180 protein-coding genes, 11 tRNA genes, 1 rRNA gene, 2 other RNA genes and 2 pseudogenes (1 of these 196 cut by a window edge) are annotated in these 230,686 nt (G+C 22.7%); 115 read left to right on the top strand and 81 right to left on the bottom strand.

What is annotated here, in order from left to right:
• Window positions 1-39 precede the first annotated feature (39 nt).
• Entirely contained in the window at window positions 40-1,926 is a 1,887-nt protein-coding gene (gene mnmG, locus BUCILAFE3058_RS00005) for a tRNA uridine-5-carboxymethylaminomethyl(34) synthesis enzyme MnmG (RefSeq protein ID WP_154061360.1), read from the top strand.
• A gap of 136 nt (window positions 1,927-2,062) precedes the next feature.
• On the opposite strand, the gene gyrB is transcribed toward mnmG, so the two are convergent.
• From gyrB to BUCILAFE3058_RS02075, 4 genes are all read right to left on the bottom strand, one after another.
• Window positions 2,063-4,474 carry a DNA topoisomerase (ATP-hydrolyzing) subunit B gene (gyrB, locus tag BUCILAFE3058_RS00010; RefSeq protein WP_154061361.1) on the bottom strand — a complete coding sequence of 804 codons (2,412 nt, stop codon included), beginning with the start codon at window positions 4,472-4,474 and terminating at the stop codon, window positions 2,063-2,065.
• Between the two features lie 74 nt (window positions 4,475-4,548).
• Window positions 4,549-5,655, bottom strand: a complete 1,107-nt coding sequence (gene dnaN / locus BUCILAFE3058_RS00015) for a DNA polymerase III subunit beta (protein ID WP_154061362.1) — start codon at window positions 5,653-5,655, stop codon at window positions 4,549-4,551.
• Between the two features lie 3 nt (window positions 5,656-5,658).
• Window positions 5,659-5,889, bottom strand: a complete 231-nt coding sequence (locus BUCILAFE3058_RS02070; protein WP_232036977.1) for a helix-turn-helix domain-containing protein — start codon at window positions 5,887-5,889, stop codon at window positions 5,659-5,661.
• Between the two features lie 47 nt (window positions 5,890-5,936).
• On the bottom strand, window positions 5,937-6,749 hold the full coding sequence (locus BUCILAFE3058_RS02075; RefSeq protein ID WP_331866619.1) for a DnaA ATPase domain-containing protein: 813 nt from the start codon (window positions 6,747-6,749) through the stop codon (window positions 5,937-5,939).
• Window positions 6,750-7,229: 480 nt separating this feature from the next.
• Between BUCILAFE3058_RS02075 and rpmH the strand changes: the two genes are divergently transcribed.
• From rpmH to mnmE, 4 genes are all read left to right on the top strand, one after another.
• Window positions 7,230-7,364 carry a 50S ribosomal protein L34 gene (gene rpmH, locus BUCILAFE3058_RS00025; protein ID WP_154061363.1) on the top strand — a complete coding sequence of 45 codons (135 nt, stop codon included), beginning with the start codon at window positions 7,230-7,232 and terminating at the stop codon, window positions 7,362-7,364.
• Window positions 7,365-7,373: 9 nt separating this feature from the next.
• The gene (gene rnpA, locus BUCILAFE3058_RS00030) at window positions 7,374-7,760 is read left to right on the top strand and encodes a ribonuclease P protein component (protein WP_197730368.1); all 387 of its coding nucleotides are present in this window, start codon (window positions 7,374-7,376) and stop codon (window positions 7,758-7,760) included.
• 65 nt (window positions 7,761-7,825) lie between these two features.
• Window positions 7,826-8,896, top strand: coding sequence for a membrane protein insertase YidC (gene yidC / locus BUCILAFE3058_RS00035; RefSeq protein ID WP_154061364.1), 1,071 nt, complete (start codon window positions 7,826-7,828; stop codon window positions 8,894-8,896).
• Between the two features lie 76 nt (window positions 8,897-8,972).
• The gene (mnmE, locus tag BUCILAFE3058_RS00040; protein WP_154061365.1) at window positions 8,973-10,328 is read left to right on the top strand and encodes a tRNA uridine-5-carboxymethylaminomethyl(34) synthesis GTPase MnmE; all 1,356 of its coding nucleotides are present in this window, start codon (window positions 8,973-8,975) and stop codon (window positions 10,326-10,328) included.
• 40 nt (window positions 10,329-10,368) lie between these two features.
• On the opposite strand, the gene BUCILAFE3058_RS00045 is transcribed toward mnmE, so the two are convergent.
• Window positions 10,369-10,441 (bottom strand) — tRNA-Phe (locus BUCILAFE3058_RS00045).
• 377 nt (window positions 10,442-10,818) lie between these two features.
• Between BUCILAFE3058_RS00045 and BUCILAFE3058_RS00050 the strand changes: the two genes are divergently transcribed.
• From BUCILAFE3058_RS00050 to efp, 3 genes are all read left to right on the top strand, one after another.
• Window positions 10,819-11,112 carry a co-chaperone GroES gene (locus BUCILAFE3058_RS00050; protein WP_154061366.1) on the top strand — a complete coding sequence of 98 codons (294 nt, stop codon included), beginning with the start codon at window positions 10,819-10,821 and terminating at the stop codon, window positions 11,110-11,112.
• Window positions 11,113-11,160: 48 nt separating this feature from the next.
• The gene (gene groL / locus BUCILAFE3058_RS00055; RefSeq protein WP_154061367.1) at window positions 11,161-12,813 is read left to right on the top strand and encodes a chaperonin GroEL; all 1,653 of its coding nucleotides are present in this window, start codon (window positions 11,161-11,163) and stop codon (window positions 12,811-12,813) included.
• A gap of 162 nt (window positions 12,814-12,975) precedes the next feature.
• Window positions 12,976-13,545, top strand: coding sequence for an elongation factor P (gene efp / locus BUCILAFE3058_RS00060; protein ID WP_172598714.1), 570 nt, complete (start codon window positions 12,976-12,978; stop codon window positions 13,543-13,545).
• A gap of 31 nt (window positions 13,546-13,576) precedes the next feature.
• Here the strand turns inward: efp and dnaC are convergent, their stop codons facing one another.
• Window positions 13,577-14,329 (bottom strand): DNA replication protein DnaC, encoded by a 753-nt coding sequence (gene dnaC / locus BUCILAFE3058_RS00065; protein ID WP_154061369.1) that lies wholly within the window; start codon window positions 14,327-14,329, stop codon window positions 13,577-13,579.
• A 263-nt stretch (window positions 14,330-14,592) separates the two neighbouring features.
• Window positions 14,593-15,168 (bottom strand): 16S rRNA (guanine(966)-N(2))-methyltransferase RsmD, encoded by a 576-nt coding sequence (rsmD, locus tag BUCILAFE3058_RS00070; RefSeq protein WP_154061370.1) that lies wholly within the window; start codon window positions 15,166-15,168, stop codon window positions 14,593-14,595.
• A 302-nt stretch (window positions 15,169-15,470) separates the two neighbouring features.
• Between rsmD and ftsY the strand changes: the two genes are divergently transcribed.
• The 3 genes from ftsY (at window position 15,471) to metE (ending at window position 20,169) form a co-directional block, all read left to right on the top strand.
• Window positions 15,471-16,289 carry a signal recognition particle-docking protein FtsY gene (ftsY, locus tag BUCILAFE3058_RS00075; protein WP_232036991.1) on the top strand — a complete coding sequence of 273 codons (819 nt, stop codon included), beginning with the start codon at window positions 15,471-15,473 and terminating at the stop codon, window positions 16,287-16,289.
• 80 nt (window positions 16,290-16,369) lie between these two features.
• Entirely contained in the window at window positions 16,370-17,236 is an 867-nt protein-coding gene (gene rpoH / locus BUCILAFE3058_RS00080) for an RNA polymerase sigma factor RpoH (RefSeq protein ID WP_172598727.1), read from the top strand.
• A gap of 650 nt (window positions 17,237-17,886) precedes the next feature.
• The gene (gene metE, locus BUCILAFE3058_RS00085) at window positions 17,887-20,169 is read left to right on the top strand and encodes a 5-methyltetrahydropteroyltriglutamate--homocysteine S-methyltransferase (protein WP_154061373.1); all 2,283 of its coding nucleotides are present in this window, start codon (window positions 17,887-17,889) and stop codon (window positions 20,167-20,169) included.
• 243 nt (window positions 20,170-20,412) lie between these two features.
• On the opposite strand, the gene rpoC is transcribed toward metE, so the two are convergent.
• The 12 genes from rpoC to BUCILAFE3058_RS00145 all read right to left on the bottom strand — a co-directional run bounded on the left by rpoC (window position 20,413) and on the right by BUCILAFE3058_RS00145 (window position 32,824).
• The gene (gene rpoC, locus BUCILAFE3058_RS00090; RefSeq protein ID WP_154061374.1) at window positions 20,413-24,645 is read right to left on the bottom strand and encodes a DNA-directed RNA polymerase subunit beta'; all 4,233 of its coding nucleotides are present in this window, start codon (window positions 24,643-24,645) and stop codon (window positions 20,413-20,415) included.
• 99 nt (window positions 24,646-24,744) lie between these two features.
• Window positions 24,745-28,776, bottom strand: coding sequence for a DNA-directed RNA polymerase subunit beta (gene rpoB / locus BUCILAFE3058_RS00095; protein WP_154061375.1), 4,032 nt, complete (start codon window positions 28,774-28,776; stop codon window positions 24,745-24,747).
• Window positions 28,777-28,995: 219 nt separating this feature from the next.
• Window positions 28,996-29,364, bottom strand: a complete 369-nt coding sequence (rplL, locus tag BUCILAFE3058_RS00100; RefSeq protein ID WP_154061376.1) for a 50S ribosomal protein L7/L12 — start codon at window positions 29,362-29,364, stop codon at window positions 28,996-28,998.
• A gap of 45 nt (window positions 29,365-29,409) precedes the next feature.
• Complete coding sequence (gene rplJ, locus BUCILAFE3058_RS00105; protein WP_154061377.1) at window positions 29,410-29,901, bottom strand: 50S ribosomal protein L10; 492 nt, start codon at window positions 29,899-29,901, stop codon at window positions 29,410-29,412.
• 148 nt (window positions 29,902-30,049) lie between these two features.
• A complete protein-coding gene (rplA, locus tag BUCILAFE3058_RS00110) occupies window positions 30,050-30,757 on the bottom strand; it encodes a 50S ribosomal protein L1 (protein ID WP_154061378.1) in 708 nt (235 codons plus the stop codon).
• Between the two features lie 2 nt (window positions 30,758-30,759).
• On the bottom strand, window positions 30,760-31,191 hold the full coding sequence (gene rplK, locus BUCILAFE3058_RS00115) for a 50S ribosomal protein L11 (protein WP_154061379.1): 432 nt from the start codon (window positions 31,189-31,191) through the stop codon (window positions 30,760-30,762).
• A gap of 65 nt (window positions 31,192-31,256) precedes the next feature.
• Entirely contained in the window at window positions 31,257-31,799 is a 543-nt protein-coding gene (gene nusG / locus BUCILAFE3058_RS00120; protein WP_154061380.1) for a transcription termination/antitermination protein NusG, read from the bottom strand.
• A 4-nt stretch (window positions 31,800-31,803) separates the two neighbouring features.
• Window positions 31,804-32,160, bottom strand: a complete 357-nt coding sequence (secE, locus tag BUCILAFE3058_RS00125; protein ID WP_172598715.1) for a preprotein translocase subunit SecE — start codon at window positions 32,158-32,160, stop codon at window positions 31,804-31,806.
• A gap of 307 nt (window positions 32,161-32,467) precedes the next feature.
• Window positions 32,468-32,541 (bottom strand) — tRNA-Thr (locus BUCILAFE3058_RS00130).
• A 48-nt stretch (window positions 32,542-32,589) separates the two neighbouring features.
• A tRNA-Gly gene (locus BUCILAFE3058_RS00135) sits at window positions 32,590-32,661 on the bottom strand.
• Between the two features lie 4 nt (window positions 32,662-32,665).
• A tRNA-Tyr gene (locus BUCILAFE3058_RS00140) sits at window positions 32,666-32,747 on the bottom strand.
• Window positions 32,748-32,751: 4 nt separating this feature from the next.
• Window positions 32,752-32,824, bottom strand: a tRNA-Thr gene (locus BUCILAFE3058_RS00145).
• A gap of 469 nt (window positions 32,825-33,293) precedes the next feature.
• Between BUCILAFE3058_RS00145 and BUCILAFE3058_RS00150 the strand changes: the two genes are divergently transcribed.
• The 3 genes from BUCILAFE3058_RS00150 (at window position 33,294) to argH (ending at window position 37,623) form a co-directional block, all read left to right on the top strand.
• Window positions 33,294-34,175, top strand: coding sequence for a methylenetetrahydrofolate reductase (locus BUCILAFE3058_RS00150; protein WP_154061382.1), 882 nt, complete (start codon window positions 33,294-33,296; stop codon window positions 34,173-34,175).
• A gap of 810 nt (window positions 34,176-34,985) precedes the next feature.
• A complete protein-coding gene (locus BUCILAFE3058_RS00155) occupies window positions 34,986-36,200 on the top strand; it encodes an argininosuccinate synthase (RefSeq protein WP_154061383.1) in 1,215 nt (404 codons plus the stop codon).
• A 37-nt stretch (window positions 36,201-36,237) separates the two neighbouring features.
• Window positions 36,238-37,623, top strand: a complete 1,386-nt coding sequence (gene argH, locus BUCILAFE3058_RS00160; RefSeq protein WP_154061384.1) for an argininosuccinate lyase — start codon at window positions 36,238-36,240, stop codon at window positions 37,621-37,623.
• Window positions 37,624-38,394: 771 nt separating this feature from the next.
• Here argH and rpoD read toward each other — a convergent pair.
• The 3 genes from rpoD to rpsU all read right to left on the bottom strand — a co-directional run bounded on the left by rpoD (window position 38,395) and on the right by rpsU (window position 42,497).
• Window positions 38,395-40,236, bottom strand: coding sequence for an RNA polymerase sigma factor RpoD (rpoD, locus tag BUCILAFE3058_RS00165; RefSeq protein WP_154061385.1), 1,842 nt, complete (start codon window positions 40,234-40,236; stop codon window positions 38,395-38,397).
• A 182-nt stretch (window positions 40,237-40,418) separates the two neighbouring features.
• Window positions 40,419-42,203 (bottom strand): DNA primase, encoded by a 1,785-nt coding sequence (gene dnaG, locus BUCILAFE3058_RS00170; RefSeq protein WP_154061386.1) that lies wholly within the window; start codon window positions 42,201-42,203, stop codon window positions 40,419-40,421.
• A gap of 78 nt (window positions 42,204-42,281) precedes the next feature.
• Window positions 42,282-42,497 carry a 30S ribosomal protein S21 gene (gene rpsU / locus BUCILAFE3058_RS00175; RefSeq protein ID WP_154061387.1) on the bottom strand — a complete coding sequence of 72 codons (216 nt, stop codon included), beginning with the start codon at window positions 42,495-42,497 and terminating at the stop codon, window positions 42,282-42,284.
• 229 nt (window positions 42,498-42,726) lie between these two features.
• Between rpsU and tsaD the strand changes: the two genes are divergently transcribed.
• Entirely contained in the window at window positions 42,727-43,758 is a 1,032-nt protein-coding gene (tsaD, locus tag BUCILAFE3058_RS00180) for a tRNA (adenosine(37)-N6)-threonylcarbamoyltransferase complex transferase subunit TsaD (RefSeq protein WP_154061388.1), read from the top strand.
• A 186-nt stretch (window positions 43,759-43,944) separates the two neighbouring features.
• Entirely contained in the window at window positions 43,945-45,171 is a 1,227-nt protein-coding gene (locus tag BUCILAFE3058_RS00185) for a CCA-adding protein (RefSeq protein WP_154061389.1), read from the top strand.
• A gap of 167 nt (window positions 45,172-45,338) precedes the next feature.
• Here the strand turns inward: BUCILAFE3058_RS00185 and BUCILAFE3058_RS00190 are convergent, their stop codons facing one another.
• Window positions 45,339-45,761 carry a hypothetical protein gene (locus BUCILAFE3058_RS00190; protein ID WP_154061390.1) on the bottom strand — a complete coding sequence of 141 codons (423 nt, stop codon included), beginning with the start codon at window positions 45,759-45,761 and terminating at the stop codon, window positions 45,339-45,341.
• Window positions 45,762-46,116: 355 nt separating this feature from the next.
• Between BUCILAFE3058_RS00190 and ligA the strand changes: the two genes are divergently transcribed.
• Complete coding sequence (gene ligA, locus BUCILAFE3058_RS00195; protein ID WP_154061391.1) at window positions 46,117-47,889, top strand: NAD-dependent DNA ligase LigA; 1,773 nt, start codon at window positions 46,117-46,119, stop codon at window positions 47,887-47,889.
• 45 nt (window positions 47,890-47,934) lie between these two features.
• Here the strand turns inward: ligA and BUCILAFE3058_RS00200 are convergent.
• Window positions 47,935-48,007, bottom strand: a tRNA-Lys gene (locus BUCILAFE3058_RS00200).
• 12 nt (window positions 48,008-48,019) lie between these two features.
• Window positions 48,020-48,092: transfer RNA gene (locus BUCILAFE3058_RS00205), tRNA-Val, on the bottom strand.
• A gap of 151 nt (window positions 48,093-48,243) precedes the next feature.
• Between BUCILAFE3058_RS00205 and gltX the strand changes: the two genes are divergently transcribed.
• Window positions 48,244-49,659: a glutamate--tRNA ligase gene (gene gltX / locus BUCILAFE3058_RS00210; protein WP_154061392.1), complete on the top strand. Its 1,416-nt coding sequence runs from the start codon at window positions 48,244-48,246 to the stop codon at window positions 49,657-49,659.
• A 242-nt stretch (window positions 49,660-49,901) separates the two neighbouring features.
• Here gltX and BUCILAFE3058_RS00215 read toward each other — a convergent pair whose 3' ends face one another.
• A complete protein-coding gene (locus tag BUCILAFE3058_RS00215) occupies window positions 49,902-50,183 on the bottom strand; it encodes a hypothetical protein (protein WP_154061393.1) in 282 nt (93 codons plus the stop codon).
• Between the two features lie 170 nt (window positions 50,184-50,353).
• On the opposite strand from BUCILAFE3058_RS00215, the gene fliF reads away from it, so the two are divergent.
• From fliF to BUCILAFE3058_RS00270, 11 genes are all read left to right on the top strand, one after another.
• Window positions 50,354-52,051: a flagellar basal-body MS-ring/collar protein FliF gene (gene fliF, locus BUCILAFE3058_RS00220; RefSeq protein ID WP_154061394.1), complete on the top strand. Its 1,698-nt coding sequence runs from the start codon at window positions 50,354-50,356 to the stop codon at window positions 52,049-52,051.
• Complete coding sequence (locus tag BUCILAFE3058_RS00225) at window positions 52,048-53,028, top strand: FliG C-terminal domain-containing protein (protein ID WP_154061395.1); 981 nt, start codon at window positions 52,048-52,050, stop codon at window positions 53,026-53,028. The genes fliF and BUCILAFE3058_RS00225 overlap by 4 nt, the downstream gene beginning before the upstream one ends.
• Before the next feature lie 9 nt (window positions 53,029-53,037).
• Window positions 53,038-53,718, top strand: a complete 681-nt coding sequence (locus BUCILAFE3058_RS00230; protein WP_154061396.1) for a FliH/SctL family protein — start codon at window positions 53,038-53,040, stop codon at window positions 53,716-53,718.
• A gap of 6 nt (window positions 53,719-53,724) precedes the next feature.
• Window positions 53,725-55,101 carry a FliI/YscN family ATPase gene (locus BUCILAFE3058_RS00235; protein ID WP_154061397.1) on the top strand — a complete coding sequence of 459 codons (1,377 nt, stop codon included), beginning with the start codon at window positions 53,725-53,727 and terminating at the stop codon, window positions 55,099-55,101.
• 244 nt (window positions 55,102-55,345) lie between these two features.
• The gene (locus tag BUCILAFE3058_RS00240; RefSeq protein ID WP_154061398.1) at window positions 55,346-55,570 is read left to right on the top strand and encodes a hypothetical protein; all 225 of its coding nucleotides are present in this window, start codon (window positions 55,346-55,348) and stop codon (window positions 55,568-55,570) included.
• Window positions 55,571-55,680: 110 nt separating this feature from the next.
• The gene (locus BUCILAFE3058_RS00245; RefSeq protein WP_154061399.1) at window positions 55,681-56,313 is read left to right on the top strand and encodes a hypothetical protein; all 633 of its coding nucleotides are present in this window, start codon (window positions 55,681-55,683) and stop codon (window positions 56,311-56,313) included.
• 197 nt (window positions 56,314-56,510) lie between these two features.
• Window positions 56,511-56,831 (top strand): FliM/FliN family flagellar motor switch protein, encoded by a 321-nt coding sequence (locus BUCILAFE3058_RS00250; protein ID WP_172598716.1) that lies wholly within the window; start codon window positions 56,511-56,513, stop codon window positions 56,829-56,831.
• 35 nt (window positions 56,832-56,866) lie between these two features.
• Complete coding sequence (locus BUCILAFE3058_RS00255) at window positions 56,867-57,265, top strand: hypothetical protein (RefSeq protein WP_154061401.1); 399 nt, start codon at window positions 56,867-56,869, stop codon at window positions 57,263-57,265.
• Window positions 57,266-57,271: 6 nt separating this feature from the next.
• The gene (gene fliP, locus BUCILAFE3058_RS00260; protein WP_154061402.1) at window positions 57,272-58,036 is read left to right on the top strand and encodes a flagellar type III secretion system pore protein FliP; all 765 of its coding nucleotides are present in this window, start codon (window positions 57,272-57,274) and stop codon (window positions 58,034-58,036) included.
• 40 nt (window positions 58,037-58,076) lie between these two features.
• The gene (fliQ, locus tag BUCILAFE3058_RS00265; RefSeq protein ID WP_154061403.1) at window positions 58,077-58,343 is read left to right on the top strand and encodes a flagellar biosynthesis protein FliQ; all 267 of its coding nucleotides are present in this window, start codon (window positions 58,077-58,079) and stop codon (window positions 58,341-58,343) included.
• Between the two features lie 5 nt (window positions 58,344-58,348).
• Window positions 58,349-59,140: a flagellar biosynthetic protein FliR gene (locus BUCILAFE3058_RS00270; RefSeq protein WP_154061404.1), complete on the top strand. Its 792-nt coding sequence runs from the start codon at window positions 58,349-58,351 to the stop codon at window positions 59,138-59,140.
• Between the two features lie 174 nt (window positions 59,141-59,314).
• Here BUCILAFE3058_RS00270 and rpmG read toward each other — a convergent pair whose 3' ends face one another.
• The 3 genes from rpmG to ppa form a co-directional block, all read right to left on the bottom strand.
• On the bottom strand, window positions 59,315-59,482 hold the full coding sequence (rpmG, locus tag BUCILAFE3058_RS00275) for a 50S ribosomal protein L33 (RefSeq protein ID WP_154061405.1): 168 nt from the start codon (window positions 59,480-59,482) through the stop codon (window positions 59,315-59,317).
• Window positions 59,483-59,494: 12 nt separating this feature from the next.
• Window positions 59,495-59,716, bottom strand: a complete 222-nt coding sequence (gene rpmB / locus BUCILAFE3058_RS00280) for a 50S ribosomal protein L28 (protein ID WP_154061406.1) — start codon at window positions 59,714-59,716, stop codon at window positions 59,495-59,497.
• An 83-nt stretch (window positions 59,717-59,799) separates the two neighbouring features.
• Entirely contained in the window at window positions 59,800-60,348 is a 549-nt protein-coding gene (ppa, locus tag BUCILAFE3058_RS00285; protein WP_154061407.1) for an inorganic diphosphatase, read from the bottom strand.
• Between the two features lie 268 nt (window positions 60,349-60,616).
• On the opposite strand from ppa, the gene BUCILAFE3058_RS00290 reads away from it, so the two are divergent.
• Entirely contained in the window at window positions 60,617-61,966 is a 1,350-nt protein-coding gene (locus BUCILAFE3058_RS00290; RefSeq protein ID WP_154061408.1) for a metallopeptidase TldD-related protein, read from the top strand.
• 19 nt (window positions 61,967-61,985) lie between these two features.
• Here BUCILAFE3058_RS00290 and rnpB read toward each other — a convergent pair.
• Both rnpB and rsmI read right to left on the bottom strand, forming a co-directional pair.
• Window positions 61,986-62,356: RNase P RNA component class A (gene rnpB, locus BUCILAFE3058_RS00295), an RNA gene on the bottom strand.
• On the bottom strand, window positions 62,355-63,212 hold the full coding sequence (gene rsmI, locus BUCILAFE3058_RS00300; RefSeq protein ID WP_154061409.1) for a 16S rRNA (cytidine(1402)-2'-O)-methyltransferase: 858 nt from the start codon (window positions 63,210-63,212) through the stop codon (window positions 62,355-62,357). Before rsmI ends, rnpB begins: the two co-directional genes overlap by 2 nt.
• Window positions 63,213-63,435: 223 nt before the next feature.
• On the opposite strand from rsmI, the gene BUCILAFE3058_RS00305 reads away from it, so the two are divergent.
• The 4 genes from BUCILAFE3058_RS00305 to dapE all read left to right on the top strand — a co-directional run bounded on the left by BUCILAFE3058_RS00305 (window position 63,436) and on the right by dapE (window position 69,160).
• A complete protein-coding gene (locus BUCILAFE3058_RS00305; RefSeq protein WP_154061410.1) occupies window positions 63,436-64,680 on the top strand; it encodes a beta-ketoacyl synthase N-terminal-like domain-containing protein in 1,245 nt (414 codons plus the stop codon).
• Between the two features lie 219 nt (window positions 64,681-64,899).
• On the top strand, window positions 64,900-65,856 hold the full coding sequence (gene tal / locus BUCILAFE3058_RS00310) for a transaldolase (protein ID WP_154061411.1): 957 nt from the start codon (window positions 64,900-64,902) through the stop codon (window positions 65,854-65,856).
• A 69-nt stretch (window positions 65,857-65,925) separates the two neighbouring features.
• The gene (tkt, locus tag BUCILAFE3058_RS00315; RefSeq protein WP_154061412.1) at window positions 65,926-67,920 is read left to right on the top strand and encodes a transketolase; all 1,995 of its coding nucleotides are present in this window, start codon (window positions 65,926-65,928) and stop codon (window positions 67,918-67,920) included.
• A 109-nt stretch (window positions 67,921-68,029) separates the two neighbouring features.
• Window positions 68,030-69,160 (top strand): succinyl-diaminopimelate desuccinylase, encoded by a 1,131-nt coding sequence (gene dapE / locus BUCILAFE3058_RS00320; protein ID WP_154061413.1) that lies wholly within the window; start codon window positions 68,030-68,032, stop codon window positions 69,158-69,160.
• A 263-nt stretch (window positions 69,161-69,423) separates the two neighbouring features.
• Here the strand turns inward: dapE and dapA are convergent, their stop codons facing one another.
• Window positions 69,424-70,299 (bottom strand): 4-hydroxy-tetrahydrodipicolinate synthase, encoded by an 876-nt coding sequence (gene dapA / locus BUCILAFE3058_RS00325; protein ID WP_154061414.1) that lies wholly within the window; start codon window positions 70,297-70,299, stop codon window positions 69,424-69,426.
• Window positions 70,300-70,688: 389 nt separating this feature from the next.
• Complete coding sequence (gene aroC, locus BUCILAFE3058_RS00330; protein ID WP_154061415.1) at window positions 70,689-71,747, bottom strand: chorismate synthase; 1,059 nt, start codon at window positions 71,745-71,747, stop codon at window positions 70,689-70,691.
• Between the two features lie 298 nt (window positions 71,748-72,045).
• Here aroC and smrB point away from each other — a divergent pair, with 298 nt between their 5' ends.
• The 11 genes from smrB to metG all read left to right on the top strand — a co-directional run bounded on the left by smrB (window position 72,046) and on the right by metG (window position 83,434).
• Window positions 72,046-72,585, top strand: coding sequence for an endonuclease SmrB (gene smrB / locus BUCILAFE3058_RS00335; RefSeq protein WP_154061416.1), 540 nt, complete (start codon window positions 72,046-72,048; stop codon window positions 72,583-72,585).
• 480 nt (window positions 72,586-73,065) lie between these two features.
• Entirely contained in the window at window positions 73,066-73,971 is a 906-nt protein-coding gene (gene hisG / locus BUCILAFE3058_RS00340) for an ATP phosphoribosyltransferase (RefSeq protein WP_154061417.1), read from the top strand.
• A 7-nt stretch (window positions 73,972-73,978) separates the two neighbouring features.
• Entirely contained in the window at window positions 73,979-75,304 is a 1,326-nt protein-coding gene (hisD, locus tag BUCILAFE3058_RS00345) for a histidinol dehydrogenase (RefSeq protein WP_154061418.1), read from the top strand.
• Between the two features lie 6 nt (window positions 75,305-75,310).
• A complete protein-coding gene (gene hisC, locus BUCILAFE3058_RS00350) occupies window positions 75,311-76,375 on the top strand; it encodes a histidinol-phosphate transaminase (RefSeq protein ID WP_154061419.1) in 1,065 nt (354 codons plus the stop codon).
• Between the two features lies 1 nt (window position 76,376).
• Complete coding sequence (gene hisB / locus BUCILAFE3058_RS00355) at window positions 76,377-77,444, top strand: bifunctional histidinol-phosphatase/imidazoleglycerol-phosphate dehydratase HisB (RefSeq protein ID WP_154061420.1); 1,068 nt, start codon at window positions 76,377-76,379, stop codon at window positions 77,442-77,444.
• On the top strand, window positions 77,444-78,034 hold the full coding sequence (gene hisH / locus BUCILAFE3058_RS00360; RefSeq protein WP_154061421.1) for an imidazole glycerol phosphate synthase subunit HisH: 591 nt from the start codon (window positions 77,444-77,446) through the stop codon (window positions 78,032-78,034). The genes hisB and hisH overlap by 1 nt, the downstream gene beginning before the upstream one ends.
• Before the next feature lie 4 nt (window positions 78,035-78,038).
• Window positions 78,039-78,776 carry a 1-(5-phosphoribosyl)-5-[(5-phosphoribosylamino)methylideneamino] imidazole-4-carboxamide isomerase gene (locus tag BUCILAFE3058_RS00365; RefSeq protein ID WP_154061422.1) on the top strand — a complete coding sequence of 246 codons (738 nt, stop codon included), beginning with the start codon at window positions 78,039-78,041 and terminating at the stop codon, window positions 78,774-78,776.
• Complete coding sequence (gene hisF, locus BUCILAFE3058_RS00370) at window positions 78,758-79,534, top strand: imidazole glycerol phosphate synthase subunit HisF (protein WP_154061423.1); 777 nt, start codon at window positions 78,758-78,760, stop codon at window positions 79,532-79,534. The genes BUCILAFE3058_RS00365 and hisF overlap by 19 nt, the downstream gene beginning before the upstream one ends.
• Window positions 79,528-80,142: a bifunctional phosphoribosyl-AMP cyclohydrolase/phosphoribosyl-ATP diphosphatase HisIE gene (gene hisIE, locus BUCILAFE3058_RS00375; protein WP_154061424.1), complete on the top strand. Its 615-nt coding sequence runs from the start codon at window positions 79,528-79,530 to the stop codon at window positions 80,140-80,142. Before hisF ends, hisIE begins: the two co-directional genes overlap by 7 nt.
• 86 nt (window positions 80,143-80,228) lie before the next feature.
• A complete protein-coding gene (gene gnd / locus BUCILAFE3058_RS00380) occupies window positions 80,229-81,641 on the top strand; it encodes a decarboxylating NADP(+)-dependent phosphogluconate dehydrogenase (protein ID WP_154061425.1) in 1,413 nt (470 codons plus the stop codon).
• A 152-nt stretch (window positions 81,642-81,793) separates the two neighbouring features.
• Window positions 81,794-83,434, top strand: a complete 1,641-nt coding sequence (gene metG / locus BUCILAFE3058_RS00385; protein WP_154061426.1) for a methionine--tRNA ligase — start codon at window positions 81,794-81,796, stop codon at window positions 83,432-83,434.
• Window positions 83,435-83,441: 7 nt separating this feature from the next.
• Here metG and tilS read toward each other — a convergent pair whose 3' ends face one another.
• Both tilS and BUCILAFE3058_RS00395 read right to left on the bottom strand, forming a co-directional pair.
• A complete protein-coding gene (gene tilS, locus BUCILAFE3058_RS00390) occupies window positions 83,442-84,767 on the bottom strand; it encodes a tRNA lysidine(34) synthetase TilS (RefSeq protein WP_154061427.1) in 1,326 nt (441 codons plus the stop codon).
• 23 nt (window positions 84,768-84,790) lie between these two features.
• A tRNA-Val gene (locus BUCILAFE3058_RS00395) sits at window positions 84,791-84,863 on the bottom strand.
• A gap of 150 nt (window positions 84,864-85,013) precedes the next feature.
• Between BUCILAFE3058_RS00395 and BUCILAFE3058_RS00400 the strand changes: the two genes are divergently transcribed.
• The gene (locus tag BUCILAFE3058_RS00400; protein ID WP_154061428.1) at window positions 85,014-85,646 is read left to right on the top strand and encodes an endonuclease III domain-containing protein; all 633 of its coding nucleotides are present in this window, start codon (window positions 85,014-85,016) and stop codon (window positions 85,644-85,646) included.
• 175 nt (window positions 85,647-85,821) lie between these two features.
• Window positions 85,822-87,105 carry a tyrosine--tRNA ligase gene (gene tyrS, locus BUCILAFE3058_RS00405; protein ID WP_420021819.1) on the top strand — a complete coding sequence of 428 codons (1,284 nt, stop codon included), beginning with the start codon at window positions 85,822-85,824 and terminating at the stop codon, window positions 87,103-87,105.
• Window positions 87,106-87,131: 26 nt separating this feature from the next.
• On the opposite strand, the gene BUCILAFE3058_RS00410 is transcribed toward tyrS, so the two are convergent.
• Entirely contained in the window at window positions 87,132-87,506 is a 375-nt protein-coding gene (locus BUCILAFE3058_RS00410; RefSeq protein WP_154061430.1) for a HesB/IscA family protein, read from the bottom strand.
• Between the two features lie 653 nt (window positions 87,507-88,159).
• On the opposite strand from BUCILAFE3058_RS00410, the gene BUCILAFE3058_RS00415 reads away from it, so the two are divergent.
• The 8 genes from BUCILAFE3058_RS00415 to BUCILAFE3058_RS00450 all read left to right on the top strand — a co-directional run bounded on the left by BUCILAFE3058_RS00415 (window position 88,160) and on the right by BUCILAFE3058_RS00450 (window position 96,251).
• Window positions 88,160-89,209 carry a 3-deoxy-7-phosphoheptulonate synthase gene (locus BUCILAFE3058_RS00415; protein WP_154061431.1) on the top strand — a complete coding sequence of 350 codons (1,050 nt, stop codon included), beginning with the start codon at window positions 88,160-88,162 and terminating at the stop codon, window positions 89,207-89,209.
• Window positions 89,210-89,258: 49 nt separating this feature from the next.
• A complete protein-coding gene (gene thrS, locus BUCILAFE3058_RS00420; protein ID WP_172598717.1) occupies window positions 89,259-91,193 on the top strand; it encodes a threonine--tRNA ligase in 1,935 nt (644 codons plus the stop codon).
• A 3-nt stretch (window positions 91,194-91,196) separates the two neighbouring features.
• Window positions 91,197-91,733 (top strand): translation initiation factor IF-3, encoded by a 537-nt coding sequence (infC, locus tag BUCILAFE3058_RS00425; RefSeq protein WP_154061432.1) that lies wholly within the window; start codon window positions 91,197-91,199, stop codon window positions 91,731-91,733.
• Between the two features lie 65 nt (window positions 91,734-91,798).
• A complete protein-coding gene (gene rpmI, locus BUCILAFE3058_RS00430; protein ID WP_154061433.1) occupies window positions 91,799-91,996 on the top strand; it encodes a 50S ribosomal protein L35 in 198 nt (65 codons plus the stop codon).
• 47 nt (window positions 91,997-92,043) lie between these two features.
• The gene (gene rplT, locus BUCILAFE3058_RS00435) at window positions 92,044-92,403 is read left to right on the top strand and encodes a 50S ribosomal protein L20 (protein WP_154061434.1); all 360 of its coding nucleotides are present in this window, start codon (window positions 92,044-92,046) and stop codon (window positions 92,401-92,403) included.
• Window positions 92,404-92,548: 145 nt separating this feature from the next.
• A complete protein-coding gene (gene pheS / locus BUCILAFE3058_RS00440; RefSeq protein ID WP_420021820.1) occupies window positions 92,549-93,523 on the top strand; it encodes a phenylalanine--tRNA ligase subunit alpha in 975 nt (324 codons plus the stop codon).
• A gap of 15 nt (window positions 93,524-93,538) precedes the next feature.
• Window positions 93,539-95,929, top strand: coding sequence for a phenylalanine--tRNA ligase subunit beta (pheT, locus tag BUCILAFE3058_RS00445; protein WP_154061436.1), 2,391 nt, complete (start codon window positions 93,539-93,541; stop codon window positions 95,927-95,929).
• Window positions 95,930-95,933: 4 nt separating this feature from the next.
• A complete protein-coding gene (locus tag BUCILAFE3058_RS00450; RefSeq protein ID WP_154061437.1) occupies window positions 95,934-96,251 on the top strand; it encodes an integration host factor subunit alpha in 318 nt (105 codons plus the stop codon).
• 407 nt (window positions 96,252-96,658) lie between these two features.
• Here the strand turns inward: BUCILAFE3058_RS00450 and glyS are convergent, their stop codons facing one another.
• Window positions 96,659-98,740: a glycine--tRNA ligase subunit beta gene (gene glyS / locus BUCILAFE3058_RS00455; protein ID WP_154061438.1), complete on the bottom strand. Its 2,082-nt coding sequence runs from the start codon at window positions 98,738-98,740 to the stop codon at window positions 96,659-96,661.
• Window positions 98,741-98,743: 3 nt separating this feature from the next.
• Complete coding sequence (locus BUCILAFE3058_RS00460; RefSeq protein WP_154061439.1) at window positions 98,744-99,625, bottom strand: glycine--tRNA ligase subunit alpha; 882 nt, start codon at window positions 99,623-99,625, stop codon at window positions 98,744-98,746.
• Between the two features lie 260 nt (window positions 99,626-99,885).
• On the opposite strand from BUCILAFE3058_RS00460, the gene nfo reads away from it, so the two are divergent.
• The 3 genes from nfo to rsmA all read left to right on the top strand — a co-directional run bounded on the left by nfo (window position 99,886) and on the right by rsmA (window position 102,667).
• Window positions 99,886-100,755, top strand: a complete 870-nt coding sequence (nfo, locus tag BUCILAFE3058_RS00465) for a deoxyribonuclease IV (protein ID WP_154061440.1) — start codon at window positions 99,886-99,888, stop codon at window positions 100,753-100,755.
• Window positions 100,756-100,894: 139 nt separating this feature from the next.
• Entirely contained in the window at window positions 100,895-101,200 is a 306-nt protein-coding gene (gene rplY, locus BUCILAFE3058_RS00470) for a 50S ribosomal protein L25 (protein ID WP_154061441.1), read from the top strand.
• Window positions 101,201-101,845: 645 nt separating this feature from the next.
• Window positions 101,846-102,667 (top strand): 16S rRNA (adenine(1518)-N(6)/adenine(1519)-N(6))-dimethyltransferase RsmA, encoded by an 822-nt coding sequence (gene rsmA / locus BUCILAFE3058_RS00475; protein WP_154061442.1) that lies wholly within the window; start codon window positions 101,846-101,848, stop codon window positions 102,665-102,667.
• A 371-nt stretch (window positions 102,668-103,038) separates the two neighbouring features.
• Here the strand turns inward: rsmA and carB are convergent, their stop codons facing one another.
• The 4 genes from carB to ileS form a co-directional block, all read right to left on the bottom strand.
• The gene (carB, locus tag BUCILAFE3058_RS00480; RefSeq protein WP_154061443.1) at window positions 103,039-106,275 is read right to left on the bottom strand and encodes a carbamoyl-phosphate synthase large subunit; all 3,237 of its coding nucleotides are present in this window, start codon (window positions 106,273-106,275) and stop codon (window positions 103,039-103,041) included.
• Window positions 106,259-107,386, bottom strand: coding sequence for a glutamine-hydrolyzing carbamoyl-phosphate synthase small subunit (gene carA, locus BUCILAFE3058_RS00485; protein ID WP_154061444.1), 1,128 nt, complete (start codon window positions 107,384-107,386; stop codon window positions 106,259-106,261). Before carA ends, carB begins: the two co-directional genes overlap by 17 nt.
• A gap of 90 nt (window positions 107,387-107,476) precedes the next feature.
• Entirely contained in the window at window positions 107,477-108,310 is an 834-nt protein-coding gene (dapB, locus tag BUCILAFE3058_RS00490; protein WP_154061445.1) for a 4-hydroxy-tetrahydrodipicolinate reductase, read from the bottom strand.
• Between the two features lie 138 nt (window positions 108,311-108,448).
• Complete coding sequence (gene ileS, locus BUCILAFE3058_RS00495; protein ID WP_154061446.1) at window positions 108,449-111,286, bottom strand: isoleucine--tRNA ligase; 2,838 nt, start codon at window positions 111,284-111,286, stop codon at window positions 108,449-108,451.
• Window positions 111,287-111,729: 443 nt separating this feature from the next.
• Between ileS and rpsT the strand changes: the two genes are divergently transcribed.
• A complete protein-coding gene (gene rpsT, locus BUCILAFE3058_RS00500; RefSeq protein WP_154061447.1) occupies window positions 111,730-111,993 on the top strand; it encodes a 30S ribosomal protein S20 in 264 nt (87 codons plus the stop codon).
• A gap of 80 nt (window positions 111,994-112,073) precedes the next feature.
• Here rpsT and dnaJ read toward each other — a convergent pair whose 3' ends face one another.
• Entirely contained in the window at window positions 112,074-113,213 is a 1,140-nt protein-coding gene (gene dnaJ, locus BUCILAFE3058_RS00505; protein ID WP_154061448.1) for a molecular chaperone DnaJ, read from the bottom strand.
• Between the two features lie 141 nt (window positions 113,214-113,354).
• Entirely contained in the window at window positions 113,355-115,274 is a 1,920-nt protein-coding gene (gene dnaK, locus BUCILAFE3058_RS00510; protein ID WP_154061449.1) for a molecular chaperone DnaK, read from the bottom strand.
• Window positions 115,275-115,662: 388 nt separating this feature from the next.
• On the opposite strand from dnaK, the gene ndhC reads away from it, so the two are divergent.
• From ndhC to BUCILAFE3058_RS00575, 13 genes are all read left to right on the top strand, one after another.
• A complete protein-coding gene (gene ndhC / locus BUCILAFE3058_RS00515) occupies window positions 115,663-116,034 on the top strand; it encodes an NADH-quinone oxidoreductase subunit A (RefSeq protein ID WP_154061450.1) in 372 nt (123 codons plus the stop codon).
• A 132-nt stretch (window positions 116,035-116,166) separates the two neighbouring features.
• Window positions 116,167-116,844 (top strand): NuoB/complex I 20 kDa subunit family protein, encoded by a 678-nt coding sequence (locus BUCILAFE3058_RS00520; protein ID WP_154061451.1) that lies wholly within the window; start codon window positions 116,167-116,169, stop codon window positions 116,842-116,844.
• A 115-nt stretch (window positions 116,845-116,959) separates the two neighbouring features.
• The gene (gene nuoC, locus BUCILAFE3058_RS00525) at window positions 116,960-118,744 is read left to right on the top strand and encodes an NADH-quinone oxidoreductase subunit C/D (protein ID WP_154061452.1); all 1,785 of its coding nucleotides are present in this window, start codon (window positions 116,960-116,962) and stop codon (window positions 118,742-118,744) included.
• Window positions 118,745-118,775: 31 nt separating this feature from the next.
• The gene (gene nuoE, locus BUCILAFE3058_RS00530) at window positions 118,776-119,246 is read left to right on the top strand and encodes an NADH-quinone oxidoreductase subunit NuoE (protein WP_154061453.1); all 471 of its coding nucleotides are present in this window, start codon (window positions 118,776-118,778) and stop codon (window positions 119,244-119,246) included.
• Entirely contained in the window at window positions 119,243-120,565 is a 1,323-nt protein-coding gene (nuoF, locus tag BUCILAFE3058_RS00535; RefSeq protein ID WP_154061454.1) for an NADH-quinone oxidoreductase subunit NuoF, read from the top strand. Before nuoE ends, nuoF begins: the two co-directional genes overlap by 4 nt.
• Before the next feature lie 111 nt (window positions 120,566-120,676).
• Window positions 120,677-123,418 carry an NADH-quinone oxidoreductase subunit NuoG gene (gene nuoG / locus BUCILAFE3058_RS00540; RefSeq protein ID WP_154061455.1) on the top strand — a complete coding sequence of 914 codons (2,742 nt, stop codon included), beginning with the start codon at window positions 120,677-120,679 and terminating at the stop codon, window positions 123,416-123,418.
• 27 nt (window positions 123,419-123,445) lie between these two features.
• The gene (nuoH, locus tag BUCILAFE3058_RS00545; RefSeq protein ID WP_154061456.1) at window positions 123,446-124,384 is read left to right on the top strand and encodes an NADH-quinone oxidoreductase subunit NuoH; all 939 of its coding nucleotides are present in this window, start codon (window positions 123,446-123,448) and stop codon (window positions 124,382-124,384) included.
• Between the two features lie 19 nt (window positions 124,385-124,403).
• Entirely contained in the window at window positions 124,404-124,949 is a 546-nt protein-coding gene (gene nuoI, locus BUCILAFE3058_RS00550; protein WP_154061457.1) for an NADH-quinone oxidoreductase subunit NuoI, read from the top strand.
• Between the two features lie 10 nt (window positions 124,950-124,959).
• Window positions 124,960-125,445, top strand: coding sequence for an NADH-quinone oxidoreductase subunit J (locus tag BUCILAFE3058_RS00555; RefSeq protein ID WP_154061458.1), 486 nt, complete (start codon window positions 124,960-124,962; stop codon window positions 125,443-125,445).
• Window positions 125,446-125,485: 40 nt separating this feature from the next.
• Window positions 125,486-125,788, top strand: a complete 303-nt coding sequence (nuoK, locus tag BUCILAFE3058_RS00560) for an NADH-quinone oxidoreductase subunit NuoK (RefSeq protein WP_154061459.1) — start codon at window positions 125,486-125,488, stop codon at window positions 125,786-125,788.
• Window positions 125,785-127,644 carry an NADH-quinone oxidoreductase subunit L gene (locus BUCILAFE3058_RS00565; protein ID WP_154061460.1) on the top strand — a complete coding sequence of 620 codons (1,860 nt, stop codon included), beginning with the start codon at window positions 125,785-125,787 and terminating at the stop codon, window positions 127,642-127,644. Before nuoK ends, BUCILAFE3058_RS00565 begins: the two co-directional genes overlap by 4 nt.
• 70 nt (window positions 127,645-127,714) lie before the next feature.
• Window positions 127,715-129,175 carry a complex I subunit 4 family protein gene (locus tag BUCILAFE3058_RS00570; protein ID WP_154061461.1) on the top strand — a complete coding sequence of 487 codons (1,461 nt, stop codon included), beginning with the start codon at window positions 127,715-127,717 and terminating at the stop codon, window positions 129,173-129,175.
• 59 nt (window positions 129,176-129,234) lie between these two features.
• On the top strand, window positions 129,235-130,695 hold the full coding sequence (locus tag BUCILAFE3058_RS00575; protein ID WP_154061462.1) for a proton-conducting transporter membrane subunit: 1,461 nt from the start codon (window positions 129,235-129,237) through the stop codon (window positions 130,693-130,695).
• Between the two features lie 348 nt (window positions 130,696-131,043).
• Here BUCILAFE3058_RS00575 and BUCILAFE3058_RS00580 read toward each other — a convergent pair whose 3' ends face one another.
• Window positions 131,044-131,976 (bottom strand): ribose-phosphate pyrophosphokinase, encoded by a 933-nt coding sequence (locus tag BUCILAFE3058_RS00580; RefSeq protein WP_269471979.1) that lies wholly within the window; start codon window positions 131,974-131,976, stop codon window positions 131,044-131,046.
• Window positions 131,977-132,207: 231 nt separating this feature from the next.
• Between BUCILAFE3058_RS00580 and prfA the strand changes: the two genes are divergently transcribed.
• From prfA to pta, 5 genes are all read left to right on the top strand, one after another.
• Window positions 132,208-133,281, top strand: coding sequence for a peptide chain release factor 1 (gene prfA, locus BUCILAFE3058_RS00585; protein WP_154061464.1), 1,074 nt, complete (start codon window positions 132,208-132,210; stop codon window positions 133,279-133,281).
• Window positions 133,282-133,303: 22 nt separating this feature from the next.
• Window positions 133,304-134,134 carry a peptide chain release factor N(5)-glutamine methyltransferase gene (prmC, locus tag BUCILAFE3058_RS00590; protein WP_154061465.1) on the top strand — a complete coding sequence of 277 codons (831 nt, stop codon included), beginning with the start codon at window positions 133,304-133,306 and terminating at the stop codon, window positions 134,132-134,134.
• A gap of 65 nt (window positions 134,135-134,199) precedes the next feature.
• A complete protein-coding gene (locus BUCILAFE3058_RS00595; RefSeq protein ID WP_154061466.1) occupies window positions 134,200-135,009 on the top strand; it encodes a tetratricopeptide repeat protein in 810 nt (269 codons plus the stop codon).
• A gap of 127 nt (window positions 135,010-135,136) precedes the next feature.
• Entirely contained in the window at window positions 135,137-136,339 is a 1,203-nt protein-coding gene (locus BUCILAFE3058_RS00600; RefSeq protein WP_154061467.1) for an acetate/propionate family kinase, read from the top strand.
• Window positions 136,340-136,454: 115 nt separating this feature from the next.
• Window positions 136,455-137,441, top strand: a complete 987-nt coding sequence (gene pta, locus BUCILAFE3058_RS00605) for a phosphate acetyltransferase (protein ID WP_154061468.1) — start codon at window positions 136,455-136,457, stop codon at window positions 137,439-137,441.
• A 96-nt stretch (window positions 137,442-137,537) separates the two neighbouring features.
• Here pta and gyrA read toward each other — a convergent pair whose 3' ends face one another.
• Together gyrA and BUCILAFE3058_RS00615 are read right to left on the bottom strand one after the other, a co-directional pair.
• A complete protein-coding gene (gene gyrA / locus BUCILAFE3058_RS00610) occupies window positions 137,538-140,030 on the bottom strand; it encodes a DNA gyrase subunit A (protein WP_154061469.1) in 2,493 nt (830 codons plus the stop codon).
• 137 nt (window positions 140,031-140,167) lie between these two features.
• Window positions 140,168-140,770, bottom strand: a complete 603-nt coding sequence (locus BUCILAFE3058_RS00615; RefSeq protein WP_154061470.1) for a peroxiredoxin — start codon at window positions 140,768-140,770, stop codon at window positions 140,168-140,170.
• 229 nt (window positions 140,771-140,999) lie between these two features.
• Here BUCILAFE3058_RS00615 and ung point away from each other — a divergent pair.
• Window positions 141,000-141,685, top strand: a pseudogene (gene ung, locus BUCILAFE3058_RS00620) (uracil-DNA glycosylase).
• 55 nt (window positions 141,686-141,740) lie between these two features.
• On the opposite strand, the gene grpE reads toward ung, so the two are convergent.
• A complete protein-coding gene (gene grpE / locus BUCILAFE3058_RS00625; protein ID WP_154061472.1) occupies window positions 141,741-142,280 on the bottom strand; it encodes a nucleotide exchange factor GrpE in 540 nt (179 codons plus the stop codon).
• A 220-nt stretch (window positions 142,281-142,500) separates the two neighbouring features.
• Window positions 142,501-142,877: a transfer-messenger RNA gene (ssrA, locus tag BUCILAFE3058_RS00630) on the bottom strand.
• A gap of 227 nt (window positions 142,878-143,104) precedes the next feature.
• Here ssrA and grxD point away from each other — a divergent pair.
• Window positions 143,105-143,437 carry a Grx4 family monothiol glutaredoxin gene (gene grxD, locus BUCILAFE3058_RS00635; RefSeq protein ID WP_154061473.1) on the top strand — a complete coding sequence of 111 codons (333 nt, stop codon included), beginning with the start codon at window positions 143,105-143,107 and terminating at the stop codon, window positions 143,435-143,437.
• Between the two features lie 26 nt (window positions 143,438-143,463).
• Here grxD and rnt read toward each other — a convergent pair whose 3' ends face one another.
• Window positions 143,464-144,129: a ribonuclease T gene (gene rnt, locus BUCILAFE3058_RS00640; RefSeq protein ID WP_154061474.1), complete on the bottom strand. Its 666-nt coding sequence runs from the start codon at window positions 144,127-144,129 to the stop codon at window positions 143,464-143,466.
• Between the two features lie 548 nt (window positions 144,130-144,677).
• Here rnt and pth point away from each other — a divergent pair.
• On the top strand, window positions 144,678-145,259 hold the full coding sequence (pth, locus tag BUCILAFE3058_RS00645) for an aminoacyl-tRNA hydrolase (protein WP_154061475.1): 582 nt from the start codon (window positions 144,678-144,680) through the stop codon (window positions 145,257-145,259).
• Between the two features lie 63 nt (window positions 145,260-145,322).
• The gene (gene ychF, locus BUCILAFE3058_RS00650) at window positions 145,323-146,411 is read left to right on the top strand and encodes a redox-regulated ATPase YchF (protein ID WP_172598718.1); all 1,089 of its coding nucleotides are present in this window, start codon (window positions 145,323-145,325) and stop codon (window positions 146,409-146,411) included.
• Window positions 146,412-146,499: 88 nt separating this feature from the next.
• Here ychF and thrC read toward each other — a convergent pair whose 3' ends face one another.
• The 4 genes from thrC to pcnB form a co-directional block, all read right to left on the bottom strand.
• Window positions 146,500-147,792, bottom strand: coding sequence for a threonine synthase (thrC, locus tag BUCILAFE3058_RS00655; protein WP_154061477.1), 1,293 nt, complete (start codon window positions 147,790-147,792; stop codon window positions 146,500-146,502).
• Between the two features lie 2 nt (window positions 147,793-147,794).
• Complete coding sequence (gene thrB, locus BUCILAFE3058_RS00660; RefSeq protein WP_154061478.1) at window positions 147,795-148,727, bottom strand: homoserine kinase; 933 nt, start codon at window positions 148,725-148,727, stop codon at window positions 147,795-147,797.
• A gap of 18 nt (window positions 148,728-148,745) precedes the next feature.
• Window positions 148,746-151,199, bottom strand: a complete 2,454-nt coding sequence (gene thrA / locus BUCILAFE3058_RS00665; protein ID WP_154061479.1) for a bifunctional aspartate kinase/homoserine dehydrogenase I — start codon at window positions 151,197-151,199, stop codon at window positions 148,746-148,748.
• A 499-nt stretch (window positions 151,200-151,698) separates the two neighbouring features.
• Window positions 151,699-152,925 carry a polynucleotide adenylyltransferase PcnB gene (pcnB, locus tag BUCILAFE3058_RS00670; RefSeq protein ID WP_154061480.1) on the bottom strand — a complete coding sequence of 409 codons (1,227 nt, stop codon included), beginning with the start codon at window positions 152,923-152,925 and terminating at the stop codon, window positions 151,699-151,701.
• A gap of 1,012 nt (window positions 152,926-153,937) precedes the next feature.
• Here pcnB and truA point away from each other — a divergent pair.
• From truA to lpdA, 5 genes are all read left to right on the top strand, one after another.
• Window positions 153,938-154,726, top strand: coding sequence for a tRNA pseudouridine(38-40) synthase TruA (truA, locus tag BUCILAFE3058_RS00675; protein WP_154061481.1), 789 nt, complete (start codon window positions 153,938-153,940; stop codon window positions 154,724-154,726).
• Between the two features lie 460 nt (window positions 154,727-155,186).
• Complete coding sequence (secA, locus tag BUCILAFE3058_RS00680) at window positions 155,187-157,781, top strand: preprotein translocase subunit SecA (protein ID WP_154061482.1); 2,595 nt, start codon at window positions 155,187-155,189, stop codon at window positions 157,779-157,781.
• A 443-nt stretch (window positions 157,782-158,224) separates the two neighbouring features.
• On the top strand, window positions 158,225-160,885 hold the full coding sequence (gene aceE / locus BUCILAFE3058_RS00685; protein ID WP_154061483.1) for a pyruvate dehydrogenase (acetyl-transferring), homodimeric type: 2,661 nt from the start codon (window positions 158,225-158,227) through the stop codon (window positions 160,883-160,885).
• Window positions 160,886-160,896: 11 nt separating this feature from the next.
• Window positions 160,897-162,144 carry a 2-oxo acid dehydrogenase subunit E2 gene (locus tag BUCILAFE3058_RS00690; protein WP_232036978.1) on the top strand — a complete coding sequence of 416 codons (1,248 nt, stop codon included), beginning with the start codon at window positions 160,897-160,899 and terminating at the stop codon, window positions 162,142-162,144.
• A 97-nt stretch (window positions 162,145-162,241) separates the two neighbouring features.
• Entirely contained in the window at window positions 162,242-163,663 is a 1,422-nt protein-coding gene (gene lpdA / locus BUCILAFE3058_RS00695; protein ID WP_154061484.1) for a dihydrolipoyl dehydrogenase, read from the top strand.
• Window positions 163,664-164,020: 357 nt separating this feature from the next.
• Here lpdA and erpA read toward each other — a convergent pair whose 3' ends face one another.
• The 9 genes from erpA to map all read right to left on the bottom strand — a co-directional run bounded on the left by erpA (window position 164,021) and on the right by map (window position 174,370).
• Window positions 164,021-164,362 carry an iron-sulfur cluster insertion protein ErpA gene (gene erpA / locus BUCILAFE3058_RS00700; RefSeq protein WP_154061485.1) on the bottom strand — a complete coding sequence of 114 codons (342 nt, stop codon included), beginning with the start codon at window positions 164,360-164,362 and terminating at the stop codon, window positions 164,021-164,023.
• 99 nt (window positions 164,363-164,461) lie between these two features.
• A complete protein-coding gene (gene ftsZ, locus BUCILAFE3058_RS00705; protein ID WP_154061486.1) occupies window positions 164,462-165,616 on the bottom strand; it encodes a cell division protein FtsZ in 1,155 nt (384 codons plus the stop codon).
• 58 nt (window positions 165,617-165,674) lie between these two features.
• Entirely contained in the window at window positions 165,675-166,925 is a 1,251-nt protein-coding gene (gene ftsA / locus BUCILAFE3058_RS00710; RefSeq protein WP_154061487.1) for a cell division protein FtsA, read from the bottom strand.
• A 397-nt stretch (window positions 166,926-167,322) separates the two neighbouring features.
• Window positions 167,323-168,810 (bottom strand): Mur ligase family protein, encoded by a 1,488-nt coding sequence (locus BUCILAFE3058_RS00715; RefSeq protein WP_154061488.1) that lies wholly within the window; start codon window positions 168,808-168,810, stop codon window positions 167,323-167,325.
• 300 nt (window positions 168,811-169,110) lie between these two features.
• Window positions 169,111-170,031 carry a 16S rRNA (cytosine(1402)-N(4))-methyltransferase RsmH gene (gene rsmH / locus BUCILAFE3058_RS00720; protein WP_154061489.1) on the bottom strand — a complete coding sequence of 307 codons (921 nt, stop codon included), beginning with the start codon at window positions 170,029-170,031 and terminating at the stop codon, window positions 169,111-169,113.
• A 159-nt stretch (window positions 170,032-170,190) separates the two neighbouring features.
• The gene (gene ilvN / locus BUCILAFE3058_RS00725; protein WP_154061490.1) at window positions 170,191-170,670 is read right to left on the bottom strand and encodes an acetolactate synthase small subunit; all 480 of its coding nucleotides are present in this window, start codon (window positions 170,668-170,670) and stop codon (window positions 170,191-170,193) included.
• Window positions 170,671-170,679: 9 nt separating this feature from the next.
• Window positions 170,680-172,404, bottom strand: a complete 1,725-nt coding sequence (gene ilvB / locus BUCILAFE3058_RS00730) for a biosynthetic-type acetolactate synthase large subunit (RefSeq protein ID WP_154061491.1) — start codon at window positions 172,402-172,404, stop codon at window positions 170,680-170,682.
• Between the two features lie 183 nt (window positions 172,405-172,587).
• Window positions 172,588-173,421 carry a 2,3,4,5-tetrahydropyridine-2,6-dicarboxylate N-succinyltransferase gene (gene dapD, locus BUCILAFE3058_RS00735; RefSeq protein ID WP_154061492.1) on the bottom strand — a complete coding sequence of 278 codons (834 nt, stop codon included), beginning with the start codon at window positions 173,419-173,421 and terminating at the stop codon, window positions 172,588-172,590.
• A 157-nt stretch (window positions 173,422-173,578) separates the two neighbouring features.
• The gene (map, locus tag BUCILAFE3058_RS00740; protein ID WP_154061493.1) at window positions 173,579-174,370 is read right to left on the bottom strand and encodes a type I methionyl aminopeptidase; all 792 of its coding nucleotides are present in this window, start codon (window positions 174,368-174,370) and stop codon (window positions 173,579-173,581) included.
• A gap of 351 nt (window positions 174,371-174,721) precedes the next feature.
• On the opposite strand from map, the gene rpsB reads away from it, so the two are divergent.
• The 7 genes and pseudogenes from rpsB to dnaE all read left to right on the top strand — a co-directional run bounded on the left by rpsB (window position 174,722) and on the right by dnaE (window position 184,565).
• The gene (gene rpsB, locus BUCILAFE3058_RS00745; RefSeq protein ID WP_154061494.1) at window positions 174,722-175,438 is read left to right on the top strand and encodes a 30S ribosomal protein S2; all 717 of its coding nucleotides are present in this window, start codon (window positions 174,722-174,724) and stop codon (window positions 175,436-175,438) included.
• 65 nt (window positions 175,439-175,503) lie between these two features.
• On the top strand, window positions 175,504-176,316 hold the full coding sequence (gene tsf / locus BUCILAFE3058_RS00750) for a translation elongation factor Ts (protein WP_172598719.1): 813 nt from the start codon (window positions 175,504-175,506) through the stop codon (window positions 176,314-176,316).
• A 105-nt stretch (window positions 176,317-176,421) separates the two neighbouring features.
• Complete coding sequence (pyrH, locus tag BUCILAFE3058_RS00755; RefSeq protein WP_154061496.1) at window positions 176,422-177,144, top strand: UMP kinase; 723 nt, start codon at window positions 176,422-176,424, stop codon at window positions 177,142-177,144.
• A gap of 51 nt (window positions 177,145-177,195) precedes the next feature.
• Window positions 177,196-177,753: a ribosome recycling factor gene (gene frr, locus BUCILAFE3058_RS00760; RefSeq protein ID WP_154061497.1), complete on the top strand. Its 558-nt coding sequence runs from the start codon at window positions 177,196-177,198 to the stop codon at window positions 177,751-177,753.
• Window positions 177,754-177,902: 149 nt separating this feature from the next.
• On the top strand, window positions 177,903-180,332 hold the full coding sequence (gene bamA / locus BUCILAFE3058_RS00765; RefSeq protein WP_172598720.1) for an outer membrane protein assembly factor BamA: 2,430 nt from the start codon (window positions 177,903-177,905) through the stop codon (window positions 180,330-180,332).
• 243 nt (window positions 180,333-180,575) lie between these two features.
• Window positions 180,576-180,869 (top strand): annotated as a pseudogene (locus tag BUCILAFE3058_RS02120) (3-hydroxyacyl-[acyl-carrier-protein] dehydratase FabZ); the annotation flags it as partial.
• A 171-nt stretch (window positions 180,870-181,040) separates the two neighbouring features.
• Window positions 181,041-184,565, top strand: a complete 3,525-nt coding sequence (gene dnaE, locus BUCILAFE3058_RS00780) for a DNA polymerase III subunit alpha (protein WP_154061501.1) — start codon at window positions 181,041-181,043, stop codon at window positions 184,563-184,565.
• 75 nt (window positions 184,566-184,640) lie between these two features.
• On the opposite strand, the gene proS is transcribed toward dnaE, so the two are convergent.
• Window positions 184,641-186,257 carry a proline--tRNA ligase gene (gene proS / locus BUCILAFE3058_RS00785; RefSeq protein WP_154061502.1) on the bottom strand — a complete coding sequence of 539 codons (1,617 nt, stop codon included), beginning with the start codon at window positions 186,255-186,257 and terminating at the stop codon, window positions 184,641-184,643.
• 482 nt (window positions 186,258-186,739) lie between these two features.
• On the opposite strand from proS, the gene BUCILAFE3058_RS00790 reads away from it, so the two are divergent.
• Together BUCILAFE3058_RS00790 and BUCILAFE3058_RS00795 are read left to right on the top strand one after the other, a co-directional pair.
• Complete coding sequence (locus BUCILAFE3058_RS00790) at window positions 186,740-187,855, top strand: EscU/YscU/HrcU family type III secretion system export apparatus switch protein (protein WP_154061503.1); 1,116 nt, start codon at window positions 186,740-186,742, stop codon at window positions 187,853-187,855.
• A 26-nt stretch (window positions 187,856-187,881) separates the two neighbouring features.
• Window positions 187,882-189,972, top strand: coding sequence for an FHIPEP family type III secretion protein (locus tag BUCILAFE3058_RS00795; protein WP_154061504.1), 2,091 nt, complete (start codon window positions 187,882-187,884; stop codon window positions 189,970-189,972).
• A 26-nt stretch (window positions 189,973-189,998) separates the two neighbouring features.
• On the opposite strand, the gene argS is transcribed toward BUCILAFE3058_RS00795, so the two are convergent.
• Window positions 189,999-191,714: an arginine--tRNA ligase gene (gene argS / locus BUCILAFE3058_RS00800; protein ID WP_154061505.1), complete on the bottom strand. Its 1,716-nt coding sequence runs from the start codon at window positions 191,712-191,714 to the stop codon at window positions 189,999-190,001.
• Window positions 191,715-192,160: 446 nt separating this feature from the next.
• Between argS and BUCILAFE3058_RS00805 the strand changes: the two genes are divergently transcribed.
• The 8 genes from BUCILAFE3058_RS00805 (at window position 192,161) to tadA (ending at window position 196,612) form a co-directional block, all read left to right on the top strand.
• Window positions 192,161-193,719 (top strand): 16S ribosomal RNA (locus tag BUCILAFE3058_RS00805).
• 61 nt (window positions 193,720-193,780) lie between these two features.
• Window positions 193,781-193,857: transfer RNA gene (locus tag BUCILAFE3058_RS00810), tRNA-Ile, on the top strand.
• A 14-nt stretch (window positions 193,858-193,871) separates the two neighbouring features.
• Window positions 193,872-193,944: transfer RNA gene (locus BUCILAFE3058_RS00815), tRNA-Ala, on the top strand.
• Between the two features lie 102 nt (window positions 193,945-194,046).
• Window positions 194,047-194,754: a DNA polymerase III subunit epsilon gene (dnaQ, locus tag BUCILAFE3058_RS00820; RefSeq protein ID WP_154061506.1), complete on the top strand. Its 708-nt coding sequence runs from the start codon at window positions 194,047-194,049 to the stop codon at window positions 194,752-194,754.
• A 58-nt stretch (window positions 194,755-194,812) separates the two neighbouring features.
• A tRNA-Asp gene (locus BUCILAFE3058_RS00825) sits at window positions 194,813-194,889 on the top strand.
• Between the two features lie 98 nt (window positions 194,890-194,987).
• The gene (locus tag BUCILAFE3058_RS00830) at window positions 194,988-195,542 is read left to right on the top strand and encodes a nucleotide exchange factor GrpE (RefSeq protein ID WP_154061507.1); all 555 of its coding nucleotides are present in this window, start codon (window positions 194,988-194,990) and stop codon (window positions 195,540-195,542) included.
• Between the two features lie 161 nt (window positions 195,543-195,703).
• Entirely contained in the window at window positions 195,704-196,126 is a 423-nt protein-coding gene (gene smpB, locus BUCILAFE3058_RS00835; RefSeq protein WP_232036995.1) for an SsrA-binding protein SmpB, read from the top strand.
• 24 nt (window positions 196,127-196,150) lie between these two features.
• Window positions 196,151-196,612, top strand: a complete 462-nt coding sequence (gene tadA / locus BUCILAFE3058_RS00840; RefSeq protein WP_232036979.1) for a tRNA adenosine(34) deaminase TadA — start codon at window positions 196,151-196,153, stop codon at window positions 196,610-196,612.
• Between the two features lie 19 nt (window positions 196,613-196,631).
• Here the strand turns inward: tadA and acpS are convergent, their stop codons facing one another.
• The 5 genes from acpS to lepA form a co-directional block, all read right to left on the bottom strand.
• Window positions 196,632-197,012 (bottom strand): holo-ACP synthase, encoded by a 381-nt coding sequence (acpS, locus tag BUCILAFE3058_RS00845; protein ID WP_154061509.1) that lies wholly within the window; start codon window positions 197,010-197,012, stop codon window positions 196,632-196,634.
• 38 nt (window positions 197,013-197,050) lie between these two features.
• Complete coding sequence (gene era, locus BUCILAFE3058_RS00850) at window positions 197,051-197,893, bottom strand: GTPase Era (RefSeq protein WP_154061510.1); 843 nt, start codon at window positions 197,891-197,893, stop codon at window positions 197,051-197,053.
• 7 nt (window positions 197,894-197,900) lie between these two features.
• Entirely contained in the window at window positions 197,901-198,581 is a 681-nt protein-coding gene (rnc, locus tag BUCILAFE3058_RS00855) for a ribonuclease III (RefSeq protein ID WP_154061511.1), read from the bottom strand.
• A gap of 86 nt (window positions 198,582-198,667) precedes the next feature.
• Window positions 198,668-199,561 (bottom strand): signal peptidase I, encoded by an 894-nt coding sequence (gene lepB, locus BUCILAFE3058_RS00860; RefSeq protein WP_154061512.1) that lies wholly within the window; start codon window positions 199,559-199,561, stop codon window positions 198,668-198,670.
• 22 nt (window positions 199,562-199,583) lie between these two features.
• A complete protein-coding gene (gene lepA, locus BUCILAFE3058_RS00865; protein WP_154061513.1) occupies window positions 199,584-201,374 on the bottom strand; it encodes a translation elongation factor 4 in 1,791 nt (596 codons plus the stop codon).
• Window positions 201,375-201,711: 337 nt separating this feature from the next.
• On the opposite strand from lepA, the gene mnmA reads away from it, so the two are divergent.
• From mnmA to lipA, 5 genes are all read left to right on the top strand, one after another.
• Complete coding sequence (gene mnmA, locus BUCILAFE3058_RS00870; protein WP_154061514.1) at window positions 201,712-202,815, top strand: tRNA 2-thiouridine(34) synthase MnmA; 1,104 nt, start codon at window positions 201,712-201,714, stop codon at window positions 202,813-202,815.
• 180 nt (window positions 202,816-202,995) lie between these two features.
• Entirely contained in the window at window positions 202,996-203,757 is a 762-nt protein-coding gene (locus tag BUCILAFE3058_RS00875) for an enoyl-ACP reductase FabI (RefSeq protein ID WP_154061515.1), read from the top strand.
• 122 nt (window positions 203,758-203,879) lie between these two features.
• The gene (locus BUCILAFE3058_RS00880) at window positions 203,880-205,829 is read left to right on the top strand and encodes an exoribonuclease II (protein ID WP_154061516.1); all 1,950 of its coding nucleotides are present in this window, start codon (window positions 203,880-203,882) and stop codon (window positions 205,827-205,829) included.
• A gap of 264 nt (window positions 205,830-206,093) precedes the next feature.
• On the top strand, window positions 206,094-206,717 hold the full coding sequence (gene lipB / locus BUCILAFE3058_RS00885; protein WP_154061517.1) for a lipoyl(octanoyl) transferase LipB: 624 nt from the start codon (window positions 206,094-206,096) through the stop codon (window positions 206,715-206,717).
• A gap of 86 nt (window positions 206,718-206,803) precedes the next feature.
• Window positions 206,804-207,757 (top strand): lipoyl synthase, encoded by a 954-nt coding sequence (gene lipA / locus BUCILAFE3058_RS00890; RefSeq protein WP_154061518.1) that lies wholly within the window; start codon window positions 206,804-206,806, stop codon window positions 207,755-207,757.
• A 193-nt stretch (window positions 207,758-207,950) separates the two neighbouring features.
• On the opposite strand, the gene sppA is transcribed toward lipA, so the two are convergent.
• The 7 genes from sppA to trpD form a co-directional block, all read right to left on the bottom strand.
• The gene (sppA, locus tag BUCILAFE3058_RS00895) at window positions 207,951-209,819 is read right to left on the bottom strand and encodes a signal peptide peptidase SppA (protein WP_154061519.1); all 1,869 of its coding nucleotides are present in this window, start codon (window positions 209,817-209,819) and stop codon (window positions 207,951-207,953) included.
• Window positions 209,820-210,176: 357 nt separating this feature from the next.
• On the bottom strand, window positions 210,177-210,599 hold the full coding sequence (locus BUCILAFE3058_RS00900; RefSeq protein WP_154061520.1) for a hotdog domain-containing protein: 423 nt from the start codon (window positions 210,597-210,599) through the stop codon (window positions 210,177-210,179).
• A gap of 230 nt (window positions 210,600-210,829) precedes the next feature.
• Complete coding sequence (locus tag BUCILAFE3058_RS02130) at window positions 210,830-211,570, bottom strand: YciC family protein (protein ID WP_420021821.1); 741 nt, start codon at window positions 211,568-211,570, stop codon at window positions 210,830-210,832.
• A 117-nt stretch (window positions 211,571-211,687) separates the two neighbouring features.
• Entirely contained in the window at window positions 211,688-212,509 is an 822-nt protein-coding gene (gene trpA / locus BUCILAFE3058_RS00910; RefSeq protein ID WP_154061522.1) for a tryptophan synthase subunit alpha, read from the bottom strand.
• Between the two features lie 17 nt (window positions 212,510-212,526).
• Window positions 212,527-213,702: a tryptophan synthase subunit beta gene (trpB, locus tag BUCILAFE3058_RS00915; protein ID WP_154061523.1), complete on the bottom strand. Its 1,176-nt coding sequence runs from the start codon at window positions 213,700-213,702 to the stop codon at window positions 212,527-212,529.
• A 36-nt stretch (window positions 213,703-213,738) separates the two neighbouring features.
• Window positions 213,739-215,109, bottom strand: a complete 1,371-nt coding sequence (gene trpCF, locus BUCILAFE3058_RS00920) for a bifunctional indole-3-glycerol-phosphate synthase TrpC/phosphoribosylanthranilate isomerase TrpF (protein ID WP_154061524.1) — start codon at window positions 215,107-215,109, stop codon at window positions 213,739-213,741.
• A 9-nt stretch (window positions 215,110-215,118) separates the two neighbouring features.
• On the bottom strand, window positions 215,119-216,129 hold the full coding sequence (trpD, locus tag BUCILAFE3058_RS00925; protein ID WP_154061525.1) for an anthranilate phosphoribosyltransferase: 1,011 nt from the start codon (window positions 216,127-216,129) through the stop codon (window positions 215,119-215,121).
• A 566-nt stretch (window positions 216,130-216,695) separates the two neighbouring features.
• On the opposite strand from trpD, the gene BUCILAFE3058_RS00930 reads away from it, so the two are divergent.
• A complete protein-coding gene (locus tag BUCILAFE3058_RS00930) occupies window positions 216,696-217,436 on the top strand; it encodes a pseudouridine synthase (RefSeq protein ID WP_154061526.1) in 741 nt (246 codons plus the stop codon).
• A 181-nt stretch (window positions 217,437-217,617) separates the two neighbouring features.
• Here BUCILAFE3058_RS00930 and BUCILAFE3058_RS00935 read toward each other — a convergent pair whose 3' ends face one another.
• A complete protein-coding gene (locus BUCILAFE3058_RS00935; protein ID WP_154061527.1) occupies window positions 217,618-218,418 on the bottom strand; it encodes an inositol monophosphatase family protein in 801 nt (266 codons plus the stop codon).
• Between the two features lie 186 nt (window positions 218,419-218,604).
• Here BUCILAFE3058_RS00935 and rlmN point away from each other — a divergent pair, with 186 nt between their 5' ends.
• The 3 genes from rlmN to glyA all read left to right on the top strand — a co-directional run bounded on the left by rlmN (window position 218,605) and on the right by glyA (window position 222,402).
• Window positions 218,605-219,702, top strand: coding sequence for a 23S rRNA (adenine(2503)-C(2))-methyltransferase RlmN (gene rlmN / locus BUCILAFE3058_RS00940; RefSeq protein WP_154061528.1), 1,098 nt, complete (start codon window positions 218,605-218,607; stop codon window positions 219,700-219,702).
• 110 nt (window positions 219,703-219,812) lie between these two features.
• Window positions 219,813-221,090 carry a histidine--tRNA ligase gene (gene hisS, locus BUCILAFE3058_RS00945; RefSeq protein WP_154061529.1) on the top strand — a complete coding sequence of 426 codons (1,278 nt, stop codon included), beginning with the start codon at window positions 219,813-219,815 and terminating at the stop codon, window positions 221,088-221,090.
• Between the two features lie 61 nt (window positions 221,091-221,151).
• Window positions 221,152-222,402: a serine hydroxymethyltransferase gene (gene glyA / locus BUCILAFE3058_RS00950; RefSeq protein WP_154061530.1), complete on the top strand. Its 1,251-nt coding sequence runs from the start codon at window positions 221,152-221,154 to the stop codon at window positions 222,400-222,402.
• Between the two features lie 265 nt (window positions 222,403-222,667).
• Here the strand turns inward: glyA and BUCILAFE3058_RS00955 are convergent, their stop codons facing one another.
• Together BUCILAFE3058_RS00955 and mfd are read right to left on the bottom strand one after the other, a co-directional pair.
• Window positions 222,668-223,717, bottom strand: a complete 1,050-nt coding sequence (locus tag BUCILAFE3058_RS00955) for a beta-propeller fold lactonase family protein (protein ID WP_331866620.1) — start codon at window positions 223,715-223,717, stop codon at window positions 222,668-222,670.
• A 249-nt stretch (window positions 223,718-223,966) separates the two neighbouring features.
• Window positions 223,967-226,054: a transcription-repair coupling factor gene (gene mfd / locus BUCILAFE3058_RS00960; protein ID WP_154061532.1), complete on the bottom strand. Its 2,088-nt coding sequence runs from the start codon at window positions 226,052-226,054 to the stop codon at window positions 223,967-223,969.
• Window positions 226,055-226,769: 715 nt separating this feature from the next.
• Between mfd and gap the strand changes: the two genes are divergently transcribed.
• The gene (gene gap / locus BUCILAFE3058_RS00965) at window positions 226,770-227,768 is read left to right on the top strand and encodes a type I glyceraldehyde-3-phosphate dehydrogenase (RefSeq protein WP_154061533.1); all 999 of its coding nucleotides are present in this window, start codon (window positions 226,770-226,772) and stop codon (window positions 227,766-227,768) included.
• Between the two features lie 164 nt (window positions 227,769-227,932).
• Here the strand turns inward: gap and BUCILAFE3058_RS00970 are convergent, their stop codons facing one another.
• A complete protein-coding gene (locus BUCILAFE3058_RS00970; RefSeq protein ID WP_154061534.1) occupies window positions 227,933-228,472 on the bottom strand; it encodes a flavodoxin in 540 nt (179 codons plus the stop codon).
• Between the two features lie 808 nt (window positions 228,473-229,280).
• Between BUCILAFE3058_RS00970 and BUCILAFE3058_RS00975 the strand changes: the two genes are divergently transcribed.
• Both BUCILAFE3058_RS00975 and BUCILAFE3058_RS00980 read left to right on the top strand, forming a co-directional pair.
• Entirely contained in the window at window positions 229,281-230,030 is a 750-nt protein-coding gene (locus BUCILAFE3058_RS00975; RefSeq protein ID WP_154061535.1) for a Nif3-like dinuclear metal center hexameric protein, read from the top strand.
• 62 nt (window positions 230,031-230,092) lie between these two features.
• A protein-coding gene (locus tag BUCILAFE3058_RS00980; protein ID WP_154061536.1) for a 2-oxoglutarate dehydrogenase E1 component crosses the window boundary here: on the top strand, window positions 230,093-230,686 show its beginning. Its footprint extends 2,208 nt past the window's final position; only the first 594 of its 2,802 coding nucleotides appear in the window; its start codon is at window positions 230,093-230,095; its stop codon lies beyond the right edge, outside the window.

Consider the following 230,686-nt stretch of genomic DNA (forward strand, 5'->3'; position numbering starts at 1 on the left):
GTATATAAATATATAAGTATAAATATTTAGGAAAAAAAAATGGTTTTTTATGAAAAATTCGATATCATTGTGATTGGGGGCGGACATGCAGGTACAGAAGCAGCGTCTGCTTCTTCAAGAATGGGGCAAAAAACTTTATTATTAACACAAAATATAGATACAATTGGAGCATTATCTTGTAATCCAGCTATTGGAGGATTAGGTAAAAGTCAATTAGTTAAAGAAATTGATGCAATGGGTGGTTTAATGGCACGAGTAATTGATTACGCTGGAATTCAATTTAAAAAATTAAATTCTAGAAAAGGATCTGCAGTACAATCTACTCGTGCTCAAGCAGATAGATCTTTATATAAAAAAAAAATGCAATATTTTTTAAAAAATCAAAATAATTTAACAATCCTTGAAAAAGAAGTATTAGATTTAATTATTAAGGATGATCAAGTACACGGAGTAATAACTCATGATGGTAATTATTTCAAATCTTCTATTGTTATATTAACGACTGGTACATTTTTAAATGGAAAAATGTATATTGGTTCTAAAATTTTATCAGGAGGTAGACGTGGTGATGTTAATTCATTAAAATTAGCTAAAAATTTAAAAAAATATCCTTTTAGAATTGGACGATTAAAAACAGGTACACCTCCACGTTTACATATTAATACAATTAATTTTAACGATTTAGAAGTACAACGGGGTGATGAACCTACTCCCTGTTTTTCTTTTACAGGAAATATTTTACAGCATCCAAAACAGGTATCTTGTTATATTACATATACAAATTTAAATACACATAAATTAATTAAAGAAAATTTATATAATAGTCCATTATATAATGGTGTTATTACCGGAATAGGTCCTAGATACTGTCCTTCTATTGAAGATAAAGTAGTTCGTTTTCCTGACAAAAATCGTCATCAAATTTTTTTAGAACCAGAAGGTATTAATAGTGAAATTATTTATCCTAATGGTATTTCTACTAGTTTATCTGTAGAGCTACAAAAAAAAATAGTTCAATCTATTAAAGGTTTAGAAAAGGCTCAAATTGTTCATCCTGGATATGCTGTAGAGTATGATTTTTTTGATCCTAGAGATTTAAAAATGACATTAGAATCAAAAATCATTAAAAATTTATTTTTAGCTGGACAAATTAATGGTACTACTGGTTATGAAGAAGCTGGTGCTCAAGGTTTGTTAGCAGGTATAAATGCTGCTTTATTTGTTCAAAAAAAAGATCCTTGGTATCCTAAACGAGATCAAGCCTATATGGGGGTATTAATAGATGATTTATGCAATAAAGGTACTTTGGAGCCTTATCGCATGTTTACTGCTAGGGCAGAATATCGACTATTATTACGTGAAAATAATGCTGACGATCGTTTAACTCAAATTGGTTATGAATTAGGTTTAGTTACTTGTAAACAATGGAGTGTGTTTTCTAAAAAAAAAATTAAAATAAAACAAGAATGTCAGCGATTGAAAAATATTATAATTACACCTAAATTAGTTAATCGATTTTTTAAACATAAAAATTTAAATATTACTTTGAGGAAAGATTGTACTGCTTTTGATTTTTTACGTCGACCTAATATTACATATGATATTTTAATAAAATTTATAAATTGTTTTATATCTGATAAATTATTTATAAAAAATAAAATAATTATTGATGAAATTGAAACTAAAAGTAAATATTATGGATATATTCAACGACAAAAAAAAGAAGTAAAAAAAAATATACGTTATGAATATATGAAATTATCTTCTATTAAAGATTATACATGTATTAATGGTTTATCTAATGAAGTAATTACTAAATTAAATGAATATCGTCCTTATTCTCTTGGTCAAGCTTCTCGTATTCCAGGAATAACGCCTACGGCAATCTCTATTTTGCTTATTTTTTTAAAAAAAATGAAATATTAATATAAATATTTTATTTTTATAATAAATTTTAAAAAAAATATTAATTTTTTTTAATTGATTTTGGCAGGTTTATTAAATTTATTTCCTGCCGAAATTAATAAAATATAAATTTATTTTTTAATAACTAAAAAATATTTTATACATCAATATTTTTTGCATATAAAGCATTTATTTTAATAAATTGTCGTCTAGGTTCTACTAAATCTCCCATTAATGTACTAAACAATTGATTGGCTAAATCGGCATCTTGCATAGTAATTTGTAACATCTTTCGTGTTTTAGGATTCATAGTAGTAGTCCATAATTGTTCAGGATTCATTTCTCCCAATCCTTTATACCTCTGTATATGAATAAATTTTTGCGTTTCTTTGATTAAGATATTAATTATATCGTCAATATTTTTAAATATAAATTTTTTATTATGAAATTTTATATATGCATTATTTTTAATCATATAATTGATTTTTTTTATTAATTTTAAAAATATCTTATATTTAGGTGTTAAAAAAAGATTTTTGTTTAGATAATAAAAGTAAAAATTTTTTTTATCACTAATATTTAGTATGGGTTCATAACAAGAATTATTTTTTTTTATATAGTAAGAGTATATATATTTTTTATATAATATTTTTTGGTTTTGTAAATTTTTTATTAATTTTTCAATCCATTTTTTAACTTTTTTTTTGTTTTTTAAATTTTTTAAAGGAAAAGTATAAAGTATTGTTTGATATAAGAAAAATGGTATTTGTATATTAACAGAAAAGTAATTTTTTTTAATTTTTTGATATTTATTTATAATAATAGAAAATTTTTTTTTAATTTTTTTATTATTTTTTTTTTCTATATATTTTATATAACTGTTTTTTTTAATAATTTTATATTGGTATTTATATAGTGCTTTTGAATCCATTATATATTTTTCTTTTTTTCCTTGTTTAATTTTATATAATGGTGGTTGTGCTATATATATGTATCCTTTTTCTATAAGTTCTGGCATTTGTCGAAAGAAAAATGTTAACAATAATGTTCTAATATGTAATCCATCTACATCTGCATCTGTCATAATAATTATATAATGATACCTTAATTTTTTAAAATTATATTCTTCTTTTCCAAAACCACAACCTAAAGCTGTAATTAATGTAATTAATTCAGGAGAAGTAATTATTTTTTCAAATCGAGCTTTTTCTATATTTAGTATTTTACCTTTTAATGGTAATATTGCTTGATTTTTTCTATTTCTTCCTTGTTTAGCAGAGCCTCCGGCAGAATCACCTTCTACTAAATATATTTCTGAAAAAAAAGGATCTTTTTCTTGACAGTCAGATAATTTGCCAGGCAAGTTAGTAACTTCTAATAATCCTTTTTTACGTGTAATTTCACGGGCTTTTCTTGCTGCTTCTCTAGATCGTGCTGATTGTGTAATCTTGTTTACAATTATTTTAGCATCTCTTGGATTTTCTAATAAAAAATTCATTAAATGTTCATTTAATAATGTTTCAACAACTGATTTTACTTCTGAAGATACTAATTTTTCTTTTGTTTGAGAAGAAAATTTTGGATTAAACATTTTAATTGAAATTAATGCTGTTAATCCTTCTCTTGTATCTTCACCGGTAATAGTAATTTTATTTTTTTTATTTGGTTTTTCTTTATCAGAAAAATAATTTAAAGTACGAGTTAAAGCTGCACGAAATCCAGATAAATGACTACCTCCGTCTTGTTGTGGTACATTGTTAGTAAAACATAATATTTTTTCTTGAAATGTTGTATTCCATTGCATAGCTATATTTACTTCAATAGATTTTTTTTGTTTTTTAAAAATAAAAATTTTGTTATGTATTGGTTTTTTGTTTATGTTTATGTGTCTTATAAATGATTTGATTCCACCTTTATTAAAATATTGAAATTTTTTTTGGTTTTTTAAATCTTTTAATGTAATTTTTACATTAGTATTTAAAAATGATAATTCTTGTAATCTTTTTCGTAAAATTTCATACTGAAAAATATTATGATTAGTAAAAATGTTTTTATTTGGCCAAAAACGAATTTTTGTTCCTTTTCTTTTTGTTTTTCCTGAATATAATAATGGTTTTTGAGGATTTCCGTCAAAATATCTTTGTTGATATTTTTTCTTGTCACGGTAAATATATAAATCTAATCGTTCTGATAAAGCGTTTACTACCGAAATACCTACACCATGTAAACCGCCAGATACTTTATATGAATTTTCGTCAAATTTTCCGCCAGCATGTAATACCGTCATAATAACTTCAGCGGCTGATACACCTACCTCTGGATGAATATCAATAGGTATTCCTCTTCCATTATCTCGTATAGATACAGAATTATCAATATGAATAGTAACTTGAATTAAGTTACAATATCCAGCTAATGCTTCATCTATAGAATTATCTACTACTTCAAACACCATATGGTGTAACCCGGTACCGTCATCAGTATCACCAATGTACATACCTGGTCGTTTTCTAACTGCATCTAATCCTTTTAATATTTTTATATTAGAGGAAGTATATAGATTTGACATTTATTATCCTATTTTATCAGTGATATTTTATATATAAAATTTTGTATAAAAAAATTAAATTATTTTAAATAAATTTATATTTTTAAGGGCATTATGATATATTTTATTTCTTTTTGTATATTAGATTGAATTTGTATACTTGAAATTGGTATATTAAAAATAACATTGATTTTATTAGTTTTTAATACATTAAGAACGTCAAGTAAATAAAAAACATTTATAGAAAATGAAATATTTTCATATTTATAATCAATAAAAAAAGAATCACATGATTCTTCATCTTCTTGATTATTTGATGTAATTGTTAACAAATTTTTAGAAAAACTTAAACATACACCTTTAAAAGTAGTATTACATAAAATTGATGTTTTTAATAATGATTCTTTTAATTTTTCAGCTGATATTAAAATACAATATGTATATTTATTTAAAATAACATCAGTATAGTTTGGAAAACTACCATCTATTAATTTAGTGATTAGTAGTATTTCGTTAACTTGAAATGATATATAATGGTAATGAATAATAATTTTTATTAATTCTGTTGTATAAGTTAACAATCTATACAATTCTAAGATAGCTTTTTTATTAATAATTATAGAAAAAATAGATATGTTTAAATTTAAATAAGTTTTGTACATCGATAATCTATGTCCATCTGTAGTAACTCCGTATAGATAATTATTTTTATATTCTAATAACATTCCGTTTAAAGTATTTCGAATATCATTATTAGCGATAGAAAAATATGTTAAAGATATTATTTCTTTTAACATGAATTGTGATATAAAAAATATTTTTTTATCTTCAATGGTTTTAAATATTGGAAAATTATTACATGAAATTGTGTTTATTTTAAATAAACTACTAAATACCTTAATATATATTTTTTTATTAATTAATCGAAAATGTAATTCTGCATCATTTTTTACGTTACGAAAGATATTAAATATTTTTTTTCCAGAAACTGTAATACAACCAGCTGTATAAAAAGTATAATATTTTTTATCTATACACGTATTTAATTCAATGTCTAATGTAGAGCTAGTCAATTTAAGTATGTTTTTATCAATTTTTATGATTACATTTTCTAATATTGGAAATATTGTATTTTTAGTAATAATTCTATTGATTTTTTTAAAAGAATTTAAAAAATCATTTTTTTTAATTTTGAATTCCATATTTTATGAGTTTAGTTGGTTAAATAAATATAAAAAATCATAATAGATTTTATTTTTTTTTTTTAGTTGATTGATTTTTTTATATGCATGTAATACAGTAGTATGGTTTTTTTTACCAAAAGCTATACCTATTTCTGAAAAACTATAATTAGTTAGTTTTTTAATTAATGTCATAGCAATTTGTCTTGACGTTATAATAGATTTAGATCTTTTTTTTGAAATCATATCTGACATTTTAATATTAAAATATATAGAAACTTTTTTTTGAATTAATTTTATATCTATATTATTTTTTTTTTTTTTATATTTTTTTTTAATTCTTTTTGAATAAAACGCATTTTTATTTTTTTTTTAATAAATAATGATGTTATATATATTTTTTTTAAAAAATTCTTTAATTCCCGTATATTAGAATATAATTTTTTCGCAATATATTTAGCTAATTGGTATGATAAGTCAATTTTGTAGTCATATGCTTTATTTAAAATAATATGTGTTCTAGTAATTAACTCTGGTGGATGAATTGATACAGTCAGTCCTTTTTTTAAATAAAATCGTAAATTTTTATCAATTCCATTAATATAACTAGGGTAACAATTTGCAGTTAATACAATTTTTTGATTTTTTTCAAATAGTTTTTTAAATATATATGATAATTCTTTTTGTAAATATTGTTTATGAGAAAATAATTGAATATCATCTATTAATAATACATTAATAGAACTATAATAATTTTTTAAATGTTCAATAGAATTATTTTTTATTGAATGTATCACATTCTCAATAAAATTTTTTGAATGTATATAAATTACTTTTATATTGTAATTATCTATTAAAAATTTATTGCCTATTGCATGAAGCAAGTGTGTTTTACCTAGACCTGTATTGCTATATAAAAATAATGGATTATAAATATTTTTTAAATTTTTAGTAAATTTATATGATGAATAACGAGCTAATTTATTTGATTTACCTTCAATAAAATTATTAAATTGATATTTTTGATTAATACCGGTATTTAATAATAATTTTATTTGTAACTTTTTTTTTATTTTCTTATATATATTTTTTTTTATTTTTTTTTTTTTTTTAATTTTTTATTTAATATATGTGTCATAAAGAAAGATTATTTTATGTTTGTATAACTTAAATATTAGTGGTTAAATATTTTTTATATATTTTTAATTCACTTTATTACAATGTGATTAAGAGTATATAAAATAATTATATTTTAATAGGAATATTTACATATTTAATTTTATTGGTGATAATATAATTTTAATGCAATTAAAAATTTTCTTAATTAAAAATTTTATATAATTGATTTTCATGTAATATTGAATTATTTTATATATTCTATATATTAGTATATAATTATATTATATATGGTTTTTTGGCTAAATAAATATAATGAGATCTTATTTAATTAAAATAAATAATTAGATCAATAAATTTATTATAATCAATATTATTTTTGAATATTTTTTAAAATTAAATTTTACTTTAATTACTATTTTAATTATCAATTTTAATTGATAAAAATATATTTAAAATCTATAAAAAGGAAAAATTTTATGAAACGTACTTTTCAGCCATCTATTATTAAACGAAATCGTACTCATGGTTTTCGTACTCGTATGTCTTCTAAGAGTGGTAGAAAAATATTATCTCATAGACGTTTAAAGTCACGTTCAATGTTATGTGTATAAAAAATTTTTATGAAATCATCTAATATCCCTCAGTTTTTTTTTAGTAAGAAATTACGTTTATTGTCAAATGATCAGTTTAAACATGTTTATAACAAAAATTTTAAAATTAATATTAAACCATTTATTATGTTGAGATGTTTAAATTGTTTAAAATTTCCAAGATTAGGTATTTCTATTGCTAAAAAAAATATTATGTATGCGCATGATCGCAATAGGATTAAACGTTTAATTAGAGAAAGTTTTCGTTTGATTCAACATAACTTGTTATTCATGGATTTTATTATTATTGTTAAAAAAAATACACATTTATTAAGTAATAATAATATATTATATTTTTTACAAACGTTATGGTGTTATAATAAAAAAAATAATTTTTTAAATATAAATAAAGTATAATATGAATTTATATATTATCAATTCATAATATTTTATTTTTTATTTTTATTTAATGAGACGATTTTATGATATATTTTAAACGTATTTTTTTTATAATATCTTGTGTTTTATTCTCTTTTTTAGTATGGAATTTTTGGAATACACATTTTTCTATAAATCAAAATAATTTAAAGGTAAATAATTCTATACATAAAATTTACAATATTAATGACAACAATAAAGATCAATTAATTAATATCAAAAATAATTTCATATCATCAAATATTAATTTATTAGATAGCAATATTCAATATACTAGTTTCTTAAATCATTATAGATATTTAAAAATATCATCTTTATTTACTTTATTTCAAAATAAAAAAGAGATTATTTTTAAATTTATAAATAATATAGATAATATTTATTTTAATAATTTTTTTAAAATATTTTCTGATATACAGATAGGATCTAAGATACAAAATAAAATACTAAAAATTTCTGAAAATTCAAAATTTCGTGTAAATCGTAAATTGTTATATATATTATCTTATCCTTTATATAAATTATTAAGTTTTTTTAATAGTAAATTAAAAAATTGGGGTATTTCTATTATTTTAGTTACTATTTTATTAAAAATAATTACATACCCAGCAACTAAATTACAATATATATCTATTTTAAAAATGAAGTTATTAAAACTAGAAATAAAAAAGATAAAAAGTGAATTTTGTGATGATTTAGACACTATGAATAAAAAAATTCTTTTACTATATAAATCTAAAAAAGTTAATCCTTTTATCACTTTACTTTCTGCAGTTTTACAAATTCCTATATTTTTATCTTTTTATTATGTATTAGTTTCTTCAGTTGAATTACATAATGCTCCCTTTTTTTTATGGATTAGAGATTTATCTCATTATGATCCTTACTATGTATTACCTATATGTATAAGTCTCAGTGTTTTACTTATACAATTAAATGAATTAAATTTTAATAAAATTTTTACACGAAAAAATTTTTTATGTATTCTTCCTGTATTATTTACTGGTTTTTTTATTTGGTTGCCTTCTGGTTTAGCTTTATATTATTTAACTGGTAATATTTTTACTTGTTCACAACAATGGATAATACGTCGTAATTTCATTAAAAATAAATGATATTTTATATCATAAATAATATTTATTTTATTGTAATAATCGAAAATATTTTATATATTTGGAATAAGAATAAAATATGAAATTTTATGAAACTATTATAGCTCCCGCAACAGCTTTTGGCCAATCAGGTATTGGAATTATACGAATTTCTGGTTCTTCCGTTGCACAAATAATAAAAAAATTCTTAAATATTTCAATGAAAGAACGATTTGCTCATTATACATCTTTTTTAGATATTAACGGTAATATTATTGATTATGGTATTGCTTTATTTTTTTCTGCTCCTCGATCTTTTACGGGTGAAGATATACTAGAATTTCATGGTCATGGAAATCCAATTTTATTAGATTTATTAATAGAAAATATATTATTACTTAAAAACGTCCGTATTGCTCGTCCAGGAGAGTTTACAGAACGAGCTTTTTTAAATAAAAAGATAGATTTAATTCAAGCAGAGGCTATTGGCGATATAATTAGTGCACAATCTAAACTTGCAGTAAAATCTGCTTTACGTTCTTTATCGGGTACTTTTTCAAAAAAAATATGTATAATTATTGATTATTTGAAAAATTTATATTCTAGAATAGAAGCTATTATTAATTTTCCTGATGAAATAAGTAATTTTTTTGATATAAAAAATAATTTATCAAAAACAATTAAATTACTTAAAGATTTAATATATATCGCAAAAAAAAGTAATGTATTACAAAAAGGTATAAAAATCGTTATAGCAGGACCACCTAATGTTGGTAAATCAAGTTTATTTAATTATTTATCTGATCAAAAAATTTCGATTGTTACTAATGTTCCCGGAACTACTCGTGATGTAATGCATAACAGTATATATATAAACGGAGTATCTTGTGAATTATTAGATACTGCAGGATTATGTAAAAGTAATAATACTGTTGAAAGGATAGGTATAAAATTAGCGAAAAAAAATATTTTGGACTGTGATCATATTTTTTTTGTATTAGATATTACTAATAATAATAAAATAAATAATCATATGATTTTAAATAGTATATATAAATTACAAAAAAATCAAAATATTACATTTATTTTTAACAAAATAGATCTTGTTAACCAAATACCACGAGTAGATATTATACATAAAAAATTTTCATGTTTATATTTGTCAGTAAAAAAAAGAATAGGAGTAAATTTATTAACTAGTAAAATTCAAGAAATATCTAGAATTTTAAATAATGCTGAAGGTATTTTTTTGGCTCGTCGCAGACATTTAGTAGAATTAGAAAAATCAGTAAATTATTTAATCATTGGTAAAAAAGATTGGTTAGAAAATGATAATATTGAATTATTATCAGATAATATACGTTTATCGATGCAAAGTTTATTTATGATTACTGGACATTTTAGTAATGATGATTTATTAAATAAAATTTTTTCCGAATTTTGTATCGGAAAATAAAATATTGTTTATATAAAAATGTTATTTTTATTAAAAAATTTGCCCGGAGACGGAATTGAACCGCCGACACGGGGATTTTCAGTCCCCTGCTCTACCGACTGAGCTATCCGGGCATTAAAATTATTAAACATCAAAACATTTATTTTGTCAATAATTTTATTAAATAAAATTATTATTTATTTGTATAATAAATTAATATTTATATATTAAAAAATTAATAAATTAGAGTTTTTTAAAAAATAATTTTTTAAGAAAAAAATTTGATATATTTTAAATTTTTTATATTGATTTTGTCAATTAATTAAAATTAATTTTTTTATTTTTTTTTATTAAGTAAAACTATTAAAATAATTAAATAAAAATTTAAATAAACCCTTGAAATTCTTTATTTGGATCCATATATTCTTAAAATATAAGAATATATTACAAATATTTATAGTTATATTATTTTTTAAAAAATTATATTATGTTTATTAAAGAGGATTAAAATATGAAACTTCGTCCATTACATGATAGAGTAATTATTAAACGTAATGAAGCTGAATTAAAATCTGCTGGTGGTATTGTATTAACTGGATCTGCAGCTGGAAAATCTACTCGTGGTATAGTTCTTTCAGTAGGAAAAGGTCGAGTACTAGATAACGGTCATATAAAAAAATTAGACGTTAAAGTCGGTGATGTTGTTATATTTAATGAAGGTTATGGTGCAAAAACTGAAACTATTGACAATGAAGAAGTTTTAATTCTTACTGAAAGTGATATTTTAGCAATTATAGAAGAATAATATAATTAATTAATTAACTAATAATTTTAAATTTTGAGGACATTTCAAATGGCAGCGAAAGATGTAAAATTTGGTAATGAAGCTCGAATTAAAATGCTTCGCGGAGTTAATGTTTTAGCTGATGCAGTTAAAGTAACACTAGGTCCTAAAGGAAGAAATGTTGTTTTAGATAAATCTTTTGGTCCCCCAAGTATTACAAAAGATGGTGTTTCAGTTGCACGAGAAATTGAATTAGAAGATAAATTTGAGAATATGGGTGCTCAAATGGTTAAAGAAGTTGCATCTAAAGCAAATGATGCAGCAGGTGATGGTACTACAACAGCAACTTTATTAGCACAATCTATAGTAAATGAAGGTTTAAAAGCAGTAGCTGCTGGTATGAATCCTATGGATTTAAAACGCGGAATTGATAAAGCAGTTATCCATGCTGTTGATGAATTAAAAAAAATATCAGTTCCTTGTGCAGATTCAAAAGCAATTACACAGGTAGGTACTATTTCTGCTAATGCAGATGAAAAAGTAGGTAGCTTGATAGCAGAAGCAATGGAAAAAGTAGGAAATGATGGAGTTATTACTGTTGAAGAAGGCACAGGTTTACAAAATGAATTAGAAGTAGTTAAAGGTATGCAGTTTGATAGAGGATATTTATCTCCTTATTTTATTAATAAACCAGATACCGGTTTAGTAGAATTAGATAATCCGTATATATTAATGGCAGATAAAAAAATATCTAATATTCGTGAGTTATTACCAATTTTAGAATCAGTTGCTAAATCAAGTAAGCCATTATTAATTATTTCAGAAGATTTAGAAGGTGAAGCGCTAGCAACTTTAGTTGTGAATTCTATGAGAGGTATTGTTAAAGTATCAGCGGTTAAAGCACCTGGTTTTGGTGATCGTCGTAAAGCAATGTTACAAGATATTGCTGTTCTTACAGGTGGTTCTGTTATATCTGAAGAATTAGCTATGGAATTAGAAAAATCTTCTTTAGAAGATTTAGGACAAGCAAAACGTGTAGTAATTAGTAAAGATGCGACTACTATTATTGGCGGTAACGGTAATAAAAGTAATATTAGAGGTCGAATCAACCAAATTAGACAAGAAATTAATGAAGCAACTTCTGATTATGATAAAGAAAAGTTAAATGAACGTTTAGCTAAATTATCTGGTGGTGTAGCGGTATTAAAAGTAGGAGCAGCTACCGAAGTTGAAATGAAAGAGAAAAAAGCTCGTGTTGAAGATGCATTACATGCAACAAGAGCTGCAGTAGAAGAAGGAGTAGTACCAGGAGGAGGAGTTGCTTTAGTTCGTGTAGCAGAAAAAATTTCTCGTATCAATGGTCAAAATGAAGATCAAAATGTTGGAATACGTGTTGCGTTACGTGCCATGGAAGCTCCTTTACGTCAAATTGTTGCGAATTCTGGTGAAGAACCATCTGTAGTAACCAATAATGTAAAAGACGGACATGGTAATTATGGTTATAATGCAGCTACTGATGAATATGGAGATATGATATCTTTCGGAATTTTAGATCCTACGAAAGTTACTCGATCTGCATTACAATATGCAGCTTCTGTTGCAGGATTAATGATTACTACAGAATGTATGGTTACAGATCTTCCAAAAGATGAAAAATCTTCTTCTGATTTAAGTAGTCCGCCAGGTGGTGGAATGGGTGGTGGAATGGGTGGCATGATGTAGTTGTAGTTGCCATTTTTAATATTACTTTGAATAAAGTATTACTACCATAAAAATAAAAATAATTTATTTGTATTAATTTTTATAAATTAATGGTCTCCTTGTTCTCTAGAACAATAACTATGTGAGAACAAGGGGTTATATTTATTTTTTGAGGTATATATTATGACAGCTTATAGTGGTAACTCTTTAAAATCAGGAGTAAAAATTTTAATAAATAATGATCCATGTGAAATTCAATATAGTGAATTTATTAAACCTGGAAAAGGACAAGCTTTTGTTAGAATTAAATTTAAACAACTTTTAACAGGTAAGTTATTAAGCAAAACTGTTAAAGCTACTGATATTTTTTATTCAACAGATGTTATAGAAATTAATGTTGTATATTTATACACTAATAAATCTATTTGGGTATTTATGAATAACGAAAGTTTTGAACATATTTATGTATCGCGTAAATTTTTGTTTGGTTCTGAAAAATGGTTAACAAATTTATCTAAATGTAAAATTACTTTATGGAATAATTCACCTATTGCTGTTTATATAGATAATTTTGTAAATTTAAAAGTACAAGATACAGATATTGTAGTGAAAGGAGATACGGTTAGTTCATCTAATAAATTAGTTACTGTAGAAACTGGAACTATTATACGTGTACCTTTATTTATTAAAAAAGGAGATTCTATAAAGATAGATACACGTAATGGAAAATATATTTCTCGTGTAACTAACTAATTAAATTTAATATAAAAATACTTTTTTATATTTATTTATTTCCATATATATTTTTGCGATAGCTTTCCCATTCAAATGTTAGCCATAAACTATTACCTAAACACATTCGATCAACTACTCTTTCTCCTAATAAATTTTTTAGTTGTTTATGGTTTAAATTAGATAACATTCCGGTAGATTTTTTTGATGAAGATCGTCTATCTATAATTTGATTGATAATCATTTTTTCGTATCGAGACTCTATTTGCATACCAATTTCATCAATTATAAGTAAATCTACTGTACTTAAATTTTGTAATAATTTTTCTTCTGTAATTTTCGTTAAAGATCGGTTAAATGTACTTTTTATAGTAGACATTAAATCTGCTACTGTAATTATTAATATGTTATATCCATGTAAAATTAAATAATTTCCAATAGCTGAAGCTAAGTGATTTTTTCCTGTTCCTGGTCGTCCTGAAAATATAAAACTAGCAATATTATTTTTAAAATTTTCTGCATATTTACGAGCTGCATAAAGGACTTTTCTATGTCCTTCATGATTAATATAATAATTATTAAAAGAACAATTGATATACAATTCTTTTATTCCTGATCGACCTAATAACTGTTTTATTTTCATGGCTTTATTTTTACGTATAATAGATTCAGAATATTTTTTTCCTTGTTCTTGATTCCATAAAAGTAGTTCTTTGTCGTTATAAAATTTAGGTTGAATATATGTAGGCATTATTTTTTTTAATTTTGCTAAAAAATTATTTATTTTATATTTTTTTTTTCTCATAATTATTTTTATTTGTAAAATATTTATAAAAATTATATTAAAAATTTTTTATATATTTTTGTGTATAGATGTTTAAAGATATATATCTTTAATTAATGATATAAAATAAAAATATATACGTATATTGCAATCGTTTGTAGTTTGTGTACAATAGATTTATTATAATTTATTTTATAAATAAATTTATTTTATTTTTATGAATTTATATATGCGTATATAACAATTTTTTATAAATATGGTTTTATATATATATTAATAATATTTTATATTATTTTTGACTTGTAAAATAATGAAAGTGATACTATACCAATATTTTTTTTTTTGATTAATTTCCAATTATCAGGTATATATATATTGTTATCAATATGTTCAATATATATAATTGAATTATTATGAGTCCAGTTATATTTTTCTAAATATTTAATAGATAAATTTAGTAATAATTTATTATTAAACGGTGGATCTAAATAGATAATATCAAACGGTTTACCGGTTTTTTTTAACCATTTTATTGTATTAACGTTAAATACAGATATATTTTTAATTAAAAAAAATTTTATTGTTTTTTTTAATTTTTTGACTAAAACATAATTTTTTTCTAATGCTATCACTAATTTTGCTAATCGCGATATTGATTCTATACTTAAATTTCCGCTACCCGAAAAACAATCTAAACATAGAGAATTTTTTATATGGTTTTGTAACCAATTAAATAATACTTGTTTAACGCAGTTTCTAGTAGGTCGTATATTTATTTTATTTACTGAGTGTAATACTCGACTTCTTAAAAATCCGCCAGTAATACGAATTTTTTTTTGTTTATTTTTTTTGATTTTCATATTTATAAATTTATTATAGAATTTTAGTATATAGAATATTATAAAATATATTATAGTAAAAATTTGAGGTTTTATATGTTTAATAAAAAAAAAATTTTTTTTCTGCATTAAATATTTTTTCTAAAGATAAAAAAAAAACTAATAATAGTAAAGATGATAATAAAAATATTTTAGTTCAACATACAAAACGTTTCTCTAAAAAACCGGTTTTTTCTTTTTTAAATAGTTATGTACATGTTGCAAAAAATTTTTTTATTAATAAAATTAATAGCATTTTTTCTAAGAAAACAATTGATAAACATATTTTTAAAGAATTAAAAAATTTATTATTATTATCTGATTTTGGAGTTGTTGCTACTGAAAAAATTTTATGTATATTTAAAAAAAATCTTAATAAAAAAAATATTTCAGATACCAAGATAGCTATTGTATATTTTAAAACTTTATTATTAAAAATGTTAACAAATTCACAAAAATTTGAATATTGTGATTTTAAAAAAATTCCTTTTGTTATTCTAATTGTTGGTGTAAATGGTGTAGGTAAAACTACTACTGCTACAAAATTAGCATATTTTTATAAACAACTTGGTCATTCTGTGCTTTTGGCTGCAGGAGATACATTTCGATCTGCGGCTATTGATCAATTAGTAGAATTAGGGTTAATGTATAATATTCCAGTATTTTCTAAACCAATAGGATCGGATTCTGCTTCAGTAATATTTGATGCTGTTAATTTAGCGATGCAGCAAAAAAAAAATATTTTAATTATTGATACAGCAGGTCGCTTACATAATAAAGATCATTTGATTCAAGAATTACAAAAAATTAATCGAGTGATTAAAAAATGTTTACCAACAGCGCCTCAAGAAATTTTTTTAGTACTAGATGCTGGAATTGGTCAAAATTCTATACAACAAGCTAGAATTTTTTCTTCTTGTATTAAAATTACCGGATCTATTGTAACTAAATTAGATGGAACAGCTAAAGGAGGTATAATTTTTTCTATTGTTAATGAATTAATGATTCCTGTTCGTTATATCGGTGTAGGAGAAAAAATAACAGATTTTAAATTATTTGATCAAAAAAAATTTATTGATAGTTTTTTTGATATTGGTTTATAGAATATGATTATTAATCTATTAACCAGTAAGTTTATAAGAATGAATAGTACATATTTTAACTTTAGGATAAAATGAAAAAAATAAAAAATCAAATTAATTCAGTTAGTTTTTTTAATATTGGTAGTTTGGATGCATATATTCGTATGGCAAATTCTTTTTCTATTTTATCATCAAAAAAAGAAAAATTTCTTGCAAAAAAAATATATTTTTATAGTGATATAGAATCAGCAAAATTATTAATTTTATCTAATTTACGGTTTGTTATTCTTGTTGCTAAAAATTATTCCGGATATGGTTTACCACAAGCAGATTTAATTCAAGAAGGTAATATCGGATTAATGAAAGCAATTAGACGGTTTAATCCTAATATCAATGTTCGTTTAGTTTCTTTTGCAGTACATTGGATAAAGTCTGAAATTCATGAGTATGTTTTAAAAAATTGGCGTATAGTAAAAGTTGCAACAACTAAAGCACAACGAAAATTATTTTTTAATTTAAGAAAATCAAAAAAACGATTAGGTTGGTTTAATCGTCATGAAATAGATATTGTAGCACGTGAGTTAGGAGTGAGTCAGCAGGAAGTAACAGAAATGGAAGCACGTATGTCTGCTCAAGATATTACATTAGATATTACAGCATCAGATTCTGATTCTGATTATACTATCAGTAATATACGTTCATCCTTTTATTTAGAAGATAAAAAATCAAATTTTGCAGTAAAAGTAGAACGAGATGATTGGGCGTTACATGCTACTAATAAATTAAGTAATGCCTTATTAGTATTAGATGAAAGAAGTCAGCAAATTATTAAAAGACGTTGGTTAGATCAAGATAATTCTAAAATTACTTTACAGGCAATTGCTCGAGATTATGGTATTTCAGCAGAACGAGTAAGACAATTAGAGAAAAATGCTATGAAAAAATTAAAAATAGCCATTGAAACATAATAATTTTATATATATTTTTAATTTTTTAATATTTGATTCATTTATTTTTATTTTTAATACTATTAAGTTATTTCATAATATGAATTATTTTTTTTAGGTTAAAAATTATTAATATTATTTTAAATATATTTATATTTTTTAAAAAATATAATTAGATTAAATAATTATATTTAGTTACATTGATATGTAATTTATAAATATTGTTGTGTATATTTGAATTAATTTAAAATAATAAATATTATATTAATTTATATGAATAATTTTTATTTATACATTTTTATTTTTATTATAAATTTTTATAAATTTATTTATTATAGAATTTAACAAACATTTTATATTTTACATAGAAATTAATAATTGTATTGATAATTTATCATTTAATTTTAGATATATTAGTAATTCATTGTTTATAATAATAAATATTATTATAATTATTTTTTTATATGTAAATATATAACATATATTTTTATATATAATTATATTAATTTTTCTGATATATTAAATATATTTATTTTAATTAAGTGATATATATAATTTAATTTATTAACTGATTTGACAAATGATAGTAATTATTTTAATGATTATTATTATCAATTTTTTTAATTTTTATAATATTATTTTCATATAAAATATAATAGGAAAATTTATATATGGCTATAAAAAATCATATACTAGGATTTCCTAGAATTGGTTTGCATCGTGAATTAAAATTCGCCTTAGAAAATTATTGGTCAAAAAAAATTACATTGAATGAATTATTAACTATTGGTAAAGAAATTAGATATAGTAATTGGAAATGTCAATCTGATAGTGGTTTAGATTATGTAACGGTAGGTGATTTTGCATGGTATGATCATGTTTTAAATATCAGTATGATGATTAATAATATCCCAAAAAGACATCAGATTAATGAACAAAAAATAAATTTAGATACCTTATTTAGAGTTGCTCGAGGATCTAATTTAATTGATAAAAATTGTTCGGCATCTGAAATGACAAAATGGTTTAATACTAATTATCATTATATTGTACCGGAATTTACATATGATCAAAAATTTTGTTTTTCTTGGAAACAAATTATAGAAGAAACTGATGAAGCGTTATCACTAGGTTATAGTGTAAAACCTGTTTTATTAGGTCCTCTTACTTATATTTGGTTAGGAAAAGTTAAAGGAATTAGTTTTAATAAATTAGATCTTATAGAAAAAATAATACCTATTTATCAAGAGGTTTTAGCAGAATTATCTAAAAGAAAAATTAAATGGATTCAAATTGATGAACCTATTTTAGTTTTAGACATTTCAAAAGAATGGAAAAAAGCATTTATTCGAACATATAAACAGATATATACTAATAAAATAAAAATTTTATTATCTACATATTTTGGTGATGTACATCATAATTTAGATTTAATTAATATATTACCGATTGATGGTTTACATATCGATTTGATTGCTGGAAAATATGATTTATTAAAATTACATAATTATTTTAATAAAAAATTTTTATTATCTTTAGGTATTATTAACGGTCGTAATATTTGGAAATCTGATCTATTAAAATGGTTTACTCAATTAAAATCTTTTATGAAGTTTAGAAATGTTTTTTGGATCAGTACATCTTGTTCTTTATTACATGTTCCGTTAGATCTATCATTAGAAGATAATTTAACAGATTTTGTTAAATCTTGGTTTTCATTTGGTATACAAAAATGTTTAGAATTATCTATATTATCTCGTGTTTTAAATGATAAATTAGATATAGAAGAAATATATCGTTGGATTAAACCAATTAATGCATATAAATCATCTAATATTGTTAATAATGTTGTTGTACAAAATCGTGTATTACAAATTTCTCCTGATCAAATGAAAAGAAAAAATGATTTTCTTATTCGTTCTAAAATTCAAAAATTAAGTTTAAATTTACCTATATTACCTACAACGACTATTGGTTCTTTTCCGCAGACATCAGATATTAGAAAATTACGTTTGGATTATAAAAGTAAAAAAATTAGTCAATTAGACTATGAAAATTCTATAAAAAAACATATTAAAAATAATATTATTCAGCAAGAAAAATTAGAGTTAGATGTTTTAGTTCATGGAGAACCAGAACGAAATGATATGGTAGAATATTTTAGTGAATATTTAGAAGGTTTTGTTTTTACACAATATGGATGGGTTCAAAGTTATGGTTCACGTTGTGTTAAACCGCCGATTATTGTAGGTGATATTAGTCGAATTACTCCAATTACAGTGATGTGGTCTAAATTTGCTCAAACATTAACTAAAAAACCAATTAAAGCAATGTTAACGGGTCCGGTAACAATTTTATGTTGGTCATTTCCCCGTGAAGATATTTCTAAAGAAAATATTGCTAATCAAATCGCTTTGGCTTTAAGAGATGAAGTTTTAGATTTAGAAAATGCTGGTATTAACATTATTCAAATTGATGAACCTGCTTTAAGAGAAGGATTACCATTAAGAAAAAATTATTGGAATAATTATTTATCTTGGGCTGTTAAATCTTTTCAATTATGTTCTTCAGGTGTCAAGGATAGTACACAAATTCATACTCATATGTGTTATTGTGAGTTCAATGATATTATGTCAGCTATAGTAGATTTAGATGTTGATGTTATTACTATCGAAACATCTCGTTCTGATATGGAATTATTAGAATTTTTTAAAAATTTCAAATATCCAAATGGTATTGGACCAGGAGTATATGATATTCATTCTCCAAATATTCCAACAATTGATTGGATTGAACAATTATTAATTAAAGCAATAAAATATATTCCAATACAGCAGTTATGGGTAAATCCTGATTGTGGTTTAAAAACGCGTACTTGGATGGAAACATCATTAGCGTTACAAAATATGATACAAGCAACTATTAATATTAGAAAAAAATTTTTGAAAAAATAAATATAAATTTATATTCCACTTCATGCAATCTAGTTTTTTTTTTTGATTGTATTTAGTGGTAGTAATCTTTTTATTTTATTTTAAATATTGATTTTTATGTACTATAGATTATATATAAAAATATATAATTAATTATTTTTATTAATTACAATTTAATATTGTATTTTGTTATTTTAATGAATTATATTTTTATATATATTTATATGTATCGAGCTGTTGATAAAATCAGCTCGAAGTATATTTTTATATATTGTTATTAATGTTTTCAGTAGAATTTAATAATTCAGATAAATTTGCTACTGCTTCTTCTACACTAATTGATTTTTTATTATTTTTTTTATTTGATAGATTTTTTGTTTTATTTTTTAATCGTTGTCTATGATATTGATATCCTGTCCCGGCTGGAATTAATCTACCAACAATAACGTTTTCTTTTAATCCGCGTAATTTATCTTTTTTTCCTGCCACGGCAGATTCTGTCAATACACGGGTAGTTTCTTGAAATGATGCAGCTGAGATAAATGATTCTGTAGCTAATGAAGCTTTAGTAATACCTAATAAATTTCGAGAAAATTTTATTATTTTTTTTTTATTTTTTTTTAATTTTTTGTTTTCTAGCATAATACGTGAATATTCTATTTGTTCTCCTTGTAAAAAATTTGAATCTCCGGAACTTGTTATTGTTGCTTTTCTCAACATTTGTCTAATAATAACTTCAATATGTTTATTATTAATTTTTACGCCTTGTAATCGATAAACTTCTTGAACTTCATTTATGATATAGTTTGTAACAGATTGTACGCCTCTTAATCTTAATATATCATGTGGAGATTCAGGACCGTCGGAAATAATATCTCCTTTTTCTACTCTTTCTCCTTCAAACACATTAAGTTGTCTCCATTTTGGGATCATTTCTTCATAAATATCATTTCCATTGGATGGAGTGAGAATCAATCTTCTTTTTCCTTTAGTTTCTTTACCAAATGAAATAATTCCATTAATTTCTGCTAAAATAGCTAATTCTTTAGGTTTTCTTGCCTCAAATAAATCCGCGACTCTCGGTAAACCACCAGTAATATCTTTAGTTCCGACCGATTCTTGAGGTACACGAGCTAATGTGTCTCCTGAAGATATTTTCATTCCGTTGTCTAATTGTACAATAGATTTATAAGGTAAGAAATATTGAGCAGGCATTTCAGTTCCAGGTATAAATACGTCTGAACCGTTTTTATTAATAATTTTTAAAGAAGGTTTTAGATCTTTTCCTTGTATATTTCTTTCAGATGTATCAAGAATTATTATAGAAGATAAACCTGTTAATTCATCAGTTTGTTTAGTAATACTTTGTCCATCAATCATATCGATAAATTGAATGTATCCGCTTACTTCTGTAATTACTGGAATGGTATGGGGATCCCATCGAGCAATTATTTCACCTGCATTAATTTTTTCTCCTTCTCCTTTTGTTAATATAGATCCATATGGTATTTTATAACTTTCTTGTGTTTTTCCAGATTTATCTAACATTTTTAATTCAACGTTTCTAGATATGATAACAATTTTTCCGTTAGAATTAATAACAGATTTTGCTTGATTTAAATGAATTCGTCCATTTTTTCGAATTTGAATGCTAGATTCAGATGCTACTTTAGAAGCAGCGCCTCCAATATGAAATGTACGCATTGTTAATTGTGTGCCGGGTTCGCCAATAGATTGAGCCGCAATAACACCTATTGCTTCACCTTTATTAACTAAAGTTCCGCGAGCTAAATCACGTCCATAGCAATATGCACATACTCCGAATGTTGTTTCACAATGTACTACAGATCTTACTTTTATTGTATCAATAGAATTATTTTCTAAAATACTACACCATTTTTCATTTAATAAAGTATTTTTAGGTATCATTATTTTCAAAGAATCTATAAAAAATATATTTTCAGTAGTTATGCGGCCTAGCACTCTCTCTCTTAAAGATTCTTTAATATCTCCTCCTTCAATTAAAGCGCTCATTAAAATACCTTTATGAGTTTTACAGTCTGTTTCAGTAATTACTAAATCTTGAGCTACATCTACTAATCGTCTAGTTAGATAACCGGAATTGGCTGTTTTTAATGCGGTATCAGCTAATCCTTTTCTAGCACCATGTGTAGAAATAAAATATTGTAGTACATTCAATCCTTCTCGAAAATTTGCTGTTATTGGTGTTTCTATAATGGAACCATCTGGTTTAGCCATTAATCCACGCATTCCCGCTAGTTGTCTAATTTGTGCTGCAGAACCTCTTGCTCCAGAATCTGCCATAATAAAAATATTATTAAAAGATTTTTGAATTATTTTTTTTTTATTTTTATCATAAAAAATATCATATGATAAATTTTTCATCATAGCATCAGCAATATCGTCATTTGCTATCGCCCATATATCTATTACCTTATTATATCGTTCACTTGCAGTAACTAATCCTGTTTGAAATTGTTTATGTATTTTAGAAACTTCTTTTTCTGCTTTTATTATTATTTTTGTTTTTTCTTGTGGAATAATAATATCATTAATTCCTACAGATACGCCGGATTTTGCTGCATATGAAAATCCTACGTACATAATTTGATCAGCTAAATTTACAGTTTCTGTTAAACCTAGAGTTCTATAACAAGTATTTAGTATTTTAGAAATATCTGGTTTTTTTAAAGTTTTATTAACTATATTAAATGGTAATCCACGAGGCATTATGGTCCATAAAATAGCTCTACCAATAGTTGTTTTTATAATTTTTTTTTGTTTTTTAAAATTATCGTGATTATCTTTAATGTATTCAGATATACGGATTTTAACAATAGAATGTAGGTCAACTGCTCTGAGTGAATACATACGCTCAGCTTCTTTTGGAGACCGTAATAACATGTTGGCACCTTTTCCATGACGTTTTTTTCTTGTCATATAATATATGCCTAAAATTACGTCTTGAGATGGAACAATAATAGGTTCGCCATTAGCAGGAGATAGTATATTTTTAGTTGACATCATTAATGATCGAGCTTCTTTTTGAGCAGATTTTGTTAATGGAATATGAATTGCCATTTGGTCTCCATCAAAATCAGCATTATATGCTGCACATACTAATGGGTGTAATTGTATAGCTTTACCTTCAATTAAAATTGGTTCAAATGCTTGTATTCCTAATCGGTGTAATGTAGGTGCGCGATTTAATAAAATTGGATGTTTACGTATAATTTCAGCAAGTATATCCCAAACAATAGATTCTTCATTTTCTACCATTTTTTTTGCAGATTTAATAGTAGTAGCGAGATTTCTTTGTTCTAATTTACCATATATAAAAGGTTTAAATAATTCTAAAGCCATTTTTTTAGGTATACCACATTGATTTAAATGTAAGTATGGACCTACTGTAATCACTGATCGACCAGAATAATCTACTCGTTTACCTAATAAATTTTGTCTAAATCTACCTTGTTTTCCTTTAATCATATCAGCTAAAGATTTTAAAGGTCTTTTATTAGATCCGGTAATAGATCGTCCGCGTCTGCCATTATCTAATAATGCATCAATAGCTTCTTGTAACATTCTTTTTTCATTTTTAACAATTATATCGGGAGCTGAAAGTTCTAATAAACGTTTTAATCTATTATTTCGATTAATTACTCTTCTGTATAAGTCATTTAAATCTGAAGTTGCAAATCTTCCTCCATCTAATGGAACGAGTGGTCGAAGATCTGGAGGTAATATGGGAAGTACAGTTAAAATCATCCATTCTGGTTTATTTTTTGATATTAACAATGATTCTACAAGTTTAATTCTTTTTGTAATTTTTTTTTTCTTTGTTTCTGAGTTAGTATCAAGTATTTCATTTTTTAATCTTATACATATATTTTTTAAATCCATTTTTTTTAAAATTTGTTGTATAGCTTCTGCACCCATTTTTGCTTCAAAATCATCGCCAAATTCATCAATTGCTTGTATATATTGATCTTCTGTTAATATTTGATATTTCTCTAAGTTTGTCATTCCAGATTCTACTACAATATATGATTCAAAGTATAATACTCGTTCTATATCTCTTAAAGGAATATCTATTAATAAACCAATTCTTGATGGTAACGATTTTAAAAACCATATATGAGCTATAGGTGCTGCTAATTCAATATGACCCATTCTTTCTCTACGAACTTTACTTTGTGTAACTTCAACACCACATTTTTCACATATAACTCCTCTATGTTTTAAGCGTTTATATTTTCCGCATAAACATTCGTAATCTTTTATCGGTCCAAATATACGTGCGCAAAATAATCCATCACGTTCTGGTTTAAATGTTCGATAATTTATAGTTTCAGGTTTTTTTACTTCTCCAAAAGACCAAGATCGTATTATTTCAGGAGATGCTAATGAAATCTGAATAGAATCAAATTCTTCAATTTTAGTTTTTTTTTTAAAAAATCTTAATATATCTTTCATAAATTGTTTCTTATAAATGTATAGATAATTAGTAAAATAAGATGAAATAATAGGATTAATTTTGATAATTTAGTATTTTAAGTTTAAATATTTTATATTTTATTCATTATTTAAGTCAATATTAATACCTAAGGAACGTATTTCTTTTATTAATACATTAAATGATTCAGGCATACCTGGTTCCATTTTATATTTTCCACTGACTATATTTTTATACATTTTTGTTCTTCCAGTTACATCATCTGATTTTACTGTTAACATTTCTTGTAATGTATGTGATGCCCCATATGCTTCTAACGCCCATACTTCCATTTCTCCAAATCTTTGTCCGCCGAATTGTGCTTTTCCTCCTAATGGTTGTTGTGTAATTAAACTGTATGATCCAGTTGACCTTGCATGCATTTTATCATCGACTAAATGATTTAGTTTTAACATATACATATATCCTACTGTAACTTTTCTTTCAAACTTCTCTCCAGTTCGTCCGTCAAATAAAGTAATTTGTCCTGAAGTAGAAAAGTTGCCCATTCTTAATAATTCTTTGATTTCTTGTTCACTAGCTCCGTCAAATACCGGTGTAGCAATTGGCATACCATTTCGTAAGTTTTGTGCTAGTTGTAATATTTCTTCATCAGAAAAGTTATTTAAATTAATTTTTTGATGTATTTTATTTCCAAGATTATATGCTTTTTGTAAAAATTTACGAATTTTAAATATTTTTTTGTGATTTTTTAACATTTTATTAATAACATTTCCAATTCCTTTTGCAGCTAAACCTAAATGTGTTTCAAGAATTTGGCCTAGATTCATGCGTGATGGTACACCCAATGGATTTAATACTATGTCTATAGGTATTCCTTCATTATCATAAGGCATATCTTCAACAGGATTTATTTTAGACACTACACCTTTATTACCATGTCTTCCGGCCATTTTATCACCGGGTTGTATTTTTCTTTTTACTGCTAAATAAACTTTTACTATTTTTAAAATTCCTGGCGATAATTCATCACCTTGTTGTATTTTTTTATTTTTTTCTTTTATTTTTTTTGTAAATTTATCTTTTAATTTTAAATATTCTTTTTTTAAACTATTTATCGTAATATCTAATTTTTTAGAATATTGAATATTTTTTTTAAAATAATTGTCTAATGAAGTTATATTAAGATCGTATTCTGGTGTATTAGATTTTATTAATATTTTTTTTATTCTATAAATTAGATTATCTTCAAATATTTTTAATTCTTCTGTTAAATCTTTTTTAGATTTTTTTAACAACATTTCTTCTATTTCTAGAGTACGTAAATCTTTTTTTACTCCATCCCGAGTAAATATTTGTACGTCAATTATAGTTCCGTGCATACCATTTGGTACACGTAATGATGAATCTTTCACATCTGAAGCTTTTTCACCAAAAATAGCTCTCAATAATTTTTCTTCTGGAGTTAATTGAGTTTCACCTTTAGGAGTAACTTTTCCAACTAATACGTCTCCACTGGATACATCAGCGCCTACATAAATAATACCTGATGCATCTAGCTTTAATAATGCTGTTTCTCCTATATTTGGTATATCAGCAGTTATTTCTTCAATACCTAATTTTGTATCACGGCATATACAAGATAGTTCTTGAATATGGATTGTTGTAAATCTGTCATCTTTTACTACTTTTTCAGAAATAAGAATAGAATCTTCAAAATTATATCCGTTCCACGGCATAAAAGCTACGCGCATATTTTGTCCTAGAGCTAATTCTCCTAAGTCAGTAGAAGGACCATCTGCTAAAACATCGCCTTTTTTAATATAGTCATTAATATTGACGCAAGGTATTTGATTAATACAAGTATTTTGATTAGATCGAATATATTTTTTTAATTTATATATATCTATTCCAGATTGTCCTGAATTGATATTAGCTTTATTAACATTTACAATAATTTTAGAGGCGTCTACATATTGAATTATTCCGCTTCTTTTGGCAATAATAGTGACTCCTGAATCTATTGCTACTATTCTTTCCATGCCTGTCCCTACTAATGGTTTTTCTGATTTTATTGTAGGAACAGCTTGTCTTTGCATATTAGCGCCCATTAGTGCACGGTTAGCATCATTATGTTCAAGAAATGGAATTAATGATGCTCCAACTGAAACTATTTGTTGAGTTGATACATCCATATATTGTACTTCTTTGTTATGAAATAGACCAAATTCTCCATTATATCGGCAAGTAACAAAATTTTCTTTAAATTGTCCGTTTTTATTGATTTTCAAATTAGCTTGTGCAATAATATAATTACCTTCTTCGATAGCAGATAGATATTTAATATCTGATGTAATAGTTCCATTTAATATTTTTCTATATGGAGTTTCTAAAAATCCATATTGATTTGTCTTAGCATATATAGATAATGAATTAATTAAACCAATGTTTGGTCCTTCGGGTGTTTCTACAGGACATACTCTACCATAATGTGTAGGATGTACGTCTCTTACTTCAAAACCTGCTCTTTCTCTTGTTAATCCTCCTATTCCTAATGCAGAAATTCTGCGTTTATGTGTAATTTCTGATAATGGATTATTTTGATCCATAAATTGCGATAATTGACTAGACCCAAAAAATTCTTTGATTGCTGAAGAGATAGGTTTAGCATTGATAATGTCTTGAGGCATTAGTGTTTCTAAATCACTTAAAGATAATCTTTCTCGTACAGCTCGTTCAACACGAATTAAACCTATTCTAAATTGATTTTCTACCATTTCTCCAACTGATCGTACACGGCGATTACCTAAATGATCTATATCGTCTGTTTCACCTTTTCCATTACGGATATTAATTAATTTTTTTATTACATCTACTATATCTGTTGTATTTAATATTCCAGATCCGTTTATATTATTACGGTTTAATGATTTATTAAATTTCATTCTTCCGACAGGAGACAAATCATATTTTTCTTTGGAAAAAAAAAGACTATTAAATAAATTTTCAGTAGCTTCTTTTGTTGGTGGTTCTCCAGGTCTCATTATTTTATATATTTCAATTAATGCTGTATGTCGGTCTTTAGTAGGATCGATTTGTAGGGTATTTGAAATATAGGGTCCGTGATCAAGATTATTAGTAAACAATACGGATATTTCTTTATATTTAGATTTTTTTATTTTTTTAAAATCTTCTTTCATTAATTGAGTATTTGCAGTAATAATCGTTATTCCGGTATTTGGATCTATATAATTCTTACTAACTATTTTTCCATATATATATTCGTTTGGTACTTTAATAGATGTAATTTTATTTTTGATTAACATGTTTACGTGTTGGAGTGTGATTCTTTTTCCCTTTTTAATATATGTTTTTTTATTTTTTTTTATATCAAATGATATTATTTCTCCAAGTAATCGTTTTGGAATTAGATTCATAGTCAGAGTGTTTTTTTTAATACAAAAAATATTGTGTTGAAAAAATATTTTTAGAATTTTTTCAGTACTAAAATTTAAAGCATGTAATATTACTGTAATTGGTATTTTTCTTCGGCGATCTATACGTGCAAATAAGTAATCTTTAGAATCAAACTCAAAATCCAACCAAGAACCACGATATGGTATAATTCTTGCATTATATAATATTTTCCCTGATGAATGGGATTTTCCTTTATCACTATCAAAAAATACACCTGGACTTCTATGTAGTTGTGATACGACTACTCGTTCTGTACCATTAACGATAAATGTACCATTATTGGTCATTAGCGGTAATTCACCCATATATACTTCTTGTTCTTTAATATATTTTACTGCAGTATTTTTTGAATCTTTCTCATATACAATTAATTGTAATTTTACTCTCAAAGGTACAGAATAGGTAGTACCCCTTGTTTGAGATTCTTGTACGTTAAATGGTTTTTTTCCTAAAGTATAAGATACATATTGTAATTCAGCATGTTCGTTGTAACTTCGAATAGGAAAAATAGATTGAAAAGCAGATTCTAATCCTTGATATTTATGTTTGTTAGATTGGATGAATTTTTTAAATGAATCGATTTGAATAGATAAAAGATATGGGATATCTAAAATTTTTTTTTGTTTACCAAAATTTTTTCGGATACGTTTTTTTTCAGTATGAGAGTAAACCATTAGCTCCTCAATATATTTATAAATGATAATAAAAAGTTTTATGTAAATTATTTAAAATAATAAACTTTTATAAGAATAAAAATGAATTTAAATTGATATGTTTTACTTATGTATAATTTATTTTATAAAAATATATATAACAGTAAGAACTGGTGACTTAATAATCACCAGTCACTTTAGTACATTTATACATTTTTATATATATTTTTATATTTATTTTTATATAATTTCTGCTGTAGCACCAGCATCTATTAACATTTTATGTAAACTATCTGCATTTTCTTTTGTTATATTTTCTTTTATAATAGTAGGAGCAGATTCTACAAGATCTTTAGATTCCTTTAGTCCTAATCCAGTGGTACTGCGTATTATTTTAATAATAGAGACTTTGTTAGGCCCTATAGTCATTAATTTTACAGTAAAAGATACTTTTTCTTCTTTATTGGATTCAGTAGAAATTTTTTGATTATCCAAGGGAATGTTTGATGTGATATCAAATTTATTTTCTATCATTGAAACTAATTCCATAATTTCTTTTACTGACATTTCAGAAATAGCATGCAAGATTTCTTCTTTATTAATTAACATGATTATTATCCTTAAAATTCAAAATATACATAAAAATATTACAGTTTATATTGATTTGCGTATAATATGATTCAGTAATCTTATAAATTTTCCTAATGATATTTCTTTTAATAATAATATAAATTTTATTACAGCTTCTATGTGTGTTGGTAGTAATGCTAAATCAATTATTTCATTTTCTTTAAGTATTTTGTTTTCATAGATTGCTGTTTTTATTTTAAATTTTTTATTTTTTTTATTAAATTTTATAAATAATCTACTAGCGCTACCTGGATGTTTTAAAGAAAATGCTATTAATGTAGGTCCAGTTAATATATCAGTTAACTTATAAAAATTTGTATTAATTAAAGATTTTTTTAATAATGTATTTTTGATCACATAAATTTTTACGTAGGATTGTATCGATTTTTTACGTAATTGATTTATATTATTAACGGTTATTCCTGATGGATCTGCAGTTATTATAGATAATGATTTTTGCGCAATATCATTAATTTTTTTAATTATATCTTTTTTTTTATTGCGGTGTAATGCCATTTTTTTATCCTATTTTTAATGATGTTTATAAATAATTATAAACAATTGATATTATAAATTTCAGGATATAAGGCGTATATTTTTTACAAAATATTTATATATTATGGATTATTTTTTTTAAAAATTTTTTATAAATATATTAAATATATTAAGGATATACTATATTTTGTAAAGATAGATGATCAATAATAATACCCGGACTCATAGTGGTAGAGATACTGATTTTTTTGTAATAAATGCCTTTTAATTGATTTGGTTTAGATAGTGTAATTTGATTATATAGTGTTAAAAAATTTTCATATAATTGAATTTTAGAAAAATTTATTTTGCCAAAGTTACTATGTATAATACCATTTTTATCGTTTCGGTAATTTATTTTCCCTTTTCGGGCATCTTTTAATGATTTTTTTATATCAGTTGATATTGTTCCGAATTTTGGATTAGGCATAATACCTCTAGGTCCTAGAATAGGTCCTAATTTACCTACTAAATTCATAGTTTCTGGGGATGCAATAATTAAATCGAATTTTATAGTTTGTTTTTTGATAATTACAGCTAAATCTTCCATCCCCACAAAATCTGCTCCATATTTTTTTGCTATTTTTATATTTTTTCCAGTAGTAAATACTCCAATTTTTATTTTTTTTCCAGTTCCGTGAGGTAATAATATAGATCCACGAATATTTTGTTCGGATTTTTTAGAATTAATATTTAAAATAAATGTTGCGTCAACACTTTCTATAAAATTAGCTGGTTTCATACTTTGTAATATTTCTATAGCCGAATTAATAGTATATTTTTTTTTTATTTCTGTTTTTTTGAGATTAAATTGCATTTTTTTTGATATTTTTTTCATTTTTATTCCTTTATTACTTTAATTCCCATTGATTGAGCAGTACCTTCAATAGTTTTAGCTATTTTATCAATATTAGATCCCGTCATATCTATCATTTTTTGTTTTGCAATTTTATATATTTGATTTTTTGTAATTGTTCCAACAATTTCGTGTTTAGGTTTTTTAGATCCGCTTTTAATTTCTAAAGATTTTTTTAATAAAATTGAAGCAGGCGGTGTTTTAACAATAAAAGTAAAAGTTTTATCAGAATATACAGTAATAATAACCGGAGTAGGAATTCCTTTTTCTAACATTGAAGTTTGTGTGTTAAAATTTTTACAGAATTCCATTATATTTAATCCTTTTTGCCCTAATGCTGGACCTACAGGAGGACTAGGATTTGCCATGCCAGATGGAACTTGTAATTTTATATAAGATAAAATTTTTTTATTCATTATTATGCTCCTTATTAAGATATATTACTTTTATATTTATAAATATAAAAATTGAATGATATTTTTTAGTATTTTTCTACTTGATTAAAACTGAGCTCAACAGGGGTAGATCGTCCAAATATTGATACAGAAACTTTTAATCGATTTTTTTCATAATCAACGGTTTCAACAATTCCGTTAAAATCTGAAAAAGGACCATCTTTAACTCGAATATTTTCACCAGGCTCAAACATTTTTTTTGGTCGCGGTTTATCACCAATTTTTTTTAATTTTTGTAATATAATATTTATTTCATTAGTACTAATTGGTGTCGGTTTTTCAGAAGTACCGCCTACAAAACCTAATACTTTTGGTAAACTTTTAATTAGATGCCAACTATCATTATTCATAACCATTTCAATTAAAATATATCCTGGAAAAAATTTGTAATCGCTTTTTTTTCTTTTACCTTTTCGAATTTCAATTACTTCTTCTGAGGGGACTACGACTTGACCGAATATATCTTGCATTTTTTTTATTTTTTCATTATTAATTATTGAATGCGCTACTTTATTTTCAAAACCAGAAAAAGCTTGTAAAACATACCATTTTTTTTTATCTACGCACAATTTCTTATAACCTCGGTGTCAATATCCAGGACACTATACGAAGTATTAATCCATCAGATATCCATAAAAATATAGATGTTAGTATGATTAATAAAATGACTATCCCGGTTGTTTTTAATGTTTCTATATAATTAGGCCATGTGATTTTAGAAAATTCTAGTTTTATGTCTTGTATAAAAGTAATTATTTTTTTTCCGATATTTGTATAAATAAATACACTACATAATAGTACAAAAGAAATAATGAAAAATATTATTTTTATTATTTTTGAAAATTTATGAATAAAAAAAATATAGTTAAAAAATATTGATATAAAGATAACAGTTATACATAACCACTTTATTTTTTCAGTGTGATTCATATATATTCTATATATTTTATGAATATGCATAATTATAGCGCTCTTGTTAGATTAATATAGTAAATTTTCTAAAAATCATTTAATTATAATTATTTTTATTAATATAATTCTATTATTTTAATTTGTATATAATTAAGAATTAATTATATAATTATATGCATAATTCATGTATTAATAATAAAATATATTATGTCTTTGTAAGATAATTAATAAAAAAGCGCATATTTTTTTTTTTTTTTTTTTTTTTTTTTGAATATTTTAATAGAATAATAGAATAATAGAATAAATATTAATTAAATATTTTTTATGCTGATACCTAGATTTGAACTAGGGACCTCATCCATACCAAGGATGTGCTCTATCCGACTAAGCTATATCAGCGGTATTTTTATTTTACTAATGTAGATATTATTGATTTTTTATTTTAATAGCGGTCAGCGGGAATTGAACCCGCATCATCAGCTTGGAAGGCTGAGGTAATATCCATTATACGATGTCCGCTTTTTGGTGGGGGAAGGATTCGAACCTTCGAAGTCAATGACGTCAGATTTACAGTCTGCTCCCTTTAACCACTCGGGAACCCCACCTTTTTGCCGGCTACCGGAATTGAACTGGTGACCTACTGATTACAAGTCAGTTGCTCTACCTGCTGAGCTAAGCCGGCTATATTAATAGAAATATTATTAGAATTAAATTAATTTTAATAAAATTAAATATTTTTATATTTAATTATATCATATATTTTTAAAATATAAAACTATTTTAAATGGTTTTGTATTTTTATTTTTATTAAATTAATTTAATTAATATTTGATTTTTTTATAAGAATTATTTTTTAGTTTATAATATATATTATATTTTAGCTTTTTTTTATTTTTTAATAAATTTTATAATTATTAAAATAATGATATTTATTTTTTATAAATTTTGATTAAAAAATACATTTTAAAATATATAATTATAATTATATATAAATCTGTTACTTATAAATCTTAATAATAATCAATTAGAATAAACATATATATATTCCAAATATATATTTTATATATTTATATGTCATTTTTTTATATTAAAATAATGTTATTATATACTTAACATAACAATATTTTATTCATCATAATTAGGATATATATATGATAAATATGATTCAAGATCATAATGAAAAATATAATTATGAATCCTATCATTTGAAAAACAAAATAAAGATTTCTTTTGAAGTATTTCCTCCCAAAGATGTTTTTTTAGAAAAAAAATTATTTCACAATATCAAACTTTTAAATAAATGTCATCCTGATTTTTTTTCAGTAACAAATAGCATAAATTCCGAAAATCGTGATTCAACATTTTTTATTGTCAAAAAAATACATTCTTTAACGCGTAAAACTGTATTTGCACATTTTACTACAGTTGGATATGATGAATTAGATATACAAACTATTGCAACTAATTATTGGAAAAATGGAATTAAACACATACTTGCATTACGTGGTGATTTACCTGCTCAATATACTAAAAAAATAATATATGCAAATAATTTAATTAAATTATTAAAATCAATAAATGATTTTGAAATTTTAGTAGCTGCATATCCTGAATTACATCCTGAATCTAGTAATTTACAAGAAGATTTAAATAATTTAAAAAATAAGATTGATTTGGGTGTTAAAAAAGCTGTTACACAGTTTTTTTTTAATATAGATAAATTTTTAAAATTTCGTGATAATTGTACAGATATGGGTTTATCAGTATCTTTAATACCTGGAATATTACCGATTTTAAATATTAATCAATTAAAGAAATTTTCTAACATGACAAATGTTGATATTCCTCAATGGATTTTTAATGATTTTTATAAATATGAAGGTGATTTTGATAAATGTACTTCTTTGAGTGTTAGTATTGCTGTAAATTTGATTATTCGTTTATATAAAGAAGGTATTAAAAATTTTCATTTTTACACATTAAATCAATCATATTTAAGTTTAAAAATTTGTCATCAATTAGGTTTGATTTAGTCGAGTGGTAAATTATTATTAATAAAATTTTTTATTATTAAAAATAAAATTGTTTATTATGTAAATAAAAATTATTTTTATGAATTTTCATAATTTAATATATTTTTAAAAATTTATATTAACATGTATCTAACTAATATTTTTATTATAAATTATATTAACAATAAAGGTATTTTTATATATTTAATATAATTTAATTGAATTTTGTATTTTGATATTTAATTTTAATATAAAAATTTTTTATGTTATGTATTATTTAATATATTTTTATATTAATATAAATAATATATTATAAAGAATGTATAACATATGATTATTAAATTTTATTGATATGATAGATGAATTTAATAATAAATAAAAATTAAAAATTTTATTAATAAAAAAATAAATAGAATACTGATATATAACATTATTTATATTTTTAGATGGAAATATTATTTATTTTTTTGTTTCGTTATTTTTAAAACATGATATATTTTTAATATTAGTTTTGGTTCAATTATATATATTAATGAACCAATATATATAATTTAAGTATTTATTTGTATTGATAAATTTATTTGTATGTTAAATCGTTCAAAATAATATATGTATGTGATTTTATATAAAACTATATGGTTTAATTGTAATTTAACATGTTTGTTTTTAATGTAATTTATTGCATCATATTTTTATTAAAAATATATTTTTTAAATAAATTAATTAAAAATTAACTTGTTGGCATAATTTAAATAATTTATTAAACTTATTTTAAGGATAGTCAATAGGTATTAATATTATAGAATATAACAAAATAGGTCTATAGAATATATGAAAAATAATAATGCTAATGAAACAGTAGTTTTAGCATATTCCGGTGGATTAGATACTTCCGCTATTATACCTTGGATAAAGGACCATTATAAATTTAATGTAATTGCATTTGTTGCTGATATTGGTCAATCTCACAAAGATTTGTATAATATAAAGGAAAAAGCAATGATGTCAGGAGCATCTGACTGTTATGTTGCTGATTTAAAAGATGAGTTTGTGGCACAATATGTGTTTCCAATGTTAAAAATTGGTGCTATTTATGAAGGACAATATTTATTAGGAACAGCAATTGCTAGACCGTTAATAGCTAAAGCTCAAGTAGATTTCGCTAATAAAATTAATGCTATTGGGTTAAGTCACGGTGCTACGGGAAAAGGAAATGATCAAGTGCGTTTCGAGTTAGCATATGCGGCTCTTAATCCTTCATTGTTAGTTATAGCGCCTTGGAGGGAATGGGAATTTCAATCTAGAGAGGATTTATTAATATATTTACGTAAAAAAAATATTGAATCTAATGTAACTAAAAAAAAAATTTATAGTCGTGATGAAAATATATTTCATGTATCAACTGAAGGCGGTATTTTAGAAAATACTTGGAATGCTCCTGATAATACGTGTTGGGTGTGGACAAAGAACCGGCATGAAGCACCAAATAATCCAGAAAAAGTTCATTTAAAAATAAAACAAGGTTGTGTAACTGAAGTAAATCATGAATCATTAAATCCATATGAATGTTTAAAAAAATTGAATCATTTAGGCAGCGAACATTCTATTGGTCGAGTTGATATGGTCGAAAATCGTCTTATTGGTATTAAATCACGAGGTTGTTATGAAACTCCTGGTGGAACGATTATATATTATGCTTTAAGAAGTTTAGAACAATTAGTATTAGATCGCGATAGTATGTATTGGAAGAATAAAATTGCGTTGGATATGTCATCTATAATATATGATGGTAAGTGGTTTACACCGGTTAGAAAATCCCTTCAAAAATCTTCAGAAATGTTATCCAGTAGTATTTCTGGTGAAGTAGTAGTTGAGTTATATAAAGGATCAGTGAATATTCTACAAAAAAAATCAAAAAATACATTATACTCTGAAGAGTATGCTACGTTTAATAAAGATAATGTATATAGTCAAATAGATGCACAAGGTTTTATTCGTTTATTTTCATTGCCATCACGTATTCGTGCATTAAATACTAAAAAATAGTATGTGATATATTTATGGTGTATTTTGAGGTAGATATATGTCTCTTTGGGGTGGAAGATTTACTAAGGTATCTCATGTTAAATTTAAGAAATTTAATAATTCTTTAAATATAGATTATCGATTAATAAAAGATGATATTAAATCTTCTATAGCATGGTCAAAAATATTAACAGATATTAAAATATTAACAGATAAAGAACAAAAGTTAATAGAAAAAACATTAAATTGGATTTTAAATCAATATAGTAATGATATTAATGTTATATTAACATCAGATGCAGAAGATATACATAGTTGGATAGAAACTATGTTAATTAATAAAATTGGTGATTTAGGAAAAAAAATATATACTGGAAGAAGTCGTAATGAGCAAATTGCTACTAATTTAAAATTATGGTGTAAAAGAAAATCTAAAATTATTTTAGAAAAAATTATTAAATTACAGTGTATTTTTTTAAATCAAGCATATTTACAGCAAGATACTATTATTCCTGGTTATACGCATTTACAACAAGCACAGCCTATTACTTTTTCATATTGGTGTATAGCTTATATTGAAATGTTAGAAAGAGATCGATTACGAATTTTAGATTTAATGAAGTATTTAAATTTATCACCATTAGGGTCTGGTGCTATTGCTGGAACTTCGTGGAATATTGATAGAAAAAAATTAGCTTTATTAATGGGTTTCTCAGATTGCACAAATAATGCATTAGATAGTGTATCAGATCGAGATTTTATTGTTGATATATTATCTGCAGCATCTATTAGTATGATGCATTTATCTCGTTTTTCTGAAGATTTGATATTTTATAGTTCTGGTGAGGTAAATTTTATTGAATTATCTGATTCAATTACTTCAGGTTCTTCATTAATGCCACAAAAGAAAAATCCAGATATTTTAGAGTTAATTAGAGGAAAATGTAGTGGTGTATATGGATCTTTATGTTCTATTTTAATTTTATTAAAAGGTTTGCCATTATCTTATAATAAGGATTTTCAGGAAGATAAAAAATATTTATTTCAAGGTTTAGATGTTTGGGAAGAATGTTTAGATATAGTATACATTGTAATGAATAATATTCATTTAAATAAAAAACGTGCTAAAAAATTAGCTCAAGAAGGTTATAGTAATGCTACAGAATTAGCTGATTATTTAGTAAAAAAAGGAATTTCTTTTAGAGATGCTCATCATATTTCTGGGAATATTGTTGTAGAAGCTATTCGTCAGAATAAATATATTGAAGAATTAGATTTATTTATTTTTAAAAAATATTGTTCAATAATTGAAAAAGATGTATATCAATGTTTAACATTAGAATCATGTTTAGAAAAAAAAGATGTAATTGGTGGTGTTTCTAAAAGACAAGTTAAAAATTCATTAGATTTTATAAGAGAACGACTATCTCGTTTAAAGTCTTAAATTTTATTTTATAAAATATAATATTATATTATAAAAAATTTAATATATCACGCGATGGTTTATATCGCGTGATATATATAAAATATATTTTTAAAATCATATATTAGCAATATTTTTATATGAATATTTTTATTATTTTTTATATAAATAATTATTTTATATGATTTTTTTGGTTTATTGGAATTTATTAACAGTAAGGTATTAGTTTTAATGAATATGGATTTGTTTTTATATTTCATGTGTTTTTATAAATAAAATTATATTTATAAAATTGTAGATTATTTAATTTTTATTAATATATTAATTATTTTTAAAAATATTTTTATATATAAATTATATAGTTATTAATGATTAAGGAATTTTTAATTTTTTAAATAGTATATATAGATATATATATAATATTTAAATTTATATTAAATAAAGATCTTGTTTGTAAAAATAAAATATTTTAATTATAAATATTAATAATTTTATATAACTAGCATATAAACAATTTTATTTTTTATGATTATTTTTAAGTATAAATATTATGTAAAATATATTTAGTATGTATTACGCTAAATATTTTATCTTTAAATTTGAATTATTTAAGGTAATTTATACTAAGTAAATTTAAATATCGTTATTGTGATTAAAATAATTATCAATAATTATAAATTAATAAATTTTATTATTTTTAATATATATCTATATTTTTAAAAAATATTATTATGATTAGATTTTATATATTTATATTCATATAATAATGAATATATTAATTTCAATATAAAATTAGGAATTATCCAAAAAACTCTTTAATATTTCTGATCGACTAGGATGTCTTAATTTTCGTAGTGCTTTAGCTTCAATTTGACGTATTCTTTCGCGTGTAACATCGAACTGTTTTCCAACTTCTTCTAATGTATGATCGGTATTCATATCGATTCCAAATCTCATTCTTAATACCTTAGCTTCTCTTTCCGTTAATCCAGATAAGACATCATTTGTAATAGCTTTTAAGCTTTCGGATGTAGCGGATTCTAATGGTAACTCTAAGTTTGTGTCTTCGATAAAATCACCTAAATGTGCATCATCATCTTCTCCTACAGGAGTTTCCATAGATATAGGTTCTTTTGCGATTTTTAGTACTTTTCTAATTTTTTCTTCTGGAATTAACATTTTTTCCGATAATTCTTCAGGAGTAGGTTCTCGTCCTGTTTCTTGTAGCATTTGTCTAGAAATTCTATTTAATTTATTAATTGTTTCAATCATATGTACAGGAATACGAATAGTTCTTGCTTGATCTGCAATAGATCGAGTAATGGCTTGGCGTATCCACCATGTTGCATAAGTAGAAAATTTATATCCTCTTCGATATTCAAATTTATCAACAGCTTTCATTAATCCGATATTACCTTCTTGAATAAGATCTAAGAATTGTAATCCTCTATTTGTATATTTTTTAGCAATAGATATTACTAATCTTAAATTAGCTTCTACCATTTCTTTTTTAGCTCTTTTTGCTTTTTCTTCTCCTAATAATATACGTTGATTTATCTTTTTAATTTGTTTAATAGTTAAACCAGTTTTTTGTTCAATAGTTAATAATGTTTGTATGCTTTTTTGGATATCTTTTTGTATTAAATTTAATTTAGAAGACCATGATTTTTTTTTATTAATAGCCATATTAAACCATATAAAATTAGTTTCTTGTCCATGAAATAGCTTTATAAAAATTTTTTTAGGCATTTGACATTGTTCAGTACATAGTTTCATAACTTTTCTTTCTTGTAATCTAATTTTTTTGATTATTTTTCTCATATTATTTACCAAATAATCAAATTGTTTTGGAACTAATCTAAATTGTTTAAATATTTTAGATAATGCATGGATAGCTGTTATAGAATCTTGGTGGTTTCTATTTTTTTTTATAATAGTGTTACTAGTAATATAGTATTGTTTTTTTAATTGTAAGAATTTTTTTTTTGCTAATGTAGGATCAATATGATTGTAGTCATCTGTTTGTTCTTCTATTGGTCTAATATTTAATTGTTGTTCAATATTATGATTAGTTAGATAATCTAATGTATTTTCTGATGAATGAGAAATTTTAGTTTCTATATCAGGGTCTATAAATCCTGTAATTAATTCTGATAACCTAATATCTCCGGATTCTACTCGATTATATTGTTCCAATAAATATAAAATAGCTTCAGGATATTCAGAAATAGAACATTGAACTTGATTGATTCCTTCTTCAATTCGTTTAGCAATATCTATTTCACCTTTTCGAGTAAGAAGTTCTACAGCACCCATTTCTCTCATATACATTCTTACAGGATCAGTAGTTCTGCCAATTTCTGTTTCGACATTTGATAACACTTGATCAGCAGCTTCTGCGGTATCTTCGTCGGTATCTATAGGAGTTTCTTTTATAATTATTTCCTCTATTTCTCTTGCCTCTTCTACTACTTGGATCCCTAAATCTTTTATCATTTGTATAATATTTTTAATTTGATCAGAATCTGTAATTTCATCTGGAAGATGATCATGTACTTCTGAATATGTTAAGTATCCTTGTTCCTTTCCATGAGAAACTAATAGTTTTAATTGTGATTTTGGTTTTTTTTTCATAAGACGATATCCATGTATATTGATTAATTTATTTTAGAAAGTAAATAATATATATGTATTACCATATAAAATTAATATATTTTTATAATATTTTTATATATATTTTATATTTTATGGCAACACATTGTGATTCACCTTATAATATGAATGATTTAATAAGATTAAAGATTAGTAAAATATTTTTAATATAATTGATGTTTATCATCTTTTATTTTGATTATTTTTTTATTAATTTGCCATAATTTATTTTTTTCTACAAGATTAAGTCCATGTTTTCTTTCTAAAGTAATTAATTGATTATACTTATATTCTAGATGTTGAATTTTTAAATTATAGAATAGTTCTTGAATTATAGAAGATATTTTATTTTCGTGAATCATATGGTCCCATGTACTTAAATATTTAAAAATTTTTTCCCATGATGTATATCTATAAAATTCTAGTAAGTGTCCTGTTTTAGTTATTTTGTTATGATGAATTAATTGTATTAATTCTATTAAAATATGTTTTCCATTTATATTAAGTTTTTTTATTTGTTTGATTTTTTTAATTTTTTTTACTAATTTTGGATTTTGAATTATTAGGCTAATTAATAATCTCATTGTAGTTATTTTAATAGAGTTAACTTTATTTAAAGATTTTTTTATATTGGGTGTAGTAATAAATTTGTTAAGTTGATATATATCTAATATTCCTGTTTTATTTCCTAAAATTTTTATTAAATAAATTTTTATTATTTTACTGGGTATTTTGTTAATTAAAGGAATAGTTAAACGAATTAGTTTAATACGATCATTAATGCAACCTAAATTTATATTATTAGTAATTTTATTAAATAAATATGAGTATAATGTTTCAGAATTTTTAATTCTATTTTCAAATTTTTTTTTTCCTTCTTTAAAAATAAGACTGCTAGGATCTTCATTATTTGGTAAAAATAAGAAATTTACTGTACAATTATCATATAGTAAATTTAACGATAAATTTAATGCAATCCAATTTGCTTGACGTCCAGCATTATCTCCGTCAAAACAAAATATAATTTTTTTACTGATATTGAATAATATTTGTATTTGATATTTTGTAACATTTGTTCCTAGTAGGGCAACTGAATAATTAATATTAAATTGTGTTAATGAGATAACATCTAAATATCCTTCTACAACTAATATTTTTTTTGGTTTAGGATTGTATAAATAAAGTTCGTATATTCCATAAAGATTTTTTTTTTTTTGAAATGTTATAGTTTCAGGTGAATTTAAGTATTTAGGATAATTACATTCATTTAATACTCTACCGCCAAAACCTTGAATATGACCGTATTTATTTTTAATAGGAAAAATAATTCTTTCTTTAAATCGATCATATTGATTTTTTTTTATGTGTTTAACAATTAAACCACAATCTGTTACAATAGATTGATTAATATATTTTTTTTTAATATAATCTGTAATTTGATTATTGGTTTTGATAGCAAAACCTAATGAAAATTTTTTCATGATTTCATGGTTAATTCCTCTTTTTTTTAGATATTGATATGCTATATTCGGTACTGTAAATAAATTTTTATTATATATTTTTAATACTTTATTTAAGATATAAAAAATTTTTTTTTTATAAGAATGTTGTTGTATAAGAGTACAGTTATTATTAACATCTACAATATTGATACCATGTAATGTTGTTAGTTCAATAATGCTATTTAAAAAATCTAATTTTTCATATTTCATTAAGAAATCTATTACATTACCGTGTATACCACATCCAAAGCAATAAAAAAATTGCTTTTGGGGGCTCACAATAAATGAAGGTGTTTTTTCATTATGAAATGGACATAGTGTTTTATAATTATTTCCAGATTTTTTTAATGTAATATATTTATTTATTAATTCTATAATATCTGTACGTTCTATTAATTCGTAAATGAATGTTTGAGAAATTTTTCCTGTTATTTTTTTAATTATCATATATTTTTTTTAATTTTTTGACCGTTATTATTTAAATATACGGTCTAAATATTTTTATAATATAAGAGTAGTATTTTACTAATACATTCTAATATGTTTAGCGTTTTCACGTGCTAATTTTTTTGCTAATCGTTTTATTGCTGATGCTTTTGCGCGTTTTCTTTCTGTTGTAGGTTTTTCATAGAATTCTCGTCGACGTATTTCTGCTAATATACCTGCTTTTTCACAGGATCTTTTAAATCTTCTTAATGCTACATCAAAAGGTTCGTTATCTCTTATTTTAATTACCGGCATAATAATTTCCATAAATTTATGTGATTTGTTTTGTAAAAATAAATAATAATTTATCATTATAGATAATAATATAGTATTATTATATGAATTGTTCATTATATATATAATATATAAAATATTAGTATTTATATATAAAAATGATTATATCATAATAAATATTATAGATTATTGGATAGATAATATATTTTAATAAATTTTTATTAATAATAGTTATATTGATGGAAAAATTATGCGAATATTGGGAATAGAAACATCTTGTGATGATACTTCTGTTGCTATTTATGATGCAGAATTAGGTTTAATTTTTCATTCAACATTAAATCAAAATCATGTACATGCCAAATTCAATGGTATTGTACCAGAATTAGCTGCAAGATCTCATTTATATAAATTAATTTATTTAATTAAAAAAGTTTGTATTAAATATTTATTTGATAATAAATATAATATCAAAAAAAATACTATTAATGCTATTGCGTATACTAGCGGTCCGGGCTTAGTGGGATCATTATTGGTAGGTGCAACGATTGCTCGTACTTTATCTTTATCTTTAAATATTCCTTGTATTTTAGTAAATCATTTAGAAGGTCATTTATTATCAGTAATGTTAAATAACAAAAAAAATCTATTTCCGTTTCTAGCGTTATTGGTATCTGGAGCAAATACACAATTAATTAGTACTCATTGTTTTGGTAAATATACTGTATTAGGTAAAACTATGGATGACTCAGTAGGTCATGTATTTGATTATATAGCAAAATTATTAGGTTTAGGATACCCGGGTGGAAAAAAATTATCTAATTTAGCAAAGCATGGTCAATCTGGAAAATATTTTTTTCCGAGACCTATGATAAATAATTCTAATTTAAATTTTAGTTTTTCGGGATTAAAAACACATGTTAAGAATGTTATTCTAGAATGTTCTGATTTATTTAATGAAAAGTATAATATTGCATGTTCTTTTGAAGAAGCTGTAGTGGATACATTAATTATCAAGTGTCAACTTGCTATTCAGAGAAATAATTTAAAAAATTTTTTAGTATGTGGCGGTTTTAGCGCAAATGATTTATTAAGAAAAAAATTAAAAAACTTATTTAAAGATAGTAAAACAAAAATTTTTTTTTCTAAAAAAATTTTTTGTACGGATAATGCTGCTATGATTGCATATGTAGGTTTATTAAAATATAATTTAGGTTTATATTCTCAAGATCAATCTATAACAGTGTATCCTAATTTGTTAATTAATGAGAATATTGATTAATATTTAATAGAATATAAAAGAATTAATTTTTTCGAATAGTATTATATTAATACAGAATTAAATTTACTGTATATATAAATTATTTATCTTACTGATTAAATATCAAGTATATACTCTAATTTATCAAGTGAAACGATAAGAGTAATAATTTATGGTCTATATTAGTGTTTTTATTTAGGTGATATTTTGAAAATTTATTTAGTTGGTGGAGCAATTCGAGATCGTTTATTAGGTTTTTCAGTACATGATCGTGATTGGTTAGTAGTAGGTACCACACCTCAACAGATGTTACAAAAAAAATATCAACAAGTAGGTCGAGATTTTCCAGTTTTTATACATCCAATAACACATGAAGAGTATGCATTAGCTAGAACTGAAAAAAAAAATGGATTTGGGTATTCAAATTTTTTGTTTAATTTTTCTCCAGATATTACTTTAAAAGAGGATTTAATTCGACGTGATTTAACTATTAATGCAATTGCACAGGATTGTTGTGGAAATATAATTGATTTTTTTAATGGTCAAAGAGATATCAAAAAACGAGTTTTGCGTCATATTTCATCTTCTTTTGTTGAAGATCCTGTACGAGTATTACGTGTTGCTAGATTTGCTGCAACTTTATCGCATTTAGGTTTTTATATCGCAAAAGAAACTTTATTTTTAATGAAATTAATTTGTTATCGTAAAGAATTATTGTATTTGACACCAGAAAGAATCTGGAAGGAAACATATAAAGGATTATCTTCTCGTAATCCTCAGGTTTACTTTAAGATTTTACATCAGTGTAATGCTTTATTATACTTATTTCCTGAAATTAATTTTTTTTTTAAAAAAACTAGTTTTTTAAATTTAAACTATAATTGTAAAAATATTTTACAATATAGTTTGATGGAATTATCTAGAATTTCAAAAATTACGAAAGATATTGATATTAGATTTTCTTGTTTTATACAGTTTATAAGTTATTTTTGTTTTTATTATAAAAAAAGTTTAAATAGTTTGTTTTTTTATAAAGAACCGGTTGTGTTAATAAAAAATTTATGTATTCGATTAAAAGTTCCTAAAGAAACACAAAATATTTTAATTTTTATGTGTGGTTTTCATCATTTTTTGCAAAATATTGAATTTCAAAGTTCTGAATTAATAATTAATTTTTTTAATTTTATTGATGTATGGAGAAAACCAGACAGATTGAATAAATTAATATATTTACGATTTTATTTTAATAAAAATATTATTAGTATAAAAAATACATCTCATCTAGGTAGATTATTACAATCTATGTTTTCAGTTGTAAAAAATATATCTATTAATTCTTTTAAAAATAAACATTTATTTCATGGTATTGCTATAAAGCACGAATTATATCGTTTAAGAGTAGATTCATTGAATAAATGGAGACATCAACAATGATTAAAATTTATAATATTTTTTATAAAGATTTTTATAATTATTATTTTATGTATTTTATATATTTCAATATTGAAAATAAATATAGATCTTTATATAAACTAAATATTTAGTTTTATTGGTATAAAAATTTTTTATTTAATGTATATTTTTGACTGTTTATATTTTATTTAAATTACAGCTAAAATTGTAATTCCTGCTTGAACTTTATATAAAAATTTTTTTGTTTTTTTGATTTTTTTTTTACATGATATTTTTATTGTTGTTTGATAATAATTAGATTTTTTATTATTATCTAGATTAGATAATAATAAAATAATTTCTCCAGCACATACATTACAGTTATGTATTTTACTAGGAAAAATATTATTATTTTTATTTTTTATTAAAATATGTATATCTGGATTAGATTGGATTGTAAAACTTATTTCTTTTGAAAAATTATTTTTTATTTTTCCATTGATGGGAGATACAATTATATTTTTTTTTGAGTTAATGATAATTTTTTTTTTGTAAGTAAAAAGATTTTTTGTTTCATAAATATTTTGAATTGTTCCTGTTATAGGAGATACAATATATATGATTTTTTTCATAATTATATTTTCTATTTTGTGGAGATGTTGGTTATTAACCGAACTACCAGTATTAATAAATTTTATTTTTTATAAAACATATTTATTGTTTTATTTTTAAGATGATTTTTACTATTTATAGATTATTGAATTTTAATAGTATATTTATATAAAATATAAAAACTTTAAATTAATAATTAAATTAATATTTAAGAACAATATGTTATTAATGTTATAAAAATTTTTTAAAAAATTTATCTTTTATAATAATAAATTTTATTAATTATGTTGTGTTGATAATTTATATTTTACGGATTGATATATTAATATTTAATTTTATTGTCATTTTGATGACATGATATATATGGTGTGCATAATGAAATCTATTTACAATAAAATTGTAGAATTACGTATACAATTAAGATATCATAATTACATGTATTATACTTTAGATTCTCCTGTAATTTCAGACGATATTTATGATCAATTATGTATTGATTTAATTAAATTAGAAAAAGAATATGGAAAAAAAAATTCATTTAATAAATCAAAAAAAATATTAAAACAAATAGGGGGAAAAAAATTACATATTTTTTCTGAGTGTATACATAAAAGCCCTATGTTATCTTTAAAAAGTACTAATAATATATCTGATATTAAGTTTTTTGAACAGCGAATAAAAAATTATATTAATAATGTAGATAGTATTCAATATTATTGTGATTTAAAAATAGATGGTCTAGCTGTAAATTTATTATATAAAAATGGTTTATTGGTTTCCGCTTCTACAAGAGGAGACGGATATATAGGAGAAGACATTACAAGAAATGTTTATATGATCTCATCTATACCCAAAAAACTTGTTGGTAATAATATTCCCGAAGTTATAGAAATACGCGGAGAAGTTTTTATAAAAAAATCTGATTTTTTGATTTTAAATCAACTTTCTGTTTTAAAAAACAAAAAAATATTTTCAAATCCCCGCAATGCTGCTGCTGGTTCTTTACGACAATTAAATCCTAATATTACTAAACAGAGAAAATTAATGTTTTTTGTTTATGGATGTGGTACGTTTATATCTGATAAAAAAATTTATAGTCATAATGAACGATTAATTCAAATTCAACAATGGGGTTTTTCGATACATCGTGATTATTTACTATGTAGTAATATAAAAGATATTATTGAGTTTTATAATAAAATTTATGATAATAGAATGAAATTAGATTTTGAAATAGATGGTATAGTTGTAAAAATAGATTCTATAGTTTTGCAAAAAAAATTAGGTTATGTAGAAAAATATCCGAGATGGGCGATTGCATTTAAATTTTTTTCGTTAGATATAGAAACAAGAATTAAAGATATATCGTTTCAAATAGGTAGAACAGGTATAATCACCCCTGTTGCCCATTTTATTCCTGTAAATATTTCAGGAGTTACTATTAGTAAAGCATCTCTACATAATATTAGTATGATTAAAAAATTAAATATTTATATTAATGATTATATAACAGTATATCGTGCAGGAGATGTAATTCCTAAAATTAGAAATGTTTTAGTAAATAAAAGAGATAAATTAGCACAACAAGTTATCTTACCGTTATATTGTTCATCATGTCATTCTAAATTATTATATTCATCTAATTTTATTTTTTTATACTGTCCGTCTAGTTTTTTATGTCCAGCTCAGAATTTACAACGATTAGTTTATTTTGCTTCAAAATTTGGGATACATATAAAAGGTTTAGGAAAAAAAAATATCATTAAGTTAATAAATCATGGGTATTTATGTACTCCGGTAGATTTTTTTACGTTAACAGCAGAGAAATTACAAACTATACCTGGAATTGGTAAAAAATTATCTTATACAATAATTGATAATATTAGTTATTCAAAAGATGTTCGTTTAGATAAATTTATTTGTTCGTTAGGAATTATAGATGTTGGTATCTCTATTTCTAAAATTTTAGCTAATTATTATAAATCTATAACTAATTTTATAAATACCAATTATTCTGTATTATCAGAGATTAAGGGTATTGGTGTAAATATTTCTTATTCAATTATTAAATTTATTAAAAATAAAAACAATATTTATATTGTATTCAGATTAATTGAAATGTTAAATATTTTTTTTATTTCTAAATAAAAATAACTATTAATAAATTACTGTTATTATAGTTATTTAATTTTATGGGTCGTGCAGGATTTGAACCTGCGACCAATTGATTAAAAGTCAACTGCTCTACCGACTGAGCTAACGACCCTTTTTTATATTTTGGGTGATGACGGATTCGAACCGCCGACCTCCTCCGTGTAAAGGAGAAGCTCTACCAGCTGAGCTAATCACCCTGATAACAATACTATATTGTAGAACAGATATATTGTGAGTCAATATATATTTTACGTATATATGTTTGTTTGATTAAAAAATATACAATTATTTTGTTTTTTTTTAATTTATAAATATTTTAATAAACTGATTTATTAAATAGAGTATCTTATGAAAGTTAAAACTAGATTTTCTCCTAGTCCTACTGGTTGTTTGCATATAGGTGGTGTACGAACTGCGTTATATTCATGGTTATTTGCACAAAAATATCGCGGATCATTTATTTTGCGTATTGAAGATACTGATACAAAAAGAGTAAACAATGATTATATACAAGATATTTTGTATGGATTAAATTATTTAGGATTACATTGGGATGAAGGACCTTTTTATCAAAGTAATCGGTTAGATATATATAAAAATATAATTTTATATATGTTAAAAAAAGGTATAGCATATAAATGCTATTGTTCACAAGAACGTTTAGACAGATTAAGAAAAAATCAAATTTTAAATAAAGAAAAACCACGATATGATAGAAAATGTAGAGAATATTGTATTGTTTTAAAAAAATCAAATATACCATTTGTAGTACGCTTTAAAAATCCCTTAGAAGGTATAGTAAAATTTAATGATATGATCCGAGGTTCAATACATATATCTAATCACGAGTTGGATGATTTTATCATTCAACGATCTAATGGAATGCCAACGTATAATTTTTGTGTTGTTATAGATGATTGGAAAATGAATATTACTCATGTTATTCGGGGAGAAGATCATGTTAATAATACTCCTAGACAAATTAATTTATTAAATGCATTGAATGCACCAGTTCCATTATATGCTCATGTATCAATGATTTTAGATAATTCTGGTATTAAGTTATCTAAACGAAATCAATCTAGAAGCATTACTAGCTATATTAATGAAGGATTTATTCCTGAAGCAATTTTAAATTATATATTAAGATTAGGATGGTCTTATAAAGATCAGGAAGTTTTTTCTATACATGAAATGAAAAATTTATTTAATATAGAGAATGTTAGTAAATCACCAAGTATGATAAATGATAAAAAACTTCTATGGTTAAATCATTATTATTTAAATAGTTTGCCAATTAAAACTATAATTTCATATTTTTCTATATTTTGTAAAAATAAAAAAATTTTTTTAGATACAGATATTGATATTCAAAATTTATTGAAAGAATTTCTATGTCATCATAATACGTTGCAAGAATTTATATCATCATATGTATATTTTTATAAAGATATCAATTTATATAATGTAGATAATATTCAGATGTATTGTAGTTGTATTAATTTAAAAATATTAAAATTTCTATATAAAAAATTTTTTTTATTGACTTGCTGGTATAAGTCAGATATTTTATGTTTATTAAAACAATCAATAAAACGTTTTCATGTTTGTTTTAAATATATAGCAACTTTAATTAGAATTGGTATTTCTGGAAAAAAAAATACACCTAATATTTCCTCTATAATTTTTTATATTGGAAAAAATAGATTTTTATCAAGAATACATAATTTAATAAAATATATACAATTACATATGTTAGTTTAATTTAATAATATTCTTATTAATAGTAATTATGCATTGTAAAATACATGATTATTTATTTAATATTTTTTAATACAATATTTTTATATTATAATTATAATATACAATATTTAAAAAAATATTGTATATTATTTTATGAATATGATTTATTTATTATAATATATAAACTTTTTTATAAAAATAACCATTATTTTTAATAAACTATGTTTTTAAACATTATATTAATAATATAATGTTTAATATGTTTAAAGTTGCATGTTCATGATTTCTTCATATACATTAATTAGCTTTTCATTCAATTTTATTAATATTGTGATTTTTTTTTTATTTATTGATTTTATTTTTTTATTATATATATTACTATTATATATAGTATTTTTACTATTTTTTTGTATATTTTTAATTGGTAGATATTTTTGTAATGCATGGTTCCATATTGGAAAAAAATTTTTATTTTGATTCTTATTTTCTTGTATTAGATATTTTTTTGGATCTATTATTTTTTTTGATGATGAATTTATTTTCATAATATTTATCCTGTTTTGAAGCATATAGTTTAATATATTTTTTATATGTTGTATATATACTATATATTTTATATTTAGATACTTTTAAATGGTAAAATATATTGGTTATTTTAATATTTAATTAATAAATAATCATATATTTATATCACAATTATTAAGTAGGAAAAATCATGGATGTTATAAATATATTATTTCTTAAAATTAAAAAATATTGGCATCATTTTTTAATTTATATATCACATCGATTAAAATTTATTATCTTTACTATTTGTATTATTTTATTTTTTATATGTTCTATTTTTTTTTGGTTTAATAAAGTTAATTATGTAGTATTATATGATAATTTATCGGATACGGATGGTAAATGGATTGTATCTAAATTACAAGATATGCATATATCATATCGGTTTAATAATTCTTATAAAACTTTATTAGTTCCAGAAGATAAACTGAATGAATTACATTTTTATTTATTAAATAATCAGGATATTAAACAAAAAACTGATGGTTTTGAATTATTAGATAAAGAAAAATTTGGTATTAGTCAATTTCATGAGTATATTAATTATAATCGTGGATTAGAAGGTGAATTATCAAATACTTTAGAGCGTATATTTCCTATTCAGCATGCTCGAGTACATTTAGTTTGTAAACATGATACTGATTTTTTTAGAGAAAAACAAGTCCCGTCTGCATCTATAGTTTTAACTTTATTTCCAAATACACAACTAAATACTGAACAAATAGATGCGATTACTTTATTAGTGTCAGGTAGTATACCGGATTTATCGACTGATCATGTTGTTGTTGTTAATCAGTATGGAAATGTATTAAATAAATTTACATTAAATCAAAATAAATTTTTTAAAAAAAATCAATATAAAAAAATTAATTTTTTAGAACAATATTTATGTGATCGTATTAATCAACTGTTAGTTCCTATGTATGGATCAAAAAATGTAATAGTACGTGTTACTGCAGGAGTAGAATTCGATAATACTATAATAAATAATTCTAATGTAGATCATCTTCATGTAACTTCTTCTTATCCAAAAAAAATATTAGAAAATATTTTAGATATTATTCCGTATAAAAATAATATTTTAGATAATTCATTAAAACAATCATTTTTAGAATTATCTGTTATGAAGATGTTACGTAAATCGTGTACAAAACAAGGTTTAAAAAATAATTTATTTTATAAAAATTTTTTATTAAATAAACAATTTATTTATTTAAATCATTCTATTATACCCAATAAAAAAAATTTTTCTGATAATGTAAAAAAAAAAATAATTGATAGTAATACAAGATATGTAAATGATCTTGTTTTTTTTCCTGGTTTTAAAAATTCGGATATTCGAAATTTAACAATAACTATATTAATAAATTATAAACAAAATGATTTAGGTGTATTTGTTCCTTTATCTATACGTGAATTACAAGATGTAGAAAAATTAGTTAAATTAGCGATAAATTTCTCGGATAGTCGTGGTGATCGTATTAATATTATAAATAATATGTTTGCTACTGTAGATACTAATTTACATCATCAAAATCATTATTTAAATATAAAATTCAATTTATATTATATGTTAGTAATTTTTTTCGGAATGTTGATTTTTATTTTAATTTTTTTTTTATTTATTAAAGATAATCGAATTAATAATAATAAAAAAAATTTTTTAAAATCGTCAAATAATACAGAAGCACGTTTAAAAAATAGTTTTAATAAAAATTTAAATAAATTAAATTTAAAGACAGATAACACTTTAAATAAGCATGATGTTCCTATAAAAAATGATATTTTTAGTAAAAATCCAAAAATTATTGAAAAAATTATACGTTATTGGATGAATAAGAAATGATATATTTAAGTGGTATACAAAAAAGTGCTTTATTATTAATATCTATGGATGTACAGCAATCAGCTGCTGTTTTAAAGTGTTTTAACAACTCAGAAATCAGTATGTTTATAGATGCAATGTTTTCATTAAATGATAATTTAATTAAATATATTGATGTTGTGATAGATGAATTCTATGATTTATTAAATAAAAATAAAATTATTAATTTTGATATAAAAACACGTATATCACAGATTATAGAAAATACGATTGATTCAGATATGTCATATAAATTATTAAAAAAAAGTTTTATAAAAAATGATTTTTTACATAACATAACTATGTTAGAACAATTAGATGCAGAAGATATTTTTTTTTTTCTCCAAAACGAGAATTTAAATATTATTTCAGCACTGTTGCTTCATATAAATGAGACGGTGTCTATAAAAATATTATCATTTTTTAATGAAACAAAAAGATTAGATATTTTAAAAAAGATGGCAAATTGTAAAAAACTACATTATTTGGGATTTATAGAATTAAATAAAATTATTCGTTATTTTTTATATATAAAACGATCCTCCTCTTTAGAGGAAGCCAGAATTAATCAAGTAGTTAATATTTTATCTTATTTTAAATGTGATGATATAATTCATTTTATTAATCAAATAAAAACTCCGTATATAAATATTTTAAATAAAATCATTAGTAAAAATTTTAAATTTAGAGATATAATAAGTATTGACGATTATGGTATTAAATTTATTATTAATAATACAGATTTAGATCATTTATGTATTGTATTAAATCATATAAATGATTCTTTAAAAAATAAATTTATTTCTAATATGTCGTATGAAAAATATGAGTATTTTAAAAAAAATAATCTATTAAATCAATCAATTACTGATGATATAATATATTTGAAAAAAAACTTGTTACTTAAAAATATAAAAAATTTTATACGAGATAATAAGATTATCATTCGAAAAAAATAGGTATACTGTATGAAAAATATTGTAAATAATAATTTATGGAAAGTATGGAATCCAAAAAAACCGAATAAAAATTCCAGTATATTAAAGAAATCCGATATTATTAAATATAAAAAATCGTTATTTTCCGATGTTTTAAAGAAAAAAAATAAACCTATATATTCAAAAATTTATAAAAAAGGATACCAACAAGGTTTAATTGCTGGATACAAAAAAGGATATTTTATTGGATGGACACAAGGCTTGCATCACTCTCATAATTTTTTATTAGAAAATACAACAAGATGTATACAAATACAATATGCTGATTTATTAAAAAAATTTAAAGTTGCTATAAATGATTTTAATGATAGTTTTTCAAAACGATTAATGAAAATTGTATTGCATATTTCAAAAATTTTAGTAGATGATATTTTTTTAATTAATAAAAATTATTTTATTAAAAGAATTCAAAAATTAATGGAACAATCAAAATTTATATTTAATAAACTTCAATTACATGTACATCCTAACAATTATAGGTTGATAATAAAAAAATTTGGAACCTTGATGGATAAATATAATTGGACTGTTATTAGTAATGAAAAAATGGATCTTAATAGTTACCGCATTGTTACTTCTGATGAAGAAATAGATGCTTCTATATCATCTTTTTGGGATAAAATAAATAATGCAGCAAATTTATTGGATTAAAGATATATGAATTCTTTATTAAATGCCTGGTTTAACAAAATTGATGAATTTGAAAAAAAAATTTTCTCTTTTTCTCATGATACTTCATATGGTCGAGTATTAAGTGTAAACAATTTAATTATTGAGGCAACTGGAATATATTTGCCTATTGGGAATTTTTGTTGGGTAGAAAGAATATATAATAATATATTATCAGGAATTATATGTAAAATTATAGGTTTTAAAAAAAAAATTGTTTTTTTAGTTCCTATCTATAATTTAGACGGTGTTTTTCCAGGAGCAAAGGTTTTTTCACAATGCAATATAAACAATAATATTACTAAATATTCTAGTTGCCCGTTTGGGTATCGATTGTTGGGTCGAGTATTAGATAGTTTTGGTTATCCTTTAGATAATTTAGGAGAAATTACATCAAAAAGAAAACCATTTAATTTTTTTGAATCATTTATTAATCCATTACAAAGATTTCCGATTACAGATATTTTAGATACTGGGGTGCGAGCTATTAATAGTTTATTGACTATCGGTAGAGGACAAAGAATGGGTATATTTTCACAACCTGGTATTGGAAAAAGTATGTTGCTCGGAATGATATCTAGACATACTGATGCTGATATAATCGTAGTTTCTTTAGTTGGTGAAAGAGGTAGAGAAGTAAAAGAATTTATAGATAATGTTTTAGGTGTTCATAGTTTAAAAAAATCAGTAGTTATTGTTTCGCCTGCTGATGTTTCCCCTATTTTAAAAATTCAGTCTGTTCAGTATGCAACATCTATTGCAGAATATTTTTGTAAAAAAAATAATCATGTTTTATTAATAGTTGATTCATTAACACGGTATGCTATGGCGTATCGAGAAGTATCAAATGCTATGCATGAAGTTCCTGTATTAAAAGGTTATCCTGCTTCTATTTTTTCAAATATTCCATATTTAATTGAACGTACAGGTAATATTAATCCTAATGGATTAGGGTCTATTACTGCTTTTTATACTGTCCTCACGGAAGGAGATGAATATAATGATCCAATCTTGGATATTGCAAAATCTGTACTAGATGGTCATATTATTTTATCAAAATTATTATCAGAATCTGGTCATTATCCAGCCATTGATATCGAAAAATCTATTAGTCGATCAATGCATTCTATTGTAAATAGAAACCATTATAAAAATTCTATATATTTAAAAAAATTAATTTCATGTTATTATCGTCATCATGACCTAATTAATTTAGGTGTTTATTCTTCTGGAACAAATAAGTTACTAGATAATTCTATTAAAATTTGGTCAAATTTAGAAAAATTTTTACAACAAAAATTTTTGGAATGTTGTACGTATACACAATCAATGTCAGAATTAACTAAATTATTACAAAATATTTAGTATATAAAGCGGAGATGCATATGATTTTGAATATTTCTCGTATAGATATTATAAAAAAAAAATAGAAATAGATATTCAGAAAAATATTTATCATGTAGCGCGTTATGAAAATAAAAAAATAGAAATACAAAAATATTTATTAAAACTTAAACAATATAAAAAAAAATATATTTTTTTATTACATAAAATTTTTTTTTACGGTACTCAACAATATATAATTAATTTATATATAAATTTTATATCTATGTTACAAAAATTTATTATCCAACAGAATATTTGGTTAGATTATTTTAAAAAAAAATTGAAAAGAAGATTATTAATACAACGTAAACTGTGTTCTAGTTTAGAACAATGGAAAAAATTAGAATTACGTTTTAAAAATCGTATATTAAATAAAAAAATATTAACGGAACAACGCGAAGATAATATGTTATGTTTAAATAATTATAATAATTTGCATAATAAATAAAAAAAAAATAATAATTTAGTTATTTATTTTATAAAATATGATATGATATATTTAAAATAATTCTATGATTATATATAGATTATATCTATAATCAACAAAAGTTGTAAATTATGTCTCAAAAATCTAATTTTTGGTTTAAACGATGTAGTGATAAGAAATTAAGTCATATAAATTTTATGAATTTTGTTTTAAACAAACAAAGTTTATTTTTTAAAAAATTATTTAATGATTTTGTTTTATTATTTAATAAAAAATTTAGTGAATTTTTTTCTTGCTCTATAAATATAAAATTTATACATAGTCGTGTTGAATGTACTAATATACAAAGTAAGAGTGTATATTTAAAATATATTGGTAAACAATTTTTTTTAAGAGGTTACACTGATAAGTGCTTGATATTAATTACAAAAGATTTATTTATTATTTTTATTGATTATTTATTTGGTAATTTTAATGAGAATATTTCTGAATACTTGAATCTTAATAATTTAACATATAATGAAATTAATATTTTGGATATTTTGTTAAAAAAAATTTTTATTATTTGTGATTCAACATTTTTAAAAAATATTTCAATATCAATTATTAATAATTGTAAATTTACTTTATTAAAAGATCTTTTATATAGAAGATTTATTGGGTTGCCTTATATATGTTTTACATTTAAAATATATATATATGATCGTATTAATATATTAAAAATATATATTCCGAATTATATTGTTTCAGAATTTTATAAATAGAAATATTTTTTATTTTTATAATTTTGTTAATTATATGTTATATTTTTATTTCAAATATAGTATTATATATACTATAATATATAATTATTATATAAAAATTTATTTAATTATTTTTAAATATTGTGTATAGTATATATATGATATATTAACAATTCATAATATAATATATATTTTAAATAATTTTATTTTAAAAGATGATGGAAAATTTTGTGAATAAAAAAGAAGTTATACATCAAGAAACACAGAATAAAAATTCTGATGAAAATATAGTAGATAATTCTATGTTAAATAATTTATCTGTTATGTCTGTTCCTGTTTCTATTACTATAGAGTTAGGAAAAAATAAAATTACTATTTATGAATTATTACAGTTATCACACGGATCTATATTAGAATTAGAAGATACAGTAGACAAGCCATTAAACATTTTTGTTAATAATTGTTTAATTGCATTAGGTGAATTAGTTGTACATAATGAAAAATACGGTGTTCGTATAGTAAAACTATTACACAAATAATTTATAATATAAGCTTTTGATCATGTGGAAAATTTATGAAATTAAACACTTATATGCAATTTAGTTATATATATAATATATCTCATAAAAACATGATTCATTATTTTTCTAATCAAAATAATGGAAGTATATTTATGTATGTTATTTTATTTATTTTTGTTTTTTTATTTTTAATAAAAAAAATTAAATCATTTTATTCAAGTTTTAATAATACCGGTTATATAACTGATAAAATTTATTTGAATTCTAATCATTATATTTGTATATTAAATGTTGAGAAGATTAGATTATTAGTTGATGTTAATTTAAAGAAAATTCATGTAATACAAGAATTACCTCCTATTAAAGAGAATGCACTAAAAAAACAAAAGAAATTTTCATTTTATTCTAAATCCATAAATTTTTTTAAATCAATAATATCTTGGTTTAAGTGAGGTAACATGTTATATAAAAATATAATTTCTAACTTATCTGTTATTCCACTTTTTTTATTGACAAATACGTCTAATAATAATGCAAATAATATAATTAATAACGGATTTGATATATTTAATTTATCTATTCAATCATCAATACTATTAACTATTTTAAGTTTAGCTCCTATATTGTTATTAATGACGACATGTTTTACTCGTATTATTATTGTTTTTAATTTTTTAAGAACTGCATTAGGAACACCTTATTCTCCTCCTAATCAAGTATTGATAGCACTATCTTTGTTTTTAACATTTTTTATTATGTCCCCAGTATTAGATAAAATATCTAGTACAGCAATTGTACCGTTATATAAACATGAAATTAATATAAATGTAGCTTCTGCTAATATTATAAAACCATTATATAAGTTTATGCTGCAACAGACTAGAAAATCTGATATTTCTGCATTGTTACGGTTATCTAAAGGATCATCACATAAAATAGATAAAATAGATAAAATAGATAAAATAGATATAAATGAAATACCTATCAGTGTATTAATACCAGCATTTATGATTAGTGAATTGAAAACTGCTTTTCAAATTGGTTTTACAATTTTTTTACCATTTTTAATTATTGATTTAGTAGTCGCGAGTGTTTTAATGTCTTTAGGTATGATGATGGTTCCACCTGCTACAATTGCTTTACCTTTAAAACTAATATTATTTGTTTTGTCGGATGGATGGAAATTATTAATTATATCTCTTTCAAAAAGTTTTTTTGTTTAAAAAATTTACTATTTAATTACTGACTATAATGGATATTATTATGAATCAAGAATTTTTGATTACATTATTCCAAGATTCTATTAAGTTTGCGTTATTATTATCCGCACCTTGTTTGTTATCTACGTTATTGAGTGGTGTATTAATGAGTGTATTTCAAGCATCAGTACAAATAAATGAACAAACATTATCGTTTATACCTAAGATAATATCAGTATTTTTATCTTTTATTTTTTTTGGACCTTGGATGCTTCAACTTACTATAGAATATATAAAAAATATTTTTCATATAATATCAATTATGAATTAATTATCATGACACATAACTTACTTTATAAATATATTTTTGGTATGAGTAGTAAAATTATATTAATTATGTCGCGTATTTTATCTACTTTAATGTATTCTAAGATATTCAGTTATATTAATTATGATTTATCTATTAAATTTTTTTTGGTATATTTAATTAGCTATTTATTAGAACCATTTGTATCTGGTTATAATGTTAATAATTATGATATGGAATTTTTTATAATTTTATTTAATCAAATTATAATAGGAATAGCAATAGGATTTTTGTTTCAATGTTTATTTTCTTCTATACTTTTAGTAGGAGAAATTATTAGTTCTCAGATTGGTTTATCGTTCTCTACTTTTTTTGATTCAGGGAATCATTTTTATTCTTTAGTTTTTTCACAGTTTTTAAATATTTTTTTTTTATTTGTATTTTTCATATATAATGGTCATTTAAAATTAATTATTTTTTTGATAAAAAGTTTTGATATATTTCCATTATATAATACATTTATATATAAAAATATTTTTTTATCTATTATCAATTTTTCTAGTCTTATTTTTTTAAACGGAGTATATTGTGTTTTACCAATTTTGTTTTTTTTTTTAATTTTATTTATAGCATGCGTGCTATTAAATCGATTAGTACCTAATACATCTTTATTTTCTTCTTTTCCAATTATTATTTTTGCTGTTGGTTTGATGTTGTTAAAATACTTTATTTGTCGATTTTACGGATTTAGCAAAATTTTACTTGATTATTTATTTTATTACTTGAAAATGTATGTATTTAAGTTATTAAATTATTCTTAATATTAGTTATTTTAAATACATGATTTTTTCATGGTTTAATCAAAATAATATACATGATTATAATGTATATTATTTTTAAATACTAAATATTTATAAATATCATTTATTGGAGATCTTATAGTAGATCTCCGGTAAAGTTATATAGATATAAATATTATTTTATAATTTTATATATTATTTAATTTTTCTTTCTTCGTATAAAACATGTTTTCTAATAATTGGATCGTATTTCTTAATTTTTAATTTATTAGTTTGATTGCGTTTGTTTTTTGTAGTGGTGTAGTAGTGTTTACTTCCACTAGATGAAATTAGTTTTATTTTAATTCTATTATTTTTAGCCATATTTTCTCTTTTTTATATAATATATTTTTTATATATTTTTTCAATTCCAAATTTATTTACCATTCTCAATCCTTTTGCAGATATACGTATTTTTATTTTTTTATTTTGACTTGGTAACCAGAACGAATGATATTGTATATTTAAAGAAAATTTTCTTTTAGTTGCGTTCATGGCATGTGAGCGATTTTGGCCCAACATTGGTTTTTTTTTAGTGATTTGACATATTTTTGACATAAAAATTATTCCGTTTAATAAAAATATAATTATTTTTATGAATTTAAAATAATTAAATATTTTAAATTTTTAATTTTTCTGTATTATAAATTTAGATTTTTATATCTATTAACAGCATTTATTATTTCTAATTTTGCATATTCAACATCTTTCCATCCATTTATTTTAACTGATTTATTTTTTTCTAATTTTTTATAATTTTTAAAGAAATAAACAATTTGCTTTTTTAGTAATTTTGGTAATTGGTTAATATTACGAATATTTATATATTCTTGTGTAATTTTATTATGTGGTACAGCAATTATTTTTTCATCTATCCCTGATTCATCTTCCATATCTAATAATCCGATAGGACGACATCGAATGATAGATGTAGGTTGTAGTGGATACGGGCTTGGTATTAAAACATCTAATGGATCTCCATCTAACGATAGAGTATGATTTATAAATCCGTAATTACAAGGATAAAACATATTAGTAGGTATAAATCTGTCGACATATAACATTTGAAAGGATTTGTGTAATTCATATTTTACAGGAGTAGAATATGCAGGAATTTCTATAATCCCATATATGTCATCAGGAATATTTTTTCCTGTAGGTATTTGAGTAAAATTTTTTGTTTTTTTCATATATGTCAATGTAAATGATAGTAATGATAAATTATTATTATAATAGATAATTAATATAATAATATTAATTTTATTAAATAATTATATGCGAATATAATTATAAGTATATAAAAATAATTAAAATATATTAATATGCAATACATATATAAATGTGTAAATTGATATTATATATTTATATATGTATTATATTTATTAAATTTTTATTAATTTAATTTAATTTTTATGTTTTGTATTTTTAAAATTTATATTGGTTTAAGGTGCATTGAAAATGTTATTTTTTTATGATATAGAAAAAGATTTAAATATTTTACTGCATAATATGCGGCAGGTAATATTTTATTTAAATAAAAAAAAATATACTGGTTTTATTAAAATAAAAAAAACATATTGTTTAATCGTATCAAATCGATATGGAGTTATAGACAATATTGAATCATTTAATTATATTAATAGTACAGTTATTACATACGATAATTATCGTCAATATTCTACATCATCCAATGACGTATCTATTTTAGGAATATGTAATTCTATTGATAAATCAATTTATCTATCTAAGTATACAACTAAAGATAAATTTATCGGTTTACCTGATATAAATTTATTATATAATAATAATAAAAAAATAAATTTATTTTTTCCTCATTCTTTTAGTCTAGAGGAAATTAATAATTTAGTCAATACAGCAGATTCTGCAGCTTTGAATTTTGATGCTAGAATTATTAATACAGATAGTTCTATTTTTGAATATTTTATTAATATTAAGATTATAGGAAATAGTTTAGGTTGGATAGGAAATCAACTATCTACATATAATTGTTTATCTAGTTGTGTTATAGCCCGTGATAATAATTCGATGGAAAAAGATATTAGTTATACTGTTGCAAGAGATTTTAATGATTTAGATGATCCTATATTTATAGGTCAGGATAGCGCAAAAAAAAGTATTGCAAAATTAAATTCGAAAAAAATACGTACGCAAATTTCTCCTGTTATATTTAGTTCTGATGTTTCTTGTGATTTATTTTTTTGCTTAATGAGTGCAATTAATGGACATGTTGTATATAATAAATCAACATTTTTATTAAATCATTTAAATAAAAAAATTTTTCCTGATTGGTTAAATATTTTTGAAAATCCATTTTTGGACAAAGGTTTATCGTCTTCATTATTTGATAATGAAGGTGTGGTAACTACTGCTAGAAAGATTATACATAACGGTATTTTACAAACATGGTTGTTAGATACATATTCAGCTAATCGTTTAAATATGTATAACACTGGACATGCTGGAGGAGCATATAACTGGTTAGTATCAGCAGATACTAAATTTTTAACATCGTTTAATCAAATTTTATATTCTATGTATCAAGGATTTTTAATTACTGAATTAATAGGTGATGGTTTTAATATAATGACTGGAGAGTATTCATGTGGTGCATGTGGTTTTTGGATAGAAAAAGGAAAAATAGAATATTCTGTTAATGAAGTTACTATTTCCGGTAATTTGTTGAATATGTATAAAAATATTATTTGTATAGCTGATGATATAAATATAAAAAATAAAGTTCAATGTTCTTCTATATTGATAGATAAAGTACAAATTTCTGGAATTTAGTAAGTAAATAAATTATATATTATGAAGTTGATTTATAAGCCGGGTTCTGTTTAAAACAGTCATTTATCTAGATTAATAATCACTTATTAATTCAAAGCAGTCTACCCGGAGTAGTTATGCGGGCCACATTCTCCTTCTTGACCTTGCTCCTGATGGAAGTTTACCATGCCAAGATTGTTACCAATTTTGCGGTGCGCTTTTACCGCACCATTTCACCTTTTCCTATTAAAATATTATGATAATACATATTTTTTTTATATAGGTAGTTTATTTTCTGTTGCACTAGTCGTAAGATTACTCTTCCCAGGTGTTACCTGGCACCGTACCCTATGGAGCCCGGACTTTCCTCTGTCAATAAAATTATATTACAGTGACTGTTCAATCAACTTCATAAAATATTTTCTTTAATAATTTTATTATAAAGAACATTTTTATTAAGTCCACATATTTTTTTGGTAATTTTTATTGCTGTAGTATTATTAGTTTCTTTTTTTATTATATTAAATATTTTTAATGCTTGTGAAGATATAGTTTTTGTATTATTTTTTTTATCTCCTTCAATAATAATAGTTATTTCTCCTTTTTTCCAGTATATATCATTACTAATTATTAATAATAATTGTTCAGCTGTTCCTCTCTGTATATTTTCCCATTTTTTAGTTATTTCTTTAGAAATTGTAATCTTTCGTGTAGCACCTATAATTTTTTTTATTAATTGTACTGTATGTATTAATCGTTTTGGAGATTCATATAAAATTATTGTTCGTTTTTCTTTTCGTAAAGAATATATTTTTTTTTCACATTTTTTTTTTTTATTTGGTAAAAATCCTTCATAACAAAATTGATTAGCTTTTAATCCTGAAGCACAGAGAGCTGTAATTGCTGCACATGCTCCAGGTAGTGGTACTACACGAATATTATTATAATATGCATGCTTGACTAATATATATCCGGGATCATTAATAATTGGAGTTCCGGCTTTAGATACAATTGCAATATTATTACCATTTTTTAATATATTAATATATTGATTAGTTTTTTTTTTTTCGTTAATAGTATTTAAAGATAATAATTTATTTATAATAGAAAATTGATTCAATAAAATTGATGTATGTTTAATATTTTCAGTTATAATAAAATCTACTTTTTTTAGAATATTGACGGATCGATATGTTATATCTAATAAGTTTCCTATGGGTGTTGGTACAATATATAATAAACCGATATTATTTTTTTTTTTATACATAAAAATTAATGATTCCTTATATTATTAATGATATTTAATGTAAAATAAATGTTATTTAATAATTTCTAGTAAATAATTTATTAATTTATAAATAAAAATTTTTATAATTAAATTATATAATAATTATTATATATAATAATTATTTGATATTTTAAATTATATTATAATATAAAAATAAGTATTCTAATACATTGATTGAGTGTTTTGTTAAGGATAACAATAATTGAAAAGAATCGTTATTACTGGTTTTGGAATTGTTTCAAGTATAGGTACTACTGAAAAAAATATTGTAAAATTATTAAAAGAAGGTATTTCAGGAATAATTTTTTCAAAAAAAATGAAAAAATATGGTTTACATAGTACTGTATGGGGAAAAATATCTTCTAGAAAAATGAATCAAATACCTAAAAAGTTTTTACGATTTATGAATTTTGCATCGATATATTCTTATTTATCCTTACAAGATGCTATTAAAGATAGTAAATTATATCCTGAAATATATATGAAGAATCCTAGAGTAGGTATTATTATGGGATCTGGTAGTGGATCTTTTAAATTAAATACATATTGGTGTAATAAAAAAAAAAATAATGTTAATAAAATTAGTCCATATGTTGCTATTAAAAATATGACTTCTTCTATATCAGCCTGTTTAGGTACTTTTTTTAAAATTTATGGAATTAATTATTCTATCAGTTCTGCTTGTTCTACTTCCGCACATTGTATTGGTAATGCGTATGAGTTAATTTCTTTAGGTAAACAAGATATTATTTTTGCTGGTGGTGGAGAAGAATTGAGTGTAGAGTTAGCATGTCAATTTGATGCCATGAGAATATTATCTGTACGATTTAATAAAACGCCTGAACGTTCTTCTCGAGCATTTGATGAAAATCGCGATGGATTTGTTATTTCGGGAGGTAGTGGTGTTGTTGTTTTAGAAGAATTAAATTTTGCTTTATCTAGAAATGCTAAGATATATGCAGAAGTAATTGGTTATGGAGCTACTTGTGATGGTTACGATATTGTACATCCGTCAGGAGATGGTTTTGTTCGTTGTATGAATTATGCTACTAAAAATATTAAACATTCTGTTGATTATATTAATGCTCATGGTACTTCTACTAAAATTGGTGATATGAAAGAATTAGATGCCATAAAAAAGGTTTTTAGTGGTTTTCGTATTCCTTATATATCATCTACTAAATCGATTACTGGTCATTCATTAGGAGCTTCTGGAGTTCAAGAGATTATTTATACTATGTTAATGATTAAATATAATTTTATTGCTCCTAGTATCAATATAGATTTTTTAGATCCTATAGGTTATAACATGAATATTGTTACAAAATCAATAAATACAACGATAAATGTTGCTATTTCTAATAGTTTTGGTTTTGGTGGTACTAACGCTAGTTTAGCGATACAAAAATATTATAAAATAGATAATTACTTTAAATCTTTTATTTAAAGTTTATATAAATTATTATATATATTTATAATTGATTTTTAATAATTTTATATATCTTGAATAGTATTTATGAATTGGTTATATTTATATTATTTTAAATATTTTTTATGATATATTTTTAAGTATAATAGTAAAAATTATATTTATGAATTGTTAATATTGTTAAATATAGTATATGTAATTTTATTTTTTAATATTTTATATTATAAGGTTTGATATATGAATCAATTAGAACGATTAAAAAAATATACAACTGTAGTAGTTGATAGTGGAGATATAGAATGCATTACTAAATACAAACCTCAAGATGCTACTACTAATCCAACATTAATCTTAAAAAGTGCTTTATCAAAAAAATATGAGTTTATTATTAATAATGCTATTCAATATGCAAAAAAAATAGGTGGTTCAACATCCCAAAAAATACAAAATGCTAGTGATATGGTATCTGTGGGATTTGGTATAGAAATTTTAAAGCATATTCCTGGATATATTTCTACTGAGATTGATGCAAGATTATCTTTTAATACTGAAGAATGCATAAAAAAATCAATCAAAATAATTGATTTATATCGTAATAATGGAGTTGATGTTTCTCGTGTACTTATTAAGTTAGCAGCAACATGGGAATGTATTCAAGCAGCTTATCAATTAAATGAATTAGGTATTTTATGTAATTTAACTTTGTTATTTTCTTTTGCTCAAGCTCGTGCATGTGCAGATTCTAATGTATTTTTAATTTCTCCGTTTGTTGGACGAATTTATGATTGGCATCAAAAGTTTTGTTCAAATTCTTCATATGATTCTATTACTGATCCAGGTATTTTAGCAGTAAAAAAAATTTTTGTTTATTATAAAAAGTACATGTATCAAACTATTATTATGGGTGCAAGTTTTAGACGAGTAGAACAGATTTTAGAGCTAGCAGGATGTGATCGTATTACTATATCTCCTGATTTATTAGAACAATTGAAAAAGCAAACTTTTAGTTTCACAAAAAAATTAGATTCTACAAAAATTAATACTTTATCAAATAAACCGATTCCGTTATCAGAACCAGAATTTAGATTTTTACATAATCAAGATGCTATGGCTGTTGAAAAATTATCTGAAGGAATTCGGCAATTTAGTTATGATCAAATAGAACTAGAAAAATTTTTATTAAATTCTTTATAATTTAAAAAATTATACTTTAATAATGAATTTTTAATATTTTAAAAGAATTATTTTACTAAAGGAATATACATGTTGTTTCGACGAGAGTTATCTAATGCTGTCCGAATGTTGAGTATTGATGCTATTCAAAAAGCACAATCAGGTCATCCTGGAGCTCCTATGGGTATGGCAGATATTGCTGAAGTATTATGGCGTGATTTTTTAAAACATAATCCTAATAATCCATTATGGCAGAATAGAGATAGGTTTGTTTTATCTAATGGTCATGCTTCTATGTTATTATATAGTTTATTACATTTATCAGGATATGATATATCTATAGATGATTTAAAAAATTTTCGACAATGTTTTTCTAAAACTCCTGGTCATCCTGAAGTAGGTTGTACTTCTGGAGTAGAAATTACTACTGGTCCTTTAGGTCAAGGGTTAGCTTCTGGTGTTGGTATGGCAATGGCTGAAAAATTATTATCGCAATCTTTTAATAGAAATAATTTTAAAATAGTTGACCATTATACATGGGTATTTGCCGGTGATGGATGTTTAATGGAAGGTATTTCGCATGAAGTATGTTCATTAGCAGGTACTTGGAATTTGGGTAAATTGATTGTTTTTTATGATAAGAATGGTATTTCTATTGACGGTGAAATATCTGGATGGTTTACCGATGATACTAAGAAACGGTTTTTATCATATAATTGGCATGTAATAGAAATAAATGGTCACAACTCAGAAGAAATAATTTGCGCTATAAAGATAGCTAAAAATAATTTAACTCAACCATCATTAATAATGTGCAATACAGTTATTGGGTTTGGTTCTCCTAATAAATCTGGTAAATCAAGTGTTCATGGAGCACCTTTAGGTGATATAGAAGTTTCTTTGACCCGTAAACAATTAAACTGGAATTATCCTCCGTTTTTTGTTCCTGCTCATATATATTCTGCATGGAATGCTGTTCGTGCAGGACGGTTAGCAGAATCTTCATGGAAAAGTTTATTTGAAAGATATTCTGTAAAATATCCAGAATTATCTTCAGAATATATACGTCGATTTAAACAACAATTACCTAACGGATTATATAGTGGATTACAAAAATTTTTATTGAAATCAAATAGTTTACTTAAAGATATTTCAACACGCGAAGCTTCACAAAATATTTTAGAAGAATTTGGATCATTATTACCTGAGTTAATTGGTGGTTCTGCTGATTTAGCGCCTAGTAATTTAACTATTTGGTCCGGATCTAAATCTATAAATAAACATGAATCTGGTAATTATATTCATTATGGAGTAAGAGAATTTGGGATGACAGCAATAGCAAACGGAATATATCATCATGGAGGTTTTATTCCGTACACTGCTACTTTTTTAGTTTTTGTGGACTATGCTCGTAATGCTATACGGATGGCCGCACTAATGAAAACACGACAAATTTTTATTTATACACATGATTCTATTGGTTTAGGAGAAGATGGTCCGACTCATCAACCTATTGAACATATTTCTACATTAAGATATATACCTAATTTAAGTGTCTGGAGACCATGTGATGCTATTGAAACCGCGATATCTTGGTTTTATGGACTTAATAGAAAAAATGGTCCTACATCTTTAATATTATCTCGACAAAATATAGTTCAATTTTCTAGAACAGATGATCAAATACAAAATATTTATAAAGGTGGATATATTTTAAGAGAGTATGGGAAAATAATTAATATCATTATTATTGCAACTGGATCAGAAGTTCCATTAGCTATTAGTGTTGCTAAAGAATTATATAAATTAGGCTATTACACTAGAGTAGTGTCTATGGTTTCTGCTGATTGTTTTGACAATCAAGATAAAATATATCGTGAATCTGTTTTACCTGTAAAAATTACCAATCGAATATCTATTGAAGCAGGTATTAGTGAATATTGGTATAAATATGTAGGTCTTAATGGTTTAAGAATTGGTATTGATACTTTTGGTGAATCTGGACCTGGAAAAAATTTATTTGAAATATTTGGTTTTACTGTAAATAAAATAATAACTCGTATTAAAAAATGTTTTTTTAGTTAATTAAAATAAATAATTTTTTATTATATATATTTTATTATTTTGTATGTTTTTAAAATTATTTTAAGAATATTATTATTCTTGATTATATAAAATAATATTAAGGTATTATATGTATACCGAAGTAGTAAATTTAACACGAAAATTGATTAATATACCATCAATTAGTCCAAAAGATTTTGGTTGTCAGGAAATTTTAATAGAAAGATTAAAAGCGTGTGGTTTTTTTATTGAAAGAATAAATTTTAATGATACAAATAATTTTTGGGCATGGCGGGGATATGGAAAAACTATTATTTTTGTAGGACATACTGATGTAGTACCGGCAGGTAATATTATTGATTGGAAAACACCACCGTTTTTATCTACCATAAAAAATGGGTTTTTATTCGGTAGAGGTGCAGCGGATATGAAAGGTTCATTATCTGCTATGGTAGTAGCTGTAGAGAATTTTATTAAACAAAATCCGAATCATAATGGTCGTATATCTTTTTTAATTACTTCAGATGAAGAATCGACAGGAAAAAATGGCACTAAAAAAGTAGTTTCTTTTTTAAAAAAGCGTCAAGAAATAATTGATTATTGTTTGGTTGGAGAACCGACAAGTGAAAAAAATTTAGGTGATTGTATTAAAACTGGTCGTCGAGGTTCATTGTCAGTTTTTTTAAAAATATACGGTAAACAAGGACATGCAGCATATCCAGATTTAGCTGTGAATCCTATTCATAAATCTATACCGTTTTTAACGGAATTGTCTACTTTATCTTTTGATAATGGCAATAATTTTTTTATACCAACTAAATTACAAATTTTAAAAATATCTTCAGGAAAAAATTATGTAACTAACATGATTCCTGGAGATTTAAGTGTTTCCTTGAATGTGAGATTTAGTTCTTTGTCAAAAAAAAAAAATATTATACAGATAATCAATAATTTGCTAAAAAAATATTCTATACGACATTCTATTCATTGGACATGTCACGCTAAACCATTTTTTTCTTCTCCTAATAATTTTTGTAATATTATAACTAATAGTATATATCGTTTTACTAATATTAATCCTGTTATTAAAACAAATGGTGGTACTTCTGACGGTCGATTTATGGTAGGAATAGCTAATCAAATAGTAGAATTTGGTTTACTGAATTCTACTATTCATCAGGTGAATGAATGTATTAATATTTTAGATTTGTTTAAATTACAAAATATTTATTTTAATATATTAAATGAATTATTTTTATAATTTTTATATAAAAATATATTTTAAAAATTAATACGATTTTAGTAAATAATTTTAATTTATTTAACATTATTATTCTATATAATATTTATGCAATGATAATATTAATTTTATCATTGCATGAAGTATAGTATAGCATACTACTATTGTTTAGTTATATGTTATAAGGTTTTATGAATAATTTATATATAATTCTATATTTATATGAGGATAAGATTTTTTTTAAAACTACACTATAATATAGTATACTCTATGTATTGAGTATATTATAAATTAATAGAATTAATAACTTTTTTTAAAATATCTTGATTTTTTTGTAATAACGGTGTCATAGGTAATCTTAATTTATTTGATTCGATTAAACCAATATATTTAGCTGCCCATTTTATAGGTATTGGATTTGTTTCTTTAAATAAAAGATGATGTAAAATATTTAATTTTTGATTTATTTTTCTAGCTTTATTAAAGTCTCCTTTTAATGCTAATTTACACATCTTTGTCATATAATTTGCTGCAATATTTGCTGTTACAGAAATAACTCCGATTCCTCCTAATTGTATAAAATCTAAAGCCGTCGTATCATCTCCGCTAATTAAAAGAAAATCATTTTCTACTAATTGTTTAATTTTATGGATTCGAGATAAATCCCCCGAAGCATCTTTTAATCCTATTATATTTTTATATTTAGATAACTGGGCAATTGTTTCGGGTAATAAATCACATCCTGTACGATTAGGTACATTATATAATATTTGTGGTAAACAAGTACTTTCAGAAATCGCTTTAAAATGAAGATATAATCCTTGTTGTGTAGGTCGATTATAATAAGGAGTAACATTTAAACATCCTGAAATACCGGATTTTTCAAGTTTTTTAGTTAATATGATACTTTCAGAAGTAGCATTAGATCCCGTACCAGCTATTACAGGTATTTTTTCATCGACGAACTCTAAAGTGTTCATAATTACATTTGTGTGTTCTTGTTTTGTTAATGTGGCTGACTCTCCGGTCGTTCCTACAGAAACTATTGCGTTGGTTTTATTATTAATATGATAATTAATTATTTTTTTTAAACTTTTTTTGCAAATATTTCCTTTATCATCCATCGGTGTAATAAGAGCAACCATACTTCCTTTAAACATTTTTTGGTTCCTTGTGAAAACAAGAATATATGTATTGAAATACAATTAATATTTTTGAATAATTTAAATTATTATTTGAGATAAATCATTGTCTTTTTAATATAATAAATATTATATATGTTTATGTATATATATTAAAAATAAAAGGAATTTTGATTTATTTGGTGATAATATTTTATATATTATTGATAATATATTTTTTATAAAGGTTAATTTTTAAAATTTTTATTATATTTTTTTAATATATTATATGATATGTTGTTTATAAATTTTATTTTTATGTATATAGTATTATTTAATTATAACAATTTTAATATATAAAAGTATAATTTTATTCGATTTAATAAGTAAATATTTAAAATCTATATTTCATAGCTATATAAATGTTATTATCCACATTGAGCTCGAAAACGTAAAACATGATCCATTAATGTTATTGCTAACATAGCCTCTGCTATTGGAACAGCTCTTATACCAACACAAGGATCATGTCTTCCTTTTGTGATTATGCAAGTTTCTTTTCCATATTTATTAATTGTTTTTCCTGGTATTTTAATGCTAGATGTTGGTTTAAAAGCTGCATGTATAATTATTTTTTCTCCATTACTAATACCACCTAAAATTCCTCCTGAATGATTACTAGAAAATCCGGTGGGTAAAATTTCATCTCGATGTACATCTCCTGTTTGTTCTACTACATTGATTCCATCACCGATTTCAACAGATTTAGCGGCATTAATACTCATTATTGCGTGAGCGATATCTGCATCTAATCTATCAAACACTGGTTCTCCTAGTCCAATAGGAACATTTTTTGCAATTATAGTAATTTTAGCTCCAATAGAATTACCGGATTTTTTTAATTTTTTCATATATTGAATTATTTGGTTAACTTTGTCTAGATCACTACAAAAAAATGGATTATTTTCTACTTCTTTCCATGATTTAAAAGGACATTTTATAGGTCCTAATTGTGAAAGATATCCTCTAATAATTATATTATGTTTCATCTTTAAATATTTTTTAGCAATTGCTCCAGCTGCTACTCGTATAGCAGTTTCTCTTGCAGAAGATCTTCCTCCGCCTCTATAATCTCTAATTCCATATTTTTTATCATATGTAAAATCAGCATGATTAGGACGATATATATTTTTAATATCAGAATAGTCTTGCGATCTTGTATCTGTATTTTTAATGTTTATTCCTATACTAGTTCCAGTTGTTATTCCTTTAAATATACCAGAAAAAATTTCAATAACATCTTCTTCTCTTCGGGCTGTAGTAAATGGAGAAAAACCAGGTCTTCTCCTATTTAATTCGTGTTGTATATCGCTATTCTTTAAAGAAAATCCTGGAGGTACTCCATCAATAATTCCTGATAACATTGGTCCATGTGATTCTCCACATGTTGTTACTTTAAATATTTTTCCAATAGTGTTTCCTGACATGTAAACCTCATGTGTAAAATAATTAACATATATTTTAATCAATCATTATAATTCTTATTATAATATTTTATTTATTTAAAATAAATATATATATTAGTTATATTTGTATAGATAAAATCTATATATTTCTATTTTATAGAAAATTATTTACTAAAATATAAAATAAATTAGTATTTTTAAAATACTATATATTTTACATTTTTTATATGTTTTATTGTTAAATAATAAAATTATTTAAAAATGTTATTATTTATAAAAAATTTTATCATTATAATTAAATATTATGGAAAATCTATTTATGAAAAAAAATAATTTAATGAACTTAAGTCAAAAAGAAACTTTTTTATATCATATGAAAGGAGTAAAACAAATTACACAGGATAAAATTTATCATATGAGTATTAAAGATATTAATAAATGTAGTGTATATAATAAAGATATTTATACACAAGAAGCACATAGTCACTACTTTAGAGATATAGTGGATGAACATCCTCACTCTTTCAAGGATAATCCTATTTGTTTTGTTCGTAATGTACGTTATAATTTTAATCTTAAAAAATTAAAAAGAGGAGAATACATACCAGAAATTGTTTTAGATTTGCATGGTGTGAATTTGTATCAAGCACGAAAAGAGTTAGGAAAATTGATTACAATTTGTCATCAAGAAAACTTTTTTTGTGCTAGCATTCTTCATGGACATGGTAAAAAAATACTAAAAAGATATATTCCATTTTGGTTATCAAAACATCCGGATATTTTAGCATTTCATCAAGCTCCTAAAATATTTGGTTATGATGCAGCTATTCTGGTTGTTATAAAAAATAATAATATATGATAAATATTATTTTTTGTGAATTAATTATATTAATTATTAGATCTTAATAATATTAAATATAAATATATATTATTTTTTTGATTTTTTTTTAAAAATAATTTATTCTTTATTTAAAGAATATTATATGTTTAACATAGATGAAATATATTTATGTTTTGATTAGTATATATATATTTATTAGTTATTAAATATGTTGTATGTAGACATAAAATTTATTTATTTTCAGTGTTAATAATGATATATTAATTGTATTATTAATATAATTTTAATATATATATATAAATATAAATAATATTAATTTATTTGTAACATATAAATATACTCAATATATATTAAAATTTAATAATGTTTGATTAATAATTAATTATTAAAATTATTTTATATAAATTTATTAATTATGATATATAGTGTATATTACTATTTTAATTTGAAAAAGATTTTTATTTTGTATAATATTTAAGATTAATGATAAATAAGGCAATGAAATTGAATAAAAATCGTGTACGTTTAGCTATACAAAAATCCGGTAGATTAAATTATGATTCGCAAAAATTATTAAAAAGTTGCGGTATAAAAATTAACTTACAAAAATCTAGTTTAATTGCATTTGCTGAAAATATGCCGATTGACGTGATGTTAGTTAGAGATGATGATATTCCTGGTTTAATCATGGATGGAGTAGTAGAATTAGGTATTATTGGTTCTAATGTTTTAGAAGAAAAATGTTTAACGAGATTATTGACTGAAGAATCTGTTTCATATACTATTTTACAAAATCTTGATTTTGGAATTTGTCGACTATCTCTATCAGTTCCTTTAGATATGAATTATTCTGGAATATTATGTTTAAAAAATTCTCGTATTGCTACATCGTATCCTAATTTATTGAAACGATATTTTGATGAAAAAAATATTTCTTTTAAACCATTTGTATTAAATGGTTCTGTAGAAGTAGCATATAATTCTGGGTTAGCTGATGCGATATGTGACTTGGTTTCTACAGGGGCTACTTTGGATGCTAATGGTTTAAGAGAAGTAGAAACTATTTATAATTCTCGTGCATGTCTGATTTCTCGTAAAATTAAACATTTAATTCCAGAAAAAAGAATATTTATTAAAAAATTATTAAATCGTATTCAAGGTGTTATTAAAGCAAGAGAATCTAAATATATTATGTTGCATATTTCAAAAGATAAGTTAAATGCAGTTACTGATTTATTAAAAGGTGCAGAACAACCAACTATTTTAGAATTATTTGGAAACAAAAATAAAGTAGCTCTCCACATGGTTAGTAGTGAAACTATTTTCTGGGAAACCATGGAACAATTAAAATTATTAGGAGCAAGTTCTATATTAGTTTTACCCATAGAAAAAATGATGGAATAAAATGATTATGTTAAATTTAAATAAAAATATTTTTTATTGGAATAGTTTAACGAAAGAAGAACAAATAAATATATTGTTAAGGCCTCGTATTAATATTAATAAGGATATAAAATCATCTGTTTCAAAAATTATTAATAAGGTTAAACAATATGGAGATGCTGCTTTACATACTTATAATTTAAAATTTGATAAAATAAAATTGGATTCTTTTTATGTTACTCAAGAAAAAATTAATTTGTCTGATACATTGGTTTCTGAATCATTTAAGGAATCTGTATTAATAGCAAGAAAAAATATTATTTCATTTCATTCTAAACAAATAATTTCTGGTTTAAAAGTAGAAACATATCCTGGAACATATTGTCAACAAATTATACGACCAATACATTCGGTCGGTTTATATATTCCTAAAGGAAAATATCCATTAGTTTCAACTGCTTTAATGTTATCTATTCCTGCAAAATTAGCAGGATGTTCAAATATTATTTTATGTTCTCCGCCGCCCGTTAGTAATGAAATATTATATATTGCAAAAGTGTCTGGAATTAAACAAGTAATTCAATTAGGAGGAGCTCATGCTATTGCTGCTCTTGCATTAGGCACTAAAAGTATACAACGGGTAGATAAAATTTTTGGACCGGGAAATATATTTGTAACAGAGGCTAAATTACAAATTAATCAGTTAGTTTCTGGAGTATCTATTGATATGCCAGCAGGTCCTTCAGAAATGTTAATTATTGCTGATAAATATTCTAATCCTAATTTTGTTGCTGCTGATTTATTAGCTCAATTAGAGCACGATAATAACTCACAAGTAATTCTATTAAGCACAAGTACAAAGTTATCGAAAAATGTAGTTATTGCTATTAATAATCAAATATCATTTTTAACAAAAAAAGATATTATATTGTGTTCATTAAAAAATAGTAGAATTATTATTACTCAATCTTTATTAGATTGTTTTAACATATCAAATTTATATTCTCCTGAACACTTAACTTTACATATAAACGATTCTATAAATTTTTTATCACATATAAAAAATGCGGGATCAGTTTTTTTAGGAAAATGGACACCTGGATCTGCAGGTGATTATATTACTGGAGCAAATCATGTTTTACCCACATATGGATACTCTAATACTTACTCTTCTTTACAAGTTTCCGATTTTCAGAAAATAATTACAGTTCAAAAAATGACAAAACAATCCTTAATGAATTTATCTAACAGTATTATTGAATTATCTAAAATAGAAGGAATGGATGCTCATAGTAAATCGATAACAATAAGAACAAATTTTTTAAAAAAATATTTCCGTTGTGATGTGAGCTAATATAATATGAAACGTTTAATTCCACAGCATATATATACATTAACACCGTATCAGTCAGCACGTCGTATTGGTTTAATAGGTAGAACTTATTTAAATGCTAATGAATCTCCTTGGATAAAAACTGTTAAATATAAACATAATAATTTAAATCGATATCCTGATTTTCAACCGCATAAATTATTAGAAAAATATTCTAAGTATTCTTGTGTTCGAAAAGAAAATATTTTAATTACTCGAGGTGCTGATGAAGGAATAGAAATACTTATACGTGCTTTTTGTATACCAAAACATGATAAAATTATGTTTTTTCCTCCTACGTATGATATGTATGCTGTGAATGCAGATATTTTTAATATAAAAAAGATAATAATTCCAATTTTATCAAACTTTCAACTAGATTTAATCAATATTAAAAAAAATATTTGTAATGTTAAATTAATTTATATATGTAATCCTAATAATCCAACTGGAAATTTTTTTTTGCGAAAAGATATTATCAGTATTCTTGAATTTATTCCAAGAAATACCTTATTAGTTATTGACGAAGCTTATATTGAATATTCTTTAGATAATAGTTTTATTTATGAATTAAATAAATATACTAATTTAATTATACTTCGGACTTTGTCAAAAGCTTTTGGTCTTGCATCTCTAAGATGTGGTTTTGTGTTATCAAATATATATATTATTAATATTTTAAAAAAAGTATTGGCTCCTTATCCTATTGCTACTCCTGTATCAGATATTGCTGTGCAATCATTAAAATCAGATAATATTAAATACGTACAAAAAAATATATTAAATATTTTACATAATAAAGAATTTTTAATTAAAAAATTAAATTGTTTATCATGTATAAAAAATATTTTTCCGAGTAAAACCAATTTTATTCTTATTCAATTTTTTCAATCTAAAGATATTTTTCAATACTTTATATCACATGGGATAATTGTTCGTGATCAATCTCATAAACTAGGTTTAAAAAATTGTTTAAGAATATCAATTGGAACAATGGATGAATGTCAAGATTTAATTGCGGTTTTATATATGTTCGAAGGAAAAAAACTATAAGATGAAAAAAAAATTTTTATTTATTGATCGTGATGGTACATTAATTCAAGAACCTAAAAAAAATTTTCAAGTTGATAGTTATAGTAAATTTTTTTTAGAAAAAGATGTAATTATTTCGTTGTTACAATTAATTGAATTAGGATATCAATTAATTATTATAACTAACCAAGATGGTTTAGGAAGTAAATCTTTTCCTATTCATAAATTTAATAAAATACATAATTTAATGTTAAATATTTTTTCTTCACAAAAAATTTTTTTTAAAAGTATTTTAATTTGCCCACATTTTATTCATGAACGGTGTAAGTGTCGAAAACCAAATACTTCATTAGTAAAATATTGGATAACAAGTAATAAATTAGATAAAAAAAATAGTTATGTTATTGGAGATAGAAATACAGATGTTCAATTAGCTCATAATATGGGTATTAAAAGTTTTTTATATCATCCTCAGTTTTTTTCATGGAAAAATATTGTTACGCAATTAACATATCCTAATCGATTATCAGAAATTTCTAGAAATACTTTAGAAACCAAAATATTCATTAGGATTAGCTTAGATATCCCTATTGCTTGTTATATTAATACTGGTATTAGTTTTTTAAACCATATGTTAGATCAAATTAGAATACATAGTGGTGTTTTTATGTATGTTGATGTGATTGGAGATTTATCTATTGATGATCATCATACAGTTGAAGATATAGGAATAACATTAGGATCTGCTTTAAAGCATGCTTTAGGAAATAAAATAGGAATATCGAGATATGGTTTTACTTTACCTATGGATGAAAGTATTTGTTCATGTATTCTCGATATATCTGGTCGTTCTTTTTTATCATTTTATGCAAATTTTAAAAATAAATATGTTGGTGATCTAAGTACATGTATGATAGAGCATTTTTTTTATTCATTAAGTCAGTCTATGAAAATTACTCTTCATTTACATGCTTACGGTAATAATGATCATCATTGTGCTGAAAGTTTATTTAAAGCATTTGGACGTACATTAAAACAAGCTATTTATTTGCAAGGGAATATTTTACCTACATCGAAAGGTTTTTTATAATGTCCATTGTTATTATTAATACAGGTTGTTCCAATTTATATTCGATTAAAAGATCTATACAACGGTTAGGATATCAAGTAAGTGTTACTGATTCAATTTATGATATCAAAATAGCTAATAAAATATTTTTACCTGGCGTAGGTACTGCTTCTGCTGTAATGGATATTTTAAAAAATAAAAATTTATTATCGTTTATAACATGTACTACACAGCCTATTTTAGGTATTTGTTTAGGTATGCAATTATTAGGTACTTATAGCAATGAAGGAAATAAATGTATTTTGTTGAATAAAATATCTTATTCAATTAAAAAATTACCTAATATTAATTGTACTATTCCACACATAGGTTGGAATACTGTAACTTATACTGGAAGTCATTTTTTATTTAAATATATTGATAATAATACTCGGTTTTATTTTTTACATAGTTATTATATGAATGTAAATCAATACACTATTGCTGTTTCTACACATGGTATACAATTTTGTGCTGCGATAGCAGTAAAAAATTTTTTTGGCGTACAGTTTCATCCAGAGAAATCAGGTCATTCTGGCGAACAGTTAATTAAAAATTTTTTAGAGATATAAATATATGATTATTCCGTCATTAGATTTTATTCAAGGTAAAATGGTGCGATTATATCAAGGAAACTATAATCGTAAAATATGTTATAATATTGATATTTTTAAACAAATAGATAATTATATTTGTAATGGAGCTACTTGTATACATTTAGTAGATTTAGATGGATGTAATAATCCTTTATATCGTCAAAAAAATATTTTATCAATTATTTCTCGTTATAAGAATATTGCTTTTCAAGTTGGTGGAGGTATACGTACGCAAAATGATATAGAGGATTTATTAAATCTTGGTGTTGATAAAGTCGTTATTGGTACTTCTGCTATTTTATATCCAGATCAATTTAAACAATGGTTAAATAAGTATGGTGGTGATAAATTAATATTAGCAGTTGATATTAAAATAAACAATAAAAATGAAAAAAAAATTGCTATTAATGGATGGAAAACAGTAACTAATATAAATATCGAGAAAATTATTAATAATTTTATTCCTTATGGATTAAAAAATATTTTATGTACTGATATATTACGCGATGGAACATTTTTAGGTCCCAATATTATACTATATAAATATTTAAAGAAAAAATTTCCAAAAATTATATTACAATCTTCAGGTGGTGTTTGTTCTCTTACAGATATACGTCTTTTAATCAAAAATAATATAGAACATGTAATTGTTGGGCGCGCTTTGTTAGAAAAAAAATTTACTTTTTTGGAGGCTTGGCGATGTTGGCAAAAAGAATAATTGCTTGTTTAGATGTTAAAAATGGAATGGTAGTGAAAGGTATTCAATTTAATAATCATGTTATTATTGGTAAAATAATTGAATTAGCTCAATATTATTCTCAAGAAGGTATTGATGAATTAGTGTTCTATGATATTGCAGCATCACCTGAAAAAAAATTGTTAGATATACAATGGATTGTTAGTATTGCTGAAATGATTAATATTCCTTTTTCAGTAGCAGGAGGTATTTCATCTATTCGTGATGCACAAGAAATTTTATCATTGGGAGCTGATAAAATTTCTATTAATTCACCTGCATTAAAAAATCCGTATTTAATTAGTAAATTAGCGGATCGTTTTGGAGTTCAATGTATTGTAGTAGGAGTAGATTCATGGTACGATAAAGTAAGTAAAACATATCAAGTATTTCAATATACTGGAAATCAAAATAAATCACGTGTTACAAACTGGAAAACTGTTGATTGGATAAAAAAAATCCAAAAATTAGGAGCTGGTGAAATTGTATTAAATACAATGAATACTGATGGAATGCAGAATGGATATGATATTCAACAGTTAAAAAAAATACGTAAATTTTGTTCAGTTCCGTTAGTTGCTTCTGGAGGTGCTGGTAGTATGTATGATTTTTTAGATGTATTTAAAATTTCTAAAGTTGATGGTGCATTAGCAGCATCAATATTTCATAATAAAAGTATTTCTATTTTAGATTTAAAAAATTTTTTGTTTAATCATGGAGTAACGGTCCGTCAATGTTAACTTACAAAAATATTAAAAATTTAAATTGGAATAAATTAAAAAATATGATTCCTGCAATTGCTCAACATTATATTTCGGGAGAAATATTGATGTTTGGATATATGAATCCAGAAGCATATATTAGTACTATTGAAAAAAAATTATTTACTCTATATTCTCGACAAAAAAAAAAATTATGGGTTAAAGGAGAAACATCAAAAAATTTTTTATATGTTAAAAAAATTACTACAGATTGTGATTGTGATGTTATTTTAGTACATGTTCGTCCTGCTGGAAACACTTGTCATCTTAATAGATTTAGTTGTTTTGAGTCTTCTCAACCTGTTTATTCTTTTTTATTACAGTTAGAAAATATTATTAAGTTAAGAAAAAAAGAAAAATTAAATAAATCATATATTAGTAATTTATTTGCTCAAGGAAGTTCTAGAATTGCTCAGAAAGTAGGAGAAGAAGCAGTAGAAACTGTCATAGCTTTTTTAGAAAAAAATTCGATCAATATTATTAATGAATCATCCGATTTGTTATTTCATTTATTAATTTTATTACAATCTACAAATATAAATTTTGAATTAATTATTAATAACTTAAAAAATCGTATGTATAAATAATATATTTTTTTATTTAGTTTATATCAATAGTTGATTTTTATTTTTTATAATATTTTTTAAAATATTTATTTTCATTAAGGATGTATATGTCAAATCATGATATTGGTATTATTGGTATGGGAGTTATGGGAAAAAATTTAGCATGTAATATTGCTAATACTGGATATAAAGTATCAGTTTTTAATCGATCACATAACCAAATAATGAAAATATTATTTAAAAAACCAATTGAGAGATTATTTCCGTATCTTTCTATAAAAAAATTTATTAATTCATTACGTAAACCTCGTTGTGTTATGTTAATGATACAATCAGGTATTCCGGTTGATGAATTAATTCAAACTTTGTTACCTTATTTATGTTCTGGTGATTTAATAATAGATGGTGGTAATTCATTTTATGAAGATACGATTAAACGATTTAATTTTTTACAAAAAAAATCTATTCAATTTCTTGGGGTAGGAATATCAGGTGGGTCAGAAGGTGCATTAAAAGGTCCTTCTATTATGCCTGGCGGAACTATTGAAGCATATGAATTAGTAGCTCCTATTTTTAAAAATATTTCAGCTAAATATCATAAAGAAGAATGTGTAGAATATATAGGTTCTGATGGATCTGGACATTATGTTAAAATGGTACATAACGGTATTGAATATAGTGATATGCAATTAATTGCAGAAACATATTCTTTATTAAAAAATTTAGTCGGTATAGATAATATAGGATTATCGGATATTTTTAAGAATTGGAATAAAGGTGAGTTATGCAGTTATTTAATAGAAATTACTGGAAATATTTTATGTAAACAAGACGAAGATGGTAATTTTATTATAGATTATATTTTAGATTCTGCATCTAACAAAGGTACTGGGATGTGGACAGCTAAAAGCGGATTAGATTTGTATACGCCTTGTTCTGTAATTACAGAGTCTGTTTTTGCACGATATTTATCTTCTTATAAAGCTAATAGAATGATTGCATCTACAATATTATCTGGTCCACAAATATCTAAAATTAGTGATTGTGATAAAGAAAAATTTATTAAAGATATTAGAAAAGCTTTATTTTTAGGAAAAATTATTTCATACGCGCAAGGTTTTAGTTTAATGAAGAGAGCATCTGCTCGTTATTCTTGGAATTTATCTTTTTCTAAAATTGCTAAAATTTTTCGAGCTGGATGTATTATTCGGGCAAATCTTTTGAATGATATTTCTGCAGCTTATTCTGAAAATAATGATTTAATTGATCTATTATTTGCTCCGATATTTAGAGATATTGTTAACAGCTATCATTTTTCTTTACGTAATATTGTTAGTATAGCTGTATCTAACGGAATTTCTGTTCCAGTTTTTTCTGCTACTTTATCATATTATGATGCATATCGTACTGTAAATTCTTCTGCTAATTTAATACAAGCGCAACGAGATTATTTTGGATCTCATACATACCATAGAATTGATCGATCAGGTATATTTCATACTGATTGGTTAGACAAATAAAACAATTTTATTAAAATGTATATATAGATATAACCAATAAATACTTAATAATATTGTTATTTTAAAATATAAAAAATTATTTTAAATTTAATTTATTATATTTTATATATATAATTTTTTTTTATTTTTATTTTTTATAATTATGGTTTTTTATGAAACATTCTATGTATAAAAGTTTAGTAACATGTGCTTTTCCTTATGCTAATGGAGAGATACATTTAGGTCATTTATTAGAGCAAGTACAAGCTGATATTTGGGTACGATATTTTCGGTTAAAAGGTCGTTCGGTACTTTTTTTATGTGCAGATGATGCACATGGAACAGCTGTTATGTTAAAAGCTAAAAAAATGAATATTAATTCCAATCAATTAATTGATTATATGCAAAAACAACATAAAAATATTTTTTTGCAATTTTCTATTCATCATGATCATTATTCATCTACACACAGTAAAACTAATAAAAAATTATGTAATAAAATATTTAATATTATATTAAAAAAAAATTTTTTGAAAGAAAAAAAAATTGCTCAATTATATGATACTAAATTAAATATGTTTTTATCGGATCGATTTGTTAAAGGTACTTGCCCACAGTGTAAATCAGACAATCAATATGGTGATAATTGTGATTTTTGTGGAGCTATTTATGATGCAACAGAATTACTAAATATTACTTCTGAATTATCAAATTCATCACCTACGATAAAATTTTCTAATCATATATTTTTTAAATTATCTATTTTTTCAAATTTTTTAAAAAAATGGGTTAATTCCGGTGTATTACAAACATCTGTATTAAACAAGATAAATGAGTGGTTAACTAGTAATTTACATTCTTGGAATATTTCTAGAGATCAACCATATTTTGGTTTTAAAATTCCCGGTTATACCGATAAATTTTTTTATGTATGGTTAGATGCGCCTATTGGATATATTAGTTGTTTTAAAGAATTATGTGATCTTAGAAAAGATATTGATTTTGATGAATTTTGGTCAAAAGATTCCAAAAATAATTTATACCATTTTATTGGTAAGGATATTATTTATTTTCATGCTTTATTTTGGCCATCTATTCTTGAAGGGTGTAGTTATCGAAAACCTACAAAAATATTTGCTCATGGTTATTTAACTTTTAAAGGAATTAAGTTATCTAAATCTAAAGGATCAATGATATCAGCTAGTCAATGGTTATCATCTTTCGATTCTGATTCTTTGCGATATTATTTTGCATCAAAATTATCTAATACTATTGAAGATATAGATATGAATTTATATGATTATGCATATAAAATTAATGCAGATATTGTTAATAATATAGTTAATTTAGCATCACGGAATGCTTCTTTTTTAGAAAAATATTTTGACAATACTTTATCAGGTCATTTGATAGAAACGGTTTTTTATAAAAAATTTGTTAATGAATCTATAGAAGTTGAAGTTTTTTTTGAAGATAGAAAATTTTCTTTGGTTGTCCAAAAAATTAGAAATTTAGCAGATATTGCTAATAAATATATTAGTGATAAACAACCATGGATATTAATAAAAAATATTTCTAATAAAAATAAAGTACATAATATCTGTTCGGTAGGTATTAATTTATTTAAGATTTTAATGATTTTATTAAAACCGATTATGCCAGTATTGGTATCTAACGCAGAGTTATTCTTAAATACATCATTAATGTGGAAACATATTTCAATGCCTCTTTTGAATCATAAAATTAATCATTTTTCTTGTTTATATAAACGTATCAATATCAGTAATATTGATACGTTTATAGGAAAAATATAATTTTTTATTATATTTGATTTATCCATTTAATTGATAAGTAATTATTATTATTTATATATTTATTATTTGTAACAAATAAACCAATACCAGATATTAATTTTTTATCATAAAATAATAAAGGAATAGAGTTTCTTAACCAAGGCGGTATGTTATATTTTTGCCATATTTTTTTTATATAGATAGTTTTATTGGTATCAATATATTTTTTATTAATATGAAAATGAATATTAACTAGTGTATTTTTTTTAGGATATGGAATTTTATAAATTGATGTATTTTTTTTATTTTTATAAATTTTCTTTTCAGGAATTAATATTCCTAATTTATATGGTAAAATTAAAGTTTTGAGAGTATTTTTCCAATTTATGACTGTGTTTTTAATATTATTTGGTTGGGGAATAAAACAATATATAGTATTTTTAAACCTTCTAATTTCTCGATTATTAAAAATTATTTTTTTATTATAATAATTTTTATTGATAATAATTTCATTATATATTCTTATTAATATATTATATGTCGGAATTTTATAATTTTTTGTTAACCATATTTTTAAAATATTTAATTTTACTTCTTTTGTTAATTTATTAAATTTTATTAAAGATAGCGATTTATCTGAAAATGTATTTTTTTTTAAAAAATTTAATATAAAAAAATTTAATGATTTTTGATCATTTGAAAGTATCTTCATACTTTTAGTACAATTTTTTAAAAAACTAGGCCATCTTTTATATATTTTGTAAAGAATCTTATTTCTTAAAAAATTTCTATCATATTTAATGTTTTTATTTGATTCATCTTCTATCCAAGTTAGTTTATGAGATTTAGCCCATGATATAATTTTTTTTTTTTGTGTATAAATTAATGGACGTACGATTTGCATACCGTTATATGTAGAATTATAGGATATGCCTGATAAACCAGATATTCCACTCTTTCTTTTTAGGGATAAAAAAATATTTTCACATTGATCATTAAGATTATGAGCTATTAATAATATTTCTGTTGACAGTATATGATATTTAAAAATTTTTAGTCTTTCAATTCTTGCATAACCTTCTACACCGTATTTATTTTTTTTGGGAATAATTATATTATCAATAATAATTGGTATATTTTTTTTTTTACATATTTCTTCACAATATTTTTGTGATTTAGCGGAGTGTAAATTTAAATGATGATTAATATGTATAACTCTAAATTTAATATTTTTAATTTTTTTTTTATAAATTATTAATTGATTAAATAGTACGGTAGAATCTACACCACCGCTTAGAGCAAGTAAAAAATATTTTTGATTAGGATACTTTAAAAATAATTTTTTTATAAACATAATATTTTTAATTCTTTATATTGTACGTTCGAGTGGATTTGAACCACTAACTTCTACTATGTCATAGTAGCACTCTAACCATTGAGTTACGAACGTGTATAATATATATTATACTATATATTATAATTTATCAATAATATTATATATAATAATAATTTTGAATCAAATATAACTAAATTTTAGTTTTCTTTAAATTACAAAAATATATACTTTTGTATAATTTTTTAAATATTTTTATAATTAAATATGGATAAAAATACGCGTATTCAAATTTTAGAACGTCTTGAAAAGTATTTTTTAACATCAAAAATTAAATTAAATTATTGTTCTTTATTTGAATTATTGATTTTTATTATGTTATCTGCAAAATCATCTGATATTCAAGTGATTAAAGTTACTAAAAAATTATTTCTACATGTATCAAAACCATCAGATATATTGAAATTAGGTTTTGCAAAATTAAGGAATATTATTCGTTCACTTGGATTATTTAATAAAAAATCTATATTTATTTTTAATACTTGTCGGATTTTAATAGATTTATATGATGAAAAAATACCTATGAATATGACTCAATTATTACAGTTACCTGGTGTTGGTAGAAAAACTGCTAATTTATTTTTAAATATTGCATTAGAAAAAAATTTTATTGCAGTTGATACACACGTATTTAGAGTATCTAATCGTATTGGTTTTGCAATAGGCTCTTCTACATATCAGGTAGAAAAAAAATTGTTTCAAGTTGTTCCAGTTAAATTTCAATCTCGTATTCATACTTGGTTTGGATTACATGGACGTTATTTTTGTAAATCTATATCCCCAAAATGTTCAGTATGTATAATAAATATATGGTGTCAATATTTTAATAAAGAAAAATAAATTATATACATATGAATATATATTTATAAGTATAATAATTTAATTATTATATATAGTTATATTAAATATAATTTAAATATTAACTTTTAAAGTTAAAATATAATTCTAATATTTAATAGATTATATGTAATTATTTATTTTGACTAATTTATAATACTGATAGGTTATTAGAATGATTAAAGAGATTAATATTTTAGATTTTTTAGATAAAAAAGGTTTTTTTTATCAAATTCATAATAAATTGAATTTATACAAATATATAAAAAATAAAAATATTTTTTTATATTGTGGTTTTGACCCTACGGAAAGTAGTTTGCATGTAGGTCATTTACTACCAATTTTATGTTTAAAACATTTCCAAAATTTTGGTCATACTCCTATTATTTTAGTTGGGGGAGCAACTAGTTTAGTGGGAGATCCAAGTTTTAGGATACATGAAAGACCAAAAAATTCATTAGATATTTTACGATATAATCAAAGTTGTTTAGAAAAACAACTATCGTTCTTTTTTAAAGATAACAATCATATTAAAAATAAAGCAATTATATTGAATAATTATTCTTGGTTTAAAGATATTTCAATATTATCATTTCTGATAAAAATAGGAACATTTTTTTCCGTAAATAATATGATTCATAAAGAATCAGTAAAAAAAAGATTAATAGAACAAAAAAACGGTATGTCATTTACAGAATTTTCCTATAGTTTATTACAGGCTTATGATTTTGCATTTTTATATAAAAAATATGGTGTTAAATTACAAATTGGTGGATCTGATCAATGGGGTAATATTTTATCTGGTATTCGGTTAACTAGAAAGTTATATCAAGAAGAAGTATTCGGTATTACTAATCCGTTATTGACTATGCCAAATGGAGAAAAGTTTGGTAAAACTGGAAATAAAACAATATGGTTAGATGCTAAGAGAACTAGTCCATATAAATTTTATCAATTCTGGATTAATACATTGGATAGTGATGTAGATAATTTTATTCAATTATTTACGTTAAGTAATATTAAATTAATTAATTTTCAATTTAACAGTATTAATATGACAGATAATTATATAAATAAAAAAGTTTTTCTAGCAGAATTTTTAACGAAATTTGTGCATGGAAAACAAGCTTTAGATTCTGTTAAACGTATTGTATTTTTTTTATTTGGTCGTGGATCTGTACATGATGTTAAAGAAGAAGATTTTATACAATTAATTCAAGATGGAATTCCATCTATTACTTGTCATAATTATTTTGATTTACCTAATACATTGGTGAGGACAAGATTATCTGATTCTTTAAATCAAGCTCGTAACATGATAATTTCTGGAGCAATTCGTATTAATGGCAGAGTACAAACTAAAAAAGAATATTATTTTGATAAATCTGATTTATTATTTGATAAATATACATTATTATGTAGAGGTAAAAAACATTATGTATTAATTTTTTGGAAAATATAAATCCTATTATAAATATTTTAAATTTATTAAGTTTCAATATTTTTTATATTGAAACTTTCTCCACAACCGCAAATAGCAGTGTGTTTAGTATTAACAAATGTAAAAGAAGTATTTAATCCTGCTTGAATAAAATCTATTGTAGTAGTATATAATTGAGAGATTAAATTTTTTGGAATAATAAATTTAATAGATTTTATTATAAATATATAATCTGAATTTTTTATTTTTTTTTCTGTTTTTAATATATATTTATATCCAGCACATCCTGATTTTTTTAATATTATTTTAATGCCTTGATTCTTTTTATCTTTTTTTAACAAAAATAATATTTGTTTTGCTGCTTTTTTAGTAATTTGAATAGGTATAGTTTGATTTATTTTATTTTTTAGTTTTATTTTCATAATTGTATTATATTTAATTTATAAATTTAATAAAAATGATTATTTTTTTTTTGGTATAATAAATATTATTTTAATTATACGTTTTTTTTATTGGAATGTAAATGTGAGTTATACTTAACAAAATCTTCAACTTTAAAATATAAATTATTTTATTTTTCATGTGTAATGAATTTATAGTTATTTTTTTTAAAATTAATTATAAATATGATGATAATTATTTATATAAACAGTTAAAATTTTTTATTTATCAAACTACAAATATTTTTTTAAATAATATTTAATATTTCTTTAATTTTAAAATACAATGATTTTTTCTTAATATAACTATAAAATAGATATAAATATTATTAATAGTATTTTTTTGTATTAAATTTTTAATATATAGTAATTATATTTATTAGTTAATTATATAGTGTGAATTAATTTTATTAATTTTTTCTTACATGATTTGAATATGGTATTATATATTATATGTTGATAAATAGTTTTTTATTAATAATTGTTTATTAATAATATTTATTTTGATTTATTTTATTAAATTTAATTTGTTTTATAATAATACATATTATGTATATAATGTTTTATTATATTAGAAATAAATTATTGATTATTTTAAATGTAAAATTTTTTTATTTAATTATATAGAGAATAAAATGAAAAAAATTGATGAATTAGTTAATATTCAGAATAGTGATTTATTAATAACTCCAAAGAAGTTATCTGATCGTTATTCTATTACATCTGATGTATACGATTTAATTAAAGTTACTCGTAATAATATAGAAAATATTTTATTAGGTCGCGATAAAAGATTATTAGTTATTATTGGTCCTTGTTCTATTCATGATCCTATTGCAGCAATAGAATATGCTGAAAAAATAAAAATATTACGTAATAAATATTCTGATTGTTTAGAAATCGTTATGCGTACATATTTTGAAAAACCTCGTACTGTTTTAGGTTGGACTGGTTTAATTTCAGATCCTTTTTTAGATGGTAGTTTAAATGTGAATCACGGTTTATCTGTTGCAAGAAAATTATTATTAAAAATAAATAAACTAGGTGTTCCAACTGCAACGGAATTTTTAGATTCTATCGTAAGTCAATTTATTTTTGATTTAATTAGTTGGGGCGCTATTGGAGCTCGTACTACGGAAAGTCAAGTTCATAGAGAATTAGCTTCTTATTTACCTTGTCCTATAGGGTTTAAAAATGGAACAGATGGAAATATTTTAATTGCAATTGATGCTATTCGTGCTGCACAAGCTAGTCATTTATTTTTATCACCCAATGAAAATGGACAGATTAAAATTCATAATACTATTGGAAATAATTGTGCTCATATGATTATGCGAGGTGGTAAATTACCTAATTATCATAAAGTAGATATTGATGCTGCAATTCAAAAATTAAAAATTTTTAACTTATCGGAACATTTGATTGTTGATTTTAGTCATGCTAACTCTTTAAAAGATTATAAAAAACAATTAGAAGTTGCATACTCCATTTATAATCAAATTTATAATGGATCTACTGCTATTTCAGGAGTTATGATTGAAAGTTTTTTAAAAGAAGGATCACAAAATATGACTGATATTAATAATCTAGTTTTTGGTCAATCTATTACAGATTCTTGTTTAGGTTGGGAAGATAGTGTATCAATATTACAAGATTTATCAAAAGTAGTTAAAGTTCGGTTTTAATTTTTTATATTTTATAATTATATTTTTAATATATTTTTAAGGATTAGATATGCCGATTATTATGTCGTGCAATGGAGTTAATAAGATTTATGCAAATGCAGTTACTCTTAAAGATATTTTTAGGGATATGTTTCCCGGCCATAAGTCAAATTTTATAGCTGGTTTAGTAAATAATCAGTTATTTGATTTAGATACATTAATTTATAAAGATGCAGATGTTGTAATGATTGATGAAAATAACCAAAAATTTATACAACAAGTTAGACGTTCTTGTATGCAATTATTAAATCGAGTATTAAAGAATATGTGGTCAGATACCAAAATAGCTGGTGGATCTATCACTGAATCTGGATTTTATTGTGATATTGATATGTCATATATGCTAACAAAGAAAGATTTGAATAAAATTTCTAAAAAAATGTTAGAGAAGGTTTTTAGTTCATATAATATATGTACTAAAAGTATTGTTAAGTCAGATTTTTTAGATTTTTTAAATAAGGAAGGTGAAATTTATCAAATTAATATAATACAAGAACAGTCTGTTAATAATAAGATAATTAATATTTGTTGTCATGAAGACTATTGTGAATTTTATGATCATTCTCAAGTATCTAATATTAAATTTTGTCAATATTTTTTATTAAAAGATGTATCAGGAGCATATTGGAATAATGATAAACATAATAAAATGTTACAACGAATTCATGTTATAGCATGGATTTCAAAAAATCAATTATTAAATTTTATAGCTAAATCAAGAGAGTTAGAGAAACGTGATCATCGTAAAATTTCAAAATTATTAAATTTGTATCATATTCAAAAAGAATCACCTGGAATGATATTTTGGCATAACAACGGATATATTATTGTTAGACAACTAAAAAAATTTATTCGTACATTTTTAATTAAGAATAATTATTTAGAAGTTAAAAGCCCTATTATTATTGATAAATCTTTATGGGAAAAAAGTGGTCATTGGAAATATTATAATTCATCTATTTTTATTACTAAATCAGAAAATAGAGAATATTGCATTAAACCTATGAATTGTCCTGCGCATGTTTTAATTTTTAAGCATGGATTAAAGTCTTATAAAGATTTACCTATACGTATTGCTGAATTCGGAAGTTGTCATAGACAAGAATCATCTGGTTCATTGCATGGATTAATGCGTGTGCGCGGATTTATTCAAGATGACGCTCATATTTTTTGTACAAAAAAACAAATTAAGTCAGAATTACATCACTGTATTAATTTATTGTTTGATTTATATAAAACATTTGGTTTTAAAAAAATTATTATTAATTTTTCTACTCGTCCTAAAAATAGGATTGGTGACGATAAAATATGGAATCAAGCGGAAAAAGATTTAGAAACTGTTTTAAATGAAAATAGTTTATCGTTTCAATACCAATTAGGTGAAGGAGCATTTTATGGCCCTAAAATTGAAATTTCTTTAGAAGATAATTTACAACGAATATGGCAATGTGGCACTATTCAATTAGATTTTTATTTAGCGAAACGATTAAATGCATTTTATTTTAATAAAGAAGGTATTAAGAAATATCCTATTATTATTCATAGAGCATTATTAGGTTCTATTGAAAGATTTATAGGTATTCTGATTGAAGAATATAATGGTAATTTACCATTATGGTTATGTCCTATCCAAGTAGCTATACTTAGTATTACTAATTTACATATATCATTTGTACAAAAAATAATACATAAACTATTAGTTTATAATATTCGAGTAATTTCTGATATTACAAACAATAGTTTAAGCTTTAAAATTCATTCTTATGTTAAACAAAAAATACCATATATTTTAGTATGTGGTGATAAAGAAATGAAATTGAATTATGTTACAGTAAGAAATCGATTTAATCACAAACAATATCAACAGAGTATAGATGTTTTTATTAAAAATATTTTAAATAATATTAAAAATTATACTATAAAAGATGTCAACATGGAGGGTTAGAGTATTAAAGTCGGAAAAAAAAATCAATTATCTCGTTCTTATCGTGTTAATCGCGAAATTCGTTCGGTTGAAGTGCGATTAATGGGCTTAAAGGGTGAGCAACTCGGTATTGTTAGTATTAATAAAGCATTAGAGCAAGCAGAAATATATGGTTTTGATTTAGTAGAAATTAGCCCTAATTCTAAACCTCCAGTATGTCGTATTATGAATTATGGTAAATTTTTATATGAAAAAAGTAAAGCACTTAAAAAACAGAAAAAAAAGCAAAAGATTATCCAAATTAAGGAAATAAAATTTCGACCAAATACAGATGAAGGAGATTATCAGGTTAAATTAAGAAATTTAATACGATTTTTAAAAGATGGCAATAAAGTAAAAATTACTTTGCGGTTTAGAGGTCGAGAAATGGCGCATCAGGATATTGGAATTAATATGTTAAATCGATTAAAAGATGACTTATCCAATTTAACTTGTGTTGAATATTTTCCCAAACGAATTGAAGGTCGACAAATGATTATGATGTTATCTCCAAAAAAATAAAATTTACTTCTAATTATTATAGACATAATTAATATATAGAAATATATATCTATTCTGGAGTATTTATGCCAAAAATTAAAACTTTACGTAGTGCTGCAAAGAGATTTAAAAAAACTGCTTCTGGTCATTTTAAACGTAAACAAGCTAATTTACGCCATATTTTAACTAAAAAAAATACAAATTATAAACGTAATCTTCGTAAAAAAATTATTCTTTCTGCATCGGATCATCATAAAGTGTCTATTTTTCTTCCTTATTTTTGATTTTATCAAGTAATTTATATATTACAATATTTTATAGGAGGTTTTTAATGGCACGTGTAAAAAGAGGTGTTACAGCACATGCTCGTCATAAAAAAATAATTAAGTTAGCAAAAGGATATCGTGGAGCACGATCTAGAGTATATCGTGTTGCAAATCAAGCTGTTATTAAAGCAGGTCAATATGCTTACAGAGATAGACGTAATAAAAAAAGAAATTTTCGAAAATTATGGATTATTAGAATTAATGCTGCAGTTAAAAGTCATAATTTATCATATAGTCAATTTATACATGGTTTAAAAATTTTATCGATTAATATTAATCGGAAAATGTTAGCTGAAACAGCAGTATATGATAAAATTGCGTTTAGCATGTTAATAGAACGTTCTAAAAATGCTGTAATTATTTAATACATTAAAAAATTTTTATAAATTTTATCACAGGGAGAATAGATAGTCTCCCTATGTATATTAAAAAGTTTTTGTAATATATATAATTTTATAAAGTGAATATATTGGTGTACATGTGAAATTAAGAAAAGAAATATATAAGTCTATAAAAAAAACTTTTATATCTGCTATACAGGAAATAAAAAAAATAGATAATAATACATCACTTAACAATTTTCAATCAAAATATTTAGGGAAAAATAGTATTTTATATTTTTATTTTAGTAAATTAACTACATTGAATATTTCTGAACGTATACAATGTAGTACTATTTTAAATAATTTTAAAAAAAAAATTAAAAATAAGATTAATGATAAAAAAATAGAACTAAAAGATAATAGATTAATTAATCAAAAAAATAAGTATTTTATAGATTATACATTACCAGGTAGAAAGATTGAATGTGGTAGCTTACATCCTATTACAATTGTTATTCAGGAAATTAAAAAAATTTTTAGTTATTTAGGTTTTAATACGTACTATGGTCCTGAATTAGAGAGTACATATTATAATTTTGATGCTTTAAATATACCTCATAATCATCCTGCTAGAAATATTAGTGATACTTTTTGGTTGAATTCAAATTATGTATTACGAACTCAAACGTCTGGTATGCAAATTAGAATTTTAGAAAAAAATCCTGGTCCTATTAGAGCAATTATTCCAGGAAAGGTGTATCGTAGGGATTATGATCATACACATACCCCTATGTTTCATCAAATTGAAGGTTTAATAGTAGATACATCAATTTCTTTTGCGAATCTAAAGTGGATTTTAGAAAATTTTATTATTCAGATTTTAAAAAAAAATACAAAAATACGTTTTCGTAGTTCATATTTTCCTTTTACTTGTCCTTCTGCTGAAATGGATATTCAGGATAAAAATGGTAATTGGTTAGAAGTATTAGGATGTGGTATGGTGCATCCAAATGTTTTGAAAAATTGTAATATTGATCGTGATATTTATTCAGCTTGTGCATTTGGAATTGGTGTAGAAAGGCTAGCTATGTTGAAATATTCAGTATCTGATATTCGTTGTTTTTTTGAAAACGATATACGATTTTTAAAACAATTTGTTTAATAGCGAGAAATAGTGATGAAGTTTGGAGAAGAATGGTTGCGTCAGTGGATTAATCCGCCTATTTCAAGTAAACAGCTGTGTGAACAATTGACGAATTTTGGTTGTGAAGCAGAATGTATTAAAGAAAATAATTTGTATGTACAGAATACAGTTATTGGAGAAATTATTTTTAAAAAACCATTTAATATAATTAAAAAATTATTTATATATACAGTTCGTATATATAATAATCAAAAAATTTTTATTCTATTTATAGATAAAGAGTATTTGATAAAAGGTACAAAAGTACCGATTATATTAACTAATAATATTTTAGAAAAAAAAACTCATGTATTAACAGAAAATTTTTTTAAAAATAGTGATAATAAGTTTGGTTCTTATCATTTATTAGGAATAGATAAGAATAATCATGAAATTATTGTTCTTGAATATAATGCTATAGTTGGATTAAATTTTAATAATCATAGACATATAAATAGATATATAATGAAATTTTTTATTCCATTTAATAGAGTAGATTTACGTTCTATTTGGGGTTTATCACGAGAAATTGCATTATTAAATAAGTTACCATTACCTCAAATTAAACATAAACATTTTTTATATTCAAAAATTTTTATTAAAAATAGAGTGGCTATTAGTATTAAAAATAATTTTATTCAATATATTTTTTGTGAATTCTATAATTTAGATACTAAATCTATTTTACCGTTTTATATGCAAGAACGATTAATACAATCTGATATGTTTACAAATAATATTATAAAAAATATTATTAATTATGTATTTATTGAAACTGGACATTGGTTTCATATATTTGATTTAGATTATTTAGATAAAAAATTATATATATCTAGTTTGAAGCAAGAAAAATTGATTCGAGATAAAAACGATAAAAAATTTATTTTACCAAAAGATACAATTATTTTACATAATTATAAAAAAATTTTATCTTTTGAAGATATGGAGTATTCTGAATATTCTAAAGTTAGTAATCTTACTAAAAATTTATTTTTAGGCTCTATTTGTTTTGATCCTGTTTTTATACAAACGCGATATTTATCGCGACCTATTTTAAATCAAAATATGGATTATATGAAATATAATATATATCCTATTTTACAAAAAAATATTTTTAAATATATACAGACATTAATAAAAAAAATATGTAGTGGAGATTTTTCTATTTTAAAAATATATAAAATGGATATAAATATATTTGTTCCTATTGTTTTGTTATTAACAATTGAAAAATTAAATAAAATTACTGGAATTAAATTTATTAAAAGAGACGTAATCACTATTTTAAAAGATTGTCATTTTATATTTTTTGAAAAAAATAATATTTTTTATGTTACACCACCATATTGGCGTTCTGATATTAGAATTATTGAAGATTTAATTAGCGAAATAATTCGAATATACGGTTATGAAAAAATTGTTTCTCAATCGCCTTATGAGCATGTAAATAAATTTTTAAATAAAAAAAATAAAATATCATTATCACGAATTAAATTATTTCTTTCTGATCGCGGATATTTTGAAATTATTTCATATAGTTTTGTAAATTCTACTATACAGAAATATTTTAAGATGCGCGAAGAAAGTTTAAAAATAAAAAATCCTATTTCAAGTGATATGTCTGAAATGAGATTATCGTTATGGATTGGTTTATTGAGCTGTATTGCATATAATCAAAAACGACAAAAAGAATCTATTCGTCTTTTTGAAACTGGGTTATGTTTTTTTTCACCTCAAGATCGTTGTTCTCCAATTATTCAAAATGAATATTTATCCGGTGCTATTAGTGGATTAATTGGACGTCGTGAATGGTATTTAAAAAATAGAAAATTAGATTTTTATGATTTAAAAGGTGATATCGAGTTTATTTTAAATATTTGTGGAAAATTAGGTGATGTAGAATTTATTTCAGAAAAATATGTAGGTTTATGTGCTGAACAAAGTGTAGGGATTTATTTACATAATCAATTAATTGGTAGAATTGGAGTATTAGATTCTTCTTTTCACGATATTTTTGATTTAAAAGATTCTGTAATTTTATTTGAAATTATGTGGAAAAAAATTTGTTATCGATCTGTAAACAATATTAAACATATATCTTTATTACCGAATAGTAAAAGAGATATTTCGATTATAGTTTTAGATACTGTATTAAGTAAAGATATTTTAAACTTATGTACTAATAATATTAGTATAAAAAATACTGATATACATATATATGATATATATACGGGGCATAATATTCCGATAGGAAAAAAGAGTATATCTATTTCTTTTATTTTCAATAGTTCGGTTAGTACTTTAAAAGAATCTGATATTAACTTAAACATTTTACAATGTATTACTGCACTAAAAAATAAATTTGGAGCAATTTTAAGAGATTAAATTTATGGTATTGACTAAAGCGGAAATTTCAGATTATTTATTTAAAAAATTAACATTAAATAAACAAGAAGTAAAAGATTTAGTAGATATTTTTTTTGAAGAAGTTCGTAAATCTTTGGAAATAGGAGAAGAAGTTAAATTATCTGGTTTTGGTAATTTTTGTTTAAGAAATAAAAAACAAAGACTAGGTAGAAACCCAAAAACTGGTGAGTGTGTTGCAATCACTGCTCGTAGAGTAGTAGTATTTAAAGCTGGTCAGAAATTGCGAAGTCGTATAGAATCTTTACAAAATATTCATTTAAAAAAAAAAATTGTCATATAATTTATATTTATAAGATATAAAAATATTTAATTTTATAAATATGTTATTTAATAAATATTAAATTTATATCTTTTTATATAAAATTTTAATTTTATCAATCAAATATTAATTATACTGTATTTTTATAAAACGATTTTATATAAGTTAAATAAATTTATTTTATTTATATATTTTATATATATAATTTTTATAAATATAATTTGTATTTTTATAAAATAAACTTAATATTAATTATATTAGTAATATCGTAATAGTATTATTGATACAGTATAATATTTTAGTAGTTTTTATTGTGATTATTATAAAAGATGTATAATATATATAATTATCTATAAATAAATATATCTATATTTATTTAATATATTATCATGGAATATATTTATTGATATAAATAAAAAAATTAATTTTTATAAGTAAGAAAAATCAGTTATATATAAAAATATTTTTTTAATTTTTTTTAATATACATATACGATATGAACATATTTCTATTTTAGGATCATGTATAAAAGATTTTTTAAAAAATATTTCTATTGGTTCACATAATTGGTATATTTTTATTAATATATTTAAGTAATTTATTTTATTGAATTGATCTGTTTTTTTTTCAATTTTTTTGATTTTTATAAGTAATTGATTTTCATGTAATAGAAAATTTTTTCTATAATACGTATCATCTAAATTTATTTTTATTAATTTTAATTTTTTTACAGTTTTTAAAATAATATTATTGATTCTTTTATATATAATAATGATATTATTTATGTTATAGTTTTTTTTAAAATCTGTAAGTGCATCTATACGTTTATTAATATCAAGAATGTTTATTAATTTTAAAGATAAAACAGATTGTATAATTTTTTTATTATATTTTTTTGAGTACAATGATATATATTTTGAAAAAATAAAATCTAAAATTAATTTTATTATTTCTTTTTTTTGTTTTATGTGATGATATAAATTAATTGATTTTTTAATTATTTTATATAAATTAATATTTATTTTTTTTTCAACTATTATTCGAATGATTCCGATACTTGCTCGACGTAAAGCGAATGGATCTTTATGATTAGTTGGTTTTTTATTAATACTAAAAATTCCTACAATTGTATCTATTTTATCTGCAACACTTAATGCGCATGATATTTTTTGTGTCGGTAAATCTGATTGTGAAAAATTAGGTAGATAGTGTTCTTTAATAGCTAAAGATACTTTCTTATTTTCTTGATGATTTAACGCATAATGCATACCAATTATTCCTTGTAGAGCTGTACATTCTGTTATTATATTGGTTGTTAAATCACATTTAGATAAAATAGCTGATTTTTTTGTTAATTTTATATTTGTTTTTATTTTTTTTGCAATATATTGGCTTAATTTTTTTATTCTTAAAGTTTTATCATACATAGATCCAAGATTTTTTTGAAAAGATATATTTTTTAATAAAATTAATCTATCAGAAAATTTTATTGTTTGATCTTTATTTATAAAAAAATTTATATTGCTTAGTTTTGAATGTAATACCTGTTCGTGTTCTCGGATAATTTTTTTTTTATTGACAGTATTGATATTACTGATAAGTATAAAGTAATTTGTTATTGTATTTTTTTTTATATTATATAATGGAAAATATTTTTGATTATTTTCCATAGTATATATCAATAGTTCTTGAGGTATTTTTAGATATTTTTTTTTGAATTGACCTAAATGCGCTATTGGCCATTCTACAGATGCTGTAGTTTCTTCCAATAAATTTTTATTAATATGAATTGATTTATTTATTTTTTTTGATAAATAATTTAATTGTATAAGTATATTTTTTTTTCTTTCTTTATAATCTATTATAACATATTTTTTTTTAAATAAATCAGAAGTATATTGATCAGCATGTGTAAAAATTATTTTTTCAGGAGCCATTAAAAAATGTCCATAAGAAATATTTTTATAAGTAATTTCCGGTATATTTAAAGAAATAATTTTATCATTTAATAATATCATTATATTAAGTATTGGTCTAGAAAATCGTATGGAATTGGTATTCCATAGCATAGATTTTTTTGATGGTATTTTTTTTATTATTTTTGATAAAATATCTATTAAATTTTTTTTTAATGAGGGAGCTTTTTCTTTACTTATATAAGTAAGATATTTTTTTTTATTAATATTTATTATTTCTGTATTTTTAATAGAGATATGATGTGTTTTTAACCATAATTTTGTTAATTTATTTATTTCATGGTTATTATTAAATGCTTTTTCTATTGGTGGACCTATTTTTCTAATATATTTATTTTTTTGAACATATGATAAACAAAAAATTTTTAATGCTATTCTTTTAGAAGTATAAAATAAAAGTATAGATTGATATTGAATATTATAATTATTTAACTCTTTTCTTGTAGATGAATAGAAAAATTCTGCTATATTTTTTAGTTCCTTACTTGGTAGATCTTCAGTTTGTATTTCTATAATGAAAGTTTTGTGTTTCATTTTTTACTCTTTATTTTGATTAAATATATATTGTTTAGCAATTTTTTTAATTTTTTTTCGTATATTTAAGATGTGATCTGTTCTATCAGTAGTTGATAAAACTTTTTTACAGTCTAATAAGTTAAAATAATGAATAGCATGAAGCATATGTTCATATGCTGGAATAGATACTGGATTAACAAGTTTAGTTAATCGTGTTGCTTCTTGTATATGTAATTGAAATAATTGTAATATGCATTGAGTATTTGATAATTCAAAATTATAATATGAATTTTCTTTTTCATGATCCAGGAATATATCAGAATATTTGATTTTTTTTATGGAATGTATATCCCATACTATATCATAAATATTATTTATATTTTGTATATGCATGGCAATTCTTTCTAGCCCATATGTTATTTCAACAGTTGGTTCGTTACAATTAATTCCACCCATTTGCTGAAAATATGTAATTTGTGTTATTTCCATTCCATTTAACCATATTTCCCATCCTAATCCAGAAGCTCCTAGTGTAGGGTTTTCCCAATTATCTTCTACAAATCTAATGTCATTATTTTTTATATCAATTCCAATTTTTTTTAAAGAAGATAAGTATATTTTTTGAACATTATTAAGAGTAGGTTTTATAATTACTTGGAATTGATAATAATGTTGTAATCGATTAGGGTTATTAGTGTAACGACCATCAGATGGTCGTCTAGATGGTTGTAAATAAGCTATAGAAGTAGGTTTTTTTTTTAGGATATTAAAAAAAGTATGATGATGAAAAGTTCCTGCTCCTATAGAAATATCTAATGGTTTTAATATAAAACATTTTTTTTGATGCCAAAAATTTTTTAATTTTTGTATTATTTCATAGAATGTATAAGTATGCGTTGACATAATTTTATTTCGTTGATTTATAATATTTTGAAATTATTCAATATATTAATATTGTTAAAATTAAATTTATTTGTATATATATAATTTTGATAAAATTTTTTATTAAAATTTTTAATAGATTTTATTGTTATTTTAATAAACTTTATTAAAAATAATGATATTAATATTAGCATTATTATTGTATATAAACTAGTATATCTACACTAGATTTATTTTTTATTATTGTAAAATATTATTTTTAACAGGAATAATCAACTTTAATGAAATATATAGGTGCACATGTTAGTTCTCAGGGAGGATTAGATAAATCTGTATTACGGGCATATCAATTAAATGCAACGGCTTTTTCGTTATTTTTAAATAATCCATTGCGATGGAAAAGTCCTCCTTTAGCTAAAAATATAGTTAATAATTTTCGTACAAATTGTAAAAAATATTGTTATTCTTCTTTACAGATTTTGCCGCATAGTAGTTTTTTAATAAATTTAGGTCACCCTAATAAAGAAATGAATAAAAAATCATGTTATGCTTTTATTTATGAAATAGATTGTTGTTATCAATTAGGTTTAACGATGATTAATATTCATCCTGGTAGTTATTTGTATCAAATTACAGAAAGAAGATGTTTAGAAATTATTTCTAATTCTATAAATTTCGTGTTGAATAAGACGCGTAAAATAGTAGTTGTTTTAGAAAACACCGCAGGTCAAGGAAGTAATTTGGGATATTGTTTTGAACATTTAGCGTTTATTATTAATAAAATTGAAGATAAATCTAGAATTGGTATATGTTTAGATATTTGTCATTTGTTTGCTTCGGGATATCAATTGAATGATTTTTCTATTTTTAATGAGACATTTGAAAAATTTAATACTGTAATAGGATTACAATACTTATACGGAATTCATATGAATGATTCTAAAGGAAAATGTAATAGTCGGTTAGATCGTCATGATAATTTAGGTTTTGGAAAAATAAATAAAAATGTTTTTTCTAGAATTGTTCAAATTACTGAATTTCAAAATATTCCTATTATTTTAGAAACAAAAGATGCAACAATGTGGAAAAATGAAATATGCTGGTTAAAACAACAATCTTTATTATATCGTAGAAGTATTTTAAAAAAATAAAAAATTATTTTTAATATATCAATAATATATATTATATAACTAATAAATTTAATTAATTTTTTAGATATATATGATTAATAAATTGTTTACTAATCTATATTAGTAGCATTTTTATTATTTTTAATAAAGGATATTATACATGATAAAATTAAATGCTATTTATCGTAATAAAAAAGGTACTAGTAATAGTCGTTATGTACGTAAAGTACACCATAAAATTCCAGGAATAATATATGGTAAAAAATTTTTAGAACAAGAATTATTAATTTTGTTAGAACATGATGTAATTTTTAATTTACAGAAAAATAGTAATTTTTTTTCTAATACTTTATCGATTTTTTTAGAAAAAAAAAAGTTTTTTGTTATTCTTAAAGATATTCAATATCATGCGTTTAGATCTCTTGTATTACATATAGATTTTTTATGTATTAACAATATTATATAAAATAATAGTTTTATTTTTTTATATTTTATTAATTTGTATAAATATTTTTATTTTTGTTTCTATAGTTTAATTATATGTATTGAATATTATTATCGGCACGTATTTTTTAAAAATTAAATTATAAAATTATTTTTTTAAAAAATTTTCGTGCCGATTATTTTAAATATTAAAAATATAATTAATATTTAATAATATTATAATTTATATTACGGTAATATTGATATGAGATAAATATTGTAATAATTCTTTAATTTTAAGTTAATTTTTAACTAAGTATGATATTACTATAATTAATAATTAATTTAATAATATAGAATTTTATTCTATAATTTTTATAGATATTATTTTAATAGTAGAAATTAATTTTTATGTATAGATTTAATCGAAATTTTTTTATTAATAAATTATTTTATCAAAATGAACTAATAAATAGATAAAAATATAAGATATCGTGTATGTAACATATATAATAGAGATAAAAATTAATAATTTAATAGGATGAATTAATTTTTTAAAAATATTACTGTAGAAATATAGTACTATATTGTTTATAGAATTTATTGATTATATTATTAATTTTTAATTTTATTTTTAATACAATAATTTTTTTAATATAAACAAAACAAATATTTATCAGGTATCCTAATGAATAGATTTATATATAAAAAACATATCCCTGTAAAAAGATTTGGTCAAAATTTTTTAAAAAATAAAACTATTATTAATAAAATTATACAAAAAATATATTTAAATAAAGTTGATAATTTTATTGAAATTGGTCCAGGTTTAGGGGCATTAACATTTCCAATTTGTAATATCGTTAATACAATTACAGTATTAGAAATAGATGAAAATATTATATCTTTTTTATTGCAAAGTAAGTATAGTAAAAAAATAAAAATTATTTTAACTGATGTTATGAAATTTGATTTTCAATATTTTTTTTCTTTGAATAAAAATATTTTATATCGATTAGTAGGTAATTTACCATATAGTATTTCTACTTGTTTATTAATTGAATTAATTCAATATAATTCGTATATTTTTGATATGAATTTTATGTTTCAAAAAGAAGTAGCATGTAGATTATTGGCAACACCTAGTAGTAAAGAATATGGAAAATTAAGTGTTCTTGCGCAATATTTTTATAAAATTATTCCCATTTGTAGTATAGATAAATATAATTTTTTTCCGAATCCTAAAATAGATTCTATGTTTTTACGATTTATCCCGTATCGCGTACATAATCAAAATCAAATAAATCGATATTTTTTTGCATTAGAAAAAATTACTCGCGTAGCATTTCAGCATCGACGTAAATTTTTGATTAAAAATTTATTTAAATTATTTTCTCAGAAGACATTATTAAAATTTAATATTAGTCCATTTTCTCGTGCAGAAGATGTTTCAGTACATCAGTATTCTTTACTTGCAAAAAATTTTTTAAAATTATATGATTCATTTTGAATGGTATGTATTAATAAGTTATTTTATATAATTTTATTATATAATATCTTATATTTATATGAATTGATATATAATCAATTATATTTAATAATATCTTATTAATAAATTTTTAATGTTTTTTATTTAAAATAAATAATTTTTTATAAATATTTCTCTTTAAATAAACATGATATATATATATTATATTTAATTAGAATTGTAATATATACATCACATTTATTTAATAAATACGTTTACTTTTAATAAAAATAGATTTTGATTTTATAATAAAGATACATATAAATTTATATTTATATAAAATAAAATATTTATAGTAATTATACTACTAATTATAAATTATTAAATAACATAAATATTATTATATTATATTTTTAATATAAATTATTTCGGTGTATGTTTTGTAAGCATAATATTGGATATTTTCCAATGTGTTGTAAAGCAGAAATAGTAGCAAAAGCTCCATTTAACGTAGAATCATAATGTATTTTATAATTTAGAGCTGTTTTTCGTATTTCGCGAGTTTCTTTATTTTTTTTATTATCTATTGATGTGTTTATTATATAAATATATTTTTTATTTTTAATAAAATCTTGTATATTGGGTCTTCCTTCATAAATTTTATTAACTAATTTTACTGGAATTCCTTGATTTTTTATTTTTAAATAAGTTCCCAACGTTGCTTCTAATTTAAATTTCAATTTTTTTAATTTCATAGCAATATCAATAACTAAATTTTTATCTTGATCTTTTACAGATAATAAAACTATTCCATTATTTTTAAGATTTACGGATATTCCGAGCATCGCTTTATAAAAAGCTAATGAAAAACTTTTACCGATACCCATCACTTCTCCTGTAGATCGCATTTCTGGTCCTAAAAAAGGATTAGATTCTGGAAATTTATTAAATGGTAACACAACTTCTTTGACAAAAAAATATTTTGGTTTGATTGTTCGAATATAGTTTTGTTGTAATAAACTTATTCCACAAATTACACGCATTGCTATTTTTGCTAATGGTGCTCCAATAGATTTTGATACGAAAGGAATAGATCTAGATGCTCGTGGATTTACTTCTAAAATAAATATTTTTCTATCTTTAACGGCAAATTGAATATTAATTAATCCTAATACATGTAAATTAAGAGCTAAAATTTTTGTTTGATTTTTTATTTTTTTTTCTATTTTTTTGTCTAATGTATAAACGGGTAAAGTACATGCAGAATCTCCTGAATGTATTCCTGCTGGTTCTATGTGTTCCATAATCCCGCCAATAAAGACATTTTTTTGATCACAGATAGCATCTACATCTATTTCAATAGCATTATCTAGATATTGATCTAATAAAATGGTTTGGTTTTTTGATTTTTGATCACGATTTAAAAAATATTTTTTGAGATGATTATCATTATAGATTATCTCCATATCTCGCCCACCTAGTACATATGAAGGACGTGCAATTATTGGATATCCTATATAATTAGATTTTTTTAATGCTTCTTGTATATTATTTGCAGTATCATTCTTAGGTTGTTGTAATTTTAGTGAATGAATTATTTTTTGAAATTTTTTTCTATTTTCGGCTATATCAATATATTTTGGTTGTGTTCCTAAGATATTGATTTTTTCTTTTTTAAAATGTTTTGCTAATTTTAATGGTGTTTGACCTCCGTATTGAATTACAATTCCCATTGGTTTTTCTATACGTATAATTTCCAATATTTCTTCTAATGTAATGGGTTCAAAGTATAACCTATCAGATATATCATAATCTGTAGATACTGTTTCAGGATTACAATTAATCATAATTGTTTCATATTTATCTTTTTTTAATATTTTTGATGCATGTACACAACAATAATCAAATTCGATACCTTGGCCAATTCTATTTGGTCCACTACCGAGAATTATGATTTTTTTTGGATTTTTAGTAGGTAAAGATTCACATTCATCTTCCCAAGTAGAATACATATAAGCAGTTTCTGTAGAAAATTCAGCTGCGCAGGTGTCTATACGTTTATATGTAGGATGTAATTTTAACTTATATCTTTTTTTACGTATATCACTTTCTTGGACATTTATTAGTTGAGAAATACGTAGATCTGAAAATCCTTTTGATTTTAAATATTTTAGTTGTTTATAATTTAAATCAGATAATTTATTATTTTTTATTTTTTCTTCTATACAGATTAGATTTTGAATTTGTTGTAAAAACCATTTATCTATAAATGTTAGTTCATATATTTTTTTTATCGTCCATTGTAATCTAAATGCTTCTCCTATGTACCATAATCGTTCTGGACCAGCTTCTTTTAATTCATATTTGATTTTTTTTTCATCTATTGAAGTATTATTGTGGTTTATTTGATTAATATTTAGATCAAATCCTGTAGATCCGATTTCTAGGCTTCTAATAGCTTTTTGTAACGATTCTTGAAATGTACGACCAATAGCCATTACTTCACCTATTGATTTCATTTGAGTAGTTAAGCGATCGTTACATTTATGAAATTTTTTAAAATCAAATCTAGGTATTTTAGTTACAACATAATCAATAGAAGGTTCAAAAGCTGCTGGTGTATTATGTCCTGTAATATCATTTTTTAATTCATCTAAAGTATAACCTATAGATAATTTTGTAGAAATTCGTGCAATAGGAAAACCAGTAGCTTTTGAAGCTAAAGCTGATGATCGAGATACTCTAGGATTCATTTCAATAACTATCATTTTTCCAGTTTTTGGATTTATTGCAAATTGTACATTAGATCCTCCGTTCGTAACACCAATCTCTTTGAGAATCATTATTGCAGCATTTCGCATATTTTGATATTCTCGATCACTTAATGTTTGAGCAGGAGCAATAGTTATAGAATCTCCGGTATGTATACCCATAGGGTCTAAGTTTTCTATAGTACAAACAACAATAAAATTATTTAATTTATCTCTTATTACTTCTAATTCATATTCTTTCCAGCCGATTAATGACTCATCAATTAATAGTTCGGATATCGGTGATAATTCTAAACCTTGTACACAAATTCTTTTAAATTCTTCATAATTATATGCAATACCACCACCGGTACCTCCCATAGTAAATGATGGTCGTATGATACAAGGAAAACCAATAGATTTAATTATTATGTTTGCTTCTTTTATGTTATGAGCGATTCCGCATTTTGCTGTTTTTAGATTAATATTATTCATTGATTTTTCGAATAAAGATCTATTTTCAGCTTTTTGAATAGATTTAATTGTAGCACCTATTAATTCTACGTTATATTGTTTTAATATGCCTGATTGATGTAATTGCAACACACAATTTAAAGCTGTTTGTCCTCCCATAGTAGGTAAAATGGCATTTGGTTTTTCTTTTTTAATAATTTCTTTTATAATTTTTATATTGATAGGCTCAATATATGTTTTATCAGCAATTTCAGGATCTGTCATGATAGTAGCTGGATTAGAATTAATTAATATAACTTTATATCCTTCTTCTTTTAATGCTGTACAAGCTTGGACTCCTGAGTAATCAAATTCACAGGCTTGTCCAATTATAATAGGTCCGGATCCTATTATTAATATAGAATTTATATCATTTCTTTTGGGCATTTAAAATTTCCTTTTTATACATATTATTAATAAATGTATCAAATAATTGTTGAATATCATGAGTACCTGGGTTAGATTCAGGGTGTCCTTGAAAACTAAAATATGGATGGTTTTTTAATGTGATTCCTTGAATCGTTTTATCAAATAAAGATATATGTGTAACAATAATATTTTTTTTTATTGATTTTTTATCAATAGTAAAATTATGATTTTGGGTAGTAATAAATACACGTTTTGTATATATATTTTGAACAGGATGATTAGATCCATGATGTCCGAATTTCATCTTAATAATTTTTGCTCCTAATGATAATGCTAAAATTTGATGTCCGAGACAAATTCCAAAAACAGGAATTGAAAATTTTAATATTTTTTTTATATTTTTAATAGATGTTAAATATGATCGTGGATCACCAGGTCCATTTGATAATAAAATCCCAGAAGGTTGTAAAGATAATATATTTTCTACAGAAGTATTTGATGGAATTAAAGTAATTTTACATCCTTTTTTTTGTAAAATTCTTAATATACTGTTTTTAACACCGAAATCATATACAACAACATGAAATTTTTTTTTATTACATGTATTTTTATATTTTTCAATATTCCATTTTTTAATTTTTTTTACTCCAGTAGATATAGTTATATTTTTTTTATTTTTATAACTGTTAATTTTATGAATAGCATTTTTTATATTCATATATTTTTCAGATTGTATACATCCATATAAAGATCCGATATTTCGTAAAATATGAGTTAGTTTTCTTGTGTCAATGTTTGATATAGCTATAATTCGGTGTTTTTGTATATATTTAGATAAATTTTGTGTACTACGAAAATTACTGTCGAGAGATGATATAGATCGAGTAATGATGCCATTAGCATGAATTTTTTTAGATTCTTCATCTAATTGATTTGTTCCGACATTACCGATATGCGGACTAGTAAATGAAATAATTTGTCCTAAATATGAAGGATCTGTTAAAATTTCTTGATATCCTGTCATAGCGGTATTAAATACTATTTCTCCAATTGTTTCACCTTCTATTCCTACGGAGATTCCTTGAAAAATAGTACCATTTTCTAATATTAAATGTGCTAATTTTTTCAAAATATTTCCTCTAATATATAATTTTTATAAATATATGTAAATTATTTATTACATTTTAATTAATAATATATTTTATATATGTTGATATTTTTACAAAATAGAGATGTTGTGAAGAACATCAGACATATTATATAAGCCTTTTTTTTTATTATGTATCCAAATAGCTGCTTTAAGAGCTCCTTTTGCAAAAACTGATCGATTTATAGCTTTATGTTTAATAGAAATTTTTTCGTGTTCATTAGAAAATAATATGGTATGTTCACCAATTGTATTTCCTTCCCTGATAGTGGAAAAACCAATTGTATGGTTTTTTCGTGTTCCGATATTTCCATATCGTGAAAATATAGCTGATTCATTAAAATTCCAATTCATTGATTTTGAAATAATTTTTCCTAACTGTAATGCAGTTCCTGAAGGCGCATCTATTTTATTTCTATGATGAGATTCAATAATTTCAATATCAGAATTATTACCCAATATATTTGAGATATATTGTATTATTTTGTGTATTACGTTAATACCAATGCTAAAATTAGGAGAATATAATATTGGAATTATTTTAGATGCTTTCTTAATTATATTTATTTGTATAGGATTAAATCCTGTTGTTCCTATAATCATTTTTTTTTTATATTTAATGCAGTATTCTATCATTTTTATTGTAGTACATGGTGTACTAAAATCAATTAATGTATCGAATGATGAAATATTTTTATTTTTTTTAAGAATACTTAATGTAGTAAGAAATTTTTTTTTATTTAAAAAATATTTTTTATCATTATTACAATGATTTTTAATTTGTGTATTTGGAACTAATCCATATATTAATTTAATACATTTATTTTTTTTAATTTCTTTAATCAAAATTTTTCCCATACGACCAAGTGCACCGGAAATAGCTATCTTAGTTTTTATATTTTTCATATTTAAGTATCCTTATATACAAATTTTATTTTATTATTGAGACAAATATATTATAGATTTTATTTATTTTAAACGAATATATTAATATTTATTGTTATCTATTTTTATAGGTAATATTTAGTTCTATTAATAAATATTTTATAGAAAAATATGTTTTTTTCCTGTTTGATTGATATTGATAAGGCATTTATAACAAATATTTGTATTATTTTTTATAAAATTGATTTTTTTTGAATAATGCCAACACCTTGGGCATTTAATTTTATTGCTTTTTTTAATTATTACTTTTAAATTTTTAATATTTTTATTGCAATAAGCTATTGTAGGTGCAGAGGAATATCGACGTAATTGTGTTTCAGATACTAAGAAAATATATTTTAATTCATTATTAAAAGATAAAAGTAATTTAAATAATTTTTTATCCACATATAACGTTAGTACTATTTCTAATGAATTACGTATATATTTACTTTTTTTTGCTTGTTCAATATATTTATTAATTTCATACCTAATAATAAATATTTTTTTCCAAAAAAATGTATTATAGGGAACGTTTTTTGGAAGTGGTTTAATTTTTTTAAACCATCTTTTAGTAAATATAGATTCTTTTTGTTTGAAATTAAAATAATTCCATGCTTCTTCTGCAGTAAATGATAATATAGGAGCAATCCATCGTATAAGGGTATTTAATATATAAAATATTGTTGTTTGACTGCTCCGTCTTTCTATACTATTACTATTTGTAGTATATAATCGATCTTTAATTAACTCTAAATAACAAGATCCTAATTTAATAGAGCAAAAATTAATAATTTTTTGTACTACTTCATGAAAATTATAATTTGAATAATTTTTGATAATTTTTTTTTGATATCTATAGGTTACATCTAGCATCCATTGGTCTAACAGTAACATTTTTTCATATTTTATGATATGAGTATTTTTTTTAAAATCAAAAATATTAGAGAATAAAAACCTTATTGTATTTCTAATTCTTCTATAATGATCAGAAATTTGGTGCAATATTTTTTCAGAAATAGATATATCATTAGTATAATTTGTATAAGCTACCCATAGTCTTAAAATATCTGCTCCCCATTTTTGGACAATATCTTTAGGTTTTTTGTTATTATCTAATGATTTAGACATTTTTTGACCAAGTTCATTAATAACAAATCCATGTGTTAATACTGATTGATATGGAGCATGATTTTTAGTAATTACTGATGTAATTAGTGATGACATAAACCAACCACGATGTTGATCTGATCCTTCTAAATATAAATTGGCTGTATAATTTGGTATATTACTGATATTATGTTTATATATTTTAAGTTGATGATTTGATCCTGATTCAAACCATACATCAAGTATGTCGTCAATTTTTTTATACATATCAGCATTTTTTTTTAACCAAGTATCTGTATTAGATTCCCACCATATTGTATAACCGTATATTTGAATCTTTTTTGCTATTTTTTTCATAATAGAAACAGTATCAGGATGTAGTTGACCGGTATATTTATGTATAAAAAATGGAATTGGAATACCCCAAGTTCTTTGTCGAGATATACACCAATCAGGTCTATTTTTTAACATAATTTTCATTTTATTTTTTCCCCATTCAGGAATCCATAAAACTTTTTTGATTTCTTTTAATATATTATCTTTCAGTAAAGGATCAGATAGTCTGATAAACCATTGTGGTGTAGTTCGTAAAATAACAGGTTTTTTATGACGCCAACAGTGTGGATAAGAGTGTTGGATATTTTCTAAAAAAAATATTTTATCATTATTATTTAATAATTTTAAAATTATATTTTCTATATCAAAAATATGCATATTATTTAATGGATAAAATTTTGGTAGATCATAAAATCCGTATGAATTAACTATTTGAGTAGGTCTTATGTTATATTTTTTACAGGCTAAAAAATCTTCGTATCCGTGATCTGGAGACATATGTACTGCTCCAGTTCCTAGTTCATTAGATACATGTAAGGATAATATAATAGGGATAGAAATATTTAAAAATGGATGTGTACATTTTAAGTTTTCTAATTTTTTTCCATTTATATAACCAATAATTTTATATTTTTTGATATTATTTTTTTTAATTATTTCTTTTGTTAACTTTTTTTCACAAATATAATATTTTTTTTTAATTTTTATTAATTGATATTGTAGATTTGGATTAACAGCAATGGCTTGACATGTTGGTAATGTCCAAGGTGTAGTAGTAAAAACAATAATTGAAACATTAATAATAGTATTTATTTTTTCTTGGATTGGTTTTTTAGATTTTATTTTTAATAAATTATGATTTTTTATCATAAATAAAATATAAAGAGATAGTGAACTTTTTTTTTGATATTCTATTTCAGCTTCAGCTAAGGAAGATTGACAATGAAAACACCAATGAATAGGTCTAAGATCACGATAAATATATCCTTTTTCAACAATTTTGGCTAATACATTTATGGTATTAGCTTGATTCATGTAATCTATAGTTAAGTTTATATTGTCCCAATCTGCTAAGATACCTAATCTTATAAAATCTTTTTTTTGTTTATCAACTTGTTTTAATACATATTTATGACATATTTTGCGAAATTGATTTTTATTGATATTATTTATTTTTTTTTTAAGTATTTGTTCTATTTTTTGTTCAATAGGTAATCCATGACAATCCCAACAAGGAATATAAGGTGCAAAAAATCCAGACATACGTTTAAATTTTAATATTATATCTTTTAATATTTTATTAACAGCATGGCCAATATGAATATCTCCATTAGCATAGGGTGGTCCGTCATGTAAAGAGAAAATTTTTTTTTTTTTATTGTGTAGATGTAAGTTATCGTATAATTTATTCTTTTCCCAAATTTTCAATATTTCTATTTCTTTTACAGCTAAATTTGCTTTCATAGGAAATTTAGTTTTAGGTAAATTTAAGGATTGTTTAATCGTTTTCATATGTAACTCATATTAAATTAATAGATATATTATTATTAAAAATCATAAAAATTATATTCATTACTAATGAATATTTATTTTTTAAAAAAATAATTTATGAAAAAAAATATTTTTAAAAAAAATATTAATTATTAATAATAATATATATATTTATTCTTATTAGTATTTACGTTTATATATTATTTTTATAATAAATATTATTAATTTATAATATGTTTTTATTTTTTATAATTAATGTTATTGTATATATAATATAATTTTTATTATATTAACATGAATAATATTATTTATAATATATATATATATTTTATACATTATAAATATAAAATATATATATTCTATTCATTTAATTTATATAAAAATTTATATTTTAAATATTATAAATATTTTATAATATAAATAATTTTTTATTAATAATATTCATTTATGAGGTTGTAACTATTATGGCAAATATCAAATCATCTAAAAAACATGCAATTGTTTCTAAAAAAAGAAGAGAATTTAATTCTAGTAAACGATCTACTATTAAAACTTTTATAAAGAAGGTGTATTTTTTTATTAAACAAAAAGATAAAGAAAAAGCGAATCAAGCATTTTCTACATTACAGTCTATCATTGATAGATATGTTGTAAAAAGAATTTTGCATGCAAATAAGGCTGCTAGACACAAATCTATATTAATTAAACATATCAAGCAGATTTCTTGATATATATCAGATATATTATTTAAGTATTGCGTCTATTTTTATTGCTATATAGATAGCAATACCTTCTCTTAATTATATTTTTATTGTGTAAGATTATCAAAAAATCTTTTAACGCTATCAAAAAATCTTTTAGATTGGGGACTATGGTTTTCTCCTTTAACTTCACCAAAACTTTTTCCTAGTTTTTGTAATAGATTTTTTTGAAAAGTATTTAATTTTACAGGTGTCTCTACTATTATTTTGCACAATAAATCTCCTACATATCCTTTTCGTACTGATTTTACTCCTTTACCCCTTATTCTAAATAATTTACCTGATTGTGTTTCAGATGGTATTTTTAGTTTTATTCTTCCTGTTAATGTTGGTACTTCAATTTCTCCACCTAAAGCAGCAATTACAAAATTAATAGGAACATTACAATGAAGATTATTATCTTCTCTAATAAAAATAGGATGTTTTTTTACTGTAATTTGTATATATAAATCTCCTGATTGTGCACCACATTGGCCTGCTTCACCTTCATGATTTAGTCTAATACGATCATTAGTATCAACACCTGCTGGAATTTTAATAGATAATTTTTTAGATGCTTTAATACGACCTTGTCCATAACATATTTTACATGGATTTTTAATAACTGTTCCATTTCCCTGGCAAGTAGAGCATGTTTGTTGGACACTAAAAAATCCTTTTCTCATTTGTATGTGTCCATGACCATTACAAGATGTACATGTTTGTGGTTGTGCACCATATGCAGATCCTTGTCCAGAACATGATTTACATATATTTAATGTTGGTATCTTGATTTCTTTTGTAGTTCCCCGTACAGCTTCTTCTAATGTAAGATTAATATTATATTGTAAATCAGATCCTTTTTTTTTAGTATTGTTTCTATTACTTCCAAAAATATCACCAAAAACATCACCAAATATGTCATTTAAATCGGATGTTGATGTTGTAAAGCTACTATGAAACCCGCTAGTATTATGATTTTGTTCAAATGCTGCATGTCCATATTCATCATATGCGTTTCGTTTTTTTGAATCACTGAGAATTTCATATGCTTGTTTAATTTTTTTAAATTTTTCTTCTGCTGTTTTGTTTCCTTGATTACGATCAGGATGATATTTTATAGCGAGTTTTTTATAAGCTCTTTTTATTTCACGTTCATTAGCAGTATTAGAAACTCCTAGTATTTTATAGTAATCTTGTTGTGTCATGATTTATTATAATTCCTAATATTATATATATAAAAATGGGGTGTAGATAAAATTTTCTACACCCTTTTGATATAGAGTTAGATTTTTTACGATAACTTTGTTATGTACATGATTAAATATTTTAATTACATATATTCTTAATTATTTATTTTTATCTTTTTCTTTAATTTCTTCAAATTCTGCATCTACTACATTTTCTTTTGGTTTGTTTAAATCTTCTTTTTCGTTAGTGGTATTATTTGTATTTTTATTTTTTAGTAATTCTGTTAATTTTAAACTTAATTGTAATACTTTTTGTATATGTGTATCAATTTCTTCTTTGTTTTCGCCTTTAAGAGCAAGATCTAATTCTTGTAAAGATTTTTCAATATCTGATTTTGTCGTTGAGTCAATTGTTTTTTCACATTCAGATAATTGTTTTCTTGTATTGTGAGAAATTTGATCACCTTGATTTCTAACTTTTATTAATTCTTCAAATTGTAAGTCTTTTTCAGAATTTTCTTGTGCATCATCAATCATTTTTTTAATTTCATCTTTGTTTAGTCCAGATGAAGATTGTATGGTTATTTTTTGTTCTTTTCCTGTTGTTTTATCTTTTGCAGAGACATGTAAAATACCATCAGCATCAATATCAAAAGTAACTTCTATTTGTGGAATTCCGCGTGGAGCTGCTTGAATACCATCTAAATTAAATTGTCCTAAAGATTTGTTGTCTAAAGCTCTTTTTCTTTCTCCTTGTAATATATGTATTGTTACAGCAGATTGATTATCTTCCGCTGTAGAAAATGTTTGACTATGTTTAGTAGGTATAGTTGTGTTTTTATTAATTAATGGTGTCATTACTCCACCCATCGTTTCAATTCCTAATGATAATGGAGTTACATCTAATAATAATACATCTTTAACTGTACCGGATAATACTCCACCTTGAACAGCAGCACCTATAGCAACAGCTTCATCGGGATTGACATCTTTTCTTGGTTTTTTTCCAAAAAATTCTGCTACTTTTTTTTGTACTAATGGCATTCTAGTTTGACCACCTACTAAAATAATATCATTAATATCTGATATTTGTAATTTAGCATCTTTTAATGCTACTTCTAATGGTTTAATAGATTTAATAATTAGGTCTTCTACTAATGATTCTAATTTTGCTCGTGTTACTCTAATATTTAAATGTTTAGGACCTGTAGCATTAGCTGTAATATAAGGTAGATTTACATCAGTTTGTTGTGCTGCAGAAAGTTCAATTTTTGCTTTTTCAGCTGCTTCTTTTAATCTTTGCATTGCTAATGAATCATTACTTAAATCCATTCCTTGTTCTTTTTTGAATTCTGATACTAAAAAATGAATTAATCGGTTATCAAAATCTTCTCCACCTAGATGGGTATCTCCGTTTGTAGAAAGAACTTCAAATGTTTTTTCTTTGTCAACATCATCAATTTCAATGATTGAAATATCAAATGTTCCGCCACCTAAATCATATACTGCAATTGTTCGGTTACCTGTACCTTTATCTAAACCATATGCTAGTGCTGCTGCTGTAGGTTCATTAATGATCCTTTTAACTTCTAGTCCTGCTATTTTGCCTGCATCTTTAGTTGCTTGTCTTTGAGCATCATTAAAGTATGCTGGTACTGTAATTACAGCTTCAGTAACTTTTTCTCCTAAATAATCTTCAGCAGTTTTTTTCATTTTTTTTAGAATTTCAGCAGAAATTTGAGGAGGTGCTATATTATCTTGTTTTATTTTTAACCAAGCATCACCATTTTTTGATGGGACTATATCATATGGCATGATCTTAATATCTCTTTGTACTTCTTCGTCTTTGAACTTTCTTCCCATTAAACGTTTGATTGCAAAAAGTGTATTTTTTGGATTAGTAATAGATTGTCTTTTTGCTGGTTGTCCTACTAAAATTTCATTTTCTTTAGTATAAGCGATAATAGAAGGTGTAGTACGCTCTCCTTCTGCATTTTCTAGTACCTTAGCTTTATTATTATCCATGATAGCTACGCAAGAATTAGTAGTACCTAAATCTATCCCAATAATTGATCCCATTTTTAGTAATCTCCTAATTTATAATTTATATATATATTAAAAAACATTTTTAATAATTATAAAAAATATTATTTTTATAATTATTAAAGATTTTATTAAATAGATAATATTAATTAAATGGGGTCAGTTTATGCAGCATCAAGGGTAAAGAAAAAATATAATTGTATTTATTTGAAAATAATATGTTAATAATAATTTTTAATCACTTTAGTGTATTTAATAATTAAATTTGTTATAGTAAAATTATAACTTTTTTTTTTATAAGATGATATAATTAATTAATAAAATAAATAAATTATTTATATAGATAAGTGAATATTATTAATTATATTTTTTAATGATTTTATATAATTAGCGTTAATTAACATTATTGAGTTTATAAATATTTATGGATATAAGTTATCAGCATCTATGTTTTATTTTTTTTATATTTGGTGGTTTTACACTGTGTTTTGTGATGTTATTATGTGGTTATACATTAGGTAGTAGATCATATTTTCAAAAATCTCCAGATCCGTTTGAATCTGGTATTGTTTCAGTAGGATTTGCTCGAGTACAAATACCTATTAAATTTTCTTTAATTGCAATTTTATTTGTTTTATTTGATGTAGAAATATTATATTTATATTTTTGGTCTTTGTGTGTAAGAGAATCTGGATGGATAGGTGTCTTAAATATTATTTTTTTTATTCATATTTTATTTATGACATTATTTTATTTAATAAAAAATAACATATTAGAGTGGGTGATATTAAAATAAATATATATTTTTATTTTAATTTTCAGTAAATTACATAAATTATATATCAATTAGTTACTGAAATTTTATTGCAAATTTAATTTTTTAATTAAATAATAATAATATTATGTAATGATGAGAGGATTTTTAAATATGAAATATACTTTAACACGAGTTAATAGAAATAAAAATATATCTGAAAAATATCCATTAAATACAGTCAAGACTGTATCGGATCCTGTCATAACACAAATACGAAATAATGTTTTTTTTGGAAAAATTTCTAAATTTTTCCATAATATTGTAAATTGGGGTCGTAAAAATTCTTTATGGCCTTATAATTTTGGTTTATCGTGTTGTTATGTAGAAATGGTAACTGCGTTTACATCTGTTCATGATGTTTCTCGTTTTGGTTCTGAAGTTCTACGTACGTCTCCTAGACAAGCTGATTTTATGGTTATTGCGGGAACACCTTTTATTAAGATGGCTCCTGTTATACAAAGATTATATGATCAAATGTTAGAACCTAAATGGGTTATTTCTATGGGTGCATGTGCGAATTCTGGTGGGATGTATGATGTATATTCTGTTGTACAAGGAGTAGATAAGTTTCTTCCAGTAGATATTTATATACCTGGATGTCCTCCTAGACCAGAAGCATATATTCATGCTTTAACATTATTACAAAAATCTATTTCTAAAGAACGTCGACCATTATCATGGATAGTAGGTGACCAAGGAGTTTACAAACCACAAATGTCATCTGAAAAAGAAAAACATAATAATAAAAGAATTTCGATTGTAAATATTGATTCTGATGATAGTTTTTAATTTTTTTTAAATTTCAAAAATTTAATTATTTATTTTAATTAATAGATCGTATTTAATATATATATGTAATTTACTTATAGGAATAAAATCATGTCCGATATTTCTTTAGAAAAAAATTTTTTTTTTAAATAATACTACTAGAAAAATTTTTGATAATAATCCTATTATCGGTTCTTTATTTAAGATATTTGGAAAAAAAAATTTTTTTATTCAAAATACTTGTTTTCAATATCCAGTTTTATGGATTAATAGTAAAATTTTAATACAGGTTGTTAAGTTTATAAAAAAAAATGATATTTGTTCATATGATATGTTGTTTGATTTACATGGTATAGATGAACGTTTACGAAAAAATATTGATAATATACCGAATACTGATTTTACAGTGTTTTATCATTTTTTATCAATTACTCATAATTGTGATCTTATTTTAAAGGTAGCTTTATTAGAAAATAAGTTACAATTACCTACAATTACTTCAATTTTTTTAAATTCAAATTGGTATGAACGTGAAACATGGGAAATGTTTGGTATAACATTTATTGGACATCCTTGTTTAATTCGTATTTTAATGCCTAAAAATTGGATTGGACATCCTTTGCGAAAAGATTATGCATCTCATGCAACTGAATTAGATAGTTTTTTTTTTACAAAGCAGAAAGAAGATGTAGCAATGGAAGCATTACGTTTTTGTCCTGAATCGTGGGGTTTAAAACATATTAAATCTAATAATTTAAAATATATGTTTTTAAATTTTGGACCTAATCATCCTTCTTCACATGGAGCTTTTCGAATAATACTTCAATTACACGGAGAAAAAATAGTAAATTGTATTCCTGATATTGGTTATCACCATCGTGGCGCAGAAAAGATCGCTGAACGACAATCTTGGCATAATTATATACCTTATACGGATCGAATAGAATATTTAGGTGGTTGTATAAATGAAATGCCTTATATATTAGCGATAGAAAAATTAGCAGATATTATTGTACCAGATCGTGTTCAAGTAATTAGAATTTTATTATCTGAGCTATTTAGAATTAATAGTCATTTATTATTTATTTCTACGTTCATCCAAGATGTAGGTAGTATGAGCACAGTGTTTTTAGCTTTTACTGATCGTCAAAAAATATATGATATAATTGAGCATATTACTGGTGCTCGTATGCATCCTGCTTGGTTTCGTATTGGTGGAGTAGCAAAAGATTTACCAGTTAATTGGCATCATTTTTTAAAAGAATTTTTGATCTGGATGCCGAAACGTTTAGATTTTTATGTAAAAGTAGCGTTAAAAAATAGTATTCTTATTTCTCGATCTGTTGGTATAGCATCTTATGAAAGACAAGAAGCGTTGTCTTGGGGAGTTACAGGTGCAGGATTGAGAGCAACTGGTGTGAATTTTGATGTTAGAAAACAACGTCCCTATTCAGGTTATCAAAATTTTGATTTTGATATTCCGATTGGAGATAGAGTTAGTGATGCTTATACGAGAGTATTATTAAAAGTTGAAGAAATTCGACAAAGTTTAAAAATATTAAAACAATGTTTGTTAAATATGCCGAATGGTTCTTTTAAGTCTGATCACCCATTAACCACTCCTCCAAATAAAAAAAATTCTTTATTTAATATTGAAACTATGATTACTCATTTTTTACAATCATCTTGGGGTCCGATAATGCCTGTAAACGAAAGTTTTCAAATGATTGAAGCAACTAAAGGAATTAATAGTTACTATTTAATTAGTGACGGTAATTCAACTAGTTACCGAACTCGTATTCGTACTCCTAGTTTTGCGCATTTACAACAAATTCCATCTGTTATATGTGGACAGTTAATTTCAGATTTAATTGTTTATCTTGGTAGTATTGATTTTGTTATGTCAGATGTCGATCGTTAAATATTTTTATAAATTATAATAAGGAAAATATGTGTTTCACTTAAGTTCACTTGAAATTTCTGAAATTTTACTAAAAAAAAAATGTTACCGTGATTCACGGGCAGCGTGTATTGATGCTTTAAAAATTGTACAAAAATATAGAAGGTGGGTTTGTAATAATTCTATTATAGCGATTTCTAAAATTTTATCTATTCCAGTATGTGAAGTAGAAGGTGTTGCGACTTTTTATTGTCATATTTTTAGAAAACCAGTAGGTTTTCATGTAATTCGTTATTGTGATAGTGTGGTATGTTTTATTAATGGTTATCGTAAGATTGAAAATCAATTAATATCTAGTTTAGGTATACAGCCAGGAGGAACTACATCTGATAATCGATTTACATTGTTGCCAACTTGTTGTTTAGGTGCGTGTGATAAAGGTCCTGTGTTGTTAATTGATGAAATTTTATATACTAATCTTACTTCTTCAAAAGTATTAAAGTTATTGGATAAATATAAATGAAATATATACTTAAAAATCCAGAAACGCATCCATTAACATGGCGTTTAAATGAACCTTGTAAAACAGTTAAAATGGCAGAGTACTGTAATACTAACGGTTATCAAGCTTTAAAAAAATGTTTAAAAAATATGAATTATAAAGAAATAATATCTTTGGTAAAAAAATCTGGTTTAAAAGGTAGGGGAGGTGCTGGATTTCCAACTGGTATTAAATGGAGTTTAATGTCAACAAGTTCTATTACAAATACTAGATATTTAATTTGTAATGCTGATGAAATGGAACCTGGAACATATAAAGATAGATTTTTAATAGAATATTTACCACATCAATTAATTGAAGGAATCATTATAAGTGCTTTTGCTTTACAAGCTAAATGTGGATATATTTTTTTGAGAGGTGATTATTATTTATCAGAAAAAATTTTAATACAAGCTATTAATGATTCATATCAAGCTGGATTTTTAGGTAAAAATATTTTAAATAGTGGTTTTACTTTTAATTTATTTTTACATACTGGTGCTGGTCGCTATATTTGTGGAGAAGAAACTGCATTAATTAATTCATTAGAAGGTAAACGCGCGAATCCGCGGTATAAACCTCCTTTTCCTGCTAATTTTGGACTTTGGGGTAAACCTACATGTATTAATAACGTTGAAACATTATCCAATATTCCAGCAATTATTTTATATGGATCAGATTGGTATTTAAATTTATCTAAGAGTATAGATTCAGGTACTAAGTTATTAGGTTTTTCGGGTCGAGTAAAAAAACCAGGTTTATGGGAGTTACCACTTGGTATTACAGCAAGAGAGCTTTTAGAAGATTATGCTGGCGGAATGCAGAAAAATTTAACTTTACAGGCTTGGCAACCTGGTGGAGCAGGAACTAGTTTATTATCATATGATAATATTGATATAAAAATGGATTTTATTAGTTTACAAAAAATAGGTAGTCGATTAGGAACAGGAATTGCGATGGCTATAGACAATACAGTTAATATCATATCTTTATTGGTAAATATTGAGACATTTTTTTCTCGAGAATCGTGTGGATTTTGTACTCCATGTAGAGAAGGATTGCCATGGATTGTTAAAATATTACAATCTTTAGAAAAAAAAAACGGATGTACTAATGATATTCTAATTTTAGAAAAATTATGTTCTCATTTAGAATCAGGAAAAACATTTTGTGCGCATGCTCCAGGAGCGATCTCTCCGTTAAAAAGCGCAATAAAACTTTTCCGTAATCATTTTAAGCGAGGAATTAATTTATACAAAAAAACACAGAATAATATAGATGTTATTTCTTTATGTGAATAGTTGATAAAATAAAATAGTATTTATGATGTATATGAATAATATATTAGTAAATTTTTAACATAAAATTTATATATAGCTATATATTCGATATTTTAAAGTGAGTATTTTATAATGGTTAAAATTTATATTGATAAAAAAATTTTTTTTGTTAAATCATCTTATAATCTTTTGCAAGCTTGTTTATCTGTTGGTATAAATATACCTTTTTTCTGTTGGCATCCTGCATTAGGTAGTGTTGGTTCTTGTCGGCAATGTGCAGTTAAATTATATAGGAATGATGATGATCAGATCGGAACGATCGTTATGGCATGTATGTTAGAAATTAAAAAAGATATGAGGGTATCAACTACACACTCAGATGTAACAAGTTTTCAAAAAAATATTATTGAATTAATGATGTTAAATCATCCGCATGATTGCCCTATTTGTTCTGAAGGTGGTAGTTGTCATTTACAAGATATGACTGTTTTAAACAAACATCATATTCGACGTTATAAATTTCAAAAGCGTGTATATAATAATCAATATTTAGGTCCATTTATTTCGCATTCTATGAATAGATGTATTACATGTTATCGTTGTACTCGATATTATAATGATTATTCTGGCGGACAAGATTTTGGGGTATACGGTTCAAGTAATAAAATTTATTTTGGTCGTTTTGAAAATGGTATTTTAGAAAGCGAATATTCTGGAAATTTAATTGATGTATGCCCGACAGGTGTTTTTACTGATAAAAGTAATATTAATAATTTTTATCGTAAATGGGATTTACAGTATTCTCCTAGTATATGCCATAATTGTAGTATTGGATGTAATATTAGTTTAGGAGAACGTTTAGGAAAATTATGTCGTGTTGATAATAGATATAATAAACATTTGAATCGATATTTTTTATGTGATTTAGGTAAATTTGGTTGTAATTATGTAAACTTCAATGTTATTTCAAAACCATTTAAATTTAAAAATAATATTGTTAAGTTTTTGAATTATTCAACGGTCATTAATTTAATTTCTAATATTTTACAAAATTCTTCAAATAGGATTTTAGGAATAGGTTCTTCACGAGCTAGTGTTGAAAGTAATATGGCGTTATTTAATTTAGTTGGAGAAAAGAATTTTTCTAATGGGGTATTACCAGAATTAAACCAATGTATTAATTTAATTACTGATATTTTACAAAATGGAGATATACATATTCCTTCTATTTCCGAAATTGAAGAGTATGATGTAATTTTAATTATAGGTGAAGATATTACGCAAACTGCGGCATTAGCAGCATTATCAGTACGTCAAGCAATACAACGAGGTTTTTATTCATCTATTTCAGAAAAACATAATATACCAATATGGCATATTAATGCCATAAAAAATATTGCTCAAAATAAAAAAAATTTATTGTTTGTTATTAATGGAAGTGAAACTAAGTTAGATGATATAAGTAAGATTAGTTATTATGGTTCTATAGAACAACAATTACAGTTTAGTATTTCAATATTGGATTGTATTAATAATAATATACAATATGTAAAGGATAATCATAAAAATATATTTGATCAGGTTAATACAATTGCTGAAGCATTGTGTCATTCTAAAAAACCGTTAATTATTTCAGGTACGTCATATAAAAATATTGATTTTATTAAAATTTCCTTTAATATTGCTAAATCATTACAAAAAAAAGGATTGCCTGTTGGTTTGGCATTATTTCCGCCTTCAGCTAATAGTATAGGTGTTTCTTTAATTCCAAATATTTCTTTAAATGTTATGTTTGATATAATTTATTCAGAAAAAATAGATGTTTTAATTATTTTAGAAAATGATTTATATCGATTATATGAATCGAATTTTATAGATAATATTTTAAAAAATATTAATACCATTATAGTAATAGACCATCAGAATAATAAAATGGTAAGAAATTCTCATATTTTTTTACCATGTACTAATTTTTTTGAAAGTTCTGGAAATATTATCAATTATGAGGCTCGGTTACAGCGATTTTTTAGAACACATAATCCTAATTTCTATAATAAAAAAATATATAAATTAGATAGTTGGCGATGGATACATGCTATTCAATATAGCATTAATTCTTTTGATTTAATTCAATCATTTACTCTTGATAAAATGATGAAATTATGTGCTTCACGGAATTCTTTTTTTAAAAAATTAAAAGATTCTGCTCCATCTGCAGATTTTAAAATTTATGGTCAAAAAATTGCTAGATCATCTTTACGATTTAGTGGTCGTTCTTCTATGTTTGCTGATAAAAATATACATGAACCTATTTCTCCGAAAGATCCAGATAGTATGTTTTCTTTTTCTATGGAAGGAAATCAACAAACAGAAAATGGTTTTTCTCATATTCCATTTTCATGGTCTCCTAATTGGAATTCTCATCAATCATTATATAAATCATCTAATCGTTTAAACAATAAATTTACTTCATTATACGAAGGTATATTATTATTTAAAGATTATAAAAAGAAATTTTTATCGAATTTTTTTATTAAAAAAATTGATAAAAATATAACAAAAAATTTATTGGATTTTCAAATTATTCCATATTATAAATTATTAGGTAGTGAAGAAATGAGTCAAAATTATTTTATGAAAATAATGAAAATAAATTTTATTTATGCTCAATTAAATTATTCTGATGCTTCTAAATTAAAAATTAATGACGGTGATATATTACAATTTCAGATAAATAATTTATTTTTTAGATTTCCAGTGTGTTTGTCTGAACATATAAGTTTATTTCATATTGGATTACCAATAGGTTGTGGTAAATTACCATCTATTTTTTTTAATAAAGTTGCTATGAATTTAACAAAGTTAAATAAGTAAATATTTTATTGAATTAGGTACAATATCATGAAAAATAAATTTTTTTTTGCTATTAGTTTTTTAATGTTAATTATATTTAATGCTAGTTTGTTAAGTATAGTAGAAAGAAAGATATTGGGATTATTGCAAAATCGATATGGACCGAATAGAGTTGGTTGGGGTGGTTGTATGCAAGTATGTGCTGATGGTATTAAATTACTTTTTAAAGAAGATTGGCTACCTCCTTTTTGTGATAAATCTTTATTTATTTTAGCACCTATAATTTCTTTTATGTCTTTTTTATGTGTATTATCTAGTATTCCTATTACTGATAATTATATTATTATTAGTCTAGATATTGGATTATTATTTTTTTTTATGATGTCATCTATATCTGTATATGGAGTTTTATTAGCTGGTTGGTCTAGTAATAATAAATATGCTTTATTAGGAGCAATTAGAGCAGTAGCGCAAATGTTGAGTTATGAAGTTTTTTTAGGTATTTCTTCTTTAGGGACTGTTATGCAATGCGGTTCTTTCAATTTAGTAGATATTGTATATTCACAACAAAGAATATGGAATGTTATTCCGCAATTTTTTGGTTTTATTATTTTTTTTATAGCATGTATTGCAGTTTGTCATAGACATCCTTTTGATCAACCAGAATCTGAACAAGAATTAGCTGATGGATATCATATTGAATATTCTGGTATGAAATTTGGAATGTTTTTTATCGGCGAATATATTTCTATTATGACTGTTTCTGCATTGATAGTTTGTTTATTTTTTGGAGGTTGGCTTGGTCCTTGGTTTCCATCAATAATTTGGTTTTTATTAAAGTTTTTTTTATTTATTTTTTTATTTATTTTAATAAGAGCATCTTTACCTAGACCAAGATATGATCATGTTATGTTTTTTGCATGGAAATTTTTTTTTCCATTATCGTTATTAAATTTAATTTATACATCTTTAAAAATTTTATTATAATTGTGAGGTTTTATAATGTATGAATATAAAAAATATTATTTTTAGTATTTTTAGCTATATACGTAGTATATTTTTAATATTTAGTAATATTTTTGCATCACGTGAAACACGATTATATCCAGAACAACCATTAAATTTATCATTACGATATAGAGGTCGTATTATTTTAACTCGGGATCCTAATGGTTTAGAAAGATGTGTTGCTTGTAATTTATGTTCTGCTGTATGTCCTGTTAATTGTATTTCGTTAAAAAAATCGGAAAATTCAGATGGTCGTTGGTATGCTAAATTTTTTAGAATAAATTTATCACGTTGTATTTTTTGTGGTTTATGCGAAGAAGCTTGCCCTACTGCAGCGATTCAATTAATTCCGGATATAGAATTAAGTGAATTTAAACGAAAAAAATTAATTTATGAAAAAAAAGATTTACTAATTTCGGGACCTGGAAAGTTTCCAGAATATAATTTTTATTCTGTTTCAGGTGTGAAAAATAATATTGAATCACATGATATTGATTCAAAAAAGATATTAAATTGTGTTGATGTGACGTCTTTATTGCCGTAGGGATAATTTTATGGTTTTTTTATTTTATTTATTTAGTTTTTTATCTGTTTTTTTTTCTTTATTAATCGTAATAAGTAGTAATCCAATTTATTCTTTGCTTTATTTAATTTTTTTAATATGTTCTATTTCTGGTATTTTTTTTACTTTAGGAGTAGTTTTTATAGGAGCATTAGAAGTAATTATTTATGCTGGGGCTATTATGGTTTTATTTGTTTTTGTGGTAATGTTAATAAATAATAATTTATTAAAAAAATGTAATAGATTAAATCGATCGATAAATTTTTATGAAATTTTATCTTTTATATGTTTGATTATTATTTTATTAATTTTATCGATTCAATTTATTAGAGAAAAAAATAAAATTTTAATTTTTAATGATATTGCAATGAAACAAGTTAGTATTTGTTTATTTAATAAATATGGATTTTTGGTAGAATTTACTTCTTTATTGCTGTTATCTGCATTGCTTGTAATATGTATAGTTTTTAAAAAATAGAGTTTATTTTTTTATTTTTATAAGGATAATATACAAGATTATGTTGTCATTAAATCACGGAATTATTGTATCGATACTAATTTTTATGATTGGTCTAATTTCTTTATTCAAACATAAAAATCTAATATTTATATTAATTAGTTTAGAATTACTTACTAATGCAATTGCTTTAGCAATGGTATTGGTGGGATATTACTGGAATCAAACAGATGGTCAAATTATGTATGTATTCATTATTACTACAGCAGCAGCAGAAGTTAGTGTAATGTTAGCATTTTTTTTAAAAATATATCAGCAGTATAATACATTAGATATATTTAAGTTGAGCGAGATTTATAAATGAATTTAATTTATTATGTAGTTATATTTCCTTTATTAAGTTGTTTTTTATTAATATTACTGCAACAGTTTTTGTCAAAAAAATATGTTGCGTTGATTAGTATTTCTTCAATTTTTATTTCTTTATTATTTTTTTTATATGTGGTATATGATTATTATAAAAAAATAAATATATCAAAAATTTTTTTTATACCATTATTACATTGGATAACTGTAAATAATTACAGTATTGAATGGAATTTCTTGATAGATTTTTTTTCTCTATCTATGCTGGGAATGATTTTATTGATTAGTATATGTGTATACTTATTTTCTTTTTGGTATATGCAAGATTCATCTGTATATATAAAATATTTTATATATATGAATTTATTTATTTCATGTATGATGATTTTTACATTAACAAGTAATTTAATAACTATGTTTTGTGTTTGGGAATTAGTAGGAGTTTGTTCATATTTATTAATTGGTTTTTATTTTAATCGTGAACGAAATGGATATGCTGCTATTAAATCATTTTTAATGACTCGATTTAGTGATGTATTTTTTTTAATTGCTATTTTTTTAATTTTTTTAAAACTTAATACAATAGATTTTATAACATTAAAATATTCTGTTAATGAAATTATTTTTTTAAACAATCATACAAATTATTTGTCTTTAATAACTTTTTTATTAATTATTGCAGCTATAGGAAAATCAGCGCAAGTACCTTTACATACATGGTTAATAGGAGCGATGGTTGGTCCGACACCATCTTCTGCTTTGATTCATGCAGCTACTATGGTCACTATGGGTATTTATTTAATATTACGTACATATACGTTATTTTTATATAGTACTTATGCAATGAATTTTTTAGTTATAATTGGTTGTATAACGATTATAATATCTAGTATTTCTGCTATTATTGAAAATAATATTAAACGTATTTTAGCTTATTCTACTATGAGTCAAATTGGCTATATGTTTATAGCTCTTGGATCTAATAATATTAAAGGCGCATTTATTCACTTAATTTGTCATGCTTTCTTTAAATCTTTATTATTTTTATCAGCTGGATCTATCATAAAATGTGTTAATAATGAGCAAAATATTATGAATATGGGTGGTTTATATAAAAAAATTCCTTTTGTATATATAACTTTTTTAATGGGAATTTTTTCGTTGATATCATTACCATTTATTACTTCTAGTTTTTATAGTAAAAGTCATATAATATTTAATATTTTGTATCATAAAAATAGTTTTTTATTATTATGTAGTTTAACAGGAATATTTTTAACTTCAATATATTCATTTCGAATGGTATTTTTAATATTTCATGGTTCAAATAAATCTAATTTTATTTTTATTAAAAAAAATTTTTTTCATAATATATCTTTATTTGTTTTATGTATTGGTTGTACTCCAATTACATGGAATTTTATGTCATATATATGGACTAAATTATATTTTAAATCTATTAATATATTGCCAAATTCTATTTATATAGAATATCTATCTTGTATTCTGTTAATATTTGGTTTTTTTATAGCTTATTTTTCTTATATAAGAAAAAATTTTTTATTAAAAAACTTTTATTTTAATAAAATATTTAATACATTTTATGTATTAGTTGTTAATTATTGGTTTTTTGATTTTTTTTATTTTTATGTATTTATACAAGCATATTATAATTTATCAAATTATTTAAATAATAATTTTTATTACGTAGAAAGGATTTTTTTGAATAAAATTTATTTTTTTATTAAACGGTTATCTAACTTAAATTCAACAAATATTATTAATCATATTAGATGGTATATTTTTTGTTTAATGTTAGTTTTATTGTTTATCTTTTTTGTTGATTATTATTAAATATATTTAATAAAATTAAAATGAATTTATATATATTATATAATAATATATAGCAAGGATAATATATTATATGATACTTTTAGTTTTTATATTAGTACCTTTATTAGGGGCTATATTATCAATATTTACGGGATTTTTAAATGAAAGAATTCCTCGTTATATAGCTGCTTTTTCTATGATAATTTGTTTATTAGTTTCATTATTTATTTTTTTTTATAGTAATAGGTTTTTTCAGGCAAATATTACTATGCATACGTTATTAATTGCGTTTCATAAAACGTGGTTTTCAGAGTATGGTATTTCTATTTATTTTGGTTTAGATAATTTATCACTATTAATGATTTTATTAACTTCGTTAATTGGATTATGTTCTATATATTGTGAATGGCATACGCTAAATGATAAAATAGGAATATTTTATTTTTTTTTATTGTGTATTGCGTTAGGAATGTTTGGTATTTTTCTATCTTTTGATATGTTTTTATTTTTTTTATTTTGGGAATTAATATTGATTCCTATGTATTTTTTGATTATTTTTTGGGGTAATAGCAAAAAAAATCGTCATGATGTTATTTATGTTGCTCGTAAATTTTTCATTTATTCTCAAATATCTGGATTTTTTTTATTATTTTTTATACTAAATATAGTATGTATATACTATAGTAATTTTGGAATTTGGACATTTAATTATTTTTTTTTAAAGAATATAAAGATATCTTTATATACTGAATTTTTTTTGATGTTTAGTTTATTATTATCTCTTATCATAAAAATTCCATTATTTCCATTTCATAGTTGGTTACCTGATTTTCAAGAATCTATTTCTTCTTCAGGATCAGTAGATTTAATAGGACTTTTATTAAAACCAGCTATATATGGATTATTGCGTTTTTATTTGATATTTTGTCCTCGTACTTCTCATATTTTATCTTTATTTTTTATATCTATTGGTTTATTGTCAATGTTTTATGGTTCTATAATGGCTTTTTCTCAGAAAAATATAAAAAGATTGTTAGCGTATTCTACTATTTCTAGTATGGGTATTATTTTTGCTGCAATACATAGTGAAAATATAGTGGCTTATCAAGGTGTTTTATTATATATAGTATCATCTGTTATTTCTACAGCAGCATTATTAATATTGATTGGAAGAATTTTTATTCAAATTAATACTCAAAATATTTTATATATGAGTGGATTATGGTCTTGTATGAATTTTATTCCATCATTTTTTTTATTTTTTTCTTTATCGATGTTAAATATACCTATGACAGGAAATTTTAGTGGTGAATTTATGATGTTATTTGGTATCTTTATGCATTGTCCGATTTTAGGTTGTTTTTTTGTTTTTGGTTTGTTTTTATCTTCTATTTATCTTCTAATAATGATACAAAAGGTATGTTATGGTTCTAATCGATTATCTGTTATAAAAAATGAATTAAGTTTTTTTGATTTTGTAATATTAATTTTCTTTGTATTTTTTATATGTTTATTGGGATTATACCCTAAATTTATTTTAAAATTTTTATAGATATATAAAATTATATGTATCATGACGATATATATAGTAAATAATTAGGTAATAAAATTATGATTAAATTATTTGATAGTATTATTCCAATAATACCAATTTTATCATTAATTTTTTCAGTTATAATAATTTTTTATATTTCTTTTTATAAAAAAAATGTATATCTGGAAAGTATAGTTATTACATTTGGTTTATTGTTTAGCATAATAATGATTTTATATTCAAAGATATTTATGTTAGAATATATTTCTGTATTAATAAAAATAGATCAATATTCTTATTTTTATATTTTTATGTTACTTTTATCTAGTTTATATACGTGTATATTTGCATATCCTTGGTTACTATACAATAGTATGTATTCAACAGAATTTCATTTATTTGTATTGTTATCTACTATTGGTGGAATTTTAGTATCTGTTGCATTTCATTTTTCTACTTTATTTATAGGAATAGAATTATTATTTTTTCCTATACTAGGCATTTTAATATTATTTCCAAAATATATATTTCATTGGTCTTCTATATTAATATATTTAATTATGTCAGTTTTTTCATCTGCTTTATTATTATTAGGTTGTTCTTTTATTTATTTTGTTTCAGGTCGGTTGTGTTTTTCTTTTTTTACATATATTTTTATGTATTATCCTTCTATTATGTATGGTAATATTACTTTTTTTGGTATTATTTTAGTTTTATTTTCACTTTTTTTGAAATTATCACTGTTTCCATTACATACATGGGCTCCTGGTATATATCAGTATACTAATTCTTGTGCATTAATATACTTTTCAACAGTTACTAAGATTTCTATTTTATCTATTTTAATGCGATTTTTTTATTATATTCCTTATTTAAACAAGATAACTTTATTATATGTTATATTATATAGTATTGCGATATTTTCTATTTTATTTGGTAATTTGATAGCAGTTATTCAAGTTAAGATTCACAGATTAATGGGATATTTATCTATTTCTAATCTTGGTTTGTTATTGATTTTATTACTGATATATTCTCAAAATAAATATTTACTTATAACTAAATATATATATATCTATTTGTTTGGTTATTTGATAGGTTTACTTGGTTTTTTTGGTATTAAAAGTATTGTTGATTTTAATATTTTTACTAAAAATATTGATAATATAAAAAATAATTCATTAACTGGATTATTTTGGTATGATCCTGTTTTAGGAATTATGATGACTATAATTTTATTGTCTCTATCTGGATTTCCTTTAACAATAGGATTTTGGGGAAAATTTTTTATTCTAAAATATTTAATTCATAAAAATTTTATTATTACAACAGTATGCATTATGATCAGTAGTATTTTAGGAACATATAGTTATTTTAATATTATTCATAGTTTGTATTGCAATCCTGTTAAATTAGATGAAAAAAATTTATTTCGTCATTTTAATATCACGATATTGCAAAAATATCTAATTATAAGTATTGGTATTATTATAATAGTATTGGGTTTCTTGCCAAAAATTTTATATAGTTTATTTTAATTCGATGTACATGGATTTTAATATATATATTTTTATTAAAAATTTATAAATACTTAAATTAAACATAGTAAAATTTTAATTTTGATTTTGTTTTGTATAAATATTTAATGTATTTTTTAAAAATTATTTTTAAATTTTAATTAATATTTTAAATGTATAAATTTATAGCTTATAAAATAATATAATGTTGGAATTTTTCCAACATTTTATTATTATATTGTAAATATTAGTTTAATTATATATTTATATATTAGTTGATCATGTAGTAATAAATACTAATTATATTTAATATGAATGTTATAAATATTTATTTTTTATTATGTATTAAAATATGTAAAATTTTTATTTTTAAAACATTTCAGAAATTGATTCTTCTTGATTAATTCTTCGAATTGCTTCTGCTAACATAGTAGAGACTGTTAATATGTGTATGTTTTTTAAACATTTTATTTTTTTAGATAATGGAATTGTATCACATATTATAATTTCATCTATATTTGATTTTTTGATGTTTGTGTTAGCTATACCTGAAAAAATAGCGTGTGTAGCATATGCATAAATACAGCGTGCTCCTTTTTTTTTTAGAGCAGTTGCAGCTTTACATAAGGTAATTCCAGTATCTATAATATCATCTATTAAAATACAGTCTCTATTTTTTACTTGTCCAATAATATTCATTACTTCTGAAGCATTTATACTGGGTCTACGTTTATCAATAATTGCCATTTCAGAATCATATAATAATTTTGCAATAGTTCGTGTTCTGATAATCCCACCAATATCTGGTGACACAAATATAGGATTAAAAAAGTTAATTTTTAATAATTTTTTTAATAGTATTCTACTGCTAGAAATATTATCTATTGGAATATCAAAAAAACCTTGAATTTGTTCAGCATGTAAATCAATAGTAAGGATACGATCAACACCAACATTTGATAAAAAATCGGCAATTACTTTTGCTGTAATAGGTACTCTAGATGATTGAATTTTTCTATCTTGTCGAGCATATCCAAAATAAGGAATAACAGCAGTAATACGTCCAGCTGAAGCTCTTCTAAGAGCATCTATCATAATTATCAATTCCATAAAATTATCGTTAGTAGGTGAACACGTTGATTGTATTAAAAAAACATCAGATCCTCTTATATTTTCATTAATTTGAATGCTAATTTCTCCATCACTAAATTTACTAACTGTAGCTTTTCCTAATGTAGTATTTAGTTGATTGGCTATTTTTTGAGCTAAATTTGGAACAGAATTTCCCGAAAATAATTTAATTTTCTTCATACTAATCTCTTTGATATTTTATATGTATGTATTTTTAGTGAATAATTTTATATTATATATATAATATATTTTTAAAAATATTTTTATTATTATGAATTAAAATAATTAATTATATAAATGCATGATTTTATCATATATGTTTATTTATATAATACTATGAGTTATTATATATAATAAATAATATAATTTTTTTATTTTTAGTTTTAGTTAATAGGTATTTTTATGAAAAAATCAATAATTATAAAATTACAAAATTTAATAAAAAGATATGCAGAATTAGAATTTTTATTATCAAATAGTTATAAAAAATTTAATAAAATAGAATTTTTAAAATTATCTAAAGAAAAATCTGAATTATCTGAATTAAATGAATCGTTTGTTTTGTGGTTATCGTTAAAATCAGAAATAAAAAATATTAAGTTATTATTACGAGATTCAGTTATTAGAGAATTAGCTGAAGAAGAATTGTATATTTTATGTAAAAAAAAAAAAGAAATTGAAAAAAAAATAGAAATTTTATTAATTCCAACTGATCCATATGATAAAAATAGTTGTTTTATCGAAATTAGAGCTGCAACAGGAGGATTAGAAGCTGCAATTTTTTCTGGGGAGTTATGCAAAATGTATATGAGATATGCTGATTTGAAATCTTGGAAAGTTAATATTATTAATATGCATGAAGGAGATCAAGGAGGTTATAAAGAAGTTATTTTAAAAGTTGTAGGGGCTGGAGCCTGTAAGCGATTAAAATTTGAATCTGGAGGTCATAGAGTACAACGTGTTCCGCAAACAGAATCTCAAGGTCGTATACATACTTCAACATGTACAGTAGCAATAATGCCTGAAGCACCTAAATCAGAAAAAATTATTTTAAATACTATTGATTTAAAAATTGATACGTTTCGTTCTTCAGGAGCTGGTGGACAGCATGTTAACACGACTGATTCTGCAGTTCGTATTACACATATTCCTACAGGTAATGTAGTTGAATGTCAAGATGAACGATCACAACATAAAAATAAGGAAAAAGCATTATCAGTATTATCTGCTAAAATTTATGCAGAAAAGAATGCTAAAAAAGCATCAGAAAATTCATTGATTAGAAAAAATTTATTAGGTACAGGATCACGATCAGATAGAAATAGAACATATAATTTTCCTCAAAATCGAGTAACTGATCATCGTATTAATTTAACTTTATATCGGTTAAATGAAATTTTATCTGGTAAATTAGATTTATTTATTGAGCCATTATTACAAGAATATCAAGCAGATTTGTTGTTAATGACAGAATAGAATTAAATTGGTGTATATAATAATGAAAGTTGTAGAGTGGTTATTTTATGCTAAAAATAGATTGTTTAATAGTTTGACGGCGCAATTAGATGTAGAGTTATTAATTTGTTATGTATTGAAATTTTCAAAAAAGGAATTATTTTTTAATGATATACAAAAAATTAAAAAAAATGATTTATTGATTTTAAATAGGCTATTAAATAGACGAATATTAGGAGAACCGATTGCATATATTATACATAAAAAAGAATTTTGGTCTCTTTCTTTATTTGTATCTTCTTACGTGTTAATCCCTAGACCAGATACAGAAATTTTAGTTGAACAAATTTTGTTAAAAATTTCTTTAAATGTTAGTTTGGTTCTTGATTTAGGAACTGGTAGTGGTGCGATTGCATTGGCAATAGCTACAGAATGTCCTCAATGTAAAGTTATTGGTATAGATAATAGTTTAAATGCATTATCAATAGCACGATATAATGCTATAAAATTAAATATCAAGAATGTTTTTTTTATTTATAGTGATTGGTTTTCACATATTTATTCGATGAAATTTCATATAATTGTTTGTAATCCACCGTATTTGTCTAATAATGATTTTATAAATTCTGGTAAAAGTCTTTTTTTTGAACCTTATAATGCATTAGTTGCAGGTACAAATGGAATAGAATATATACAGTATATTATAGAAAATGCTCGTTTTCATCTTTTTACTATGGGATGGTTATATATTGAGCATTGTTATAAACAAACAAGTATAGTTAAAAAGATATTTGAGATTAATTTTTTCACAAAAATATCTTCAATAAAAGATTATTCTGGTCGTAGTAGAATTACGTATGGTTGTTTAAAATAAAAAAGATTTTTTATAAAAATTTTTATATATATATAAATATTATTGATAATTATTTAGGATAATATATGATAGATTTAAATGACATTAATTTTTCCAATATGTCTTTATTTGAAATTATGATTAAAATTATAGTAAACATTCGTCATGATGTTTCTGAATTAAAAATTATGAATATGTGTACAACAAAAATACACGAAGCTTCTTTATTTATTGCAGATCAATTATTAGAAATAAAAAAATTAAAAAAATTATTATTTTTATTTTATAAAAATTGGAATTTTGGTTGTTCTACAACAAAATATAAATTATCTAATATGATTTGGTTGGATAAAGTGATTGTATCTAATAAAGGCAATTCATTTTCTCTAGGAATTATTTTAATATATATAGCTAGTCAGCTAAAATTAACTATAATGCCTATAATTTTCCCAACACAATTGATTTTAAAATTTCAAAGTCTAGAAAAAAAAATTTTTTATATTAATCCTATTAATGGAGAGATACTTAGTAAACATACTTTGAAGTTTTGGTTAAAAGGTAATATTAGTCCTTCTACTGAATTACAAGATAGTTATTTACAAGAATCTACTTCATTAATTGTAATACAAAAAATTTTAGATATGTTGAAAATAGCATTAATTGAAGAACGGAATATTGAGTTAGCTTTAAATGTAAGTAATATATTATTAAAATTTAAACCTAAAGATCCATATGAAATTAGGGATAGAGGATTAATTTTTTCTCAATTACAGTGTTATCATGTAGCTGTTTCAGATTTATTATATTTTGTTGAACAATGTCCCGAAGATCCAGTTAGTGATATTATAAAAATGCAAATTAACTCTATTGAACAAAAAAAAATTATTTTGCATTAAAAATAATTTTATTAATAAATGTTTACTGATTAATAAATTTTTATTATTAATTTTTTATTAAAATAATTTATTAATTTACAATATAATTGTTATTTTTAAAATATATTTATTTTAAAAAGAGATTTTTATGAAAAAAAAATTGATTTTAGTATTAAATTGTGGTAGTTCTTCTATTAAATTTTCTATTATTGATCCGGTTAAATGTATTGCATATATTGATGGAATTGTAGAGTTAATACAATCTACTACGTCTTTAATGGTTTATGATCATATTACAGATAAAAAATTATTAAATAAATTTAATGAAGTAGGATCATATAAAAAGTTAATTATATTAATTTTTGATATATTATCTTCTAAGTATAAAAATTATTTAGATTTTGTAATTGGTATTGGGCATCGTGTAGTTCACGGTGGACAGTATTTAAAAAAACCAATGATTATTAATGATGATGTTTTGTTGAAAGTTCAAGAATCATCTATTTTTGCTCCATTACATAATCCTTTTCATTTAATAGCTATTACGGTATCTTTACAAAAGATGCTAAAATTAAAAAATAATAATGTAGCGGTATTTGATACTGCTTTTCATCATACAATACCCAAAGAATCATTTTTATATGCAATTCCTTATCGATTTTATAAAAACCATTCTATTCGTCGATATGGTGCTCATGGTATAAATCATTTATATGTAACTCAGCAATGTTCTTTACTTTTAAAAAAACCTATTAATCAATTAAATATAATTAGTTGTCATTTAGGTAGTGGATCATCTATTACAGCAATAGTAAATGGTAAATCAGTAGATACATCTATGGGTTTAACTCCATTAGAAGGTCTTGTAATGGGAACTCGATGCGGAGATATTGATCCGTATATAATTTTTTATATGATTCAGCAATTAAAAATGTCTGTTACTGATGTACAAAAATTGTTAACAAAAGAATCAGGTGTATTAGGTATTAGTTCTATAACTAGTGATTTTAGAGAATTAGAAAATAGATATTATGTAGATAAAAGAGCAAAGTTATCTATTAATATGTTTTGTCGTCGTGTATCTAAATATATTAGCGGATATTCATCGTTAATGTGTGGAAAATTAGATGCAATTATATTTACTGGAGGAATTGGAGAAAATTCTAGTTTTATACGTAAAAAAATTGTAAAAAAATTATCTTTGTTAAATTTTTTTATTGATATTAAAAAAAATATAAAAAATAATAAAACAAATTTTTTTATAAATACTATAGATAGTAGATCGATATTTGTTATACGTGCTAATGAAAATCAAGTTATTGCTCAAGAAACGTATAGTTGCCTACAATAAATTATTTATTATTGATAATATATATATTTATTAAAAAATATTTTTATATTATATATTAATATTTTATTTGTATTAAATATTTTTTTAATTTTATTAACGATGTTAATCCATATATATGAAAAATTTTATAGAAAAATTTAAATTATTTTTACAAAAAAAATCTAGTTCATTAGTTAAAACTATTGTTTTTCCTGAAGGAAATAATGTTAAAATCATTGAATCTGCATTTATATGTAGTCAATTAAATATATCAAGATGTATTTTATTAGGAGATAAACAGCATATTCACAGTATTGCTACTAAAAAAAAAATTGTTATAGATAAAAATATTATAATTATTAATCCAGATAATATTCGTGATCGTTATGCACAAAATTTATTTTATATGAGAAAAGATAAAGATATTAAAAGTTATCAAGAAGCTTTGAATTTGTTAGATAATAATGTAATATTATCTCTTATGATGTTAAATCAAAATGATGTAGATGGTGTTGTAGCGGGAATTGAACATACTACAGCAGATATTATACGTCCGACATTTAAATTAATACAAAATAATTGTGTTAATTCTTTTGTGTCTTCAGTTTTTTTAATGTTATTTTCAGATCAAGTATTAATATATGGTGATTGTGCAATTAATCAATATCCAGATTCTAAGACGCTTGCTCAAATTGCAATACAATCAGCTAAAACAGCTCACTCTATTGGAATATTACCTAAAATAGCAATGTTATCGTATTCTACTGGTGATTCAGGTTCAGGAGATTCTGTATGTAAAGTTAGGGAAGCAGTAAATATAGTAAAAAATACCCAATCAGATTTATTAATTGATGGTCCAATGCAATATGATGCTGCTGTTTCATTACAAGTAGCACGTATTAAATTACCAAATTCTCAGGTAGCTGGTCAAGCTACAGTATTAATTTTTCCGGATTTAAATTCTGGAAATATTACATATAAAGCTGTTCAGCGTTCTTCAAATATTATATCTATTGGACCTATTTTACAAGGTTTACGAAAACCTGTTAATGATTTATCACGTGGTGCGACTATAGAGGATATAGTTTATACTACTGCTATGACAGTGATTCAATCACTTTAGTAAAAATTTTATTATATAAATTTAATTATTTTTCAAGATAGTTTTATTCGTAAAATTACTATAATAAATGTTATTTTTAAAATAGTAATTTTATGATTACAAAGGATTAAGTGAGAGTTTTTGTAAACCAACAACTTTTTCTTTTTTTGTGGTTCGAATCAAAATAACTCCTTGAGTATTTCTTTTTAAAATAGCAATTTCAGATACTCGAGTTCTAACAAGAGTTCCTGCATTTGTAATTATCATTATTTGATTATCATGATGTACTTGTATAGCACCAATAACAACTCCATTCTTAGGTGTGACTCTAATAGAAATTACGCCTTTAGTTGCGCGTGATTTAATAGGAAATTGGTTTATTTTAGTTCTTTTACCATATCCATTTTCAGTAACTATAAGAATATCATCTTTTTTATTGGGTATGAGTAGAGACACTAATTGATCGTTATCAAGAATTTTTATCCCTTTAATTCCAGAAGCAGTGCGTCCCATATTTCTTATTTCATTTTCACAAAATTGAACTACTTTTCCTTTAGAAGTAAACATTAAAATATTATTATTTCCATTAGTTAATGCTGCACCGATTAATTCATCGTTTTTTCGTAAATTAATAGCAATTATTCCTGCATTTCGTGGTTTTTTAAATTGACTTAATGGTGTTTTTTTTATAAATCCTAAGGTAGTAGCCATAACAATATTGATTGAGGATTTATATTTAGATATAGGTAAAATTGTTGTTATTCTTTCTTTTTGGGTTAAAGGTAGTAAGTTAATTATAGGTCGTCCGCGAGCATGACGACTGGTTTCTGGTAATTGATATACTTTCATCCAGTAAAGTATACCTCTGCTTGAAAAACAGAGAATTGTATCATGGGAATTAGCAACTAATAAATTTTCTATATGGTCTTCTTCTTTAGTTTTAGCGGCTGATTTTCCTTTTCCTCCTCTTTTTTGTGCGTTATAATCAGAAATTGGTTGATATTTTACGTATCCAGAATGTGATAATGTTACTACTACACTTTCTTTTACTATAACGTCTTCCATATTTATTTCAGATGTTTTGCTAATAATTGTAGTTCTTCGTACATCAGAAAATTGTTTTTTTATTTTTAATAATTCATTATTTATAATTTTTTTTAATTTATGAGGATTTGATAATATATTTTTTAATTTGATTTTTTTTTTACTTAAATCTTGATATTCATTAAAAATATTATTTTTTTCTAATTTAGTTAGTTTGTTTAATTTAATATCTAAAATTGCATGTACTTGTTTTTTACTAAAATTAAAATTCGATAGATTCTTATGAAGTTCATTATTATAATTAATAGTTATTTTATTGGTCCAAATAATTTTTTTTAATTTTTTTCTAGCATTTTTATTATTATTTGCAGATTTTATTGCTTCAATGATTTTATTAATATTATTTAATGCAACATAAAATCCTTTTAGGATATGTATCCTTTTTGTATATTTTTTTATTTTAAATAAGTACTTTCGAGTAATAATTTTTTTTCTATGTTCAATGAATTCTTTTAAAATATTTTTTAAACTCATTTGTTTTGGTTGTCCTGATGAAAGTGCAACCATATTGATTCCAAAAGAGGTTTGTAATGAAGTCATTGTGTATAATTGATTAAGAATTATTTTGGTTATAAAATCTTTTTTTATTTCTATTACAATTCTCATACCATCTTTATCTGATTCATCGCGAATAGCAGAAATACCGAGAATTTTTTTTTCTTTTATTAACAAAGCAATCTTTTCAATTAATTTAGATTTATTAACTTGATATGGTAATTCGTGAATTATTAATGATTCTTTTTTGTTTTTATTATTAATTTCAATAGAATATTTAGATCTAATGGATATTTTTCCCTTACCAGTACGATAAGCATCTTCAATTCCGTTTTTTCCGTAAATTATACCTGCTGTTGGAAAATCAGGTCCCGGAATATTCATCATTAATTTTTTTAATGTAATTGATGGATTATTATGATATGCAATACATCCGTTAATAACTTCTTTTAAATTATGAGGAGGGATATTAGTAGCCATACCAACTGCAATTCCAGATGATCCGTTAATAAGTAAATTAGGAATTTTAGCAGGTAAAATTTCAGGTATTTTTTCAGTACCATCATAATTTAAAACAAAATTAACTGTATTTTTCTTTAAATCGCTTAACATTTCGTTTGTAATTTTAGACATACGTATTTCTGTATATCTCATTGCAGCAGCGGAGTCTCCATCAATAGACCCAAAATTTCCTTGTCCATCAATTAATGTGTATCTCAATGAAAATGGTTGTGCCATTCGTACAATAGCATCGTATACTGCAGAATCTCCATGAGGATGGTATTTACCAATGACATCACCTACAATACGTGCAGATTTTTTATATGGTTTATTCCATTCATTTTTTAATACATTCATAGCAAATAATATTCTACGATGTACAGGTTTTAGTCCGTCTCGTACATCAGGTAATGCACGACCAATGATTACAGACATAGCATAATCAAGGTAAGATCTTTTTAGTTCATCTTCAATATTGACCTGTTTGATTTCTTGAGCAATGTCTTTCATTTATTTCTTATCTCTTTAAATAATTTATATTTATAATTTATTAATTAATTTATAATAAAATTATAAATTAATTAGTTTTTAAAATAAAATTGTAATATAAATACTTGATTTTTTATTATATATATTTACATAATAAATTATATTTTTTTAAAATTTTTAGATAAATATTTTTTTATTCCATCTGGTGTTGCAATAATTGCTTCTTTTCCTGGACTCCAATTAGCTGGACAAACTTCACCAAACTCTGTATAAAATTTAAGCGCATCAATTATTCTTAATATATCTGGTATATTACGACCAATTGGAAGATCATTAATAGATTGATGTCGAACGATATTGTCATGATCTATTACAAAAGAAGCTCGTAATGCAATTTTTAATTCTTTATGTTCAATTCCATAAGATTTTTGTATTTTTTTAGTGATATCGGATATCATTGGAAATTGTATGGTTCCAATACCTCCTTCATTTGGTGAAGTATTACGCCATGCATTATGTGTATATACTGAATCAACAGAGACACCGATAATATTAATGTCCCTATCTTTAAATTTATGATATAAATTATTGAATGCTATTAATTCTGATGGACATACAAATGTAAAATCCATTGGCCAAAAAAATAATACTGTTATTTTTCCATTTTTATATTTATAAAAATTAAAATTATTTATTATTTTTCCATCAGATAAGATAGCTGGTGCAGTAAAATCGGGAGCTTGTTTTGATACTAAAATCATGTTAATTACCTATATGTTATAGTTAACTGGTTTAGTTGATAATATATAATTTTGTTATGATATGATATACTATATCATAATTTTAATTATTACGTATTTATTTTAAAAAATATTTTATAAATATATATTTATTTAAATATATATCATAATAACGTTAATTATTAATTAGTATTTATAAAATTTATTTTGATTTTTTAATAAAATAAATTTTATGTTTATATAGGATTAAATGAGTATGATTCATTCTATTCAATCATGGGCCGATCTTTTTGATTTAGAAAAAAAAAAAAATATTTTATTAACTTATGGAATACATTAAAATATATACGTCAAGATACAATAATATATCCGCCAAAAAAAGATATTTTTAATGCTTTTTTATTAACACCCTTGTTAAATATTAAAGTAGTAATTTTAGGTCAAGATCCATATTGTCGTTTTGGACAAGCGCACGGTTTATCATTCTCTGTTCCTGATTCAATGACAATACCTCCTTCTTTAAGAAATATATTTATAGAGTTAAAAAATAATTTTTTAGTTTCTAATATTAATATGAAAGGATGTTTAGAATCATGGGCGCGACAAGGTGTATTATTATTAAATTCAATATTAACTGTTTCACATGGATATCCATGCTCACATCAAGGATTAGGTTGGGAAATTTTCACTGATCAAGTAATTAAATTTATTAGTTATGCTCGAACTGGAATAATATTTATATTATGGGGTTCTTATGCAATTCAAAAACATAAGTTAATCAATAAAAATATACATTTTATTTTAAAATCGTCGCATCCATCACCATTATCTTGTTATCGAGGTTTTTTTGGATGCAGACATTTTTTAAAAACAAATATGATATTAAGATATCAAAATAAACAATTAATTAATTGGTTTAAAGGTATTCAATATTAAAATACGATACTAGAATAGTATTGGTACGTTATATTGATTCATAAAGATTTATTAATTATATAGTGACTATAGCTTTTTGAATTACTTCTTTTTTAAATATATATCCATTTTTTTTTATTTTTTTAACTATTTTATTGTTGGTACTATCAGTTATTTGGTTATTTTTAGCGAGTATATGTATTTCTGGATTAAACGGTATATTGGTTTTATTAATTCGTGATATATTCCATGTTTTTAGATTTTTTTCAAATAAATTAAAGGTTAATTGTATACCTTCTATAATTGTATTTTGTATGGAATTTGAATTTATTGATATTTTTACTAGATAGTCAATTTTATCAATAATAGGTGTTATAGATTTTAAAAAATTTTTAAATTTATCATTTTGAATTAATTTTATTTCTTTTTCATTTTGTTTGATAAAATTATCAATGTCAGCATAATATCTTAACTTTATATTTTTTTTTTCCTTGATTAATTTAATTATTTTTTTTTTTGTTTTATCAATATTACTTATTATTTTTTTTTGTTCACTATCTGTAGATAGTGTTTTATTTATAATATTTTTTTTTTCTGTTTTTATTTTTTTTTGCATATTTTTCTTTAAAATAGAGTTTTGATTTGAAAATTATTTAATTTTTATTTTAAATAGTATTTACAAAAGTATTTAAATAATTAGAATAATTTTTTATTGGCATTATATTTTTATGAATATAAAGATATTTTTATATATTTATTTATATTAATAATATTTTTGAGATTTATTTTAAATATTAAATATGTATTTTACATATTTTTGAGTAATTTTTATTAATTTGTGGAGCTGGCGGGATTCGAACCCGCGTCCAAAATTACTTAAATTATTGATCTACATGTTTAGTTTATCTTATAATAAATAAGAATAATACTCAATAAACTAAGTATTATGATTTATCTTGATAAAATATAACTTTATTTGTTTCAAGATTAACTTTATAAAGTTATCTCTTTTTTTATGTAACCTTTCTAAATATAACTATTTTATTTAAGAGAAAAAATAAAATAGTGGGAAAGGGCTTTATCTAGTTTTTTAAGCTGCTAAAGCGTAATTTGTTTTGTTTGCATTTAATTAAATTGGTTTTTTAACGAGGCAAACCAATCCTCGACATGCAACAATAATTTTTATATATTTTGTCAAATCCATAACAGCCCCATTCATAAAATAATAGTATAATAGATCTATTTAATTTAGACAATATAATATATATAAATTATTTAATTTATTTTAATATTTTTTAAATTATCTTTATATATTATATCATTTATAATATGATGATATTTAAATTTTATTATATTAAATATATTTTTATTTAATTTTAAAATTAAACATTTTTATTTTTATTATTTTATTTTTTGATTACATTAATGAGTGATTGTGATATGAAAGACGTTTTTAAAAAAATAGATCAACAATTAAGTGATAATAATATTATTCTATATATGAAAGGGTCTCCAGAACATCCTAGTTGTGGATTTTCTGCTAGAGCAGTTCAAATATTATCTTCGTATACTTCAAATTTTATTTATATTGATGTATTACAACATAACGATATCCGTTTATCTTTACCTAAGTATGCTAATTGGCCGACTTTTCCGCAATTATGGATTAATAAGAAATTAATAGGAGGATGTGATATAATTTTAGAATTATCAAAAAGTGGTGAATTATTACGTTTAATACAGAGCTGTAAAAAAAATATTAATAAAAATTAATGATTATTTAATAGTATTAAATATATTTATATCTCATCGGTTTTTTGACGGTGAGATATGTTTGGAGGCCATCCATCTAATCGTTTCCATCGATTAACTAATTCACAAAAAAGATATGCAGTTTGCATTGCATCATATAATGCAGAGTGTGCTTGTGTAGTATCGAAAGGTATTCCAGCTATTTGGCATGCTTTTGCTAATACTGTTTGACCAAATATTAATCCACTAAGTGCAGCTGTATCAAAAGTAGTAAAGAGATGAAATGGATTTTTAATAATTTTGACTCTTTTAGTTGCTGCCATTAAAAATTGATGGTCAAAATTTGCGTTGTGAGCTACTAATATTCCTTTTTTACAATTATTAATATTAATTTTTTTTTTAACTAGTTTAAAGATACTTTTTAGAGCATCTTTTTCGCTAACAGCTCCTCTAAGGGGATTAAAAGGATCAATTTTATTGAACGCTACGGATTCTGCTTTTATAGTAGATCCTTTAAAAGGTATAATATGAAAATGTAGAGTATCATCTATAGTTAACCACCCCAATTTATTCATTTTCAATGTTATAATGGCAATTTCTAATAAAGCATCTGTTTTAGGTTGAAATCCTGCACTTTCTATATCTATAACAACTGGATAAAATCCTCTAAATCGATTTTTTATAGTGAATCGTGATTTTTTTTTTATATACATTAATATCTCAATTTCAGTATTTAGTATTATTTTTTAATATATAATATTATTATATTAATTATAATAAAATTGTAATTAATTTATTTTAAATAATTTAATATATTAAGGTAAAAATAATGATTGTATATATATTATACACTGAATTAAGTTTATAAACTTATGTTTATAGTTGATATGTTTAATACTGTTTTAATGTATTTGAATTACAATTAAATCTTTTGTTATAAATATTAATATTTATTGAAAATTAATATTAATTATAATTTTTTTAATATAAATTATTTTTTATTAAATTATATATTCATAATATGAAATAATTTTTTAATCAATAAAAGGATTTATTTTTTATAAAAAACATCATTATTATAAAAATTTTGTATATATTTTATTAATAAAAATTAAATGAACATAATTAAGTATTAATAATAGCTATTTTTTATATATATAATCTTAATATATGTATATTAATACTATTTATATATATTTTATTTTAATATATCTTTCAAGATATATTATTTTTAACAGTATAATTTTTACGAGAAGATATTTTGAGTACAATAAAAATGATTGTAGGTCTTGGTAATTTTTCGGATCAGTATAATCATACAAGACATAATGTAGGATATTGGTTTATTGATATGTTATCTGATTTTTATAAAATTTCATTTAATTTTAAAAAAAAATTTTTAGGATATATTTCTAATATTATATTAAATAATCATAAAATTTATTTTTTAAAACCATATCTTTTTATGAATTTAAACGGTCATTCTGTGCATGCTTTATCACATTTTTATAAAATTAACTTATCTGATATTTTAATTGTACGAGATGAATTAGATTTATTTCCTGGAGTTTTAAAAATAAAATTTGGTACAAGTCATAACGGTCATAATGGTGTTAAAAGTATTGTAAACTGTTTTGTAAATAAAAATAATTTTATGCAATTATGTATTGGTATTGGTCGTCCTAAACAAAAAAAAAATGTATCAAAATTTGTATTAAGTATTCCAGATGTAATAGAAATGAATATGATTAAAAAAGCAATATTTAAATTTATTTTATTAACTAAAAATAAAATTTATAAAAAAAATTTTTTGATAAATAAAATGATTACTACAACTGCATAATAGTTGTTTGTATCGATATTTGTATTTAAATTTTATTATTAATTTTTATGGGTATAAATTATTGTGGTGTATAAATTTGGTCTTATTGGTTTACCTAATGTAGGAAAATCAGCATTATTTAATAAAATAACAAAATTAAATATTCCCTCAAAAAATTTTCCTTTTTGTACAATTGAACCAAATATTGGGGTAGTATCAGTTTTTGATAGTCGATTAAAAAAACTTGCTGACTGTGTTTCGGCTATAAATATAGTTTATAGTACTGTTGTTTTAATTGATATCGCGGGATTAGTTCAAGGAGCTTCTACAGGAGAAGGGTTAGGAAATAAATTTTTAGAAAAAATTAAAGAATGTCATGCCCTTATACAAGTTGTTCGTTTATTTGATAATAATGATATTATTCATGTATATGGTAATGTTAATCCATCACGTGATATTGATATTATCAATACAGAATTATTATTATCTGATCTTGATTTATGTGAAAAAATTGTTCAGCGATATATTACTTCAGGAAAAAATAAAGAATTTGATAATAATTTTATTATTAATTTGGTGCGACGTTGTATATGCAAGTTACAATCTGGAATTTCTTTAAGAAATGTTATCTTTACAACAGAAGAATTAAATATATTAAAAAAATATCAATTTTTAACTTTAAAACCGATGATTTATGTTTTAAATATGATGAATCATATAGATTCAAGTATTTACATAGATAAATTTTGTAAAGATAATCACATTGATGTATCTACTGTATTTCCTATTTCATTATATAATGAAAACAAAATTATGTTAAATAATATTAATAATAAATCATCTAATAAAAATAATTTTCATTGTAATAGTTTAGATAATAATAAATTCATTAAAAAGTTATGTGATTTTTTATATTTAAAAACTTTTTTTACTGCAGGACCAAAAGAAGCAAGATCATGGATATTTCAGGCAGAAAAAACAGCTATTCAAATAGCTGATTTGATTCATAGTGATTTTTCTAAAGGGTTTATCAGGGCTCAAGTTATTTCATATAATGATTTTATAAATCATCGTAATATTAATGAAATTAAAAGATTAGGAAAAATACGTAGCGAAGGAAAAAAATATGTTATTCAAGATGGTGATATTATAAATTTTTTATTTAATGTATAAAAATATTATTTATATTTATAAGTATAAATAATACATAAATAACAATTTAGAGAGGATGTAGATAGACCCCTCTAAATTGTTAAATTTTTTAAATTTGGGTAAGCAAAAAATTTTTTAATATTAAGAAATTTGGTTTCATTGGATGTGAAAAATTTTTTAAATTGACTCTTGATTGTAGAGAATCAGGCAATTGTAGTTTAATTTTTAAAATTTTTTCTACTGTATCTTGAAATTTTGAAGGATGGGCGGTTCCTAAAAATAATCCAAAATCTGTTTTTTTTATATTTTTTTTTAATGCTCTATATGCTATAGCGGCATGTGGTTCAGATATATATCCAATTTTATATAACTCTTGAAGTGTTTTTTTGGTTTTATGATCAGATATACTTTTAGATTTTAAGTTTTGTAAATTCCATTTTTTTCGTTTGAATAGTTCTTCTACTCTTGGCCAGTTATTAGGTTGGCTAATATCCATAGCATTTGAAATAGTAGAAACAGTATTGTGTGGATTCCAAACTCCATTTTTTAAAAATCGCGGTACTGTATCATTTGCATTAGTAGCTGCAATGAAAGATTTTATAGGTAATCCTAATGATTTTGCAATTAATCCCGCGGTTAAATTTCCAAAATTACCACAGGGTACAGATATAACTATATCATTATGATATTTATCAGGTATTAATGCAAATGCTTCAAAATAATAACAAATTTGAGCTAATAATCGACTAATATTAATTGAATTAGCAGAATTTAAACCAATTTTATTTTTTAATTTTTTGTCATTAAATGATTGTTTAACTAAATATTGACAATCATCAAAACTACCGTCAATCGCAATTGTATGTATATTTTTTCCTAAAGTACAGAATAATTTTTCTTGTAATGTACTAATTCTTCCTTTAGGATATAATATTACAACACGAATGTTATGCATACGATAAAATGCATGAGCAACAGCAGCACCGGTATCACCTGATGTAGCAGTTAATATTGTCATAGTAGAATTTTCATTTTTCCAATATGAGAGCATAGTAGCCATAAATCTTGCTCCAAAATCCTTAAATGCTAGTGTTGGTCCATGAAATAATTCTAAACATGATATATTTTTAGTAACTGGTATAATAATTGGTTTAGTAAAGGAAAATGCAGATTTGATTTGATTCTTAAGATCAGTTAATGATATTTCATCAGATATAAAATGTGAAAGTATATGGGTACTACGAGTAATGAAATCCATATTTATTAATTTTTTTAAATCATGAGAATTAAATTTTGGTAAATATTTTGGAAAAAATAATCCTTGTTTTTTTCCTAAACCACATTGAATAGCATTTAAAAAATTTACTTCTTCGTTATTGTCTTTTAGATTATATAATTTCATTATTATATCCTTATTTTTCTAGCACCTAATTGATCAATTTTGCAGATATGAACGAATCCTTGATTGTTTTTAATATAATTTTTTTCTAGCCAATTTTTCACTTTATTTGCAATAGAAATATTTAAACATATTGAAAATAATGTAGGACCGGAACCTGAAATATTACATGTTAATGCTCCTAATTTTTTTATAGTTTTTTTTATATATAAAAATTTTTTTATTAATAATATTCGATATGGTTCGGCAATAGTATCTTTCATAAATCGAATAGCTAATTCGGATTTTTGTGTATATAATGCATGTATAAAAGTTGATAAATTTCGACTGTTTTGAACGCATTCTTCTTGACTATAATGTAGTGGTAGAATATTTCTAGCAGAAGAAGTAGATACTGTAATTCCAGGCCATGCAATAATCCATAACCAATTCTTAAATACAGGAAGTTTTTGTATGGGATATTGGATATCATTTGTAATTAATTGTAATCCTCCTAAATAACATGGAGCTACATTATCATAATGAATACCTCCAGAAATACTACCTTCTAATGTACCCATTAATTTTATTAATTCAATTGTTGTCAGTTTAGTTTTATAAAAGTAATTAAATGCTAGAACACTAGCAACAATAGATGACGCGCTAGATCCTAATCCAGATCCAATAGGCATATTTTTTTCTAATGTAATTGATATTGGTTTTTTTTTATTAGTTTTTTTATTAAACCAATTCCATGCTTTCCAGGTGATATGTTTTGTTATATCACTAGGTAAATGAGTAGAGAAATTTCCATAACAGTTTAATTGAAAGGTATTTGATGATTTTATTGATACACAATCACCTAATAAAGTACCATCTATTGGCGTAATAGCTGCTCCTAAAATATCAAAACCAACACCAACATTTCCAATGGAAGCAGGAGCATAAATTTTTATCATTTTTTTAAACTCGTAATATTATAGTATAATACGTAATAAATCAGAAAAAATACCTGATGCTGTTACTTTATTTCCGGCTCCGTAACCACGTAGTATTAAAGGAATTGGTTGATAGTATTTTGTATAAAACACAAATATATTTTCTCCATTTTTAATGTGGTATAATGGGTTGTTGTTATTGACTGATTTTATTTTTACACTACATAATCCACTATTTTCGATAGTACCCACAAATCGTAATACTTTATTTTTACGTGCCGCATGATTAACTTTTTGAATAAATTGATTATTTAGATGTTTTAGTTGCGATAAAAATATTTTTTTATTATCAATAGTTTCAAAAGATTTTGGTAAAATTTGTTCGATTGTAATATCTGATAGTTCTATTGAATATCCAAATTCTCTTGCTAAAATTAACAATTTTCTTGCTACATCTATTCCAGAAAGATCGTCTTTTGGATTAGGTTCAGTAAATCCTAATTTTTTTGCTTTTTTGGTTGCTTCTGATATGGTTGTACCGTTATCTAATTGTCCAAATATATATGACATAGAACCCGATAGAATGCCTTGAAATTTAATTAAACGATCGCCAGATTTTATTAGATTTTTTAGATTATTAATAACTGGTAATCCAGCTCCAACATGTGTTTCGTAAAAAAATTTTTTATTATATTTATTAGCTGTTTTGCGAATAGATACATAATTAGATAATAAATCTGAATTAGATTTTTTATTGGCAGTAATAATATGAAAACCAGATTTTATAATTTTATTATATTTATTTGCAATATATTTACTAGCTGTACAATCTATTAATATTGGATATAAATATCCGTATTTTTTTGCTAGTATTAAAATTTTTTCTAAATTAAAAATTTTATCGGATATGGTGAATTCATTTTTCCATTCATTTAAATTGACTTCTTGTTTATTTATAATATATTTTTTTGAATTAGCAATCACATTAATTTTTAATTGAATAAATTTTTTTTTTAACTGTTTTTGTTGTTTTAAAATTATTTTTAAGAGTTCTGATCCTACTCCACCGATACCAATTAAAAAAATATTTATAGATATAGTTTTATTAAGTATAAAATCATGAATGTTTTTTACTATATTAATTATATTTATAGAATTTAATACAATTGATAATGATATGTTTGATGTATTGTATGATACTTCGAGTATTTTATTATTGAATTTTTCAAGAGATAAGCAAATTTTTTTTATAATATTGATGTTATACTTTTTAATGTTATTACCAATTATGGAAATAATGCTTAAATTTTTAATTTGAATAATTGGTTCTAATAATTTTTTCTGTATTTCTTTGTTAAATATTTTTTCTAATTTTTTTTTAATATTTAATAAATGATTTTCTTGTACATAAAAACTAATCGTATTAATTGATAAGGACTGGTTTAATAAATATATAGAAATATTATTATTATATAAATATTTAAATATTTTATGTGAAATTTTTTCTATATTAAAATTTTTAGTACTATATATTTTTATTAAAATAATATTATTTAAATACGTAATCCCTTTGATTATATCGTTATTATTTTTGTTATTATTATTTATTAATGTTCCTGGATGGTTAGGATTATTGGTATTTTTTATAATACACGGAATATTATGGTATTGTAATGGTTTTATTGAAGATGGATGAATTACTTTAGCGCCGAAATAAGATAATTCTAGTGCTTCTTGATATGTAATTTCTGATAATGATTGTGCTGTTGATATAATATTAGGATCACTAGTATATATTCCGTTTACATCTGTCCAAATCTCACATGTATGAGAGTTTGTGCATATAGATAATATAGTAGCTGAATAATCTGATCCGTTTCGACCTAGTACAACTAATTCATTAGATTCATTTCCAGCGATAAAACCAGGCATAAGAATAATATTTTTTTTACAAATATTTAATTTTTGAAAACGTTTTTTAGATTTATCTATATCAACTGTAGCATTAATATAGTTAGAATTAGCTAATATTAACTTAATAGGATTTAATACAGTAACATTATATCCTAATGTTACTAGAAGTGCTTTCATTATATGAATAGATAAGATTTCTCCGACGCAAATTATTTCAGCATATATTTTGTCTGGACATTTATCTAACGATTGTATTTGATACAATAGATGATTTATTTTTTTGTACTGTATTGTTATTTTTTCTGTTATTTTTTCTTTAGGATATTGATTATTTAAAATATATATATTTTTTATTAATTTTAAAAAAAATTTTTTAATAGTGATTAAAATTTTGGTGGGAATGCTATGTTTAAATATACATTTTTTAATAATATTTTCCAATTGATTAGTTATATTAGCTGGAGCAGATAATACAACAGCTATTTGGTCATTTTTTACTTTATTAATAATAATTGAAGATACTTGTATAAATTTTTTTGCATTTGCAAGCGATGTACCTCCAAATTTTAACGTTTTCATAAATATAATCTCGTTTAAAAATCATTATTTGGATTTAATTTATCAGTAATGGTATTTTTTACTGTATATAAATTATTTTAATAGCAAATATTTTTAGAATATTAATTGTATTTGATTGTATGATTATGAATGATGTGAAAAATGTTTAAAATATAATGTTTTTATTTATATAAATAATTTTATTTTTAAAATAAAGTATATTTTGAGGTCAATTAATAAATTGTAACATATTTTTTATTTTTTTTCTTTTTTTTAAATTATTTTATTATAAAATAATAAAAATAAAATAATCTTGTATGTTGAACATTTGAATTATTTATTTTGAAATACTAATTTAGTATAAAAATATTATTTTTGACACTATAATATAGTGTAGGTGATGCAATGCTTTTGAATATATTTTATATATTAATATGTATATTTTAATACTAAATATTGATATTTTATGGATTTATCAAAACTAACTGATAGTAAATATTAACAAACATTTAACTCATATTTATTTTTTTTTAAAAAAAATGTTTTGTTTGTTCCAAAAAAATAAGATTTTTTTTAATTCATTTTTATTTTCTATTTTAGAGCGTAATGAAATAAGTTCTAAAGCTTGAATAAAATTATTGTGTTGAATAATTATTTTGGTTTCACTTTTTTTTTTATTTTCTATATCTTTTTGTAAATTCCATATTTTTTCAATGTTTAATAAAATATTTCTAGGTATTCCTAATAAAATTGAATATTTTTTTAAAATATAATGAACAGATATAGAGTATGCTTTTAAATATTTTAATTTTTTATGAGTTAACAATTTTTGTATTTTTTCTATTAATGGATACCATAATAGTGATGCAAATAAAAATTCAGGACATCTTATTTTTTTTTTAGAAGTATAAGAATCTACTTTTTTTAAACAATAAATAATTATGTTTTTAAAAAAAATAGTATTTTTTTCACTAAATTTATTTGATACAAAAGGTAGTAAAGGATATATTAAAGAATATTTTTTTAATCGTATATAGGTTAAATAACCATACCCAAAACAAAATAGTTTTATAGATTCAGTAAATAATCGAGCTGGAGGAATATTATTTAATAATTTTGATAATTTATTAATAGGTGCTTCAGTTTTTTTATCTATATACATATGTAATCGTACTGAAAACCGAACGACTCGTAACATACGTACAGGATCTTCTCGATATCGAATTTCAGCATTACCAATTAATCTGATAATTTTTTGTTTTATATCTTTAATACCTCCTACATAGTCTCGAATTCCTGAATCTTTAATGCTATAATATAACGCATTAATTGTTAAATCGCGTCTATGGGCATCTTCTTCGACTTTTCCAAAATTGTTATCGCATAACAACATTCCGTTATTTGATTTTTTTATACGAGAAGAATATAATTGATGATTTTTGAGATTATTGTTTTTTGCTCGAAATGTTGATACTTCAATAATTTCATTTTTAAATATTAAGTGTGCAATAATAAAACGTCGTCCTATTAATCTACAATTTTTGAATAGTTTTCTAATTTCATTTGGTTTTGCGTTAGTAGCGATATCAAAATCTTTAGGTTTTTTTCCTAATAATAAATCTCTAACCCCACCACCTACTAAATATGCTTCATAACCTGATTTATTTAATCTATATAATACTTTCATAGAATTTTTACTAATTTTTTTTTGAGATATATTATGATTTTTTTTTATAATTAGATTCATATGGTAATATCGACACTATTTTTATGTTTATATATAGTTTTTTAAATTAATAGTTTTATGTTACATAAAAATTTATGATATTTTTGATATATTGTATATTTTGTTAAATAATTAATACTTAATATTTTATTTTTATGAAATTATAAATATTTAATATATTTGTTGATAAATTAAATATTTATACGATATTTTATTAAATATTAGTTCAATTAAATAAATAAATATTATATATATAATTAGTACTATATTAACATATAGTATATTTATATAGATAATATTTGGTAAGTTATTAATTTAATAGAATATTTATTCATTAAATTATTATTAGAATAATTTTATTTATAGTGTAATAAATAATTTGCATATATTAAAAATAAAAAATATTTTATAAATAGAATTATTATATTTCAAATAAATCAGTTATTTTTTTAATTTTTGAAATTATATAGTTTATTATGTAAATAATTATTCTATATGTATTTTGAGTAATATTTTTAATAATTGTTAAAATATATTTAAAACTTTATTTAATATTTTATTTTTTGTAACAATATAAATTTTATTTAAAAATTATATAATTTAATTTTATTGAAGTTATTTTTATCAAGTATATTAATTTTATTTTTATAAACTAAATAATAATAATTATTATTATATAATTTAATATAAATATAGTTCGTAACATACATATATCATTTTATGATATATGTAATTACTTACTAAGTAATTATAGGTATAGATAAAAACATACATTTTGATATTATTGTTGAATATTTTATACAAATATACTTATTAATAAATCTGATTTTATTTATTGATATTATTGTTAATGTAATATTTTTATTATATATATTTTATATAGAAAATTACATAAATGAGTATCTAATGTCAAGCAACATTGTATAATATAGATATATTTATATTGATATTAATTATTTTTAGTAATTATTTTATATAATTAATAATTTAATATCTTATTAATAATGTTATAAATAATAATTAGGAATAATAAATGAAGTTTGTTTTTGGTTTGGAATATGACGGGAGTATGTATTTTGGTTGGCAAAGACAAAAATCAATTTTAACAATACAAGGATGTTTGGAGTGGGCTTTATCTAAAATAGCTAATTATAAAGTAGATATAGTTTGTGCGGGTCGTACTGATAGAGGTGTACATGCGATTATGCAAATCGCTCATTTTAGTACTCATATTGTGCGTAGTCCTACAGTATGGTTGAACGGTATGAATGCGTTATTACCAAATAATATAACGGTATTATGGTTAAAAGAAATTTCATCTGATTTTAATGCAAGATTTTCAGCATTATCACGATCATATCGTTATATAATTTTAAATCGAAAGACACGATCTAGTTTTTTAACAAAATATTGTTTACATGTAAAAAATACATTAGATATTAAAAAGATGCAAATTGGTTCTAAATGGATAGTTGGTCAACATGATTTTACTTCGTTTAGAAGTAGTGGTTGTCAATCTTTTTCTCCTAATAGGACTGTAATTTCGTTAATAGTATATCGTGTATATAATTTTATTATTATTGATATTACAGCTAATTCTTTTTTATATCACATGGTAAGAAATATTGTAGGATGTTTAATCGTTGTAGGATTATCAAAACACAATACTTTATGGATAAAACAGGTATTATCTAGTAAAGATATTAAAAAAAATTATTCTACTGTACCGTCACAAGGATTATATTTTTTATCTGTTACATATCATAAAGATTATTGTATACCTACAACATCTAATTTATTTAAATATATGGATTTATTTTAATTATCTTTTATTTAAATAAATATATTTATATTGATTATATATTCATATAAAGTGTAAAATTAATTTTTTTAATGATTAAATATGTGATTATTTTGTATATATTTTTTACTTTAATTACATAGACTATAATAAATATATTTATATTAAAAATTTTTAATTATGTTTTATTTATATATTGAAGAGATATGATATTATAAAAAATACTATAACTTACATTTTATTTTTAATACACTTTATATATATTAAATTTATTACTGTAATTAGTCTAATTAATATAGATATATTAAATATTTATATATATTATTAAATTTTTATTATTTAATGTTGTATTAATATAAATAATTATATGTTTTTTTAAATTTTTAGATATTTTTATATAAATATTATTTATTTTTTAAAAAAATTTCTTTTTATTATACAAATGATTTTATTTGTAGAGTTAGCAAATATGAGATCTAGTATGTTAGGTAAAATAATTAATAAATTTTTTATGAGCCGTAATGAACGTATTTTGCAAAATTTAAATGATCTTGTAATTAAAATTAATTTATTAGAAAAAAATCTGTTAAAATTATCAGATAACGAACTAAAAAAAAAAACAAATGAATTTAAATTACGATTAAAATATGGTGATACGATTGATTCATTACTTCCAGAAGCTTTTTCTGTGGTTCGTGAAGCTAGTAAAAGAGTTTTTGGTATGCGTCATTTTGATGTACAAATTTTAGGAGGAATTATTTTACATCGACAATGTATTGCCGAAATGCGTACTGGTGAAGGAAAAACATTGACAGCTACGTTACCAGCATATTTAAATGCATTACTTGGTAATGGTGTTCATATCGTGACTATGAATGATTATCTTGCTAAAAGAGATGCTAATAAAAATCGTATTTTATTTGAATTTTTAGGTTTAAGTGTTGGGATAAATATTGCTGGTATTTCTCAAGAAGATAAAAAAATAGCATATTTAGCAGATATTACATATGGTACTAATCATGAATATGGTTTTGATTATTTACGAGATAATATGGTTTTTTGTCGAACTCAAAAAGTACAAAGAAAATTATATTTCGCTTTGATTGATGAAGTTGATTCTATTTTAATCGATGAAGCTCGAACACCCTTGGTAGTTTCAGGATCTATAGAAAATAGTAATACTTTATATCAAAAAATAAATTCTTTAGTTTCTTTTTTAATTCCAAAAAATAAAAAAAATAGTAATAAAATATCTCAATTAGGTGATTTTTATATTGATTATAAACAACGTCAAATTCACTTAACTGAAACAGGATTGATAAAAATAGAAAAATTATTAGTAAAATACAATTTTTTATTAAAAAAAGAATCATTATATTTATCTAAAAATATTTTTTTCGTTCATCATATGCTTTTAGCGTTGAAAGCACATTATATTTTTTTGAAAAATATAGATTATATTATACAAAATAGAAAAATAATTATTGTTGATGAACATACCGGAAGAGTTATGTCTGGAAGAAGGTGGTCAGATGGATTACATCAAGCTATAGAAGCTAAAGAAGGTCTTTGTATACAAAATGATAATCAAACCTTAGCAGCTATCACTTTACAAAATTATTTTCGTTTGTATACTAAATTATCGGGTATGACAGGTACAGCTGCAACAGAAGCGTTTGAATTTAATTCTATTTATAATTTAGATACAGTTGTTATTCCGACTAATCAACCTATGATTCGTAGTGATATGCCTGATTTAATATATTTATCTGAAATTGATAAGATCAATGCTGTTATATCAGATATACGAGATTGTGTAATTCGTAAACAACCGGTATTAGTTGGGACAGTTTCTATTGAAAAATCTGAACAAATTTCTAGACTTTTAAAAAAAATAAATATTCCACATAATGTCTTAAATGCTAAAAAGCATGCTCAAGAAGCTGAAATTATATCTCAAGCAGGAGAACCATCGGCCGTTACTATCGCAACTAATATGGCAGGTAGAGGTACAGATATTGTTTTAGGAGGTATTAATGATCGATCTAAAAATAATAAAAAATATAATTTTAAAAAAAATAGTTTGTTTGTAAAATCTTGGGATGAAAAAAACAAATTAGTAGTTAAATCAGGTGGTTTGCATATTATTGGTACAGAAAGACATGAATCACGTAGAATTGATAATCAGTTACGCGGAAGATCTGGTCGGCAAGGAGATCCTGGTTCATCTAGATTTTATTTGTCATTAGATGATTCGTTAATACGTCTTTTTGCTTCAGATAATATTATTAATTTTATAAGAACTATTGGAATAAAACCAGGTCAATCAATTAAGCATCCTTGGTTAAGTATAGCTATTGAAAGTGCTCAAAAAAAAATAGAAAACCAAAATTTTGATACAAGAAAACAATTATTAGAATATGATAATATTGTTAACGAACAGCGTGCAGTCATATATAATGAACGAGATAAATTAATTAATCAATCTAATATTCATGATCATGTTTTATCTATTTTAAAAGATCGTATTTATTTTTGCATTAAACAGTATGTGTCAGGAGGCAAGATAAGCATAGATAGTTTTTTGGCTTTAGAAAAAGAGTTAAAAAATAATTTTTATTATATAAAACCAAAAAATAAATTTTTAGCACATGATACTAGTTTATATAAAAATGTAGATAAATTGATTGAGTTAATTGTTGCTACAATACAATTTAATTATAATAAACAGATTACATCAATTGCACATAAATATTCTTATATGATTGAAAAATCGGTAGTATTACAAATACTAGATATTTTTTGGATAGAACATTTAAATTCGGTAGATTTTTTACGACATAGTATTCATTTAAGAGGTTATGCGCAACAAGATCCGCAACAAGAATATAAACGAGAATCATTTTTTATGTTTCAAACAATGTTAGAGGGAATAAAAAATAATGTAATTAAAAATTTAATAAATATTTTTTATATAGATTTTGAACGAAAAAAAAATACATATATTAATTTAATTGATCAAAAAGATTATAATTCATTTCATATTTTTATTATGAAATCTATTGATATTAAATAATTATCAACATACATAACAATAATTATTGTTTTAAATGAACTAAAAAATCTTATTTTTTAAATAATATATATTTTGTATTTATTTTGATGTGTATATCAATATATTTTATAATTTTTATTAAATATGATGTATACAAGAAATATATTATTAATAATAAAAATTATTTTTTAATAAATAATTAATTTTAATTAATTAAAAAAAATATATATAGTAAATGTATTATTTATAATGATTATATCTATATATAAAATATATATTAATGATAACGTTATTTTTATAAATATAATTAATTATTGATAATATATATATGTATATTTATGACTATAATACTACATATTATATTATTATTTTTAATATAACAATATAAATATATAGAAAAAATTATTAAAGTGATTCAATTATTTTAATTTTTAACATGTAGTTATTTGAAAGGTCTATCGAGTATGTCAAAAAATATTTTTCAAGATATTGATCCAATTGAAACATCTGAATGGATAGATTCTATTGCTGCAGTAATCAAAAGATATGGTTCAAAAAGAGCTCATTTTTTAATAGATAAAATATTAAATTCAAATTTATTACGAAATAATTATATACATAAAAATGATATTTCAAATTTTATCAATACCATTCATGTTAGTGATGAACCTCAATATCCCGGAAATATTAAGTTGGAAAAAAAAATTTGTTCAGTAGTTCAATGGAATGCTATTATGATGGTTTTACGGGCTTCCAGAAAAAATTTAGATTTAGGGGGGCATATTTCTTCATTTCAATCTTCTGCTATGATTTATGAAGTTTGTTTTAATCATTTTTTTCGTGCTTCTAATAAAGATGATGGTGGTGATTTGGTTTATTTTCAAGGACATATATCTCCTGGTATTTACTCTAGAGCTTTTTTGGAAAATCGTTTAACAGAAGAACAAATGGATAATTTTAGACAAGAAACTAATGGAATAGGATTATCCTCATATCCTCATCCAAAATTAATGCCTAATTTTTGGCAGTTTCCTACAGTATCTATGGGTTTAAGTGCTATTTCAGCAATTTATCAAGCAAAATTTTTAAAATATTTGAATAATAGGGGTTTAAAGGATACTTCTCAACAAAATGTATATGTTTTTTTAGGTGACGGTGAAATGGATGAACCTGAATCAAAAGGTGCTATTACAATAGCAGCGCGAGAAAAATTAGATAATTTAATATTTGTTGTTAATTGTAACTTACAAAGATTAGATGGGCCTGTAAATGGTAATGGAAAAATCATTAATGAATTAAATAATTTTTTTTTAGGAGCTGGGTGGCATGTAATTAAAGTTATTTGGGGTAGTTCTTGGGATGATTTATTAGAAAAAGATATTTCAGGATATTTACAAAAATTAATGAATGAAACTATAGATGGTGATTATCAAACATTTAGATCACAAGATGGTGCTTATATTCGAAAACATTTTTTTAATAAGTATACAGAAACAAAAAAGTTAGTAGAAAATATGACTGATGATGATATATGGAGATTAAGACGAGGAGGACATGATTTTAAAAAATTATATTCTGCTTTTTATTCTGCCAAATTGGTTAAAGATAAACCGGTAGTTATATTAATTCATACAGTTAAAGGTTATGGATTAGGAAAGATTGCTGAAGGTAAAAATATTGCTCATCAGGTTAAAAATTTAGAAATAAAAGATATTCAATATTTACAAAATCAGTTAAAAATAAAATTAGATATGGATTCTTTACAAAAACTATCTTATATAAAATTTTCTCCTGATTCTTTAGAATTTAAGTATATGCATCATCAAAGGAAAAAATTAAAAGGTTACATACCTACACGTTTAATGAATTTTTCTGAAATATTAAAAATTCCTACTTTAAAAGATTTTCAGTCTTTATTAGATAAACAAATTAGACCTATTTCTACGACTATAGCTTTTGTACGGATTTTAAATTTATTGTTAAAAAATATTTATTTAAAGGATAGAATTGTACCAATCGTAGCTGATGAAGCACGTACGTTTGGAATGGAAGGTTTATTTCGTAAAATAGGTATTTATAACCATAAAGGACAACAATACACTCCAGCGGATAGAGATCAAATATTTTATTATAAGGAAGATTGTAAAGGTCAAATTTTACAAGAAGGTATAAATGAATTAGGCGCTGGTTCTTCTTGGTTAGCAGCAGCAACGTCTTATAGTACAAATAATTTCCCAATGATACCATTTTATATTTATTATTCTATGTTTGGTTTTCAAAGAATAGGAGATTTATTATGGTCTTGTGGAGATCAACAAGCAAGAGGATTTTTGATTGGCGCTACATCAGGAAGAAGTACCTTAAATGGAGAAGGTTTACAACATGCTGATGGACATAGTCATGTTTTATCTTCAACTATACCAAATTGTATTTCTTATGATCCTACGTATAGTTATGAATTAGCAGTAATTATACAATCTGGTTTAGAACGTATGTATGGAAATAAACAAGAGAATGTTTTTTTTTATATAACAACTTTGAATGAAAGTTATAAAATGCCAAATATGTCTAATAATATGATAGAAGGTATTTGTAAAGGTATATATAAATTAAATACATATCATGGTAATCAAGGACATGTTCAATTACTAGGATCAGGTTCTATTTTATGTTGCGTCAAAAAAGCAGCTAAATTTTTATTATCTGAATACCAAATTGGTTCTGATATTTATAGTGTTACATCTTTTACAGAATTAGCTCGTAATGGTCAAGATTGTATGCGATGGAATATGTTAAATCCAATGAAAAAAAAGAAACAACCATATATTACTTCTGTTATGAATAAATCGCCTGTTGTAGCGGCTACTGATTATATGAAAATTTTTGCAGAACAGATTCGAGCATATATACCATCTAATATATTTCGTGTTTTAGGTTCAGATGGTTATGGAAGATCAGATAGTCGTGAAAAATTACGTAATTTTTTTGAAATAAATACATCTTATATTGTTAGTGCGGCTTTAGATGCATTAATTGAACAAGGACAAATAAATGCCAGTGTACTTGTTAATGCTTTAAAAAAATTAAATATTATTTCCAATAAACCGAATCCGCGTTTAGCATAAGAGGTGATATAGTGAACGTAGAAGTTTTTATGCCAGATATTGGGGTAGAAAGTGTAGAGATAATTGAAATTTTAGTACAAATAGGAGATGAAATAAAAAAAGAAGATAGTCTTATTTCGGTAGAAAGTCATAAATCTGTATTAGAAATACCTTCTCCGATTTCTGGAATTGTTAAAAAAATTTGTATTAAAGTAGGAGATAAATTATCGGTTAATACATTAATTATGGTTTTAAAAAATATTGATCAAAATAAATATTCCAAAAAAAATAATATAAATAATCATTATGTAAATTCTTCAGATCAATTAAATGTTACGAATGTATTGGATGATAAAGATAATAACATTAGTGTTATTGAGGATATTTATGCATCTCCTAAAGTACGACGTATTGCTAGACTATTAAAGATAAATTTATCAAAATTAACAGGAAGTGGTCCTAAAGGTCGAATTACTTGTGAAGATGTGAAAAAGTATAGTATTCAAGTATCTAATAATTCATATTTACATCATAATAAGAACAGTAATTTTAAAAATGATCATATAACGCATATTAATGATGATGAAGAACATCAATTATTAACTAATATTCAATGTATCTCCGGTAATCGATTATTGAATAATTGGAAAAATATTCCACATGTTACTCAGTTTGATGAGGCAGATATTACTGACTTAGAAGATTTTCGAAAATTATATAATTCTCGTAATTTAAATAATAAAAGCGTTCAAAAAATTTCGATGTTATCATTTTTAGTTAAATCAGTTGTACATGCTTTATTGCAATATCCACGATTTAATAGTATTTTACATTCTAGTAAAAACAGTATTGTTTTAAAAAAAAATATTAATATTGGAATTGCTGTAGATACTAAAGAAGGATTACTAGTACCTGTTTTAAAAAATTTGAAAGATAAGAATATTAGTGAAATTTCATATGAAATTTTTAACTTAGTTCAAAAAGCAAAAAATAATCAATTAAATATTTCTGATATGAATAATGGAAGTTTTACTATTTCTAGTCTAGGAGGGATCGGTGGAACTGGTTTTACACCTATAATTAATGCCCCTGAAGCTTGTATATTAGGAGTGTCAAAAGCTACAATAAAACCTATTTGGAATATAAAAAAGTTTTATCCTCGTTTAATTCTTCCATTTTCTTTATCGTATGATCATCGTATAATTGATGGTGCTGATGGAGTACGTTTCACGAATTTTTTAGGTCAGTTATTATCTGATATTAGAACTTTATTGGTATAATTTTTTTTTAAAAATATATAATAATTTTTTAATTGCTCATTAAATGATTTTAATTGAAATAAATTTTATTTATTTCTGTTAACAAAAAGAGTTTTTTATGAAAAAACATATTAATGTCAATGTAGTAGTAATTGGTGGTGGACCAGCAGGGTATTCTGCAGCTTTTAGATGTTCTGATTTAGGATTATCTGCTTTAATTGTAGAAAAATATGGTGTTTTAGGCGGTACTTGTTTAAATGTTGGTTGTATTCCATCAAAATCATTATTATATTTAACCAATTTAATTAAAGAAATAAAAGAATTTTCTAAGTATAATATTAATATCGGTAATTCTAATCAGTTAGATATGTCTCAGATTATGAATTGGAAAAATAATATTATTTGTAAATTAAATCGTGGATTAAGTGATATAGCTAAATATAGAAAAGTAGATATATTACAAGGAACGGCTATATTTCTAAATCAAAACTTATTAGAGGTTACATACAAAGATATTGTTTATAACATTCATTTTGATAATGCTATTATTGCTACTGGATCTGTACCAGTATCATTACCAGATGCATTATCTGATCAAGATAGCCGTATTTGGAGTTCCACCGATGCATTAAATTGTACTGTAATTCCTAAAAATTTATTAATCATCGGTGCTGGTATTATTGGATTGGAAATGGCTACTATATATAGTTCTTTAGGTTCTCAAGTAGATATTATAGATAGTTCTACTAGATTTTTTCCATCCATTGATAAGGATATTAGTGATATGTTTATTCAGTATACAAAAAATGATTTTAGTGTTTATTTAAATACATCGGTAGTTAATTTGATACCTGATCTTAATGGAATAATTTTAAAAACACAAAACGATAGTGATTTTTTAAAAAATAAATTATATGATAATGTGTTGATTTCTATTGGTAGAACCGCTAATACGAATGGTTTAAATTTATCTTCTATTGGAGTCGAATTAAATTCTTTGGGTTTTATTAAAGTTAATAGTCAAATGTGTACTAATATATCAAATATTTTTGCTGTTGGTGATGTAGTAGGTGTACCGATGTTAGCTCATAAAGGAATACATGAAGCACATATAGCGGCTGAAGTTATTTCTGGTAAAAATCATTTTTTTGAACCTAAAGTAATTCCATGTGTTGCATATTGTGATCCGGAAATTGCCTGGACTGGTATTATGGAAGAACATGCTAAATTAAAAGGAATTAATTATCGATCAGTAATTATGCCCTGGAAATTTTCTGGTAAAGCAATAAGTTCTAATTGTTCAGAAAACGGTATTACTAAATTAATTGTTGATACTGATAACAATAGAATTATTGGTGGTATTATTGTCGGGAGACATGCAGGAGAATTATTATCAGAAATTAATTTATCTATTGAAATGGGATGTGATATAGAAGATATAGCATTAACCGTTCATTCCCATCCTTCTTTATCTGAATCAATAAATATATCAGCTCAGTTATTTAACGGTACTGCTACAGACATAATAAATAAGATATAATTTGATATTACATTAATTTTATTAATATTTGTTAAATATATTAATTTTTTAAAAATTTTATATTTTAATTTTAACTAAAAAATGAATTTTTAATCAAATAAATATATTGTTATATAATATAAATATATAGAATTTTTTTAATAAAAATCTAATTAATTATTAAATTTTTATTTATTGTTTATCAACTTATTAATTTTTTAAAATTATTAATAATTATAAATATAATTTTTACAGAGCAGGTTATTTTCCTGCTCTAAAAAATTTTTAATATTACTACTTAAAAGTAGTACATATGAGATAACATATTCTTGTCATATATATTTATGTAAATTATATAATATACTATCATTTAGTATATTATATGCTAAATGATAATCCGCAGCCACATGTTGTTTGAGCATTTGGATTAATTACTATAAATTTAGAACCTTCTAAATTTTCTTTGTAATCTATTTTTCCTCCTATTAAATATTGAGAACTAATTGGATCAATAATAATTTCAATACCAGATTGTTGAATATAAATATCGTCTTTATTGATATATTTTTCTAATTTAAAACCATATTGAAAACCTCCGCACCCGCCTCCTGTTATATATATACGTAATTTTAATTGTAAATTTTTTTTTTTAATTACGAGTTGTTTGATTTTATCAATTGCATTAATGGTAACATTAAATGGAAATACTGATATATTCATATAAACTCTATTTTTTAAAAGTTAAAATAATTTTTATTATTTAAATAATTTATAATATTTATAAAATATATTTTGTAAATATATTTTCTGTAAAATAATTTATTTTTTTCTTCTTAAAAAAGCTGGAATATCTAAAAAATTTTTTTCATATTTTTTTGTTTGTGTGAGTGTATTATGTGTATCTTTTTGTATATTTTTAGTATTGTTTATGATTTTATGTCCTCGTAATGTTTGACTTCTATAATCTGATAATAATCTGTTAGATGATTTATTTCTCATAAAAGAATTTTCAGGTCTTTGTTCCATACCAATTCCTGTTGCAACTACAGTTACTCTTAATGAATGATCCATTTGTGGATCTAATGATGTACCAATTACAACTGTGGCATTATCAGAAGAAAATGCACGTATAGTATTTCCGACGGTCTCAAATTCATCTAATCTTAAATCAAAACCAGCAGTAATATTTACTAAGACTCCTCGAGCTCCGGATAAATCAATATCTTCTAGTAATGGACTAGAAATCGCAATTTCAGATGCTTCTTCAGCTCTATTTTCACCTGATGCTGATCCTGTTCCCATCATAGCATACCCCATTTCTGACATTACAGTTCTTACGTCTGCAAAATCTACATTCATTAATCCTGGTCGTGTAATTAGTTCTGCGATTCCTTGTACCGCACCTTTTAAAACATCATTAGCTGCTCCAAATGCATCTAATAATGATATACCGCGCGTTAATACTTTTAGTAATTTATCATTAGGAATAGTGATTAATGAATCAACGTATTTAGATAATTCATTCAATCCTTGTTCTGCAAAATTCATTCGTTTTTTTCCTTCAAAACTAAAAGGCTTGGTAACTACTGCAACAGTTAGAATCCCTAATTCTTTAGCAACTTCTGCAACTACTGGTGCTGCTCCAGTACCTGTTCCGCCTCCCATTCCTGCGGCTATAAAGACCATATCAGCTCCATATAATGCTGATTTTAACGTTTCTTTATCTTCTTCAGCGGAATCTTTTCCTACATCAGGATTGGCTCCAGCGCCTAGTCCTTTAGTTATAGTATTACCGATTTGTATTGTTTGCCCAACAGCTATTTTTCTTAATGCTTGTGCATCTGTATTAATAGCAAAAAATTCAACTCCTTCTATTTTTTCACGAACCATATGTTCAACAGCATTACTACCTCCTCCGCCAACACCAATAACTTTAATAACTGCATCATTGCTTAATTCAGACGGTTCAAACATAAAATACACTCCATAATATTGAAATGTTTAAAAATAATTAAATATTTTGAATATTTAATTATTTATTTAACCAGTATTTTATTTGGTTAAATAAATATTTTAAAAATCTCGGAGATTTGTTTTTTTTCCGAGAATATTTTTGATGATTTTTTCCATACTGTAACAACCCAACAATGGTTGCATATTCAGGTTTATTAATATATTCGGGTATTTCGGGTACATTACAGGGTTTTTTTATTATAATTTTTGTATTAAATATTTTATTAGCACATGTTAACAAATGCTTTATTCTGGATGATCCTCCAGTTAATACAATATTAGAGATTTTTTTATATTTATTTTTTTTAATATTATATGTTGTATATAGTTTTAAAATTTCGTTTTTTACTAGATTTAATAGTTCTGTATATCTTGGTTCGATAACTTCTGTTAATGATTGATAATGGCAGTTATCTATTTTGCTACCATTTTTATTTAAAATATCTATATTTTTACATGTCATTGATAAATCTGCTACGGCATATCCATATTTTTTTTTTATAAATTCTGCATCTGAATAAGATAAAGAAAATGCATAAGCAATATCACGTGTAACAGAATTACCTGCATAAGGTATTACAGCATTATGGTATAAGGATCCTTTTATATGAACACTAACATTCATAGTTTCGCCTCCCATATCTATTAAACAAACTCCTGAATTTTTTTCTTCTTCAGTTAAAACTGATAAGCTAGATGCTAATCCAGTAAATATTATTTTTTTAACATGAATGCCGCATTTTTGAATAGCGTTAATAATATTTTTTTTTATATTTTTATTGCCAGTAATTAAATGTACGTTAGCTTGCATTCGTATACCAGATAATCCAATAGGATTTTTAATACCTGATTGGTGATCTATACAGAATTCTTGTGGAATAATATGTAAAATATTGTGATTATTTTTTATTTTAACAGATTTAGCAATTTTTATAACTGTTTTTATGTCTTTTTTTGTGATTTCTGTATTTTTTATAGGGGTAATACCAATTTCGTTTTGACAATTTATTTCGTTGTGTGATATTGATAAATATACAGAATATATCTTACATTTTGCCATTTCTTCTGCGTCATGAATAGATGTATTAATACAGTTTATTAATAATTCTAAATTATTAATGTTACCTTTTTCTATACCTTGAGTTGGATGTTTGCTAAAACCAATAATATTAATACTACCGCATTCAAGAATTTCTCCTATTAAAACAATTATTTTGGTTGTTCCTATTTCTAATCCGACAATGATATTTTTTTTTGTTGAAAGGTTCATATAATTTAATTAAACTAGATTTTTGTTTTAATGTTGTTAACAGTTATAGTGTATGGTATATAACTTTTATTTTATGTATATATACATATACTATATAATTTTTGTATATATAAAATATTTTAATAATGATAATATATAGCGTAAATATAAATATATTATAATTGTAAATTTTATATGATTATTTTTAATTAAATTTATTAATATTTTATATTAAAATTAATATTTACAATTATTTTTATAAAAATAAATATTTTTAGATATATTTATGTTTTTAAAATAAAAATATTTTTATTCATTTTATTAAATAAAATTATTGAAACTTATAAAAATTTGTATTTAGCTGTAAAATAAAATGAATACATTTTGAATCGATATAATTATTTTATTTATTATAATATCATTGTGTGTATGTAGTAATAATATTTTTTTTTGATAATATTTTTATGTATTTAATAATTTTTTTTACTTTTTTTTCTTGTTCTGATACTAGTATTATATCATATTTGTTAGCTTCATATAAAATAAATTGTATAGCTTTTTTTATTTTATAAAATATAAAAAATTTATTTTGTTTATAGCGATCTATTAATATATCATTAATGATTGATATATCTTTTTTATTTTTTGGATTATTGCTAATAAATACAATAAAATTAGAAAACTTTTCTATAATGCTTCCTATTATCTTTCTTTCACTAATATTATGTATTTTTTCATACCCCAAGATACACCAAATTTTGTTATATTGATAACTTCTTAATGAGTATAGTGTTCGATATAATATTTGTGGTAGATATTTATTATTAATAATAAATAAAGGACTGTTATTTACTTGAATTTTTTCCATTTTTCGATGTATAGGTCGTAAAAATTTACTACTCGGAATTAGTATGTTTAAAGAATACTTTAACAAAAGCATGGCCGCCATCGCTAAAGTAATATTAGTAATGTTAAAATCACCGATTAATGAACTGTATAAACATCCAGATCCCCATGTCGAATTAAAAAAAATTTTTGTACGTGTAGTGCTATAAATTATTTTTATTGTATTAATCCAATATTTTATGTTAAAGATATTATCTTTTTTTAGTACTGTTACAGATATAATTTTTTTATTTTTAATTTTTTTTATCCAATTATTTGTAATATTTTCATTTCCATTTAAAATAATATTTTTTATTTTATTTATGTTTAAAAAAGAAAATTTTATCTTTTCTTTTTCAAACATTGTTTTTTGACCGTCTGTACTACTATTAGTTAAGTTTGTACATATTATTGATTCAAATCTTAAATAAGATATTTGTTTTTGCATTAGTACGGTATACGGCATTTCTATTACAGTAATATCTATTTTTTTTTTTACTAATCGATATAGTATTTTTTGAATAGAATTATCGTAACGTATATCATGACGTATGGTAGATTGAAATATTTTCTTTTTATTTTCTAGATTTTTTATTACACTAATTTTTTTGTTAATTAATTGTTCCCATTGTGCAATTAAATTAGTTACAGTAGTTTTTCCATAAGTTCCTATTATTCCAATTAGTTTAATTTTTTTTTGCGGATAATTAAAGAATCTTTCATATATTATGTGAATATAATTACTTAATTTTTTAAAATAAATGATAAGTGTATTGTATCGTATAGATATACATAATCCATGTTTATTTTTTTTTGTTTCATATAAAATAACATTTGCTTTATTTTTGATAGCATTAATAATAGAATTTTTATGTATATTTCTTTTTTTTTCTAATGATATAAACAAATCACCAATTTTAATTTTTTGATTACATTGCGTAATATTGCAAATTTTTTTTTGAGGGATATTGTTAATCCAAGGATTTAATAGTACTTGTATATTATTTATTTTTTTTATCATAGCGTAATGTTATTTAATTATTTAAATATGTGTGCTTTAATATTGTATATATTAATATATATAAATTAATAATTTTTATTATATATATATTGTGATTTATTAATTATTTTGTATATGAATATTGATTATATTTGTCATGATAGTCGTATATTTATATATTTAAAATATATAAATTTTTGATAATTTTATTATTTTTAATAAAATTATTAAATATAAATATTTTTAAGTTTATTTAATTCTTGTAATAATTATATAAGACATATATATATCAATAATTTTTTATTTATAAAATTATTTAATTTATAGTATTTCTGCAATCCTTAATATTGCACTGCGTGCGCGAGGATTTTTTTTAATTTCTTTGTTACTGGGTTTAATTTTTTTAATTATTTTTAGTTTTTTTGTTGTGTATTGTGTTATTTGATCATTATTTATAGGTAATCCTTTAGGAATAATTATATGTCCACTATTTTTTTTAAAAAAATTTTTTATAATTCTTCCTTCGATAGAATGAAAACTAATAATAGCCAATCTTGCGTTTTTTTTTAATATTTTTGTTGAAATATTTAATATTTTTTTTAATGATTCTATTTCACAGTTAATATAAATACGTATTGCTTGAAAAGTACGTGTAGCAGGATGCTTATATTTATTTTTTTTTGGTATTATTTTTTTAATAATTTTTACTAAATCAAGCGTATACATAATAAGTTTTTTTTTATTTTCTTCAAAAATAGCATAAGAAATTTTTTTTGCATACCGCTCTTCTCCGAAATTTTTTAAAACAAATTCTATTTTCTTTTGACTTGCTTTTTGTAACCATTTCCATGCTGGTATTCCTGATTGATTATTCATACGCATGTCTAAAGGTCCGTTTCTCATAAATGAAAAACCTCTATTTGCTGTATCTATTTGTATTGATGAAATTCCTAAATCTAATAAAATTCCATTAACATGTTTATTATTATGATAATATAAATTCTCAATGACATGAGAAAAATTTCCATGTTTAATAAAAAATCTTTTATCTTTTATTTTTTTTCCTATATTAATGGAGTATGGATCCTGGTCAATAGCATATAAAAATCCTTTTGGTCCAATATTTTTTAGTATTTCTAATGAATGTCCGCCTGATCCAAATGTTGCATCAATATATGTACCTGCTGGTTTGATTTTTAAAGCATTAATCGATTCTTTTAATAGTACTGGTATATGTAACATAATTTTTTAATTAAATTGAAATTTATACATTCTCTAAAACATTATTTTTTAAAAAATAAAAAATTTTTATATATTTAATAGAAAATGTATAAATAGTTATAATAGATGTTGTTAAATTAATTAATAAGATTAACTAATTGTTAATATTTTTACATTTTATTAATAAGAATTAATACTAATTACACCGGATCTAGATGATTCTATAATTGTAAAAGATTTTTTAGCAATTCTCAAAAATGAATCAATTATATGGTTAGTACCTGTAATTTGGACAATGTATCGTTCTAAAGAATAATCAATGAGAATACCATGATAAATTTCTATTAATTTATTAATTTTATGTAAACTTTTAAAATCTTTTGTTTTAATTTTTATTAATAAAATTTCTCTTTCTATATAATTTTTATTGGTAATTTCTATTACCTGATAAACATCAATTAATTTTTGTAATTGTTTTTCAATTTGTTCAATAGTTTTTTTATTGCCAAAAGTTTGTATTGTTAATCGAGATATTTTATTATCTCCGGTTGGAGCTACTGTGAGACTATCTATATTGTATCCACGTTGTGAAAATAAACCTATTACACGAGATAATGCTCCTGATTCATTTTCTAATAAAATTGATAAAATTCGGCGCATAATTTAAATTTATCCTGTTTTTTGTAATAACATGTCGTTCATACCACCATTTTTAATTTGCATAGGATAAATATGTTCATGAGGATCTATTTGTACATCTACAAATACTAATGATCCTAGTTGAACTTTTCTTATAGCTTTTTTAAGTTTTTTAATAATTTCGTTTGGTGTTGTAATTTGTAATCCTATGTGTCCGTATGATTCAGCTAGTGCTATAAAATTAGGTAATGATTGCATATATGAGTGAGAATGTCTGCCTGAGTATATTATATCTTGCCATTGTTTAACCATTCCTAGGGATTTATTATTTAAATTAATAATTAGTATTGCTAAATTGTATTGTTTAGCTGTAGATAATTCTTGTATATTCATTTGTATACTTCCATCTCCAGTAATACAAATAACAAGTTCTTTAGGAAATGCTATTTTAACACCTAATGCTGCCGGTAAACCAAATCCCATAGTTCCTAATCCTCCAGAATTAATCCAATAACGAGGTTTATCAAAAGGATAATGTAACGCGGTAAACATTTGATGTTGTCCGACATCTGATGTTATATAGGCTTTACCTTGGGTTAAATGGTATAATATATCAAGAAAATATTGTGGTTTAATTGTATTTTTATAATTTTTAAGAGTAACAGTTTTTATTTTTTTCCATTGATTAATTTTTTTCCACCATTTATGTAAATAAGAATCTGGTCTATTAAGTATATTTATATTGATAATTTTTAACATTTTTTTTAATATTTTTTTTGCATCTCCAATAATCGGAATGTCTGCTGTAATAGTTTTTGAAATAGAAGTTGGATCAATATCAATATGTATAATTTGAGCATGAGGGCAATATTTTTCTACATTATTAGTAGTCCTATCATCGAATCTTACTCCAATTGCTAATATAACATCAGAATAATGCATGGCCATATTTGCTGCATACTTTCCATGCATTCCTAACATTGACAGACATTGTGGATGATTACCAGGAAAAGATCCTAATGACATAAGGGACATAGTAACCGGAATATTAAGAGTAGTTGCTAATGAATATAATTCGACATGACTGTTTGAACTGATAACACCACCACCAGCATAAATAATTGGTTTTTTAGAATTTAATAATATGTTTATTGCATTTTGTATGTTTTTTTTGTGATTTTTTTTTTCAGGTTGATAAGATCTGATACAGACAGAATTAGGCCAAGTATAATTTTTTTTTATTGTTTGATCTAATATATTTTTTGGTAAATCGATAACAATTGGTCCAGGTCTTCCACTAGAAGCTAGTAAATACGATTTTTTAAAAATTAATGGAATATCTTCAGTTTTTTTTACTAAAAAGCTATGTTTAACAATAGGTCTAGAAATACCCATCATGTCGCATTCTTGAAATGCATCAAGTCCAATTAAATTAGAGGATACTTGTCCTGAAATTACAATCATTGGTATAGAATCCATATAAGCTGTTGCAATACCAGTGATTGCATTAGTTGCTCCTGGACCAGAAGTTACTAAAACTACTCCAGTTTTTCCAGTACATCTAGCATACCCATCGGCCATATGTGTAGCACCCTGTTCATGTCGTACTAATATATGTTTTATTTTTTTATGACCAATGGTGTATATTGCGTCATATATATCCAGTACAGCTCCGCCAGGATAACCAAATATTGTATCTATTTTTAAATCTATTAATGACTGTATGACCATTTCAGCGCCTGATAATAATGTCATTGGTAATAAATCCTTGTATATAGCAGTATTTTAAGTGTGCAAATAAAATATATAGAAATGATCATGATAATGAGCATATAGTATATATTACATTTTATAAATTTATTAATAATTAATGTATTAAAATAATACCCGCCTTATTAGGCGGATACAAAGTAACGATAAAATTATTTTTAATTATATTTAATTAATTTTTATGTCTCGAAGTAAGTTATTTAATTCGGTTTTTTTTAATGTATTTTTATCAACTTTTTTAACGATTACTGCGCAGTATAAGTGTACGTTATTATCTTTGTTAGAAGGTAATGTTCCTGATATTACAACTGATCCAGAAGGAACTCGCCCATATAATATTTTTCCTGTTTCTCGATCGTAAATTTTAGTACTTTGACCAATATATACTCCCATAGAAATGACTGAATTTTTTTCTATAATCACGCCTTCTACTATTTCAGATCTTGCTCCAATAAAACAATTATCTTCTATGATGGTTGGATTATTTTGTAAGGGTTCTAAAACTCCTCCTATACCTACACCTCCGGATATGTGTACATTACAGCCAATTTGTGCACACGATCCAATTGTTGCCCAAGCATCTATCATAGTATTTTTTCCTATATAGGCTCCAATATTTACAAAACTAGGCATTAGGACGACATTTTTACCAATAAATGCACCAAATCGAACTATTGAATTAGGAACTATTCGTACAGAGTCTTCAATAAAATTTAATTCATTATAATTTTCATATTTTAGGGGTATTTTATCATAAAAAACATTATGTGATGTTTTTATAATTTTATTACTTTTAGAATATATATATAGTAATACGCATTTTTTTATCCATTGGTGTGTGATCCAAGTACCATGAATTTTTTCTGCAATTCTAATAATTCCGGAATTTAATTTTGAGATTATATTATTAATATAGTATTTTTCTTTTTTTTTAATTTGATAGTTGTGATCTTTAATTTTTTTTTCAAAAATTTCTTCTATATAATCTTGTGTTCTTGTCATGTGTATTATTAACCTATTATAGTTGTATAATTATTGTATTATTCTAATATAATGTGGTAATGAAATTATTAAATAAATTTTTAAAATATTATTTTTGAAAAATTTAAGATTTTTATATTTATTAAAAATATTTTTTTTAAATACTTATATATATAGTTTATGTATTAATAAAAATTTTTGGAATTTTTTCGTTTTTTTGATGTGTTATTATTTCACATCCGGTACTAGTAACTACAATTGTGTGTTCATATTGTGAGGATAAACCGCCATCTTGCGTTTTTACTGTCCATCCATCTTTCATGCATTTTATGCTTGATGATTTTTCATTTACCATAGGTTCTATAGTAAAAACCATTCCTTTTTGCATTATTGTATGATCATTTTTATTATAAAAATGTAAAATATATGGTAATTCGTGAAAATTTTTTCCTATTCCATGTCCACAGTATTCTTTGACTACTGAAAATTTATTTTTTTCTACATATTTTTGAATAATTTGTCCAATTTTATTTATTTTAGCTCCGTGTTTTATACATTTTAATGATAAATAAAGACTATTTCGAGTAATTTGACATAATAATTTATTTTTTTTATTCACTGAACCTACTAAAAACATTTTAGATGCATCAGTATAATAGTTGTTCTTAATTACTGACACGTCTATATTTACGATATCTCCGTTTTTTAGGAATAACTTTTTATTTGGAATTCCATGACAAACGACATCATTAACAGATATACATATAGATTTGGGAAAATTATTATATCCTAAACATGCCGGTATAGCTTTTTTAACATTAATTATATAGTTATGACAAATATCATCTATATCTTTAGTTGATATATCAGGTATTATATATGGTTTAATCATTTCAAGTACGTTAGCTGTAATTTTTCCAGATATTCGTATTTGTTGGAGATCGTATTCATTTTTTAATATATTTTTCATATTGATAGATTAATTTATTTTTATTATTTGGTTTATAAATAATTTATATCGAAAATAATCATCTATTTTATAAATAAACATGAAATAAAATTTATAGTATGTATTAATTAAAATGTAAAAAACGATATAAATAATATTATTATATTATGATATAATATATTTTATATAAAAATACGCGGGATAGAATTTTATTATTTAATAAATTAAATAATATTATTTATAATAATGTTACAATAATATAATTTCATTGCTAAATAAATGTTAATCAAAAAAAATTTTATTTTCATATAAATTTGTATTTTATTATATTAACATATTTTTTTTTATTTTAAAAATTATAGGAGAATAGTTATGAATATTCCTTTAATGAAGAGTATGATTCAAGCTGGCGTTCATTTTGGACATCAAACACGATACTGGAATCCAAAAATGAAGCCTTTTATTTTTGGTATTAAAAATAAAGTACATATTATTAATTTAGAAAAAACTTTACCTCTGTTTCAGTTAGCTATTGTAGAGCTTCAAAAAATCATTAAACGTAATGGAAGAATATTATTTGTAGGAACTAAACGATCCGCTAGTGCTGGAATTAAATTTATTGCGTTATCATGTCATCAATTTTATGTAAATCATCGTTGGTTAGGTGGTATGTTAACTAATTGGAAAACAGTAAGACAATCCATTAATAAATTAAAAGACTTAGAAAAACAATCTACTGATGGTACTTTTGATAAATTAACAAAAAAGGAAGCTTTATTACGAACACGGTCTTTAAATAAATTAGAAAATAGTTTAGGTGGTATTAAAAATATGGGAGGTCTACCAGATGCAGTTTTTATTATTGATACTACGCATGAGCATATTGCGATTCAAGAAGCTAACCACTTAGGAATACCTGTATTTGCTATAGTAGATACTAATTCTAGTCCTGAACATATTGATTATATCATTCCTGGCAATGATGATTCGATTAAATCAATTAATTTATATTTGAGTATTTTATCTAATTCTTTATCTAAATGTTATAAAGTAAAAACAGAATCACTTATTTTAAAGAAAAGATTATAAGAGTTATAATTTAGAATATTCCAAAATAACATAACAATAATTTTAATATTTGGATGATAAATATTATGGAAATTTCAAAAAAATTAATACAAGAATTACGTATTAAAACAGGATCTGGTTTTATAGATTGTAAAACTGCTTTACAAAAATCTAATGGAAATATTGATAACGCTATTGATTATTTAAGAACGTTAGGTTCGTGTATAGCGGAGAGAAAATTATCACGTAAAACAGAATTTGGTCGAATATTTTTATATCACGATAAATGTGTTGGCGTGTTGTTAGAATTAAATTCAGAAACTGATTTTGTAGCAAATAATCATGAGTTTAAAACTTTTGGACAAATTGTTGTTGATTATGCTGGTACAAATAAAATATTTACTTTAAATAATTTAAATAATATTTTTAATTCACAAAGGATTTCTTTAATTTCTAGAGTTCGTGAAAATATTATAATTCGTAGAATGAAATATATTACGGGAAATACTATTAGCGCATATATTCATTCAAATAAAATAGGTGTATTAGTAAAAGGATCAATATGTTCGTCAGTTAAAGAAAATAAGGACCAAAATTTTAAACATATTGCTATGCATATTGCAGCTTCTCATCCATTATTTTTATCAGAAAAAGATATTCCGAAAGATGTAATTGAACGAGAAATGTATATTCAAAAGAATATCGCTGATCAGACTGGAAAAAATGATTATGTAATTAAATCTATAGTACAAGGTCGCGTCAATAAATTTATTAATGATGTGACTTTAATTCATCAAAAATTCATTATGGATCCTAAAATAACGATTAATGATTATTTAAAAAGAAATTCTATTTCTATATATTCTTTTGTACGGATTCAAGTTGGAGAGAATATATAAATATATTTTATATATATAAAAAATTATAGATTTTAGAGTCTTTGATGAGATAGTATTAATTGATGTTTATTAAAAATGTAAAAATATAGATCTTGGATATTTATTATGAAAAATAAAAGTAAATATAATCGAATTTTACTGAAAATTAGTGGAGAATTTTTAAAAGAAAATTCAAAAGGAAATCTTAATACTTCTTTTATGGAAGATTTAGTAAAACAAATAAATTTATTATTACAATATGGTGTTCAAATTGGTTTAGTTATAGGAGGGGGAAATTTATTTAGGGGTTCTGATTTAGAAAAATTAGGTATGCGACGAACTACATCAGATCATGTTGGAATGTTATCAACAGTTATTAATGGTTTATTAATTTATGAATTTATGAAAAAATGTAAAATTAAAGTCAGGATATTTTCATCAATTCGTTTAGACGGAATTTGTGAACGATATCGATTAGATAAAGTAAACGATGCATTAGATAATGGGTATATTACTATTTTTTGTTTTGGTTTAGGTATACCGTTTTTTACAACAGATTCAGCTGCATGTCTATATGGAATTGAAATACAAGCCGATATTTTATTAAAAGGAACTAAAGTAGATGGAGTGTACTCATCTGATCCATTAGTAAATCCATCTGCTACATTATATCAGAAATTAAAATATAAAGAAGCTTTAAGTGAACAGCTAAAATTTATGGATTATACGTCATTAGTGTTAGCTGATGAACATAACTTACCTATTTTAGTATTTGATATGCATGATCCAAAAATTTTATATGATATTGTTATTCAATCTAGACCTATTGGTACTTTAATTTATAAATAAATTATTAATTTATAAATTTTATGATATTAATTTTCTTAAGAGAAAAAAAATATGTTAATTACTTTAAAAGAACGAGTTTATGTTCAAATGAATAAATGTTTTTTATTATTTAATAAAGATTTACATAAAGTTCGTACAAATCGTGTTTCTCCAGATTTATTAAATGATATATACATTGATTATTATGGTACTTCAACAGCATTAACTCAATTATCTAATATTATTTTAGAAAACAATAATATGTTAAAAATTACTTTATTTGATATTTCTATAAAAAATTTTGTAGAAAAAGCAATTATCAATTCTAATTTAGGTTTAAATCCTATTTCTACTAATTCATGTATACGTATTCCGATACCTGCTTTGACAGAATCTAGGAGAAAAGAATTTATTAAAATTATTAAAAACGAAGCAGAAAATGCACGCGTATCTATACGAAATATTCGAAGAGAAGCAAATGATAGAATAAAGAATTTATTAAAAATTAAAGAAATTAATCAAGATATGGCGCAAGAATTAAAACAAAACATTCAACAAAATACTAATTTATTTATAAAAAAAATAAATGATATTACTATGATAAAAGAAAAAGAATTATTGACAATTTAGTTTTAGATATTTTTATCTCTATTATTAAAAATAATATATATTTTAATTATAATAATTAAAATTAATTCAAATTTTATTTTGTTAAAATTATTATAATTCATACTAAAATGATTTAATATTGTAGATTTTATATGGGAATTTTAAATAATATGTTATTGAAAAAAATTTTTTTTATATGTTGTTTGTGTTTTTCTATGTCTGTATCTGCTGCAAATATAAAAAGTATTAAACATATTTCTATACATGGAGTTCAAAATGAATCTTCGAATAATATATTGCGGACTGTGCAACATAATTTATTAAAAGATAATAAAGTTATTAATGTTTCTAAAACAATTGAATTATTATTGTGTACTGATCATTTTATTAAAATAAATACTTCTAGATTGAATGATACTTTAATATTTTCTGTAAAAGAATTTCCTTTTGTTACTGATATTTGTATATCAGGTGTTAATCGTAAAAAATGTATATATTTTAATAAATTACTTAAAAATTTTAGTATTAAAAAAAATGAATTTTTTAATATATTTAATTTTAATAAGTTTTTTTTACATTTGAAGAAAATGTATGAATTACAAGGATATTTTAGCATTAATTGTATATTAAAAATTATTCGATGTCCTAATAATACTATTCAATTAAAAATAATTTTGAATGAAAATCCAATATCATTTGTATCAAAAATTGTTATTGATGGTAATAAAAATTTTTCTAAAAAAAAAATATTACAAGATTTGTTTCAACATGATAATGATTTATTATGGAATTTTTTTGAATTTAAAAAATGTGATTATGTTGTATTTAAGAAATCATTACATGCTTTACATGATTTTTATATACGTCATGGATATTTAGATATTAAAATTAATACAGTCCAACAAAATTGTTCACGAGATAAAAAATATATTAATATAAAAATTAATATTAATGAAGGACCACGATATTATATTAAAAAATTTTTTACAAATGAGTGTAAAGGATTATGTAGTAATGAATTTATGAATAATATTCAAAAATATGTTTTAAATACCCCTTATAGTAAGTCTACTATTGATCATATAACAACAGACTTTAAGAATATTTTTTTAAAAAAAGGTTTATCAAATGTTCGTGTTTTACTGCATTCGGAATTAGATAAAAATAATCATACAATATTTTTACATGTTTTATTAGATTTACAAAAACAATATTTTATTAATGATATATTTTTTTTAGGTAATTCTCTTGCAGAACATAAATTTTTACATGATTATATATATAATCATAAAAATGGCTTTTTTGACATAAATTTAATTAAACAATCTTGTAATGATTTATTTGATACTAGTTTATTTAGTAATATAAAAGTATATGCAAAAAAAAATTTACACAATAATAATAAAGTTGATATTTATTATGATTTTAAAGAACATCATGACACTAGAGATATAAGCGCATCAACTAGTTATGAAAATGGGAGAGGTGTTTTATTACAATTACAATTATTAGAAAAAAATTTTATTAACACTGGAAATGAGTTATATATTAAGATTTTAAAGAATATTCACGATACTAATTTAAAAATTCATTTATCAAAACCATTCAGTTTATTAAAAAATTTTTTTTTAAAATCTAATGCTTTCGTTAATGTTATGAAAGAACGTTGTGTTTTTCCTAATACTTGCGTTAATAAATTGTTTGGATTTAATACTTCTTTATATACCTCGAGAATAAAAAATAAAAAATTTTCTATAGTATGTGGATATGAAAAAATAAAAATTTTATTAACATCTCCTCATATTACATTATTAAAATATTTATCATTATTTCCGAAAAAATTTTTTTTAAATTCAAAAAAAGATAATCTTACTGTGAATGATTTTTTTGTTAAGTATATATTTGATTTCAATAATATAAAAGAAAAAAATTTTTTTAAAATAGGTACACATATAAAATTTTTAGGTAAATTCACATTACCTTGTTCAGATAATTTTTATCATAAAATTTTTTTTAGTCTTAATCAGTATTTTCCATTAGAACATATATATGATATTACTATACATAATTTTTTAGAATTTGGATCAGGATTAACTTTAGGTAATCATATTTTTCCTTTTTATGAAAATTATAAGTTTTATCATAAAAATACAAAAAGTGGATTTAAAGATAATTCTGTTGGCCCTATAGCTATATATTATAAGAATAGTCGCAATAATTCAACTAATTCTAAAAAACGCATTGTATCAAATTTTTATCCTTCTACAGATTGTATAGGTGGAAATATGATGGTTCATGCTAATACAGAATTATTTCTTCCGAATATTGAAATATTAAAAAAAATCTTTCAAATATTTCAAGCAGGTGTATTTGTAGACGCTATCAATATCTGGGATACTAATTGGAAAAATAATATTTCACTATATTCTATTCGTAAAGCTCTAACTATTGGACAACCTAATTATACATATTTATCTGTTGGTGCTTTTATACGTTGGTATTCTATATTTGGTCCTATTACTTTTACATTTGCATCTCCATTACATCCACGTAATACATCTAATTACTTTTTAAATAGATTTAATATAACTTTTTCATAATAATTTTTTATATTTTATTAAAATTATTACAAAAATAATATATAAAAAAATTATTATTTTTAAGGTAAGAGACATAATAATGAATAATCTAAAAGATAGTAAATATAATTTTAGTATAAATGATATTTTACGAATTTTACCGCATCGATTTCCATTTTTATTAATTGACAGAATACTGGATTTTAAAAAAGATCTTTATATATGTGCATTAAAAAATATCACTATGAATGATTTTTTTTTTTTGGTCATTTTCCTAAAAAATTAATTTTCCCGGGTGTATTGATAATAGAGTCAATTGCTCAATCAGGTGGTTTGTTGCTTTTTCATCATAAACAAAATGATTGTATTAATAAAAAAATTTGTTGTTTAACTGGAATATATAATACACGTTTTATTCGTCCGGTATATCCTGGTGATCAAATGATTATAAAAATATATTTTAAAAAACAATTATGCGGCATTTATTTATTTAAAGGAAAAGTAACAGTTCAAGAAACTATTGTGTGTCAATCTACCATATCATTATCATTTTTATAATATATTTTTTTAACTGTGTATTGTAATATTGCTTTATATTATAAAGTAATATTAATTCTTATTAATGAATTAAATAAAATTTATTAGTTTCAATATAAATATTTATTTATGTCAAATTTTTAGTAAAAAATTTTTATTTTTAATACATTTATATAATAAATTAGGTTAAGTATGTGTGTAAATAATTTTGTACATCTGCGGATACATAGTGATTATTCTATGATTGATGGTATGATAAAATTAGAAAAGTTAATTAAGCATGCAAAAAAAATGGATATGATTTCATTAGGTATCACTGATGTAAATAATTTACATGGTGTTATTAAATTTTATTCATTATCTTGTAAAGTTGGTATTAAACCTATTATCGGTGTTGATATTGTTGTAAAATCGGATATTATTGATGGTATTATATGTAATTTAACTTTATTGGCTGCTAATAATTATGGTTATAACAATATAATAAAATTATTATCTGAATCATATAAATTAGGATATGATGATAATTCTGGATTAATAATAGATATAAATAATTTATTACGATTTAAGCGCGGTTTATTAGTTTTATCAGGAGGAATAAAAGGTGATATTGGCCAATGTATATTTAAAAACGATGTAGAGTCGTTAAATCGTTGTATTTTTTTTTATAAAAAACATTTTCCAAATAAATATTATTTAGAAGTTTCTCGTATAGGAGCTTCAAGAGAAGAAGAGTATATTAAATATATTAAATATATTTCTTATACATACTCATTACCAATAGTTGCTACCAATGAAGTATTATTTTTAAAAAAAAGTGATTCATATATTCATAAAGTTAAAGTTGCTATTTATAAAAAAAAAACTATTACTGATTCAAAATTTATTTATGAATATACTAAAAATCAATATTTAAAAAATCAAAAAAAAATTATTCATATTTTCCGCGATTGTCCCGAATCAATAATTAATAGTATAGAGATTGTAAAGCGTTGTAATGTTATTATTCCTTCTGGTTCTTATTTTTTACCTATATTTCCTACTGGTTTAATTGATTCTTATCAATTTTTTATAGAAAAAGCAAGTAAAGGTTTAGAATTACGTTTAACAAAGATGTTTCCTGATATAATAGAAAGAACAACAAAAAAAGAAATATACTTTTCTAGATTGCACTATGAATTGTCAATTATAAAAAAAATGGGATTTGTTAGTTATTTTCTTATTGTAATGGAATTTATTCAATGGGCTAAATATAGTCATATACCAGTAGGTCCAGGTAGAGGATCTGGTGCTGGATCTTTAGTATCATTTGCTTTAAATATAACGGAAATAGATCCTTTACAGTTTGATTTATTATTTGAGCGATTTTTAAATCCTAATCGTGTTTCTTTACCAGATTTTGATATTGATTTTTGTATGGATAAAAGAGATTTAGTAATTGATCATGTTATGGAAAAATATGGTCATGATTCAGTTTCGCAAATTATTACGTTTGGTACTATGGCTGCTAAGGCGGTGATTAGAGATGTTGGTCGGGTATTAGGTTATCCATATGGTTTAACAAATAAAATTTCTAAATTAATACCATTAGATCCTAAAATGACTTTAAAAAAAGCATTCTCTATAAATAAAGAATTAGCAGAGTTATATAATTATAATTATGATGTTAAAAAATTAATTAATATAGCTAAAAAATTAGAAGGAGTGATTCGTAATATAGGTAAACATGCTGGAGGAGTAGTTATTTCTCCTACTAAAATTTCTGATTTTGTTCCTATATTTTGTGATTCACAAGGAGACAATCAAGTTACACAATTTGATAAAGATGACATTGAGTTTGTAGGTTTAGTGAAATTTGATTTTTTAGGATTAAAAACTTTAACTATGATTGATATGATTGTCAATATGATTAATATTAGAAACATACATCATAAAAAAAAAAAATTTTCTATTTATCAAATTGATTTAAAAGATAAAAAAAGTTTTTTATTATTAAATAAGTCTGAAACAACTTCTGTTTTTCAATTAGAATCATTAGGTATGAAAAATTTAATTAAACGTTTAAAACCTGATTCTTTTGAAGATATTGTTGCATTAGTAGCTCTTTATCGACCTGGACCGTTACAATCAGGAATGGTAGATAATTTTATTAATCGTAAACATGGTAAAGAAATTATTTCTTACCCTGATCGTAGATGGCAACATAAGTGGTTACAACCTATCTTAAAGTCAACATATGGAATTATCTTATATCAAGAGCAGGTGATGCAAATTTCTCAAGTTTTATCAAATTTCACTCCTAGTGAAGCTGATATTTTAAGAAGAGCTATGGCAAAAAAAAAACCGAAAGAGATGATTCAACAAAGAAAATTATTTCAATTAGGCGCTTTAAAAAATTCTATTTGTTTGCAGCTATCAAATAAAATTTTTGATTTATTAGAAAAATTTTCTGCGTATGGTTTCAATAAATCGCATTCAGTAACGTACGCTTTGTTAGCGTTTCAAACATTATGGTTAAAAGCAAATTATTCTGCTGAATTTATGGCATCTGCTATGACTTTAGATATGATGCGTACTAATAAGGTAGTTAATCTTATTTATGATGCGCGTCGTATGCGCTTAACAATTAAACCGCCTCATATAAATTTTAGTAATTATTCTTTTTCTGTTAATAAAAATGGAGAAATAATTTATGGTTTAGGCGCTATAAAAGGATTAGGTAAATCGTCTATTGATATAATATTAGCTGAAAGAGATCAGAAAGATAGTTTTTTTATAAATTTTTTAGATTTGTGTATTCGTTTAATTTTAAAAAAAGTAACACGTCATATTTTTGAAATATTAGTTATGTCGGGTACATGTGATTGTTTTAATATATGTCGTCTTCAATTATTTAATAGTATTGAAAATACAATAAAGATTGCTAAACAAAAAATTTTATCCATACAAACGCAACAGTATGATTTATTTTATTTTAATGATAGTAGTATACAAAAATTTTTGATAAAAAATAATGAAAATAATTTAAATACATTAAATGAAAAATTTTGTGATATTAAATTAAAAATTTTAAAATGGGAGAGAAAAACATTAGGATTGTATATTACTGATCATCCTATTAAAAACTTTTTAAAAGAAATACAGTACTATACTGATGGAGTTACTTTACATGATTGTTTATTAAAGAATACGGTTAATAGAATTATAATTTCAGGTATTATTTTTTCTATTAAATTGTCATTTACTAAAAACAAAAATAAATTTTATATTATTACTTTAGATGATTCGTACAGTCGTTTAGATGTTATTTTTTTTAATGATTTTGATCATTCCATGGATAAACTGTCTTGTCATAAAAATGTTATTGTAGTAGTTATAGGAAGGTTATTACATGATTCTTTTGCTAGTCGATCACGTATTTTAGTACATAAAATTTATAATATTGAAGAATATCGCGCAAAGAAAATACGTAGTATAAAAATACATATTAAACATAATAATAATACAAATAAAAAAATTTTTAATAAAATATATCATTATTTATTACATAAAGTGTATTCTGGAAATGTTTTAATATATTTTATATTACCGAAACAATATCATATACAACATAAATTATTTGATAAAATTTATAAAATATATCTTGATAATAATTTTTTGAATTATTTAAAAACATTTAAAAATAATTTAGTTATTAAATTAAATTTTTATAAATGAATTATTATTATTGATATTTAAATTAATAAAATATTAATAGTTAATTTTATTTAATACGTTTATATATATAAGATATTAAAAATTATATAATTTTTTAATAAACGGAATTATTTTAGAAATGAGAATTCTTGTTTTTGAATTTTTTTTTCTTGAATAAAATTCAATTTCTTTGCATTTAATTGTATTAGAACTAATAATAATTCCGTATGGAATTCCAATTAAGTTCATATCAGCAAACATTTTACCCACATTTTCTTTTCTATTATCAAACAAAACATCAATTTTTTTATTTATTAATTGGGTGTAGATTAACTTTGCTATTTTTTTTATCTCAGTATTTTTATGCATATTGATAGGGATAATAAATATTTGAAAAGGAGCAATACAATTCGGCCATATAATTCCATTATTATCATGATTTTGTTCTATAATAGATGACATAATTCTATTGATTCCGATACCATAACAACCCATATGTAATATTTTTTTATTATGATTTTTATCATAGATTGAAAAATTTATATTTTTAGAATATTTTTTTCCAATTTGAAAGATATGACCTATTTCAATACTATTTTTTGTTCTTAATTTCTCTTCATTCGTATCGTAATAAAATACGTGATCATAGTTTTTAATGTTAATTATTTTATTAAATATTATTTTTTTATTCCATAAAATTGGGGTTAATTGTTTATTAAACCATTTATTTGTAATAATAAAATATGGCATATTAGTTATTTTAGAATCTGCCAAGATAAATATATCTTTATTAGCGTAGTATTTTTTATTAGCAGTTAATTGATACGACAAAATCATTTTTTTACATTTAATAAATTTGATAGGATATTCAAGAATTTTAATATTTTTTAAATCTTCTACATTTAAAGGATCATATTTACGCATTAGTAAAGCTGCTATAGAATATTGAGATTGATTTGATTTAGTTTTTATTAAATAAATTTTAATTTTATTTTTTTTTTTATTAAATTTATTAATATGTACAGCATTATGTGAATTTTTAGAAAAAATAATTTTATCTTCTCCAATATTAGATAAAGCATGAAATTCATGAGATATAGATCCTCCCATAATTTTTGAATCCGCTTTAATGATTTTAAAATTAATTTTCAATTTTGTAAATATTTGTATGTAAATTTCTTTTATATTTTTGTATGTTTTTTGTAAGGAATGATTATTTATATGAAATGAATATGCATCTTTCATTAGAAATTCTATAGATCGAATTACTCCAAATCTTGGTCTTGTTTCATCTCTAAATTTTTTTTGTATTTGATAAAAAACTATTGGTAATTGTTTATACGAGTGAATTTCTTGATTAAATATATAGGTAATAGCTTCTTCATGTGTAGGACTTAATATATATTTTTTTTTTCTACGATCTATAATATTAATTAGTTCTTTTCCATATAATTGTGTTCGTCCGCTTTGATCCCATAATTTTTTCGGTTGTATGATAGGAGCACAAATTTCTAAATAACCGTATTGATTCATAATATTAGAAATAATTTTTATAATTTTTTTTACTACTCTGTATCCTGTAGGTAACCATGTATATATTCCTGCAGATAACATTCGTATCATACCAGAACGTATCATTAATTGATGACTAATTGATTCTGTATTTGCGGGTATTTCTTTTATAGTAGAAAGTAAATATTTAGTAGTATACATGGTATATATCCTGAATATAAATAGATCTATATGTAATATATAGATGACTATAATTAATTTTACATACATAATTTTTTTAAAAATAATATTTTTACATTATTTTTATATTTATTTTATTTTTTTATATAAATTATTAATTTTATTTATAAATATAGTTTTTAATTATAAGTATAATTTATAATTATAAATATAATTTTATCTTTAATAAAAAATAGTTTATTCGGGAATCGTAAAAATATATTATATTTGTTTATAAGTATAGATATTAAAACATATATATAAATATATATAAATATATATATAAATATATATATTTATATATATATTTATATTTAAATAAAAATAATTAGTTTAATAAAGCTACAATATCATTTTTAAGATAATAATATAATAAATATAGTTAAAAACAATAACTATTTATATTGTAACAATAGTTATTACTGTAGATACTACTTAAGTAATGTATATTAAGGTATAAATATATGAATTATAGCCTAAATGAAGATAAAACTGAAGCTGCAACTCCACATAAAATTAAACAATTTAAAAAAAATGGATATGTACAACATTTATTTGATTTAAATTCATTTTTTATATTATTATTTTTTTTTTGTATTTTTTATATAAATAAAAAATTTATTTTTTTACATTTATTAAAATTATTTGTATTGAATTTAACATTTAATAAAAAATTTATTAATTATCCTCAATTATTTTTTGTACTTACATTACAACATATAAAAATTTTTATTTTATGTTTTTTAATATTATTTTTAGGAATAACATGTATATTAATATTTTCACCTATTTTTATTCATGGGGAAATAGTTAGAATAAGATTTTTAAATATTAGTTTGAACTCTTTAAATATTATAAGTAATTTTAAAAAAAAAAATTTTTTTAATATAATAATTGATTTTTTATCCAGTTTATTAAAAATAATAATAATTATTACTGTTTCTTTTTTATTTATATGGAATAATTATTTTAATGTCAATAATTTTTATTATAATTCATTATCAAATAATTTATATTTTGGATTTTATTTAATATATAAATATCTATTATTAATGATGGTAATTATAGGTATAATAGCTGTTATTGATACTATAATAAAGTATTTACAATATTTTAATAAACTTAAAATGACTGTTCAGGAAGTAAAAAATGAACAAAAAGAATTAGAAGGAAATCCGTTAATTAAACAAAGAATTCAATTTTTAATGCGAAAATCGTCGTATAAATACTCTATATCCGAATTAACAAAGTCTGATGTAATTATTTTTAATTCCATAAATTGTGCTGTAGCTATACATTATAATTCAACTACAATGTCTTCTCCTAAAGTACTTTTTAAAGGATTAGAAAAGTTATCCATTTATATCGTAGAATTTGCACGAAAAAATAATATTCCAGTATTTATTTCTGATTCTTTAGCAATTTATCTATATAACAATTCTTTTGTTGATAATCAGATTCCAGTTAATTTACATTCATCAATTGCTAAAATTTTAGCATGGGCTTGGCAAGTTAAACGTTGGAAAAAATATGGTGGTACATATCCCATGATACCAGTTATATTCTTTAATAAATCATAAATTATATTTTAGGAGAATAATCATTGATGCGAAGATTATCTATTTTATTAAATTTTATTAATAAGATTAATAATACGAGTTTATATTCTTTAGTTACTCCATCATTAATTTTAATGATTTTATGTATGCTTATTTTACCTTTACCATCTTTTATTTTAGATTTATTTTTTACTTTTAATATTGTTATTTCGATAATTATTTTAATTGTTTCCATGATTGTTACTGATGTTTTAAATTTTTCTTCTTTTCCGGTAGTATCATTATTATCGACATTGCTGCGATTATCTTTAAATGTTGCTTCTACACGTGTAATTTTATTGAATGGACATACGGGATCACATTCTGCAGGACGTATCATTGAATCATTTGGAATTTTTTTAATTGGTAGAAATTTTTTTATTGGAATTATTGTTTTTATTATTTTAGTAATTATAAATTTTATTGTTATTACGAAAGGTTCTGGAAGAATTGCAGAAGTAGGAGCTAGATTTATTTTAGATGCTATGCCTGGAAAGCAAATGGCAATAGATGCCGACTTAAATGCCGGCATTATTTCTGAACAAGAAGCAAAAGAAAGACGTGTTAATGTATATCGAGAGGCTGATTTTTATGGATCGATGGATGGATCTAGTAAATTTATTCGAGGTGATGCTATTGCCAGTATATTAATTATAATAGTGAACATTATAGGTGGATTGATTATAGGAATTATTCAGCATAATATGTCATTTTTACAAGCAGCTAAAATATATAGCATACTAACTATTGGAGATGGTTTAGCGGCTCAAATTCCTTCTTTAATTATATCGATAGCTTCTGGTATTATTTTAACACGTGTTGGATCTGATAAAATTAATGTTAGTAAACAGATAATTAATCAGATTTTTAATAATTCTCAAGTTATATTTTTAAGTGGTATTATATTCGGTATATTTGGTATTATACCGGGAATGCCAAATTTTATTTTTTTATTTTTTACTGTTAGTTTGTTAATATTGTCATGGTACTTATATAATAAAAATTATATAAATAAAAATTTTTCTAAAATATCAAATGTAAAGGAAAAGAAATTATTGAGTTTTTCTTGGAATGATATTCAGTTCGAACATTTAATTGCTTTAGAATTAAGTTCTATTTTTTTTAAATCCATTTATAAAAATAAATATAATTATTTATTAAAAAAAATATATTTTTTAAGAAAAAATATTGCTAAAGATTTTGGATTTCTAATTTCCGATATTTATTTTATTCATAATCGAAAATTAGAAGATGGACAGTACAAAATTTTGATTAAAGGAGTAGAAATTGGATGTGGATATGTTTTTTTAGATAAATTATTAGCTATAAATAATAGTAATAATATAATTAATGTTCCAGGAATAAAAGTAAAAGAACCAGTATTTGATCTTCCTGCTTTTTGGATTAATTCCGATAATAAAGAAAAAATTATTAAAAAAAAACTGTTAATTGTAGAACCTAATTCAGTAATTATTACGCATATTAATAAAATTATTAGAAAAAATTTATATGAATTATTTGGTTTACAAGAAACCCAACAGTTATTAGATCGTATTTCGCAAACTTATCCACGTTTAGTAGAATATTTAATACCTAATATAATTTCAATTACTATATTGCATAATATTTTAAAGAATTTATTACGTGAGAATATTCCTATTAAAGATATTAGAACAATTTTAGAAACATTAATAAAGCATGGTAATAGTATGAAAAACAATGTTGAAAAACTTACTAATATCACTCGAATTGCATTACGTAATTTTATTACACAAAAATTTTTTTTAACTGCTAAAGATATTTATGTAATTGGATTAAGCTCTGAAATAGAATGTATTTTATTAAAAATAATTAATAGTGAGGATGGTCAATTAGAGCCTTTATTTTCAGAAAAGTTAATTAAAAGAACTAAATTATTAGTTATTATTCAAAAAAAAAATAAATTTCCATTAGTATTAGTAGTTCATCCTCAATTACGAAATTTATTAGCAAAATTATTTATTATTAGTATTCCAGAATTAACCGTTTTATCTTTTTCTGAAATTTCTGAAGATCGCGTAATAAAAATTGTACATACGATTGAAAAATACAAAGAATAGTGATTATAATTTGTATAATTATAATATTACATTTTTTTAACTGTATTGATACCTAATATATATAATCCTTTTTTAATTACTTTAGCTGTTAAAATAGATAATTTTATCCGACTGATTTTGATGTGTATTTTTTTTGCGAATAAAATAGAACAGTTTTCATAAAATTTTGAAAATTTTCCAGCAAGATCGTATAAATAATTACACATCAAATGAGGTGTTCCATATTTTTCTAAATGAAATATAGTTTCTTCAAATTGTAAAATAGTTAATACTAAATATCGTTCAAATTTTGTAAAAATTTTAATAGGATAAATATTTATTTCATGAGATAAGTTATCATGGTTAATAATTGACTGAATTCTTGTATATGCATACTGTATGTAAGGGGCTGTATTTCCGTTTAATGATAATATTTGGTCCCAATCAAAAATATAGTCAGATGTTCGATTTTTTGATAAATCAAAATATTTTATAGCACCAATTCCAATATTATGAGCAATAGATTTTATTTCATTTTTAGTCATTTTTTGATGTTTATTTTTTATTATTTTTTTTGCTTTATCAATACTTTTGTTTAATAAATCTATTAATTTGATTGTTTTTCCATGACGTGTTTTAAAAGGTTTTTTATTTTTACACAAAATCATTCCAAATGTATGATGTTCTAATAATGTATTATTAGGTATATATTGTGCTAGTTTAGCTATTTCCCACACTTGTAATAGATGTTGTTTTTGTCTATTATCAATATAATAAATAATTCGATTTGCTTTTAAAATATTGCATCTATATTTTAAACACGCAATATCTATTGTAGTATATAAAAATGCTCCGTCTTTTTTTTGTATAACAACTCCCATTTTTTTACCTAAACGATTTTTAAATTTATTTAGATAAACAATAATAGAACCATTATAATTAACAGCAATTTTTTTTTTTTTAAGTTCAGTTATTATTTTTGGCAACATAAAATTATAAAAACTTTCTCCACGAATATCTTTATCAGTAAGAGAAATATTTAGCTTTTTATAGATTATATTATTTTTTTCTATACTTTTACTGACTAGTAATTTCCATATTTTTAGGCAATCTTTATTATTATTTTGTAGTTTAACTACATTTTTCTTAGTTTTTTTTATAAAAACTGGATCTTTTTGATATCTTAAATTTGCTATTTTATAAATTTTTTCAATTTTTTCAATAGAATGACATGACGTTAATTGTAACTGTGTAATTAGCATTCCAAATTGTGTACCCCAATCACCAATATGATTTTGTCTTATAACTGTATGTCCTAAAAATTCCATTAATCGAGCTGTTACATCTCCTAAAATAGTAGATCGTAAATGTCCTACATGCATATCTTTAGCTATGTTAGGAGAAGAATAATCGATAATAATAATTTTTGGATTTTTTATAGATATATTAAAGTTTTTTGCGAAATACATATTATTTATATGTTCACATAACCAATTTGACTTTAAAGTAATATTAATAAATCCTTGTGGAGGAACTAATATATTTTCATATATATTAGATTTTTTCATATCTTTAGAAATATTAATTGCAAGTTGATATGAAGAGTATGGTATTTTTTTTTTTAATTTAATAATTCCGTTAACTTGATAGTCAATTTCGTTATTTTTAGTATTTTTTCGGATAATAGGATCAAAATTATTTGGAATATTGTATTTTATACAAATTTTTTTTATTTTATTTTTTAAAAATTTTTGAATATTCATATGTTTACCAATATTAATAATAATTAATGTATGTTTTTAATATATATTTTAATAACTTATTGTAATGAATTACAAAAATATTTAATTATAATTATTATATAGTAATTTAAAATTATTGTAAAAATATCTATAGTTTATTAAATAAAATATTTATTTTATATTTTTTATTTAATATATATTTATAAATGATTTATATACTGAAATAATTTTTTTTATAAAAATACTTGACATATATTGTTCATTTTATATTAATTTTTTATAAATCATAAAAAATATGTTGACTTTTATAAAAAAAACGATAAGATAGATCTTGTAACAGAAAATGTTCTTTAAAAAAATATTTCAGAAAATTTTTGTGGGCACATGAAAATTAAATGTTCAGATACAAATTATTCATTATTAATTTTAATGTAAAAAAAAATTAGTTTTGTAATAAAAGTTATACGTAAATGAAGAGTTTGATCATGGCTCAGATTGAACGCTGGCGGCAAGCCTAACACATGCAAGTCGTGCGGCAGCGGGAAAATATTTATATTTTCGCCGGCGAGCGGCGAACGGGTGAGTAATATCTGGGGATCTGCCTAAATGAGGGGGATAACTGTTGGAAACGACAGCTAATACCGCGTAATGTTGAGAAACTAAAGCAGGGGATCTTTGTCCTTATCGTAAAGACCTTGCGCGTTTAGATGAACCCAGACGAGATTAGCTTGATGGTAAGGTAATAGCTTACCATGGCGACGATCTCTAGCTGGTCTGAGAGGATGGCCAGCCACACTGGAACTGAGACACGGTCCAGACTCCTACGGGAGGCAGCAGTGGGGAATATTGCACAATGGGCGCAAGCCTGATGCAGCTATGCCGCGTGTATGAAGAAGGCCTTAGGGTTGTAAAGTACTTTCGTCAGGAAAGAAAGTAGTAATGCTAATATCATTGCTATTTGACGTTACCTGAAAAAGAAGCACCGGCTAACTCCGTGCCAGCAGCCGCGGTAATACGGGGGGTGCAAGCGTTAATCAGAATTACTGGGCGTAAAGAGCTCGTAGGCGGTTATTTAAGTCAGATGTGAAATCCCTGGGCTTAACCTAGGAACTGCATTTGAAACTGAATAACTAGAGTTTCGTAGAGGGAGGTAGAATTCTAGGTGTAGCGGTGAAATGCGTAGATATCTGGAGGAATACCTGTGGCGAAAGCGACCTCCTGGACGAAAACTGACGCTGAGGTGCGAAAGCGTGGGGAGCAAACAGGATTAGATACCCTGGTAGTCCATGCTGTAAACGATGTCGACTTGGAGGTTGTTTCCTAAGAGGAATGGCTTCTGAAGCTAACGCATTAAGTCGACCGCCTGGGGAGTACGGTCGCAAGGCTAAAACTCAAATGAATTGACGGGGGCCCGCACAAGCGGTGGAGCATGTGGTTTAATTCGATGCAACGCGAAAAACCTTACCTGGTCTTGACATCCATAAAATTTTATAGAAATATAGAAGTGCCTTCGGGAATTATGAGACAGGTGCTGCATGGCTGTCGTCAGCTCGTGTTGTGAAATGTTGGGTTAAGTCCCGCAACGAGCGCAACCCTTATCTTTTGTTACCAGCGGTTCGGCCGGGGACTCAAGGGAGACTGCCGGTTATAAACCGGAGGAAGGTGGGGACGACGTCAAGTCATCATGGCCCTTACGACCAGGGCTACACACGTGCTACAATGGTATATACAAAGAGAAGCAGCTCTGCGAAGATAAGCAAACCTCATAAAGTGTATCGTAGTCCGGACTGGAGTCTGCAACTCGACTCCACGAAGTCGGAATCGCTAGTAATCGTGTATCAGAATGTCACGGTGAATACGTTCCCGGGCCTTGTACACACCGCCCGTCACACCATGGGAGTGAGTTGCAAAAGAAGCAGGTTTCCTAACCAAATTTTGGAGGGCGCCTACCACTTTGTGGTTCATAACTGGGGTGAAGTCGTAACAAGGTAACCGTAGGGGAACCTGCGGTTGGATCACCTCCTTAAAATATAAAACATTTAATTGGATCGTGTCCACAGAAATTTTCTGATTTATTATTGTACAGCAGGCTTGTAGCTCAGCCGGTTAGAGCACACCCCTGATAAGGGTGAGGTCGGTGGTTCAAATCCACTCAGGCCTACCATATTATATTAATAAGGGGCTATAGCTCAGCTGGGAGAGCGCCTGCTTTGCACGCAGGAGGTCAGCGGTTCAATCCCGCTTAGCTCCAATATAATTGTATTGATATTGCTATTTTATTTATTAAATTGATTTTTTAAAAATTTTTGTTATTTAATTTTAAATTTTATATTTTTATAAAATATTTTTATAAATGAGACATTTAAATAAATCCAGAAAAGTAATTCTAGATATAGAAACTACCGGAATGAATAAAACTGGTTGTTTGTACTTAAACCATAAGATCATAGAAATCGGAATACTTGAAATTATTGATAGAAAATATACTGGAAGATATTTACATTATTATTTAAATCCAGATCGTGACATTGAAAAAGAAGCATACAAAATTCATGGAATTTCTATAGAAAAATTACATAATAAACCTCGATTTAAAGAAGTTTATTTGGAAATTTTTAATTTTATAAAAAAATCAAAAATTATAGTACATAACTCTATTTTTGATATTAGTTTTTTAGATTATGAATTTAGTCAATTAAATTGTGGAATTAAAAAAATTGAAAAATTTAGTAAAGTAATAGATACATTAGTTATCGCTAGAAAATTATTTCCGGGAAAAAAAAATAGTTTAGATGCATTATGTCGTAGATATAAAATTTTAAATATTCGTAAAAATATGCATGGTGCGTTAATAGATGCGAAGATATTAATGAAAGTATATCTTTACATGACAAGCAAACAAATAGAAATACTATTTACTAAAAAAAATGAAAGAAAAATAATACCGCCTATAAAAAATATTTTTTCTTCTAATAAATCATTAAAAATTATATTTGCATCTATTTCAGAAAAAAAAAACCATAAAAAATATATGAAAATGATAAAAAAAAATTCTGTTTAATTATATTTATAATCATCTGATATAAATTAGAATTTATGTTTTAATCTACAAAATAATAGGTGCGGTAGTTCAGTTGGTTAGAATATCGGCCTGTCACGCCGGGGGTCGCGGGTTCGAATCCCGTCCGCACCGCCATTAATTATTGTAAATCAAATTTATAATTAATTTTTATAAAATATATTTAATTGAAAATATAAAATATTTATATATGAATATATTCGGAAAATATACTTATGAAATATAATGATATTCTTAATAATTCATCTTTGGATAATGTTAAACAAGATTTAATTAACAAAAAATTAGAAGATAATAAAAAATATTTGGAAAAGAAAAAATCACAAGTATCAGATTTAAAAAAAGATATATTAAATGATTCTAAATTATATACTGATAAATTATTGCAATTAGAAAAAAGACTACAAAAAAAAATTAATAATACATATAATTTTTTTCTTGAAAAACATTTTTTATCAATATTACCAATTGTTGATAGTATTGATTCATCACTTAATTTATTAAATTCTTCGGATCAATATACTTCTAATGAAGTATATATTTCTTTAAAAGAAATACAGAAAAAAATTTTTTGTATATTTACACAATATAAAATATTAGTTATTGATTTAACTAATATACCTTTTAATCCAGATTTACATCAAGCGATATCAATTGATTTTTCTGGAAAATATAAAAATAATTACATTTCCTGTGTTATTCAAAAAGGATATTCAATGAATAATAGATTATTAAGACCTGCATTAGTATCAGTTTCGCAAATCAAATAATACATATAATATTACTTATAGATATTGAATAAATATTTATTTATTTTAATTAAAAATTTTTATTTATAACTAAATAAGGAAAGTATATTGATTAATATTAAAAAAAAAATATCAATAAAAAAAAAGTTTTTTTAAATAAAAAAGCAGGATATAATTTTAATATAGAAAAAACTATTGTTGCAGGTATAGTATTACAAGGTTGGGAAGTAAAATCAATTCGTTTAGGATTTGTACAAATTATAACAGGATATGTTTTTATTGATAAAAATGAAGCATATTTAATGGGAGTAAATATTCAACCATTAGTTAATATTGCAAATTTTTGTTTATGCGAATCAGATCGTATTCGAAAGTTATTATTAACAAAAAAAGAAATCGAAATTATAAATTTATATAATAAACAAAAAGGATATACAATTATTCCTTTAAAATTATTTTGGAAAAAATCTTGGTGTAAAATTAAAATTGGAATTGCTAAGGGTAAAACCCTACTAGATAAACGGCTAGATAAAAAAAAACATTCTTGGAAAATTGAACAATCTACTATATATAAACGAATATCTTTAAATAAAAAATATAATTAAAAAGATTTTTAAATATAGGTTTCTATGAACAAAATAAATATTGATAATTACTGGATGAAGAAAGCATTAAATCAAGCTTATTTTGGTAAAAAAAATGGTGAAATACCTATAGGATCTATTTTAATTAAAAATAATAAAATAATTAGTGCGTCATTTAATTCTTGTATTTCTCTACTAGATACTAGTGCGCATGCTGAAATATTAGCAATAAGACAGGGCGGTAAAATATTAAAAAATTATAGGTTGTATAATACAACATTGTATGTAACACATGAACCTTGTGTAATGTGTTCTGCTGCGATTATATCTGCTAGGATATATCGTATAGTTTATGGTTCCTATAGTTCTAAAAAATATAATTTTTCTTATTTTATGAATTTATTATACATTCATAAAATAAAACATCATCTAAAAGATATTACATCTGGAATTTTATTTCATGAATGTTCAAACTTATTAAAGGAATTTTTTAAAAAAAAAAGATAATTAGGATTAAAAAATTTATTTAATTTTCTAGTATAACAATTGATTGGGTATATTTATCTGTATTTGTAATACTTAAAAAAATTTTTTGTACTTTTAATATTTTTAATATTTTTGTGATATATCCAAACATATTTATTTTAGGTTTTCCATATATATCATATATTACTTCACAGTTTTTTAAAAACATATTTTTATATATTCCTAATCCTACTGCTTTAGCAGCTGCTTCTTTTGCTGTGAATGTTTTAGCTAAAAATCTTTCTTTATTATGTATATTTTTATATACATATAATTCATTTGTTGATAAAATTTTTTTCGGTATTGCTATACCGTAATTAAAAATCAATTTTTTAAATCGTATGATGTTAATCATATCTATCCCGATACCTATTATTGACATAATCACCTTTATTGTTACATAAATTATAAAAACTATAATTATTTAATTTTTACTAACATTTTAAGATTAATTTTTTTCATTAAAAACTTTTCTATTTTATTTTTTGATCTTTTATTACATTGATTTATTTTTTCTCCTTTATGTCCAATAATAATTTTTTTGTGTCTTTTATTTTTAACAAATATAATACTATATATAAAATATTTTTTGTTTATTTGCTCATATAAATTAGAAATTTCTATTTTAAAAGAATATACTAATTCTTTATTTAGAAGGTTCATTAAAGTATTTCGAATTATTTCTGTAATTAAAAATTTTTTAGTACAATTAGTTTTTTTAGTGTATATATATTTATGAGGTGATATTGGTAATTTTTTATTAATATAAATTAATAAATCTTTTAAATAAATATTTTTTTTAGCTGAAATTAAAAAAATCTCATGATTTAAATTAAATTGATTTATTTTATGAATAAATGGTAATAATAATTTTTTTTCTTTAATACAATCAATTTTGTTAATAACCAATATATAGTTATTATTATATTTTTTAATATATTCTAATAATTTTATTTCCTCATTATTCCAAATAAAACAATTAATTATAAAAATAATTATATGTGCTTCATGTATTAAATTAAATGTATCACGTAATTTTTTTTTTTCTGTACTACTATATTTATATTTTATTCCGGGTGAATCAATTAATTCAAATTGTGTTAATTGATTAGTATAAATTCCAGTAATATGTGTCTGAGTTGTATTCGGTTTACGTGAAGTTATAGAAATATTTGAATTAATTAATTGATTTAATAAAGTGGATTTTCCTACATTAGTTCGACCTACAATTAAAATTTTTCCAAAAACATTTTTTTTTTTCATTATTATATCATTCTACCTCTAATCGAATTAATGCATTTTGAGCAGCATCTTGTTCAGCTTTTCTACGACTAGCTCCAATTCCGATTAATATTTCTGATAAACCGTTTATTTTACAATAAATAGTAAAAATTTGATTATGTGCAGCACCATATATTTGTCCAATATTATATACAGGTAATGGAAAATGTTTTGATTGTAAAAATTCTTGTAGTCTAGTTTTTGGATCTTTTTTTGTACCAATAGGACTCATTTTTATAAAACGGGTTTTATACCATTGTAAAACTATTTTTTCTACAGTATATATATTGCTATCTAAAAATATACTAGCTATTACAGCTTCTATAGCATTAGCTAATATTGACTCTCGTTTGAATCCTCCGCTTTTCTTCTCTCCATGACCTAACTTAAGATAACTACCTAATGAAAATTCAGATGCAATTTCAGCTAACGTATTACCTCGTACTAATGTTGCACGCATTCTACTCATTCCTCCTTCATTTACCTTAGGAAAATGATGATATAATGCTTTTGCTATAATAAAACTAAGAATTGAATCTCCTAAAAATTCTAATCGTTCATTATGTTGCGTACTAGCACTTCTATGTGTTAAAGCATGTTTTAATAATGATACATTAGTAAATGTATAACCAATAAATTGTTGTAGTTTATTCATCACTATTGAATTCATACGACACCGATTAAAAATTAGAATAATAATATATTTATTAAAAATAAAATATTATTATATTTAATATACATAATTTATAAAATATTTTATAAAATTTTCTGAAAAATTCTATGAAAGCGTATTTTTTTTAGCCAATTTTTATTACTAATATCTATACTAAACCATATATACTTAGCTTTTCCTAAAATATGTTTTTTTGAAATTAAACCCCAAAATCTACTATCTGAACTTTTATCGCGATTATCACCTATTACAAAATATTTATTATCAGGAATAATCCATGTCCATTTTTTTTGTTTATTAGACTGTTTATATAGTGGATGTAAAAAATTTTTCATTCCATGAATAATTAATATATTATGTATATTTTTTTTAAATTTTTCCTGATATTGTTCAATTTTTAATGAACGATATGTATTTATGTAGCGATTATTAAAATTTTTATTATTTGGAATCAAATTATTTGAAATAATATTTATATCAATTTTTTTTCGAGGGAAAAATATATATTTAGTATTTTTTTTTGTTATAACGTATATTATTTTTTTGAAAGGATTATAAGTCACAGTATCTCCTGGCATACCTATAATTCGTTTAATATATTTTGAAGTACAATCATTAGGTGATTGAAATATGATAATATCATTTCTTTTAGGTTGATAACTTTGTATCATGATATTTTTTTTATATACATTATTTGTAATATAAGAAAATTTCTGGATTATGATATAATCACCAGAAAGTAATGTAGGATTCATTGAATTATAAAAAATTTTAAACGGCTCATAAGCCAAAAATCTAATGATACATATTAAGACCATAATAGGGAAAATATAATTTATATTGTTTGATAATATTTTATTATACATATTTTTTTTTTTAAAAAAATTAAAATAAGAACTACTGATATAATAAAATACCCAAAAAATACCTATTATTCCAGTAACTATAATTAGTGCATATTGCTTTAAAAATTCCATATATAATTTCTCGCATGATTTTTTATTTAACTTGTAATATTGAAAAAAATATTTCTTGAGGAATTTTTACATTTCCTATTATTTTCATTCGTTTTTTTCCTTTTTTTTGTTTTTGTAACAATTTCTTTTTGCGACTAATATCTCCTCCATAACATTTTGATAATACATTTTTTCTTAATTGTTTAATATTAGCTCTAGAAACAATACTATTTTCAATAGAAGCTTGAATAGGTACGTTAAACTGATGTCTTGGTATTATTTTTTTAATTTTTTCTATTATTTTTTTAGCAATTTGAATAGAATTTTTTCTATGACAAATTGAAGATAATGCATCTATTTTTATTGAATTAATTAATATATCGATTTTAACTAAATCACTTTTTTTAAAACCAATAGAATTGTATTCTAACGAAGCGTATCCACTTGATATAGATTTTAATTGATCAAAAAAATCAGAAATTACTTCTGATAATGGAATTTCATATTGAATAATTGTTTTTTTATTATGATATATTAAATTTTTTTGTATTCCTCTTTTCTTAATACATAAATTAATAATTTCTCCAATATATTTAGTAGGAGTTAAAATATTACAAAACGCTATTGGTTCTCTAATTTCGAAAATACAATGATTATCAGGAAATTTTATAGGATTATCTAAATAAACTTTTCTTTTATCTTTTAGAAGTATTACCTCATAAATAACTGTAGGCGCTGTAATGATTATTTTTATATTATATTCTCTTTCTAAACGCGACTGAATAATTTCCATATGTAATATACCTAAAAATCCGCATCTAAAACCAAAACCTAATGCTTGTGAGTTTTCAGGCTCATAAAACAAAGAAGAATCATTTAATCTTAACTTATATAAAGCTTCTTTAAATTGAATATATTGATTACTTTTAATAGGAAATAAACCAGCATATATTTTTGGTTTAATTTTTTTAAATCCTAATAATGGTTTACTAGCTGGATTAACAAAAGAAGTAATTGTTTCACCTACTAGTATAGAGCGAATGTTTTTAATTCCACAAATTATCCATCCTACTTCACCAGAATATAAAATAGATTTTAAAATTCGTTTAGGGGTAAAAATTCCTATTTGATCAACTTGATATACTTCTTTAGTTCTCATAATTAAGATTTTATCTTTAACTTTTATAAATCCGTTTTTTACACGCACTAAAGATACTATACCTAAATATTTATCAAACCAAGAATCAATAACTAAAGCTTGTAAAGAATTAGAATAATTCCCTATTGGAGCTGGTATTACAGTTATTATTTTTTCTAATAAATCTGATACTCCTTCACCTGTTTTTGCAGAACATAAAATAATGTCTTTAGTAGAAATACCGATAATATCTTGTATATCTTTGCAAACTTGATTAGGCCTAGCATTAGGTAAATCAATTTTATTTAAAACAGGTAAAATAGCTAATTTCATTTTTAGAGCACTATGACAATTAGCAATAGTTTGCGCTTGAACACCTTGAGCTGCATCCACCACTAATAAAGCGCCTTCACATGCTGATAATGCACGTGATACTTCATATGCAAAGTTAACATGTCCTGGTGTATCAATAAAATTTAAGAAAAAACTTTTTCCTATTTGAGATTTATATTTAATAGTTACGCTTTGAGCCTTAATAGTAATACCACGTTCTCGTTCTAATTCCATAGTATCTAAAACTTGTTCTGACATCTCTCTTTTAGAAAGACCTCCACACATTTGTATTAATCGATCAGATAGAGTAGATTTACCGTGATCTATATGAGCAATAATAGAAAAATTTCTTATGTATTTCATAATATAACTAATATACCATTTTATTTGTACTTTATTTTAAATATATTTTATTATATAGAATATATATTATTATTCTAAATATTTTATTAATAAAAATACTTTAAATAAAAATATTATATATATAATATACAATAAATAAAAAATATAATATATGATATATATATTATATATAACTAATTATTATAGTAAATTTCTATTTACTGGTTTATTTATTAAATATATTGCAACATACAATATATAATACAACTATTAATTAATTATCTTAATAAAAAAAATATTATTTATATATAAAATTATTATATTTAATTTAAAATAAATACAATGGCGTGATAGTAATATGAAAAAAAAAAAAGTTATTTTGGCTATGTCAGGAGGAGTAGATTCTTCAGTTTCAGCATGGCTTTTGTTAAAAAAAGGATACCATGTAGAAGGTTTATTTATGAAAAATTGGGATGAAGATGATTCTAATCATTATTGTTCTGCTAAAGAAGATTTTAATGATGCAAAATCAATATGTAAACATTTAGGTATTTTATTACATACTATTAATTTTTCAACTGAATATTGGGAAAAAGTATTTAAAAGTTTTATTTTAGAGTATAAAAAAGGACGTACTCCTAATCCAGATGTTTTATGTAATAAAATTATAAAATTTAATATTTGTTTAAACTTTACTTTTAAATGTTTACAAGCAAATTATTTTGCAACAGGTCATTATGCTAAAATTAAAAAAAAAAAAAATAAATATTATTTATATAGAGCTATAGATAATAATAAAGATCAAAGTTATTTTTTATATACTTTAAAATCACAAATTTTATCAAAAATAATTTTTCCGTTATCTAATATAAAAAAAAAACAAACACGTAAAATAGCTAAAAAAATAAAATTATGCGTATACAAAAAAAAAGATTCAACCGGTATTTGTTTTATTCAACCAAAAAAATTTAATCTATTTTTAAATCAATATATTCCATATAAGGTAGGAAAAATATTAACCATGTCAGGAGAATTTTTAGGATTACATTGCGGATATGAATATTATACTATTGGTCAAAGAAAGGGATTAAAAATTGGTGGAAAAAAAAATAAAAATATGTATCCTTGGTATGTAGTTAAAAAAAATATCAAATTAAATATTATTTTAGTTGTACAAGGATCTAATAATCCATATTTATTATCATATGGATTTTTAACAAAAAAAATTCACTGGATTAACCAGATATCACATAATTTAAAAGTTAAATGTTTAGTACAAATTCGACATCAACATAGACCCATAATATGTTATATATATTTGAAAACTAAAAATAGTTACATTCAAATATTTTTTGATAAACCAATAGAAAATATCACACCTGGACAATCTGCGGTTTTTTATAATCATGAAAAATGTATAGGAGGTTCTATTATATGTAAAAATATCCCATATTTACCATAGCCAAAAATATTAATTTATCGATATAAAATATTATTAAATTAAATATTCAATATATTAATTATATACTTTAAAATATATTTATGTTAAATATATTTAAAATATAAAAATATATATTTAAAATATAAAAATATATATTTTAAATATAAAAATTATAATTATAATATAGGTATATATATACAGATGGCTTTTTTAAAGAATAAAAATATTTTAATTTTTGGCGTTAAGAACCACTTTTCCATCGCATGGGGTATTGCTATGGCGATGCATAAACAAAAAGCTAAATTAGCATTTGTCTATCATAATATAAAATCTAAAAAAAAAATAATGTTACTTGCAAAAAAAGTTCAATCTAAAATTATTTTAGAATGTGACATTAATTCAGATCAGTCGATCAATCAATTATTTAAAAATTTATCTAAAATATGGAATACGTTAGATGGAATAGTACACTCCGTTGCATATGTACCAATATTACAATTGAACAAAAATTATATTAAAGTAATTAATCGTAAAAATTTTTTAAACGCGCATGAAACCAATTCATTTAGTTTAGTAGCTATTGCGCAAGTAGCTGAAAAATTTCTTAATAGTGAATCAGCTATTTTAACTTTATCATATATAGGAGCCGTAAGATACATTCCTTATTATAATATAATGGGTGTTGCAAAAGCATCATTAGAAGCTAATGTTAGGTATTTATCTGCTTCTATAGGAAAAAATATACGAGTTAATGCAATTTCAGCTGGACCGATTAAAACAACAGCTTCTTATGGAATAAAAAATTTCAAAAAAATTATAACTATTAGTAAAGATAATTCTTTATTACATAAAAATATAACTATTCAAGAAATTGGAGATGTTGCAGCATTTTTATGTTCCAATTTATCTCGTGGTATTACTGGACAAGTTATATATGTGGATACCGGTAATAATATTGTTTAATTATATATAAATATATTAGTCAATTTTTTATATATTTAATTTTAATAAAATTTAATTATATATAAAATATTGACTGAATTCCATATCTTTTCATAATAATAACATTATTAGGTTATAATATTATGTTTCAAAATAATCCTTTACTTATAAAATTAAAAAAAAAGTTACACCAAAAAAAACTTAAAGTGGAAGGAATTGTAAAAAGTACTATAAGAGGTTTTGGTTTTTTAGAAGTAGATTCTCAAACTACATATTTTATTCCTCCTCAAAATATGAAAAAAGTTATCCATGGAGATAAAATTATAGGGTCCGTTGAAATAAAAAATAATAGAGAAATTATATGTCCAAAAAAATTAATAGAACCATTTTTAAAAAAATTTATAGGATCAATATATAAAAAAAATAACTTTATTTGCATACAATCAATTTATCCATATGTACGTGATGTATATTTTTATAATTATAAAACGTCTATTGTAAGATCTTGGAAAAACGGTGATTGGATAACAGCAGAGTTAAAACAACATAGTTTACGTGATAAAAAATGTTTTAGTGTAAATATATTAGAATTTATTTCTGAACAAGATAATCCGCTATCACCATGGTATGTAATTTTATCGCGATATAATTTAGAAAAAAAATCACCAATAGTAAATTTTTTAAATTTATCACCTGATAATATCTCTAATAATAATCGTGTTGATTTAACATGTTTAGATTTTATTACAATTGATAATTGCTATACTAAAGATATAGATGATGCTCTTTTTGTAGAAGAAATTAGTACAAATAAATTAGCTCTTACAGTAGCTATTGCAGATCCTACAGAATATATACCGGTAAATGCTGAAATAGATAATATAGCTAAAAAACGTATTTTTACAAATTATTTACCAGGATTAAATATATCTATGTTACCTAAAAAACTATCTGAGGATATTTGTTCTTTAAAACCATATGTAAAACGACCAGTATTAGCATGTAGAATAATAATTGATAATAATGGTTATATTATAATGCAAAAAACAGAGTTTTTTTTAGCATGGATAAAATCTCAAGGTAAATTATCTTATGATAACGTATCTAATTGGCTAGAACAATCAGGTGATTGGCGACCATATAACAAGAATATTGAAAAACAAATACTTTTATTAAATAAAATATATAAAATTAGAAATTTTTGGAGAAAAAAAAACGCTTTAATATTTAAAGATCGTCCAGAATATCGTTTTCATTTATCTAAAAAATGGGAAATATTAAATATTTCTATAGAAAATAGAAGAATAGCTCATAAAATAATTGAAGAATCTATGATTTCAGCTAATATTTGTGCTGCTAATTTTTTAGAAAAAAAATTAGGATATGGTTTGTACCATACACATATTGGATTTGATACTTTTAATGCTAAAAATGCTGTTAATTTTTTAAAAAAATATAATATTTTTTATACTTCAGAAGAAGTTATGACTTTATCTGGATTTTGTCAATTAAAAAGATCATTAGATGAATTATCAGATGAATATGTAAATTATAGAATACGTCGATTTCAATCTTTTGGAGAAATTAGTTTATTTTCTAAACCTCATTTTTCCTTAGGACTTAATTCTTATGCAACTTGGACATCTCCAATTAGAAAATATAGTGATATGATAAATCATCGATTAATAAAATCAATAATCAACAAATCTAATAATATTGCGCCTCCTAACAACACCTTATTATCTCATATTAATGATCGAAAAAGAAAAAATAGAATGGCTGCTAGAGATATAGAAGAATGGTTATATATGAAATTTTTTTACTCAATAAAATACGAAAATGAACATTATCAAGCAGATATTGTTGATATTTCTAGAGGCGGAATACATGCTCGTTTATTAAATACTGGTGCATTTATATTTATTCCTTCTACATATATACACAACGTTCATCATGAGATACTATGTCATTCAGAATATGGAGTAATATACATAAAAAATAAAATTTATTATCGAGTCTCAGATAATATTACTGTACGTTTATTATTTATTAATAATGATACTAAAAAAATTATTGCATCTTTAGTTCATTAAAATGTTATCAATATTATTAACAATAATATTTATGATAAAATAAATCTTATTGAATAAAATTTATTAATATCAACATATTTTTATAACTATAAAAATAATAATTTAAATATAATAATTTTAATTATTAAATAATTTTAGTTATAGTTACTATAACTATATAGTTATATTTTATTTATAGTAATTATTATTAATCCATATCATTTTAAATGTACAATATATTTTATAAAAATAATAGTAATATAAAAATAAAATTTTTAAAATAAAATGAATATTATTATACGATACTTAAATTTATGCAATTGGTCTGATGTAGAAAAAAAAATGCATAAATTCACAAAAAATAGAAATCAAAATACTATTGATGAATTATGGTTTGCAGAACATTATCCTGTTTTTACTTATGGTATTTTAGAAAAAGAATACAAAATGCCTTATATTCAAGGAATACCCGTACATTACTCAATTAGAGGAGGAAAAATTACATATCACGGTCCTGGACAATTAATTATATATTTATTAATTAATTTACAAAGAAAAAAAATTAAATTCTATAAATTAGTACAAAATATTGAAATAGTTATCATTAAATTATTAAAAGATTTAAATATATCATCACATACAAATAAAAATTGGCCAGGAGTATATGTTAAAAAAAAAAAAATTTGTTCATTAGGTTTTCGTATTATCAAAGGATGTTCTTTACACGGTTTGTCTTTAAATGTTAATATGGACTTAATACCATTTAAATATATCCATCCTTGTGGAAATAAGAATATTAAAATGACACAAATAAAAAATTTTAATTCAAATATTACAATACAAAAAATACAAAATATTTTTATAAAAAATTTCTGTATTTTTTTTAATTACTTAATTATTAATAATTAAGTAATTAATAATATTAGAAATCAGTCATTATAATTAAATTTACTTATTTGTAATAAAATAAAATAAAAATTTATAGAAGAATTAATATGTTTCAAAAAAAAAAAATAAATAGTACTCATAAAAATAAAAAAGATACATATTTTATATCTAAAATTTTACCTTCTCATGATAGACTATCAACTTTAAAAAAACCACAATGGTTAAAAGTAAAATTACCTTCTAATGTAGATAAAATCAATAATATTAAAAACATATTAAAACAATATAATTTACATTCTGTATGTGAAGAAGCACATTGTCCAAATTTACCAGAATGTTTTAATAAAGGAACCGCAACATTTATGATATTAGGATCTATATGTACACGTAAATGTCCATTTTGCGCAGTAAAAAAAGGTAGACCTGACATTATAGATATTCATGAACCTAAAAAAATATTTAATATTGTTACGAAATTAAATTTAAAATATGTTGTTTTAACCTCAGTGTCTAGAGATGATTTAAAAGACGGGGGAGCTAATCATTTTTCTAATTGTATATATGAAATTAGAAAAAAAAAAAATATAAAAATAGAAATTTTAGTACCTGATTTTCGTGGAAAAGAAAAAATAGCATTAAATTTAATAAATAAATACCCACCAGATGTTTTTAATCACAATATTGAAAATGTTCCCAGATTATATTCTTTAATTCGACCAGGAGCAAATTATATTAATTCTTTAAAATTATTAAATCAATTTAGAGAAATATGTCCTCAGGTACCTACAAAATCAGGGATAATGTTAGGATTAGGTGAAACAAAAAAAGAAGTTATATCTGTATTAAAAGATTTAAAAAAAGTAGGTGTATCTATCGTTACAATTGGTCAATACATGCAACCTAGTAAATATCACTTATCTGTTAAAAGATATATAACACCTAAAGAATTCATGGATTTCGAATATATTGCGTTATCTATAGGATTTACAAAAGTATTTTGTGGTCCTTTAGTACGATCTTCTTATCATGCAGATAAACAGTATGAATTATATAATATATAATAATGTATTATACGATTATTTTTTATATATAATAGCATATACTGTATTTTTTATAAAAAATATCTTTTTATTAAAATTTTTAATATTCAATATATATATAAATATATTAAATATTTTTAAATAAATTATATATAAACACCAAAAAAAAATTTAATTTATTTTTTATTGGTGTTTTATTCGTAAAACTTTTATATTATTTTAAGATATAATTGTCAAAACAAATAGATATTGATTTGTTTAATGTAATCATCATCCATATAAAATAAATTTTATTATAGATAAAACATGCTTTATTTATTAAAACTTCAGAAAAAAATATTTTTAATATACTTTTTGATGCTAACTTAATTAATGAATTAACTTGATTTTTTATATCTTTTGATGCTGTACATTGTGGTACTGACCAGACGATATCAAAATCTTTTATTTTTGCCAATTTAGTTGCTTTTTTAATAGCAACGTCTATATCACCTATTTGATCAACTAACCCTATTTGTTTTGCGTGAACACCTAACCATACCCGTCCGTTTGCAATTTTTAGTATATTTTCATTTGTTTTATGACGTGATTCAGCTACAATATTAATAAATTTTTTATATCCAAAATCAATATCTAACATAATTTTATTTTTGTTCTGTAATGAAATATTATTCAATATATTTATTGAATCATTTTTTTGTGTAAAAATACTATAATTATGCATACCTATAGATGATAAAAATTTTTCTAGTGTAGGTACAACAGAAAAAATACCTATTGATCCTGTAATTGTAGTAGGATGCGCAATAATATAATTTCCAGGAGTAGCAATCCAATAACCTCCAGACGCTGCAACATCTCCCATAGAAATTATTAATGGTTTTTTAATTTTTCGTAATTCCATTAATTTTTTTCTTATAATTTCTGAATATTCTGTGTTACCTCCTGGACTATTTATTCTTAAAATAACTGCTTTAATAGAATCATCATTTTTAGCAGTATTAATTTCTCTTAAAATATACTCAACATCCATAGAATTAGAGTTTTCAGAATTTTTTCCGATTATTCCATTAGCTATAATAATAGAAATTTTATTAGAATTTGATGGTGTTGCTTTTTTGTGAAGTTGATATTCACTAATATCCATAAAATTAAAAGTATTATTTTTTTTATTTTTATAAAATTTATTCTTTATACAATTGTCAACATTATTTTTTGTATCAATATTATCTATTAAATGATAGTCTAATGCATATTTCACTGTATTATTATTATTTTTTTTTAAATATTTAATCATCGTGTTAGGATGAGAGCAAATTTTTTTTATAGGAATGTGTCTATTACGAGATATAACTTCTAACAATTTTTTCCATTTAAATTGAACGATAGATTTTTCTATCATTTTATTTTCCGGTGATGGAGAATTTCTTAAAAAAGGGTCTACTGCTCCTTTGTTTTTTCCTATTTTAAAAACATGTATATGTATTTTAAATATATCTAAAAATTTTTTTAAAAATATTGTATTGTTAGATATACCATTTAAATAAATAAATCCATTTGGTGATAAAAAAATTTTATCAGCAAAACTTGCTAAATAATATTCACTTTGTGAATAATTACTCCCTATTGCAATAATTGGTTTGTTAGATTTTTTAAATTCTTGTAATTTTTTTCCAAAATATTCTATAATTACTTGATTACTATGAAAAGTATTTTTTGCTTTTAACATAATACCCAATATTTTTGGGTCTTTTTCTGCTTGTTTAATTTTTTCAGTAATTTCAAAAATAGAATTATTTTTTTTATTATTAATTAAATGATTTAAAAAATTTGGACATAATTTATTTTGTAATTGATTTGGAATTGGTAATTCTTCCATAGAATTTTGTAAATTTATAACTAATATTTTATCTAGCATATTTTTATTTTCGAAAATATGATTTTTTTTTGTACTATATATTATCCAAACAAAAATAAAAATTATTAGCAATAATATTGAATTAAATATTAAATTTTTAATTACATTTAATGATTGATATATATATTTTAATATTTTCATTATTATAATGAATAGTGTTCTCATACGAATAGTTAACCTCTTTAGTAATCAAATATTTAAAAAAATTAAATAATATATATTTATAAAAAAATAAATTTTTAATTTTACATATAAAATAATTATTTTAAATATATACTTTATATATATTTTATGTATATTAAGAATATAAATAATATTAATTTTTAAAAATATTTTAATTAATTTATTATTATCGTTGATCTATTTGTAATAAATATTACAAATCATTAATTTATATTTATGAGATCTATTTTATATTTTTATTTTTTATTTCTATAAATACTTATTAACTATTTTTAAAAATTATATTGTATTATATACATATATAAATCAATTTAAAAATAAATTATTAGTTAAGTATCTCTATATTAGAGAATTTTTATTTTTTAAAAATAATCTAGATGTTCCATTATCATTTATAGCTACATATGTAAAGAAGGCTGTATTAGTACAGTACGTTAATCCGTAAGAATATGTATTTAATTTTTTTACCCATATTTCAATATAAGTTTTTATAGAAGTTTTTTCAATATTAACGCAATTAACATAACAGCTAACTAAATCTCCAGCATATATTGGTTTTATAAAATTTATACTTTCAATATAAACTGTAGATATTTTTCCTCTTGAAATTTTTTTTGCTAATATACCCCCACCTAGATCCATTTGTGACATAATCCATCCACCAAAAATATTTCCGTTTACATTGCTATGAGATGGCATAGCGAGTGTTCTTAACATTAAATTTTTATCACAAACAACATTAGTATTTTTATGATTTGACATTTTATTCGCTAATTAGTTAGGATTAAAAAAAATTTTTATAAAAATTATATTTAATAATTATTTCAATTTTTAAATTTATGAATTTTATATAAAAATAATAAGTGTTTACTTGAAATACTAATTTTTAATTTTAATGTGTAATTTATAAATTATATTATATTGATACCTTTTAAATAAGTAATTAAAATATTTTAAATAAATAAATATATTTGCAATAAATATTAATTATGTTAAATAATATCTTTTGCTTTATAAAAAATATAAAATCTAAATAAATATATAATTATATAAGAAAAATATATGTTTATAAAAATATTTAATATAAAAATATTAGTATACATTGAAAATATATTAAATAATTTTAATAAAATTAAAATTAACCATTTAAATATTAACCAAAAAAAAATCATCGGTATAATTAAATATATATTATTTATCATAATTTTTGTGCTATTTTTTATACTGTAAAAAATATTTTTTTTTTCAATTATATAAAAAATGACAGATACAAGTAATAAAGTAGATAGAAGTATTCGTATAATTATAAAAAAATCGTATTTTATTTCTATTAATGAAAATTGTAAATATATTGTTAAAATAAATAAAAAAAAAGACTTTAATATTTGTGTTTGCACATAAATAAATTTTTTTATTAAAGATAAAGAGATAAATGGAATTAACCATATCACTAGTGTAGTTAATAAAAATTGACTAATAACAGTACTCATTATTTTAATAGATTCTATATAAAAAATAATATTTTTTTGATTTATATTCATATTATTAATTATATTAAATAAAGATAATTTTTTAGAATAATCCAAATTATATAAAATAGATATATCATTTATATTCAGCCTACATATAAATGTTATGAATAGATTAACAAATGCACTTATAGTTGAAAAAATAAATATTTTTTTTTTATTTTTATAGAAAAATTGATTTACATCAATCATTATAATATACATTATAGACAAAATATATCTTTCCTCCTTTTACTTAAATAAAACTATATTTATTATAATATAATTATTATTATAGTATTAATTCATATATTTATATTAAAAATACTAATATATTTATTATTAATAATAAATATTTTTTGTTTCATTTTTAAATTTTTTTATTATTTTTTCTATTTTTATAAACATTTTATTTGTATTTATAATATTTTCTTCTATTATTTGTATAATACGTGAACCACAAATAATTCCTTGAACTCCATTTTTTAAAATTTTTTTAATTTGATAAGATTTATGAATTCCAAATCCTTGTATAATAGGACAGGATTTATATTTTTTTAATTTTTGAATTGTTTGGAGTAACAATTTTTGTGAATATATTGGTTGTATTCCTGTAACTCCAGGTCGTGAAACTAAATATGTATATTCGTGGTTATTTTTTATAATTTTTTTAACTAAATTAGTTCGAGCATCTGGCGGGCAAATAAAAATTGATGAAATCTGATATTTATCAGCTACTTTTCTAAAAAAATATGACTCTTCTATCGGTAAATCTGCGATTAAAATAGAATCAACACCTATAGAATTACAATATGAATAAAAAATTGATAATTTTTGACGATAAACAAGATTGGCATAAGTTAATATTCCTATTGGAATATCAGGATATTTATTTCTAACATTTTTAATAATATTAAAACATTGTTTAATAGATATTTTATTATAAAGAGCTCTTAAATGTGACTTCTGTATAGTAAATCCATCAGCAAGAGGATCTGAGAATGGAATTCCTAATTCTAATGCATCAGCTCCATTTTTAATTAATATATCAATAATCTTTATTGATATATCTATAGATGGATCTCCTAATACTATAAATGGAATAAAACAGCATTCTTGTTTAGAAGATAAATTTTTAAATAATAATTTATATCGTGAGTTCATAGTTTTACTTAGATTAATTAATTAATTTTATCGTTAATGGTAGCAAGATCTTTATCGCCTCGTCCCGATAAATTTACAATAATTGTTTGATCCTGATTAGGATTTTTATTCATTAATTTTAATGCATATGCAATAGCATGTGAAGACTCTAAAGCTGGAATTATTCCCTCTAATTTAGATAACTGTAAAAAAGCATTAATTGCTTCTTTATCTGTAATTGTTGAATAGTGAACTCTATTAGTATGTTTTAACCAAGCATGTTCTGGACCTACTGCAGGAAAATCTAAACCAGCTGAAATAGACCATGATTTTTTAATTTGTCCATCGCAATTTTGCATCAAATATGACTTCATACCAAAATAAATTCCTGGTTTTCCTAAATTTAAAGCAGCGCCATGTTTATTAGTATTTAATCCTAATCCTGCTGGTTCTACTCCAATTAATTTTACAGATTTATATTTTATAAAAGAAGAAAATATTCCAATAGCGTTCGATCCACCACCTATACATGCAATAACATAATCTGGTAATAATTTATTTTTTAGTAAAATCTGTTTTTTAGATTCTTGCCCAATTATTTTTTGATATTCTTTTACAATAGTAGGATATGGATGTGGTCCAGCTACTGTGCCAATCATATAATGAGAATTTGAATAACTATTAGACCAATCTCTCATAGCAGCATTACAAGCATCTTTAAGCGTTCCAGATCCAGATGATATTGAAATAACTTCTGCACCTAATAACTTCATTCTTAATACATTTTGAGATTGTCTAAGAATGTCTGTTTTTCCCATATAAATACGACATTTTAAATTCAATAAAGCACAAGCTATAGCAGACGCAACACCATGTTGACCAGCTCCGGTTTCTGCAATAATATGTGTTTTTTTCATTTTTTTAGCTAATAGCGCTTGACCTAAAACTTGATTTGTTTTATGGGCCCCGCCATGTAATAAATCTTCTCTTTTTAAATAAATTTTAGTTTTTGTGTTTTTTGTTATATTTTTACATAATGTTAATGGAGTAGGTCTACCAGCATAGGAACACAATAAATTATTTAATTTTTTTTTAAATTTTTCATCATGTTGTGTTTTTACAAACATCTTTTCTAGTTCATATAAAGCTGGCATTAAAATTTGCGGAACAAACATACCACCAAATTTTCCAAAATAAGGATTTAATATAGTCATATTATTAATTTTTTATAATTTAGTTAAAATAAATTGTTATTTTTTAGAACATAATCTTAATATTTTAAATGCTAATTTAATTTTATTTAAATCTTTAATTCCTGGATATTTTTCTAATCCTGAATTTAAATCTAGTCCATAAAATCCTAATGTAGATGCTATAAAAATATTTTTTAAGTTTAAGCCACCTGCTAACATCATATCAGATACATGTAAATTATTAATTAAGTTCCAATCAAAATTTTTTCCAGTACCTCCGTTTTTATGATCTAGTATATATCGATCAATATTTATATTTTTATGAATGATTGTATTTTTATTCATTGATATAGATTTCCAAATACGTACATGATTAGGTAAAATTTTTTTTAAAATTTTAATAAATTCTTCGTTTTCCTGGCCATGTAATTGTACTGCATATAAATCAAGTTCATAAACCTTACTTAAAATATATTGAGGTTTTTCATTACTAAATACACCTACATATTTTAATAAATTTTTTTTTATAATTTTTTTACTTTGTTTATTATCAATGTATCGTGGAGATTGAGGAACAAAAATTAATCCTCCATAAACACATCCCATTTTTGCTGCTAATTTTGCAACATTATATTTTTTTAAACCGCAAATTTTATTTGCACCATAAATTATTTTTCGTGTAGAAAATTCTAAATTATTAGAACGCATTAAATGTGTTCCAATTAAAAATCCATCTACTGTATTACTTAATAAACGAACATTTTTATAATTATTTATACCTGATTCAGAAATAATAATTTTATTTTTAGGGATTAATGGAGCTAATTTTTTTGTATTATTAATATTAACAGATAAATCCTTTAAATTTCTATTATTTATTCCAATTATCGATGCGTTTAAAAGTAATGCGCGTTGTAATTCTTCATAAGTATGTATTTCTGTTAAAATTCCTAAATTCATACTTTTTGCAATTTTGGATAATTGTATATAAGTATTATCATCTAAAATAGATAGCATTAATAATATTGCATCTGCTTGATGATAACGTGCATAGTATACTTGATATGGATCAATAAAAAAATCTTTACATAATAAAGGTTTGTTTGTTTTAGTTCGTGCTTTTAATAAATATTTGAAATTACCTTTAAAAAATTTTTCTTCAGTAATAATAGATATAACATCAGCATATTTATTATAAATATTTATTATTTTTGAAATATTAAACTTAGTGTTAATAACACCATTTAATGGTGATGATTTTTTACATTCTAAAATAAATGATGGATGATTTTTTTTAAAACTATTTTCAAAAAAAAATTTTGATTTTTCAATTTTTTTATAAAATGAATGTAAAGGCATTCTTTTTTTATTATATTGAATCCATTGATACGTACCGTTTAATATTTTAGAAATTATATTTTTTTTCATAACATTATTTTAATTAAATAATTTACATAATTGAGATAGTTTAACAACAAATTTATATACTTGACCAGTATTAATAAAATTTAAAATATCTAATGTATTTTTACGGATATCATTATTACCTAATACTTTCATTAATAACGACACATTTATAGCTATTGTTTGTGTGTATATAGGTTCTCCTTGTCCTTTAAATAATTTTATAGTTTCTAAATAATTTTCTATTTTACTTTTTTTTGTAATATAAATTTTATGATGTTTTTTTAAACCAAAATCTTCAGGAGATAATATATATTTTTTTATTTTTTTATTTTTTAATTCAACAACAGTTGTATTGGAATGTAAAGTAGCTTCATCTATACCACCACTATGAACAATAATAACTCGTTTATATGGTAAACGTGATAATATTTTTGCATATATTAACATCAATTGAGGTTTATATACTCCGATTAATGCATGAGTTGGTTGTGCAGGATTTAATAAAGGGCCTAGTATATTAAAAATCGTTTTTATTTGTAATGAACTACGAATTTTAGAGACTGTATTAAAAATACCCAGATATTTATTAGCTAATAAAAAACAAATATTCATCTCATCTAGACATTGTCTGGATTGTTCAGGAGTAATATTAATATTGATATTTAATTGTTGCAATAAATTTGCAGATCCAAGTTGACTAGATGATCCAATATTACATATTTTTGCAATTTTGATACCATAACATGCAGCAACAATAGCACTAACAGTAGATATGTTAAAACTATTTTGTTGATCACCACCTGTTCCTACAATATCAGATATTATATTATTAGATTTTGGAAATGATTGAATATGTTGTGCTAAAAATGTTCTTGCACCAATAATTTCTTCATATGTTTCCGTTCGAGATGATAATATAGCTAATATAGATGCAATTTGCATATCATTTATTTCTTTGTTAAATATGCTTTTAAACAATGTGTAGCTTTCTAATTCATTCAAATATGTTCCATTATATATTTTTTTTAAAATTTTTTTCATATTTTTATATAAATTTGTTGAATAATAATTTTTTAAAATTTAAATAATACATTTAAAAAAACTTTATCTAATAATTAGATATACTTATATAACTGATATTTACTGTAAAATAGTATATATTTATACTATTAGAATTCGGTAATTTTTTATTTTTATTTATTTGAATATATGAATATTAATTAATATATTTTAATATTTAATTATATATTAAGTAAATAAAATAATTACATTAAATTTTTATTTAATTTATATTAAAAAATATTTATTATATTGCATATAATTGAATTAATTAATATAATTAATATATAAAATGATTAATAAATAAATATTTTATATTAAATATTTTATAATTATTTAATTATAAAAATTAATAAATCTTAATTATATTTATATAAATAATAACATTATTTTAATAAAAAAAAAATGTTTTTAAAAAATAATATATTTTAGTATATATTTAATATATATTAAAATAATTTGTATACATAAATATTAATGTAAGTTCACGTGTAATATATATATAAATATATATATTTTTATATATTTATATATATAGGAAATATTTTATGAAAGAAAGAATTCAAAAAATATTATCTAATTGTGGTTTTGGTTCACGACGCAATATTGAAAAAAAAATATGTAAGGGATTAATTAAAGTAAATGGAAAATCTATTTTTTTAGGACAAAGTTTTATAAGAAATGATATTCAATATATTTCATTAAATAATAAAAAATTTTTTTTAAAAAAAGAAATAATAAAAATTATTATTTATAATAAACCTATTGGTGAAATATGTACGAAAAAAGATACAGATAATAGAATTACTGTTTTTGATAAATTACCTAAATTATATAATTCTAATTGGATTAGTGTAGGTAGATTAGATATTAATACATCAGGTTTACTATTATTCACTAATCATGGAGAATTAGCGTATAGATTAATGCATCCAAAATATATGATTAAACGAGAATATTTAGTAAGAGTTTACGGAAAAATATCAAATAAAAAAATTTTAATTTTAAAAAATGGAATTAAAATAGGTAATTCTTTTTCTAAATTTTTGGATATTATTTGTTATAATAATCAAAAAAAAAATCAATGGTTTAAAGTTTCATTAGTACAAGGAAAAAAAAATGAAGTACGTTTATTATGGAATTCTATAGGTGTACAAGTAAATCGATTAATTAGAATTAGTTATGGTATAACTATACTACCTAAAAATTTAAAAACTGGAAATTTTGTAGAATTAAATTCTATTTATATAAATAGAATTTTTTGTTCAGTTAATTTAAAAAATAAATAATATTTATTTTTATTAATAAAATATTTATGATTATAAATAAATCATTTTTATTGACATATAGATTAATATTCATATATTCTGCATCAATAATAATGTAGCTATTCTAAATATAAAATATTTTTATAAATAAATATAACATACATATTATATTTTCAATCAATAAAATTTATATATATTAATTTTATATCAATTTTTGGTTTAAAATACGTGTTTTTTTTAAAATAAATTTTAGTATATTAACTTGTCCGACTAATAATATATTATTTTCAATATAATTATGTCCTCCAATAAAATCAGTTATCAATGCACCTGATTCTCTAATTTGTAATTCTCCAAAAGTAACACGCAAAGATTTTTCATTAAATCCAATATATGCATTAATTTTTCCAGAAGACAAGTAAGCTAAATCTAGAATAGAACATCCTGTTTGTCGTAAGGATATTTTTTCTTGTAAAAATTGCTGTATTAATGATGTATATAAATGAGTATTTTTTATATTTTTCTCTTTAAAATAAAGAGCTATAATTTTATTTTGAATGTTATTTTTATATTCACAACATCTAGTACGAAAACCATTTAATTGAGCGCCTTGACCTTTAATAGCTGTAAATAAATCATTTTTAATAGGATCATATATTACTGATATACATATTTTATTTTTTTCTTTTATAAGTATAGATAAACAGAAATGTGGAATTTTTTTAATAAAATTTATTGTTCCATTTAATGGATTGATTAACCATTGATAATCATGATTAATAATTTTTTTTTTAGAGCATACATTGATAATAGAATGTTTTGGGTATGATTGATGTATAATAGAAGAAATTGACAAAAATACTTTTTCTCGTATTTTATATATAAAATATAAAATCTTTGATTGTTCTGTAGTATATGTTATATTTTTTAAATCATAATATTGTGAAATAATTTTTCCACCTACTCGAATAGCTCTAACAGCTATATTTAATGCAGGATTCATATAGTAATTTTCTCGTATTTTAGCATTAATTTAAATATAATTATAAATAAAAATAATTTTTAATATAAAAATTGATCTATTTTTCCAATAAATTATTTATTATATACTTATTTTTAATAAATTTAAAAAGTTTATTTATATTTTAATATTCAAATAATGTTAATTAACATATTTTGGAAAATAATAATGTTAAAAACAAAGTTTTTATTAGAAAATAACAAAAAAAAAATAAATTTATTAGATTTAAATTTAAAAAAAATGATAAATTTTTTTCTACAGTTAGGAGAAAAAAAATTTAGAGCAATACAAGTTATGCAATGGATTTATAAAAAATATTGTATAAATTTTAATGAAATGAATAACTTAAGTTATATCTTAAAAGATAAATTAAAAAATATATCTACAATTCAGTTACCGAAATGTATAGAAGAACAAAAATCGAATGATGGAACAATAAAATGGAAATTTTTATGTAATACTAAATTTATTGAAACAATATATATTCCAGAAAAAAATCGTGCGACTTTATGTATTTCATCACAAGAAGGTTGTTCTTTAAAATGTGATTTTTGTGCTACAGGTAAATTAGGATATACTCGTAATTTACTAATTTCAGAGATTATTGGTCAAATTTGGTTTGTTATAAATAAAATACACCAACTGAAATTAAAAAATTATATATTACATCCGATAACAAACATTGTAATGATGGGAATGGGGGAACCTTTATTAAATTTACGAAATATTATTCCTGTTATAGATATTATTACACATAAATATGGTTTTAATTTTTCGAAAAATAAAGTAACTTTATCTACAGCTGGTGTTGTTCCTGCAATAAATAAAATTGCAGGTAAGATAGATATTTCGTTGGCTATTTCCTTACACGCATCTAACGATAATATCCGTAATATGATTATGCCAATTAATAAAATTTATAATATCAAAATGTTGTTATTATCAATTAAAAATTATCTAAGTAAATCTACTGCAAATCGTGGTATAGTAACGATTGAATATATTATGTTATTAAATATTAATGATAGCATGTTTCATGCTAAAGAGTTATCAGTTTTATTAAAAAATATACCATGTAAAATTAATTTAATTCCATGGAATCCTATTAAAAATTCTTTTTATAAATGTAGTAGTCATGAAAGAATCACTGCTTTTTTAAATTATTTAAAAAGTAAAGGTTTTATTATTACAATTAGAAAAAATAGAGGTTCTGATATTAATGCTGCTTGCGGGCAATTAATTGGAAAAAATATTTTTAAAAATTAATAAATTATAATGATATTTTTTATATTATTAGTTTTATAAAAATATCAATATTTTCAATGTATATAAATTTAATTAAAGTAATAATTTTAATATAGGAATATTAATATTTTATGGGTATAAAATATCAGTCAATTAGAGGTATGCATGATCTTCTTCCTGTTGATACTTATTATTTAAGTACAATTGAAAAAATTATAAAAAATATATTAAATAGCCATGCTTATTCTGAAATTCGTTTTCCAGTTGTTGAAAAAACACAATTATTTGAAAAAGCTATTGGAAATAACACTGATATTATCCACAAAGAAATGTATAATTTTTGGGATAAAAAACAACAAAAAATTTCTTTAAGACCAGAAGGAACAGTTAGTTGTATTCGTGCATGCATACAAAATAATATTTTTTATAATTCTAAGATTCAGAAATTGTGGTATCACGGTCCTATGTTTCGTTATGAAAGACCACAAAAAGGACGTTTTAGACAATTTTACCAATTAGGAGTAGAACTTTTTGGTTTGCAAAATTATATTATTGATTATGAAATTATTATGTTAACTATTAAGATTTGGCAAAAATTAAATTTATTAAAATATTTAAAACTAGAAATAAATTCAATCGGCCATATATCAGATAGAAAAAAATTTGCATTAGACTTAATAAATTTTTTTAAAAAAAATATCTCGCAATTGACTCAACATGAAAAAAATTTATTATTTACTAATCCTGTTCGTATTTTAGATAGCAAAAATACTGATATACAAAAATTATTAAAATCTGCACCTATCTTAAATAACTATTTAAATATAAATTCATATATGCGGTTTAAAAAATTATGTAATTTGTTAAAGCAATCAAAAATAGATTATAAGATAAACAATCAATTAGTTAGAGGATTAGATTATTATAATGATACTGTTTTTGAATGGACTTCAAAATATTTGGGATCGCAAAATACTATTTGTGCTGGAGGTCGTTATGATAATTTAGTAGAATATTTAGGCGGCAAAAAAAATTCAGCTATTGGTTTTGCAATTGGAATGGATAGATTGTTAATTTTAAAAAAAATATTTAATCCTAATTATTTTAAAAATTTCTTTATAGATATTAATGTTATTTTTTTAGAATCTATTTATTCAATATTTGCAATGTATATATCTGATAAATTACGTTTAATATGGCCTAAATTAAGAATAAATACTTCTTTACAATTATTTAAAAAAAATAGTCATAAAAATAAATCAAAAAAAATAGAATCAAATTTTATATTAACTTTGGAATCTAAAATGTTAAATATAAATAAAATTTCAGTTAAAAATGTATTTAAAAAAACAAATAAAATTATTTCAATTAATCGTATCTTTAAAAATCCATGTATTTTTATTAATTAATTAGATATTTTCAAATTATTTAAAAATATAATTAATACTTTAATATAAGTAAAATATAAATATGACAAATAAAACACTACAAAAAACAGATTTAAAAATTTGGAATTTAATTAATAAAGAGAGAATGAGGCAAGAATCATATATTAATTTAATTGCATCAGAAAATTACGTAAGTCCTGCTATATTGGAAACACAAGGTTCTTGTTTAACTAATAAATATGCAGAAGGATATATAGGAAATCGTTTTTATAATGGATGTAAAATTATTGATGATATTGAATCTATTGCTATTAATAGAGCAAAAAAATTATTTAATGTTGATTATGCCAATGTACAACCTCATTCAGGTTCACAAGCTAATTTTGCAATATTTCAAGCTTTATTAAAACCACAAGATATTATATTAGGAATGAATCTAAATCATGGTGGACATTTAACTCATGGATCAATTGTAAATTTTTCAGGAAAAATGTATAAATCTTATACATATGGTGTTAATAAAAAAGGTAATATAGATTATGATAATTTTAAATATCTGTCTATTAAATATCATCCTAAACTGATTATTGGTGGATTTTCAGCATATTCAGGAATATGTGATTGGAAATATATGCGTAAAATTGCTGATAAAATTAATGCATATTTTTTAGTAGATATTTCGCATATTGTAGGTTTAATTATAGCTGGATTATATCCAAATCCATTAGATTATGCTCATGTAGTTAGTACTACTACTCATAAAACTTTAGGTGGACCTAGAGGAGGTTTAATTATATCTAAAAATGGAAACCAACAATTATATTCAAAATTAGATGCATCTGTATTTCCAGGTAGTCAAGGTGGACCTTTAATGCATATTATTGCAGCTAAAGCAGTTGCTTTTAAAGAAGCCCTAAGTAAAAAATTTTTATTATTACAGAAAAATATTTTATTTTTTTCTAAAAAAATGGTTGAAATATTTTTAAAAAGAAAATTTACAATTATATCAGGAAAAACAGAAAATCATTTATTTTTAATAGATGTATCTAAACAAGGATTAACTGGAAAAGAAGCTAGTAATATTCTTGCTCGTGCAAGAATTATTGTTAATAAAAATACTATTCCTAATGATCATAATAATCCTTTTATAACATCAGGAATTCGTATTGGTACTCCAGCAATTGTTAAACGTAAAATCAAAATTGATGATGTGATTAAAATAACTAATTGGATATGTGATATATTAAATAATCCTTATGATTTATTACAAATAAAAAGTATTAGAAAAAAAATAAAAAAAATATGTAAAAATTATCCTATTTACAAAATGTAAATTGTATTTATTTTAAAAATTTTTATTTAAATTAAAAAATCATTATAATAAATATATTATATATAATAATGAATATAATTTTACTTTTAAAAAATACATAAATATTTTATGTTACATAATATATGTAACATAATTTTTTATTATATATATTTTAGATACTTTAAATATATAAATTATTTTATGTTTATATTACTATATCAGATAAAAATAAATATATATGAATATATATTTTATTTACTATCAATTATATAATCATTATTATTTATTATTCAGTTAATACCCATAAAGGATTTTTTCCTACAGATATCTCTTCTTGTACTGACAAATATCCAGTATTATGATTAATACGATATATCATCATAGTATTTGAAATTTCTCCTACCACTATTAATATTGTTCCATCTTTACTAATACAGAATGATCGAGGTTGTAATATAGTTTTATAAGTATATATATAGACTAAAAGACCTGTAATTCTATTAATACTAAAAAATGAAATAATGCTGTTAAATCGGTCACAGGCATATAGAAATTTTTTATTAGGATGAATATGAATATCTGATGCCCAAAAATCATGTTTTGGAGAATTTAATATTAATGAAATTGATTGTATTAACGTTAATATAACTAATTTTTTATTAATTAACCAAACATTAATAGTTCCATTTAATTCATTAATAGAATATAAATAAGGATTTGTTGGATGAAAAATAATGTGTCGTGGACCACTATTATATTCAGTATGTACAATATTTTTTAATATTATAGTAATAATGTTATTTTTTTTTAAATAAAATTTGTAAATATAAATTTTATTTTCTTTAAGAGCCGATACAAATATTAATTTGTATTTATGATGTATTTTAATACAATGACATCCTTGAATATTTTTAATGATATAATCAATATTATTAATTAGTCCAATCGAATTTAATAAACATACTTTAAATTCGTTTCCATGAAAAGATGCTACAAATAAAATTGTTTTATTTTTATTTAAAGAAATATAATTAGGTGAATGAAATACATTTGTTTCATGTATTTTTTTAAATTTATTATGTGGATACTGTTTATATGTAGTAATTTTATTACTTATTGTTTCTCCTACATATAATAATTTATTTTTTTTATTATATTTTAAAGATTGAGGTCGTCCAGTTGTAGTAAAAATAGATTTTTTTGATAAGATATAATCTTTTGTTATAGTCCAGTGTTCAATATGCTTATCAAGAGAACAAGAAATAAAAATATTTTTTTTCATATATTTTCCAATAAAAAGATATCTCAGTAAAACTATTTGTTTATAATAATATATAAAATTTTATACAAATATTGATATTGATTATTAATCATATATCAAATATTTTCAATTCATAAGAAAGTATTTTTATATATCAGATTTTATTTTCATTATTATAAATAATCTATTAAACAAAATAGTATTTATATAAAAAATAATATAATAAAATTATTTTTACGTAATTTTATAAAGTTCTAAAAATTAATTTTATATTAAAATCATTAATTAATATAAATATTAATTAATATAAAATAAATAGATAAACTAATGATATTTGATGATATCATATAAAAAATTTTTAACCCATAATAAACTCTTTTGATTATTATTAAATGATTGATAAAAATACAATTTATCATTTGATAATTTCCAATATTGTGGTTTTTTTATAATTTTTTTACATAACCAATTAATATTTAAAATATTTTTTTTATAAAAAAATATACATATTTTAGTAACATAAAATTTAATTTTTTTTATTCCTATTTCATAGGACATGATTTTTAATTTAGTTAATAAAAATAAATTTTCTGCATATTGTGGTAATTTTCCAAATAAGCTAGATATTTTATTTTTTACTTCTTTTAATTTTTTATTATTTTTAATACATGATATTTTTTTATAAAACATTAATCGAATATTAATATCATTAATATAATTTTCGGGTAAAATTGCTGATATACGTAACTTAATTTCTACATGCATATTATTAGAACTTAATTCACTAAGTGCAGTAGTATCGCGATTTTTTATAATTGTATTAATAGCATTATTTAAAAATTTTTTATATAATTCAATTCCAATAGTTTTAATGTGACCACTTTGATGATTTCCTAATAGTTCACCTACTCCTCTAATTTCGGAATCATATGTGGATAATGTAAAACCAGAACCTAAATTCGTAAAAGATTTGATAAGATTTAATCTTTTTTCTGCTTTTTCATTAATTTTTATATGATTTGATATAAAAAAAAATGCATAAGCCTGTCTTTCAGAACGACCAATGCGACCTCTTAATTGATGTAATTGTGATAATCCAAATTGATCTGCACGCTCTATGATCATAGTATTCACATTACTTATATGAATTCCAGTATCTATAATAGTAGTACATATTAGTACATCAAAAGATTTATTTAAAAATTTATACATAATTTTATATAAATCTTTACGATGCATTTTTCCATGACTAATTTGAATACGTGCTTCTGGTATTAATTTAGATAAATAATTTTTTTTTTCTTCGATATTCTTAATAACGTTATATATGTAATATATTTGTCCACCTCGATTTAATTCTTTAAGAATTGCTCTTCTTATAATTTTTGAATTAAAATTTTGAACAAAAGTTTTTATAGTTAAACGTTTCTTGGGAGGAGTAGATATAATTGATAAATCTCTAATTCCCAAAGAAGACATGTGAAGAGTTCTAGGAATTGGGGTAGCTGTTAATGTTAATACATCTATATTTATGTATAATCTCTTTATTATCTCTTTATGGTGTACACCGAAACGATGTTCTTCGTCAATAATAAGCAATCCTAAATTTTTCCATATTAATTTTTTTGATAGAATTTTATGAGTACCAATTAAAATATTTATTTGTCCGTTGTTTATTTTATATTTTATCAGTCGTTCTTCTTTTTTAGAAGTAAAACGCGAATATATATCAATATAATATGGATATTTAGAAAATCTGTTTTTAAATGTTTTATGGTGTTGTTGAGCTAATAATGTAGTTGGTACTAATAAAGCAACTTGTTTTTGATTATCTAAAGCTATAAAAGCAGCTCTCATTGCTATTTCAGTTTTTCCAAAACCTACATCTCCACATAATAATCTATCCATAGGAACTGGTTTTATCATATCATTGATAATTTCTTGAATAGATTTTTTTTGATCATCTGTCAGTAAATAAGGACATTGATTACAAAAATCTTTATATTGAAAGATATTTTTTTTAAAAGAAAATCCTGTTCGTAAACATCGATGAGATTTATTATCAATTAATTGAACAGCTACATCATAAATTTTTTTTTTTATTTTATTACTTTCTAATAACCATTTTTTACTACTTAAAGTATTTAATGGTACTTCTGACTGTATTTTAGAATTATATGAACTAATTAAATCAAGAGATGTAATAGGAACATATAATTTTGATTGATTAGCGTACATAATTACACAGTATTCTGTTACTATACCATTAGTATTTAAAGTACATAATCCAATGTATTTACCAATACCATATTTAATATGTACTACTAATTGATTTTTATGAAATATTTTTTTTTTTAAAATTAATTTAGAACAATTATTTATTTTATTATTTGTTAATATATTATGTTTCATTTAATAAATTTATTCCAATTTTATATAAAAAAAAATAATATATATCATTATTATTAAATAATATATATTATAATTATTAATAAATGAATATGATTTACTGTTAAATAATTTAATAAAATTATTTAACATATAAAATATTATTTTTTAAATAAAATTAATACTTATTAATTATTGTTTAAAAAATACTTATTATATTATATGAAAATTTTATATTGTATATAAAATATATAATATATTTATGTTTAAAAACAATATTATTAATATAATTATAGATCTGATTAAATATAAATAAAATTTGTTAATTTTGATATATTTTTATATATTAAAATATTTATTAAAAATAAATTTTTACAAAAATAAAAATACATATTAATTATTAATTATAAAAAATTATATATAAATAAATAATTGAATAGTATAATGTTATTATTTATTAGATATACATATTTAATATAGTATATATACTATATTGAAAATAATTTATAAATCCTTTAATATATATAAAATTAAAAAATTATTATTTTTTTTAAAATTATTATTTATAATATCAATAATAATTTTTAAAAGATCATTCTATATAAATAAAAAAATTTATAATTTTTAATTATACTAAGATATTCTTTTATTTTTATCTAAAATATATATATCTATTTTAGATAAATAAAAAATAATAATATTAAATATATATATTTAACTTTATTGGTAATCATTTTATATGAAAATTAAAGTTGCTATAAATGGATTTGGTCGTATTGGGCGAATGATATTTAGAATTGCTCAAAAAAAACCAAATATAGAAATAATTGCAATTAATGATTTATTAGATGCAAAATATATTGCATATATGTTGAAATATGATTCTACTCATGGTTTATTTTGTGGATCTATTATAGAAAAAAAAGATTATTTACTTGTAAATAATAAAAAAATTAATATTTTTTCTGAACGAGATCCTAAAAAAATAGACTGGAAGTCTCTTAATATTGACATTGTAATTGAATCCACTGGAATATTTTTAACTACTAAATCAGCTTCTCAACATATAGTAGCTGGAGCTAAAAAAGTCATATTAACCGGACCATCACAAGATGATACACCTATGTTTGTAAAAGGAGTAAATTTTAGCAAATATAATGGTCAAAAAATTGTTTCAAATGCATCTTGTACAACTAATTGCTTAGCTCCATTAGCAAAAATAATAAACGATGAATTTGAAATTATTGAAGGATTAATGACTACAGTACATGCAACTACAGCTACTCAAAAAACTGTAGATGGAGTTTCTCTAAAAGACTGGAGAGGTGGTAGAGGTGCTTTACAAAACATAATACCTGCATCTACCGGAGCAGCAAAAGCAGTAGGTAAAATTCTTCCTGAATTAAATGGAAAAATTACCGGAATTGCATTTAGAGTACCTGTTGCAAACGTCTCTGTAGTAGATTTTACTGTTAAGTTAAAAAAACAAGTAAGTTATACAGATATATGCGCCGCAATTAAATTAGCTTCTAATACTTATATGAAAGATGTTGTTGGATATACTGATGAAGCAGTAGTTTCTAGCGATTTTAATGGATCATATTTAACATCAATATTTGATGAAAAAGCTGGACTAGCATTAAATAAAGATTTTGTAAAATTAATATCATGGTATGATAATGAAATAGGTTATTCTACAAAAGTATTAGATTTAGCTGAATGGATTTCATCTCGATAATGTTATTTGTTTATATATATTTAATATAAAATATTATATATTTAAATTTTTTAAATATGTTCTGACAGTATTCAATAATATTTATTTTGATACTGTCAAATATTTATTATTCATATAAATTATAATAATAATTATAGATTTTTATTTTTAAATCAATTAGTTTTTCATTTAGCTAATTTATTTTTAGAATATATAATATTAATTTCTGAGTTGACTAATTTTAACCATTTTTTGATACGTTGGTATGTTAAATGAGATTGATTATCTTCATCAATTGGTAATCCAAAAAAATGTGTTTTATTTTTTTGAGCTTTAGAAAATTCAAAAGAATAATTTATTATTGGCCAAAAACCAACAAATTGAACATTTTTTTTTTTTAAAAAATGATACATAATTCCAATAGAATCACAAAAATATTCTGAATAATCTTCTTGATCGCCGCATCCAAAAAGAGCAACAATTTTATTGTTTAAATTGATTTTGTTTAACGTATGCAACGATTCTTCCCAATCACATTGTAATTCTCCGTAATACCATGTAGATATTCCTAAAAATAAAATATTAAAATTTTCCATTTTTTTTAATGAAGAATTAGAAATATCAAATACGTTAGATTGACTTATTCCTATATTTTTTTGTATAATATAAGAAATTTTTTCTGTATTTCCAGTGTCACTACCGTAAAAAATACCTATTTTTTTCATTTTTACCTTCTTAATAAAACATTAATATATACTAAAAAATATTTTTATAAAAATAAATTATTCTATTTATAGAAATAAATAAATAACATTTATTAATATATTTTATTAAATAAATAAATTAGTAAGTTATAAAAATATTTTGTTTATATGATTTTTATATTATATAATAATAATTATCGATAAGATAATTTTTTAGCTATTAAATAAATTTTATTATTAATAATATCATAAAATTTTTATAATAATTTTATTATATTATAATAATAAAATATTAAATTATTAATTTTTTGTATTTTTATAATTATTATTACAATAATTTATTAAATTAATATTTATAATAAAATTTATATCAAAATTAATTTTTTCAACGAACAATTAATCAAATAAAATAATACCTTTATTTTTAAATTTTAATATATAAATCATCGTATAATTTAAATAATTTATATTTTATATATATGAATATTATTACTATTCACTATTATTAGTGATAAAAACTAGAATAAATATTCTCTATTAATAGAGAAATATTATTATTTTTATAATATAAAAATTATTATTAAAATAATTTTATTAAAATAAAAAATAATATTTTATATATAAAAATTATATAAAAATATATTAAATAAATATAAAATAAAAATTAAATATACTAATATTCAAGTTATTTTTAAATATAACAAAATATTCATTATTAATTAATATAAAAATTAATATATTACTATTCTTAAAAAGAAAATATTAAATTTTTATATAAATAAATATTTTTACAAATATATAAACTTATAAAAATACAGAGTATTATAATATGAATAACTTTTTTCTTGAACAAATAATTAATAAAAAATTAAATAGTAATAAATATAAAAATGATTATACACCTAACGGTTTACAAGTAGAAGGACGATCTGAAATAAATAAAATTATTACAGGTGTAACTGCTTGTCAAAATCTTTTAAAAATAGCTATACAACATAATGCTGATGCAATTATCGTACACCATGGTTATTTTTGGAATAATCAAGATAAAAGAGTTTTAGGGATGCATAGACATCGTTTAAAAACATTATTATCAAATGATATTAATTTATATAGTTGGCATATACCTTTGGATGTACATCCTAAATTTGGAAATAACGTTCAATTAGGAAAATTATTAAATATTAATATTAATAATAATATTAATCCATACGTATTACAGGGACAATTTAAAAAGAAATATACAGTTACATCATTAATTAATATGATAAAAAAAAAATTAAATCGAACTCCATTTCATTATGGTAAAACAGGTCCTAAATACATTAATAATGTAGCGTGGTGTACCGGAAAAGGACAAAATTTTTTTCATCAAGTAACAAATTTAAATATTGATGCGTATTTAACAGGAGAAATTTCAGAAGAAACTATCCATATTGCAGAAGAAAATAATATACACTTTTTTTCTTTAGGACATCATGCTACAGAAAAATCAGGAATTTATTTATTAGGAAAATGGTTATCTCATCAATACCATAATTTACAAATTAAATTTATTGATGTATACAATCCAATTTAATAGTAGAAAAAATCTATTAAATTTTAATGTATCATCAACTATATTATTTATATAAAATTAACATGACAAATAAAAAAAAAATATATTTACATAATAACGGATGGCTATACGCAAATAATCAATCATTTCTAGAAAATATTTATAAAAAATTTCTATCTAATTCAAAATCATTAGATATATATTGGAAAAATATATTTGATACTTTATCAAATAAAAAAAATATAAAAAAAGATATTTTTAACCAAAAATTTTTTGATTATAAACATGATGTTTTAATAGAAAATTCAAAAAATTTAGCATTTAGTAATCATTCTATATCATTAAAAGAAAAATTTTTAAATCTTATAAATGCCTATCGAATATACGGACATTATATATCAAATACAAATCCACTTACATATCATAATAAAAAAAAAAATATTCCTGAATTATCTTGTTTATTTTATAATATCAAAAAAGAAGAGCTAAATAATTTAATAAATTTTGATTTTTTATGTTTTAAAAAACAAAATAACTCTTTTAAAGAAATATATTTATATTTTAAAAAAAAATATTCTAGTTATATTGGTTTTGAATATATGCATCTAAATAATATAGATGAAAAAAAATGGTTACAACATTATATTGAAACTAATCATATTTCAAGACTATTATCT

Source organism: Buchnera aphidicola (Cinara laricifoliae), assembly GCF_900698945.1.
Taxonomy (GTDB): Bacteria; Pseudomonadota; Gammaproteobacteria; order Enterobacterales; family Enterobacteriaceae; genus Buchnera_F; species Buchnera_F aphidicola_AC.

Coding starts and splice junctions, on each gene's coding strand:
- BUCILAFE3058_RS00415 (WP_154061431.1), top strand. CDS start 88,160: ATGAAAAAAATTGATGAATTAGTTAATATTCAGAATAGTGATTTATTA.
- BUCILAFE3058_RS00520 (WP_154061451.1), top strand. CDS start 116,167: ATGAAATATACTTTAACACGAGTTAATAGAAATAAAAATATATCTGAA.
- mfd (WP_154061532.1), bottom strand. CDS start 226,054: ATGAAACATAATATATTAACAAATAATAAAATAAATAATTGTTCTAAA.
- metG (WP_154061426.1), top strand. CDS start 81,794: ATGAAACATTCTATGTATAAAAGTTTAGTAACATGTGCTTTTCCTTAT.
- gyrB (WP_154061361.1), bottom strand. CDS start 4,474: ATGTCAAATCTATATACTTCCTCTAATATAAAAATATTAAAAGGATTA.
- era (WP_154061510.1), bottom strand. CDS start 197,893: ATGAAAAAAAAAAATGTTTTTGGAAAAATTTTAATTGTAGGTCGAACT.
- BUCILAFE3058_RS00410 (WP_154061430.1), bottom strand. CDS start 87,506: ATGAAAATAAAACTAAAAAATAAAATAAATCAAACTATACCTATTCAA.
- BUCILAFE3058_RS00290 (WP_154061408.1), top strand. CDS start 60,617: ATGTTATTTTTTTATGATATAGAAAAAGATTTAAATATTTTACTGCAT.
- rpmG (WP_154061405.1), bottom strand. CDS start 59,482: ATGGCTAAAAATAATAGAATTAAAATAAAACTAATTTCATCTAGTGGA.
- BUCILAFE3058_RS00250 (WP_172598716.1), top strand. CDS start 56,511: ATGGAAAATTTTGTGAATAAAAAAGAAGTTATACATCAAGAAACACAG.
- dapE (WP_154061413.1), top strand. CDS start 68,030: ATGTATACCGAAGTAGTAAATTTAACACGAAAATTGATTAATATACCA.
- tadA (WP_232036979.1), top strand. CDS start 196,151: ATGAACAAAATAAATATTGATAATTACTGGATGAAGAAAGCATTAAAT.
- hisS (WP_154061529.1), top strand. CDS start 219,813: ATGGGTATAAAATATCAGTCAATTAGAGGTATGCATGATCTTCTTCCT.
- thrA (WP_154061479.1), bottom strand. CDS start 151,199: ATGAAAACGTTAAAATTTGGAGGTACATCGCTTGCAAATGCAAAAAAA.
- BUCILAFE3058_RS00935 (WP_154061527.1), bottom strand. CDS start 218,418: ATGAATCCTGCATTAAATATAGCTGTTAGAGCTATTCGAGTAGGTGGA.
- pta (WP_154061468.1), top strand. CDS start 136,455: ATGAAAAATTTTATAGAAAAATTTAAATTATTTTTACAAAAAAAATCT.
- smrB (WP_154061416.1), top strand. CDS start 72,046: ATGAAAAAAAATAATTTAATGAACTTAAGTCAAAAAGAAACTTTTTTA.
- rpmB (WP_154061406.1), bottom strand. CDS start 59,716: ATGTCAAAAATATGTCAAATCACTAAAAAAAAACCAATGTTGGGCCAA.
- pheT (WP_154061436.1), top strand. CDS start 93,539: ATGAAGTTTGGAGAAGAATGGTTGCGTCAGTGGATTAATCCGCCTATT.
- ndhC (WP_154061450.1), top strand. CDS start 115,663: ATGGATATAAGTTATCAGCATCTATGTTTTATTTTTTTTATATTTGGT.
- rplJ (WP_154061377.1), bottom strand. CDS start 29,901: ATGGCATTACACCGCAATAAAAAAAAAGATATAATTAAAAAAATTAAT.
- hisC (WP_154061419.1), top strand. CDS start 75,311: ATGAAACGTTTAATTCCACAGCATATATATACATTAACACCGTATCAG.
- argH (WP_154061384.1), top strand. CDS start 36,238: ATGTCTCTTTGGGGTGGAAGATTTACTAAGGTATCTCATGTTAAATTT.
- tsaD (WP_154061388.1), top strand. CDS start 42,727: ATGCGAATATTGGGAATAGAAACATCTTGTGATGATACTTCTGTTGCT.
- BUCILAFE3058_RS00875 (WP_154061515.1), top strand. CDS start 202,996: ATGGCTTTTTTAAAGAATAAAAATATTTTAATTTTTGGCGTTAAGAAC.
- nuoI (WP_154061457.1), top strand. CDS start 124,404: ATGAATATAAAAAATATTATTTTTAGTATTTTTAGCTATATACGTAGT.
- BUCILAFE3058_RS00240 (WP_154061398.1), top strand. CDS start 55,346: ATGTTACAAAAATTTATTATCCAACAGAATATTTGGTTAGATTATTTT.
- lipA (WP_154061518.1), top strand. CDS start 206,804: ATGTTTCAAAAAAAAAAAATAAATAGTACTCATAAAAATAAAAAAGAT.
- BUCILAFE3058_RS00715 (WP_154061488.1), bottom strand. CDS start 168,810: ATGATAAAAAAAATAAATAATATACAAGTACTATTAAATCCTTGGATT.
- BUCILAFE3058_RS00400 (WP_154061428.1), top strand. CDS start 85,014: ATGGATAAAAATACGCGTATTCAAATTTTAGAACGTCTTGAAAAGTAT.
- proS (WP_154061502.1), bottom strand. CDS start 186,257: ATGTATACTACTAAATATTTACTTTCTACTATAAAAGAAATACCCGCA.
- grxD (WP_154061473.1), top strand. CDS start 143,105: ATGAAAGACGTTTTTAAAAAAATAGATCAACAATTAAGTGATAATAAT.
- BUCILAFE3058_RS00270 (WP_154061404.1), top strand. CDS start 58,349: ATGACACATAACTTACTTTATAAATATATTTTTGGTATGAGTAGTAAA.
- rplT (WP_154061434.1), top strand. CDS start 92,044: ATGGCACGTGTAAAAAGAGGTGTTACAGCACATGCTCGTCATAAAAAA.
- nuoH (WP_154061456.1), top strand. CDS start 123,446: ATGAAAAATAAATTTTTTTTTGCTATTAGTTTTTTAATGTTAATTATA.
- BUCILAFE3058_RS02070 (WP_232036977.1), bottom strand. CDS start 5,889: ATGTCAGATATGATTTCAAAAAAAAGATCTAAATCTATTATAACGTCA.
- dnaC (WP_154061369.1), bottom strand. CDS start 14,329: ATGAGAAAAAAAAAATATAAAATAAATAATTTTTTAGCAAAATTAAAA.
- dapD (WP_154061492.1), bottom strand. CDS start 173,421: ATGACAAGAACACAAGATTATATAGAAGAAATTTTTGAAAAAAAAATT.
- rplA (WP_154061378.1), bottom strand. CDS start 30,757: ATGAAAAAAATATCAAAAAAAATGCAATTTAATCTCAAAAAAACAGAA.
- rpoD (WP_154061385.1), bottom strand. CDS start 40,236: ATGAAAAAAAAACCAAAATCACAATTAAAACTATTAGTTTCTCATGGA.
- mnmG (WP_154061360.1), top strand. CDS start 40: ATGGTTTTTTATGAAAAATTCGATATCATTGTGATTGGGGGCGGACAT.
- ppa (WP_154061407.1), bottom strand. CDS start 60,348: ATGAAAAAAACAAAAAATTTTACTCAAATACCTACAGGAAAAAATATT.
- mnmA (WP_154061514.1), top strand. CDS start 201,712: ATGAAAAAAAAAAAAGTTATTTTGGCTATGTCAGGAGGAGTAGATTCT.
- thrS (WP_172598717.1), top strand. CDS start 89,259: ATGCCGATTATTATGTCGTGCAATGGAGTTAATAAGATTTATGCAAAT.
- hisD (WP_154061418.1), top strand. CDS start 73,979: ATGTTAAATTTAAATAAAAATATTTTTTATTGGAATAGTTTAACGAAA.
- yidC (WP_154061364.1), top strand. CDS start 7,826: ATGATATATTTTAAACGTATTTTTTTTATAATATCTTGTGTTTTATTC.
- dapB (WP_154061445.1), bottom strand. CDS start 108,310: ATGAAAAATATAAAAACTAAGATAGCTATTTCCGGTGCACTTGGTCGT.
- prfA (WP_154061464.1), top strand. CDS start 132,208: ATGAAAAAATCAATAATTATAAAATTACAAAATTTAATAAAAAGATAT.
- hisF (WP_154061423.1), top strand. CDS start 78,758: ATGTTGGCAAAAAGAATAATTGCTTGTTTAGATGTTAAAAATGGAATG.
- BUCILAFE3058_RS00880 (WP_154061516.1), top strand. CDS start 203,880: ATGTTTCAAAATAATCCTTTACTTATAAAATTAAAAAAAAAGTTACAC.
- BUCILAFE3058_RS00190 (WP_154061390.1), bottom strand. CDS start 45,761: ATGAAAAAAATCATATATATTGTATCTCCTATAACAGGAACAATTCAA.
- groL (WP_154061367.1), top strand. CDS start 11,161: ATGGCAGCGAAAGATGTAAAATTTGGTAATGAAGCTCGAATTAAAATG.
- rsmD (WP_154061370.1), bottom strand. CDS start 15,168: ATGAAAATCAAAAAAAATAAACAAAAAAAAATTCGTATTACTGGCGGA.
- tal (WP_154061411.1), top strand. CDS start 64,900: ATGAATCAATTAGAACGATTAAAAAAATATACAACTGTAGTAGTTGAT.
- BUCILAFE3058_RS00600 (WP_154061467.1), top strand. CDS start 135,137: ATGAAAAAAAAATTGATTTTAGTATTAAATTGTGGTAGTTCTTCTATT.
- lipB (WP_154061517.1), top strand. CDS start 206,094: ATGAATATTATTATACGATACTTAAATTTATGCAATTGGTCTGATGTA.
- pcnB (WP_154061480.1), bottom strand. CDS start 152,925: ATGAATCTAATTATAAAAAAAAATCATAATATATCTCAAAAAAAAATT.
- BUCILAFE3058_RS00575 (WP_154061462.1), top strand. CDS start 129,235: ATGATTAAATTATTTGATAGTATTATTCCAATAATACCAATTTTATCA.
- glyS (WP_154061438.1), bottom strand. CDS start 98,740: ATGAAACACAAAACTTTCATTATAGAAATACAAACTGAAGATCTACCA.
- carB (WP_154061443.1), bottom strand. CDS start 106,275: ATGCCCAAAAGAAATGATATAAATTCTATATTAATAATAGGATCCGGA.
- map (WP_154061493.1), bottom strand. CDS start 174,370: ATGAAAAATATATTAAAAAATGAATACGATCTCCAACAAATACGAATA.
- rplK (WP_154061379.1), bottom strand. CDS start 31,191: ATGAATAAAAAAATTTTATCTTATATAAAATTACAAGTTCCATCTGGC.
- glyA (WP_154061530.1), top strand. CDS start 221,152: ATGACAAATAAAACACTACAAAAAACAGATTTAAAAATTTGGAATTTA.
- nfo (WP_154061440.1), top strand. CDS start 99,886: ATGAAATATATAGGTGCACATGTTAGTTCTCAGGGAGGATTAGATAAA.
- fliP (WP_154061402.1), top strand. CDS start 57,272: ATGTTATATAAAAATATAATTTCTAACTTATCTGTTATTCCACTTTTT.
- BUCILAFE3058_RS00570 (WP_154061461.1), top strand. CDS start 127,715: ATGATACTTTTAGTTTTTATATTAGTACCTTTATTAGGGGCTATATTA.
- rnpA (WP_197730368.1), top strand. CDS start 7,374: ATGAAATCATCTAATATCCCTCAGTTTTTTTTTAGTAAGAAATTACGT.
- hisH (WP_154061421.1), top strand. CDS start 77,444: ATGTCCATTGTTATTATTAATACAGGTTGTTCCAATTTATATTCGATT.
- gnd (WP_154061425.1), top strand. CDS start 80,229: ATGTCAAATCATGATATTGGTATTATTGGTATGGGAGTTATGGGAAAA.
- secE (WP_172598715.1), bottom strand. CDS start 32,160: ATGAATCACACTGAAAAAATAAAGTGGTTATGTATAACTGTTATCTTT.
- ligA (WP_154061391.1), top strand. CDS start 46,117: ATGAAATCTATTTACAATAAAATTGTAGAATTACGTATACAATTAAGA.
- BUCILAFE3058_RS00975 (WP_154061535.1), top strand. CDS start 229,281: ATGAATAACTTTTTTCTTGAACAAATAATTAATAAAAAATTAAATAGT.
- dnaK (WP_154061449.1), bottom strand. CDS start 115,274: ATGGGATCAATTATTGGGATAGATTTAGGTACTACTAATTCTTGCGTA.
- aroC (WP_154061415.1), bottom strand. CDS start 71,747: ATGTCAGGAAACACTATTGGAAAAATATTTAAAGTAACAACATGTGGA.
- acpS (WP_154061509.1), bottom strand. CDS start 197,012: ATGTCAATAATAGGTATCGGGATAGATATGATTAACATCATACGATTT.
- trpD (WP_154061525.1), bottom strand. CDS start 216,129: ATGAAAAAAATTTTAAAAAAAATATATAATGGAACATATTTGAATGAA.
- frr (WP_154061497.1), top strand. CDS start 177,196: ATGTTAATTACTTTAAAAGAACGAGTTTATGTTCAAATGAATAAATGT.
- BUCILAFE3058_RS00215 (WP_154061393.1), bottom strand. CDS start 50,183: ATGAAAATAAATTCATCATCAAAAAAAATAATAGATCCAAAAAAATAT.
- trpB (WP_154061523.1), bottom strand. CDS start 213,702: ATGACTATATTAAATCCTTATTTTGGAAAATTTGGTGGTATGTTTGTT.
- sppA (WP_154061519.1), bottom strand. CDS start 209,819: ATGAGAACACTATTCATTATAATAATGAAAATATTAAAATATATATAT.
- hisB (WP_154061420.1), top strand. CDS start 76,377: ATGAAAAAAAAATTTTTATTTATTGATCGTGATGGTACATTAATTCAA.
- fliQ (WP_154061403.1), top strand. CDS start 58,077: ATGAATCAAGAATTTTTGATTACATTATTCCAAGATTCTATTAAGTTT.
- rsmI (WP_154061409.1), bottom strand. CDS start 63,212: ATGTATAAAAAAAAAAATAATATCGGTTTATTATATATTGTACCAACA.
- BUCILAFE3058_RS00900 (WP_154061520.1), bottom strand. CDS start 210,599: ATGTCAAATCATAAAAATACTAATGTTGTTTGTGATAAAAATTTAATG.
- prmC (WP_154061465.1), top strand. CDS start 133,304: ATGAAAGTTGTAGAGTGGTTATTTTATGCTAAAAATAGATTGTTTAAT.
- tilS (WP_154061427.1), bottom strand. CDS start 84,767: ATGTTTATAAAAAAATTATTTTTAAAGTATCCTAATCAAAAATATTTT.
- erpA (WP_154061485.1), bottom strand. CDS start 164,362: ATGAATATATCAGTATTTCCATTTAATGTTACCATTAATGCAATTGAT.
- ileS (WP_154061446.1), bottom strand. CDS start 111,286: ATGAAAACGATTAAACAATCCTTAAATTTACCTAAAACTAAATTTCCT.
- rplY (WP_154061441.1), top strand. CDS start 100,895: ATGATAAAATTAAATGCTATTTATCGTAATAAAAAAGGTACTAGTAAT.
- nuoK (WP_154061459.1), top strand. CDS start 125,486: ATGTTGTCATTAAATCACGGAATTATTGTATCGATACTAATTTTTATG.
- nuoG (WP_154061455.1), top strand. CDS start 120,677: ATGGTTAAAATTTATATTGATAAAAAAATTTTTTTTGTTAAATCATCT.
- metE (WP_154061373.1), top strand. CDS start 17,887: ATGGCTATAAAAAATCATATACTAGGATTTCCTAGAATTGGTTTGCAT.
- nuoF (WP_154061454.1), top strand. CDS start 119,243: ATGAAATATATACTTAAAAATCCAGAAACGCATCCATTAACATGGCGT.
- BUCILAFE3058_RS00230 (WP_154061396.1), top strand. CDS start 53,038: ATGAAAAATATTGTAAATAATAATTTATGGAAAGTATGGAATCCAAAA.
- rnt (WP_154061474.1), bottom strand. CDS start 144,129: ATGTATATAAAAAAAAAATCACGATTCACTATAAAAAATCGATTTAGA.
- efp (WP_172598714.1), top strand. CDS start 12,976: ATGACAGCTTATAGTGGTAACTCTTTAAAATCAGGAGTAAAAATTTTA.
- bamA (WP_172598720.1), top strand. CDS start 177,903: ATGTTATTGAAAAAAATTTTTTTTATATGTTGTTTGTGTTTTTCTATG.
- tsf (WP_172598719.1), top strand. CDS start 175,504: ATGGAAATTTCAAAAAAATTAATACAAGAATTACGTATTAAAACAGGA.
- BUCILAFE3058_RS00450 (WP_154061437.1), top strand. CDS start 95,934: ATGGTATTGACTAAAGCGGAAATTTCAGATTATTTATTTAAAAAATTA.
- BUCILAFE3058_RS00555 (WP_154061458.1), top strand. CDS start 124,960: ATGGTTTTTTTATTTTATTTATTTAGTTTTTTATCTGTTTTTTTTTCT.
- BUCILAFE3058_RS00830 (WP_154061507.1), top strand. CDS start 194,988: ATGAAATATAATGATATTCTTAATAATTCATCTTTGGATAATGTTAAA.
- thrC (WP_154061477.1), bottom strand. CDS start 147,792: ATGAAATTATATAATCTAAAAGACAATAACGAAGAAGTAAATTTTTTA.
- rsmH (WP_154061489.1), bottom strand. CDS start 170,031: ATGTTACATATACCAGTACTATTAAAAGAATCGATTAATGCTTTAAAA.
- gltX (WP_154061392.1), top strand. CDS start 48,244: ATGAAAGTTAAAACTAGATTTTCTCCTAGTCCTACTGGTTGTTTGCAT.
- BUCILAFE3058_RS00615 (WP_154061470.1), bottom strand. CDS start 140,770: ATGATTTTAGTATCAAAACAAGCTCCCGATTTTACTGCACCAGCTATC.
- BUCILAFE3058_RS00795 (WP_154061504.1), top strand. CDS start 187,882: ATGCGAAGATTATCTATTTTATTAAATTTTATTAATAAGATTAATAAT.
- BUCILAFE3058_RS00235 (WP_154061397.1), top strand. CDS start 53,725: ATGAATTCTTTATTAAATGCCTGGTTTAACAAAATTGATGAATTTGAA.
- grpE (WP_154061472.1), bottom strand. CDS start 142,280: ATGCAAAAAAAAATAAAAACAGAAAAAAAAAATATTATAAATAAAACA.
- rpmH (WP_154061363.1), top strand. CDS start 7,230: ATGAAACGTACTTTTCAGCCATCTATTATTAAACGAAATCGTACTCAT.
- rpsU (WP_154061387.1), bottom strand. CDS start 42,497: ATGCCGGTAATTAAAATAAGAGATAACGAACCTTTTGATGTAGCATTA.
- rnc (WP_154061511.1), bottom strand. CDS start 198,581: ATGAATTCAATAGTGATGAATAAACTACAACAATTTATTGGTTATACA.
- ilvB (WP_154061491.1), bottom strand. CDS start 172,404: ATGACATTATTATCAGGCGCTGAAATGGTCATACAGTCATTAATAGAT.
- hisIE (WP_154061424.1), top strand. CDS start 79,528: ATGTTAACTTACAAAAATATTAAAAATTTAAATTGGAATAAATTAAAA.
- BUCILAFE3058_RS00790 (WP_154061503.1), top strand. CDS start 186,740: ATGAATTATAGCCTAAATGAAGATAAAACTGAAGCTGCAACTCCACAT.
- fliF (WP_154061394.1), top strand. CDS start 50,354: ATGGATGTTATAAATATATTATTTCTTAAAATTAAAAAATATTGGCAT.
- thrB (WP_154061478.1), bottom strand. CDS start 148,727: ATGATAAAAATTTATGCTCCTGCTTCCATTGGAAATGTTGGTGTTGGT.
- rlmN (WP_154061528.1), top strand. CDS start 218,605: ATGTTAAAAACAAAGTTTTTATTAGAAAATAACAAAAAAAAAATAAAT.
- lepA (WP_154061513.1), bottom strand. CDS start 201,374: ATGAAATACATAAGAAATTTTTCTATTATTGCTCATATAGATCACGGT.
- trpA (WP_154061522.1), bottom strand. CDS start 212,509: ATGAACTCACGATATAAATTATTATTTAAAAATTTATCTTCTAAACAA.
- truA (WP_154061481.1), top strand. CDS start 153,938: ATGAAGTTTGTTTTTGGTTTGGAATATGACGGGAGTATGTATTTTGGT.
- BUCILAFE3058_RS00050 (WP_154061366.1), top strand. CDS start 10,819: ATGAAACTTCGTCCATTACATGATAGAGTAATTATTAAACGTAATGAA.
- BUCILAFE3058_RS00155 (WP_154061383.1), top strand. CDS start 34,986: ATGAAAAATAATAATGCTAATGAAACAGTAGTTTTAGCATATTCCGGT.
- dapA (WP_154061414.1), bottom strand. CDS start 70,299: ATGTTTAAAGGAAGTATGGTTGCTCTTATTACACCGATGGATGATAAA.
- BUCILAFE3058_RS00565 (WP_154061460.1), top strand. CDS start 125,785: ATGAATTTAATTTATTATGTAGTTATATTTCCTTTATTAAGTTGTTTT.
- BUCILAFE3058_RS00930 (WP_154061526.1), top strand. CDS start 216,696: ATGAAAGAAAGAATTCAAAAAATATTATCTAATTGTGGTTTTGGTTCA.
- BUCILAFE3058_RS00225 (WP_154061395.1), top strand. CDS start 52,048: ATGATATATTTAAGTGGTATACAAAAAAGTGCTTTATTATTAATATCT.
- rsmA (WP_154061442.1), top strand. CDS start 101,846: ATGAATAGATTTATATATAAAAAACATATCCCTGTAAAAAGATTTGGT.
- gap (WP_154061533.1), top strand. CDS start 226,770: ATGAAAATTAAAGTTGCTATAAATGGATTTGGTCGTATTGGGCGAATG.
- ftsA (WP_154061487.1), bottom strand. CDS start 166,925: ATGAACCTTTCAACAAAAAAAAATATCATTGTCGGATTAGAAATAGGA.
- secA (WP_154061482.1), top strand. CDS start 155,187: ATGTTAGGTAAAATAATTAATAAATTTTTTATGAGCCGTAATGAACGT.
- BUCILAFE3058_RS00595 (WP_154061466.1), top strand. CDS start 134,200: ATGATAGATTTAAATGACATTAATTTTTCCAATATGTCTTTATTTGAA.
- pyrH (WP_154061496.1), top strand. CDS start 176,422: ATGAAAAATAAAAGTAAATATAATCGAATTTTACTGAAAATTAGTGGA.
- rplL (WP_154061376.1), bottom strand. CDS start 29,364: ATGTTAATTAATAAAGAAGAAATCTTGCATGCTATTTCTGAAATGTCA.
- ilvN (WP_154061490.1), bottom strand. CDS start 170,670: ATGCGCCGAATTTTATCAATTTTATTAGAAAATGAATCAGGAGCATTA.
- gyrA (WP_154061469.1), bottom strand. CDS start 140,030: ATGAAAGACATTGCTCAAGAAATCAAACAGGTCAATATTGAAGATGAA.
- BUCILAFE3058_RS00255 (WP_154061401.1), top strand. CDS start 56,867: ATGAAATTAAACACTTATATGCAATTTAGTTATATATATAATATATCT.
- lepB (WP_154061512.1), bottom strand. CDS start 199,561: ATGGAATTTTTAAAGCAATATGCACTAATTATAGTTACTGGAATAATA.
- rpsB (WP_154061494.1), top strand. CDS start 174,722: ATGAATATTCCTTTAATGAAGAGTATGATTCAAGCTGGCGTTCATTTT.
- rpoC (WP_154061374.1), bottom strand. CDS start 24,645: ATGAAAGATATATTAAGATTTTTTAAAAAAAAAACTAAAATTGAAGAA.
- lpdA (WP_154061484.1), top strand. CDS start 162,242: ATGAAAAAACATATTAATGTCAATGTAGTAGTAATTGGTGGTGGACCA.
- dnaN (WP_154061362.1), bottom strand. CDS start 5,655: ATGGAATTCAAAATTAAAAAAAATGATTTTTTAAATTCTTTTAAAAAA.
- rpsT (WP_154061447.1), top strand. CDS start 111,730: ATGGCAAATATCAAATCATCTAAAAAACATGCAATTGTTTCTAAAAAA.
- mnmE (WP_154061365.1), top strand. CDS start 8,973: ATGAAATTTTATGAAACTATTATAGCTCCCGCAACAGCTTTTGGCCAA.
- BUCILAFE3058_RS02130 (WP_420021821.1), bottom strand. CDS start 211,570: ATGTATATTATAATGATTGATGTAAATCAATTTTTCTATAAAAATAAA.
- trpCF (WP_154061524.1), bottom strand. CDS start 215,109: ATGAAAAAAAATATAATTTCTAAAATATTAAACGGTACGTATCAATGG.
- BUCILAFE3058_RS00460 (WP_154061439.1), bottom strand. CDS start 99,625: ATGTCAACGCATACTTATACATTCTATGAAATAATACAAAAATTAAAA.
- rpmI (WP_154061433.1), top strand. CDS start 91,799: ATGCCAAAAATTAAAACTTTACGTAGTGCTGCAAAGAGATTTAAAAAA.
- BUCILAFE3058_RS00970 (WP_154061534.1), bottom strand. CDS start 228,472: ATGAAAAAAATAGGTATTTTTTACGGTAGTGACACTGGAAATACAGAA.
- rpoB (WP_154061375.1), bottom strand. CDS start 28,776: ATGGTTTACTCTCATACTGAAAAAAAACGTATCCGAAAAAATTTTGGT.
- dnaQ (WP_154061506.1), top strand. CDS start 194,047: ATGAGACATTTAAATAAATCCAGAAAAGTAATTCTAGATATAGAAACT.
- ftsZ (WP_154061486.1), bottom strand. CDS start 165,616: ATGTTTGAACCGTCTGAATTAAGCAATGATGCAGTTATTAAAGTTATT.
- dnaJ (WP_154061448.1), bottom strand. CDS start 113,213: ATGACACAACAAGATTACTATAAAATACTAGGAGTTTCTAATACTGCT.
- BUCILAFE3058_RS00365 (WP_154061422.1), top strand. CDS start 78,039: ATGATTATTCCGTCATTAGATTTTATTCAAGGTAAAATGGTGCGATTA.
- hisG (WP_154061417.1), top strand. CDS start 73,066: ATGAAATTGAATAAAAATCGTGTACGTTTAGCTATACAAAAATCCGGT.
- BUCILAFE3058_RS00245 (WP_154061399.1), top strand. CDS start 55,681: ATGTCTCAAAAATCTAATTTTTGGTTTAAACGATGTAGTGATAAGAAA.
- tkt (WP_154061412.1), top strand. CDS start 65,926: ATGTTGTTTCGACGAGAGTTATCTAATGCTGTCCGAATGTTGAGTATT.
- aceE (WP_154061483.1), top strand. CDS start 158,225: ATGTCAAAAAATATTTTTCAAGATATTGATCCAATTGAAACATCTGAA.
- dnaG (WP_154061386.1), bottom strand. CDS start 42,203: ATGATAATTAAAAAAATAACAGGAAAAATTTCTCAAACATTCATTTAC.
- BUCILAFE3058_RS00150 (WP_154061382.1), top strand. CDS start 33,294: ATGATAAATATGATTCAAGATCATAATGAAAAATATAATTATGAATCC.
- dnaE (WP_154061501.1), top strand. CDS start 181,041: ATGTGTGTAAATAATTTTGTACATCTGCGGATACATAGTGATTATTCT.
- argS (WP_154061505.1), bottom strand. CDS start 191,714: ATGAATATTCAAAAATTTTTAAAAAATAAAATAAAAAAAATTTGTATA.